This window comes from Polynucleobacter paludilacus, assembly GCF_018687595.1.
GTDB classification, from domain to species: Bacteria; Pseudomonadota; Gammaproteobacteria; order Burkholderiales; family Burkholderiaceae; genus Polynucleobacter; species Polynucleobacter paludilacus.
The window spans coordinates 229027-452098 of record NZ_CP061298.1; the positions used below are offsets into that span (position 1 = coordinate 229027).

The window sequence follows — 223072 nt, forward strand, 5'->3', positions numbered from 1 at the left end:
GTGCCCATGATTAAGCACTTGGATGGTATTTGTCATACCTATATTGATGCTGACGCTGATTTAGCAATGGCTGTGAAGGTTTGCGATAACGCTAAAACGCAGCGCTATGCGCCATGTAATGCCATGGAAACTTTATTGGTTAATCAGAGTGTTGCTTCCCAAGTTTTGCCCACCCTTTGCAAGATTTACCAAGATAAGGGCATAGAGTTGCGTGTAGATGCCACTACCCGTAAGACGCTGGAGTCTGCAGGCTTTAAAGGCTTGGTAGATGCTCAAGAGGAAGATTGGTCAACGGAGTATCTGGCGCCTATCTTATCGATTAAAACGGTCGCAAATCTTGATGAGGCTATGAGTCATATCGAGCGTTATGGCAGCAAGCATACTGATGCCATCATTACAAATAATCAAGCTCATGCCAATCGCTTCTTGCGGGAAGTGGATAGTGCAAGCGTGATGGTCAATGCCAGTACTCGTTTTGCCGATGGCTTTGAATATGGTCTAGGTGCTGAAATCGGAATATCAAACGATAAGTTGCATGCCCGCGGCCCAGTTGGCTTAGAGGGCTTAACTTCATTGAAGTACATCGTGATGGGTCACGGTGAAATTCGCACTTAAGATTAAAGGTTAAGCATGGGTAACGGGTATCTCTGGACTAAGACGATCCATATCGTTTTGATTGCTTCCTGGTTTGCTGGGCTGTTTTATTTGCCTCGTATTTATGTCAACTTGGCTGAAGAAAAAAATACTGAAGCCTATGCACGTCTTTTAGGGATGGCAGAGCGCCTGTTTCGTTTTATGACTATCCTGGCGATTCCGGCACTTTTATGCGGTTTATTGCTATGGTTATATTTTGGAATTGGGATAGGCGATGCCTGGTTGCATGCCAAATTATTCTTTGTGATTCTGGTGATTGGCTACCACCATGCTTGCTGGAGTCTATTGCAAAAATTTCGTCAGGGACGTAACGCTCGCTCAGGCATTTGGTATCGCTGGTTTAATGAAGTGCCAGTCCTTCTCCTGCTTATCATCACTGCATTGGCAGTGATCAAACCGTAATCACTTTATAGATCGCCAGCCTCATGAGATTTTTTGTTGTTTGTCCTGGAGGCTTAGAAGCCCCACTTGCGCAAGAGTTGGCAGCGATTGCCGCGCGCCCAGATGCAAAAGCGTTAGGCAGTTGGGTCATTGATCCAACACCCACCAGCCCAACGGGCGGAGTGGGTTTGGCAGGCCCGATCTCTGCCGCAATGGCTTTAAATCTCCACTCTCGAATTGCCAGTCGGGTGCTTCTACAGCTTGCTGAGGCTCCTTATCGGCTGGAAGAGGACTTATACCGCCTTACGCATGGCTTGGCTTGGGAAGATTGGTTTACGCCACAGCAAACCTTGCGGGTTGATGTGACTGCCCATCGTTCACCGCTCAAGAGTCTCAATTTTGCGACACTCAAAGTGAAAGATGCGATTGTTGATCGATTGCGCGAGGTATCAGGTGATCGTCCTAGTATTGATACTGCCTTTCCAGATGTGCGCGTGCAGGTTCATTTGACTGCAAACCAGATGACAATTTACCTTGATACTTCTGGTGAAGCCTTGTTTAAGAGAGGCTGGCGTGATGAAAAAGGTGATGCACCGCTGAAGGAGAATTTAGCGGCAGGTATTTTGTCCATTACGGGATGGCAGCCCTCACAAACTTTATTTGATCCGATGTGCGGCAGTGGTACTTTCCTGATTGAAGCTGCGCAAATGGCCTTAGCCATTCCTCCCGGAGGCATTCGGGCTGGTTTATATGGAGAGGGCGCCAAACCCAGCAAGCTGGCTTATCGACCGCTGGTCACTTCAGAGCATGGCTTTGGTTTTGAGCGCCTCAAGCCATTTCAAGTGGATGCTGAAGTCAAGAAGTGGACTGCACTCAAAGAGTCGTCGAAAGCTGAAATGCTGGTGAAGCGCAAACAATTTCCTACTGCAGAGTCTTTGCAAATCAGTGGTAGCGATATTAATGAAAAACTGGTCGCGATGTTTAAAGGTAATTGGCAACGGGCTCAACTGCCAGATATGCCCGTTGTTCGTCAAATTGATGCGATGGCGAGCAAGCCGCCTGCAGCTGCTCAAAACCCCATCATGTTGCTGAACCCACCCTATGGCGAGCGTCTGGTGATTAAAGGTGGTAGGGGACGATCTGCTGCAGACGAGCAATCAGCAGAGCCAGAGGATCGCTTCAGTCAGAATTTAGAAACGGGTCGACAAATCGCTAAGCGCTCAAGTCGTGAATCCTTAAAACGTTTACAAGCGGAAGAGGAGCGGGATCCTCAGTTTGTGGAGTTCTTGCGCCAATTTGGTCAGCATTTAAAGGATGCTTTTGGAGGTTGGAGCGTTTTTGTTCTCACAGCCGATATGGCTTTACCAGGCCAACTCAGAATCAAAGAGTCTAAGCGCACCCCCTTATTTAATGGTCCTCTAGAATGCCGTCTCTTTAAATTTGAGATGCACGCTAAAAGAGACTCAGTTGCGTAGTGAGCCGATTTGTTGGCAATAGTGAATAATTAAGCTAAATCAAATAAAAAATGGAGTGAGTAATGGAATTTAAGACCTATATGTGCCTTATTTGCGGCTGGGTTTATGACGAAGCAGTGGGATGTCCAGAAGAAGGTATTGCCCCTGGCACGCTATGGAAAGATGTGCCAATGAACTGGACTTGCCCTGAGTGCGGAGCGCGTAAAGAAGATTTTGAAATGATGGCTATTTAAGTCTGCGACAGGAATAGATCGTGGGACAAAACGAGGTTTTATTTGAGCGTGCGCAAAAAGTCATTCCAGGAGGCGTCAACTCGCCTGTAAGGGCATTTCGACAGGTAGGTGGAGTGCCGCGTTTTGTTAGTAAGGCCAATGGCCCTTATTTTTGGGATGTAGACAACAAACGCTATATCGATCTCATTATGTCCTGGGGCCCGATGATTGCAGGACATGCCCATCCTGAAATTGTGGAGGCAGTTCAAAAAGCAGCAACCAGCAGTTTTAGCTTTGGTGCTCCTACGGAAGGCGAGATTGAATTAGCCGAACGCATCTGCAGCTTGATGCCCAGTATCGAGCAGATCCGCATGGTATCAAGCGGCACCGAAGCAACGATGAGTGCCTTGCGATTGGCGCGCGGATATACCGGACGGGATTTGATTGTGAAGTTTGAGGGTTGTTATCACGGCCATGCCGATAGCTTATTGGTTAAAGCAGGTTCTGGTTTACTTACATTTGCTGACTCTACTCAAAATGCCCCCTCTTCAGGAGGTGTCCCACAAGATGTCGTCAAACACACATTAGTCCTGCCTTATAACGATACGTCTGCCATAGAGGCCGTCTTTCAGAAGCAGGGTGATCAAATTGCTGCAGTGATTCTGGAGCCCATTGCCGGCAATATGAATTTGATTAAAGCTAAACCAGAGTTTTTAGCTGCGATCAGAAATCTCACCACCAAGCATGGCGCTGTGCTGATTTACGATGAAGTGATGACCGGATTTCGTGTGGCATTAGGCGGAGCCCAGTCACTACAAGGCATCACTCCTGACCTCACCTGCTTGGGTAAGGTGATGGGTGGTGGCATGCCGATGGCGGCCTTTGGTGGCAAGCAGGAGATCATGTCAAAGCTTGCGCCACTCGGGACTGTATACCAAGCCGGCACATTGTCTGGTAATCCAGTTGCAGTGGCAGCAGGATTAAAAACCTTAGAGATTGTGGCAAGAGAGGGCTTTTATGGGTGCCTTGCTGGGCAGACAGAAAAACTGATGTTGGGATTAAAGAAGGCCGCTGATCAAGCAGGAGTCCCTTTTGCAGTCGATAGCGTAGGCGGTATGTTTGGTTTTTACTTCACACCAACAGTACCAACTTCATTTGCTGAAGTCACTCAATCAAATATTGAAGCATTCAAGCTATTTTTTCATGCGATGCTCGATGAAGGTGTGTACTTGGCGCCTTCAGCCTATGAGGCAGGTTTTACTTCGATTACGCACGACAATGCGGTTGTGGATCAAATTATTCAAGCGGCAGAAAAATCTTTTCAGAAGATTCAGTAAGTAGCAATGCTGCGATGTTTACATCCTTAGTGGGTGATCGTAGCCAGCCACTTGAACGAGTTGGAGTTTTCGTGAACTTGTGCCAGATTCCGGAATTTCTAGAGCGCTGAGTTTTCCACCCCACACACAGCCCGTATCCAAACCAATGACATTGCCACGCTTGAGCAGTCCGAGTGTGGACCAATGCCCAAAGTAGATTAAGGCATCCTTGGTTTTTCGATTGGGGACCATAAACCAAGGCATATAGCCTTTAGGGCCAGCCTTTAAGCCTTCTTTGCTGACAAATTCCATGCGACCTGTTGAGGTACAGAAGCGTAAGCGAGTTAAGGCGTTCGTGATGACACGCAGGCGCTCATACCCACTGAGTGAATTGCTCCACTTTGTAGGAGTGTTGCCATACATATTGGCCAAGAAATCTTTATACGTTTTTTTGCGCAGCGCTTTTTCTACTTCTTGGGCATATTCAATCGTCTGATCGATGGTCCATTGAGGCAGCACACCAGCGTGTACTGCTAAGAACTTGCCTTTATTGAGCGCTAAGGGGCGATTTCGTAACCAATGAATCAATTCTTTACGATCAGGCGCCGTGAGAATTTTGTCTACGGTATCTAGACCACGGGGTTTGCGAAGTCCAGCATCAATTGCCAAGAGATGAAGATCATGATTGCCGAGAATGCATTCGACCCGACCCTTCTCTTGAAGCCGTTTAAGCAGACGCAAGCTTCCCAAAGAATCGGGACCACGATTTACCAAGTCTCCTAAGAAAATCATTTTTGATTTTTCAGGCAGCTTGCTAACCAACTTTTTGAGAGAAGGGGTGCATCCCTGGACGTCGCCCACCGCAAAGATTTTGCTCATGCCAAATTCTAAAGCGGAATCAAAAAATCATCAGGCACTATGCCGCCTTTTTAACAACGTTATAGCGAACCAGAGTCTTTTTACGAGCCTCATCATGATCGACAATCGGCATGGGGTAGTCACGCCCTAACAGCAGTCCCGCAGCCTCAAGTTCAATATGACCTGCTAGCCAGGGAGCATGAATCGATTTATTGGAGAGTTTCTCGAGCTGAGGCAGATAGCGTCGAATGAATTTACCCTCGGCATCAAACTTCTCAGATTGCGTAATCGGGTTGAAGATTCTGAAGTAGGGCTGCGCATCACAACCTGAAGAGGAGGCCCACTGCCAGCCACCATTGTTGGACGAAAACTCAAAGTCATTAAGGTGCTCAGCAAAATAAGCTTCGCCCCAGCGCCAGTCAATGCCAAGATCCTTAGTCAGAAAACTTGCTACAACCATGCGCAGACGATTATGCATGTAGCCACTTTGATTGAGTTGATGCATTGCTGCGTCCACTAAGGGATAGCCTGTTTTACCCTCGCACCAAGCCGTAAAGAGTTTCTTAGCAGTAGCACCACTTTCCCAATCAATCTTGTCATAGTCGGGCTTGAAAGCTTCTCCACTCGCAAGACGAGGGTGATTAGCCAAAATCATGAAATAAAAATCACGCCAGATAAGCTCACTTAACCAAATGGTTGCACCCATGCTCCCTGCCAACATACGACGATGGGCTTCTCTAACCAAGCCCCGAATCGAGAGCATGCCAAAGCGAAGATGTGTTGAGAGATAGCTGACACCTTTGATCGCTGGAAAATCTCGACCCATCTGATATTGATCAATGCGATGTAAAAAATCTTTTAAAAAATGTTCCCCACCTACTGCTCCGGGGGGTAAGTATGTCTCGATTCCGGTTTGAGTAAAGCCCATCGACTTCAAAGAAGGAATCCCTCGGTCAAGCTTGGCGGGGATTGAAGCAAACTGACCTTTCTTAGCAACGCAGTCATAGGGCGCCAGATCTTTTGCTTGCAAAGTTTTCAGCCAGTTATTTTTGTATGGAGTAAAGACTGAAAAAACCGTATTGGAATTGGTGAGGATTTCTTTTTTCTCAAAGATCACCTGATCTTTGAAGCTCTCAAAGGCAATACCTGATTTTGTGAGAGAGGATTGAATTTGTTCATCGCGCGCAATGGCCGTTGGCTCGTAATCATGGTTAGTAAAAACGGTTTCAACCCCAAGCGCTTTGGCAATTTCGGGAATGCTTTCACTAGGCTTATTAAATTGAACGATGAGTCCACCGCCTTGTTTGCGCAGTTCTTGATCCAGTTGCTCTATACCGTGCCATATGAAATCCACCCGACGGTCTGCTTTGAGGCCTTGCTCATTTAAGCCCTGCTTTAGGAGCGGGGAAAGAATGGTCTGATCAAAGATAAAAGCTACCCAAACCTGTTGGCTGTTCTTCAGGGCGTGATGGAGGGCTGCATTGTCATACAGGCGAAGGTCGCGGCGGAGCCATACAAGAGCTTTTTGCATAGGGAGTATCTTAGGGCTTATTGGTAAAAAGCGCTGAAACAGGGCTGATATTCTGTAAAATGGCCCCATATGACTTCGGCCAATAAAGCTACCCCAGCTTCAGACCCAGCGTCTCCGATTTCCTATTCTGCAGACCACTTAGCGAATCAGTTCTTAATCGCAATGCCGGGCATGCTGGATGCCAATTTTGCTGGTTCCGTCATTTATCTTTTTGACCACACCGAACGGGGCGCGATGGGTTTGGTGATTAATCGACCCACTGAAGTTGATTTAGCCAGTCTGTTTGACAGAATAGAGCTCAAACTTGAAATTACCCCCCTGCTAGAGCAGCCTGTTTACTTTGGTGGGCCGGTTCAGGTCGAGCGAGGCTTTGTATTGCATGAAACTGTGCCTGAATCAGCTTACCGTTCTTCTTTGGTGGTGCCGGGCGGCTTGACCATGACTACCTCTAAAGATGTTTTAGAAGATGTTGCAATCGGTAATGGGCCTAAGCGATTCTTGATGACCTTAGGTTATGCTGGCTGGAGCGCAGGTCAACTTGAAGAAGAGATCACTTTGAATGGCTGGATGAATGTCCCCGTATCTCAAGCTCAAATCAGCGACATCATTTTTGACACGCCATCGAGTCAGCGCTACGAGAGAACCATGGGGCATCTGGGTTTTGATATCTCACATCTCTCAGGTGAGGCTGGTCATGCCTAGTCCCCTTACTGTAATGGGATTTGACTATGGCACCCGCAGAATTGGGGTTGCGATCGGAAATACATTGAGTTGCACTACGCAAGCATTGGCGGTTATTGCCAAAGATCGTGATGATGCGCGTTTTGCCGCCATTGATGCTTTATTAAAAGAATGGACTCCCAATCTCTTGGTGGTCGGGCTACCAACCCACCCCGATGGAGCCGCACATGAAATGACGAGTAAAGCCCAGCGTTTTGGCAATCAGCTTGCCGGCCGGTTCAAATTGCCTGTGGAATGGGTCGATGAGCGCTATAGCTCGGTAGTTTTAGAGGGCGATTCCCAGATGCGGGACAATTTGGATGCGCACTCTGCAGCATTGCTCCTGGAGCAGTATTTTGCAGAGCACCCCTTAAACGGAAATTGAATATGACGAATGCTGAAGACTTATATGCCAAGCTACTCAAGCATTTGCGTGAGCGTAAAGCCCCCTATGAACTAGCCGGATTAGCCATGGGTGGCGCTTGGATCGCAGAGCGCTTAGCACGGGATTTGGCTTTGCCACACTACGGCGTGATTAATGTCGCCTTTCATCGCGATGACTACGCAGAGAAGGGGATGACTGCATTACGCACTGCCAGCACAATGCCTACTGATCTGCCATTTGAAGTAGCGGGCGCCCATATTATTTTGCTAGATGATGTCTTGTTGACTGGTAGAACCGTGCGTGCTGCGCTCAACGAATTATTTGATTTTGGCCGACCTGCTAGTGTTGAGCTGATGGTTTTAGCTGATCGAGGTAAGCGTGAGCTACCAGTGATGGCAGATTTTGTTGGCGAAGCAGTGAGTATTCCGGATCACCAAATTTTGGTCTTAGATAAAAATCCATCAGGACAATTTCGTTTTCAAATTGAGGAGCGTGCTTGATGAGCGAAGCAAGTAAAACCGTGAATCAATTGAATGCCGAAGGCAATTTAAGACATCTCTTAACTCTTGAGGGAATGCCAAAAGAGCAGATTATTTACATCCTGGATACCGCAAAACAATTTGTGAGCGTTACTGATCCAGCTAGAGAAGTCAAGAAGGTTCCTTTGCTGCGTGGTAAGAGTGTATTTAATCTCTTCTTTGAAAACTCGACTCGCACTCGCACCACTTTTGAGATTGCTGCCAACCGTTTATCCGCAGATGTCATCAATCTCGATATCTCGACCTCATCAACTGCAAAGGGTGAGAGTCTATTGGATACGATTGATAACTTGGTCGCAATGCAGGCTGATATATTTGTAGTGCGCCATAGTGTTTCTAAAGCCCCAATTGAGATCGCTCAACATGTGCCAGATCATGTGCATGTAGTCAATGCGGGTGATGGCAGCCATCAACATCCTACTCAGGGTTTGTTGGACATGTATACGATGCGCCACTTTAAGAAAGAATTTAAAGGCTTGAAGGTTGCCATCATTGGAGACATCGTGCATAGCCGTGTGGCTAAATCCAATATCTTTGCTTTAAGAACATTGGGTTGTGAAGATATCCACGTGATCGGCCCTGAAAGTCTGTTGCCAAAAGATTTGGATATGTTGGGTGTGAAAGTTTTCCACAATATGGAAGAGGGTTTGAAGGGTGTTGATGTTGTAATGACTTTGCGCATCCAGAAGGAGCGCATGGAAGTAGGCCAAGTGCCTGAGGGCGATGCCTTCTTTAAGCAGTATGGTTTAACGCCTACTAGATTAGCCCTTGCAAAACCGGATGCGATTGTGATGCATCCTGGCCCCATGAATCGTGGGGTGGAGATTGATTCTGCCGTTGCTGATGGACCTCAATCGGTGATTCTGAATCAAGTTACTTTTGGCATCGCAGTGCGGATGGCAGTGATGTCGATTGTGGCTGGTAACTAAACCTGTATTTAGTAAAGCTAGCCTAATCATGTCTGCAGATCAGCGCTGGCTCATTTTGTCGCATGGCTTCAATATGGATGGCCGCGCTGCGAGTCAAACCATTACTGACAAAATGCCTTATCTTTTAGAGGCGGGTATCCAGCCAATCGTTTTCAGTGCAATTACTGGTATTCAGGATCAACGCTTTCCGCATCGACAATTTCTGGCTTGGGGACCATCTGCTTTTCGCTTTGACTTCCGCCATTGGTTTGCAAATCAATATGGGCGAGGTATTGCATATAAAGTGATTACCGGCGCGATCTCCATCTGCCTGTCGCCCTTGATTGCCTTAGAAAAATTGTTCTTGGGTTACTCGAGCCAGTGGTCATGGGCGATGCCCGCTTTTTTACATGGACTCAAATTCATCAGAGCAGGCCAGATCGATTTGGTCTACAGCACCGGCGGCGCATGGTCTGCACACCTTGCTGCCTTATGGCTTAAGAAAGCAACTGGGGTGAAATGGTTGGCAGAGATTCATGATCCGATGGTTATTCGCAGCAGTCCTGAAGATATTGGCACTGCGATACCCAAGAATCGGGATGCACGATTTAGGCAATATCTAGAGCAGCAGATTATTGGATATGCAGATGAGGTTTGGTGGTTTACTGAAGGCGCTTTACATTTCGCTAAGCAGCGCAATCCCGCCTTGAATACAGCAGGACATGCGCATGGTTTTGTAGTCTTGCCTGGAGCCGAGCCACCCGGGGGTTTAAGTGCCACAAAGCCGCACGTTTATTCCAATAAACTCAATCTGTCCCACTCTGGATCTTTGGCAAGCGATCGTTCACTATCTATCATCTTGACGGCCTTGGATACTTTGTTGAAAAAATATCCTGAGGCGCGCAATGATATTCGCATTCATGCCTACGGAGCAGCTCTAGATTCACTCAGCCAGGAGGCGATTCAGAAAGGAAGCTATCAAGATATTCTGATTGCTCATGGCCGCCTTGAGAGAGATCCTCAAACCGGTAAGTCTGGGCGTGAGCGCGTAGTTGAACAAATGCAGGAAGCAGATGTTCTGATTCTTTTGCATGGAAATGATGAATGGTGCGCAGAATACATTCCCTCGAAGTTCTATGAGTATCTTTGGACAGGAAGGCCGATTTGGGGTATTACCCATCACAATCCTCAGCTTGATACTATGCTTAATGAACGTGGCGCCTATATCAGCCAAGTGGGAGATGATTCGGGAATTGCAGCAACTTTAGAGAAAATCTGGCTAGACTGGAAAAATCAGGCTTTAATAGAGCCACAGTGGCAGCCGATCGGTGTTGATCAGGCAGTTGTTAGAATACTGAATCATCAAAAATAAGCTGCTGACCATGTTCAATCTTGTTCTCTACTGCTGCACCTTCCGCAAAGATTTAAAAAGAACAGTCAAGCTGGCCGAAAGTGTTCGTAAGCACAATAAAGCGCACATCCCTTTTTATATTTCAGTGCCTGCTGAAGATGTCGATCTATTTAAGACCCATTTAGCTGGATTCAATGTTCTCATTTTTGATGAAAAAGATATCTTTAAGGCAAACCCTAAACTGGATGCTCAAAAGCTATATTCCATTCGAGGTGGATTGCGTCAGCAAGTCATTAAGTCTGAGTTTTGGCGTTTGGGAATTTCAGAGAATTATTTGGTCTTAGACTCAGACTGTATTTTTATTAGAGACTTTGACGAAATCGATTTTATTGCGCTTGGTAATACACCTTATTCTGTGATTCATGAAGGACGTGATGTTCTTCAGGCTGCTGAGCGCTTTGGCCCCAAGAAAATTCGTCAACACTTCTTAGCTGATCGTGAGCCAATTAAGCAGGCGCTGGGCCGCACTGGCGTCACATATGACTTTGGATATGCCCCCTTTTTATGGAGCAGAAAGGTTTGGGAATCTCTTGATATCAATTATTTGACACCAAATGGTATGAATTTCTTAGATGCCGTCTTGCTCTGTGGCTCAGAATTTACTTGGTACGGTGAATCCTTAATTCACTATAGGGCAATCCCCATTTTTCCTCGTGAGCAGCTGTTCAAGCATTATCACTATGAGCATCAATTGTGGGCGGATCAGATCTTAGGGTACAAAGAAAAAGTATTAGCCTATGATTATTTGGGTGTGGTTTACCAATCCAATTGGGAGAGCTGGGGAGACTTTGGTCCTTCTAATAAAAGTGTTCCATCAAGACTCTGGCGCTCAATCAAACGGCTTATTAAAAAAGCTTGGTTCAAGATAAAGCTTCTGTCTGGTTTGATAGTCCAGTAGAAAAGCTGGTAATGCTCAATTTATCCTCTGTCACTCTGCTTTGCGTTGAAACCCGAGACCCCAAGCTTGCAGAGTGGGCAATAGAGCGCTGCTTGCAAGGTGTTCAATTTGCTAAAGTTATTTTATTTACCGATCTTGAGCGCATTGACACTAGGCAGCCTGGCATTGAGTATGTTCAGGCTCCAGTGATTAACAATACGAAAGACTATTCTCTTTTTCTGCTACAGGGAATTGAACCTCATGTACAGACCAGTCACGCTTTAGTGATTCAGTGGGATAGTTTTATTATTCACCCAGATCTGTGGCGGGAGGAGTTTCTGCAATATGACTACATTGGACCAGTGTGGCCCCATCATCCACAGACCCCGGTAGGTAATGGCGGATTTTCATTGAGATCAAAGAGGTTACTGCAAGCAATAAAACTCCCAGGCTTTGTTCCTAAACATCCAGAAGACTATTGCATCGCCGCCGATAACCAAGAATTTCTCAAAAGGCATGGAATCCAAATTGCTCCTAAAGAGATTGCAGAACAGTTTGCAGTAGAGCGGACCCACTGGCATGAGGCTTTTGGTTTTCATGGCTTCTTTAACTTTGCGCGCGTACTGGATGATGTGTCTCTGAAACAATTCTTAGCAATGCTCCCGACTTCCTACCTAGGAGGCTTGGATACATATGATCTAGTTACATATCTCCTTGAACAAAATCGAATGATGCTTGCAAAGCAAATCATCGAAAATATTCCTTTCCGGTGGAAAATGAGAAAATGTTTTTTCAAAGCCAAGTTTAGGATGCTGACCCATTAGGATAAAAATATGCAGAAGATCTATTTGACTCAAAGAAATTGGGCTAGTCTGTCGGCCTTGAGCGTATTTGCTTTAATGTTTATTTGGGTATTGCCGAATACGATTGCCTTGAGACATGCCCTGCTTGGGGTAGGCGCTATTGCAGGCTTATTTTTAATTCAAGGGCATTGGCCGATATTCAATCGACTCAATCCTCGACTCATTCCGCTGTATGCCATTTTGGGCTTATTTATTTGGGTCTTGGTGCACTACTGTTTCGTTTCCTTAAATCCCAGCCTTGAACTGAGTGAAATTAAAGGCCTTTGGATGCGGACCGTGGCCGGATTCATTATGGCGATCGGTTTTGGCATTACCTTAAGCCAATTTGAGAGTCTCCGTAAGTATTTCTATCTGGGAATTTTTTCTGTTCCTGCGATTAATCTGATTGCGTATTTATACGATTGCTATTCAGTAGGTGCTTTTATTGGCCCCGAACAATTTGTACGTTTTTTCTTTGCGAAGATTGAGACTGCCTATTTTGGCGGAGTTGCCGCATCGGTCGCAGTAGCTAGTATTATTTACTTTGTTATTCATGCTAATGAAGCAAAAAGATATCAGCAAATTTTTGTATATGCATTGGGACTATTGCTGGTGTTGCTTTCTGCCACTTTATCAAATACCAAGAATGGCGTGCTGATTGCTATGCTTCTGTGCATACTATTGGTAGTAGTGATATTTTTTCATTCCTTTTTTTACACCAAGGGCAAAAATACCAAAATTCTTGGCATAGTGATTGTGGTGTTTATCTTAATCTCATCGGGATTTGTCTGGCACGCCCAAAAGCAGTTAGCAACGCGAGGCTGGAATACGGTATTCCAAGACACCCAACTTGCAATGGATATTGATAAAAATACTCAATGGCAATTTGCGGAAGGATCCCGCCCCTTGCCACTCAATTCTGCCGGACTTCCGCCTGCAGTCAATACTTACTCTAGAGTTGCCTGGGCAACTGTTGGAGTCCGTTTAATATCCCAATACCCATTGGGATATGGTTCGGTAAACCAATCTTTCAATGGATTGCAAAACTACCTGAATATTTATCATGAGCACACAGGACAGACCCATAGCGGCTGGATTGATTTTGGTTTAGGATTTGGCTTGCCAGGCCTGTTTTTGATCTTTCTTGCCATTTTTTCAATTATTGTCTTATCGCTTATGAGGCCTACTCGCTTAAATCTGATTGCAGCGACGATTTGTGTGATGTTGCTACCATTTTGTCTAACCTCTGAGATGAGCTATAAGCAGTATTTTGAATCCATGATTTTTTTCTTAGGCATGTGTGGAACTATCGTAGTCTTTAGTCGACCTCATTAATAAATTACTGAATACAGAGAAGATAAAGTGCTCCCATCTAAGCTGGCCATTTCAATTTGCTGTCACTTCAAGGAAGAACGTCTTCAGTATTTAGAAAAGATGAGTATTCAATTTGCTGGACTTGCATCTGAAGTGCTCGTGATTGTTGTTAGTAACACCAATCAGCCAGGAGACTTAAGTCAGTTCGACGCAGTGTTGCGTAATAAAGGATTCGAGTATCGCTTCTTCACCCCGGATACTTTAGGGCATCCACTGCTCCTAACTTGGGCTCATTTTCCTGTTTTTAAAGAGTTGTTGGCGGACGAGTCCTTTAGTCACTTTATGTATCTAGAAGACGATACCCTCATCACTCCCATCAATCTGGGCTACTGGATGGAGGCAAGGGAGAGCTTGAAACCATATGGCCTCATTCCCTCTTTCTTGCGGGTTGAAAATAAAGCCCATGATTCCGCTTGGTATAGCTCAGACTGCCCACATCCATTTTTTGTATATGGATTGCCTAGGGTGAAAGTCAGTAATCGTCTCGGCTTTATCAATTTTCCAGAGTTGTATCAGGGCATGTATTTGCTAGATAGAGAATTAATGCTTGAGCATTTACATGGTCAATCCTATAACCCGAATTTCGGTCGTTGGGGTATTCAAGAAAAGGCCGCACAAGGAGTCACCTTTTTAAATGTGCCCAAAGGATTTACTACCAGGAATGTCATTCCTTATGATCTCAGTAGCTATCAAATAGATGGCCGTTGTTTTATTCATCACTTGCCGAATAACTATGCTCAACCAGTGGATGGCCAGAAAATTATTAAAACAATGCCGGTTCAAAAACTATTGCGTCCTTGGCCAACTAAAGTATTTTTAAAGCCTAAAAATTTAAGAAAAATTCTTAAAGAATTTATCAAGCTTGAGTCAATTGCGGCATCTCGTACCAATAAGCATTGATACAAAGTGAATCAAGCCAGAAAAAATATATGTTTTATTAATAATTTCAATAATGAAAAATTTATTGATGCCTGCCTAAGCTCGGTATTCCAGCAATCTACCCCCTTTGATCACGTGCTAGTGATAGATGACGGATCAGCTGATCGTTCTTTGGAGATCATTCAAAGTTATGGTCAACATCATTCCAATTTGCGCTTGATTAGCAAAAAAAATGAAGGCCAATTTTCCACCTTTAATACGGCCGCTTCAGTTCTAACGGACAATGCCCAGATATTTTTATTGGATGGAGATGATATTTACCCTCACGACTACTTGGAAGCTAGCCTGAAGGCTATTGGGAGGGATCAGTGGGATTTCGCTTTTTGTGAACAACAAAGATTTACTGAATCGTCTGATACCCCACAGTCTGCAATCATCAATCACGAGCCGGTCTATTTTTTCGCCAGTACTTCTGCCTTAGTAAGGAGTAGGGAGTGCTGGATTGGTAACCCAACTTCCTGTATTTCGCTGTCATCAGAATTATTTAAAAAGATCTTCCCTTATCCGCACTATCAAGAGAAGGCATTCTGGGCTGACAATTTAATGATCTATGCGGCATCCATCCTGGGGGCTCGAAAGATTTATTTACCCAGCCTAGGGATTGGTTGGCGAGCACACCAAAACAATGACAGCAGAAAAATCTATTCTCAGGATGATGTGTCGCGAAGAGAGAAGGCAATTTCACAAGCTTTTAGTTGGTTTTGTCAGAAATATGACATTCCTCGCTATCCCAGCGTGGTTGAATTTTTTAATGAGTATGATGCGCTTGGAAAATACTGGCAGAAACGATTAGATTTGCCTAGTCAATACAAGATGTTCAATCGGCTCCTGCGCCAGCAAATCAAAAATATCTTTACTTAATATCTAGCCGCAATACGGCAGATACTTTTTAATGGCGGATAGAACTTCTTGAGGTATTTGATACTGTTCTTGATCGCTCAGAATTCTCTCGCGATCATAGAGATCCTGTTTGCTAGCGATCTTATTTCTAATTTCTGCAGTGGAGAGATTTTTATAAGCGCTTAAGTTTTCGACGTCGCTGACTGCTTTAATCTTATTGAGTATCTTCTCTTCATCCATAAAGTAAGAGAAGTGCCATCCGCCATGGTCAATATGTAAGAGCTCATCTTTTGAGCTCCGAAGCTTATGGGGAAGCCGCTTTCTAAAAGTTCCTAGATTAGCAAAAATGGAGCCATAAAACTGATCCTGGGGAGCTGCGTTATGTAGGTTGTAATAGTAAAAAGTTTGATCACAGCTGTAGGCGATCAGGTCTTTACTGGCGTTTGGCTGACTTAATAAATCTCGAGCTTCTTGCAGGGCGAATGGGCTGGGAAATTCATCTAGATCGCTAAAGATTACGATATCGCTTGATTTGAAGCAGGCAAGTGGCTTCAGCGTAGAATTGCGTTGAGCATCTTGAATTTTCCAGAGCAGTCGATTTTTACGATTGCGATAGCGTAATTTCTTAATCAGCCAGGGTAAGGAGTTCAGATGAATGTACTCTTGATGATAGATGATTTTTTCAGAAAAAGGGAAGCTTGCAATCAATTCTTTACTTAGTAGAAATGGTTTTTTTCTTCCGGCAAAATCGATATTGGCCTCTGAAATAATGAAGTAATCGACAGATGGCCCTAAGTACTCTAAACGTGCTTTCAGAAGATCGATCTCGTTATAAAACAAGAAAGCATCGAGGAGTAAAGGCTTCACAGAGTGGTGATTACTGTGTGCCATTATTGAAACTCAGAAAGAAAGCGCGCGGGATCGGTAGGATTAAGGTAGCTTTGCTCTAGATGTAGTGAAAGACCCGGTATGCAAATGCCTAAGTAGCGTTTGGGTTTTGATAGAAACTGTAGTCTTCTTGGGATTTGTTTAAGGAAGCGCGATTTTGGAAGCAAGGCTTGTTTGGTCAGTACGCAGAAGTTATCGAAGTCAAAATCTTTTTTTGCGGTTTTGGTAATAGACCAGATATCACTATCAGCCCTTAAGGTTTTGCCTGTGACGGCAAATGTCATGGTGGTGGAGTTCGACGTTCTCCAGATTTGGCTTGGTCCTTTGACGATCTCGGTAGATTCAGAAAAGCGGTTTGCTTTGGCATAAGGATTCAGGGGTCCTCCTGATAGCTTATATTTATCTGAGTGATCGTAGAGGGTCACATAATCAAAATAGGCCAATCCCTCTTCAATTGCTTGGGGTGCCTCAGGGAGATGTAAATAATCATCTTCCGCAAAATACAAAATATCATCATCTTTAGCAATTGAAAGCCCGATTTCATATAACTTCCAAAAGGACCCTGGATTGCCTAATTGGGTTTCGATGAGCTGATCAAACTGATAATCTTGCTTTAGGCGGGCGAGGAGCGCTTCATCGCAATTGTCAGCTACGCAAATGAATTCCCAGTCCTTAAAAACGCGCCTGAGATTATCTAGAGAATCAAACTTATTAATTCCTTCAACCTTGACTTTGGGGTATCCTTTACTGCTGATTCGAAACAGAACAATTTTGCGCATTGATAGGATTTTTCTTTTAAATCAGTTGGTTATAGATTTTATAGCAAGGTCGGTTGCTCGACGTTGATAATGATTGCATAAATGTATTTTAAGGCTTTATATGATTTTAGTAACTGGTGGTGCGGGCTTTATTGGTGGTAATTTTGTCTTAGACTGGCTGTCTAATCCAAGCGCTGAAAGCATTATCAATTTAGATAAATTGACCTATGCAGGCAATTTAGCAACTCTTGATTCTCTTAAAGAAGATCCTCGTCATATTTTCATTCATGGAGATATTGGTGATAAAGCGTTGGTCACTCATTTACTCAATCAGCATCAGCCTCGAGCGATTGTCAATTTTGCGGCAGAGAGCCACGTTGATCGCTCGATTCATGGTCCAGCGGAGTTCATTCAGACCAATATTCTGGGTACCTTTAATTTGCTGGAATGTGCCCGTGAATATTGGAGCAAGTTAGAGGAACAAGCTCAAGAACAATTTCGTTTTCATCATGTCTCAACCGATGAGGTCTATGGTTCGCTTTCACTGACAGATCCTGCATTTACTGAAACCAATCCCTACGAGCCAAATAGTCCTTACTCAGCATCAAAAGCGGCATCAGACCATTTAGTAAGAGCATGGTTTCATACCTACGGATTCCCGGTGGTGACAACCAATTGCTCGAATAATTACGGCCCTTATCATTTTCCTGAAAAATTAATTCCATTGGTCATTCTTAATGCCTTAGCTGGTAAGCCTTTGCCTATCTACGGTGATGGTCAACAAATTCGCGACTGGTTGTATGTCGGAGATCATTGTTCAGCAATCCGCGAGGTTTTAGCTAAAGGTAAGTTGGGTGAGACCTATAACATCGGTGGCTGGAACGAAAAACCCAATATCGAAGTGGTGAAGACGATCTGTCAAATTCTGGATGAGCTGAAGCCTCGCGCCGATGGTAAGTCTTATGCTGAGCAAATTACTTTCGTCAAAGACCGTCCAGGCCATGATCGTCGCTATGCCATTGATGCTAGCAAAGTAGAGCGTGAGCTAGGCTGGCGTCCAGCGGAAACCTTTGATACCGGCATTCGGAAAACAGTTCAATGGTATTTGAACAATCCAGTATGGGTTGAAGGAGTCGTGAGTGGTTCTTACCGTGACTGGTTGCAAAAACAATATCAATAATCGAATGAAAGTTCTCGTATTCGGAGCGGGCGGCCAGTTGGGTAAAGCTTTTCATGCCTTACTGAGCGCACGTAAAGACTTGGACGTGAAGTGTGTAGGTCGCGCTGAATGCGATCTGACTGATCCATTGGCAATGACGCAGGTATTAGAGCAATCGCAAGCGCAGCTCATCATTAATGCCGCGGCTTACACAGCAGTGGATCAGGCTGAGACTGATACTGAGTCAGCATATGCGGTCAATGCCCACGCTCCTGAAGTGATGGCTCAGTATGCCGCTAAACATAAGGCGACCTTTCTGCATTACTCAACTGATTATGTATTTGATGGCAGTAAGTTAGGCTTTTATCTCGAAGATGATGTCTGCAATCCTCTGGGGGTCTACGGTAAGAGTAAGCGGGCCGGTGAAGTAGCGATTCAAAAAGTATTTGAGAGTAGCCCAGCAGGACAGTACGCTATTTTGCGAACCAGCTGGGTATATGGTGATGGTGGTAATTTCATCCGCACGATTTTGCGCTTAGCTAAAGAGCGCGAAGAGCTCAAAGTGATCAATGATCAATATGGTGTACCCACTAGCGCCGCTTGGTTAGCCTGTATTAGCTTAGAGCTTGTTTTAGATGCGCATTCACAGATCAAGACCTTTCCGTCGGGTATTTACCATGCGGTTCCTGCAGGTGAAGCAACTTGGTATGGTTTGGCAACCCAAGTCCTTCATAGCGCGATCGAGGCTGGCATGATTCTGAAGCTGAAACCAGAAGCGGTCAAACCGATTCCCGCGATTGAGTACCCACTGCCCGCTCCAAGACCTCAAAATTCGAGGATGGGAACCCAAAAATTGCGCATCGTCCTGGCTGATAAAAAGCCCAATGATTCAAGCTCTTATAATGAAACAGCTCAAATTAGCGCTTTTCCCGATTGGCGCAAGATGGTAAAAAAGTACGTCAAGGATTTAAGTGCGAAGTAATTCAATGGATTTGTGAAGGATAGGTAATGAGCTTAAATCGTAAAGGCATTATTTTGGCTGGCGGTTCTGGTACGCGTTTGTATCCAGTAACTCAAGCGGTATCTAAACAGCTTATGCCCGTGTATGACAAGCCCATGGTCTATTACCCACTCAGCACCCTGATGTTGGCTGGGATTCGAGATATCTTATTGATTTCAACACCGCACGATACGCCCCGTTTTACTGAGCTATTAGGCGATGGCTCGCAGTGGGGCTTAAACATTGAGTATTGTGTTCAACCTTCACCCGATGGATTGGCGCAAGCATTTACCTTGGGTAAGAATTTCATTAATGGACATCCCAGTGCTTTAGTGTTGGGCGACAATATTTTCTATGGTCATGAATTAGTAGATCAGCTGGACAGTGCAGATGAGCGTAATAGTGGTGCAACCGTATTTGCCTATCACGTCAATGACCCTGAGCGTTATGGTGTAGTGGAGTTTGATCGGACCTACAAGGCTCTCTCGATTGAAGAAAAGCCTTTGAAACCCAGAAGTAGTTATGCAGTTACCGGACTCTATTTTTACGACAATCAAGTCTGTGATATTGCTGCATCCATTAAGCCTAGCGCCCGCGGCGAATTAGAAATCACCGATGTCAATCGCGTCTATTTAGAGAAGCAAGAATTAAGTGTCGAAATCATGGGGCGGGGTTTTGCTTGGTTGGATACCGGGACGCATGATTCTTTGTTGGATGCAGCCGGCTTTATTGCGACCTTGCAAAAGCGTCAGGGTCTGATGGTGGCTTGTCCTGAAGAAATTGCCTATCGACAAGGATGGGTTTCCGCAGAAGCTGTTGAAAAGGTGGCGGCGCAACTCAGTAAAAATAGCTATGGGCAATACCTGAGCAAGATTCTGAATGAACTCAATACCTCATCTCAGCCGATGAGCTTGTCGAATAAGAAAGGGCTCTAATGGCTGGCAGTGGAAAACTTCAAGTAACGCCAACGGCAATTCATGATGTATTGGTGATAGAGCCCAAAATATTTGGTGATGAACGTGGCTGGTTTACTGAGTCCTTTAATGCAGAGGACTTTGCCCAAGCTACCGGCCTCAATCTCAATTTTGTTCAAGACAATCATTCATTCTCTCGGCAGTGGACCTTGCGCGGTCTTCACTACCAACTCGAGAAGACTCAGGGTAAATTGGTCAGAGTGGTTGCAGGTAGCGTATTTGATGTGGTGGTGGATATTCGTAAAGATTCACCTACCTATGGCAAGTGGGTCGGGCTTGATCTGAGTGCTGAAAACCATAAGCAACTGTGGATTCCTGCTGGCTTAGCCCATGGCTTTTTGGTACTTTCTGAAACTGCTGAGTTTTTGTATAAAACGACAGATTATTACCACCCACAAAGCGAAGCCTGTTTGGCCTGGAATGATCCTGAGATTGCCATTGAGTGGCCTCTGCCACAGGGTGTTTCACCCAATATGAATGCCAAAGATAGCGCTGGTTTAGCTTGGGAAGTAGCCCCCAAGTTTTAAGCTGAGCCAAAACCATTGGATAATGCTCCGATGGGCAATCCAAAAATCTTACTCGTGAAGTTATCTTCACTTGGGGACGTACTCCACAACTTACCGATCGTTTGGGATTTGCGCGCTCGCTTTCCCGATGCACAGATTGATTGGGTCGTTGAGGAGGGTTATGTCAACCTGCTTAACCCTCTTCTTTCAAATCAGCACTTTCGAGGCATTGACCGAATCATTCCCTTTGGCTTGCGAGGCTGGAAAAAATCGCTCTTTTCACTGAAAACTTGGCAAGCTTTCTCTCTCTTTAAAAAAGATTTACAAGCACAGACCTACGATATCGTGATTGAGACTCAGGGCTTGCTGAAGTCAGCCCTGGTGTGTGCTCTAGCGAATAAAAGTTCTCACGTCGTAGTTACTGGCTTAGCAAACGCTACCGAATTTTCTGGGTATGAGCCCATTGCAAGAACTTTCTATAACCAGTCAGTTCAGGTGCCAACCCAATGCCATGCGGTGGATCGCTCGCGTTGGGTCATGTGCTCTGCAATGAATATACCCTTAGTAGTCAGTGAGATTAGCCCCCAGTTTTATCCCACTAGCTTTGTTGAGCAGATTCCGAATAGCTCAATCTTCGGTTTACATCGACCATATATCTTGTGTTTTCATTCGACGGCTAGGGCAGCGAAACGCTGGCCTAAAGAGGATTGGGTTGCACTAGGAAAATCTTTGGCTGCAGAGGGCTATCAGATTGTCTTTCCTTGGGGTAATGCGGAGGAGCGAACTATTAGCGAGACACTGGCGATGCAAGTGAGTCACTCTCTTGTTCCTCCAGCATTCTCAATTAATGAGGCATTTTCCTTGATCAAAGGCGCAAGCCTGACGATTGGCGTTGACACAGGCTTAACCCATCTAGCAGCAGTTTTAGATAGACCTACTGTTGAAATCTACTGCGACTCCCCTCGTTGGAAGACTGAGGGGTACTGGTCAAAACAGATTCGGAACGTGGGTGATATTCAATCACCCCCAAGTATTCAAGAGGTATTGTCTGCAAGTTTTGAGCTACTGAAGCGCTAGTGTATTAACGTAGCAGTGCGTTCACTGCCATCAGATCTTCATCTGAAAGTGTGCCTGCAGTCGACTTGAGCTTGATGGCATTTAAGAGTGTGGAATAGCGCGCTTGGGTCAGCTGCGCACGAGTGGTGATTAAGGAATCAAGGGCTACCAATACATCCAAGTTAATTAAAGTGCCCACTTCAAATCCGAGTTGACTCGATTGCAGAGCAGAAGTGCCTGACTTCTCTGCAGCCTCATAGGCTTTTACGCTTGCCAACCCGCCATAAAATCCTGTAAATGCTTGTCGTACATTTTGGGCGGTAGTGCGGCGTAAATTGTCGTAGTCCGATTTGGCCTTATCTAATAAAGCCGCATTTTGTCGAATTACTGAGCTGTTATAGCCGCCTGAGTAGATCGGAATATTTAGAGTAAGCCCAAGGGTATTGTTATAGATGTTGGTTTGGGACGGTTGTGTACTATAGGTTGAGCCATTATTCGTGTTGTAGCCCGCAGTAGCCCCAAAATTGAGGGTTGGATAGTTTGCTGCAAGTGAACCTCGATAGGTTGCTTCTGCTACATTCACATTGAGTTTGCCTGCGAGAACATTGAAGTTCGCATTCTCTGCTTGATGAATCCAGTCATCTAGGGTTTGACCAGCAGGTAACTTTGGATTGACGCTATCGGCGATAGCTGGGCTCGGTACAGGATTCTTTAAGGTAGTACGAGGATCTTTGGCTACTCCCTCAAGCTGAGCATTTTTAGCTAAGGGCTTAACAGCAGGGACAGGGTGGCCTACGAGTTGCTCTAAGACACCACGCTTTACGATTAAATCTGCTTGAGAAATAATTTCTTGAGAATTGGCTAAGTCGTAATTGGCTTGCGCAGTATTGACATCCACAATGGTAGCGAGACCAGCATCAAATTTAGCCTGAGCTTGATCAAGCTGCCGCTTGATGAGGCTCATTTTTTCTTGATAGAGCACAACGTTATCTTGACTGGTCAGGACATCAAAATAGGCCTGAGAAACCCGAATAATGAGATCTTGTTGAGCTTGATAAAACTGAAGATCAGCAATTTTAGTTGTAAGGTCACCAATCTTATATAGCTCTAAAGAGGCCACATTGATCAAAGGCTGAGTCAAGCTGACGGTGTAATTCTTTTGACCGAAGACGCGGGCATTTCCGGGATAGGTCTGGAGAGAAGAATTATTCGCAGCATGTTGGTAGTAACGTGTCCAACCTGGGGCAGCATTTACTTGGGGTAGCAAGAGTGATAAACCTTGCCAATATTGTTCTTGGTTTGCAACATACTGAAAGCGAGCACTCGTCATGACGGGGTCACTGAACGCAGCCTCCTGGTACAGGGTGATCAAGTCCATTGCTTGCCCCGTAACATTGGCATCTTTTGCCCCGGCAATATTCGACAACACCGGCGCCTGAGGAATAGCTGGTTTGGCAATCACCATATTGGGTGGCAAATCGAGTCCAGTAAGACTCTGAGTGCTCACTGGCATCGGTAAGGCGTTCTTGGGAGCAGTCAGACTTGGGGCGGCCTGAGTTACCGTGACTGAGGTTTGTCCCAAGGCGTGTAAAGACCCCAGGGTAGACCCAGCAAACAAAGCAATATGAGCAAATCGGATTAGTAGCTTACGCAATCCGATGTGATCGAAGGTAAAACCAGTCATCTTTTTCCAAAGCGTAAATATGGGCTGAAGTTTAAGCCTAAACACGATAAAGCAAGTATTTTCTCTCAATCTAGTGGCTAAACAGAGAGGCCCTAGGGTAATGGCTTAATATCTCGACTATGGATCTCATTTTACTGACTAAAGCACTCATTTTGGGGGTGGTTGAAGGCCTAACCGAGTTTTTACCGATCTCCAGTACGGGCCACCTGATTTTGGTTGGAGACCTTCTCAACTTCAATGATGAGCGCGGCAAGGCATTTGAGGTGATTATTCAGTTTGGTGCCATCCTTGCGGTATGCTGGGAGTTCAGGGCCAAGCTCTGGAGAGTGGTTTCCACCCTTGGCAGCAGTTCGCTCTCACGTCGTTTTGTACTCAACCTCCTGATCGCTTCTTTTCCGGCGATGAGCTTAGGCTTAGTATTTGGCAAGCACATTAAGGCAGTTTTATTTGCCCCTATTCCGGTTGCCACTGCGTTCATTGTCGGAGCGTTGATTATTTTCTGGGCTGAACGCTTGCAGGCCAAAAGACCGATCCAAACCATTGTGTCCCCCTTGCATTCGGTTGATGAGCTCTCCCATTTAGATGCCCTAAAGGTCGGTCTTGCTCAATGTGCCGCTTTGATACCGGGCACCTCCCGCTCAGGGGCCACGATTATTGGGGGTATGCTATTCGGATTGCCGCGCGCAGTAGCTACTGAGTTCTCTTTCTTCTTGGCCATTCCTGTCATTGGCGGAGCAACGGCTTATGAACTTCTCAAATTGTGGAAGTCCCCAGTCTCTTTAAGCGTCGACGGTAGCAGCACGGGAGACTTTACATTAGCGATCATAGTGGGTTTTGTGGCTGCCTTTATTTCAGCATTTGCCTGCGTCCGCTGGTTAATTCATTATGTTGCTGGACATAACTTCATTCCTTTTGCGTGGTACCGCATTGTGTTTGGTTTGGTTGTTCTGATTAGCGCCTACACTGGCCTTGTAGCCTGGTCACATTAAAAGATGGGATGTAAGTATGGATAACTCAATTGATGTCATCACGAATAATATTCAGCTGGCGCTAGCACCCGTTTTTCTGCTCACTGCAGTTGCTACTTTATTCAATGCGATTTCCACGCGTTTGGCAAGAACAGTCGATCGGATGCGAGCCATTCATCAAGAGTTGCGAGATGACAATATTTCTGAAGATGGCCTGTATCAACTCATGCTCAAAGAGGCTGATGAATCCAAGTTTCGGGGTCGTCTTTGCACCATCGCAATATTTTTTGATGTGCTAAGTGGCGTACTCATTTCTTTAACGGTTTTAGAGCTCTTCTTCTTTCAGGCTGGGGCCCTCAATACACCCAAAACGGGCTATGTGATGTGGAGCTTTGTATTCGGGATGGCCTCATTTATGACCTCGATGGTGATCATGTTGGGCGAGGTGGTCTATGGCTATCTATCTGCTGGTTGGGAAAACCGCGTTCTCACTAAATAAAATTATTTCAAGATCAATCTATGAACAAAATCCTCATCACTGGCGGCGCCGGCTTCTTAGGCTCTCACTTAACTGAGAAACTCCTTAAAGAAGGTAATGAAGTTTTAGTAGTAGATAACTTCTTTACGGGTACTAAGCAAAACTTAGCCCATTTGTTATCCGATCCTAAGTTGGAAGTGATGCGCCATGATGTGACCTTTCCACTGTATGTAGAAACCAATCAGATCTACAACTTAGCTTGTCCGGCTTCACCGGTGCACTATCAATATGATCCAGTGCAAACGACCAAGACCAGTGTGCATGGTGCAATCAATATGCTCGGTCTTGCTAAAAGAACCCGTGCTCGTATTTTGCAAGCCTCAACTAGCGAAGTCTATGGTGATCCAGAAGTGCATCCTCAACCAGAAGAATACTGGGGTAGGGTCAATCCGATTGGCATTCGTTCATGCTATGACGAGGGTAAACGCTGTGCTGAGACCCTCTTTTTTGATTACTACCGCCAGCATCAGTTGGATATCAAAGTGGTGCGTATCTTTAATACCTATGGCCCACGGATGCATCCCAATGACGGCCGTGTGGTCAGCAACTTTATTGTGCAAGCCTTGCAAGGTAAAGACATTACGATTTATGGCGATGGTCAGCAAACCCGTAGCTTTTGCTATGTCGATGATCTGATTGATGCCATGGTCAAAATGATGAACTCAGAAGCGGGCTTTCCCGGCCCAGTCAATATTGGCAATCCCTGTGAATTCACCATGCTGCAATTGGCTGAGACCGTTCTCAAGCTCTCAGGTAGTCAATCCAAGATCGTTCATGAGCCTTTGCCATCGGATGATCCAAAGCAGCGTCAGCCCAATATCGAGTTAGCCAAATCCAAGTTAGGCTGGCAGCCCAAGGTCAATCTAGAAGACGGCCTCAAAGAGACCATTGCGTACTTTAAGAAGGTCTTGGCTTAATTTGAATTCGCAGCCAGAGGGTAAGTTGGATCGTATTGAGCGCATTCGCTCTTTTGTACTTCGCACTGGCAGAACTACGACAGCCCAGCAACGTGCAATCGATGAGCTTGGCCCTAAATACCGCATCCCCTATCAAGACCAGACTCTTGATCTGATTGAAGCCTTTAATGGATCTACCAATCCCAAAATTTTAGAAATTGGTTTTGGCATGGGCGAGACTACCGCTGCAATCGCTCAACTTCGCAGTCAGGATGATTTCCTGGCTATTGAAGTCCATCCTCCAGGGATTGGCGCCTTACTCAAGCAAATTGGTGAAATGGGTCTCACCAATTTACGATTAATTCAGCATGATGCGGTAGAGGTGCTAGAAAATATGATCTTGCCCGAGAGTTTGGACGGCATTCATATTTACTTTGCAGACCCTTGGCATAAGAAGCGTCATCATAAGCGTCGTTTGGTCCAGGGAGCGTTTGTTAAATTATTAGCGTCTCGTTTAAAGCTGGAAGGCTACCTTCATTTAGCAACCGACTGGCATAACTATGCTGAGCAAATGTTTTTGGTGCTCAATGCCGAACCATCATTGGTGAATACTTCTCAAGAAAAAGTCTCAGTGAAAACCTTCACGCTTGAAGATGTTGCTAAAGATGGTGAGGTTGGAAATGAATTTAAACCCAGCTTAGCGCAATTACAGAATCAGCATTTAGCCTATGTTGACCGCCCCAGTTATCGGCCGATTACCAAATTCGAGAAGCGGGGCTTAAAGCTGGGGCACGGCGTATGGGACTTGGTTTATAAAAAAAGATAAACCGTTTTTATAGCCCAATACAAAGATATTTCAGTTCTAGGTATTCATCCATCCCGAAGGTACTGCCTTCACGACCCAAGCCAGATTGCTTGACCCCGCCAAAAGGTGCTACTTCATTGGAGATGATGCCGCTATTCACGCCGACGATGCCGTATTCCAAAGCTTCAGCAACTTTCCAGATCCGTCCGATATCTCGACTGTAGAAATACGACGCCAAACCATACTGGCTTTGGTTTGCAAGTCTTACGACTTCTTCATCATGCTCAAAGGTGATGATCGGAGCCACTGGGCCAAAGGTTTCCTCTGTAGTAATCAGCATATCGCCGCTCACATTATCCAAAATGGTGGGTTCGTAATAGGTTCCACCCAAAGAAGAAGGCTTGCCACCTGCCACTAATTTGGCCCCTTTGCTCAGAGCATCGGCAACATGACGTTCTACCTTGGTAAGGGCTGCTTGATCAATCAAGGGACCCTGAAGCACGCCTTCGTCAAGACCATTGCCCACCTTGATTGCTTGAATTGCTTTAGCAAACTTCTCCACAAAAAGATCGTGAACCTTTTTGTGAACATAAATTCTGTTGGCGCAGACGCAGGTTTGACCAGAGTTGCGGTACTTTGAAGCAATCGCGCCACTGACGGCAGCATCAATATCCGCATCTTCAAACACAATGAAGGGCGCATGGCCACCCAGTTCTAAGGCTAATTTTTTTACTGTTGGGGCGGATTGCGCCATCAGAATGCGACCCACTTCAGTGGAGCCTGTAAACGAGAGGTGCCGCACAATAGTCGAAGCGCATAAAGTCTTACCAATTGCTATGGACTGGTCTGCATCAGCCGTAATCACGTTAATGACCCCATGCGGAATTCCGGCACGGCTGGCAAGTTCAGCTAGCGCTAGGGCAGACAAGGGTGTTTGCTCAGCGGGCTTAATCACAATACTGCAACCTGCGGCCATAGCGGGCGCAATCTTGCGGGTAATCATGGCGATCGGGAAATTCCAAGGCGTTATGGCTGCACAAACTCCAATCGGCTGTTTGAGGACCATGAGACGCTTGTCACCCCAAGTGCTTGAAGGAATGGTTCCTGCAACCCGTTTGGCTTCTTCAGCAAACCATTCCACAAATGAGGCCCCGTAGGCCACTTCGCCGCGGGACTCTAGCAAAGGCTTGCCCTGCTCCAAGGTCATGAGTAAGGCTAGATCTTCAGTATTCGCAATGATCAGATCAAACCACTTGCGCATCACATTGGCACGCTCTTTACCGGTCTTGCTCCGCCATAAGGGGAGGGCTGTATTAGCTGCAGTAATTGCTAACTCAGCATCCGCAGGACCAAGATTAGCGACATGTGCAATCAGCTCAGATGTTGCAGGATTATTGACTGAAAAAGTTTGCTTTGCTAAAGACTTGACCCATTGACCATTGATAAAGGCGTCCTCTCGAACGAGGCTAGGATCCTTTAAGAGCTTACGAATATCTTGGGCTGACATGGCCGAATAAATTAAGCAGCGGAGATTTCAGCGCTACGGAGTTTTTGGGCTAAAAGGTCTAAGACGCCATTGACATACTTATGACCATCGGTTCCACCAAAAGTCTTGGCAAGCTCGACTGCTTCATTGATTGCTACTTTATAAGGCACAGACAGATCGATGGCGAGTTCATAGACACCAATCAGCAGGGCAGCATGCTCTACTGGAGAGAGTTCATTGATGGGTCGATCTAAAGCGGGAGTGATGATGGCTTCGAGTTCATCGGTGCGCTCGAGAACGCCCTCAAAAATACCCTGAAACAATTCCAGCTGACAGCGACGGAAGGCAGGATCTTCCGAGAGTTGTTTAGTAATGGTTACGGAGTTCGGTAGACTGCCTGCACGGCGCATCACGAGGCTTTGATAAACCCCTTGAAGGGCGTATTCGCGGGCACGGCGACGTGGTGTGAGGGAGCGCTTCGGCGTGGTCGACTTGTTCTCTTTATCTGAGCCAGGTAGTTTTGCGCTAGCAATTGTCTTAGACATTATTCTTCCTCACCAGCTTGAAAATCAATATCTAAATCTGGTGTGAGTGCTAATGCGAGATTGGCCATTTCAACGACTGCCTTTGCACAATCTGCCCCTTTGATATTGACGCGAACTTGCGCCTGCTCATCGTTATCGCAAGTCAGAATGCCGTTGGCAATCGGTAAGCCAGACTCTAAGCCAACACGCGTAATGCCTGCGGCAGATTCATTAGAGACCAGTTCAAAATGGTAGGTCTCGCCGCGAATCACTGCACCTAAAGCGACTAAGCCATCGAACTCTCCAGTCTCAGCAAGTTTTTGCAGGGCAAAGGGAATTTCGAGCGCGCCAGGAACAGTCACCAACTTAATGTCTGATTGCTCAATACCAAGCGCAATGAGTTCTTCTACGCAGGCTTTAGTCAGGGATTCGCAATGATCTTCATTAAAGCGGGCCTGCACAATAGCAATGCGGAGATCTTGACCGTTAAGGTCTGCGGCTAAGACCTGAACGCCAGATTGGGTGGTAGATGAGTTCATTGTGATTACGCTTGTTGATCAGGGCTAAAAGGAAGGTAGCCCGTAACCTCTAGTTTATAGCCAGACATGCTGGGGACTGGGTTTGGCTTGGCGAGTAAACGCATTTTTCCTACACCGAGATCTTTCAGAATTTGGGCGCCGATGCCATAGCTTCGGAAATCGGTCTTACGAGTGAGCGCTGGATTGGCTGGGGTATTTGCAGTTTGATTGAGCTTGGTAAATTGTGAGAGCCAGTCTGCATCTCCAGGTGCAGCGATGCCAGCAGCATTGAGTAAAACAGCTACGCCAGCAGGAGCTTGAGCCAAGGCCTCGAGGGCCTTGCCGAGTGGCCAGGAGTGATTACTATGATTTCCATCCAAGAAATCCAATACCGTCACTGGCTCATGAACCCGCACTAGGGTCTCGACCGATTCAGAGGGCTTGCCCTTCACTAAAGCAATATGCATTGAAGCGCTTGGCGTATCTTGATAAATGATTCCAGTAAATGTGCCCCATGGTGTCACAAACTCACGCTCACCTTGGCGCTTAACAATGCTCTCATGTTGACTGCGGTATTGAATCAAATCGGCAATGCTGCCAATTTTGAGTTGATGTTCTTTGGCAAACTCGAGCAGATCTGGTAAGCGTGCCATGCTGCCATCATCTTTCATGATCTCGCAAATGACTGCACTTGGCGAGCAGCCTGCCATAGCAGCAAGATCGCAACCTGCCTCGGTATGGCCTGAACGAATTAATACTCCGCCAGGCTGAGCCATTAATGGAAAAATATGCCCAGGCTGAACCAGATCATTCGGCTTGGCATTTTTAGCCACTGCGGTTTTGATGGTGTGGGCACGATCAGCTGCAGAAATCCCGGTGGTGACACCAGAGGCGGCCTCAATCGAGACAGTAAAGTTCGTTCCCATAGAGGTGCCGTTATCGCGCACCATCAAAGGCAGATTCAGTTGTTGGCAATGTTCGCGCGTCAAGGTTAAGCAAATCAGGCCCCGCCCATACTTAGCCATGAAATTAACAGCTTCAGCGCTCACATGGTCAGCGGCGAGCACGAGATCGCCTTCATTCTCTCGGTCTTCTTCATCGACCAAGATCACCATCTTGCCAACCCGTAGGTCGGCAACGATTTCGTTTGTAGGGGCAAGCTTTATAGACATAGCCTGCTATTTTAAGCTCAGGGACCCTGGATTGCTTTGTCCCGCAGAAATATCCAAGCTTTCTGACAAGTAGGGCCTCCAATTAGGGTGGCGAGGTGATGCTGTCCTTGACAGAATGGGCCATGATTTCCAAACCGAATGTTTCCAAGGCCAATGGCTTCATTTTATTAGAGGTATTAATCGCCATGAGTCTCATTGCCGGTGCTTGGATGGGTCTAGCCAATCAATATCAGGTGATGGCGATGCGCTTTGTTCAGTCGCAAGAAAGGCGTATACAAATTCAAGAGCAAATGAATCAGTTTGAGATCGCCCAAGTAAAACCCAAATGAATTTGCTGGAATGCCTTATCGGCTTAGCAATCTCACTGATCTTAATTACTCCAGTCATTCAAAGTAGTAGTGTGATGGTGGCAAAACAGGTGCAATATCAAAAGACCAAAAACTTCAGTAGTGAAGCCGACCGTGCGTTTGAGTTAATCGGTAGAGCCATTCGGATGGCCGGTTATCAAAACCTGGAATTAGCGCAGCATAAAGCGAAGCGAAAAATAGATTCTGAATGGATTGAAATTCAGAAAGGGCGGGGCTATAACCGCTCTGATGCCATCATCGTTCGTCATGGGATCGCCCATGCACCATCTTCAGGAATTGACTTTGATTGCCTAGGTAATGCTTTGAGTCAGGACCGTACAAAAAATAATTTGGCATTACAAGGTTTCCTGTTAGAGCGACAGGCGAATATTCCAAAGGGCATCAAAGTCAATGGTGGCTCACTGATCTGCCAATCCTTAGATCGTCACGCACGTGTTCAAAATACCACCCTGATGAATGGTGTGAACTATTTCAACATTGAGGAGCAGGGATTGGATAAAGCTTCTAAACCAAGCCCCAGCGGGCCGCGCTTATTTAAAGTCCAGTTAGAGATGACCGATGGCCAGACGCTGCATCTTGTATTCGAGCGCTATTTTTCTACTCGTAACCACCCATGATCATTGCCTGGATCCTATCGATCATCTTTTCTTTCTCGGGACTCATTTTCTATTTAGAGCGAATGAATGCCCTTGAGCTCATTCATCTAAATACTCAAGCCCAGACTCAAGAGCACTTTATTCAAGCAGAGAAAATTGTTCTCGCTTGCCAATTTGATCTTTTATTAGGTACTCATTTAGATCATCCTGATTGTGACTTTTATTTCCTTGAAAATAATTATTGGCTGATTTCCAATCTGAATAAACCCCAGATCGAAGTTTTGGTCTTTTTTGATTCAGAACTTGGCATGGTCAAGCGACTGAACTGGCGACAGGTTTTTGATTAAGCCGATACGCTCTCTCAGGAATGCAGAGAGGGGAAGTACCCTGTTAGAGCTGATGGTGGTCACCCTCATCATTGCCATCATGTCGAGCATCAGTATTCCTTTGATTCAGGAATCGCTAGCCACGCGCCAACTCGAGTGGGTCGCACGCAGCTTTATTGAGCAGGCGCACTTTGCGCGGCAACAGGCTTTGTTCTTAGGAGAGTCGGTTCAGATCGTACCCAGAATAGAGAATGACTGGAATAGTGGTTGGGTCATCCAATCCGGTGTTTCAAAAAAGGCTTGGTTTATGCAGGACTCAATTGAGCCCATTTACTTCAAGCAGGGTGGCAAGCAATTTAGTGATCCCAATGCTTCTCAAAAAGGGATACTTTTTAATTCTGCTGGCGCAGCAAAGACCGCGCATGGGGGCTTTGTGGCTAATCGCCTGATCTTGGGGCATAGACGCCTTACAGACCTTGAGCGACACCTGATTTTGGGGAGTGGCGGACGCTGGCGGATTTGTGACCCGCGGACTGATTCGAAGGCTTGTCGCTAAATCGGTTTTAATAGAGCCATGAACCCAGGGAATCTCCAAACAGACCAGCATTGGATGAGCGAGGCTTTGGCTGAGGCTCACAAGGCCCTCTACCTGGCCAATCCCAACCCCCGAGTGGGTTGCCTCATCGTCAAAAACGGACAAGAGATTGGACGCGGGCACACGCAAGCAGCAGGAGGCCCTCACGCTGAAGTCCAGGCATTAGCCGATGCACGGAGCAAGGGCTTCGATCCGACAGATTCCGTCATCTACGTCACCTTAGAGCCCTGCAATCACACCGGAAGAACCCCGCCTTGTGTAGACGCCCTGATTGCTGCCAAGCCTCGCAAAGTCCTTGTAGCGATGATTGACCCGAACCCTTTAGTAGCGGGCAAGGGACTAGAGCGTTTGCAAGCGGCAGGCATCGTAGTAGAAATTGGTTTACTTGGAGCAGAAGTTGCTGCACTGAATCGAGGATTTATTTCTCGGATGACGCGTGGTTTGCCTTGGGTGCGCTTAAAGATTGCCGCAACGCTTGATGGCAAAACTGCTTTACCCATTGGAACGAGTCAATGGATTACGGGGCCTCTAGCCCGTGCTGATGGACATCATTGGCGTGCGCAAGCTTGTGCTGTGCTCACGGGCGGTGGTACTGTCAAAGAAGACAATCCTAGTTTAAATGTGCGTGATGTGAGTACCCAAAGACAGCCCTGGAAAGTGATTGTGGACTCCAAGCTCGAAACTCCGCTTGATGCCAAGCTATTTGATGGAATGGATCAGTCGGGAGTGATGATTGTTTGTGCTCACTTGCAATCACCCGAGCAGCTGGCGAATGCAAAAGTGTTTCGTGAGCGCGGAGTAGAAGTGATCGAGATCCCCAATGCACATGGCAAAGTCGATCTCGCTAAGCTATTTGCTTATCTTGCCCAAGAGCGCCATATGAATGAAATCCATGTGGAAGCGGGCGCCAAATTAAATGGATCCTTGCTACGTGAAGATTGCGTTGATGAACTCTTGCTCTATTACGCCCCATTTTTCATGGGAGAGGGTTTGGGAATGACTAGCCTATCTGCCCTGAAAGCATTGCAAGATCGACAGACATGGGATCTGATAGACCAAGCTACTTTTGATCCTGATATCCGTTTGCGTTACCAAAAAACCTGAAGCCAATTACTCGAAAGAGAAAAAACAAATATGTTTACCGGAATCATCACTGCAGTGGGTCAGATTAAAGACATCACACCGAAAGGCGATGGCTTGCATTTAAAAGTGGAACTCCCTGCTACAGAGGCTCACTATTTAGATGATGTTGTACTGGGCGACAGTATTGCATTGCAAGGTGCTTGCATGACGGTTACAGAGAAAACGAAACATTCTTTTAGCTTTGATGTCTCTCGAGAGTCACTCAACAAAACGGTGGGCTTAGATCAAATGGGCTCAGTCAATCTTGAAAAGGCACTGCGCTTTAATGATCGTTTGGGTGGTCATCTTGTGAGTGGGCACGTTGACGGCGTTGGGAAGGTGACCCATTTTGCTGCGCTTGCAAGTGATGCTGATGGTTCTTGGTTATTAAAGATTGCTGCGCCCCTTGAGCTAGCCCCATGCTTGGCCTACAAAGGATCGATTGTGGTCAATGGTGTGTCTTTGACAGTGAATCTCGTAGAGGATCAGTCGGATGTCTGCATTGCCTCGATCAATATTATTCCCCATACCTTGCAGCACACCACCCTCGGAGGCCTTCAAGTGGGCAGAGAAGTAAATCTAGAGGTGGATTTGATTGCGCGCTATCTTGCACGCATGTTAGAGGTAAAAGCGCTCTAGGTTACTTCTGTTGATAGCGCGTGGGATCAGCTAGCTGCGCTTGTACAAAGCCTGCTTGTCTTAAACGGCAAGATTCACAGACACCGCAGGCATGACCTGCATCATCAGCTTGATAACAAGAGACGGTTTGCGAGTAATCAACTCCTAGCGTAGATCCTAAGCGAATAATTTCTGCTTTACTCATTTGAATAATCGGCGCGTGAACCCGAAAGCGATTGGCATGGTTCAGTGCCTCAACCCCTGCTTTAGTGGCAAGGTTAGCCATGCTTTCAAAAGCAGCAACATACTCCGGACGACAATCTGGATAGCCGGAGTAGTCGACTGCATTGGCGCCATAAAAAATATCTAAGCCACCTAAAGCCTCTGCCCAGCTCAGCGCAAGGGAGAGCAAGATCGTGTTGCGAGCAGGCACATAGGTAACGGGGATTTCATTGGCCTTACTGGGAATGGTTGGTAGGGCAATAGAAGCATCAGTTAAAGCAGATCCACCAAAGCGGGTGAGATCAAGCTGTACTACTTCATGTGCAATGACACCCATCTGCTGAGCAATATTCCTGGCTGCGGCTACTTCAGAAGAATGACGTTGTCCATAACTTACCGATAAAACATAAGGCGCATAGCCAAGGTCTTTGGCAAGGGCAAGGATCGTTGTAGAGTCGAGTCCACCTGAAAATAGAATGACTGCTGGTGCATTTGGGGTGCGCGGTGCGAAGGGTTGAAATGCAGCAGAAAGACTAGACATAAATGCTGTTCAGAAATTATTTGGTGGCGCTTAATAGCTGTTGCGCATCTTTCGCTGCATCCGTATCGGGATACGTAGCAACGATATCGTTGAAGGTTTTCTTGGCAGCTGCTTTATTGCCACTCTCAAGCTGACAGTTGCCTAAGGTCAGCATCGCTACTGGGATACGAGGGTGCTTGGGATATTTTTTAATCAAGGTTTGGAGTTGAGCAATTGCACCAGCGTAATCCTTGTTAGCGTATTTGCTATTTGCACCCCAATAGAGTGCTAGTGGCAAATAGGGGCTGCTAGGATATTTGCGAATAAAGGCTGAAAAACCATCATCTGCCTTTTTGAGGTTGCCCGCCTGAAAGGCTTTGAGAGACTCGTCGTAAGCTTTTTTCTCACCTGGTTGAACGGTACCTGTAACGCCCTCAATGGTGGTTGAGCGGGGCTCAAAATTACCAAGGCGATTATCTAAATCTTGGTAATAGGTCTTCTGACTATTGCCGATATCTTCAGCCTGCTTCTCAAGCTCTTCCACTTTGCCGCGCAGCTCAGCGTTATCGGCTTTGAGTTTTTCAATTTGCTCTTGTAAATCGAGTTGTGTAGTTGCGAGTGATTTACGTAAATCCAAAATCGCCTTACGCGCTTCATCATCGGAGAAGAGTGCCCAAGCACTAGAAGAGGCAGTCAAACAAATGACGGCACTACTTAAACAAAACGCTCGTAAGAGCGTTTGTTTGAAGGGCTTATGCAAGTTCATCATTAGTTGCTGATGTAAACAATGTCAGCGCGGCGGTTTTCAGCCCAAGCTGCTTCAGTATCGCCTTCAGCTTTGGGTTTCTCTTTACCAAAACTTACCGCTTCCATCTGGGCATCAGGAACACCCATGAGCGCTAAGGCTTTACGAACGGCATCAGAACGACGTTGACCTAGAGCCAAGTTGTACTCTGCAGTACCGCGATCATCGGTATTGCCTTGAATAATAATTTTCTGTTGTGGGTGGGCTTTGAGATAGCCAGCGTGAGCAGAGAGCATATTTTGGTATTTAGTCTGGACGGTATATTCGTCAAAGCCAAAGTAAACACTTTTCTCAAATAATGGACTCTTAGGATCATTCCAAGGCTGTGAACTAAAGTTTCCATTGCCGGAGGAGCTGCCGTCAACATCATCGAGCTTAACGCTGGAGCAACCCACTAAAAAAGTGGCTGATAGCACAGCTAAACCCAAAAGCAGTGAAGTTGTAAAACGGCGTGTGATTGAGATTGTCATGGGGATTTCCTTTTCCTACAAATGAGCGAATACCCCATATTATGCGCCTAAAAAGGGGAATTGCAGACCCCAATACCCCCCGAAAGTTCTGGGGCTAGTCCATAAATGGACCCCAGGACGGCTGACGGACATCCGATCCTGGAATAGTGAGAACTTGCTTAGAGTTGCCGTCCACTGACACTGCAGCCAAGACCCGTTTGCCATTCACCTTGGTGGAGTAAATGATGTAGCGGCCATTGGCTGCGAAGGAGGGAGACTCATCGCTTGTGCCGTCAGTCAGCGCTTGACTATCTCCCGTTGCCAAATTGACGATATAGAGTCGATATGCCCCACCAATGTTGGCGATATAGGCTAAATATTTTCCGTCTGGAGAAATGCGAGGCGAGGTCACAAAGCCCTGTTTATAGCTAATGCGTTTAGCGCCTTCAACTTGTTCGCCTTCAGCACTCATCCGATAGATCTGAGGACTGCCGCCTCGATCACTCGTGAAATAAATATAACGCCCGTCCGGCGAATACTGCGGCTCGGTATCAATTGTGTAACCGCGACTCAGACGATGCAAACCTGCCCCATCACTATTGATGCCATAGATTTGGGTATTACCGTCTTTGGAGAGTGAGATGGCTAACTGCTTCCCATCAGGTGTCCATGCAGGGGCGCTGTTATTCCCTTTTTGATTGGAGAGCATGATCCGTTTACCAGTCGCAAGTTCATGAACATAAATCACCGGTTTGCGATCTTCAAAAGACACGTAGGCCACTTTCTTGCCATCAGGTGACCAGGATGGAGAAATAATAGGGTCAGCACTATTAAGTGCATTGCGAATATTTTGACCATCCGCATCCGAGATCACCAAGCGATAGCGCTTGCCGTCTTTGATGACATAGGACAGTCGAGTTGAGAAGACGCCACGTTCACCCAGTAGCTTGTAAACAATGTCATCGGCAATTTTGTGAGCGGCAGCACGCAGATTATCTGCGCTGGAGTTGATATCTAAGCCGCCCAAAGCTTGGCTCTTACGAATATCAAATAATTTGTAATGAATCTCAAACTGAGTTGGGCCAGTTTGCACAACCGAGCCCAGGACTAATGCATCAGCGCCACGCGCTGCCCAAGATTTGTAGTTCGGTGTCCCGGAGGGATTCTCGGTGGCATTACCGTTCTCGGTATTTTTAAAGTAACCACTGCGGAGTAAATCCTGGCGAACGATTTCAGTAACGCTAGTGGGTAATTTATTTTCATCCTGAAAGCGCATTACTGCGATGGGATACAAGGATTGACCAACACCGGTGATCTCGATATTCATTTGAGCGAATGCGCTGGCAGAGACACCGAGACTGACGATGGCAATGCTCAATAAGGAGATCCATTTTTTGACAAACTGCAGCATGTGTTAATCCTTGGGTTTAAATGTCAACTTCACTTGGCGTTGCGGAATTTTGCCACTGTCATCTTTCGGCAGGCTTTGGGCGCGCGAGAGTGCCAAGAGCACAGCACGATCCCAAGCATCGTTACCACTAGAGGTGATGATACTGATGCTCAGAATAGCGCCATCGGGTGCCAAATCAACCTTGATCACGGCCGCCGGATTGCCACTAACAGACTCCGCATTAAACACAATCAACGGTTTTACTTTCTTAATGACTTTGTCTGTCCAGCCTGGAGGAGCGTTGCCACCACCGCCAACACCGCTGCCAGAGCTACCACCGCTACCACCCTCCGCACCCGCAGCTGCACGTAAGCGGGCGAGTTGATCGGCGCGCACTTTTTCAGCTGCTGCATTGGCTTTGACCTCCGCTGGAGAAAGGGTAGTCGCTTTAGGAGGCTCAGTTTTTTTCACTACCGGTTTTTCTGGAGGAGGGGTGGGTTTCGGTTTGACCACTTCCTTCACAGCTTCTTTTTTAGGGGGCTCTTTTTCAAGCTTCTTTTTCTTGATCGCAATATCTGCCGCTTCTTCTTTGGCTTCGGTTTTGATCTCCGGCGTAGGCGGTGTAACGACTTGGGGCACAGAGTCCCACAGTTCGACCTCGACACCCGCAGGAGTCGAGCTACGCCACTGAATGCCAATCATCAGAAAGGCGAGCAAGCCCAAGTGTGCAATCAGCGAAAACGTGAGTGCCCGCTTAGTGCTTTCAGTTTTACCAAAGCGATAGCGAGAAAACGATTGGCTTGAAAGTGGCGCGCTATTCATGATGAAGGGCGAAGCTTATTGACTCTTGACTGCTAGACCAACCCGTTTAACACCATTTTCTTTGAGCTTCGACATCACATCCATCACTACTTCATATTTGATGGATTTATCTGCCGCTAAAACCAGGGGTTGATCGGGTGAGCGTTCTGCTTGATTGCGAGCAAAGCTGCCTAACTCCATTTTGTTCAGCGTCTGGGTCGACTCACCATCTTTGCGCACGATGATATTTTCATCAGCGTCAATCGTGAGGAAAACTGGAGGCAGTGCTTGCACCTTGGCGCCACCGACGGTCGGTAAATTCACAATACCAGGGTTGACCATGGGTGCCGTGACCATAAAGATCACGAGCAGGACCAGCATCACATCAATATAGGGAACCACATTGATGTCGGACATGGCCCGACGTTTACTAGTACGAAAAGAAGATTTAGCCATGAATGGAAATTAGCGACTAGCTACTTGGCGTTGCAAAATGTTAGTGAACTCTTCAATGAAGGTTTCAAAACGAATCGCTAAGCGGTCTACATCAGTGGCGTAACGGTTGTAGGCAATCACTGCCGGAATCGCTGCAAATAAACCAATCGCGGTCGCTACCAAAGCTTCAGCAATACCGGGAGCAACTGCAGAGAGGGTTGCATTTTGCACATTCGCTAAACCACGAAACGCATGCATGATGCCCCACACGGTGCCAAACAAACCAATGTAAGGGGACACTGAACCTACGGATGCCAAGAAGGGAAGGTTCGCTTCAAGCATATCCATCTCACGCTGATAAGTTGCCTTCATGGCGCGACGCGCAGCATCGATCTCTTTGAACTTGAGAAACTCCTGCATGCCTGCTTCAAAAATATGCTCAAGGACGGCATCACTGCGCGTATTACGCTGAGCCGCTTCCAATAGGGTATTGAGATCGCCGCCAGACCAGAAGTCACGCTCAAAGCGCTCGGTATCGCGTCTGACGCCACCCAAAATGGCTCCTTTTTTGAAAATAATGGTCCAAGAGGCGATTGACATGCCAAGCAATAAGAGCATGACGAGCTGCACTAGGGTGCTGGCATCGAGGACGAGGGATAAAAAGGAGAGGTCTTGAGTAGGGTTCATGGGGGATTTTGTATGATGTAGGGGTAGATTTTACTTAAGCAGTCCAATTACATCAGGATTATCAACATGTTTGACCGTCAAAACACCTTAGCGAAGACCGACCCCGAATTATGGGCCGCCATTACCGATGAGAATCGCCGTCAAGAAGACCATATTGAGCTCATTGCTTCTGAGAACTATACCTCTCCAGCGGTCATGCAGGCTCAAGGCTCCCAATTAACCAATAAGTATGCTGAAGGCTATCCCGGCAAGCGTTATTACGGCGGTTGTGAATTTGTTGACGTAGCGGAGCTGTTAGCGATTGATCGTGTCAAAAAGTTATTTGGCGCGGAAGCGGCAAACGTGCAACCCCATTGTGGCGCCTCGGCAAATCAAGCAGTCTTTTTGGCCTTTTTAAAGCCCGGCGATACTTTCATGGGAATGAGTTTGGCCGAAGGCGGGCACCTGACCCACGGTATGCCTTTGAATATGAGTGGTAAATGGTTCAATCCCATTGCTTACGGTCTAGATAAAAACGAAGTGATTGACTACGAGAAAATGGAGCATTTGGCGCGCGAGCACAAACCCAAACTCATTATTGCAGGCGCTTCTGCTTATTCTCTCAAGATTGATTTTGAGCGCTTTGCCAAAATTGCTAAAGAAGTAGGCGCAATCTTTATGGTCGATATGGCGCACTACGCTGGCCTCATTGCTGCTGGCGTATATCCCAACCCCATACCCCATGCCGATATCGTGACTTCAACGACTCACAAGGGTTTGCGTGGTCCTCGTGGCGGCATCATTTTGATGAAGGCTGAGCACGAGAAGGCGATTAATTCCGCAGTCTTCCCAGGCTTGCAAGGTGGCCCTTTAATGCATGTGATTGCCGGTAAGGCCACTGCTTTCAAAGAGGCTTTAGAGCCCAGCTTTAAGGACTATCAGCAGCAAGTGATTGCCAATGCCCAAGCGATGGCTGAAGCCTTGATTGAGCGCGGACTGCGCATTGTCTCTGGCCGGACAGAGTCGCATGTGATGTTGGTGGATCTGCGGGCTAAGAAGATGACGGGTAAAGAAGCCGAGCGCATCTTAGGTGAAGCCCACATCACTTGTAATAAGAATGGGATTCCGAACGATCCTGAAAAGCCAATGGTGACCAGCGGTATTCGTTTGGGTTCACCTGCGATGACAACACGCGGCTTTAAAGAAGCTGAAGCCAAGCAAGTGGGGTATCTCATCGCTGATGTTCTGGACAATCCGCACGATGCGGACAATATTGCGCAGGTGCGCGCTAAGGTCACTGAGTTGACCAAGCGCTTTCCGGTCTATAGCGCAAGTTAAGACAACCCAGTCAACAGAGAACATTCTTGCGCTGCCCTTTTTGCCATAACGACGATACCCAGGTGATGGATACCCGGGTATCGGATGAGGGCGACACCAATCGCCGTCGCCGTCGCTGCGCTAAGTGCGATAAGCGCTTTACAACCTATGAGCGCGTGGAATTAGCACTGCCAGCCATTGTCAAGAAAAACGGTAGCCGAGTCGATTACAACCACGACAAATTAGTGAGTTCGATTAAGCTAGCACTGCGCAAGCGCCCAGTTTCTTCTGATTCGGTTGAAGAAGCCATTACCCGTATCGAAGAAAAGCTGCTGAGCCTTGGTGAAAAAGAAATCCCCAGCGAGCGGGTGGGAGAGTTGGTCATGCGCGAGCTGAAGCGCTTAGACAAAGTGGCTTACATCCGCTTTGCTTCAGTCTATCGCAGCTTTGCGGATATTGAGTCTTTTGAGAGCGCACTCAAAGAGCTCAAATAGAGCGTAATAAGCTGCCTCGTTTTACTGCGATAGCTCACCTTCCCATTTAGAGACTACTGCGGTAGCCATGCCATTGCCTAGTACATTGGTGGCTGAGCGCGCCATGTCTAAGAAGTGATCCACTCCAAGAATCAATAAGATTCCTGCTTCGGGCAGATGAAATTGGGAGAGGGTTGCTGCAATCACCACTAAGGACGCTCTGGGTACCCCAGCGATGCCCTTGGAAGTGACCATCAAAACCAGGAGCATCAACAGTTGTTGCCCAAGGGACATTTCAACACCATAAACCTGAGCAATGAAGATTGCCGCAAAGGTGCAATACATCATCGAGCCATCGAGATTGAAGGAGTAGCCCACTGGCAATACAAAAGAGGCAATTTTATTTTTGCAACCAAAGCGCTCAAGTTGCTCTAACGTTAGTGGATAGGCAGCTTCTGAGCTAGCTGTTGTAAAGGCGAGGAGAGCAGGCTCACGTAACATCCAGGCTAATTTGAGTGCGCGTCTTTTGAGAAAGATGGAGCTGATGAAGATGATCACTATCCAGAGCACGACAATCGCAGCATAAAAACTGAACATGAATTTGCCATAGGTCAGCAAGATCGATAAACCATTTTCTGCAACGACTGATGACACCGCTGCAAATACGGCAACTGGAGCAAATTTCATGACGGCTGTAGTGATTTTGAGCATGATGTGCGAGAGCATATCCAGGTTGCGAATAAATTCTGCAGCGCGCTCGCCGAAGCCTGCAGCTGCGACTCCAAAAAAGACTGAGAAGACAACGATTTGCAAGATTTCATTTTTCGCCATTGCATCCAAGATGCTGGTGGGAAAAATATGCTTTACAAAGTCGGGCAGATTAAGACCGCCCTTGCTAATTGCGGTGTTAGCTGCCACGTCGGGTAGCGCTAGATCGAGACCTACTCCAGGATGTAGTAAGTTGACCATCACTAAGCCGAGCAATAAAGAAACTAATGACATGGAAATAAACCAGGCAAAAGTTTTTAAGCCTACACGTCCAATAGTTGAAGCATCACCCATACGCGCAATACCTACCGCCATAGTTGCAAAGACTAAAGGTGCGATGATCATCTTGATGAGGCGCAAAAAGATGTCTGTCAAGATTGAAATGTAAGTCACATACTGCACAGAAAAGCCCGAATCTGCTCCGTGACTATTCACTAGGTAGCCCGCCAGAATGCCTAAGAGCATGGCGACCAAAATATAGTTCGTAAGTTTGGTAGATGTCATTTGCGCGTCTCTTTCCTGAACGGTATTAATTGGATCATAACCTTAGAAGATGTATTCCTGACTAATCATGCGCAGCAATAAAAAAGACCTGCATAGACAGGTCTTTGATGAATAAGCTAAAAAGCTGGGCAGATTATATTTATTTCAACTCGGCAAAAATGGAGGCAGTAATCGCCTCAACATCACCGGTACCATTGACCTTGCGATAGGCGGGCGCCTTCACTTTATCGCTGGCATGGCTTTGTTGAGCCCAAGTAGAGTAGTACTCGACTAAAGGACGGGTCTGGTCGTTATAAACCTGTAAACGTTTGCGTACCGTTTCTTCTTTGTCATCATCGCGCTGAATCAAAGGCTCACCAGTGACATCATCAATGCCTGCCACTTTGGGTGGGTTAAATTTGATGTGATAGGTTCTGCCTGAAGCAGGATGAACGCGACGACCGCTCATGCGATCGATGATAGCGTCAAACGGAACATCGATCTCTAAGACGAAATCAATGGGAACACCTGCGTCTTTCATCGCTTGAGCTTGTGGAATTGTTCTGGGAAAGCCATCAAACAGATAACCCTTAGCGCAATCGGGTTGGGTCAGACGATCTTTGACCAAGCCAATAATGATGTCGTCGGATACCAGGCCACCGGCATCCATAATTTTCTTAGCGGCAATGCCTAGCTCGGTACCCGCTTTAACGGCTGCGCGCAGCATATCCCCAGTTGAGATTTGTGGAATCCCAAATTGCTTGCAAATAAATTGTGCTTGTGTTCCTTTGCCAGCACCTGGTGCTCCGAGCAGAATTAAGCGCATTGTGTTTTCCCCTTATTTGATTTGCATTGTCCCGTATTTTTTCGGGATCATTGATCACTTCTGATTAGGATTATCCCCGAAAAAAATGGGAATTAGCCGTTTAAAAGGTTTGGCGGATTCGCTCTAGGTCCTCAGGGGTGTCCACCCCTGCCGGCGGGGTCTCTGGAGCGATATGCACGGCGATCTGATAGCCATACCAAAGGGCGCGCAGTTGCTCTAGTGCCTCAGCTTGCTCGGCTGGGGCAGGCTTGAGTCGGGCATAAGCATGCAAAAACGCTGCACGATAGGCATAAATGCCAATATGACGAAGATACCCGCTACCCTCTTGCGAGCTTGCATCAGGATCACGTACAAACGGAATCGCCGCTCTGGAGAAGTACAGGGCGTGATTAGCGCGATTGAGAACCACCTTCACTACATTGGGGTTGGCGATTTCTTTAGGATCGCTGATCGCTACTGCAACTGTAGAGATGGCGCAATCTGGATTGCTGGCAAGGGCGAGTGCTACTTGATTAATCAACTCTGCTGGAATTGCAGGTTCATCACCTTGTACGTTAACGACCAAGGTCTGTTCTGGTAGTTTGAGTAGATGGGCTACTTCCGCAATGCGATCAGTGCCCGTAGCGTGATCATCCCGCGTCAAAATGCATTCAATCTGGTGGGCCTGACATGCCGCAAGAATTTCTGCAGAGTCAGTAGCCACAACCACTTGCTTGGCTAGGGACTGTTTAGCACGCTCGGCAACGCGCACCACCATCGGCTTACCACCAATGTCTGCTAAAGGCTTACGAGGTAAGCGAGTGGATCCCAACCTTGCCGGAATGACAACCAAAAATTCAGGGGCGCTTGCGGAGGTCAAAGTAATAGATTCGAGTGTGAGGATTTAGATCACTTCATCGGCCGCGAGAGTGCGGGCCTCATCAATGATCATGACCGGAATATCTTCTCGAATCGGATAAGCCAGGCGATCCGCTTTACAGATGAGCTCACGCTTTTCAGAGTTAAGGGTAAGCGTACTTTTGCAGAGAGGGCAAACCAAAATTTCGAGCAGACGTTTATCCATGGCGATCTTGAGTGAATAGGCAAATTACAAAGTGTAGCGGTTAGGATCAGGTCTATGCAAAATGGTTTGCAACCACTCCAGCAAACCATCGGGAATATTGAGATGCATGGGGATTACCCAAATCCGAGCATCATTAATATCTTTACATTTTACGGCGTCTTTTTCGGTAATCAGAATGCAGTCCGCATCGATCCCTTGAAAGAACTCTGGGGTGAAGCTGCTGTGGTCTGGTAAGCCAATGCCTTTGACCTTGAGGCCATGCTTTTCCAGATCACTAAAGAAGCGCTTTGGATTGCCAATGGCTGCAACTGCAGTAATGCGTGTGCGACCTTGTTTAGAGTAAGCAAGACCGATGTCATCCAAGGTTTTATAGGCCTCTGGATGATTGAGTTGATAGGGTCTGCCAAAGTGCGGCCGCAGGGTAAAGGCGCGGCGGCCCAAGAAATATTCATCGGCTTTAGCGCTGAGCGCTGATGGACTACCCATCATGAGGGTGGCATCACGCTCGCGTGTAACAGGTTCGCGCAAAGGTCCTGCGGGCAACAAGAAGCCATTCCCTTCACCGCGTTGATCACGCACTACAAACTCAACGTCACGACCGCCTTCACGAGAGGGCCAGCGCACTAAGCCCGTGTGCTGCAGACCATCATCGCTGATGATCACATCCACTTCAGGGTGTTCTTGCAGCAATACAGAAATACTTTGCTTGCGCTTAGGAAAAACATAGAGCGGAAATTGGTTCTTGGTTCGCTGTGCAATCAAGACAGGTTCATCGCCCACGACGCTTGGATCCGAATCGCTGGTCACGAGTAGAGGGGCAGCTTGTGTTTTTGCACCATAACCACGGCTTATGATGCCGGGGTGCCAACCAAGGGCTGCTAAGCGCTCAGCCAGTGAGATGACGATGGGAGTTTTACCAGTGCCGCCAACCCGAATATTGCCCACAATGATGATGGGCACACGAGCTGTTTTTTTACTACTCAGGTCGAGTTCATTGAGTAGCTTGCGAGCTCGCAAGAGCTGGCCAAATACCAAAGATAAAGGCCAGAGCAAGAGACTGGTCGGGCCGCGACGCTCCCAGAAGGTCGGAGCCTTGCTGAATAATTTAGGCATGCGCAATCGATTTACTTTTTAGTTTGAGTGCTAAAGATAATATTCGACAGATTAGCATCTCTTGCCGCTTCGAGTGCACTCATGACGGCTTGATGAGGAGCTCTAGCATCTGCGTCGATGCTGACTTGCACCTCTTTATTGGGACTGTTCTGATTGAGAGCGCTGGCTAGCTGACTACGCTCAGTCACTCGGCCATTAATGGCAAATCGTCCGTCGCTACTCACCGCCACATGAATTTGCTTCACCTCAGGTGCATTATCGCTACCGCTCGCAGTAGGTAGGGTGATGGCCAGTTCCTGATAGTGCGTAAAGGTAGTTGAGATCATCAAAAAAATCAGCACTACCAAGAGCACATCAATAAAAGGAATGAGATTGATCTCAGGCTCGGGACTTGGCTTGCTCCCCCCTAAGGAAAATCCCCGTTGCTGAGAAGAAGGGTTTGAGAGCCAACCCATGTAGTCTTAAGCTGGAAACAGTTTTTTAAATAACTGGCGGGTAAATTCTTCGCACTCGCGTTGACGTTGATTTGCCATTGCTCGCAGACCGCGCCAGGCAGCGAGTGCAGGAATCGCAATCAGTAGTCCAAATGCCGTGTTGTAGAGCGCTACTGAGATGCCGTGTGCAAGCTGTTGAGGGCTCGCCGCGCCGCCATTGATTGCACCTTGGCTGCCAAAGATCTCAATCATGCCAACCACAGTGCCAAAGAGCCCTAAGAGCGGTGCAACGGTCGCAATGGTAGCCAAGGCCCCAAGATAACGCTCAAGCTTGTGCCAGGTCGATTGCGCAATAGCTTGCAATTCTTCTAAGGCTGCCTCATTGGATGCCCCAGCGATTTTCTCTTGTAAAACCCCTGCTAAAAGTGGCATTGCTGGTGAAAGCCGAGCCAGGCGATCAATTTCGGAGGTGGGGACGGTTTTGCCGCTTTCTAGCTGGCTTGCAAGCGTAAAGGCGATTTCAAGCGATCCTGAGGGGAAAACTTGGATTTTGCGCAAATACCAGGTGCGCTCAATGACAATGGCAAGCCCGATAATGGAGATGATGAGTAGAGGCCAGATCGGCCAGCCAGCCGTAAGTAAGATGGTGTACATAGACTGGTACTTTAGCCCAATTGCTTTGCCCCTTTCTGAAAGCTGTCCTGTGGATAACTCTGTGCAAAACTTTTCTAGAGCCTTGATCTAGATCAAGAGCCAGTCTTGGCTTCGGGGTTTTTACGGACGAGAGCCCGATTGTTGCCAGAATAAAAAGATTATATAAATCAATTACTTAAAGATTAACTGTTGGAATAATGAGACGCTCTGGGTCAGCGATTACTTACATCGGACTTTGCCTATTGGCTCTAGTATTGTGCTGTGGATAGTTTATGGCCTGTAAAGCCTCATGGTTTGAGAAATAGCGAGAAAAAATGTCGGAAATATCAAGGGAAGTCCTATCGGTTGGCGATCTAAACCGCGCCATTGCGAGCTCGCTAGAGGCTCAGTTCGATACCGTCTTGGTTAGCGGGGAGATTTCCAACTTCAAAGCATATGACAGCGGGCACTGGTATTTCTCACTAAAAGATGAAGAAGGACAGATTCGCTGCGTAATGTTCCGAGGTCGCAATGGTCAAGTGGGCTTTATGCCCCAATCAGGGGATTTGGTTGAAGTCAGTGCCAGTTTAGGAATGTACGTACCTCGTGGTGATGTGCAGCTCACCATTCAAGGTTTACGGAAAGCGGGCATGGGCGGGCTCTATGAAGCTTTTCTGAAACTCAAAGCCAAACTTACTAAAGCAGGTTTATTTGATCCAGAGCGCAAACGTAATATTCCGACACACCCTCGTGCGATTGGCATCATCACCTCACCACAAGCAGCTGCACTCAAAGATGTGCTCAGCACCCTCCAAAGAAGAAGTCCACATATCCCGATAGTGATTTATCCCACGCTCGTGCAAGGCCCTGATGCGCCTGCTGGAATTATTTCTGCTATTCAAAACGCCAATCAAGAAGCAGTAGTTGATGTGATCTTGTTGGTTCGGGGAGGCGGGAGCATTGAAGATCTGTGGGCCTTTAATGATGAGCAGCTCGCTTACGCCATTGCAGGCTCAGCCATACCGATTGTCAGTGGCGTAGGGCACGAGACCGATGTGACCATTGCAGACTTTGTCGCTGATCTGCGGGCGCCAACCCCAACCGGGGCAGCAGAGCTCTCAGCACCTCGTAAAGATCAATTGCTGCAAGAGTTAGCAGCAATTGAGCAAGCACTCTATCAGCGCTTAATGCAGCGCGTTGAGCGTGAAGCCCAAACCTTAGATCAATTGGCGCTCAGACTCTCCCATGCGCTGCCTAATCCTGATCGGATGCGTGAGCAAATTACTTCATGGCAGACCCGTTTGCAACAAGCGTGGTCAGTACAAATCGATAATTTCAAGCGCAATCACAATCACTATCAATTGCAACTCGAGATGCTCAACCCGCAGCGCACCCTAGAGCGGGGCTATGCCGTGATTCTGAATCCAGCAATGCAAGCGATCCGCAAGCCCCAAGACTTAAATACGCAAAACCAGTTTGAAGTACGCTTAGCAGATGGGTCTTCTCAAGTTCGATTTAAGGATTTAAATCCCCTTTAGTGCCTACTATCTTTAAGTTATTATACAAGTAATTATTTTGTATAATAACCAAGATGACGAACAAAATCCTCTACAAGCCACTCTCCTTATCCGCTCAAACGGCTTATGCTGAGCTGCAGGACCAATTACGCATTCAGGCAATTGACAGATTGCGGGCCTTGCCAGGAGCATTTCACCGTCAGTTGCAAAAAGGCCGTTCTTACGTTTATTACGGCTATCGCGACATTGATGGCCGTGGGCGTATGGCATATTTGGGGCCTGAAAATGAGCGTGTTTTAGAGTTGATAGAGAGTCGTAAAAAAGTAAAAGAGGGCTCTCTTCAGGATCAAACGCAAAAATTGGCTGCTTCAGCTCAAGCTTTGGGTTGTATGAGTACGCTTCAAAAACATTTTCGTGTCATCAACCGACTTGAGCAATATGGATTTTTTAGTGCAGGGGGGATTTTAATTGGCACCCACGCATTTTTAGCGATGGGTAATATGCTGGGGGTGCAATGGACATCTGCACAGCAAACAATGGATGTCGATTTTGCTCATGCAGGTAATAATGTTTCGATTGCCTTGGCTGCCAATATGAAGATTTCTGTTCATGATGCTCTGAGTTCGCTGGAGATGGGTTTACTGCCGATTGCAGAGTTCTCTGGCAAAACTGGGGCTCAGTACCGCAATCCCCTAGACTCGGAACTGCGTCTGGATTTTGTTACCGCCGAAACTCGTAGCGGAGGCCCAGTTGTTCTGCCTGAACTAGGCCTTGCACTCGAGTGTTTAAAGTTTATGGAGTTCTCTTTGGTTGATACAACTCAGGCAGTTCTTCTGAGTAAGCAAGGTGCTTGTATTGTGAATATTCCTTCACCAGAGCGCTACGCAGTGCATAAGTTAATTGTTTACGGGGAGAGGCCGAATAGCGATCGTGTAAAAGCAAATAAAGATCTCATGCAGGCCGCTGCTATTTTTCAAGTGCTGTCTGATAATGGGCAAATAGAGTTAATTAGGAGAGCTTGGCGTAACGCTGAAGAACGTGGACCAGGATGGAAAAAAAGACTCAATCAGGGTAAGTTGGCGCTCTTAAAACAATATCCAGAACTATTAAAGATCAGTAATGCGTAATTTCTATTGACCGGATTAATTTAAAAAATATTCGGCTCTATCTGCAACTGCACTCCAAAGGTTTCGTGCACTTTATCTTGAATCTGTTTTGCTAGACCAAGAATATCTTGAGCGCTACCGCCACCATAGTTCACTAAGACTAGAGCCTGCTTGTCATAGACCCCTACAGGTCCTATACGTTTGCCTTTGAAGCCGCATTGATCAATCAGCCAGCCTGCAGCAAGCTTACGCCGACCTGCTGCATCTGGAAAAGACACGATTGCGGGATATTGCTTCGCTAGCTCGGTGCATTGCGCATCACTGACAATCGGATTCTGAAAAAAACTACCTGCATTACCCAGGACTTTAGGATCGGGCAATTTGCTCGCGCGTATGGCACAAACGGCATTGAAAATTTCCTGTGGGGTGGGGCTCCGATTGGAAAATTGCTTTGCTAGTTCAGCGTAAGTCAATTTTGGGACCCAGGCTTTTGGAAGTTTAAAAGTGACATGGGCGATGATGAAACGATTAGGATTCTGTTTGAAGTAACTATCCCGATAAGCAAAGGTACATTGATCATTGCTGAAAGTTACAAACTTTTCCGCCTGAGTATCAAATGCCTCAACACACTCAATAAAGTTGGCGACTTCCGAACTATAAGCACCAATATTTTGAATTGGAGAGGCGCCTACGGTTCCTGGAATAAGGGCAAGGTTTTCCATTCCAGGAAAATCTTGCGCAAGAGTCCACTGTACAAAATCGTGCCAATGTTCACCAGCACCTACTCGAATCAATGTCTCTGTTCCATCGCTAGAAAGAACTTCTTTGCCAGCAATATCGATTAAAAGGGTGATCCCAGGCAATACGCTTGGAAGAACCACATTACTGCCTCCCCCTAAGACTTGCCAAGGCAGGCCATGAGCTTTGATGTCTTGTAAAAGCAAAGGAATTTGCTCGGATTTGGAAATCACAATCGCTTGCTCAGCGTAGGACTCGATTCCTAAGGTATTGCGCTGCAAGAGCCCAAGCTTTGGCGTGCAGTTGGCAAGGGTTGTGCTTGATGAGGGCAAGTTCATGCCACAATCTTATTCGTCTTCGGCGTTTTGGGAAAAAAATCCCAGAAAATGCTAAAAAAGTGCAAAGTTAAAGTATTCATACAGGAGTGAAAAATGCCCTCATTTGATGTGGTTTGTGAACCCGATATGGTTGAACTTAAAAATGCCATTGAGCAGTCCAATAAAGAAATCGCCAATCGCTTTGACTTCAAAGGTTCGGATAGCCGAGTCGAGCAAAAAGATGAAGCCCTCATTTTGTATGGCGATGATGACTTTAAATTGGGTCAGGTCAGAGATGTGCTGGTTGGTAAGATGGCCAAGCGCAACGTCGATGTGCGTTATCTGAAAGACGATAAGACCGAGACGATTGGTGGCGATAAGCGCAAGCAAACCATGAAGATCCAAAAAGGCATTACCTCAGAGTTGTCTAAAAAAGTCGTTCGCATCATTAAAGATAGCAAGATCAAAGTGCAAGCCAGTATTCAAGGTGACGCTGTGCGCGTCACTGGTGGTAAGCGCGATGATCTACAAGAAGTGATGACTATGTTGCGTAAAGAAGTTACTGAGGCGCCACTGGGTTTTAATAATTTCCGTGACTAAGGCATTGGAGGTTTGACCACTTTACTTGGTGGGTTATGTATATTATAGTAATATACATAAATGATTGATTTTGAGCTAATATTAGGGTTCCAGTGGGACGCAGGAAATGCTTATAAAAATAAGGATAAGCATGGTGTATCGCAGGTGGAGGCTGAAGAGATCTTTTTTAATCAGCCGCTATTGATTCAGGATGATGCTAAACACAGTATTGGGGAAAGTCGATTTCTTGCTCTGGGTATCACTGCAGATGGTAAACAGTTATCGGTAATTTTTACCTTGAGGGTTCAAAGCAGCTTGATCCGTGTGGTTTCAGCAAGGCCGATGAGCAAGAAAGAGAGGGAATTTTATGAAAAAGTCCAATAAAGTAATTCCACAATTTAAGAGCGAGAAAGAGGAGCGCGCATTCTGGGAAAAGAATGATGCTTCGGAATATTTTGATTTATCCAAAGCGGTACGTGTGGTCATGCCCAATCTAAAGCCAACGACAGCCTCAATTTCTTTGCGTTTATCTCAAAGTTTTCTAGAGGGGATTAAATCACAAGCAAATAAAATGGATGTGCCTTATCAGTCGCTTATGAAAATCTGGCTAGCTGAAAAACTAGAAGAGGCAACCAAATAAGGAAGGTTATTAATCCGCTTTTTAAGGTTGAATACCTTGATTAATCAATCAAGCCAACAAGCCATCGACCAATTTTGCGATGCTTGTTGGTTAGAAGATGGCCTTTCCCAAAACAGCCTAGCGGCCTATCGACGTGACGTACTGCTCTTTGCGCAGTGGCTCTATTTGCAAAATAGCAAAATCGATTTATACGGCGTAGGTGAAAAAGAACTCACTGCCTATATTGCTTCTAAGCGCAGTGACAAGGCGACTACGGCTAATCGACGCTTAACCGTCTTTAAAAGGTTTTACCGTCATGCGCTGCGCATGAATTTAGTGAAGGCAGATCCTTGTTTGGGATTGCGTGCTGCTAAGCAAGCCTTGCGTTTTCCGAAGACACTCTCCGAGGCGCAAGTCACTGATTTACTCAATGCCCCAGATATTGATACGCCTTTGGGACTGCGGGATCGCACGATGTTAGAGCTCATGTATGCCAGTGGCCTGCGTGTTTCTGAAATCGTTTCCTTAAAAACGATTGCCATAGGCTTGAATGAAGGCGTTGTGAGGGTGGTAAACGGTAAGGGCGGTAAAGAACGTCTTGTGCCTTTTGGAGCAGAAGCAGGGCAGTGGTTGTGTCGATATTTGGCCGATGCCAGAACTTCGATTCTGGAAGGTAAAACCAGTGATGCCGTTTTTATTGGGCGTCATACGGGCGGGGCGCTGACACGCCAAGCCTTTTGGGCCTTAATTAAACGCTATGCATTACAAGCCAATATTCCTGTGGCTTTATCACCGCACACCTTAAGACACGCATTTGCAACGCATTTACTCAATCATGGTGCGGATTTGCGGGTCGTACAACTCTTATTGGGACATGCTGATATTTCGACGACCCAGATCTATACCCATGTAGCGCGTGAACGCCTGAAATCGATTCATCAGCAACACCATCCGCGAGGTGCATGACCATAAGTGGTTAAGATAGGGTTATGGATCCTTTAGTCTACTTACTTATTCCCATTGCTTATTTGATTGGTTCAATTTCTTTTGCCGTGATGGTGAGCAAGTGCATGAACTTGCCCGATCCTTATACCTATGGTTCCGGTAATCCGGGCGCCACTAATGTACTGCGCACCGGTAATAAAAAAGCGGCTGTACTCACCCTGATTGGCGATGGTGCGAAAGGCTTTATTGCGCTAGTACTGGCTCGCTGGCTCTTAGGTGATGACACTTTGGTTGGGACCTTGAACTCTTGGGTCCTCTGTGGCGTTGTCTTGGCGGTATTTTTAGGACACCTCTTTCCAGTCTTTCATGGATTCAGAGGAGGCAAAGGGGTTGCTACCGCCTGCGGTATTTTGTTTGGGATCAACTGGATATTGGGCTTAGCCACATTAAGCACTTGGTTGATTGTGGCTTTTTTTACCCGATACTCATCTTTGGCGGCGATCTGCGCTGCCATCTTTGCTCCGGTGTATTGCGTCTTTTTATTTGGTGTTGAGCCGATGGGCCTGACTTTGACAGTCATGTGTGTATTGATGCTCTGGCGCCATCGCAATAACATCGTCAAATTATTGGATGGATCCGAAACGCGGATTGGTTCAAAGAAAACCTAAGAAAGAAAACACATGACCATCGCCTACGCTTGCATCCTCTTCATGGGTTTGTTGCCTTATGTCGCTGCTGGAATTGCTAAAAAAGGTTTTCAGAACTACGACAATAGTCGTCCTCGCGAGTGGCTCTCAAAACAAGAGGGCTTTCGGGCCAGAGCGAATGCTGCGCAGGCCAATTTGTTTGAATCGCTTCCCCTCTTTTTTGCAGCAGTCATCATTGCATCCATTGCGCATGCACCGCAAGCCTACTTAGATCTTCTGGCCTTAGCCTTTGTGGCTACCCGCATTATTTATCTTATTTGTTATGTTGGAAATTGGCCTACTGCAAGATCCATTGTGTGGGCCTGCGGTATTGCCTGTATAGTCGCGATCTTTTGTCAAATCTAATTTATTTATCACCTCATCTTTATGCCAACTAAACCCATTGTTAAAAAGACCGTAGCTAAGAAAGCCACGGCTAAGAATCCTGCTGGCGCCGCAAGTAAGCGTGAAGCAGGTACACCTTTATCAGTCATTATTCGCCGCCGTATTGAAGCCCAAAAAGCGCGCTTTCATGCCAATGACAATATTGCTGCTTTCATTGAGCCGGGTGAGCTAGAGGGTTTAGTTGATGAAGTAGCGCAAAAGATGCAAGCCGTTTTAGAAAGCTTGGTAATTGATACCAAGAATGATCACAACACTCAAAAAACGAGTGAGCGAGTTGCCAAGATGTTCGTGCAGGAAGTATTTAATGGACGTTATGTTGAGCAGCCTAGCTTAACCAAGTTTCCTAATGTGAGCCACCTCAATGAGCTCATGATCATTGGGCCCATCACAGTACGAAGTGCTTGCTCGCATCATCTGTGCCCCATCATGGGCCGCATCTGGATTGGTGTCTTGCCAAGCAAGACCTCAGCCTTGATTGGTTTATCAAAGTACTCCCGTTTAACTGAGTGGGTGATGTGTCGTCCGCAAATTCAGGAAGAAGCGGTGGTGGAGTTAGCTGACATGCTCGAGAAAAAGATTAAACCGATTGGTGTTGCAGTCGTAATGGAGGCCGATCACTTTTGTATGCAATGGCGGGGTGTCAAAGACCGAGATTCGAAGATGGTTAATAGCGTCATGCGCGGTTCTTTCTTAAAAGATCCCAATCTGCGCCGAGAATTTCTCTCCTTAATTGATAAGCGCTAATTGAAAAATAGTTACTGATCAATATTGAGCTGATGCGCAACTTACTCTCCATCATCAGTAGCTTGCTTTTATTTGGGCTGCTTGCCTGTTCAGGCCCGCAGTTTCCTAAGACCAATAGCGATCCAGCCAAAAATAATCCCAAGACCTTCAATCAAGATTTAAATGATTGCATTGAGGTTTACCCAACTGGTCTTGCTGGGGTGGAAGTAAAACAACGTATCTCATGTATGAACCTCAAAGGCTGGCATTAATACCTTTAAGCAATCATCTGATCTGCTTTTGAGAACAATTCTCAAGTAAATTTTCAATGAAATCAATATCTTAAGTAGGCCAGTTAGTTATTTTAGCTTCTGTTTTATGATTCATCCAGTATTTTGTTACCACTTATTTTTTCTGGAGATCATATGCAAACTAGTCGTCGCCAATTCATGATTCTTTCTGCTGCTGGTGCTGCAACTTTAGCTTTGAATAGCAAAGTACAAGCGCAAGCAATGGTTGCCCCTACTGATCCTCAGGCTGTTGCATTGGGTTATGTAGCCGATGCCTCAAAGGTAGACAAAGCAAAGTACGCTAAATTTGTTGCTGGCTCCCATTGCGGTAACTGCGCACTGTATCAAGGTGCTGCAGGTTCTGCTGCTGGTGGCTGCGCCCTGTTTGCCGGTAAGCAAGTTGCAGGTGCTGGCTGGTGCTCCGCTTACGCTAAAAAGGCTTAAGTTAGACCCTAGAGCAATTAACTTATTGCCTTTGTTGGTGATGATTGAAAAAGCCACCCCAGGGTGGCTTTTTCTTTGGTAGATACAAAACCTGCTAAAAACATGGCTATGCGTACTTTTAAAGAAGCAATCAAGCACTATTCCTTTTACCTTGGTGGAGACCAGCCTCCAGTGGGTTGGCAAGAGCGCGCCAGGACAGTTTTAGGGGCGTTTATTGGCATAACGTTAGTGCTCACTATCGCAAAATACCTTGGTGAGACAGCGGGTATCGATGAATGGTTGATGGCCTCTTTAGGAGCGAGTGCATTGCTGGTTTTTGCTCTTCCGCAAAGTCCTCTAGCACAGCCTTGGGCGGTCATTGCCGGCAATACGCTCTCAGCTTTAGTGGGCATCACCTGCGCCCACTTTACGGATTTACCCATTTCAGTGACTTTGGCGCTAGCCGCTTCGCTGTCGATTTTAGGGATGTTTATCCTGCGCTGCCTGCACCCACCAGCTGCAGCAGTAGCCCTTATTGCAGTGCTGGGGCACGTTCTGCACTACCGCTATGCGTTTTTCCCGGTGATGGTGGACTCGATCCTACTCATCCTGGCTGGAGCGCTCTATAGCAATCTGACGGGCAAACCTTACCCCAACCACCCTAAATAAGGGTTTAGGAATAGGGCAATACAATCCTATTGGACTTTGCCAGCAGCGATTGAGGCTTTGCAGTCTTTAATGCTGTAGTTCTGAAATTTGCCAAAGTTCTCTTGACGAACCGATTGACCGCATTCTGAGACCGAATTGCGTAAATTGATTTTGGGGATATTGCCTGTGCTCATGAAAATCTCCTCTATTTTTTATCAACAGCCTACAAAATTGAAATACCTTTTCCTAAATCAGTTTGCCCTAAAACGGGATTGACCCCATCAAAATCATGCTATATACTGTTGCTATATACCAAGGAGGTGTTCATGGCTATTACTACTTCCACAGTTTTTACGAACAATCGCTCTCAAGCCGTGCGTCTACCCACTGAGGCTCGTTTACCCGATGCGGTGAAAAAGGTCATTGTGCGCACCCGTGGCCACGAGAGAATCATCACCCCTATTGAAAATACTTGGGACTATTTTTTTCTTAGTGGCCCACTGGTGACTGACGACTTTATGAGCGAGCGTGGAGAGCAAAAACCTGCAGTTCGAGAGTCTTTCTGATGATCAAGTATTTGCTTGATACCAATATCGTGATTTATGTTCTCAAGCGCAGGCCCATTGAGGCCTTAGAAGCCTTTAATAAAAACGCCAATCGTATGGCAATTTCAAGTATCACTCTCTCAGAGCTCATCTATGGCGCTGAAAAGAGCGCAAATGTCGATAAAAATCTTGAGGCTGTTGAGGATTTTGTTAGTCACCTTGATGTTCTGTCCTATGACGCTAAAGCATCCCAGCAGTATGGGCAAATTAAAGCTGGTCTAGAAAAGCGCGGGGAACTTATCGGAGAGAATGACATCCATATTGCTGCCCATGCGATTAGCCAGGGCCTAATTCTGGTCAGTAACAATTTAAAAGAGTTCAAAAGGGTGCCTAACCTTGCTTTAGAGAATTGGGTTTAAAAGCCTATAAAATCGATCTGTTCAGAAAATTAGGATTAATCAGCCTCATGACAAGCGTTACCCCCGTTATCCTTTGTGGTGGTTCCGGCACGCGTCTTTGGCCTTTATCACGCTCGGGCTTTCCTAAGCAATTTTTAGTTCTATCTGGCGGCGACTCAAAACTCAGTTTGTTTCAAGAAGCGATTGAGCGCATTAATGCAATTACCAATCAAGATATTGATTTAGGTCCAACCTTAATTGTGACTAATGAAGAGCATCGCTTTTTGGCTTTAGATCAATTGCGTGAATTGCCCAGTATCAAAGCCACGCTATTACTAGAGCCTATCGGTCGCAATACTGCACCGGCCTTAACTCTAGCAGCCTTTCAGGCGCGCGATGGCGGACCCAATACTGAGCTTGATCCAATTTTGGTGATTACCCCTGCGGATCAAACTGTACAAAACACGGCTGCATTTGTTAAAGCTTTGCAAGAGTGCATTGCAGTAGTTAATGCAGATCAAAGTAAAAAGACCATTGCCATTTTAGGGATCACACCCACAGCGCCTGAGACGGGCTATGGCTATATTGAGCGTATGCAAGAGCAGGGCGCTCATCATGAATACACCGTTGCCAAGTTTGTGGAAAAGCCAGATAGCAAAACTGCGCAGAGTTATTTGGCTGATGGAAACTATCTGTGGAATAGTGGGATGTTTGTCCTGCGCGCGAGTACTTGGTTGGCAGCTTTAAAAGAATTCAGATCCGATATTTTTGGCGCGAGTGAAACCGCGTGGCAAGGCAAAAGCATGGATCAATCGGGCGAGGTCAGTTTTGTTAGGCCCGATAAAGATTTATTTACCAGCATTCCTAGTGAATCGATTGACTACGCCGTCATTGAAAAATGCCCGGGCACCAGTTTTAGTGTCAAGATGGTAGAGCTCAATGCCGGTTGGAATGACTTGGGTGCTTGGGATGCCGTTTGGCAAGTGGGTAGTCAAGATAGCAATGGCAACGTCACGAGTGGCGACACCTTACTCTCCAATACCAAGAACTCTTTAGTCCACGCCAGTACCCGTTTAGTGAGTACCGTGGGTATTGATAATTTAGTGATTATTGAAACAGCGGATGCCGTATTAGTAGCCGATAGAGCCAACAGCCAGGATGTGAAACACATCGTCTCTCAATTAGATGCGCAAAAGCGGGAAGAGAAAAATCTCCATCGTAAGGTCGCTCGGCCTTGGGGTTGGTATGACAGTGTGGACGAGGGCGAGCGCTTTAAAGTGAAACGTATTCAGGTAAAGCCGGGCGCCAGCCTGTCCTTGCAAATGCATCATCATCGCGCTGAGCATTGGATTGTGGTTAAAGGCATTGCGCAGATTACCAATGGCGATCAGGTGATCACCCTACAAGAAAATCAAAGTACGTTTATTCCCCAAGGGCAGACCCATCGCTTGGCCAACCCTGGCAAAGAGCCTTTAGAAATTATCGAAGTGCAGTCGGGTAGTTATTTAGGCGAAGACGACATTGTGCGTTTTGAAGATACCTACGGACGTAGTTAGTAAATACAAGATTACAAGCAAGAGAAATTCATATGACGAACGATAAAACTGCGAAACAAAAAGTTGCCCTAATCACCGGTATTACCGGACAAGACGGATCCTATTTGGCTGAGTTCTTATTGGAAAAAGGCTACATGGTCCACGGTATTAAGCGCCGCGCCTCTTCGTTCAATACCGAGCGCGTCGATCATCTTTATCAAGACCCACATATCAATCATCGTCACTTTGTATTGCATTATGGTGATTTGACCGATTCAAGTAATTTAACCCGCATCATTCAGCAAACTCAGCCAGATGAAATTTATAATTTGGGCGCGCAATCTCATGTGGCCGTTTCTTTTGAATCGCCTGAGTACACTGCCAATGTTGATGCGATGGGTCCTTTGCGAATCTTGGAGGCGATTCGGATTTTGGGTCTGGAGAAGAAGACCCGTTTTTATCAAGCCTCCACTTCGGAGCTCTATGGCCTAGTACAAGAGATTCCTCAAAAAGAAACCACACCCTTTTATCCACGCAGCCCCTATGCGGTAGCCAAGCTCTATGCTTATTGGATTACAGTGAACTATCGTGAAGCCTATGGCATGTATGCCTGCAACGGGATTCTTTTTAATCATGAGTCTAAGCGTCGTGGCGAGACCTTTGTGACCCGCAAGATTACCCGGGGTTTATCCAATATTGCCCAAGGTCTAGAGCAATGCTTATACATGGGCAATATGGATGCGCTACGCGACTGGGGCCATGCCAAAGACTATGTGCGTATGCAATGGTTGATGTTGCAACAAGAACAACCAGAAGATTTTGTGATTGCGACTGGAGTGCAATTTACTGTCCGTGAATTTATTGTCCGTAGCGCCAAGCAATTGGGCATCACCCTCAAGTTTGAAGGTAAGGCTGAGAAAGAAGAGGGCATTGTGGCAGCCATCGAGGGAGATAAAGCCCCCGCCCTCAAGGTGGGTGATGTCATTGTAAAGATTGATCCACGCTACTACCGTCCTACTGAAGTCGAGACCCTTTTAGGTGATCCGGCCAAAGCCAAAGCCAAATTAGGTTGGGTTCCCGAAATTACCATCGATCAGATGATTGTGGAGATGGTTGCAAACGACCTAGATCAAGCAAAACAACATGCTTTATTGAGTAAGCATGGCTACTCTGTATCGGTTGGCAAAGAGAACTAAAAGTAAAAAAGATAAAAAAGTAAATACGTGAACCAAGATCTCAATCAAAAGATTTATGTTGCAGGGCATCGTGGCATGGTGGGTTCTGCCATTGTTCGCCAACTTCAACAAAAGGGATTTACCAATATTGTTACTCGCAGCCGTGATGAGCTAGATTTAAGTAATCAAGCGGCGGTTCAGGCTTTCTTTGCTCAAGAAAAGCCTGACCAGGTCTATCTAGCTGCAGCTAAAGTTGGCGGCATTTATGCGAACAACGCATTTCCAGCGGAGTTCATTTACCAAAACCTCATGATAGAAGTCAATGTGATTCACCAGGCCTTTGAGGCTGGTGTAAAGAAATTACTATTTTTGGGGTCAAGCTGCATTTACCCCAAGTTGGCTCCACAGCCGATGGCAGAAGGTGCCTTGCTTACAGGATTGCTTGAGGCTACGAATGAGCCTTATGCAATTGCAAAAATTGCCGGCATCAAGTTATGTGAAAGCTATAACCGGCAATATGGCCAGTCTCATGGCATTGATTACCGTAGCGTAATGCCAACCAATTTATATGGCCCAGGCGATAGCTATCATCCAGAAAATAGCCATGTCATCCCTGCATTAATTAGACGATTTCATGAGGCAAAGGTTACAAATGCACCAGAAGTATTAATCTGGGGAACAGGAAATCCTAGGCGAGAGTTTCTGTATGTAGATGACATGGCTGCTGCTTCAGTATTTGTGATGGATCTGACTAAAGAGATCTATGATCAACATACGTCGCCGATGCAAAGTCATATCAATGTAGGCTTTGGATCGGATGTCACGATTTCTGAATTGGCAACTGCAGTTGCAAAAGCCACGAGCTATTCTGGGAGAATTGGTTTTGATTCCTCTAAGCCTGATGGCGCCCCAAGAAAGTGGATGGACTCATCACGCTTAAACCGCTTGGGATGGAAAGCCACGATTGGTTTGAGTGCTGGTTTAGAAAAAGCTTATGCCGATTTTCTAAAAAACACAGCCTAGAGAATCCCTTGAAAATAGGATTTCATACTAATAGCTTATCGTTTCGGGGTACTGAGATTGCCGTTTTTGATTACGCCTTCCATAATCAAGCACTACTAAATAATGACTCGATTATTTTTTATAAAGCAAGCAGTCACAGTGAGTCTGAGGTTGTCGATAAGTTTAAAAAACATTTCAAGCTTATTCCTTACGAGAGCATCGATCAGCTATCGAAACTGGCAGAACAAGAAAAAATCGATCTAATGTATTTCATTAAGTCGGGGGAGCGCGATGGCGATATCATTACTAGCGTACCTTGTGCGATTCATGTTGTATTTCCAACCAAGCCAGAACAGTTCCATGGCGATAAGTTAGGTTTTGTCTCCGAGTGGCTCGCCAAAGAGTATTCCAATTCACAACTTCCTTTTGTGCCGCATATGATTGATTTACCCGATATAGAAGGCGATCTACGGCAAGAGTTGAATATTCCAAAAGAAGCTACTGTTCTGGCTTGCTATGGCGGTCAAGATAGTTTTAACTTACGCTTTGTGCAAGAGGCAATCGTTAAAGTAGTAGAAAAAAGAAAAGATCTATTTTTTCTATTTATGAACATCACGCCATTTGCGGAACATGAAAGACTGCGCTTTTTGCCGGGCTGTACCCAAATGGATTACAAGATGCGTTTCATCAATACGGCTGATGGCATGATCCATGGGCGAGGAATAGGCGAGAGCTTTGGCTTGGCATGCGGAGAGTTTTCTATCAAGAATAAACCCGTGATGACCTACGCCTTATCTCCTCAGCGAAGTCATATTGAGATCTTGGGAGATAAAGCCCTGCTCTACAAAGGTCCAAAAGACCTAGAGATGATGCTATTAGCATTTAATCAAAATGTGCAGCATGAGCGTAACTGGGATGCTTATAGTGAACATTTTTTACCAGAACCTGTAATGAAGAAATTCAAAGAAGTCTTTTTAACGGGCCCCAAAATAGATCTGAGTCTCAGTGCTATGGATCGACTGGCAATTCAAGGCTATCGCTTTAAAAGAAAACTGCGCAATCTTACTAAAAAACTGTATCTATAAAGACTATGAATATTTTGCTTACTGGGGGTTTAGGATTTATTGGCAGCCACACTGCTGTTGTACTTGCTCAGCAGGGGCATCAAGTAGTCATACTAGATAACCTCTGTAATAGCCAAATGGAAGTTTTAGCTAATCTTGAGTCAATTACAGGTAAAAAATTGCGCTTCTACGAGGCCGACATCCGGGAAGGGCTGGCGCTTAGGAAAATCCTTTCGGATAATCAGATTGAGGCTGTGATGCATTTTGCTGGTCTAAAGTCAGTTGCTGAGTCCGCCCAGGACCCCTTGAAGTATTACGACAATAATGTCTGCGGAACGATCAATTTAATTGAGGCGATGCAAGCTGAGAAAATCAATAAATTCATTTTTAGTTCTAGCGCCACCGTCTATGGTGTGCCACAGTATTTGCCTTATGACGAAGATCACCCTTTAGAGCCTATTAATACTTATGGAAAAACCAAGTTACAAGTTGAGGAAATACTACAAGACTTGGTGAAGTCTGATCCGAGTTGGTCAGTAGTTGCCTTGCGCTACTTTAATCCGGTAGGAGCCCATGAATCTGGACTCATTGGCGAGTCTCCAAAGGGGGTTCCTAATAATTTGATGCCCTATATTTGTCAGGTTGCCAGCGGAAAATTGCCTCATCTTAATATCTTTGGCGATGACTATGAAACTAAAGACGGCACTGGTGAGCGTGACTATATTCATGTGATGGATCTCGCAGAAGGCCATGTAGCAGCGCTCAATTTTGTCAATCAGCATCCTGGTTTTCATGCAATCAATTTGGGGACTGGTGTTTCGTATAGTGTCTACGACCTAATTGGCGCCTTTGAACAAGCGGCTAACTCCATGATTGTTAGGAAAGTACAGCCGCGCCGTAGCGGCGATTTAGCCATCTATTACGCTAAAGCAGATAAGGCCAAAAATCTCTTGGGCTGGCAAGCTAAACGTGATTTACAGGTAATGTGCAAGAGCGGCTGGAATTTTCATAAACAGAAGAGTTAGCTAGTAGTAAAAACTAAGTCAGTGCTATTTATTTAGAATACTCAGAATTGGTTGCAATACCTCTGACCATTGGTAGACTCTGGATTTTTCGATTGCAAGATCCCGCATATCTCTTTTTGCATCGGGCGCAAGCGAAAAGAAGTATTTCAGACCTCGTGCAATATCAGCACTTGTTCTTTCTACAAAAATGCCATCTTGACCATTAGTGACATAGTCTTCTAACCCACCTACTTTGGTGCACAGAACGGGGAGGCCGCATGCGAGTGCCTCGATACCTACCAGACCAAAAGATTCATATTCAGTAGGTAAAACAAATAGGTCGGAAGCTTGAAAAAGTCTTACTAGTTCTGCTCCATGGACACCTGGCATGGCTGAAACAACAGACTCTAAACCCAGATCCCTTGCTTTGGATAAAAGCTCTGAGGAGTCATCGCGACCGACTACAAGATAATGAAATTTAACCCCGTTTTGCTCAATCAACTTGAGTGCTTCCAGAACAATAAGACAGCCTTTGCGCTTAATTTCATTCGTCACCGTGAGAAAGATGACGGCATCTTCAGGAAGGCCGATTGAAGTACGAATTTCTGTTTTGGAGCCATCCGCTGGATAAAAGATGGAAGAATCAACGCCATGCGGTACAACATGAATTCGATTCTTTGCTGGAGGATAAAAACAATCAATCTCTGATTTTGTCCTCTTCGATGGCACCAAGATCTGTGATTGATTCCTCAAAAAAATACTTGCTTCACAAAAGATATAAAACCAGTGCCTAGGATTGAGTAACCATTTAAAAGACCCTCGTTTCAATCGTTCAAATTGGGCTGCTATATGACAGCTACCCGCCATCACCAAATCTGCGGTAAACAGCGCGCAGGGCGCACTGATAATGCGACTTTTTAACTTATTTGCTAGCTTGGCCTGCCGTCCTGCTTGCAGCATCCAGTGAGCCGTATGAAACATATCCCAGAGCAGGTGATTGGATTTCTGGATTCGAATGGTATGCACTTTGCTACATAGTGGGCGAAGTGAATCATCCATCTCTGAGCAGATGACCTGAATCTGGTAATTATTGTTGAAGAGAAACTTCAATACCTCAGCCATAACGCGCTCAACCCCACCTGTATATCCAATCGAGGGATAGACTATTGTGACATCACTTGTTGCGCTATGGTGCTGTGTGGAGTCGCTCATAAATGCCCTGTTTTAGAATGAGGGAGTGGGACAGTATCAAAAAAATACTGACTGCAACGATGCTAGCCATAAATATACCTATATAGCCATATAAAGCGGTGAGCCACCCAGATAAGAAAATTTTCAAAACAATAATACTGATTAACCAAGGGCCCAATCTCACAGAGACCATTGGAAATTGCAAAAAGATCTGCATCAATGTCGTCGATAGCGTTAAGAAAAGTAACAGGCCAGATAGTACAAAGACTATTGGATAATCTATCTCAATATGCCCCCATAGCATTGACAAAGATTGACCCCAGCTAAAAAAGACGGCGGAGTATAGAAACCCAACTCCTAAAAAAATGAGATAGGCAGCGTTTATTTTTTTAGTGGCAAGTCTTTTATCAACACTCTCGACCTGTACAACAAAGCCAGCGATTACAGGGGTCAGAGCTGCGGCCAGTAGGCCCACCCCCAAGAGTTGAAAGCGGGAAATAATATTTACTTTTGCGACATCTTGGGGCTCAAGAAAAAAACCAGACAGATAAACATCCGAGCCAATCAGCATGGTCATGCCGATTTGAACAACCCATAAAATCCAGCCTTCCTTACACAGGGTAAGCCCAATTGATTTGAGTTGAGCCCAATGATTTTTTGCCGTGAAGTAAATTTCTGAAAACTGCCATCTGGTAGTGGATAGATATAGTTTTGTAACCAGTGGGATGTAGATCAAGCACGTGATAAAAAAACAAAATACGAGGCTTGTCAAGCTCCAATTAAAAAAATACGCCAGGGCGTAAATAATAATTTGTATGATCGAACGTAAAGTCTCAACCAGACCAACGATCGCAGTATGAAGGTGCGCAAGTAAAGCCTGAGCTGAAACGGTCCCCAAGATTGTGGCAGAGGAGCAAAAAATTGCGAGATTACGAAGTCGCTCTTCTTCTGTTGAATTTCCAAAAATAAAGCTGTATCCAAATATGCCAAATATAACTACGACGAGAACAAAAATTGTCATCAGTAAAGCGGCTGTATAGAGTAGTCTTTGTTGTTGTGACTTTTCAGTTTGAATATGTCTTCCAATTCGAACTCGCATTGCACTAATGTATCCAAAATCTTGGCTGGTAATCAGCGAGTAGATTGCAAAGAGCCATGCCCACAATCCAAAGTCTGCAATATTGAGAAGGCGCCCAAGTAAGAAAATATTGAGAAAGCTAGCAGCAAGTCCGCTTACTCTGGCTAAGAGATTAGCGGAGGCGCCATGAAGTAATGCTTTAGACATTTTAGTTACGAATTCTATTCATGCCGGCAATGATGACTTGTTTTGCAAGAGCGGAAGGTAAAAGAGCTACTGCAGTCATCCAAGCTATATATAGAAAACGTTTTCTTGGCGAGAAGCCTGGCCAGCAAAGGATTGAACTCAAGCCATCTTTTAAGCATTGAATCCTAGAGTCTTTTGGAATCGGATGATCCTGTGGCGCGACTCGTAATGAGATTAACCGCAGTTTGATTTGAGCAGGCATTGCATACTGAAAAGGCTCAGAAACGAGAGCTACTTTGGATAGCGCTTCGTATACTAAATTGCGCGTCTTTACAGCCAGTTCAACCGCCTTTGATGGAATGGAAGGGCTATTGTTCATAACAAAGGTATTCACAGGTTGGGTTTTGTGATGAATTCGATAAAACCCACCGTAACGCTTTAGGCTATGAACTTTTCCGCTGAAAGGAGCTACCAAAGCGGGCAATGTATCTGCGCCTATTTTCCAGTCATGTTTGGCTATTGGAAAAAAATTGATTAACGCTGATCTTCTATAAGCATTTCCGCTTCCAGGAGGGCTAGCGTAATTACCAAATTTTTTGATGATGGGTCGCACATCACCGTCATGGAGCGTTTCAGGAAAGAGGCTGCCAATCTGATTGCTGTCATCATCTATTAAGGCAAGCCGCCATTGCACTTTAGTAATTGCTCGATCTTTGAAAACGTCCACAATCTCTTTGATTGTATTGGGCAGCAAAAGATCATCGGAATCCAGAAAAATAAGGATTTCTCCACGAGCCTCCTTAAAGCCGGTATTGTAGGCGCTGCCTTGTCCTCCATTGGCTTGAGAGATAACCCGAATTTGGCCCTTAAAAGACTCGGCTAGTTTGATTGATTGGTCTATTGAGCCATCATCAACCAAAATAATCTCGACATCAGGGTAGGATTGGGAAATGGCGCTTTGAATGCACTCTGCAAGAAAGCGTTCATAGTTATAGTTATTAATTAAAACAGAGACCAGCATTCAATGGTTCCGGATTGAGTTGGATAAGCTGTACAAATTCATTTTACGTGAAGTCAATGTGATTGGGCCCTTTAAATCACTATACTGATTAATAATCATTATTAAAGTATTGCAAGATAAAATAGGGCTTTAAGGGTAATTTGATTTGGCTAGTTTTACGGCTTTTTGAATAATGGACTGAATTTATCATGAAGATCACGCTTGTAAAGCTCGGTGGAATTGGCGATATCGTTCAGCTTGCCATTGCCCTCTTTGCTTTTAAGAAAAAGTTTCCGGCTGTCAAGGTAAGTTGGATCACTAGTCAGTCAAATGCAGCGCTGATTGAAGCTTTTGGAATTGCTGATCAAGTTATTGCCATTGACGACAAAAAAATATTTTTTGGCAATCCCCTGAATAGGGTAATCCATTTATTTTTGGCTGCATTGAAAATTACTAAACTTTCTTATAGTAATCAAAAAATTGTTACAGCTTATGTTGATTGGCGATATCGCTTGCTTACGGCATGCATGTTTTGGATTCCAAGTATTGACTTTCCACAAAAACAATTTAACCCCATGCTGCAATCGAGAAATCGCATTTATGAATACTGGCGGCTTTTACATTCATCTAATGCATATCCTGAGACGGATTTGAATGTTGCAAAAGCTACACTAGATTTTGGGCATTCATTCATATCAGAATATGAACCTCTACAGAATTTATCTGGACTTGAGAAAAATACTTATGTTGTTTTGGTCCCAGGGGGGGCAAAAAATATACTTCGAGATGATGGCTTGCGAAGATGGCCAATTTCTCATTATGTAGAACTGGCTAAAAAATTAATTGAGCAGAACGAGACAGTGCTTATCGCTGGCGGTCCAGAAGACCAGTGGGTTAGAGATGATTTTATGGGTTTACCCGTCGTTGACTTAGTTGGTAAAACATCCCTCTTAGAGCTTATTCATTTATTAAATGACTCTAAATTGACGGTAGTGCATGACACAGGACCTATGCATCTAGCATGTTTAACTCAAGCGCCTATGATTGCTTTATTTGGCCCTACGCCAATGAATGCCATATTACCTTTAGGTAGAACTAGAACCGTTGGGATTCAGTTGGGCAATCAAGTTGCCTGCTCACCTTGTTACGATGGAAAAAACTATGCAGATTGTCATGATGCTGTTTGTATGAAATCGATTAGCGTCGATTCTGTCATGCAATCTATTAGAGAGTTGATTTGAAGGTTGCGATCGTTCATTACTGGTTAGTAAACATGCGTGGCGGGGAAAAAGTGCTCGAAGCGCTTTGCGAACTCTATCCCGATGCCGATATTTATACTCATGTTTATGATTCAAGTGCCATTTCAGAAACGATTAAGCGTCATCGGATCAAAACGAGTTTCATACAAAGGCTGCCGAACGCTGTTGCCTGGTACCAAAATTACTTACCCTTGATGCCTTTAGCATTGCGTTTCTTAAATCTCAAGCAATATGATTTAGTGATCAGTGCGGAATCAGGGCCTTCTAAAGGCGTGCGGTTAAGTAAAAATGCACTTTTCATTTGCTACTGTCATTCGCCTATGCGCTATGTCTGGGACCTGTTTGACGAGTACTTTAGATCCGTTGGACTCTTCAAAAAAATGATGATGTTGATTTGCATGAAGCCCTTACGAATTTGGGATCGCTGGACGGCCCAAAGAGTAGACCAATTTGTGGCAAATTCCACCACGGTGCAGCGCAGAATCCAAAATTGTTATGGTCGCGAATCGATTGTTATTCATCCACCGGTGGATTTAGAGGCCTTTCAGATCTCCTCCAAGGCGGATGATTACTACTTATTATTTGGTCAAGTCATTCAATACAAGCGACCTGATTTGGCAATTGAGGCATTCAATGCTTCAGGAAGAAAGCTGATTGTGGTGGGGCAGGGCAATATGCTCAAAGATTTAAAGAAAATTGCCAAATCAAATATTCAATTTATGGGACGATTGGAAGACTCCCAGATCCAAAAGTTGGTTTCCCAATGCAAGGCCCTTATATTTCCCGGCCTAGAAGATTTCGGCATTATTCCTGTTGAAGTCATGTCCTCAGGTAGGCCTGTGATTGCCTATGGGCAGGGCGGGGTGCTAGATACAGTAATGGATGGTGAAACCGGAATTTTCTTTGCAGATCAAACGGTAGCCTCTTTAAATGCAGCTATCGATCAGTATGAAAACACAGCAGATCAATTTATCCCAGAGATTATTAAAACCTCAACTGAGAAATTTTCAAAAATGCAGTTCAAGTTGAAATTTACAGACCTGGTCAAAAGTCTCCAGAGTCAGTCCCGCTAGACATGACGTCGATTTCTGGAAAAAGGCTCAATCGCAGTTAGCAGGATGATTTTAAGATCTAGAGCTAAAGACCAGTTTTCAATATAGAACAGGTCATACTCAATGCGTTGGTTTAAATCGGTATCACCCCGCAGTCCATGAATCTGTGCCCATCCCGTAATGCCCGCTTTGACTAAATGTTTTTTGGCATAGTTGGGAATCTCATTAGCAAATTGCTCGATAAATTCTATGCGTTCAGGGCGGGGGCCGACGATCGACATTTGGCCGCGGAGTACATTAAAAAATTGGGGTAGTTCATCCAGGTTGTACTTTCGTAAAAATGCTGAAAAAGAATCCACGACCTTATTCTGGGCCCCACCCCATTGCACTCCTGCTTTTTCAATATCTACTGGCATTGAGCGGAATTTCAGCATTTCAAAAGGTTTGCCGTTAAGGCCTACACGTAGTTGCCGATAAAAAATCGGACCAGGAGAATTCAGTTTTACTAGTACCGCCAAAGTAATAAAGACTGGCGAAAACAAAATACAAAAAACAAGAGATAAGAAAAAATCTTCAATATTCTTGAGATACAAGCGATTACCCACAAATGGTGAGCTAGAGATATCAATCATAGGGACACCCGCTACCTCACTAATGCCATGATTGAGTAGGCGATGCATAAATAGATCGGGGCTAAATTTAATTTTGGCTGAACTATTCGATAAGTTTTTCAGGATCTCTTTAAATTGACCGGCTTCATCCAGGGTAAGGCAGACCCAAATTTCATCAAGTTGAAGGCGGCTTAATTCTTGTAATTGCTCTCTATCTACTCTTTTAAGATGGGTTTGGATTTTGTAGTCAGAGTAGTTATCTGCTGCAATGTATTCAATTAATCTTTGGGATGCTGCGTTTTCGCCAATAATCGCGATTGAGGTCTGCTTATAGGATTGAATCAGTTTATGCCGAATGAGGTGGCTGTAAATGAGGTCTTGCGAAATTAAGAGTACCCAAGTCAGCAATCCCCAAAGCACAAGCCACACTCGAGAAAACAATAGGCTACTTTGGGTCAGCAAAATAATCAGTAGGACCAAGGCAAAGGTTTGCCACCATTGGCGACTTAATTGTTTTAAGCGCCCAAAGCCATCGAAAAGGGGTTTAGATAGAACTCTGCCCCCAGTCAAAATAAAGATAAAGCCGCTAAATAAAATCACGATCCAATAAAACTGATTGGGAAATGGCTTATCGAAAAATCGAATATGTAGACTCCCTAGACCCGATAACAGGATTAGGCTCAGACTGAGCAGGCGGTAGACTAGATTAGGCATGGGCTGGAAGGTGGCCGGTAGGGGCTATTTTTAACATCATTTTCCATAAATTTAATAAGGACTTTGCTAAAATCGGCCGATGGCAGCTTCAACATCAAAAAGTAATGCGAGCAATCCTTCGAATTTAAACACGAATCCTCATCCATTCGAAGTGTTTGCCCGAAAATCTTACCTCTGGATGGTTGGTCTCTACATCTGTTTAGTGTTTAATGAGTTTATTAAAAGGCCGGTAGACTTTTTGGCACTGGCTTTGATCCTCTTTGGCCTGCCTCTAATTTCCTTGCAAAATGCCAAACTACTTTGGCAAACAATGAGAAGCTCAAAGGCCAATCAGTTAGTTACGGGCAGCTTGGCTATGATGAGTGCCTTATTTCTGCTGGGGACTGCAACTCAAATTCCGCTCTTAGAGGGTTTTGTGGCCTTTGGTGCCCAGTATGCTGTTCATATTGGGCTAGCTGTAGTTACCTTATTAGTCATTCCACTAAATCAACGCAGTCTCCAATACTTTGCGAACGCTTGCATGATGGCACTTATCCTATTAGCCGCATGCGACTTAGGGTATTACGGATTCCAAGTCCTGAACAATCAGCCGATTGGCATCGACTACACGCATCGGTGGTTTGGCGACGGCTATTTATTTCTTACTCCTTTTTTGTTGGCCCGTATATTTGGGAGCAACGGCCATTTGCACCATCAAAATATCAATCGACAATCCCCATTCTTGATGAGTCTCATGATTGGACTTTTATTAATAGTGATCATGTTGAGCGGGGGTACGGGCGCTAGATCAACTTATGGAATTTTGGCTTTAGAGCTACTATTTTTTATCAGCATTTGGATCTTGCGCAAAAGATCCATGACTCTTAGCGGCGAGCCTAAAAGAGTTTGGGTTGTAATAGGGCAGACAATCGTTTGGGTTCTTGTACTCGCTAGCGTTCTAATAGCCCTCCGTTTTTTGTTCTCTGTAATAGCCCCACATTTATTTGACGGCACCCTCAATCGCAGCCTGCAAATCTCCGATCGTGTCCAGAATGCTTGGTTGCCCGGTATTGATCTCATTACTCAGGTGCCTTGGTTTGGGCACGGCTTTGGAAGGCAGGCCTGGGATCGTGCTTTTACTCAACTACAATTGAACCACCCTCAGATCCAAAATTTTGGCAGCCCTCATAATTGGTTTCTATCAGCTGGTTTTTTTGGGGGTATATTTGCAGTTCTTGCGCAGCTTCTGTTTTCTGGAGCCGTGCTCTGGTCTTTGTATAAATCGTTTACCCGCTCTGAGCTAAGTCAACAGGCTCAATTGACTAAAAATTGCTCCCTAGGGCTAGCAGTTGGTTTTATCGCCTTTTATTGCTTGCGAGGTCAAGTAGAGTTGACGATCTATAAATATCTCTGTATTACCCTAGTAGGGTTTGGTCTGATTCAGGCTCTAGATTATCAATCTGAGCAGGGCCAAAAATCCCCAAATCCCTATTAAAATGAGTGCTATAAGCTAGCGAGACTTTAATGGCTGCCCATCGGGCTTCGAAAATTATGGAGCTGGGAAAATAAATGTGGCTAGTAGCCTGAAATAAGCCCCCTAAAGGCTCAATAAAGTTTTAGGTTAAGTTATTATCAATGATTATTTAATTAATAATAAATATCTGAAATATGGATAGTCTGACACCAAACTCAAAAACTTCAACAATCCAAGCTCAAGACGAGTCAGAAATCTCCCTGATCGATATCCTGCGCTTTTTAAAGAGCGCCTATAAAGTCATCCTCGTTTTTGGTGTCCTCGGAATTGCCCTCTCCATTGCTTACCTGGCAATCACCCCTAAGCAATATGAAGCAACAGCCCAAATCGCGATGGCCCAAATCGGCACCGCTAACACCAATATCAATCCCCTAGGGGCTAATATCGAGGAGCCCGCCCTCCTGGTTTCTAGGATGTCCATTCCAACCAGCTTTACGCCACAGACTATTGCTGCTTGTGGGGTAGACGATAGTGGCAATGCGGGAGCAATCCTAAGCAAAAGCATTAAGCTGACCCCTGCCAAGGGCGTTGCCAACGTGGTCGAACTAAAGACCTTTGGCCCATCCCAAGAAGTTGCTCTAAGCTGCGCCAATGCGATTTTTGAGCTGATTAAAACAACCCAGTCTCAAATTCTGACGCCCTATATTGACGAGGCGAAGAGTAAGTTGGCTGATGATGAGCTGCGCCTGGCCAAAGCCAAGGATTTGGTAGCTAAGGCGGACAAGTTTGGCTCAGTTATGAGCACTGCCTACCTATCAACGAGAGATGAGATTCGTTACCTCCTAGACGAGATAACCGCCTTAAAAAATGTGGTAACTAGCAATCAAAATCGCACGACCCATTTAGTCGCCCCTATCTATGCGAGTGATTTGCCAATCTCACCCAAAAAACGCATCGCTTTGGCTGGCGGATTATTTGGCGGTCTCTTTTTGGGCTTGCTGATTGCGCTGGCAAGGCAGATGATTACCAGGATCAAAAGCGAAGCGGGCGGGGTCTTGTAATGAAGGGCAAAGTTCAAATATGTGTGCGAGATCGGCCATTAGCAGGCTTGAGTATGCGTTGTTTTCTTGGCTCTGTTGTTTATGTATTTATTCTTTAGTGTGTCGCTGAAGGGTGGATGCGCAAGATCGCTGGCAATGAGCGGGATTCCTAAAGGTGCAATTTTTTCATTGTCGTCATGAGTTGAAATGAATAACAAGAAAAATCCACTCCTTTTTGATACTGCATTAGAAGTGGCGAATACAAATCTAATTTCACCATGTAATTTATGGGATCAAGAGTGTGACTCAAGAATCAAAAGACTGATCAAAAATAAGGACGTTGATCGACTTCTATTTGATGGATACTTGTATTGTTTCTTGAGAATGATGTATGGGTCATTGAGAAATACAAAATTATTTTTATATTTAATGTTTTTGAGTATACTAAATCAGGGAATTAGCTTAAAAACAAACAAAATTTATATAAATGATAAGGGTGATGCAGGTGTTCAGAATATATTTTTGCCACATTTGATAAGTGATAAAAAAACAATTATTAAAACCTCCTTCAGTAGATTGATAAAGCTGATCAAAGACCAAATAGCTGAGTATTTTTATTCAATAAGGGCAATTTTTCAATGCAAAAGTTATCCATTGAAAGTTAAAATAAATGCGATTACAGACATTGCGAATCGCCATCACTTGTTTTATTGGAAAATAGCGCAAAATCACATTAATGGAAAAGTAATAGTGATGGATTATGAGGGCATGCCACATGAAAACCTGCTAATTAAGGTTTGTGATAAGAAATCGAAAATTAAGGTCAGAAGAGGGGTTACGCCACATAATCTAAATCAGGGACTCAAGGCCCTAGGAAATGTTATGGATCTTGGGATTGACCAAAATGGTATTTTGAACCTGAATGGTGAAAATAAATCAAATTCAGTTGATTTACACGATGCATTTTTTAGAAATCAAATAAAAGATAAAATTGAATATTATGAAATTCAAAATGAAAGAAATATAGTACTAATTTTATCTAGCTGCAACTATATTAATGCAATAAGTATTGATGCATTAATTTATAAAAATTTAGTAAAATCTATTCTTCTGAAGCCGCATCCAAATTTACCCCCTAAAAAAATACTAAAAATAGTAAGTATCATAAAAAATATGGGATTAGAAGTTTCCGTATTGAAGGATTTATTAAAAGAATATAGGTATGTTGGCCTTTCCTCAACCATGCTTTTGGACCTAAAAATGAACGACTATAAAGTTAATCTGCTAAAAATCGATTCAATAGAAAAAGATATTTATGGGAACAAATATTATGCCGCATGAGGAATTGATTAAATTTAATGCTTTAAATTCTGATTTGCCATTCCCAGTGGTTAATGGCATGTTGAGCGCTAGTACGGCTGAAATTAATGCATTGATTGAGATAATTAATGCTGAAATTATATACAGCAAAGATGAATCATATTCAGGTGGGCGTGTAGATATTCCGTATGGATCAGAAATGTATAAGAGGGTTTATCAGAAAAGTTTACTTTTAAAAAGGATTCAAAGCGAGCTATCGAAGGCTGAATACTGGAATAAATCGGCCGAGAAACTGAATGTAGATTCAACTGATATTTCGGACCACTTTCCACTTGAGCAAGCTTCCATTAGGTTAAGGAGAAACTATCAATCTTTGTTAATCAGACTGAACGGTAAGATGCGAAGAAAAGGCATTTCACTAGAAATTCCAATGAGGCTATTTAAGCCTAAGTACGAGATAACAATAAATATAGGATATGCACTTTCAGGTTATTACGTACCGCCACACCAAGACAATAGAAATAAATTAATTGTGGGTCTAATTTACTTGGGGGGGTCAGAAAATCAAAATTTGTTGCTATGCAAGACTGCTGAGCGAGATAAATATCCTCGGATATTGCAAAATGGTGACTACGAGATATTCAAAAGAGTGCAGCAAATGAAAGGAGTTGCTGTTATGTTTGTAAATCAACATAACGCTTATCACGCAACCGAACAATATAAACAAAAAGAGCCCAAGGTGTTCATCTACTATTCCCTGGCCCAAAAGTATGTCGAACATGTTTTTACTAAAGATGAAGTTAAGCTGCGGGATGAGTGGATTGAATAAGTATTGGAATTACCTAAAAAATCATTCATTAGTTAGATTTATCATTTTTTTTATTTGTAAAAAAAATAATTTATTTAGTAAATTCATATACCAAAATCTATTGAATAAAAATAGATTGATATTTGTAGGAAAAGTAAGTGGGGCATACAAATGCAACAAAGAATATCTTTCAAATACAGTAAAAATGGATGTATTAATACAAGGGCCAATATTAGGACTCACCGAATTAAAGTGCTGTCTGAGTTGGATTGATTTATGTAAGAAAAATAGAGTTCAATGCATTATTTCTACTTGGGATAATTTTTATGGACTGATTCTTAAAATATTGGTTGGAAAGCGAGCAGTTATACTGATTAAAAAAAAGCCAGAAAAACCAGGACCACAAAATATAAATAATCAAATTACAGGCGTGATGAATGGTTTGGCTCATGTGAGAAATAAATATGTACTTAAAGTAAGAACCGATCATTATCCAACGTCAATATATTGTTTGCAGGTCATTTCAGCGTATTTTAAAGCGAATTGCGAAATTATAGTAGGACCATCAAGCGCTGAAAGAGAAGACGAGCTAAGAGATCAATATATATATACTACGAAACAAATATTACAAGAGCTATATGGAAAGAGTTTTATTTTTAAACAAGAGCAAATAAACGAAATATGCGAAAAAAAATATGAATCGGTTAGCAGGAATTTCTCAGTGGAAAATTATATTTTTGATAGAGTAAGGACTAGTACTACTAATAAAATAGTAATAGTACCAATTGAGCCCTTAGGAATTGGGTGGGCAAAATATCCAGGTGAATTTGCTTTTGATGCTTCAGATATGAAAATAAAAAAACAAATCAGGCAAAAAATATACCAATGAATAAGGTTTTAATAATTATTAATGTACACAATGGTGCAAATTATATAGAGAATGCCATTGAATCAGTTTTAAATCAGAGTCACCCTACAGACCTATTGATCATAGATAATGCATCTTCAGACGGAACTGATGTAATAGTTAAGAGATATATTAAAAATGAAATCAATTATACAAGGATAAATAATAAAATTACCTTGGGTGCCGCAAGGAATTTAGCATTAAATCATGTAAATAATTATGATTATTTCGGATTTTTAGATGCCGATGATAGCATTATAGAAAATAATTATATAAAGAATATTGTCGATCTTTTTATGATTAATGATGTAGTATTTATATACTCAAATGCTATCATATATAAAGATGGAAAGGAGATTGGAAAATTTTCCAAATATTCTGATAAAAAAATAACAAAGAAAGATGCAATTAAACGATATGATATTTGTTTCTCATCAGCAATATTTTCATCAAAAATATTTAATGATAATAAAATAAGATTTAATGAAGATTTATCCATCTGTGAAGATACCGATATAATTTTAAGTATTCTAAGTTATGGACAGGGTATTTACATTAACGAAGGATATATAAGGTTTAATATTAGTGCATCAAGTAATTTGCTAAATAATATTAATAAATATGCTGAAGAATTATTGCATATCTCAAAAGTAAATAAATTGGGTTTCAATGAAAGATATTCATTGAATTTGGTATTGGTTAAAACGGTTATCCGTAATATTTTCAATATTGGATTATGCAAAAGTATGATTATATTGATGACAGTGTTAAAAAATACTTTCTATGTATAGTGCTTTTTTATATCTAATTTCCCCAAAAAATTTATTTGGATTGAATCTAGAGTATTTAATTTTTTCTTTTTTTTTATTCGTCCAAATTCATCGCTTAAATTTTATAAGATTAAAATACGTAACATGGATAAGTTTATGGATTTCTAATACAATACTCCTGACCCTAATTAATTATTCGAATATTGTAGATTTTTTTGAAATTCTCAAAGAGTTGGCTCGTGGACTTCTAATATTTATTCTATTAAATAACTTAAGGAATAGAATAAATGTTAAAAGATTTAATCTTCCATATTTTTTGTTGATATTTAATTTGATCATATCAATACTGCAATTCTATGATATTAGCTCTATATCCGAACTCTACTCTCAAGATGAGTTGTATGGAAGAGCATCTGGAGTATTTAAGTATTTACATAGCAATATTCTGTTCTACACTCTATTTTTATTAATCCTTCCAATAGGTTACCTTGCCTCTCTGGGGATATTAATTGGAAATGCGTTAACTTTGAGTAAGCTAGCATTAATTAACTTATTTTTTTTAAAATATAACTTTAGACTCATTGTGGCATTTTTGTCATCAATTTTAATTTTTTTGATCATACTTGCCTATGTTGGCGATAATAAACTCATGGCCCAGGCAAATGCGTTGTTTAATTTCTTTGAAAGTAGTTCATTTATTGAGAGAAGGAGCCAGTTAACAAGTTATAATTTGATCGAATATATAATTCCAAAAGATAGTCCCGGTACCTTGGGTCTTAATTCTCATAGGGTTGAAATAACAGCATTTAATTTGCTATTAATGCATGGCTTACTGGGTGTTTGGTTGTATTACTATGCTCTATATGAATTGCTAAAAGAAAATAAATATTTTTTTATTATGATAAGTATATTGACATTAATTGGCTCACCAATAGATGAGCCAAAAGCTATAGTATGTATTTATTTTTTAATGTTTTATTATCATGCAAAAAATAAATAAAAGCTTTATAGCTATAATAGCGCTTAGTATGTTATCAGGTGCATTGTCCCTACTAGAAATTTATATATTTGTAAATTTAAATAATAGTGATGAATATCTAAATTTGGTTTATATATTTATAATAAAAACGATCATATCTATTTTAGTAATTATTTCTCAAAATATTCTATTATTTAAATTTGAAGAAAAATTTTTACAATTATTAGTCATTCGCCTTACGAGAACTAAAAATAACATTACTCAAGGCAATATTGTAAAAATTTTAACAACTAATATGAATGCAGTTTTTCATGCATTTGGTTCTGGGTCAATAGCTTTAGTAAATGATATTTTTTTCATATTATTCTATGCTATTGGTTTAGTATACGTTTCTACACAATCAATTAAATTACATTTCAACTTAAGTTTTTTATTGATGGTCTTTTCATCAATAATTATTTTATTGGTACTTTTGATTTACCCCATCAAAACTTTAATTTATGCAAGTAAAAGTTTGAATTATGGATTGAATATTTATAGCGATAAAATAAAGGATTTAGCGGATTTTATAAAAAATAAAGTTAATATTTTAGATGAAAAAAAGTTTGTTAGATATGAAATAGATAAAACATTTAAATATTCTAATAAATATCAAATACTTCAATTTTCATTGATGGAATCATTTAAGAGCTATTTAGAGCTTATTTGTGCTTTCTTTCTATTGGCATATATTATAGCGGGCGGTGATAGCATGAAGAGTTTGGCAGCTTTTGGGGTGATTCTTTTTCGACTGCTACCTATTGCTATAAAAATATTTGCAAATATTAATAGAGTAATGTCTGGTATACCAACGTTGAAGCAAATAAATGAAATCTAACATGTTCAGGGGCGTCGCAACATTATCTGGTACCTCAGGTTCTGGTAAGTCAACCTATTGTCGGAGGGTGGCTAATAGCAATCCTTCTAAATTTTATATGCTGCCTCAAGATCCTGTATATTTTCATACAAGCATTATTAAAAATGTAACGTTAAATAGAACAATGCCTTTATTTGACTACTTTAAGTTGCTGTTTGAAATTCTTGAATGTGATAGTTACATTGATTACAGTAATTTTAAAATCAACAATACCGATAGTTATGTAACACTTAGTGGAGGGGAGAAACGCAGAATATTTTTATTAAGAGCTTTTTATAAAAAATATGATAACTATATTTTAGATGAGTCTTTTGTTGGAATTCAAAAATCTATTATTGATAGATTTTTTGATTTTATTTTTTCGGTTAATATGAATATATTAGTAATTACTCATGATGAAAATATAATAAATAAAGTTAATAATAATTACATATATGATAAGTCTACGTAGAATTTTAGACCTGAAGGATAAGATTGGCTTTGAATATTTCTTATATTTGATACTGGCCATTCTGCAAGATAATATTAGCAGGATTTCTTGGATGGTTGCGGATAGTTTAAGAAAATATCTTGGCAATGGCTTTTTTTTATTATATGCCTCAGGTATCAGGATTTCTTGGATTGATGATGAATCTCCATTTGAAAAATTTGAACCCATTGGCCAAGAAAAATTGGGTATAGTAGTTCAGGGTCCAATTTCAGCTACAACATTAACTTTTCTTAAAAAATTAAATGGAGTTTGCATCCCAATTGTCTTTTCAACTTGGAGGAATTCTATAGATAATGGCATTTTTGATTCACTCGAAAATATTCACGTGATTGAAAATGAGCAGCCAATTGATCCTGGATTTTTAAATTTAAATAGACAAATTGTAAGTACTTTCAATGGTTTGTTATATCTGAAAGACTTAGGATTAACTCATGTAATAAAAATTCGTAGTGATGAAATTGTTTTAAATAAGCATTTCATTTCACATTTAAATGGACTTTGGAATGAATTTGGTTATCACAAGGTAATTTCCTTAAATTTGCCTATCTATAGACCTGGACATATTAACGATCATTTTCTGGCTGGCCCTATTGATGATTTATTGAGGATGTTTCATATTTCAAAAAAAATAAAAATTATAGAATACAGGTCAAAATGGTACAATCATTTATTCAAATTTTTCAGAATTAGAGATTGGCCAAATATTGGATCTGTTGAAACTCGATTAATGTACAATCTTTCGGGTGTTGATTTCTTGAATTATCTACCGAGTGATTTCCTTCAATATATGGTAAAAAATCATATTATTTCTGATGAATTGACGATTGGATTATGTATGCCAAAGCGCTTAATAACTTTAGTCAATCATTATCCAATGCACTTTGAGAAAAATGCAGACTACTACAATAGGACTATTACCGAGCCTTACTATAGAAGCTTGGCTCATAATACAATGACTCTCAATTATGATTTTATAAATTTTGCGTATGAAAATTACAGATATTAATTTTTACTATGTCCTTAAATCCTTTTTATTTCCAATATCTAAGGAAAGGTTTATCATAAATGTTCCTAAAGGGGGGCGCATTCTTGATGTTGGATGTGGAAATAATTCAGTTAAAATTACTAGTTTAATTAATAAATATATATTTTATACTGGTATTGATATTATTAATCATCAATCAGATGATCCCAATTTTGAAATATTAGTTGGAGACAAGAATAATTTTTCTAATGCAATTAATAATTTAAATTCAAAATATGATTTAATTGTCTCATCTCATAATTTAGAGCATTGTTATGACCCATATGGTGTATTCTTATCAATGCTGGATAAATTGCAGTCTAATGGTATTATGTATGTTGCAACACCATCATATTTATCGATTAATTATCCAACGCGAGATGGTGTTTTAAATTTCAGTCAAGATCCCACACATATCAATTTAATTAGCTTAAATAATCTCAAAAGACTTATAACCAGCGATTATGAAATTATTCTATTTAATAAGAGATATAGAAACTTTTTTTATATTGTATTCGGAATTCCATTTGAATTTATATCACTAGCATTAAAAAAAGTAATCCCGGGTATTACATGGAAATTTTGGGGATTCGAAGCAATTTTTATAATTAGAAAGAATTAAAATTAATTATTGTATTTATTATTGCGTTGATAATAATTTAATTTCTCAAGCAATTATTTCAATTTATAGCTTAAGAAATAATGGCTATAGTGGTAATGTGCACGTTTACTCATTACATCATCTTGATGATATATACGTTGATAAATTAAATCTCTTAGGGGTTGAAACTACAATTTTAGATAAAGGAATTTTTTCAAATTATTCTTTGTTAGTGGATGAAAAAATATCCTTAACAGGGTACCTAAGATATTACATCCCAAGCATAATTTCAGATAAATATGATTTTTCCTTATATTTAGATTCAGATACACTTATAATTGATGAATTAGCCTTACCTCCTTTTGGTATGCATGATTACCTTATTGGTGGCGTGCCTGAGTTTTATAATATTAAAAACTTGCCACTGATTAAATATTTCAATAATCCACTATATCTAAACAGTGGAGTACTATTATTTAATAATAGCCTATGGAAAAGATCAAACTGTTTTTATAATATGTTCGATTGGATGAGTGCTAATAAATCACTCATAGTCTTTCATGACCAGTGCGGCTTGAATGGCTTCTTATACACTTACAATTGTGATGTCAAAGTTCTGCCATCAAATTTTAACGTCTATGGATGGCTATACTTCAGCATGCTTTTGAAAATTCACCCTTTTATTAATCCTACGATTGTTCACTTTAATTCTTTTATTGGCCGTCCATGGAATATTGTTTGTCTGCACCCTCTTCAATTTAAATATAGAAAAATCATGATGAAATTATTTAATAAATATTATTTCAAATTTGGTTCTTTATCTGATTTAAAAGGCTTTATATTATTTTTAATTAATTATTTTAGAATGCTGTATGTTAAATAAATATTTTTCCTCTTCTAAGGTTTTAATTACTGGCCACACGGGTTTTAAGGGTTCGTGGCTCTCTTTATGGCTTAGCAGCCTTGGTGCAAAAGTTTATGGGTACTCCGTTGACGTTCCCACAATGCCCTCACATTTTTCAGAGCTTGATTTTGGCGAGCAAATCGTTGACCATAGGGGTGATATTTCTCATTTCTCATATTTAAATCAATTTATTTCGGATATAAAGCCAGATTTTATTTTTCATTTAGCAGCACAACCTTTGGTTAAAGAGTCCTATCGTGATCCCAGGTATACATGGCTAACCAATGTTATGGGTAGCGTTAATCTTTTGGACTCCATTAATAGCCTTAAACATTCGTGCAGTTGTATTTTTATAACCAGCGACAAGGTATACGATAATAAGGAGTGGATTTGGGGGTATAGGGAGAGCGACCAAATTGGCGGGGCCGACCCCTACAGCGCCTCTAAAGGAAGCGCAGAGTTGGCCATTCAATCTTACGTCAGATCAATTTTATCCCCATCAGGGGGAATAAGGGTTGCAACTGCGCGAGCAGGGAATGTTATTGGTGGGGGGGATTGGGCATTAGACCGTATTGTTCCAGACTGTATAAGATCTTGGGAATCAGGGGTTCCAGTAGAAATACGTAACCCAGCCGCAACAAGACCTTGGCAGCATGTTTTGGAGCCGCTATCTGGCTATTTGCAATTGGCTGCAGAATTACATCAAGACGGGGGCTTACATGGACAGGCATTTAATTTTGGGCCATCTTCCGGTCAAAATAAGCCAGTGAAAGACATTGTTAACAAATTTACCAATTCTCTAGCTGGATTTTCTTGGGCTGACATATCCGAAAATTATGGTGGACCGCATGAAAGCGGGCTCTTAAATTTAAATTGTGATAAAGCTTTAAATTTGCTGAAATGGGAATCAGTATGGAATTTTGATACCACAGTTGACGAAACGGCAAGCTGGTACAGAAATTATCGCAACAAAGACGTTGACATACTTAGCTTTAGCTTGCAGCAAATTTCAAAATATATTTCAGACGCTAAGGAGAGAAACGTTAAATGGGCTCTGTAGTTTTGGTGGATAAAATAAAAGTAACCCCCTTAAGTACTATTTCTGTCAAGGGTGGGGATGTGCAGCATATTTTAAAAAAAGATAGTGGAAATTTTCATGGCTTTGGGGAAGCATATTTTTCAAGCATTGAATTTAATTCAATAAAAGCGTGGAAAAAACACAGGCAGATGACATTGAATTTGGTGGCCCCTGTCGGAAATATTTTATTTATTTTTATTGACCCATCCAATGGATATATTAGAAAGGAAATTATTGGAGAGGGCAATTATAAGTTGCTAACAGTTCCGCCCGGCATATGGTTTGGTTTTAAGGGGTTAAAAGCTGGTAAAAATTTATTACTCAATTTGGCCAATATAGCGCACGATCCAGAGGAAATCGATCGTGTTGACATAGATGAGTTTAAGGTGGATTGGACTGAAAAATGAAAGTTCTAATATTGGCTGGAGGGTTTGGAACTAGACTGGGAGAGTACACCACAATGATTCCGAAGCCGATGGTAAATATAGGTGATAGGCCTATTTTGTGGCACATTATGAAAACCTATGCTTATTATGGGCATTGTGACTTTAATATCGCATTGGGGTATAAGGCTGAGGTAATCAAAAATTATTTTTTAAACTACTCCATTTTAAATTCAGATTTTAGTATTCACACCAAATCTCAGAAAATTGAAACTCATAATAGAGTTGATGAGGATTGGAAAATCACTCTTGTTGATACTGGTTTGGACACTATGACTGGTGGCAGATTAAAAAGGATGAGAAACTTTATTGGCAACGAACCTTTTTTATTAACCTATGGAGACGGTGTTGCTGATGTCGATATTAATTCGTTAATAAGTTTCCATAAAAGCCATGGAAAGTTGGTTACTGTTACCGCAGTGAGGCCTGCTGCAAGGTTTGGAGAGTTAGGTATTTCCAAATTTGGTCAGGTAACTTCCTTTCAAGAGAAGCCTCAGGTAGGCGAGGGATGGATTAATGGTGGATATTTTGTTATTGAGCCAGCTTTCCTTGACTTTATCGATGGTGATAAAACAGTTTTAGAGAGAGATCCTCTTGAGGCTGTTGCCCAAAATCGACAGTTAATGGCCTTTCCACATACGGGATTTTGGCAGTGCATGGATACCAAAAGAGATAGAGATTATCTGGAGGATTGTTGGGGGTCTGGAAAAGCCCAGTGGAAAATTTGGACTTGAAAAATAAATTAATTCGTTTATCTAAGTCATGTATCGGGCCCGCAGAGAAAGAGGCTGTCTTGCGGGTCTTGGATGATGAACATTTGGGCATGGGGTCCTATGTGCAGCTCTTTGAGTCCAAATTAGAAACCTATTTTTCTAGACCAGTTTCCTGCGTATCAACGGGAACAGCTGCAATACAGCTTGCACTTGAAGCTTTAGGAATTGGTATGGGTGATGAAGTTTTGGTGCCTAGCCTTACTTATGTTGCAACTTTTCAGGCAATTTCGGCTACAGGGGCACAGCCGGTTCCATGCGACGTTGATCCCAGCAATCTACTTGTTAATTTGAATGATGCGAAATTTAAAATTACAAACAAGACAAAAGCCATAGTGCCTATGTTTTATGGGGGTAATGCTGATATTGCTATGGAAGTTCTAGATTTCGCTAACAAATTTTCATTGAGGATAGTCGAAGATGCTGCTCATGCTTTTGGTAGTAGGTGTTCAGGGCGGCTTATAGGTTCATTTGGGGATATTAGTTGTTTTAGTTTTGATGGAATTAAAAATATCACTTCTGGTGAGGGTGGCTGTGTGGTATCAGATGATCCGAAGGTTATTGATTATGTTAATGATGCAAGATTGCTTGGGGTTAAAAGGGATACGGAAAAAAGATATTTGGGTACTAGAAGTTGGGAGTTTGATGTGCAGAATCAAGGGTGGCGATATCATATGAGTAATATTATGGCTGCTATTGGCATCGTTCAATTAGCTAGATCAGGCGAACTATCATCAAGTAGGCAGGGTATTGCTAAAAAATATGATGATGCTTTAAGGGGTGAAAAAGCAGTCACTATATTTAAAAAAAATTATGATGAAATAGTTCCTCACATATATCCCATATTGCTAAATGGTAAATTTGATAGGAGAGCCATTCAAGAAAAATTATTGGAGGCTGGCGTACAAACAGGCGTACATTATCAGCCCAACCACACTTTAAGCTACTATAAAAGTAATTATCCATTGCCAGTTACTGAACTCTTGTATCCAAAGTTGTTGACGCTACCATTGCATCCGGAGTTAGATGATGGGGATATTTATTACGTAGTGGATCAGCTAAAAAAAATATTAGGGTAAAAAATGCAAGTATCGAAAGATGATGTTAAGAGAGAGAATATTAAAGCCCATGATTACTGGGCTCAGTACCATGACAATTTGGTCTCTTATAGTAGATTTGGTGCGAACAAAAAATACTATGAGAGATTGCTTACTAATGCTATAAATAAATATTCAGATATTAAGCCCAAAAAAGTTTTGGAATTGGCAGTGGGCACCTGCATCTTTCATGATTACATTAAAAAGAATTTTGATCAGTTTACTGGAATAGATATTTCCCAGGAAATGATCAATAGATGTTTGGAAAAGAAAGAAGGGTATGGGCTAAAAAATTTCAATTTTGAATGTGTTGATTTTGATGAATTTATGGAAAAGAATAATAAGAAATATGATTTAATTTTTTCTTTTTCATTTATTCATCATTTATTCGATATATCTAAATTTAAAGATAAAATTTTAGATAAGTTAACGCCAGGCGGTATATACATTGCGCTGCATGAGCCAAATCCGCATTACAGGGCAAGCCTATTTCAGAGTATTGATTCCTTCTTCTACAAAAGAATGTGCCAGATAAATTCTGCATTTAGGGTGTTGGCAGGGGGAAGTCGCAACAAGATCTTACCACCAAACTTTAATGATGAAATAGTGGACTATCAGCTTATAAATGCGGATTATTTCCATAATTTTATATTATCAAGTAAGCATGAAACATATAAATATTATGATTTTATTCTTTTTAACAGATTCTTTCCAAAAAATTATTCATTTATCGTTATAAAAAATGAAAATAATTGCTCATAGAGGTTATTGGCTGGAAGAGTCGGAGAAAAATACTTTGATAGCTTTTAGCCGAGCTCTTGAGCATGGTTTTGGCATTGAGACGGATTTTCGTGATTTGAATGGCTCGTTAGTGGTTTCTCATGATGTGCCCGTTGATGGTGCAATGAAGGTTGCTGAATTTATTGATCTTTATAAAAGAACCCCAGTTCTAGCCCCTATGGCACTTAATATTAAATCTGATGGTCTTTACTCTTTAGTGAAAAGGTTAATTACTGAGTCAGGCATGACTAATTGTTTTGTGTTTGATATGTCTGTGCCTGATACAACAGGTTATCTGGCTGAAAAAATACCAGTATTTACACGTTTAAGTGAGTATGAAGCTGCACCAGCTTTTCTTGACCAAAGTCGAGGTATTTGGATAGATGCTTTTGAATCAGAGTGGTATGACGCAACTGTTATAAGAAATTTATTGGATAGTCATAAGGAGGTAGCCATTGTTTCTCCAGAGCTTCATTATAGGTCTCATTTGAAATTGTGGCACTTTTTAAAAGAGAACAACTTTCATCAAAACGATCTGGTTTCATTGTGCACAGACTTTCCACTAGAGGCTAAGGAATATTTCAATGCCTAAAATTAAAGCGGTCTTATTTGATATGGATGGTGTTTTGATTGATGCCAAAGATTGGCACTATGAAGCACTTAATCAAGCCTTATCTTTATTCGGCATGGAAATTAGCCGTTATGATCATCTAGTTACTTACGATGGTTTGCCAACTAAGAAGAAGCTAGAAATGTTGACTCTTGAGCGTGGTCTGCCAAGAGCACTTCATAACTTTATTAACGATATGAAGCAAGAGTTCACATTTCAACTGGGGTATGCTAAATGTAAACCTACTTTTAACCATCAGTATGCTTTATCTAATTTGAAAGCTCGCGGTTATAAGATGGCTATATGTTCAAACTCAATTCGTAAAACAATGGAGGTTCTTATTGAAAGAGCTGCTATTACAGATTACTTTGATTTTTATATCTCCAATGAAGATGTCAAAGAGGCTAAACCCAATCCTGAGATGTATGTGACGGCTATTAATCGTTTAGGATTTAGGCCTGAAGAGTGTTTAATTCTTGAGGACAATGAGAATGGCATTAAAGCTGCTAAAGCATCAGAGGCGCATCTATTGGTTGTTGGTGATGTCAATGATGTTAATTTGGAAAATATCACTAATAGGATTGCAGAAATTGAGGGGCAAGCATGAACCTAGTCATTCCAATTGCCTCTAACTCTAAATTCTTTAGTATTGAAGAATATGGTTACCCAAAGCCATTGATTGAAATTATGGGTAAGCCCATGATCCAGCATGTAGTTGAAAACCTAACTCACGACACGCTATTTGAGAAAATCATCTTCATTGTTAGGCAAGATGAATGCGACAAATATCATTTGGATAATACGCTCACTTTATTGAGCCCAATTAAGCCACAGCTTATTAAGTTGCGCGCAGATACAGAAGGCGCCTTGTGTAGCGTTCTATTGGCTGTTGAGCATATGAATGATGCCGAGCTACTTGTAATTGCTAATGCTGATCAGATATTTGATGGTGGTATTTCGGAGTGGCTGAAAAAATTTACAAGTAGCAATCTAGATGCAGCATGTTTGACATTTAGTTCAGTTCACCCTCGTTGGTCATATGTTCGTGTAGATCACCAGAGTCGGGTAGTTGAGACTGCTGAGAAACGGCCAATTAGCAAACATGCAGTTGCTGGACTTTATATGTATAAAAAAGGTTCAGACTTCGTGAGGTATGGTATGGACTCTATTAAGCATGGGTCTAGTGTCGATGGTAAATACTTTATATCCCCAGTCTTTAATGAATTTGTGTTGGCAAATAAAAAAGTAGGTCATTTTGAAATATCTAATGAGAGGTACCATACTTTCTATAGTCCACAAAAGATTGAAGAGTTTGAATCTCAATGTGGTCGAGGTGTCTAGGTGAAAGTATTTCAACTAAGTGACATGATCAAGGGTTGGTTTGTCGGCAATTTCAATCCAACAGTCTTATCTACGAATGACGTTGAGGTGGCAGTAAAGAAATACAAAGCTGGCGACTATGAGTTTTCACACTACCATAAGGTAGCTACTGAGATTACAGTTATTACAGATGGTCAGGTCAAAATGAATGGCGTGATTTATTCATCTGGTGCAATTATTGTGATTGAACCTAATCAGGCAACAGATTTTTTGGCGTTAACCGATGTGACAACGACGGTTGTCAAATATCCTGGTGCTAATGATGATAAGTATTTAGGAAGTCCGGAATGATTAATATAGTAATACCCATGGCTGGTCACGGCAGTCGTTTTTCGAAAGCGGGGTATAAAGATCCTAAGCCATTGATTCCAGTTAATGGTAGAGCTATGATCGAGTTAGTGATTGATAACTTAAGGCCTTCCAAAGAACATCGTTTTATTTTTATTTGCCAATCTGAGCATATAAGAAATTACCCACTTAGATCGCTGTTAGAAGAAAAGGCGCCAGGATGTAAGATTATTGAGGTTAGCCAAGTTACGGAAGGCGCAGCTTGCACAGTGCTTTTGGCTAAAGAATTGATTAATAATGCAGATCAGCTCATGATTGCTAATTGCGACCAATATATTGATGTGAATATCGATGAATATATTGCGGTATTAGACGATGCCTCTGTTGATGGTTTAATCATGACAATGAAAGCTTATGATGATAAGTGGTCATTTATCAAACTAAACGAGAGAGGGGAAATTACTTTAGTTGTTGAAAAAAAAGTGGTGTCTGATGAGGCAACTGTTGGCATTTACAACTATCAGCATGGCTCAGGCTTCGTCGAGGCCGCTGAAAATATGATCGCAAAAAATCTAAGAGTGAACACTGAGTTCTATGTAGCACCGGCGTACAATGAGATGATTGAAGGTGGAGGGCGCATTAAATACTTCAATATCGGTAGTTTGGGTCAAGGTATGTTTGGTCTAGGAACCCCAGAAGATTTGGCAATCTTTTTAAGAAAGTTTATATGACCGGGGTGATTGGATTAATCCCAGCTAGATTGGAAAGCAGTAGATTGCCAAATAAGCCATTGTTACCAATTCTTGAGATGCCCATGGTTATCCATGTGGCAATGAGGGCAAGAATGTCAAAAAAACTTGATGAAGTAATTGTTTGTACGGACTCCATTGAGATAGCTAGGGTATGTTTTGAGCATCATATTAAATGTTGTTTAACTGGCGCATTTCATGCCAACGGTACTGAGAGAATTGCTGAAGCGGCAAAGATACTTAGGCTGACTGAGGGCGATGTAATAGTAGATATTCAAGGAGATGAACCGTTAATTAGGCCGGAATCAATTGATTTATTGGTAGACAAGTTTCAAAAAAATAATTATGAAATTATGCTGCCTTATTTAAGATTTGGCGATGTGGGGAATAAAAATATAGTAAAAATATCTGAGTCAAAGGGAAAAATTTTATATATGAGTCGCTCAGATATTCCATACCCGTTTACAACAAGCACTTTTTTAAAGAAGCATTTGAGCATTATCGCTTTTACCTATAAAGCGCTTGAGAAGTATTCAAAATTACCCAAGGGAGATTTAGAGAAAATTGAAAGCATCGAGTTGCTAAGAGGATTGGAGGCTGGTATGTCAATTGGCACATTTGAGGTTGAGAATGAAACCTTTTCAGTTGACATCAAGGACGATTATGAGAGGGCTATCAGAGCTATGAGAAATGATGATTTATATAGACAATATGCGATAGCCTATGTTAATTAAACATATTAGTTTTGATTTGGATGGCACATTAATTGATTCAGAGGGGTTGATGGAGTACAGCTGGAATAGGGCAACCAATCAGCTGGGAATTAATTGTGAGTTTAAAGAATATAAAAAATACGTAGGACTACCATTTGGCAAGATAGCAGATAAACTAGGCTTGAGTAAAGTATACGAAGAATTATCCAACCTTTATTTCAAATCCAATTCAGAAAATATAAATCTGATAAAAATTAACCCTAATGCCTTAGATCTTTTAGAATATTTAGAAGAGAAAAAAATAGATTATTCTTTAATAACATCTAAGCCTAGAAAAAATACGATTGAAATTATTGAATATTTTAAACTTCCAATTAATGTTATTATTTGTGGTGATGATGTAAAGCGAGGAAAACCATACAGTGATAGCTTTGAACTTTTGGCGAGTGCCTCCAATTTAAATAGTAATGAAACTCTGTACATTGGAGATATGCTTTCGGATTTATTATTTTCTATAAATAGTAAAATTAAATACGTTCATTATGCAGGCGGAATTGAAAATTTTTTTAATGAATATTTGGTGGCTGATTATTTGACAATTCAAAGTTTAAGTGACGTAAAGGGAATCATTGAAAATAGTTCATCATTTGATACCAATGCCTAAAAAACTTGTTTTAGTTACCACCACATTTCCCCTGCCCTTAACGGGGGGGTTTGCTAACAAAAATTATTGGTTGATAAAAGGCCTGTCAGATGAATTTGACATTCACTTACATGTGATTCAAAGGAAGTCGATATCGAATGAAGAATATTTGGGTGTCCGAAAATATTGCAAAGTTGTCGAGCTTCACTCCCCCAATTTATTTGATTATTTTTTCGGTCTGCTTTTCAGTGCTCTGGATGATTTGCCTATTCAAATGGGATTATTTTTTTCTTTTAAAGCCAAAAAATCAATTTCTGAAGATTTAAAAACTGCTTCTGTGGCGGTTTGCTCTGTAATCCGAGGGGCTCAATATTTATTGAAAAATTCTACCCCCTTAGTCTGCGATCTTGCAGATAGTCTAGGCCAAGTATATCTAAACGATGCCGATAGATTTTCTGGCCTAAAAAGACTTGTTTATAGGGAAGAAGGCAGGCGAATGAAAAAGTACGAAAGAGAGGTTGTTGAAAAATCTAAGAAAGTTTTTTTATTTAATAATTTAGAAGCCTCTTTTTATAATAAAAGTAATATTTGTGTAGTTCCCCATGGAGTCAATCCCCGGTTATTTCAGGTTAATGAAATTAGTCCTGATTACGGAGATGGAATAGTTTTCTTTGGAAAAATGGATTATGAGCCTAATGTTGACGCGGCACTATGGTTTATCAAAAATGTATTAGTTAGGCTGCCGCCAGAAATTAAAATGTATATCGTAGGCGCCAACCCAGATAAACGTATTATTAACATCGCATCTTATAGCTCGAGAGTCATTGTGACGGGGTTTGTTGAGGATCCATATCCCTCAATTCGTGGGGCAATAGCCAGTTTGTGTCCCATCCAAATGGGAGGGGGTATTCAAAATAAGGTAATAGAGACTTTGGCCGTTGGTGCTCTAGGTGTAGTATCAACAAAAGCTGCAAGTCCTTTGGTTGATTTTCAAAAGACAGGTCTTTTTTTGTGTGACACTCCGGACGAATGGGTGCAAAGAATAACTGAAATTGCCAGTAATAAAAATTCATACGACATCAACAGGCAGATGGGGCGCAATTATGCTAAAAATCATTTTTCTTGGTTGGCGTACATTAAAGAAATTAAAGTTCACATTAACCAAGTAATTTAATAATGAAGAAATTTTTATTACATGATAGCGTAGCGAATATTAAATTTGCTATTCAAGACTCCATTCGAGTTAAACAAGAGGTACTCAATAATTTAGAGCTATTATCAACAGTAGATTTAGTTATTGATGGAATCATCAATACTTATAATCGAGGCAATAAGCTAATAATTGCTGGGAATGGAGGTAGTGCTGCCGATGCACAACATTTAGCGGCCGAATTTGTCAGTAGATTCAAATTCGATCGCCCAGGTCTGCCTGCAATTTCCCTTGCAACTGATACTTCAATGATTACCGCTATCGGAAATGATTATGGTTTTGAGCGTTTGTTTTTGCGCCAATTGCAGGCACAATCAAGGCCAGGCGATTTTTTTGTCGGTATCACCACATCTGGTCGGTCGCCAAATGTAATTTTGGCATTAGATGCTTGCAAAGAGTTGGGGGTAAGCTCGGCAGTTTTATGTGGGTTAAATGGCGACCTTGAGGGGCGGGCAGAATACCTTCTGAGAGTACCCAGTAAAGATACTCCAAGAATTCAAGAGTGCCACATCTTAATTGGCCATATTATATGCGAAGCAGTTGAGCAAAAAATTTTTGGCCACTTAACACCGAGTGGAAATGTTATCTAAAACATGCATAGTTTTAGCGGGAGGGCTTGGTACGCGGTTACGTAGTGCGGTCCCTTCAGTGCCAAAATGTTTGGCGCCAATTGCGGGCAAGCCATTCATGCGTTGGCAGTTAGAGTCTCTAGCCCAACGAGGTATAGAGAACTTTATCCTTTCGTTGGGTTATGGCTCTGAGCAAATTTTGGACGCTATAAGATCCTCTTGGGCTAAGAAGTTAAATATCGAATACGTGGTAGAAAATCAAAGTCTGGGCACTGGTGGCGCAACACAATTTGTGATGTTGGAAGCTGGCTTAAGTGAGGCTTTAGTTGCGAATGGAGATACGTTTTTAGGCGGCCCTCTTGATTCTATGTTTGTGCCTTTGGATCTTCGGGGTGGTGAATTAATGCGTATTGCTAGTGTATTAGTACAAAATCGCAATCGCTTTGGCGGCATTGAGCTTGATCAAGAAAATCATGTGGTTAATTTCTTGGACAGAGGCCAGACTGGTCCTGGACAAATTAATGCGGGTTTATACCGAATTAGTAATCAAGCATTTGCCGATCAGCCGAGCGACGTATTTTCGTTAGAAACTGCTGTGATGTCGCGGTTGGTATTGACCTGTAATTTGCAAGCTCGTCAGCTAGCTGGACCATTTATCGACATTGGCGTACCGGATGATTATTATCTTTTTAAAAATCTCTATCAAAACTATATAAACTAAAAACAGAGAGGAATGGATCTCAAGCGATATCTGGGGTGGAATACAAAATCCGATAGAGTTTGATTGCTATAAATTAATTGACTTGGATAAATAATGAGTGTGATCTATCGTGCTAGAGCGCCCCTAAGACTTGGCCTGGCTGGAGGGGGTACTGATGTTAGTCCATTTAGCGATTCCGAAGGCGGCTTCGTTCTAAATGCGACAATTAATCTTTATGCTCATGCAATGCTAGAGCCTTGCTCTGACGGCAAAATAATATTTGCAGCAGAGGATAGAGAAGAATATTTGGAGTTTAGTCTGATTTCAGCCATACCAGATGCAGAACCTCTGCGATTACATCGAGGAATTTACAATCATATTATTCGCGAATTCAACGGTGGAAAACCACTTTCATTTAAATTAACCACATTTGCTGATGCGCCGGCAGGGTCGGGTTTAGGAACTTCATCTACTATGGTGGTTTGCATAGTGCAAGTCTTTTCTGAGTGGTTGGGACTGGGCCTCGGTGAATACGATATCGCGCATCTAGCTTTTAAAATTGAGCGCGAGGAACTCTCTTTGTCCGGTGGCAAGCAGGATCAATATGCAGCTGCTTTTGGTGGTTTTAACTTTATTGAGTTTGGCCCGGGCTCAGACAGGGTCCTAGTTAATCCCTTGCGTATCAAAGATTGGGTTTGTAATGAACTTGAGGCTTCCACAGTACTTTTTTACACCGGACAGTCTCGTGAATCTGCAAAAATCATAGAGCAGCAAATTGATAGCTCTAAGGAAAAATCTTCATCATCGCTAGCCGCAATGTTTTCCCTTAAGAAGGATGCACTGCTAATGAAAGAGGCGATACTACGCGGTGATTTGTATGGATATGCTCAGATTATGCGCAAGTCTTGGGAGGCTAAGAAGCAGTTGGCTCCTTCCGTTAGTAATGAGGGGCTAGATCTTATTTATGAGGGCGCTATTGAGGCTGGAGCGCTTGCGGGTAAAATTTCTGGAGCTGGTGGAGGAGGATTCTTTATGTTTTTTGTGCCGCCGTATAAGCGATTGGCGCTAATACGTAGGTTGTCAAACAATTCTGGCCAGGTCATTAATTTTAACTTTACGCCTGTTGGCGTACAGAGCTGGTCTTCAACGACAAAGTGACAGCCCGTATTGTTCGGCATTTACATTATGGCGAAAATTTACGCAGTTAGTAGTATTGGGCGAATTATTCTAGAGATAAGTTATTAGAGGGCAGTATATGTTAGTTGACTTAATTGGCGGAAGTGGGTTTATTGGGACCCGATTTGTTAAAAGGTTGAAATCTCGCCCTAAATTTGATGTAAAAATCATTGACAAGGCCCCTAGTAAATCTTTTCCAGATATAGCCTCCCTTGCTGACATAAGATCCCTTGATCAGCTGCGTCAATGTATGTCAAAAAATTCTGTAATTGTGCACTTGGCCGCTGAACATCGAGATGATGTTAGCGAGTTAAAACTTTATGAAGACGTTAATGTCGGTGGCGCAAAAAATATTTGTACGGTAGCAAAGGAAAAAGGGATAAATACAATCATATTTACTAGTTCGGTTGCGGTTTATGGCTTTGCTCCTATTGGCATCGATGAGTCTGGCGCGGTGGCACCTTTTAATGAATATGGTAGAACTAAATATGAAGCAGAGCTTGTTTTTAAAGCTTGGCAAGCTGAGCTTCCCAATGAGCGTGCATTAATCATCATTCGGCCAACGGTTGTATTCGGCGAAAGAAATAGGGGTAATGTCTTTAACTTACTCAGACAAATTGCTTCCGGTAAATTTGTAATGGTTGGTGATGGCTTAAACCGAAAGTCAATGGCCTACGTTGAGAATGTTGCGGCATTCTTGGAGTATTCATTGGACTTCAAACCAGGCGTACACATCTATAACTATATTGATAAGCCTGATTTCACTATGAATACGCTTGTTGCCCATGTAAATAAATTATTAGGTAGGCCCGCTGCTATTAAATTAAGACTTCCATTCTCTTTTGGTCTTTTAATTGGATCCAGTTTTGATGTGGTAGCAAAAATTACTGGTAAAAAATTTCCTATTAGCGCAATTAGAGTTAAAAAGTTTTGCGCAAATTCAGTATATGAGTCCGCTATAGAGTCAACTGGTTTCATTCCGCCCGTTCCTTTGATGGATGCAATTGAAAAGACGGTTCGCTTCGAGTTTATTGAAGACCATAAAAACGAACAGGTTTTTTATTCTGAATAGTGATTTTATAAATTAGTTCTATTTAATTTTTATGCAGATAGGCTTATGCCATGGGATTTCCATTCTCCACGTATCTCATAACCGTATCAGTCTTTGACCATCTCCCGCGCTGCATGATGATTGGCATGCTTGCTCCAGAATTGAGTAAATCTTGAGCTGCGCCTACTCGCATCGAGTGACCACTTATCCCCTTAATCTCCAACTCACTTAATCCAGCTTTTCTTGCAATTCTCTTATAGATTCGATTAATCTGACCAGCTCCAATATTGGCACTGAAATCTAGCGCTCGGTTTAGTCCGCAAAATAACATTTCCTGTCCTTCAGGAAGCTCTTTCACCCACTCCACCAATGCTAGATGGGCTCTTTGACTTAGGTGTAGCCACTTCCCAGTAGAGTCTTGATCAGTCTTGCTTTTTCTCAGGAGAATGGATGATGTTTCAATACCATTCTTAATGTTGAATTTGACATCCTTGACTTGCAGCGAGACTAATTCACTACGTCTGCATAAGGTGTCATAGGCTACTAGCAATAAGGTGCGATCTCGAATACCTCTAATAGAATCATCGGTAGCTAATAATAATTTTTCCAAGGTGTTTGCATTGATGCTGCCCGCCTGGCTAGAGGAGCGCCCCAACTTGCGATGCATCCTGCGCATCTCTAAAGCCACATCTGGATCTTTGGTGGGATCATCAAAACGATTGAGTTTATGTATGGCAGATAGCCCACACAATGCCCTACGAATACTCGCTGAAGATCTGCTGCTTCCAGTTAATTGACTTATATATTGCACGACTAAATTGGGCTCTGCAGGTAAAGCGTTTGCATGTCTGGTATCACAAAAGCGAATGAAATCATTAAAGTCAGCGCGATAAGCGCGAATCGTAGCCGGTGCATAGGCGCCCTCAATTTTTATGATGGTTTCTTGAAGAAGCTTGGTCGCTCGATCTAAGTCTGAGACTGCGATCTCTTTTCCCGAGACTTGGTTGAAATTGCCTACCAGTTCCAACCTTCTTTTGACTGGACTTTTGGGCTCGGATTGTGCAAAATCTTGGTTGATAAGCATATTTTGAACCTCTTTTGTTCAATATTATAAATAATTAGTTCTATAAAGAACTAATATAATTCATTATAGGATATAATTAATTTGATTACAAGTGCTCAAATCCGCGGTGCAAGAGCCTTGCTGGATTGGTCGCGTCAGGTTCTTTCTGATCGTTCCGGTGTTGGAATTTCTGCGTTAATGAGACTAGAGGCTTCCGATGGCATTCCAAGCGGAAATATCAAAACATTTGAAGCTGTACAAAAAACCTTTGAGCAATCCGGCATCGAATTCGTTGGCACCCCCGATGATCGCCCTGGGGTACGACTTAAAAACCCTTCGCCATGAAATCCCCCACAGCCCAAACTTACACGCAGTTAAGTAAGGCTGTTGCTGGTGCCAGGTTTCCTCAAAATACCGCCAAGATTGAGACAATCTTGTCAGCAGCATTTCAGCAAATTGAAGAAAATCTAAAGCGCCCCTATTTTTTGCATAAAGGTTCACGCCCCACACGCGATGGTTTTGGTACAGATTTGCCTAAAGGTCAGCGCGACGAAACCATGCTCCGCAATCTTTTAATTGCGGAGTTATTTCGCTCTTGGCATTTAGCTTTTGAAGAAGTGCCAGCTATTAATAACAAGGATTATCCTGCAACCAAGTTTGTGGCGTTTGCTGAGCAGATTTTTTATTTATTGGGCATTGGAAAAATTGAAGATCACCTCGAAGAGTTCCAGTCTTTTCGGGCTAAAAGCCTGGCGTATTTTGATGTAAATGAGGGTGAAGTAAAAAAGTAGTAGGTTATTTCAAAATAATTCCAAAACATGCTCTATGCCGGGGGGTATGGCGCTCTATATAGGCTCGATTATCTAATCTCCAATTAACTTCTTAAATAGGAGATTAGATATGAGTGATCATATAAAAGGTCAAGCCACAGGACCTAAAACAGTGGATGGTAAGGCAGTATCTTCACAAAATGCGCGCAAGGATTCGATCTTTGTCCAAGGCTATTTACACTGGGAAAATATCGATGAAAAGCAGCAGCAGTTTGGGGCCATGGCCAAGCAGTGGGGCGCAAAAGACCCCAGTCGCCAGATGCTCTTGCGTAGCATTGAGCAATGTCAACTCGGTATGGAGCGCATGATGTTCATTGAGCGCAAGAAAATCGAAGGCCTCATGCAATCGACGACGATTGCATACGAATTTTGTGAGCGCGCTGGCCTTTCTGAAAAAATCGCGCACGCACTACCCGATTGGTTTTTCCTGGAAGACGGTGAGTCAGAAAAGCAGCGTGCAGTAAAAGTGGCTCGCATTTATGATGAGACAGCCGACTTTAAAGCACGCTTTTCTGATCAGCTGGCGGCCAGGGTGAAGGACACCTATCCAGCATTATTTGGATATGTCATGCAAGGCCAAAAAGAGGGCGCCTCATTTTTAATGACTTTGGGCCAGCGCTATAAACAGTCGGCAGTAACGCTGAACCTCGCTACGCTTCTCAATGAGCTCAAAGAAAACTGGGAGTTTCATTTTATTTGGGCCCAAGCACCTGCTCGCTATCAGACAATTATTGATGGGCTACGGGTAGAGCAAATGGAGCAAGCGATTGATATGGATAAGTCGCAGCGTTATGCGACCAACCTGCAAAATCGGATGCTCAAGGGGTTTTCTGCATTGGCGGCGTTAGATCAACATGAGCTGCTGATGAAAAATCAACAGCAGATAGCAGCCCAGTTAGAAAGTGCTGCTAATCCTGTATTGGAGGTGGTCCCTCAAGAGCGCGTGCCTCAAAAGACTGATTCTGGGCAGAAGTCAATGGAGGTAAAGAGAAGTCAGTAGCAAGTAGTAGTAAATCAGTCAGGATGGGTGTTTGGTTGATGCTGACTAAACACCCATTTTGCAAAACGAACTACCCAGCTTTTTGATGTCCTGGCAGGAAAAGAGCCCGCTAATGCCATGTCTATAACTTAAATAAATACATGTATTTTTTGTATGACATGTGATACAATGACAGAATTGGTACTTTAGGAGAAAAATCATGGCTGTTTCAATTCGGCTTGATCCAGAGATTGAGCAAAGATTAGATCAACTAGCTGCACAAACTGGTAGGGCTAAATCGTATTATTTGCGTGAGTTGATCGAGGGTGGGTTGGATGACCTTGAAGATTTCTATTTGGCAGATGCGGTAATGGAGCGGGTGCGCAGAGGCAGCGAAAAACTATTAGATGCTACCCAGGTAAGGAAAGATCTTGGCCTGGATCATTAAGTACACAGAGTCTTCAAGTAAGCAGCTCAAAAAATTAGATAAGCAAACTGCATTACGCGTACTAGATTACATGGATGAGCGCGTTGCGGTATTGAATGACCCACGTTCTTTGGGTAAAAATTTAAAAGGCCCCAAGATAGGTGAATATTGGCGGTACAGAGTGGGCGATATTAGAGTGATCTGCAATATCGTAGACGGACAGATGATGGTCTTAGTGATCGAGATTGGAAATCGTCGTGAAGTTTATAGATGAGTGAACTTACTTAATGCATCACATCATGGAGTGCATCCAAAAATTCCAGGCACTCAAGCAATAGCTTAAAAATATAAAACAAGAAGTGGTAAAAACCGGCTTAGACTATCCGTTCAGGTTGCAAGGTTAGCAGCCATTGACTCGATACAAATGAATAGGGCAGCTACAGCCAATTGGAACCGTTGACCTAATAGACTTAAGCTCGCTAACTCAATGTATCACCCTTTAAAAATTCAGGTATGCAATTTCAGGACATATCTGATAAACTGTTCGTAATGATTAAAAAATCCAAGCCCAAGATCGAATCCCAGTTGGAGAGGGAGACGTTTAAGTTAAAGGCAAATAAGGGCGGCGGAATTTTAAGCTTCGAAGTTTGGGGGTATGTTCAAGATGGTAAGACGATAGTAACAAGATACAACCTGGCTTATATCAATCCACTGATTTGTCAGAAAGATAACGGGCGGGTGTTGGGATTTGATAATGCACATGATTATCACCACAGGCACTATATGGGCAAAGTAGCCCCTGTTGAATTTGAAAGTTATGAGCAAACTCTAGAACAGTTTCAAGAAGAGTGGCAGCACATCGTTAAAGGATTAAAAAAGGTGAAAAAATGACTAAAGTAATTATTCGCACTGATAAGATTGAGAGCTTTTTCGATCGCGCGCGCAAAGCTGCGCAAAAAGCAGATCGTGGTGAATCATTTAAGAAGTCAGCCACTTTCTCATTTGAAGATCCTCAAGAGATGTTCATGGTCCTCTCAGAAGCGCGTAGGCGCCTGATGTTAGAGGTGATGGATGAGCCTAAAACGATTACCCAACTAACGGTCAAGTTGCATCGTGAACGCTCTGCCATTACTAAGGACATTGGACTCTTGGAGAAATTGGGATTGCTTGTTTCGCAAAAGAGATCGAATCCCGGGCATGGAGTTGAGAAACTGGTAAGAACAGTTGCGCCAAAAATAGAGATGATTGCGACTTTAGGCTAATTTCTTCTGAAATGGCTTAGTAATTTGCACTCATGTTTTTATTGATAACTTTGAAAGAAAATTATGGATTGGTTGCAAGTTATAGAGGGTCTAAAGTTAGCCTTAGATTTAACTGATTTAGGAATTAAGGTGAGAGATTACTTCCTTACAAATCAAGTAGAATTTGAGAGTCCTGAGGTGCAGGAAGTCATTCGACATCTTCCTTTTAATGCATCTCCCGATGAGATCATCAGTGCACTAACACCTATATACGAGCAAAAATCTCATTTGCATTTTAAGGCTGGCGATAACAACGGAGGCGACTTGTATATTCATAATGCTCAGGTTGAAGCTGGTACAGGACATGGCATTCGCGTTAGTGGGGGTGATGGTGGTCCATTAGGAAGAGGTGGGAATACAGTTGTATCCAACTCTACCTTTACTGGTGGTAAGAAAGAATAGTTAAGAAACTTATTTAGGCCCGCTATGCGTAACTATCGAGCACCAATTTCAGCTTACAGATGCATCCAGCTTGGGGTCTTAAATCGCACAATTTTGGAATAGAGCCAAACATAGCCAATGGCAAAAAACGCACACGCTCCTATCAAGATTGGGGTAGATTGCCACCACAATAATGCTGGTGCAATGGAGAGCCCAGCCAGAATCCATAAATAAGGCGCGGTTCTGGCATTGGCTGAGAGGGCGCTATCAAAATACCGGGCTTGCAAAATTCTGCGGAAGATCAGGGTGTGAAAGTGAATCCCATCGGGCTCTCCTGGATTTGAATTTTGATGAATTCTTCTTCGGTAGATCGTAAAGAGAGTCTCCATGATGGGATAGCCATTAATGAGCAAAGCAAACCAGGGCGATACTTCTGGATGTGCAAAGCATAGCCAAATACTGAGCGCTCCGATCCAAAATCCAATTAAATAGGCGCCACCATCACCGAGGAAGATGAGGCCTTGTGGATAATTCCAGATAAAAAATCCTAGAATGGCTCCAGCCATGATTAGGCTTAGAAAAATAATAGTGATATCACCTAAGAGATAGGCAACATAGGCCAGGGCTAGAAGGGTGATGATGCCAACCATGCTCGATAGCCCGTTAAAACCATCAATGATGTTGTACGCATTTGCAAGCCCTGTGATGGCAAAAATCGTCAGCAGCGTTCCAAAAAATGGAATTGTAAAAAGCAAATCAAAAAATGGAATATCTAATAAAGTAATTTGTGGGCCTAATGCATAAATAAAGCAGGCAGCAGATGCGGCAGTAAAAAATAAGCGCTGTCTTACACTAATTTTCTTGGTCAGATCTTCAGTCAAACCAATGGCAAAAGTCGGGATGGCACAAATCAAGAGGATGATTCCTTGATGACCAGAGCCAAGACTGATTGTCTTAGTAAAGACTGCGGCAAATAGTCCGCAAGCAATACTAATGCCGCCGATTCTGGGTACTGCTACTTTATGAAACTTCTGGGGACCTGAGAGATTCGAGTCAGCAGAAATGTGCTGGTGTAGATGCTTAAAGCGAATAATGAATTGCGTTGCAAAAAATGAAGTGAGAAAGGCAGCTATTAATCCAAGCATGAGGTAATTATAGTATTTTAAAGTAGTGTTTTATGAATTTATGGCTACTTTGTTGATTTTGGGTCGCCAGATTAAGGCACTAAACTTAAAAACAAGTACTCGCAGAAAATAATCAGGTGCACTACCCCTTGCAAAAGAGTCGTTCTGCCAATGGCTAGGGTGAGCGCTCCAATAAAGAGGGACAGGTACATCAAGGTCATATTCAGGCCGCTAATCCCCAGACTTAAGGGCAGATCAAAGAAGATCGCAATAGCCGCTACCGCCGGAATGGTTAAGCCAATACTGGCTAGCGCTGACCCTAGCGCCAAATTCAAACTGCTTTGTAAGCGATTGGCTTTGGCTGCGCGCAGAGCCGCAAAACTCTCTGGCAATAAAACCAGCATTGCAATCGCGATACCGACAACTGCTTTAGGCGCTCCTGCGGCGCTGACAGCCGATTCAATAGTGGGACTGAGTAATTTGGCTAATGCGACCACAGCAATGAGTGAGAGAAATAAGAGTATCCCGCTGGCCGCAGTCTTAAGATTACCGGGCTTTTGCGCATGAATATTGCGATCGACTTTTCGATCTGGTATCTTTGGCAGATAGTAGTCACGGTGCGATACGGTTTGGAAAAATAAAAACGCGGTATACAGCGCTAGCGTAGCAATGCCTGCAAAGGCCAATTGGCTGGTAGTAAAAGTGGGGCCTGGCGCACTGACAGAGACTACGGGTATTACCAAGATAAAAGTAGCTAGAGCAGTCAGCACTGCCAGCATAGAGTTGGTGCCTTCATTGCGAAAGCTCAATTCATAATGGCTTAAGCCTCCGATAAATATACATAGGCCAATCACACCATTCATAATGATCATGATGGTAGCAAACACTGCATCTCTGGCGATCACTTCTGAGCCATCGTGACCAGCAATCATTAAAGAAACAATTAATGAAGTCTCAATAACGGTGATACAGAGTGCGAGAATTAAGGTGCCAAAGGGTTCACCCGTTTTATGAGCCACTACCTCGGCATGATGCACGGCACCGAGTACTGCGCCAATTAAAGCAATGCCAAGAAAGAGGATGAACCAGGTTTGACTCAAAAGATTGGCCATGTGCGCGCTTTTTAGTGTTTAGGGTTAAGCTTGTGTCACTTTAGAGAATTATCTTGAAAATACAATATATATGAAAGCCATCATCCTCTTTGGCCACGGTGCCCGCGATATTCGGTGGCGTGAACCCTTTGATCGCCTAGCTAGCCTATGGAAGGGGCAGCATCCTGCCACTCCAGTAGCGCTCGCATTTTTGGAGATGATGGAGCCATCCTTATCGCAAGCCATTGCAACATTAAGTGCTCGGGGAGCTACCCAAATTGTGGTGGTGCCAGTGTTCTTTGGGCAAGGTGGTCACCTGCGTAATGACTTTCCAGTCTTGCTAGAAGAATGTCGCAATCAATACCCGCAAGTATCTTTAAGCGCGACGCCTGCTGTTGGGGAAGATGAGGCTGTTTTGCAAGCCATCGTCGACTTTGGAGCTAGGGCTCTTTAGATCATTTTGATTTGTCTGCAGCGCTTGGCCAATCAAAATGAGTGCCGGCGAGCTGGGATCAAACCAGTGATCGGCTTTTCCTTGGGCTAGTGCAAGTAGATTACTTTCCCAATGGCGCTCTTTGCTGGTTGATACTGCTTCCAAAATATGGACTGGCGTATCCCGCTGGTGATTAGGGCTCGATTCAAGCAATTGCTGGGCAATTTGGGCGGCATCTTTGCGCCCCATGTAATAGACCAAGGTATCAGCGCTTGGATTTTGAATCGGCTGCTCTTGATTGATCTTGCCATCTTCACTAGCTTGTGCCAGAGTCACAAAAGCCACGCTTCTGGCAACGCCCCTTAATGTGAGCGATTTTTGTAGGCTGGCTGCGCCTGCCAGAGCTGCGGTAATACCAGGCACGATCTCAAAGGGGATGCCCGCATGAGATAGCGCAGTGATTTCTTCATCGGCCCTGCCAAAGAGCATGGGGTCGCCGCCTTTAAGGCGAACAATCGTTTGATACTTTTGTGCAGCGTCCACTAAGCGCTTGTTAATAAATTCTTGAGCGGATGATAATTTACCGCAGCGTTTACCAACAGCTACTTTAATAGCTTGAGGGCACAGTTCTAACATAGCCGGATCAATGAGCGCATCATGAAACACCATATCAGCCTTAGCTAAAAGCTTAGCCCCTCTGACAGTAATCAGATCAGCTGCGCCAGGACCAGCGCCAACCAGATAAACGGTTCCCAATGCAGACATCCTTAAACAGCCTCAGTTAGCTGATTGCTAAGTTGACTCCTACAGTCACGCCAGCTGTTCTGAGTCCTTACGCTAAAGAGATCAAATTGCTTGAGCGCAACATCGGTATTTTGATCGGCGCGCAATGCAAAGCTATCAAAGCCAGAGCGTGCGCCTAAAATGAGTTGATCAATTAGCACATCCCCAATCGCGCGGATTTCTCCTGTCCAATGAAAACGTTCACGCAAGAGCGCAGCAGTACTAAAACTTCTGCCATCCCGAAAGACCGGAAAGTCTGCTCCAACTAAAGGCCAGATAGATTTTCCAGCTTCAATCACGTCAAGGTGTTTGAGAATATCGTCATCTGCCGCAAACCATACCCCAATTGTTTTTTCTTGAATCCGTTTGGCTAATTCAGAGGTGGAATCTTTTACCTGAGCTTGACCATGCATTAGCCACCAGCTAAAAGGCACTAAAACTTTTTGCTTTGGATTCAGATTGCTTAGCTCTGTTTCATCGCCATGCCAAACTTGCCATTCATTGGTAATGATGGCAGGTTTCCCACCTTTGGGGTAGCTCAGCACACGATTGGTTTGGCTCACGTGTTCACTCATGCCGTTGCTCCTGCAGCAGAGCTCTCTTTAGACCGATTTAAATAAGCCGCTTCTTTAAATGGCGTTACGCCAAGCCGGCGATAGGTCTCAATGAAGGGCTCATCGGCAGTACGGTGCTTCACAAAGGTATCAATGATGTCAGCCATCACATCAGGGATTTGCTCGGCACCAAAAGAAGGGCCAATCACTTTTCCGATAGCAGCATGATTACCCTGCTCGCCACCTAAAGTAATCTGATACCACTCCTGCCCATCTTTATCGACACCCAGTACGCCAATATTGCCAACGTGATGGTGACCACACGAATTAATACAACCCGAGATATTGAGTGAGATTTCGCCTAGATCGTGCAAATAATCCAGATCATCAAAGCGCTCCTGTATCGCCTTAGCAATGGGCAGTGACTTGGCATTGGCTAGTGAGCAAAAGTCACCACCAGGGCAAGCAATGATGTCAGTCAGTAATCCAATATTGGGCAGCACTACATTTTGTGCTTTAGCCTTGTGCCACAGCTCAAGTAGCCTAGCTTGCTCAACATCAGCGAGCACCAAGTTTTGCTCGTGCGTGACGCGCAGTTCACTAAAACTGTATTGATCGGCCAAATCAGCAATCGCGAGCATTTGTTCCGTGGTGGCATCTCCCGGTGCTACAGAGCCATGGGGCTTTAAAGAGAAAATCACACTGGCGTAACCCGGCACCTGATGGGCTTTGACGTTGCGCTCTAACCATCTTGCAAAAGCGGCTCTTTCATTCTCAAGAGCACTTTGGACGAGATCTTCTGTACTAATTTGTTCTGCAGTTTTGTAAGCAGGCTTGGTAAAGTGCTTAGCAACCCGATCCCATTCCGATTGCTGGAAATTGTCATCCCCGTCTTTAATGCTTGCCCATTCACCTTCAACTTGGCGAGCAAATTCTTCTGGGCCTAGGGCTTTAACCAAGATCTTGATACGGGCTTTGTAGATATTGTCCCGGCGTCCAAAACGGTTATAGACGCGCAGTAGGGCCGTTAAATAACTCGGGAGGACATTCCAGGGCAAGCTCTCTTTAATGAGTGAGCCTAGGATCGGAGTGCGACCCATGCCACCGCCAGCATAGATGTCTGCAATAAGTTCGCCGTTGGTATTTTTCTTGAGAGAAATACCCACATCGTGACACAAGAGGATCGTACGATCCTCTTTGGCACCACAAACAGCAAACTTAAACTTGCGCGGCAGAAAAGCAAATTCAGGATGCAGGGTTGACCATTGACGCAGTAATTCACAAACGGGGCGAGGATCGACGTATTCATCAGCAGCAACACCAGCAAAAGCATCGCTTGTAATGTTACGAATACAGTTACCCGACGTTTGAATCGCGTGCATTTGTACTTTGGCTAGGTCTGCCAAAATCGCTGGAGTCTCTTCTAGTTTGATCCAGTTAAATTGAATGTTCTGGCGGGTCGTGAAATGCCCATAGCCGCGGTCATATTTTTCAGAGATGTTGGCGAGGGTGCGCAACTGTTCGCTACTTAACAGCCCATAAGGGATGGCTACACGCAGCATATAGGCATGGCGCTGGTGATACAGACCGTTTTGTAGACGTAGCGGCCGAAACTCTTCTTCGGGCAAAGAGCCATCGATACGACGCTGTACTTGGTCTTTAAATTGGGTAACCCGCTCATTGACCAAGGTCTGGTCGATATAGTCGTATTTATACATAGGGACTGATTTTCAGGGATTTTTGATATTTCTTCAAATAATCATAAATTCAGGTGTTATACCTATATTGGTATAAAGCGACTTAGGCGCTAAATTTCTTTTGGCGCTAAAAGGTAAAAAAATAACAAAAGTTCTATTTGACAGATTCTGTTATGCAGAATATCATAACGCATGATCCATTCATTCTTATGCGGCCTAACAAAGGACTTATTTGATAGCAAGCCAAGCAAGAAGTTCGGAAATATTGAGAGGGCGGCAAGACGCAAGTTATTGCAATTGCATGCTGCTACAGCCATATCAGACTTACGAACTCCGCCGGGGAATATGTTGGAATTGTTGATTGGAAATCGAAGGGGGCAGTACAGCATTCGAATTAATCATCAATGGCGTATATGTTTTGTATGGAGGGAAGATGGAGCACACAATGTAGAGATTGTGGATTACCACTGAGGATATGATGACAACGAAATTACTTGATGAAATTCATCCTGGCGAAATTTTGCTAGAAGACTTTATGAAGCCAATGGGTATTACTTCCCGTCAGCTAGCGGCCGATATTGATGTCTCGCCAAGTCGAATTAGCGAAATCATCCATGGCACTCGCCCCATTACTGCTGATACAGCATTGCGCTTAGGCTTATTTTTTTCAATGGAGCCCCGCTTTTGGTTGAACTTGCAGTCTGAGTACGACATGCGAATGGCTAAGAGAAATCTACAAGAAGAAATAGAACCCAGAATTCGGGTATTTCGAATTGCTGCTTAATGAATCGACATACTTAATTTGATGCTATTAAATGAATTAAAGGGTGATCCATGGAATTTTTGCCAACTAAATTAACCGCCACTCTCGCAGAGCTAAGAGAGCCTGATAAGTTAATAGCTAAGGCAGGCAATCAGCCCATAGCAATACTTGATCGCAACGTAATACTTGGCTATTTTGTCCCTAAAAGTGCTGTGGAGGACAAGACACTATTGACTGCTAGCGATGATCAGATCAACGCCTTTCTTGAGAGCAAACTACCTCAGATTAGTCACGTGATAAATGACTTGAAAGATCGGTAATCGATGTCCCAATTTGCTACTTAGAATTTAGAGTGCTTCTGGAGGTGATTGGCGTCTGCAAGCTATCAAGTCAGTATTTTGACTTATTGACCATGTTGGTATTGCCTATACAAATTGGCAATCGCTGCAAAGCCTAGGACCACAATCAACACGGCTACTAAATAGTCCTGAGTAAGGTATTGAAAAACCAGCCCTTGGTAAACCAAGATACTGGCCACTACGAAGGCAGTAAGGCAGCCCAAAACCACAATGGCAAAGTTCGCAATAAAGGCCCCAAGCGTGATGGCCACAAAGACCAAAATCAGATCAGAGACGAGTTGATCGGCGTTGATAAAAACACTTTGCGTAAAAGCGGGGTAAGCGTTCTTACCCATCACGATGAATAAAAGGATGCTGGCTAGCACCGCAAAGTTCAATTTGGACTTGAGAAGAACGGCTTTCACGTTTAGTTCTTATTTAAGCTTGATTGCTAAATACCAAGCTCATACCTAGCCAAAGCACGATGAGCGCGACTAAAGCAGTCAACCCAATTTTTTTTAGAAAGTATTCCAAACTATCCATATAAGCTTCATCGTTTCCGCCAAAGTACTGATCAAAGCGCTTCCAAACCAGACGGCCTGCCAGGATGGGTAGCAAAATGGCCACAATGCCAAAGACGATGGTAAGGGTGTTATCCATATTCAATAGTGCTTTCTCAACAATGAACGGTAAGCATACTGTTTTTCTTAGACACTAAGTGGGAAGAGCCTTAAATACTCGTCAATAGCTAGCGCAAACCCAATTTCAGGGCAATGCCATCTTTTATTGATACAGTTGGGCATGGAAATACTTCATATTAAAACTTTAAGGGGGAATTGAGCATGAGTAATACAACAACCGGTTTATCAATGGATCAGATTGCAGCGATGCGCACACAGGTCCTAGGCGCTGTTGCTAAAGCACCTGGCATGCTAATTGCCTTAGGCATTTTGTTTATTGCGCTGGGCATGATTGGTGTGGCTGGTCAAGTGATGTTCTCTTTTGTCACGATTAATGTATTGGGCGCCTTTTTAATTATTGGCGGCGTTTTGCAAGCCATTCATGCATTTCAATCGAGCGGTTGGAAAAGCGTTGGAATTCAGATCATATTTGCCATTTTGTATATCGTTGCGGGTCTTTACACTTGGCTCTTTCCAATCCCAGCGCTTGAAGTCATTACCTTGTGGCTAGCAGCGATTTTCTTTATCACCGGTTTTCTACGCTTGATCGCCGCCTTTCATCACCGTCCTTTTGGTCAGTGGTTCTGGTTGGTTCTGTCTGCCATCATTTCCATCTTGATGGGCGTATTGATCATGAATAGCTTCCCCGCTTCGAGTTTCTGGTTGCCTGGTTTGCTGATCGCCATTGAATTGCTCTTGCAGGGCTGGACCTTACTCTTTATCGGTATTGCAGCCAAGTCCCACACAGCAAGCTAATGTATTGCCGAGGAATTTCTTGCTTAGTATTACAGTATCGATATGAAGAAAACAGATCTATATAAGAATCTTGGTTTGGCGGTCTCCCATCGCATGAAAAATGCGAGCAAGGTTGCCAAACCTGCAGCAAATGAAAAAGCCAAGACCAAAAAAGAGCTCGCCAGCAGCAATCCACTGCTGAGCTCTTTGCTGGGCAAGGCCAAATCAAAGTAGTTGTATCAAAGTAGTGCGGATTCGCCTCTTGGGCCTTACTAACTAGGCTATGATCTCGGTCTTCTGAGTTATTCATGAGACGGCACTTTTCTTGCAGACTAAAACCCACTTTCTGCTGGTTGATTTTTTAAAGACCTTTGCAGCCCTGACAATCATTCTTCACCATCTGTCTAGTTACGGACAGATTGCAGAAGATGCGCGCACTGTTTTGCCCAATCTCATGGCATGGCTCTTTAACTATGGCCGTTATGCAGTGCAGATCTTTTTGGTGATAGGTGGCTATCTAGCAGCGCAATCACTGCTTAAGCAAGAGAAGTTGCGCACTGTTCACGCAGTTCTCAAAGTCATTATCAATCGCTATCTGCGTTTGTTTGCACCTTATGTCATTGCTTTATTACTGACGATTGCTTGCGCATGGGTGGCGCGCTTTTGGGTCAAGGATGAGTTTGTCGGTCAGTCAGAAACACTGGCTCAATTTTTATCGCACCTTTTCTTCTTGCAAGGCATTCTGGGCCTTGATTCAATTTCTGCTGGGGTTTGGTATGTCGCGATTGATTGGCAGCTTTATGCCATTCTCGCTTTGATGTTAGGTATGTTCCCCGGCTTTCGTTCGCTGATTTGGATGCTGGCGATTTTCTGCGTTGCATCCCTGTTGTACTTCAATCGTCTTGGCACCTATGAGAACTACTTTATTTATTTCATGGGCCCGTATGGTTTAGGCATATTGGCTCAGTTATCTAAAAACGATACCGATCCCAAGGTCAACCGTTTAGCCAGAATCTTTTTAGGCATTGTGACGGCAGTGATTGTGCTTTCCAGTTTTCAGCAAATTTGGATGCGCAATATTCTGGCTTTAGTAGTGTCTTTAGCCTTGATTATTTGGGGTGATCGCGCCTACCAAGATCACAAGCATATGAAATACCATAAGCTCGTCAATGCGATTTTATGGAGTAGTCGCCGATCCTACTGTGCCTTCTTGCTGCATTTCTCATTCATCTTATTGGCCAATACTCTCTATATTGCTTGGGGTATGGATCAGCGTCACGATGGAATGATGGCCATCGCCCTCATGTTGATTTCGGTATTTATGAGTTGGCTTGCTGCTAATTACTTGTATCGCTGGGTGGAAGTACCATCACGCACTTTGAAGCTGAGCTAGAAGACTAAAGCCCTAAGTCTTTGAGAGCCTGAAAGATCTCGCGATAGGATTTCGGGGGTTTATTAGATTCACGCTCTTTTCTGGCATTACGAATCAGCGTGCGCATATTCTGAATATCCATGTCTGGAAACTGCTCAATCAATTTGGTGAGCGCATTGTCATCAGCGAGAAGTCGATCGCGATAGTTTTCGAGCAGATGCAGCTTTGCGGTCTCGGCTTTACTGACTCCTTGAATCGCATCTAAGCGTTTTTGAATCGCCTCGAGTTCAGCTTCATCCAAAAAGCGCATGAGTTTGCCAAGGTATTGCTTATGACGGCGAATCCCTTCAAAGCTCTTGATCTTGGGTGTCTCGGCAATGGCATCTTTGATAGCCTCATCCATCGGGATCGATTGCAAAGCATCGCTACTGAGGGCTGCCAACACCTCGGCGAGCTTCTGACGCTCAGTCATTTGGCGCTTGAGCTCAGACTTACTAGGTCCGTCGTCAGGATCCTCTAGTTTGGGGGTGCGATTCTTTTCATTAACGTGCATGTGTGTATTTTAAGCCTTACTTCAGCCTCATTTTCAGCTTACGCAGATCAGGGCTTGCAAAAAGTTGACTTCGTCCAATAGTGCTTTTGGGCTTTAGCTTGCCAGACTGAACATATCGACGAAAGGTGGGCATTGATACTTCGAGATATTGCGCTGCTTCATCCGCCGTGAACGAAGTGCTTTTTAAGTGACCAAATACTTCTTCGTGTGAGAAGTCAGCTTTTTGGAAGGCATTGGTTGCAATGAGTGCAAAAAATTTAACGCGCTCCTTGGTAGGCATTTGCTGCACTTGGTCAAAAATATCCTCAGCGCTTAATAGCATGCTCATTTACATTCTCTTTTGTCATATGTGTATTAATGATGCGAATCTTTTTCTTTGCGAATAAATCGCTTTAACTCAATGTAAAAATTTTCATGATTTCCCACCTTATAAAAATCAATCCAAACTATGTCGATGGCTTCTGTTTTTCTGCTATGGCGATAGGCTATCAAATATTCCTGACGATTAAAGTAAAACTTATGTATTAAAAAATCTTTTAAATCCCCTGACTTTTGCACGCCAAGTGCTGGCGCCCTACAAATTTCATAAACCTGATCTTCTATGGCCAATTGAAGCGCTTTACTGGCTTTCTTTATAAATTGTGCAAAAGGCCGTTTGTAATGTATTTCCATGATCTTATATTAGATCATTAGTGATTGTATATCAAATCAACAAAAATACCAGGTCATACCCATATTTTCATGATGGTGAATAATAGAGAAATATAAAAAATCATTTCTATGAATCAAGCCAATTCCTACGACTACATCATCATCGGCGCCGGTAGCGCTGGCTGCATGCTGGCCAATCGCTTGAGCCAAGAGCCCCAAAAGCGGGTTCTTTTGATTGAGGCTGGCAAAAAAGACAACTATGTGTGGATTCATATTCCGGTGGGATATCTGTATTGCATAGATAACCCCAGGGCTGATTGGCGTTTTCGTACTAGCAAGGAAGCAGGGTTGAATGGCCGCTCGCTTTTATATCCTCGCGGCAAAGTTTTAGGGGGTTGCTCTTCCATTAACGGCATGATCTATATGCGTGGTCAAGCTGCAGACTATCAGTCTTGGGTTGAGGCTACTGGTGATGCATCATGGTCTTGGGATGAGGCACTGCGTCGCTATAAATCCTTTGAGGACTATCACGGCCCAGCCAATCAATGGCATGGCAAAGGTGGTGAGTGGACGGTTTCGCGTCAGCGTTTACGTTGGCCCATTATGGATATTTTCAAAGCAGCCGCAGTTCAGGCCGGCATTCCGGCATCAGATGACTTTAATCGGGGTGACAACTTTGGCGTGGGCTACTTTGATGTCAGCCAGCGTAAAGGTTGGCGTCTGAATACTGCCAAGGCATTTTTAAAAGATGCGCAGCAACGTCCTAACCTGACCGTCGTCACTGAGGCGATAGTCAGTAAGCTGATCATTGACCCCATTACTAAAAATTGCCTTGGTGTTGAATATATTCAGGGCGGTCATACTCAACAGGCCCATTGTGCGATAGAGCGGGGTGGCGAAGTCTTGCTGTCTGCCGGTGCGATTGGTAGCGTACAAATTTTAGAGCGCTCTGGCATTGGCAGCGCTGAGCGTTTAAGTCCATTGGGCGTTCCGGTAATGAGTGATCTGCCCGGCGTCGGTGAGAATCTACAAGATCACTTGCAGTTAAGAATGGTCTACAAAGTTAACGGGATTGCGACCCTGAATACCAAAGTGCACTCTTGGTTTGGCAAGATCATGATCGGTCTAGAGTATCTCTTCAAACGTTCAGGTCCGATGTCAATGGCGCCATCTCAGCTGGGCGCCTTTGCCTACAGCTCACCAGCACAAGAGCGGGCAAATGTGGAATATCACGTTCAACCTTTATCGCTGGAAAAGTTTGGCGATCAATTGCATCGCTTTAATGCGTTTACAGCGAGTGTCTGTAATTTACGTCCGACCTCACGAGGCAGTGTGCATATCAACACATTAGACGTTAATGCGCCACCGGTGATTAGTCCTAACTACTTATCGACTGATGAAGATCGCCAAATTGCAGCAGAGTCTTTGCGTCTCACAAGAAAGATTGTACAAAGCCCCGCTTTAGCGCCTTACTCACCAGAAGAGTACAAGCCTGGTATGCAATATCAAACTGATGCTGATCTAGTGAAAGCCGCAGGAGATATTGGTACGACGATTTTTCATCCAGTGGGCACTTGTAAGATGGGGTGCACTGATGATTCGATGGCAGTCTTGGATTCAGAATTGCGTGTTAGAGGAATTCATCACTTGCGGGTGGTTGATGCCTCTGCCATGCCGACCATTACCTCTGGAAATACTGCGGCGCCCACCATGATGATTGCGCAGCGTGCGGTCGAGTTGATTGCTGGTAAGCAAAGTTAAGAGCGGTTACTTAAAACTTTTGTCAAACACCAAAACAACTACCCTGCCATTTACCCACTTATTGGTGGCCTTGGCGATCGTCGCGATTTGGGGTACCAATTTCGTGATCATGAAATATTGCTTGGCAGTTTTGCCACCATTTCTGTTTGCTGCGCTGCGCTACACCTTTGCTTTCCTGCCGATGGCCTTATTCATTCCCAGGCCTAAAGTCCCGCTCTGGAATCTAGCGCTCTATGGATTATTCATTGGAGTAGGGCAGTTCGGGGTGGTGTATTACGCAGTCAATAGCCAAATCTCGCCAGGCTTAGCATCTCTGGTCATTCAGGTGCAAGTCTTCTTTACGATCGGCTTTGCGATGCTTCTGACAAAAGAACGTTTGCGTCGCTATCAAATGTTCGCACTATTGTTGGCCATTCTTGGCTTACTGCTGATTGCATTGCATACCGATGCGACCACCACCTTACTGGGCTTAGCCCTCATGATATTCGCTGGTTTTTCTTGGGGTGCGGCCAATACCGTGGGTCGCTACGCAGGTATTAGCAATCCAGCTCAATTATTTGCTTATGTAGTGTGGGCCAGCGCATTTTCTGTTCCTCCCTTACTGCTGATATCGGCTGTCTTTGAGGGTGGAGTGGAGCACTTGACCCTCGTTCTAGAGCAAGCGCCACTCGGGGTCTGGTTAGGGGTCTTCTGGCAATCCTGGGCAAACACTCTATTTGGCTATGCAGCCTGGGCTTGGCTCCTCTCAAAACACCCAGCTGCAGTTGTAGCTCCGATGCCTCTCTTAGTACCCATCTTTGGAATGGGGGCTTCTGCGATCTATTTGGGGGAAGGCCTGCCAGCCTGGAAGTTATTTGCCGCTGGCTTGGTCATGGTGGGGCTTTTGATTAATGTGTCTTGGTCAAGACTAAAAGAACGCTTTGCTAGGGTGATTTAAATACTTGTCAGAACCTGATGAAAACCCCTATAGAAAGCCCTTTTTATGGGTTTGCAAACCCTGTAAGATGAATATTCGATTCAGTTTCACTAAAAAAGATTTTTTAATTTAAAGCTTTATTCACGGAGACATCATGAAAATTCGTCGTCACATTTTTGCAATTACTACCGCTGCAATGTTATCTGCCGGCGCACACGCTGCTGATATCAAAATTGCTGTGCAAGGCCCCTTTACTGGCGGCTCCTCTTCAATGGGCGTGAGCATGCGCGATGGGGTTCGCTTGGCTGCCAAAGAAATTAATGCCGCTGGCGGTATTAATGGCAACAAGATCGTGCTGATTGAGCGTGATGATGAAGCGAAAAATGAGCGTGGTGTACAAATCGCTCAAGAGATGATTAATAACGAGAAAGTGGTTGTAGCCTTGGGTTACGCTAACACTGGCGTTGCTTTGGCATCCACCCGTTTTTACCAAGATGCCAAGATTCCAGTGATTGACAATATTGCCACTGGATCATTGGTTACTCGTCAGTTCCCTAATGCACCTGAGAACTATGTCTTCCGTATTGCGGCTCCCGATAACATCCAGGCTCCAATGATTGCTAAAGAAGCAGTTGAGAAGCGTGGCTTGAAAAAAGTGGCGATTTTGGCTGACTCCACCAACTATGGTCAATTGGGTCGTGAAGACTTAGAGAAGGCCCTGAAGGTTTACGGCGTTACACCCGTTGCTGAAGAGAAATTTAACTTGGGCGATGTCGATATGACTTCCCAGTTACTTAAAGCGAAAAATGCAGGCGCTGAAGTGGTATTGACTTATGCAATCGGGCCTGAGTTGGCGCAAATTGCCAACGGTATGGCTAAGCTGGGCTGGAAGAAGCCTATCATCGGAAGCTGGACTTTATCGATGGCTAGCTTTATTGATACCGCAGGCAAGAATGGTGACGGCGCAGTGATGCCTGAGACTTTTATTCAGCAACCAGCCAATACGCCAAAACGTAAAGCATTTGTGGATAACTATCTGAAGGATTTCAAACCTAAAAATGGCATCATCGCTTCTCCAGTATCTGCAGCCCAAGGTTACGACTCCGTTTACGTCTTAGCTGCTGCGATCAAGCAGGCTAACAGCACAGAAGGGCCAAAGATCTTGGCAGCGCTGCAAGATTTGAAGACCCCAGTTGAGGGCGTTGTAATGACCTATAACAAGCCATTTAGCGCTACTGATCACGAGGCTATTAAGGCCAAGGATGTCGTGATGGGCGTGGTTGAAAGCGGCCGCGTTCAGTATTTGAATGCTGATGACGCTACAGCCAAGAAGAAGTAAGACAGTCCTGGGGCAGCGCTTTTTCTGCGCCGCACCATGAGCTTGACCAAAACGCCGCCCTCCAGCGGCGTTTTGCTTACAATGACGGATTCGACAATTAACCCTTTTTCGGTACTTTTAGGCTAATCACAATGGACATGCTTGCTCAAATCCTCTCAAGCGGTATAGCAGTGGGGATGATTTACGCGGTTATCGCGTTCGGTTTCCAGCTTACCTTTGCCACTTCTGGCACCTTGAACTTCGGTCAAGGTGAGGCCTTAATGTTGGGTGCCTTAGTGGGTCTGACTTGCGTAGACACCTTAGGCATGAACTACTGGGCCATGATTCCGGTGGTTTGTCTATTTGGTATGTTGCAGGGTAGCTTTGTGGAATTGATTGGTGTGCGTCCAGCCATCAAGATTAAGTCTGAGTTTGGTTGGATCATGTCCACGATTGCCCTTGGCATTATTTTTAAGAACGTTGCAGAAAACGTTTGGGGTCGTGATGCTTTGCCATTTCCACCGCCTTTGCCAATGGAGCCAATGACCTTCTTGGGCGCGAATATTTTGCCAATGGAAATCTTGGTGGTGGTAGGTGCTTTAGTGATGATGTTGTTGGTGGAGTTTTTCAACCGTAAAACGATTTACGGTAAAGCGGTGGTTGCAACCGCGAATGATCGCGATGCGGCTGGCCTGATGGGCATCAATACCAGCATGGTGATTACTTTTTCTTATGCACTCTCATCATTGACCGCTGCATTTGCAGGTGTATTGATTGCACCCTTGACTTTAACTGGCGCGACCATGGGCGGTGCCTTGGGTCTCAAAGCTTTTGCAGTCGCGATCATCGGCGGCCTCTCAAGCGGGATGGGGATTATCGTCGGTGGTTTGATTTTGGGAATCGTAGAAACCGCAACGGGTTTCTATTTCTCGACGGGTTACAAAGATGTACCAGGCTTAATCTTATTGTTGCTGGTACTCGCATACAAACCCTCTGGCCTCTTCGGCAAATCTGCGATTAAGAAAGTTTAATGATGAAATTGAAGTCCCACCTTCCTCTATTAGCTGCCATAGTTGGCTTAATTGGTTTGCCGCTATTTGTTGAGAATCCGTACTACATTCACTTGGCTGAAACGATCCTGATCTACACCATTTTGTTATTCGGTTTAGACATCGTGGTTGGATATGTTGGCCAAGTTTCCCTGGGTCATGCTGGTCTCTTCGGTATTGGTTCATACACCGCAGGCATCTTGTTCTTTCATCTAGGCTGGCCAGTCTTGGCAACTATTCCCGCTTCGATTATTGTGACCGCGATCTTTGGCGGTATTCTGGCCTTGCCAGCGCTCAAAGTCATTGGGCCTTATTTGGCGATGGTGACCTTGGCATTTGGCACAATTGCCCAGATTTTGATTAATGAGATGAGCTGGTTAACAGAAGGTCCATTGGGTATCAAGTTAACGCTCCCAGAATTGATGGGCGCCCCCATGACTGCGGCTGAATATTTCTGGATGGTCGCAGCAATCATGATCGTGGCCTTGATTGTGGTCGATCGTTTTGTGAAGTCCCAAATGGGTCGCGCCTTTGAAGCCTTGCGTGATAGTCCTGTGGCCTGTGACTGTATGGGTGTCTCGGTATATCGCTTTAAGGTGATCGCCTTTGTGATTAGTGCTGGCTTTGCTGGCTTGGCAGGTTGCTTGTATGCCTATTCAGAGCAATATATTTCTCCAAACACCTATAACAATGAATTAGCCGTTCTCTTCTTGTTGGCCATCATCATGGGCGGACGTAAATCCCGTCTTGGCGCAGCGATTGGTGCAGCCATCATTGTCTTGTTACCAAAATTACTCGACGACATTAACCTGTTCCGCATCGTTGCATCGATTATTGCGATTGTTGTTACGCTTGGTGCAGTGCTTGCATTGTCTAAAAAGATTACGACGCCTAAACGCGTTGCAATCCCTGTAGCGGGTGTAGTCGGTTTGGCAGCCTTCTCATTCTGGCTTAACAGCATCGCTGATTGGCGCTTGAGTATTTTTGGCTTCATGATTTTGTTGGTGGTGTATTACCTGCAAAACGGTATCGTTGGTTTTGCTAAGACCTTCTACTTAGCGATTACCGGTAAAACTAAAACGACAGTTGGTGAAGCTACTGCTGAAAATACCGACTCTTCAGTCGACTTCATTAGCGCAGTCGGTAATAAAAATACTGGCGCTGAGTTATTAAAGGTCGAGTCTGTCTTGATGCAATTTGGTGGACTTAAGGCGCTGAACAACGTAGATCTCAGCATCAAGCGTGGCACCATTCATGGTCTGATTGGACCTAACGGCTCTGGTAAGAGCACGATGATGAACGTACTCACGGGTATTTATATCCCTACCGCCGGTAATGTGCTGTATGCCGATGAGAGCGTAGTGGGTAAAACCTCATCCGAGATTGCGCTTTCAGGTATTGCTCGAACTTTCCAAAACGTGCAGCTCTTTGGCGAGATGACCGCTCTACAGAATATTTTGGTTGGTCTGCACCACACCTTCAAATCCAATATGTTGGATATCGCTCTGCATTTACCTCGCTACTTAAGAGAAGAGCGTGATGCCCGTAATCGTGCGATGGCCTTGTTAAAGTTTGTGGGTCTCGAAGATTTGGCTAATGAAGAAGCCCGCAATTTGCCTTACGGTAAACAGCGCCTGCTCGAGATTGCCCGTGCCTTAGCGCTCGACCCAGAACTGCTCCTACTCGATGAGCCAGCCGCTGGATTGACTGCTCCTGATATTAAAGAGTTGTTGCGCATCATTCGCAAAATTCGGGATAACGGCATTACCTTTATCTTGATTGAGCACCATATGGATGTGGTGATGTCTGTTTGCGATACGGTTTCAGTACTCGACTTTGGTCAGAAGATTGCGGAAGGTAAGCCGGCTGAAGTACAGGCCGATGAGAAAGTCATCCACGCTTACTTAGGTGCTTAATCAACATTCATTATTAAAAATTTATTAAATCGGTAAATACCATGTTATCTATTCAGAATCTCGAAGCAGGCTACGGTAAGGTTAAAGTCCTTCATGGCATCAGCATCGATGTACCAAAAGGGCAAGTGATTACCTTGATCGGCTCTAATGGTGCAGGCAAGACCACTACTATGCGTGCGATAACCGGCATGATTAAACCTACTGCTGGTGAAGTGCTTCTGAGTGGTCAACGAATCGATGGCTCTGAGTCACACAAAATCGCCCGCCTCGGTTTGGCTCATAGTCCTGAAGGCCGTCGTGTCTTCACGACGATGTCGGTTACTGATAACTTGCTCTTGGGGGCTTTTCCTCGCTTTACAGGCAGCCGTCCTAAAGGCGATATCCAAAAAGACCTGGAGCACGCCTTAGAAATGTTCCCCCGCCTCAAAGAGCGCCGCAATCAATTGGCAGGTACTTTATCTGGTGGCGAACAGCAGATGTTGGCTATGGCGCGCGCAGTCATGCTCAACCCTGAAATCATCTTGCTGGATGAGCCTTCAATGGGCTTAGCACCCATTTTGGTAGAAGAAGTTTTCAGAATTATTTCTAATCTGAAGTCACAAGGTGTGACCATGCTATTGGTTGAGCAATTCGCCGCCGCCGCTTTGAACGTAGCAGACTATGGCTACGTGCTTGAGAATGGCAAGATCGCTACTCATGGACCTGCTAGTAAACTCAAAGATGATCCTGCTGTGAAGGCTGCATATCTCGGTGGCAGCGGGCACTAATTCAGTCAGAAAATCTGCCTCTCTTGATTCAGCACAAAGCCCTCAACTGAGGGCTTTTTGTTTGCAACTGATATGCAACATATGACCCAAGAAAAAGCCTAAGAAAAGAATGCCAATCACCCAATGTGCTGTGATGGCGTGCTCTCGAAGCTCTGCTGGTCCGTAATAGAGTAGGGCGGCAGTCAAGATGAGCGCTAACAGACATACGAGTTGCCCAAGTCCGCTGACCATTTGCTGTTTTGCCTTCAATCCGGCCTTAAGGTGAACAGTCAAAACGGACCCCAAAGCCATTGAGGCTGCCATCGCAGTAAGGCCGTGCCAACTCAAAATGGTGTGCGGCCGAAATATCAATGGGGTCAAGTGGAAATCATTCACCAGTAAATACATCAAACCGGTAATTGAGCAGAGGAAAATACTGCCAATCACAAAGTATCTCTGCCATATTGGCATTTTTCCTAAGCGGGAAGCCATAAAGATTCTGCCTGGTAGTTTTTGAAAATCGGGTGGTGGGCATCTTGCGACAAAGCCAGTACTTTAGTGAGTGCATCGGCATAGATGCATTCTTGAGCGATGATGGAATACGAACCTTGAATCGGAGTACTGCCTTTTTGGGGGTGGAAGATCGTGTGATTACTTGAGGTGGCAATCGCCCCCTCCCGTAAGCTGCCAATCTGAATCAGTTCATTGGCTTGTCTGGGGCTGCGCAGTAAGACAGTATGAGATTGTCTGCCAAAGACCCTGAGGTCGCCACCTGCATTGACAACACCATTTTGGATGCCGCAAAGCTTGAGCGCTCGCACTGCCTCATCTACAGCAAAACCCTTAGCGATACCTCCAAGATCAAGGCAAACCGCTTGGGTCAGGCGAATGATTTGATTACCCAAAAATTGGATACTGAGAATACTGCTTTCATTGGAGGGGACATGGTTTATCTGATGTAGTGGTAATAATTTTTTATTGACGAGCTGTCTCCCCACCCCACAATCAAATAAACCACGCGACTCCTGACAAATGAATTGTGCAGTCTTTAATACTTTTTCCGTCCAAGGATGAATCTCTAGTGACTCATCGGCTCGATAACTATTAATCATCGAAAGCTCACTATGTCGATCATGAAAACCCATCAAGCTTTGGACTAAGGCAATTGAAGCAAAAGCTTCATCTATTGCAAGATGGGTTTGCCTTGAGGTGAGTCCCACCTGAGCTTCATCAATTTGAATCTCGACATAGGTGCCGAGCATCGGTTTGCAGCGGATCATTTGCTTACAGAACTCTTGAGTGCCAGCTCATGCAAGACCAAGACACGTTTTACGCCATCAGTAAGATGCTTTGAAGATAAGGTAGCGCCACTAATATTTTGAATATCCTGATTAAGCTTGACCGGGTCACTTGCCGTTTTGCCAATAAATTGCTGACGCCATTTGCTATCAGCCACTTCATAGCCATAGGACTCGACGTATTCGAGGATTTCAAGGCCTTTGACGCTGCCATTGGGCGCAATACCAACTGCATAAGTAATCATTTCATGTTTACCCACAACCTCATCAATAATCAGCCAACTCCCATCACTCGTCTTCCAGATACGCTCTCCAGTAAAAGGATAGCGAATGCTAGAGGCTTGTCGCATTCGCTCTTGGAGTGCTTTGCTAATGATGATGGGCCGTTTGACGAGACCCTGATTGGGAAACAAAAGCTGTTGCGCTTGCTCAATCGAAACATAAATCTTGGCCTGCACTAGGATTGGGCTAGCAGTGATTGCAAGTCCAGCGATGCTCAGTAAAGTGGGTTTCCAATACATCATGACTTAGTTCAGGGGAAAGCCAACTTTTACGATGTATTCATTCACGGTATGGCTGTCCCATACGCGGGCATTAGAGCATTCTGCCTCGCCACCGTTCATGCAGTTGCCACCCTTGAGTTGATAGCGCCAAGCCCCAGTAACCCACCAATCTTTGGTGGCGTAATGGAGATTAGGCCCCAGAAAGGTAGCGCGTTGCACTTGGTTGCGTAAGTTCAACTCAGAGTAATCATTATGAAGGCGTGCCTCAACACCAGCAGACCATTTCGGAGCAAAGCGATAACTTGCCCCCACTAAAAAGTCGAGCATCGATTCAGGGACATTACCGTTCTCAATAAACTTGAGTCGTTCATTGGCCGCTACGACGTTACCTGCCAAGATCAGGCGATCGTCAATGAAGTTAGATTGCAAGAGCAGTCGCGCTTCGAGCTCATCCTTGTTCCGACCCCAGGTAGGTTCTAAATACAGGCCAAGGCCCACGGGTGAGGTTACAGGATTCGTAATGCGATAAATCGCCTCTAAAGACGCGCCTTCTACTCCGCCCTTGACGTAAGCAGAGTCCGGATTGTGACTAGAGGGAACGCCATAGCCACCAGTGCAAGTTGGGCTCTCACCACAGGCTTCTGGATTGGTGTAGTTTTGATTGGCATTGGTGTAGCCTGAGTTGATGTATCCCGCAATTTGTAAATCATTCGTTAAGCCATACTCGAGCTCAGTGCGTGCAGTCCATTGTTCAAAAGTGCCTGCTGCTTGCTGTTGATTGAGTTGCAAGCGCTGTTCAAATTCCCATTTTTCCTTTGGCTGAAGATCGAGTGTATAGATCCACCCAAATACACCCTCACCAGCGTGGGCAAGAGAGAAGTGGAGCGCTGCAGCGATGACGAGAGAAAAAGCAATGAGTCGTTTGATATTGGATTTCATGATGTTGAGGGGGGTTGGTTGAAAATTTCTAATTGAGAAAGGTTCTCAATATAAACTAACAAATAAGAATCATTCTCATTTGAGAAAATGACCTTATACCCTTTAATGAAGTGTTGGAAAGTAAAAAATAGATACAAATACCGCTACAAATTACAAACTTGTAAGATGCAATGTATGCATTCCGAATCTTTAGAAAAACTCGTTACGATGAAGATGCCGTTTGGTAAACATGCCGGCCGGCGGATTGCCGAGCTGCCAGGAAATTACTTGGCGTGGTTTGCGCGTGAAGGATTTCCCAAGGGGGAGATAGGCGAGCTACTCGAGTTGATGCACACTTTGGATCATAACGGCTTAAGTGGACTACTCAATCCCATTAAAGAAAGACTCGGTGTGCCTTTGAGAAACTCAGAGAACTAATCACTCACGAAATTTTATTCTGAGTAATTTCGAAAACCATGAAATGGTCGCGTTTGATTCCAGCGCTCAGGTCGAGCGTGGATCTGCTTGGTTGATGTTGCTACATTTGCCGGTAAATGAAAGTCAATTCCCGTTTTCAGAGCAAGATCTTGATACGAGATCGGCGCCATCATCGGTGCATCATCGGTATTCTGAATCCAATATGCCCAAGCCAGATTGCGAGAGGGGTCGTAGACCAACTTGAAGAGATATTCGGGCACCGTAACATGATTGCTGCCAATACTTCCGGCATTACCAGCTGAGCCGGTATAAACATAAATATCGCCGCGGATTCTTTTGGCGTACTGACGAGTAGGCCCCTCAATTTCTTTGGCCCAGATCCCCTGATTGTTTTGACGAGCCTGAGGCATCATATTGGCTAAAGAGAAAGATTGAGCCATCGAGCGCTCATCCCCCATATCACCAGCAGGTGCGTTATGGCCTCGGTCATACCCGCTCCCTCGGTAGTCAGAGAGGGTGGCTCGCTCAGTAGCGGGCAAACGGGCTTCCTCATAAAAGAGATTGGTTCGTGCTTGCTTAGGCTTAGTGAGCCTTTCCCGATTCAGCTTTTCGACCACGTAGATCGGTTTTTTGTCACTGGGGGAGTAATAGACAGCAAAACCATCAAAACAGAGATCCCTGCCAGCCTGCGCCACACTCGGAATTTCCCTTCTGGGAAAATACTCAACGCAGTCATCAAAAATAGCCCATGCCGAGAGCGGGTAGGCAAGGCAAAGCAGGATCAAGGCTCGAGCAAAGGATGGCATGGCTGTAAGTGTAGGGTGATGCCTACTGAATTGGGGTTTACCCAGGAACTTGGAGGATTATTTGCTTGGGCAATGCGTCCTCAGATACGAGTTACCAGCTTCCTCGGCGGCGCAGATGGGGACACTATCTGTAGGAATTTGAGGCAATTGAAATACTAAATGTACGGTCTAAACCAACATTTTTTCATTTCAAAATGTAAAAAAAGTGGTTTGATAGAAAATTTCTATTAAATCAAATTAGTGCGCCCTAACATTTATAACCCATTGATTTAAATGATATTTTTATCAAAAAGCGAGCCCTAGGGTGAATATGACAGTATTGTCATACTTATAAGTTATTGAATCGATCACCCTTATTCTTGACTTGATATAAGAACCTTCATAGGATTGCCCATGTTCTACAAATATTGCACTGCAACATATCCTGAGCTTCAATTGATTAGGTTCTGTAGCGATGCAAAAACTGAATGAGTAAATGCTTAACTAACAATTCGAATGCTTCACAGCTTGAGCAATCCTTTATTGGGTTAGCCCAGGCGACTCTGATCCGATTTATGGATCCAGTGTATCGGGGCGTGCACGGTCTGCTGATCGTGGGAGTATTCCTCATCGTGGGTCTATGGCTATCTGGCAATGGTACAAACGCAGGCCCCTTTGATTTAGCCCGTATTCTGGTGCCCGATGAGGCGCGCCAAATGTTTTGGCAGGGCGCAACTGGTGGCAGCCAGTCTGGCTTGGCGGCCTTAGATTCTCAAACATCTGAGCAAGATATCGCCCATATTATTTATGGTCGCGCCTCTTTCCCAATGCTCAAGCAGGAAACAATTGCGCTGCTCAATCCTGAGGTTGCCCGGATTCAGGTGAAATCGATCTCCCATTTAGCAGACCAAATCCCGACCTCAAAAATCGATCCTCAGGCTTTGGATAGCAACTTAATGGGCCCTGTGCAAAACCAAAGAGCGGTTGCAGAGTTCTTTGAGAAAAAGTATGGCCTAGATAAAGGCAAGATTGAAGAATATGTTTCGAATGCAGTATTGATCTCGCGCGAAGTCAAAATTGATCCAGTCTTATTGCTAGCAGTGATGTCGGTTGAATCCAATTTCAACCCAATGACTAAGAGTGAAGCTGGAGCCGAAGGCTTAATGCAAGTGATGACCAATGTGCATAAGGAGAAATATGCGCCTTATGGTGGCGTTGCTGGCGCAGTCAAGCCTGAAGTCAATATTCGGATTGGTGCGTATATTCTGAAGTACTTGATCGCAACTTCTGGCTCACTGCGCAACGGCTTGAAGTTCTATGTTGGCGCAGGTAATGCTGATAATGATGGTGGCTACGCCGATAAAGTGATGGCAGAGCGTAATCGCATTATTGAGCTGTGCAAATCTATCCAGAATAATAAGTTCGCCTTGAACGGAAAAAAAGAGCACTCATAATTCTCGTACGGTATTAAAAGACTCAGGCCACTTCTGCATCGCTGTACAAGTGGCCTGAGTCTTTTTAAAGCAAACCTGCTTAATGCACGCCGTGTAACTCGACCTCAAAGACCAAAGTCGCATTGGGTGGAATGACTCCACCAGCACCGCGCGCACCATAACCCATTTCAGAAGGGATGATTAAGGTCCGTTTCCCACCTATTTTCATGCCCGCAACACCCTGGTCCCAGCCCTTAATTACATGACCAGCCCCCAAGGGGAAACTAAAGAGTTGGCCACGATCCAGCGAGCTATCAAACTTTTGCCCTTTGTGATCTGTCGCTTTCTCGTCATATAGCCAGCCGGTGTAATGCACATCAACCTGTTTGCCAGCAGTCGCTTCGACTCCGTCGCCTAGAACGGTATCAATTTTTTGGAGTTCGCTCATCTTTCTATTCCTTTTAGCTTGATCAGCACGACAGTATATGCGTGGCTCTAGATGGATACATTGGCTCTGTTTGCTCTCGGTGAAATCCCTTACAAGGGGAGCTTTAGCATCTTTATTGGGCAAAAACGGCCTATTTTTCAATAGGCAATGATTTAAAATCAATGCTTCTGATTCATGACATCAAATCGACATCAGAACGACATCACCAGACGTGAAAATAGCTTCGGATTATCAAAATGAGGAAACAGTAATGGCCGCAGGGAAATCAAAAATTATCTACACGCTGACCGATGAGGCACCATTTTTAGCCACCGGTTCATTTTTACCTATCATTCGCGCATTTACAGCCCCCGCTGGCGTTGAGGTTGCTGAAAGCGATATCTCGGTAGCCGCAAGAATCTTGGCTGAATTTTCTGACTGCTTAACGCCAGAGCAGAAAGTGAATGACAACTTGGCTGAGCTTGGAAAGCTCACCTTATTGCCAGATACCAACATTATTAAATTACCGAACATTAGCGCATCCGTTCCGCAACTATTGGCTGCGATTAAAGAGCTGCAATCCAAGGGCTATGCTTTACCTAATTTCCCAGAGGATCCTCAGAGCGATGCAGAAAAAGCGATTCGTGCGCGTTATTCAAAATGCCTGGGTAGCGCGGTGAATCCGGTGCTGCGTGAGGGTAACTCCGATCGTCGCGCACCGAATGCTGTGAAACAATTTGCTCGTAAGCATCCTCATTCCATGGGAGAGTGGAGTCAAGCCTCCCGCACACACGTTTCTCATATGCATGGCGGTGATTTCTACGCTGGTGAAAAATCCATGACTTTGACCAAGGCATGTGAGGTCAAAATGGACTTGGTCACCCAGAGTGGTAAGACCATCGTGCTGAAGTCCAAAATGCCTTTGCAAGCCGGTGAAATTATCGACAGCATGTTCATGAGCAAAAAAGCCTTGTGTGAGTTCTACGAAAAAGAAATCGAAGATGCATACAAAACTGGCATGATGCTCTCCTTGCATGTGAAGGCTACCATGATGAAGGTGTCTCACCCCATCGTCTTTGGTCATGCGGTTAAGATTTTCTACAAAGAGGCTTTTGCGAAACACGCTAAGTTATTTGAAGAATTGGGTGTGAATGCCAACAACGGCATGAGCAGTCTGTATGACAAGATCAAGACCCTTCCTGAATCCAAGCGCGAAGAAATCATTCAAGATTTACACGCATGCCATGAGCACCGTCCTGCTCTGGCAATGGTTGACTCCGCCAAGGGTATTACCAACCTGCATTCACCAAGCGATGTGATCGTCGATGCATCGATGCCTGCCATGATTCGTGTCGGCGGCAAGATGTGGGGTGCTGATGGTCGTTTGCATGATACAAAAGCAGTGATTCCAGAAAGTACCTTTGCCCGTATTTATCAAGAGATCATTAATTTCTGTAAGACCCATGGCAATTTTGATCCTACCACGATGGGTACCGTACCCAATGTGGGCTTGATGGCTCAGCAAGCCGAAGAGTATGGGTCACACGACAAGACCTTTGAAATTGTGGAAGCTGGATTGGCACGCATCGTTACCGAAGACGGCACTGTCTTGCTTGAGCAAAATGTGGAAGAGGGTGATATCTGGCGGATGTGTCAAGTCAAAGACGCCCCCATTCGGGATTGGGTCAAACTGGCTGTTAATCGTGCTCGCCTTTCGAATACTCCTGCCGTCTTCTGGCTCGATGAGTACCGCCCCCATGAGGCGGAGTTGATTAAGAAGGTGAAGACTTATCTCAAAGACTACGACTTGACTGGTTTAGATATTCAGATCATGTCCCAAACACGCGCAATGCGCTACACCTTAGAGCGTGTCATTCGCGGTAAGGACACCATCTCTGTCACTGGCAATATCTTGCGTGATTACTTGACGGATTTATTCCCCATCATGGAGCTCGGCACCAGCGCCAAAATGTTATCTATCGTGCCTTTGATGGCTGGCGGTGGCTTATTTGAGACGGGTGCAGGTGGTTCAGCTCCTAAGCATGTTCAGCAGCTTGTTGAAGAGAATCATTTGCGCTGGGATTCGCTGGGTGAGTTTTTGGCCTTAGCGGTATCTCTTGAAGATATCAGCGACAAGACCGGTAATGCGAAAGCAAAACTCTTGGCCAAGACTCTTGATGAGGCGACTGGTAAGTTACTCGATAACAATAAATCACCTTCTCCTCGCACTGGTGAATTAGACAATCGCGGTAGTCAATTCTATTTAGCCATGTATTGGGCTGAAGCGCTTGCCGCGCAAACCGAAGATAAGGAGCTGCAGGTGCACTTTGCTCCGATTGCAAAAGCATTGGCTGAGCAGGAAAGCAAAATCATTGACGAGCTCAAAGCGGTGCAGGGTAAGCCGGTAGATATTGGCGGTTATTACAAGCCAGATCCAGTCAAGTTTGCTGCAGTGATGCGTCCAAGCCCCACTTTGAATGCCATTATCGATAAGGCTTCGGCTTAGTTTTCCAGGGAAGATGGATTCCTACATGAAAAAGGCAAGCCTCTGGTTTGCCTTTTTCTTTATTGGAGAGCCATTCAATTCATAAAATTCAAAATGGGCGCAAAATAGACCAAAGACTTTTTAAAAGGTGCCAGCCATGTCTTACAAAGATCCGCAGATCCTGCAAAGCGATATCACACCCCAAGCCGTTTATGAAAAGCGTCGCCAATTAATACAGGCTGCAGCGGCAGGTAGTTTTGGCTTGGCATTAGCGCCGTGGTTTTCTAGGGAGGCCTTAGCAGCGAATCCACAAAGCTTAGCTGCAACGCCGAATCCACTCTATGCTGGCAAGGATGGCTTAACGCCCCTTAAAGATGTGAAGGGCTATAACAACTTTTATGAGTTTGGAACGGACAAGAGGGACCCCGCTGAAAATGCTGGGAGCTTACAGACCAGGCCTTGGACTATTACGATTGATGGCTTAGTTAAAAAACCCATGACTTTTGATATTGATGCGCTCTTAAAGCTCGCACCTATGGAGCAGCGAGTGTATCGCTTGCGCTGTGTTGAGGGATGGTCGATGGTGATCCCTTGGGATGGCTACCCACTCTCCAGTCTGCTCAATAAGGTTGAGCCCTTAGGTTCTGCTAAGTATGTGGAGTTTGTTTCTTTAGCGGATCGCAAACAGATGCCTGGCGTCAATAGCCCCATTTTGGATTGGCCTTATCGAGAAGGTTTACGTCTAGATGAGGCTATGAATCCCTTAACCCTGCTTACTTTTGGTTTATATGGCGAAATATTACCTAAGCAGAATGGTGCACCGGTTAGGGTGGTAGTGCCTTGGAAGTATGGCTTTAAGAGTGCCAAGTCCATTGTCAAAATTCGTTTCACAGAAGAGATGCCAGTTACGAGTTGGTATAAATATGCACCGAATGAATATGGTTTTTACTCGAATGTAAATCCAGCTGTTGATCATCCCCGCTGGAGCCAGGCAAGCGAGAGACGTATTGGGGATCCCAAAGGGATTTTTGCGCCAAAGATCAAGACGCAAATGTTTAATGGCTATAGCGATCAAGTTGCCAGCATGTATGCCGGCATGGATTTGAAAAAGTTTTATTAAATCGTCTGTAATGAAGTTAGTCGTTTTCCTCTTAGCTTTATTGCCACTGGATCGTCTGATTTACTTAGGCTTTACGGATGGCTTGGGTGCCAATCCCATTGAGTTCATCACCAGATCTACCGGTACTTGGGCGCTGGTGTTACTTTGTGTTACTTTGGCGATGACGCCCTTGCGCTTGATCACGGGATCCAGTCAGCCGATTCAATGCCGAAGGATGTTAGGACTCTTTTGTTTTTTCTATGCCTGCCTACATTTCATGATCTGGTTATGGCTTGATCAAAACTTTGATTTAGTCGCCATGCTCAAAGATGTGGTGAAGCGCCCCTTTATTACGATGGGCTTCCTAAGTTTAGTTTTACTCATACCGCTTGCGCTGACCTCTAGCCATTGGGCGCAAAGAAAGTTAGGACGGCGCTGGGCAGTTCTACACAAGCTGATTTATGTGATTTCGATCACGGTGATCTTGCATTACTGGTGGCACAAAGCTGGCAAGAATGATTTACAGACGGTATGGATTTATGCAGGAGTAGTATTGATTTTGCTGAGCTGTCGGATTCCGATGATCAGAAATCAACTCACAAAACTTAAACCTCGTTAATGAGTTAGAAATTAAATGAGAGCTTGCTATAGACCATCCATTTATATTGTTGGTAGGTTTCGACTACTTGTTTGCTGGCGCCGACTGCAAATAAAAAATGGCGATCAAAGCGATGTGTCACCATGGCATCTAAGGGGACAAACCATCCGCCAGCTGCCGCGTTGTAGTTAATGCCGTTTTCATCCCAAAAACGAATTTGGGTATTGGGCCCCAACTGAATACCAACAGTGGGATATAGCTCAAGTCGACGAACGGCTGGCGATGGGCTGGGATTGCCTGGTCCAGTATTGTTTTGCACGTCAAAACCATACATATATCGAGTTAGAGGAGAAAAATCTGCTAACCAAGATTGCGTTCCGAGAGTGGGTTTATATGAGGCTCCGACTTGAGGGCCGGCTACCCACTGATTGCTTAGGGCAACAGGCAAAATGACTCGACCACCTGCGCTGCTACTCCAAGATTCATTAAAGTTGGCAATAGTTCCCCAGGCAGTTAAGAAAGTCGTTCCAGCACCATGATGATCGACTCCGGTTTCGCTGGGGCTGTGCGAGTAAACCGACACATTGGAAGTATCTAGCCGGAGAGTACCTCGCCATTGATCAAACTCCAGAGGCTGGTAGTAGCGCAATAGCAGGGTGTCGGAATAGGTTTCTGTGCCCATATAGGCGTGATAGCCCCAAAACTCTAAAATATGCTGATTATCTGTGCTGTTCTCAGCAGAAGCGGTTGGGACGGTAGCGCTTGAGCTGGTATCACTTGCATAAATGGCGCCAGTCCATGCGATGCAAAACCATGCGAAAAGAAGTCGTAATGTATTCAGGGGCTGTTTCATCATTAAGCGTAAGAGTGCCGAAGGCTTTAATATTAGTGGAAGTAAATGACGAAGAGAAGAATATGGAACATACCGTACTAGTGACAGGGGCAACTGCGGGATTTGGTGAGGCGACTGCCAGACGCTTTTTGAAGCATGGCCATAAAGTGATTGCAGCTGGTCGGAGAATCGACCGTCTGGCGGCTCTCAAGAAGTCCTTACCAAGCGAGCAGCAAGACAAATTGCTGACCCTCGTTTTAGATGTCTGTGACAGCGATCAAGTAGATCAATTAGCAGCGAATTTACCGGCTCCTTTTGCGCAAGTGAGTATTTTGGTGAATAACGCTGGCTTAGCGCTTGGACTTGAGCCTGCGCACAAGGCTGATTTATCCGACTGGGATCGGATGATTGATACGAATATCAAGGGATTGGTACACATGACCCGCGCTCTTTTGCCTGGCATGGTTGAGCGCAAGTTAGGGCATGTGATTAATTTAGGTTCGGTAGCTGCAAACTATCCTTATCCTGGCGGCAATACCTATGGTGCAACCAAAGCCTTTGTTCAGCAATTTAGTTTGAACTTGCGGGCAGATTTGATTGGTACGCCTATCAGGGTCACCTGTATTGAGCCTGGGATGTGCTCTGGCACAGAATTCTCTAATGTGCGTTTCAAGGGTGACGATGCTAAAGCAGGTAATGTGTATGAGGGTGTGCATGCTTTAAGCGCTGATGAAATTGCTGAAACAATTTATTGGTCTGCAACTCTTCCATCGCATATGAATATCAATGTGCTTGAAGTGATGCCTGTTCAGCAAAGCTTCAGTGCATTCCAGATTCATCGCGGCAAGCTGTAAGTTTCAGCAAGATCGTATTGATGGCCAAACCCCTTAGCTTAGAAAAAATTCTGTTTAGTCAGGGCTTTGGCACACGCCGTTACTGCAGTGATTTGGTTTATGCCGAACTAGTCAAGGTCAATGGTGTCTTGGCCGAGGATCCAGAAGAACGAATTGCGACTGAAGATCTTGTTCTGAATGTAGAGGGTCAAGATTGGGAATTTCATGAGAAGGCTTATATTGCATTTCATAAGCCCGCCAACTATGAGTGCTCGCATAAAACAACGCATCATCCCAGCGTCTATAGTTTGCTGCCCAGACCCTTCGTTGAGCGTGGCCTCCAATGCGTGGGGCGTTTAGATTTCGATACGACTGGGCTGTTGCTGATCTCGGATGACGGTCAATTCATTCACAAGATGACGACGCCAAAGAAGAATATTGGTAAGGTTTATAAAATCACTACAGCAGAGCCGATTCAGAGCAAACAGCTCGATCATTTGCTCGAGGGTGTAGTGTTAGATGACGATCCAAAGCCTTGCTTTGCCAAGGCCTGTGAACAGATAGATGAGCATCATCTTGCGATGACCATCGTTGAAGGGCGTTATCACCAAGTCAAGCGCATGATGGCGGCTGTCGGAAATCATGTAGCACAATTACATCGTACCCAAATTGGCGCGTATTCAATGCCAAAAGATTTGGCTGAGGGCCAATGGCGTTGGCTCTATGAATCTGATTTACAGCAACTTGCAAAGAGCGTTGAATGAAAAATAATCTAGACCTTACCCAATTTGATTTCAAGAAAGATTTGCCAGATTGGCAGGTTGATCTCATTACCAAAACCTTGTCACGCAATTTTGTTTTTAAGGATTTTGAAGCCGCATTTGCTTTCATGACACTCTGTGCAGCATATGCAGAAAAAATCGACCATCACCCCGATTGGTCTAATAGCTGGAATCAGGTGAAGGTGCAATTAAGGACGCATTCAAAGAACGACATAACGCCATTAGATATTGAGTTGGCAAAAGCAATGGATGCGTTTGCCAATCAAATCCAGAAACCTGCTGAGATTTAGTGCTCTTCTTCGTCGTTATCTTCAGAGGTGATGCTCATCAAGATGGTAGCCAGTAGGCCGTACACAACTTCAGTAGAAATCATGCCATCTTCATCTAGCTCATCAATCAGATCATTGAGACAATCTTCAGTAGGCTCATTGAGTAAAGTCATGGCGCATTCGCAGCCATAATCAAAGTCTTCATCGCCAGGGTTTTGATTCTCGGTTGTCATGGGGGGTCCCTTATAGATTGTTGGATGAGGCTAATTCGTAACCCAGCATAGCAAAAAAAGATGTCTTTAGCGAAGGCTTTTAAGTAATATCTCGCGCTCGCTAGGTCTGGAGGCAAATTTGGGTGCAAAAAATGAACAAAATTGCTAAAATACTAGGGTGATTAAAAAAACCGATACCTCCAATGTTGTAGATTTAGAAGCAGTGAAGTCGACGATCCAGTCTGCTAGTGCACCTGCGACAAAGTCTACCCCCGCCACTAAGAAGGCGCCCCAGCCGCCTGTTGTAGAGACCGAAGCTGAAGAGGCCTATCAGCCTAAGTCGGTATTTCAGGAACGTAACTGGAACAAGGGCCTGAAGTAAGCTCTCTTAAACTCCTGATTCTGGCTAGTTGACACAAAATACTCCCACTGGGGTATTAAGATGCACTCATGGATGACTTAATCGAAAACCCCGAAGACGCATCAGCCGAAAAACAAAGTGCTGGCAAAAAAAGCACGCTGGTTAGCGTAGCAGTCAATCTCACCCTAACGATCTGCCAAGTTTTTGCAGGCCTGCTCTCGGGTTCGCAAGGCTTGGTCGCGGATGGTATTCATTCTCTGACTGACTTAGTTGCCGACTTTGTGGTCCTCTTTGCAAATCATCATAGCGCTAAAGATGCAGATGAAGACCATCATTACGGACATCAGCGTTATGAAACTGCCGCTTCATTGTTTTTGGGGGTCTCATTACTAGTCGTAGGTCTAGGGATGCTCTGGAGTGCAGGGCATAAGATTGTCAATCCCATTGGCGTCAGTCAAATCTCGCTCTTGGCTTTGTATGTTGCATTGGGTGCACTTGCGGCCAAAGAGCTCCTCTTTAGATATATGCTCGCCGTTGCAGAGCGCGTTCGGTCCAGTATGCTGGTGGCGAATGCTTGGCATGCACGATCTGACGCTGCTTCGTCATTGGTTGTTTCGGTTGGCATCGTGGGGGCCCTATTGGGTTACCCCATTCTGGATTCTGTAGGCGCATTAATTGTGGGCTTAATGATTGTGCGGACGGGCTGGTCCTTCAGTTGGGATGCCTTGAATGATTTGATGGATCGAGCAGTATCTGAAGAAGAGCATCAACAAATTGAGCGGATTGTTCTGGCAACCCCAGGTGTGCTGGGTTGTCATGACCTAAGAACCCGCAAGATGGGCGATATGATTTTGGTCGATGTTCATATTGAAGTCGATGCCGATGCAACTGTCCAAGTCGGTCACGATATTGCACTGACTGCCGCAAATCAGGTAAAAGCGAAGTTACCTGTACTCAATGTCATGACGCACATTGATCCCGTATGACCACTTCTACTTATAACGGACGTCTAACTTCTTTATCTCACGGTGGTGGCTGTGGCTGCAAAATTGCGCCCGGCGTATTAAGTGAGATTCTGAAGAGTTCTCCATTGGCTAATCTCCGAAACATTCCAGCGGCTTTGTTAGCCGGATCTGACAATAATGAAGATGCGGCCGTCTATCAAATCAATGAGCATCAAGCGATTGTGGCAACAACCGACTTTTTCATGCCGATTGTGGATGACCCTTTTCAGTTTGGACGAATTGCTGCAACAAACGCAATTTCAGATATTTATGCAATGGGCGCGCAACCCCTTTTTGCGCTTGCATTGTTAGGCATGCCTATTAATGTGCTGCCCTTAGAGGTCATTCAAAAAATCACGGCTGGCGGTGAATCGGTTTGTGCAGAGGCAGGCATTATTGTTGCAGGTGGCCACTCGATTGATTCAGTTGAGCCGATCTATGGCTTAGTAGTAATTGGAATCATCGATCCTAAAAATCTCAAGCGCAATACCGGATCTCAAGTTGGCGATAGTATTATTTTGAGTAAGCCCTTAGGCGTCGGAATTTTGTCTGCGGCACTCAAAAAAGAACTGCTATCAGAGCGGGGCTACCAAGAGATGCTTTCGCTGACCACCCAACTCAATCGTCCTGGGCAGGCTTTGGCACAAATGCCAACCATACATGCTTTAACCGATGTGACTGGCTTTGGATTAGCTGGCCACTTACTAGAAATGGCTCGTGGCGCAAACTTACGAGCCAGGATCGATTGGAGCTCACTACCTATCGTTACCGAAGCGCTTAAGCTGGTGCAGCAGGATATCTTTACCGGAGCTTCGACTCGCAACTGGGCTAGCTATGGAAATGAAGTGCAATCAGCCGGCCTGGAGCAATGGCAGCGTCATCTCTTGAGTGATCCTCAGACGAGTGGTGGATTATTAATTGCTTGTGCGCCAGATGCTGAAAGAGAAGTTTTAGATCTTCTGCACAAGTCTGGCTTTAATGCTGCCAAAACCATTGGGAGCTTCACTTCAGGAAGTGACTTGTTGGTCAATACCTAACAACCTAACTGATCCGCTAGATCTAAGAAGTTCTTGGCGTGATATGTTGTAAAGGCCTCTACAGCGAGATCATCGCGTTGCATCTGTTTCCCAAACTCCAGCGGTCTTTCAACAAAAGCGGTTTGTAAGCCACATTTGCCGGCAGATAGTAAATCATCTTTGTGCGCTGCTACCAACATGACTTCTTCTGGAGCAAGATCAAAAATAGTAGCGACACCAAGATAGGTTTCGGGATCGGGTTTGTAGTGGCGGAAAACCTCAGCAGACAAGATTAAATCCCAAGGCAGTCCTGCATTCTTTGCCATATTGGCCAGTAAACCCAAGTTGCCGTTGGAGAGGGTTACTAAAGTGAATTGATTCTTTAGACGTAAGAGGCCGGCGATGGTGTCGTCCCAGGGTATCAGACGATGCCAAACCAGATTGAGATGTCGCTTTTCTGCTTCAGTCAGGTGGGTGATCTCAAACTCCTTTAAGACATCATCCAAGATCAGGCGATGCAAATCATCAATCTTGGTCCAGGGCAGCTCACCTGATCGTACTCTAGCCATAGCAGGGCGGTAGCCATCTCTCCAGGCGGTAGCGAAAGCATCGGGGTCAGCATCAAGACCAATGCGTTTGACTTCAGCTGCAATTGAGCCATGCCAGTCAACAACAGTTCCGAAAACATCAAAAGCAAGGACTTTAGGGGTGGTATTCATCTTTGGGTCGGCTCTTCGTGCGTAATGATTTTATTAATATACTCTGTGGATAGCTGGACCGAGATTTAGTGGTTAAATGGTAGCAAGAAAATATGTGTCAGAACGTAATGGAGTTGATGAATGGGTGAGATGCATCGGGTTGTCATCGTTGGCGGCGGCGCGGGGGGTTTAGAGCTGGCCACCAAGCTAGGTGATCGTTACGCCTCACGCAATAGCAGCGGCAAAAAAGTGAGTGTGACCCTGGTTGATCGCAACCGTACGCATATCTGGAAGCCCAAGCTGCACGAGATTGCTGCAGGCAGTATGGACCTGGGTGATCAAGAGCTCGACTATATTGCCCAAGCCCATTGGCATCATTTTTCATTCCGACTAGGAGAGCTAGTCAATATCGATCGTAGTCAGCAGAAAATTCAGATTTCGGCATTCATTGATGAGTCAGGTGAGCTGGTTACTCCGGAGCAATGGATTCCATACGACACCCTCATCATTGCGATTGGTAGTCTCACGAATGATTTTGGTACGCCGGGCGTTGAGCAATACACTATCCGTTTGGAGTCACAGACCGATGCTAAGCGCTTTCATTTAAAGATGATCAATGCCTGCTTGCGTGCTCAAACCCAGACTACACCTTTGCTACCAGGTCAGCTCCATGTGGCCATTATTGGTGCAGGTGCTACGGGGGTGGAGTTAGCCGCTGAATTGCATCGTACAACTAGAGCAGTGATCTCGTACGGTTTAGATCGTGTGGATCCCAATAAAGACCTCAAAGTGATTTTGGTTGAAGCCGCCCCCAGAATTTTGCCAGCACTCTCAGACCGTATTTCTCATGCGGCAGAAAATCTATTGAGTGATCTTGGTGTAGAGGTAATGACCAATGCTAAGGTTGAAAAAATACTACCCCAGAAAATTTGTCTTACCAATGGCACAGAAATTCCTGCTGAATTAATTGTTTGGGCTGCAGGAGTCAAGGCGCCCGCATTCTTAAAAGATTTTGGTGGGCTTGAAACTAATAATAGCAATCAACTCGTCGTACTACCTACTTTACAAACTACGCGCGATCCCCATATTTTTGCGATGGGTGACTGTGCAGCATGTCCTTGGCCAGAAGCTAAAACAGGTCTTGGCACGATCGTGCCGCCCAGAGCGCAAGCTGCTCATCAACAAGCCTCCCATATGTTTAAAGAGATGGAAGGCATCATTGCTGGTAAGCAGCTGAGAGCCTATCACTATCGTGATTTTGGCTCGCTCGTTTCTTTGGGGGAATATAGCAGTGTGGGTAGCATGATGGGAGGCTTGATCGGAGGCAGCTTGATGGTAGAGGGCCTTTTTGCCAAACTCATGTATTTAAGTCTCTATAAATTACATCAGCTGGCGCTCCATGGTTGGGTGAAGGTAACCCTCGATACGATCAGTAGATTGATCCACCGTCGTACTGATTCGATTGTCAAATTACATTAGGTTTAAGGTCGGCATGAAACTCAATTCAGCATATCTTCTTGCAACAAGTTTTTTAGTATTGGCTACGAATGCGTTTGCACAAACTCCAAAGTACGAGGTGAGTGTTAGCCATCTACGTAATGAGCGCTATTGTGAAGTTCTATATGGCAACCGAGATTGGCTGAGCCTGAAGATCAAGGTATTTAGTACCGAGGGTCTCAATGAATGTCCGGAGAATTTGTGGAAGGGCGTGACAGAAAAAACGATTACTGATAGGCATTCAGCGTCATTTGTGAAACTCAATGGCCCGCGTTACTGGACTATCGACGGCATTATGGCTTCCGGTGCCGATACTATAAATCATAAGCGAGAAAATTTTGGTGGCGTTGAAATGAACTTGAGGGCAGTCATTGATATTAATCTCTGGCAGCTTTTCAGATCAGGCCATTACAAAGCAACACCTGTTTCACGAGAGACCAAGTGGATCTATCAAGCCGGAAAAGAAGTGTATGAACTCGTTTCACCAGAGGGTCAAACCTATGTCATGCAGTCGTATTCTCAAATTGTGAATCCTACGTTGACCATGAAAGATCTTCCCACTCTGGGGGCGCAGTTGAAGCTACCAAAGGGGTGGACTTATCAAACCCGATTCCTAAAAGAGGATCTCAATCTCGAGGCTAATGGAACGGCTTATGTTCTTCAGGACAACTTAGAGAATAGCTACCAAAGAAAATAGGGGTCCTAGGGAAATGCCCATGTCACGTTCAGCAAGTTTTGGAAGGGGGTTGGCTGTATCGCCATTGGCCCTAAGAATGGATGAATGTACAGAACTAAAAAGTACAAGACGCCAACAATCGTGAGCCCCAAAAATAGAATGAGTACTGAATGAATTTCTCGAGACTTCATTTCAAATAAGCAGGAGAAAAACAGAAAGACAAGAGCGCTACTTACTAAGCCTACCCATGCTGGAGGATCTAATGCGAACTTGGCGTTGTACACACGGCTTCTCCGTAACTCAGCAGAATCGGTGATCAAGCGCAGCATCTGTTGGTGGGCATTAATTTCTCCAGCAGTCTTAGGCTGATAGCGAATAATATTGCCCTCAATTTTCAGGAACTTCTGATAACTATCAATGCTAAATTGATCTTTGCTTAAGAGGGGCCAATCTTCCTCTATGATTGAGTGTGTGTAGTCACGAATATTAGCTTTACCAGCCTTATCAATCTCAGGCGGAAATGCCGAGTACAGGCGATAAATATTATTTAAATTACTTGCTTCTTTAGTGACGGCATCATTTACGCTGTTGTAGTTTTGCCAAACCAGCACAGTAATGAATGCAAAGACAAGACTAAACACTACGCCCATGGCGTTATAGATATAGCCAGCGTAGGCAGAGTGATCCCGATTAAATAAATATCTTTGGAAAATAACCTGAAATAGGTAATAAAACACAAAACAAACAGAAAGCACCAGCACTACTAAAGCTAGCCTGAGGCCAAGGTCGGATAAGCCCAGCAAGAGGCGCAAGAGGGGCAAATTTAAGGGAAGATTGAGATCTAGGTTCATTTATGGGCGGGTATTCTATTTAATTAGTGTAATGAACATTGCCAACAGTAGCTAGAGCTATTTAGGGATTGTCTTGGCTTGAGCCCACTCGCTTTTGCTCGGCTAACACATAGGCTTTGCAAGCTTCGCCTGCAGGTCTCGCGCAGACAATATCTTGGGTATCCATTCTGTAGTCGAGTAGCTTCTGTAAGCGCAGGATATCGCCATCAGCGCCAAAGTGGGGCAGCCACGCTCCCCAGAAGAACCCGAGGTCCTCAAGTCCTTCAATCAACTTCACTGAGTCTGGATGATGAATTGGGATGTCAATATAGATTACAGGCGCTTGAAGCGATTCGGACTGCTTAATCTGATCCCGAACATCATCAATGACATCGTAGCCATCAACCCGAATATGGAGATATTCAACTGCGCCAGCACGAGTGCTAGATGCCGCGATACTGCCTTTATTGCTTGGCGCATTCTTGGTACTAGAATCTCCTATTGTCCTTGGTAATCCCAAATTGGCATTGAGAGACTCAAAAAAAGCATGATGATGTTGGGGTAAGAAGACCTCAAGCGGTTTATTTTTGACCAAGGGTATAAAGAAGGGAATGAGTGAGTGCCTCACTTCGGCAATATTGTTCAAACCTTCCATATGAACACTACTGGGTTGCCCATTAATCAGTAAGCCTGTCTCATATCCGCCAGTCGCAATGATTTCATCCTGACTAAAGGGGTGGTTGGTTACACAAGCAGACCAATACCCTGGGATCCCGAGTTTGATTGCTTCCTGATGTCTGACTTTGGATAGCCGGTCTGAGATGTGGTGTCCGCGATAGCCAGGATCTACCAAGAGCTTGCCGGCTTCAGGAATGGGGTCACCGGGCTCGTCGAAGCTCAAAGCACAATGACCGATGAGTTCGCCCCCCTTAGGGTCAAGTGCAATCACCGAATGTAGTAGTCCTTCATTGAGGGCGGTACCCATTTTTTGGGGGTCATACAGAATTGGGTTGGGGTAGCTTGACCCATAGCAGCGATAGACGCATTGCACGAGGCCTTCAGTATCCTTGGGCTCCATTTTGCGGATTTCAAGCTGAAGCGTCTCTGGGCTGGGGTTTGATGGGTCGTTTGCGCTCATAGAAATATTCTAAGCGAATAAATTTGTTAGTATGGTCTCGATACCGAGTCGTTCCTTTAAGCGTAATTTAAATAGTCAATATATTGTTATGTCAACCATCTCCCAAAAATTGATTCGCTTTAAGTATCGCCTCCTAGTTTTAGTGGGGGCTCTCTGCTTGGTTGCTTGCTCTGCCCCATCACCCAATTAACGGCTACTCACCGATAGTGATTAACTTACTTTCACAGTTCTTAACCTTGTCTAAATCGCCTGGTGCTATACCGGCATCGCCAGCAGTCTTGATTCATTGATGAAAACAGGGCCTCGGGTATGACTTCCCAATTTTTGGGTTTCAAACCCGAAGCGCTTCAGCTTTTAGAGGCGCTAACTGAAAATCAAAATCGTGTCTGGTTCGCTGAGCATCGTGAAGAATATGAGCAGTATGTTCGTGAACCTATGAAAGCATTTACTGAAGCACTTTCTGAGGCACTCGCAAAAAGAGATATTCCACTCTGGGGAGACCCCAAAAAATCCTTGTACCGGATTAACCGTGATGCCAGGTTCTCCAATGCTAAGCATCCCTACAATATGCACGCCAGCGGCTTATTTACACGAACTGGTGATAAGCATTCATCAGGCGTTTTATATTTTCGTCTTGATCCTTTGGGTAGCAGAGTTGCGGCAGGATATCTACAGCCTGAAAGTCATGTGCTCAAAAAATTACGTTTAGGAATTGTGAATCATCCGCAGGCTTGGCTAGCAATTGAGAAGACCTTGAAGAAAAAAGGCTACGCCTTAGATTATTCCCATAGCCTGGCTCGTATTCCTCGGGGTATCGAAGATATTCCAAGTGAAGTGGAAAGTGCTGTCAAGCTTAAAGGCTGGATTGTGCGCAAACAATTACCACGCTCAAGTATTTGCTCCAAAGCGCTCTTAAAAGAGGTCGCCAGCTTTGCTTCAGATCTGTTACCCCTTCTGAGTTTTGGATGGCATGCCTTAGAGGCGGCGCCGTAAATCATTTGCTCATTTATGGTCTATTATTTAGATCATGCCTAAGCCTTTAAATCTCCATTTACCGATTCAGCCTGCTGGTTCTGCGACGGATAGTCAGGGGCAAATACTGGACGTGCCTAAGCAGTTAAGTGCATTGGTTTTGAATATTGCCAATCACATTGAGACTAAGAAGCTGAAGTCTCTACCAGTTATTTCATTGGCGCCCTTGACGGTACGCCTACCTTCGGCGGGCGCGGCAGTCATTTTTCGCTTTGGCTGTGTTGTCTTATTCGCCGCCAGTGAGAGTGATCGGGAGTGGTTGCTTGAACTTCTAAGCCCATTTTGCTCTGGCATGATGGACAACTTCTTAGAAGACTCTGTCAGAATTTTGATTGATCCAGCGCATCCCGAAGGTCCCGATGGGGATGATATTTACTTAAAAACACCGGATTTGGACCGCATCAAAATTGTGGCAGAGATCTTAGCCAAATCCAATCAAATTGATTTTTTAGAGAGTCGACTCAGTAGTGAGTTCGATAAGATTGAGCCACTAGCCTTGGACTTAGTGGATGACGGTGCGTTCTCAGTCAATACCCGTAATCTCATGAAAACCGTTGGCACCATGTTGCTCGCTGAGCAGCGCATGGCGAATCGTGGGGATGTTACCGATCGCTTTAATTCTTTGCTGACGAATCCAGATCTGGTCTTATTGCATGCCCGTCTCGAAGATGAATATGAGCTGACGGAGCGTTCTTTACTGATTGAGCATAAGTTATCTACGATTGGAAGAACTGCAACCACCTTATTAGAGACGATGCGTTACTCGAGCTCTCATAAGGTGGAGATCTACATTTTGATATTGATCTTTATAGAGCTCTTACTTTCCGTATACGGTTATTTCTTTCACTAAGATTACTTTTTTAAGGAGCACTTTATGCACGCTTATCTCTACACTGCATTCATTACTCTTTTAACTGTGGCTTTATTGTTTGGCGTTACTTTTAATGTGGGTCGAGCACGCGGTAAATACCAAATTAAAGCTCCCGCCACCACTGGTCATGAGATGTTTGAGCGAGCCTACCGTATTCAGCTCAACACCATTGAAAATGTGCTTATGTTTTTGCCTGCGCTATGGCTATACGCCATTTTCATTGGCGATAAGGGTGCAGGAGATTCTGGCATGATTTGGTTGGTGAGTCGCATTTGGTATGCAATCGCCTATCAAACGAATCCTGCCAAGCGAGGCTATGGCTTTCTGATTTCGCTCTTGGTGATTGCCGGGCTATGGTTGGGTGCTGCTTATGGCATCTGCGGGGCATACTTCAAAGTCTAGTTGCTAATCGTAATATGAAAACCTGGCGAATGCAGCGTAACTGCGCACTGACACCGAAACAGCTCTTTCAGTTTTATGCTGTGCTGGTATTTTTCTCACTACTAGTGGGGATAGGATTTTTGCTCGCAGGTGTCTGGGTGATCATGATCTTTACCTGTATTGAGTTGTGTGCACTGACACTGGGTTTTTTAATCTACGCGCGCCATGCCCTCGACTATGAAGAGATTCAGATCAATGGTACGGTTCTGAAGATCACTAAATTCATTGGTAGCAAGACAAAGACATACGAACTCAATAGTCGTTGGACCCAAGTATTTCTACCTAGGGATAAGCCCAAAATCTTTGTACTAAGCTCTGAGAACCAAAATATTGAACTAGGACAGTTTGTCAGACAGGATCAGATGCCTCAAATCATCGCAGAAATTAAATCCTGCCTAGGTTAATTAGGTCAACTTTCTGATTCGGTCGCTTTTTGAGGTTCTTTGATAAAAGCCATCTGGCTTACTCTTAACCCACTTAATAAAATTCTGCATATCGGGATGTTCTCTGATAGCTTCAGCGGTATTAAGCGCTCTAGCCAATTCTGTTTCACTAAAGAGGGCGTGTATTTGCCGATGGCAGATGCGATGCAGATACTCAGTTGCTTTACCTCCTTTGGATTTGGGAATGAGGTGATGGGCATCCATCTGGGTCTTTGGGATTGCTCTTTCACAAACAGGGCAAACGAAGGTTTCGACCTTTTTAATAGGGCCAAGATCAACTGCGATCATTTTTTTACGAATCTTGCCGAGCATATTTTTCTATTGGAAAGTATTACCCAGCGCTTTCACTCACTTGCTTCAAATTGCTTTAAGGTATCTAGAGGCACAGTCTTTAGCGCATTGATATGTGTGCTCTCGAGTTTAATTTGAGGGGCGCAGTTGGCTGCTAGAGCCTCCGACCAACGACTAATACACAAACACCATTGATCACCTGGAACTAGACCAGGAAACTGATATTCCGGTCTTGGGGTAATCAGATCATTGCCTTTTTCAAGACTAAATTGCAAGAATGCTTTGGTGACAACAGCGCAGACTAAATGTCTACCAAGATCGTTTTCATCGGTCTTGCAGCAGCCATCCCGAAAGAACCCTGTTAAGGGGTCAAAAGAGCAGGGTACTAGAGGCTCTCCTAGAACATTGAGGGCAACTTCTTTGGTCATGAGGACTTTCGGTGAATTAAAGGGTCGTTTGGAATGGTCTAAGTGTAAGAAAAAATGCCTAAATTTGCTTGAAGTAGGCATTACTGCAAGAATTGTGGGTTCGCTTCATAATTGAGGTAGATATATAAAGCCTCGAGGCTTTCAGGAGAGACGGAATGATTAAGACAATTCGGATTAAATTAGCGCGCTGGATTTTGGGACATCACTGCCCTTGCTACCAAATGGGCTATCACTCGATGGTCGATTTCCAGCAAAGAAGTGCAGATAAGCTGCAAGAATGCAAAAAGAATAGCCATTAAAGCTAGCTGACCTGCCAATGAGAATAGAAGATACCGACCCAGCAAGACACGCTGCCATCGAATACCCCATGGAAGTGGGGGCACCTGTCTTTGCTCCGATCAAGGTAGTTGAGGAGAAAGATAAGGCAGTTAATGTCGCTCGGCAAAATGCCAAGCTCGAGTATGACCGCATCATGGAGCAGGCAGAGGTATTAATGAAGCAGGCGCGAGCCTTGCAAGCTAGGCTAGATGCCACTGAAATGGTTCACTGTGCCAAGTTTGGTTTTAATCCCATTCATGGCAAAACCTACTACCTTTATTACGATGGCCGTAACGCAGTCAATATGCTGATTCAGAATGCGCCCAATAATTGGAGTTGCGGTATTCCGGATAACTGGTCTTATTTGATGGCAGTCAAAAAGTTGGGTGACAGTACCTGGGCTATTGTTGAAGAAGAGCAATAAGAAACTCGTTCTCATTCTTGGGGATCAACTCGATTTAAACGGAGCAGCCCTACAAGGATTTGATCCACAGCATGATCAAATCATCATGGTGGAGTCAGAGAATGAGGCCAGCTATGTTTGGTCCCATAAAGCCAAAATCGCTTTATTTTTATCTGCGATGCGGCACTTTGCGCAAAATCTCAAAGATCAAAATTACCCCCTTACATATTATTCAGAATCTCCCCATACAATCACAGAGGTATTGCGAGAGCATCTGACCAAACACCAGATTCAACATTTGGTATGCGTTGAGCCTGGCGAATGGCGTCTCAAAGAAGCCATTCAAGATTTGGCAACGGAACTCAAGATCCAGTTAGAAATCCGAGAGGATACGCATTTCTTTTGTACTCATGCGGAGTTTCGTGAGTGGGTTTCGAATAAAAAAGAATTGCGTCTGGAATACTTCTATCGCTTGATGCGTAAAAAGTATTCCATCTTGGTAGATGCGGATGGTAATCCTGAGGGTGGGCAGTGGAATTTTGATCAGGATAACCGCAAGCCCTACCCCAAAAAGGGCCCAGGTATTACTGATGCCCCTGCTGAATTTAAACCCGATGCGATTACGCAAGAAGTCATCAAATACGTTAATCAAACTTATCCGGAGCACCCTGGTTCATTGGAGCAATTCCATTGGCCTGTGAGTCGTGAGCAAGCATTAAAAGCGCTCGATTATTTTGTTGAGTATCGACTGCGCAACTTCGGTATTTTTCAGGATGCGATGTGGACGGATACACCTTTTGGTTGGCACTCCCTGCTATCCAGCGCATTAAATCTGAAGCTGCTTAATCCCCGTGAAGTTATTGAGGCTGTTCTGAAGGCCTGGAAAAAATACGCTCTGGATCTTTCGACTATTGAAGGCTTTATTCGTCAGATTTTGGGCTGGCGTGAATTTGTGAGGGGTATGTATTACCTTGATATGCCACAGATGGCCCAAGATAATTTTTATGATCACCAGCGCTCACTCCCCAAGTGGTATTGGACCGGCGACACCCAAATGCACTGTATGAGGGATGCGATTGGTCAGACTATGGAGTATGGCTACGCTCATCATATTCAGCGCCTGATGGTTACCGGTAACTTTGGACTCTTAGCGGAGATCTTGCCTGCTGCAGTATGCGATTGGTACTTAGCGGTGTATGTTGATGCGATCGAGTGGGTGGAATTGCCCAACACCGCTGGCATGGCATTATTTGCCAATGGTGGGCGCTTTACGAGTAAGCCCTATATTGCTAGTGGCGCTTATATCAAGCGCATGAGCAATTACTGCGGCTCTTGCAAATACAAGCCGGATGTGCGCTTCGGTGAAACCGCATGCCCCGTGACCAATTTGTACTGGAATTTTTTGATTAAGCATCGCCAGCAATTTGATGGCAATCCGCGTACCCGATTGATGACTGCTAATCTAAACAAGATTAGCCCGGAGGATCAAAAACAAATTACCTTGCACGCAGATCACATTCTTAATCACTTGGATGATCTATAAACAATCCGATGAGCACATCTTTTAAAGGTAATAAATCCTTTCTACCCAGCAAGATCTGCGTGGTGTGCAAGAAAGAAATGACTTGGAGAAAATCCTGGGCTAAGAATTGGGAGGAGGTGAAGTATTGCTCTGAGGCGTGTAAAAAGAAAAAGCCCAGCAATCGCTAGGCTTCTTCTAATGGCTACAGCCTCAGATTTAGTGGACAGCTAACTCAGGCTCTGGAACAGAAGAGCGAATCAGGTAATCAAATGCCCCTAAAGAAGCCTTGGCACCTTCACCCATCGAGATGATGATTTGTTTGTAAGGCACGGTAGTGCAATCACCCGCAGCAAAGACGCCTGCCATTGAGGTCTCGCCCTTATCGCTAATCAATATCTCACCGCGTGGTGATAAATCAATCGTGCCTTTGAGCCAATCGGTATTGGGCAGCAAACCAATCTGAACAAAGATACCTTCCAGCTCAATCACATGTTCGCTCTCATTGGTGCGATCTTTATAGCGCAAGCCATTGATCTTCTTGCCATCACCTAACGCTTCGGTGGTGAGTGCGCTAGTCAAGACTGTGACATTGGGCAAGCTATTAAGCTTATTTTGTAGTACGGCATCTGCACGCAATTTGCTATCAAACTCAATCAGGGTCACGTGGCTAACAATGCCTGCCAAGTCAATCGCAGCTTCTACGCCTGAGTTACCGCCGCCGATCACCGCGACACGCTTGCCTTTGTATAAAGGACCATCGCAGTGAGGGCAGTAGGCCACACCTTTATTGCGATACTCATCTTCGCCCGGGACATTCATCGATCTCCAGCGCGCGCCGGTACTAATGATCATGGATTTGCTTTTGAGGATCGCACCATTCTCAAGCTCGACTTCCAATCCTGCATCAGTCTTACGCAGCGCCTTTGCACGCTGTAAGTTCATGATGTCGACATCATAGCTTTTGACGTTCTGCTCAAGAGCTTGCGTGAGCTTGGGCCCTTCGGTTTCTTTAACCGAGATGAGGTTCTCGATGCCGAGGGTATCCATCAACTGGCCACCGAAGCGCTCAGCAATGATGCCCGTCCGAATACCCTTCCGTGCTGAATAGATTGCGGCAGCAGAGCCTGCAGGACCACCGCCAACAATCAAGACATCAAATGCATCTTTAGCGCTCAACTTCTTCGCAACTTCCTTGGCATTGCCGGTATCCAGTTTGGCGACGATCTCTTCAACAGTCATACGACCCTGGCCATACACTTCACCATTGAGAGTTACGGTTGGAACAGCCATGATTTGGTATTGATCCACCAAGCCTTGATAAAGTGCACCGTCGATCATTTCATGTTCGATATTTGGATTGAGCGCAGCCATCAAATTGAGGGCCTGCACTACGTCTGGGCAGTTGTGGCAAGACAGGGAGATAAAGGTCTGAAAGCGCATCTTCTCTGATAAACCGCGGATGCTATTTAATACCTCTTCTTCCACTTTAGGTGGATAGCCGCTTGCTTGCAGGATGGCCAAGATGAAAGAAGTCATCTCATGGCCCATGGGCAAGCCGGCAAAGGTAATGCGTGCCGCATCTCCTGCCTTCGCTACGGTAAAGCTGGGCTTGTGCTCAGCATTGCCATCAGTATTGACAGTAATTTTTTCTGACTGCTGCGCAACTTCATTTAAGAGCTCGATCATTTCAGCAGATTTAGGATCGTCATTCAGGCTCGCTGTCAAAACGATGGGATCGACGATTCTCTCGAAATAGGTCTTTAACTGGGCTTGAATATTGCTATCTAACATGGTGCTTTCCTTACGGTATTGGTGCTGGTGAGTCTATTGGAGAGGACTTTTGATCCTCTCCAATAGACTCTCCGAAGAGAGTCTGACTGGGTAATACAAAGAACAACTAACTACAACACACTAAAACTTAGATCTTGCCTACGAGATCCAAAGATGGTGTCAAGGTTGCTGCGCCTTCTTTCCACTTCGCTGGGCAAACTTCGCCTGGGTGAGCAGCGGTGTACTGAGCAGCTTTCAGCTTACGTACTGTCTCGGAAACATCACGAGCGATTTCGTTAGAGTGAATTTCTGCAGTCTTGATGATGCCTTCTGGATTGATAATGAAGGTGCCACGCAATGCCAGACCCGCTTCAGGAATGTGCACGCCAAATGCATTGGTCAAAGTATGGGTTGGATCGCCAACTAATGGGAACTTCGCTTTACCTACTGCAGGTGAAGTTTCGTGCCACACTTTGTGTGAGAAATGCGTATCAGTAGTAATGATATAAACTTCGGCACCCATTTTTTGGAATTCAGCATAGCTATCAGCAGCATCTTCAATTTCAGTAGGGCAGTTGAAAGTAAAAGCAGCTGGCATAAAAATGAATACAGACCACTTGCCTTTGATGCTCTCGTCAGAAACGGTAACGAACTTACCGTTGTGGAAAGCTTCAGTCTTAAATGGCTGAACTTGGGTATTAATAATGGACATAGAGTTCCTTTCAGGGTTTACAAATGAGTTACAACGGGATCCATTCTGCGGGAAGGGTGCCATGCCGTCCAATGAATAATATTTATGGAAGCTATCAGTTATTTATATTGATAGCTAAAAACTATAATTATGACAGCATTGTCACAGCCAAAATTGATAAGCCCCTGAAAATAAGGGGCTTTTTAGTAGATGAATTAGTCTTGCAACAGGCTTCTGAGCATCCAAGCGGTCTTCTCATGGATGTTTTGACGCTGGGTTAGTAGGTCGGCGGTGGGTTGATCGCCGGCTTTTTCCACCAAGGGGAAGAGCTTGCGAGCGGTTTTAGACGTCGCTTCCTGGGCTTTAACCAAAAGTTTGACCATTTCCATAGCCTTGGGTACGCCCGATACCTCATCAATTGAAGTGAGTTTGCTGTATTCCTGATAGGTAGCTGGAGCGGGTTCACCCAATGCCCGAATACGCTCAGCGATGAGATCTAATGCGGCCCACTGCTCGGTGTATTGGGTCATGAACATCAAATGCAAGGTATTGAACATGGGGCCTGTCACATTCCAGTGAAAGTTGTGTGTCATGAGGTAGAGGGTGTAGCTATCAGCTAAAAGTTTTGATAGACCCTCTGCGATTGCTTTGCGATCTTTCTCATCAATACCAATATCAATTTTTGTGCTCATGACATGCTCCATGTGTTTAGGATGAAATTCATTATGGATCGCTTTATCTGTGAAGAGTATTTTTAAAGTGAATAAATATAAAACTTATTTATAACAAAGGGTGTTAATCTGAAGTGAATCACTACTCCGTGCCCTCTATTGGGGTTGAGGCTATCCACAGATTGGCTCATTCATTTCATTACACAAGGGCAAATCATGGCAGCTGGACAAAATCAAAGAAACAGAAAAAACGACCCTATGCTTACGAAGACTGGGAAAACACGTCTTTACCCGCTTAATTTGACACAATTAAAAACCCTACTGGAAAAGAGCACTAAGCCAAAAGAAAAGGGCATGATTCTGCGAGCTATTGCATTACGCGAAGTGGCGATTAAAATTGCTTAATAGTCCAAAACTAAAGGGGTAAGCATGTCAGCAAATCACGTTGTTATCTGGGTGGATCACAGAGAAGCCCATGTGCTGTATTTTGATGCTAGCTTGAATCAGATGATTAAAGCTGACAGCACTCATCCCCATCTGCATCACAAGGCCAATGAAATCGGGAGCGGTAATGCGCCCGATGAGCATGCTTTCTTTCATAAAGTGATTAGTGCTGTGAAAGATGTGCATGAGATCCTGATTGTTGGTCCAGGGTCAGCCAAGAATGAATTACAGAAACATGCCGTAGCGCACGATTCTGCAATTGCCAAGAAAATTGTCGGTGTTGAAACGGTGGATCATCCCACTGATGGTCAAGTATTAAATTTTGCTAAGAAATATTTTCAAAAGATTGATCAATTAAGAGGTATCTAGTCGTCGTTAATTCATTGCTTGATTTAATACACCATGAAACCATTTTTTGCCAAGCTATTTGATATTTTCACCATCATTGCCACGCTCTCTTTTGTTGCGGGCGTCATCTTATTTGCAGTTGATAGCAATAACCGAAATGGCAGCGGTAATCAATCTACCTTCTTTATATCTGAAGTGCTTTGGTTTGCTGCCATCATTGCCTTGAACTATGTAGCCTTAGGGAAGGCCACTTTGTGGAATGGCAAGCGACACCAGAATCAGGATCCAAAATAATAGCCACCCGAGGGTGGCTATTTGCTGAATCAGCACTACTTTACTTAATCCAGCGGATAAAGTGATCCTTAGCGCGACGAACCTTCTTGAGATTGACTAACCAATCTTCATCGGCCTTACGATAACCTAGGGTTAGCATCACAACACTGCGTAAGCCTTGGGATTTCAGATCCAAAATTTCATCTAGGGCTTTAGGATCGAAGCCTTCCATTGGTGTGCTGTCGACCGCTTCATAAGCTGCTGCAATGAGGGCGGTGCCCAGACCAATATAGGCTTGCTTAGCAGTATGTGTGAAATTGACTTCAGGATCTCGTGCTGGGTAATTCTTCAAGAGCATCTGGCGATAAGCAGTACCAGATTCTGTTTTCAGGTTGCGAATCTCTTCAGTCATATCAAATGCCTGATTGATGCGATCTGCTGTGTAGTTATCCCATGCGGCAAAGACTAATAAATGGGAGCAATCGGTAATCTGTGCTTGATCATTGGCAATAGCCCTGATCTCGGTGCGAATCTCGGGGTTGGTGATCACTAATACTTCATAGGGCTGAAGTCCGCTTGAGCTAGCCGTTAGGCGGATAGCTTCCAGGATTTGGTTCAGCTTATCTTCTGGAACCACTTTGCTAGGATCCATCTTTTTAGTGGCATAGCGCCACTGTAATTTCTCAATTAGACTCATTTTTCCTTGGGGGTTTAGTTAATGAAGGGATGCAATTAGTGTAGGGCATATTAAAGTAAATTCAAGCTTTAATCTGATGCCAAAAGAAGGACCACCTGAGAGTGGCTTTGTATTGCAAATGGGTTCGACAAGATAGTTTTAATCTCTAGTTTCTTGGGCAGACCCCTTAAATTTTCTGACTAGTTATGGTTTCAGATAAGATCGAGAAACTAAATTACCTATGATGTGAGGCCTAATATGCCCAGTGTTATCTATCGATTCTCAAACCTTGCAATCATGTTGTTTTTTATAGTCATGATTATGATTGCGATGGATGGCTTTCCTAAGCTACTTCAACTACTTCCTTTTTTAGCACCCGGAGACGAGAGTACAAAATCAGGCTTATCTTTATTTGGGCCGATAGCCTCGAGTCTCGGTTTACTCATTGGTTTTTTGCTAAACCAAGCTCAGACCAATTTTCGTGAAGTTGAAGGCATTGTCTCTACCGAATCCGCAAGAATTAATAATCTCGACAGACTCCTGTTGCGATTTGGCAGCGACAAGGCTTTAGAAGTACGTGCGCAATTAAGGGCATACATTGAGTCAGTTATTCAGGTTGAATGGCCAAAACTCTCTGAAGAGCAGGGCAGTAAAGAGACCCATATGCTTTGGCGCTCCATATCTCAAAATGTTTTCAAACTGGATCCATCAACGCAAAGACAAGTTGCACTTTACGCAGACATTATTAAAAAGTCTGAGGAAGTAGCAGAAAGTAGAGAGACACGAATCGATCGATCTGAAAAACATCTGCCGCCACTATTTTGGGTGGTAATTTTTCTCTGTTTGGGGGCGCTGGTTTGTCTTAATGCACTTTTCCCACGCACTGATCATTATATTTTTGGACTGACTATTCTCTCGATCGCCTACGGTGGATTAATTTCCTTGCTTGTGATTACCGATAAGCCCTTTAAGGGGCAGAATGCCATTGCACCAGTGGCCTTAAGCAAGGTTTTAGCCTCGATCAAGACCAGGGTTGAGTAAGTGAATGTTTGCGCTTTAGCAGACCTAGCTCCACTTTCGTTTTAACTCGACGCCTTTCCGCTCAGCATTGACTGGCTAGCCTAGGGCTTGCTTTTGAAATCAAAGTGCATGATGAGTTGATTGGGCGGCAATCTTGACATCAATTTGTCATTGAACCTAAATATGTGCCGCCTACGAAGGGTTTGTCCTTATGGGGCATTCACAAAAAATAGTTATCCTAGTGAGAGTCATTCATCGGAGTGGAGGAGGCATCTATGAATTCAGAAAACTTTAGCAATCGACGTAAAGTGATTACAGCGGCACTAGCAGGCGGAGCCGGGTCTTTATTGCCATCTTGGGCTTGGGGGGCGGAGAGAACGAATTTGCCGATCGCCTATGGTGAGCGGGAGTTGATGGCATTTCCTGAAAAGAAACCCATGATTGTGCTGACTTCTCGCCCTCCTCAGTTAGAGACTCCATTTCAGTATTACGACAATCATGTGATTACGCCCAATGATGAATTCTTTGTGCGCTATCACATGGCTGGTATTCCAACCTCGATTGACCCTGCAACATATAAATTAAGTATCAGTGGCAATGTTGAGAAGCCCTTAGAGATCTCTCTGGAAAGTCTCAAGAAGAATTTCCCCTCACAAAGAATCGTAGCAGTAAATCAGTGCTCTGGTAATAGTCGCGGTTTATTTGAGCCTAGAGTCAATGGAGGTCAGTTAGGCAATGGTGCGATGGGTAATGCTGCATGGGTTGGCGTTTCCTTAAAAGATATCCTCAAAGCTGCCAATCCTGGTCGAGGTGCTAAGCAGGTGACATTTAATGGCTTAGACCAACCAGTTTTGCCAAGCGATTCAGATTTTGTCAAAGGTCTTGATATTGATCACGCCATGGATGGCAATGTGATGGTTGCCTATCAAATGAATGGCACAGATATTCCATTCTTAAATGGCTATCCAATCAAGTTAATTGTCCCTGGCTACTATGGCACTTATTGGGTAAAGCATCTTAGTGAAATCAAAGTGGTTGATGATGTCTATAACGGTTACTGGATGAACCCAGCGTATCGGATTCCGGATAATGATTGCAATTGTGTTGAGCCTGGTACGGCCCCTTCGAAAACCATTCCCATTAATCAATTCACAATCCGTTCTTTCATAACCAACTTTACTGATAGCAGCATTGTCACAGTAGGCAAGCCTATTCAAGCTAGAGGCATTGCTTTTGATGCGGGCTATGGCATTAAGAAAGTATTGTTCTCGCAGGACAATGGTCAAAGCTGGACCGAGGCCAGATTGGGTCAAGATCTGGGGCGCTTCTCTTTCAGGGAATGGCGCACTGAATTTACGCCCAAACAAAAGGGCACCCTGAATCTCAGGGTGAGGGCATTTAACCATGCTGGACAAATCCAACCGATGACTGCTTCGTGGATGCCTGCTGGATATATGCGAAATGTAGTTGAGACTGTCAAAGTCACAGCCGTTTAAGGAGAAATAGATGAAAAAAATGATTCTGCTTCTCTCCCTCTTCGTAATCACATCAATGGCTCAGGCTAAAACGATTGAACTGCCATCCGATACGGTTTTATGGAGACCATCTGATTTGCCTGGCTATGAGTTAACTTTGCAGAAATGCTCAACCTGTCATTCGGCTCACTATGCAGAGTACCAGCCACCCAACACAGGGCCGGGATATTGGAATGCTCAGGTCTTAAGAATGAAAAATGTGTTTAAGGCGCCCATTACTGATGAGGAAGTGCCTGTCATTGTGGACTATCTTAATAAGACTTATGGTGCCAATAGGAAGTAAAACATTGGCCAATCGAAGTGGAAGGCTTACCTAGTCTAAGATTGTAAAAAAACCACCCTCGGGTGGTTTTTTATTGCTTTCTTTCTTGATGGTCTTTGAGGTGGATGGCCCTCAGCAAAATTGAGAGAATAGATTCATAATTTAGAGATTGTGATCATAAAAATTAACAAAACTATTCGCAAGTCAATTGATACTCTGATCGACATTGCTGCACATTCTTCGTTCATGCAGCCTGTGCAAGCTAGTGAAATTGGCAAAAGACTGCATATTTCTAAAAGTCGCCTTGAAGTCTTTTTGGCAAACTTAAAGTCTGCTGGTTTGGTTCTGTCCGTAAAAGGTCGGGGAGGGGGTTATCTTCTCCCAGAAAAGCTTGCAACTCTCCCCATGGATGATTTAATGCAAAGATTGAAAAATCTCAATTATGGGAAGTCAAAGATTTCTGAGCTTACGAATGACGTTTTAGTGAGTATCGAAAAATATATTCAGGAATGTTTGGCCAGAATATCTTTCGAAGCTTCTATTCAGAAAGCGGTTCCGGACTTCAACGAAATTACTGAGGCCCCAAAGTTACAGAAGATAGCAGTCACTAAGCAGAGTAGACCACGCCAATCTCAGCCTAAAGCCCAAGAAAGTGGAATTGCATTTGCAACTCAACCTGAATCTCAAGTCAGGGGCCCGAACTCTGTCTTTAGTTTTGGTCAATACCTGTTGAATGGTCATTGAGTCGTGATGGGAAGCGGTAAATCGTATCCAGCGCTAGCCTTTGTGGATATTGAAACTACGGGCTCCAATTTCGAGCGAGACCGCATTACTGAGATTGCCGTCAAAACACTTTATGAGGATCGCATCGAAGTTTGGGAAAGCCTGCTTAATCCACAAGTATTTATACCGAATAATATCCAGCAGCTCACGGGGATTTCTCCGCAGATGGTTCAGAATCAACCAGAGTTTTCAGAGCTGGCTAAAGAGATCTATAGTCAACTCGAGGATAAGATTTTTGTGGCACACAATGCCCGTTTTGATTATGGTTTCATCAAAGCCTCATTCAAAAGAATCGGAATCGATTTCAAGCCCAGGGTGCTCTGCACTGTTAAGCTCTCTAGACATCTCTTTCCTGAGCAAAAAAGACATAATCTAGATACGCTCATTCAGGTGCATGACCTCAAAGTGAGCTCGCGACATCGGGCCTTAGGTGATGCAGAGCTATTACATCAGTTTTGGCAGGTTTGTGAAGCTAGATTTGGCAAGGAAAAATTACTCGGCGCGATTGATGTATTGACCGCAAATGCGAGCTTGCCAAGCCATATTGATAAAGAATTAATTAATCAAATTCCGGATAAGCCGGGTGTTTATATTTTTTATGCAGAAAATAAAGCCCCTCTATATATTGGTAAAAGTATCAATATGCGTACTCGGGTATTGAGTCATTTTCATAGCAACCTTACGAATCGTAAAGAGATGAAGCTGGCTTTGCAGGTGAAAGATATTGACTGGATTGAAACTAGCGGAGAAATGGGAGCCTTGCTACTGGAGTCTCAACTGATTAAGGAGCGACTTCCTGCTCTAAATATCAAATTAAGGCGCTCTAAGGATTTATGCGCTTGGCAATTGCAGGATCATGATGGGGTCATGACCCCCGTCTTGGTCAGCCATCGCGATCTACAACCAGGTGTTCAAGAAAATCTATACGGACTCTTTTGCAGCAAGAGAGAAGCGCATCAATGTCTTCAGTCCTTAGCCAAGCGCCATCGGCTCTGTGAGCTTACGCTGGGACTAGAAAAGTCAGCCGTTAAAAAAGCTTGCTTTGGATACCATGTAAAGCAATGCAACGGGGTCTGTGTGGGACAAGAAGAGGTCAAACTTCATAATCTGCGACTCATGACTGCCCTTGAGGCCTTTAAAGTGAAGATATGGCCCTATCCTGGCCCAATCGCCATTGTGGAGGGAGAGGCAATGCACGTGGTAGATCGTTGGTGTTACTTGGGCTCCGCAATGAATGAGGCTGAGCTCTACGAGTTAGCAACTGAGGGTGAAGCGGAGTTTGATTTGGATATCTATAAGATTCTAAAAAAACAGCTGAGCTCCATCCCGAATCGCCAGATTGTTTCCTTGGCACGTACGCAATGAAAATAACATTTAATCTATTGGGTATCTTGATCTCTAAATTGAAGATGTTCTTCGATGATGTATTGAGCTTGATTCGTTCTAATCTACGCTAAACATGAAATCGATCAATCACGCCTTAAGCCCTGAAGACCTATCCCGCGTAATAGAGATGGCCTGGGAGGATAGAACTCCTTTTGCTGCGATTGAGCAATCCTTCGGCTTATCCGAGTCACAAGTCATTGTTCTCATGCGCAAATCTTTGAAAAGGACTTCATTTAAGATTTGGCGAGAGCGCGTTTCGGGTCGAGCAACTAAGCATCAGGCTTTGCGCAGCAAGCTGGTTACAAGAGCATATTGCCCCACTCAATACAAGCAAAAGTGAGTCACTAGAAAATGCTACCAGGGAAGCTTTTCACCTGAATAGCTCAAGAAAGAACCGCTGTCGCTTTTCTCAAGAGCTAAAAGAACATTCAACATATCGCTAGCAGCCTCCAGCGCAGGTCTTCCCTTTACTTCGCCACCAAAAGGTTTTGATAGTCGGGACTGCACTGTGCCTGGATGCAAAGCAATTAGGGCGGTATTGGGCTTGGTACGTGCCAGTTCAATCGCTGCTGTCTTGATGATCATGTTGAGGGCAGCTTTTGAAGCTCGGTAGCTGTACCAGCCACCAAGTCGATTGTCTTCAATGCTTCCGACCTTAGCTGAAAGTGTCGCCATCACGCTGTGCTGCGGATCTAACAGTTTGACAAAGTGTTTCAGAGTGAGGGCCGGACCAACCGTATTGGTATTGAGAAGGGTGCTGAAGCTATCAGCAGTGAGATCGTCTAAGCGTTTTTCTGGGCTAAAGTGCTCGCCATGTAAAACACCGATGCTATTAATAATCAACTGAAAAGGTCCTTGGGAAGCAAGCCCATTTGCGGCATCAGCAATTGAATCTACATCCTGATAGTTGATTGATGGGAGCGACTGGCGGTGGATGCCAATCACTTTTTCGCACAGAGGGTGATTCTGTAATAGATCCATCAATGCAGAACCAATCGATCCTGAAGAGCCGATGACCAGCGCGTTAAAGGGGTGATTGAGTATTGGCATGAATCCTTAATGGTAGCAATGGGGGTGGTCAGCAGGCTTTATTAATAAGCCTTAATATAGGCTCAAATGATTCAGCTTGAAAAACTCACCTTATTTTATGATGGCACTTGTCCCCTGTGTCAGGCCGAGATCCTATTTTTAAGTAAACGTAATCAAGCAGGCCTATTGTCTTTTGTAGATATCAATTCACGACAGTATGACCCAAGTCAAGTTGGCGTTTCATGCGATATAGCTTTGGCCTCGATGTATGCCCAATACGAGAGTGGCAAACTCATCAATGGTGTTGAGGTCTTCTTGCAGGCTTACAAAAGAGCGAACTTACCTGTGCTGGTATGGCTATTCTCGCGACCTTATTTAAGACCCATCTTTAATGGGAGTTACCAACTATTTGCTCGCTTTCGTCATCCCATCTCTAGGACTATCGGCCCTATGGCTCTTCGGCTTGCAACAAGCTCACAAGGTAAATAAGAAATGAGTAATCCAGATCATCGATGCTGTGGATCAGGCGTTTGTATCATTAATCAGCAGGGTGAGTGCTGGTGTGGCCAAGTTTGGAATGGCAGCAAGATGGCTCCACCAAGCTTCACGCCACCTGGAATCAATGCTGAGAATAGCGACCCCTCACCATCCAAAGAGGATGAACTAAAGCCAAAAGAATAAAACAAGAAAAAAGCCTTATGAACATTACGCCTTCAAGATTTGATTATGGTTTTTACTAGATGTTACTCAACTTATTATTGGCTTTTTAGTCTTCTATTGGCTCTGGCAAGTTTCAGTGCTATGGCTGCACCTTTTGAAATCAAAGTGCATGATGAGCTGATTGCGGAATATCAAGACTCTGCCTATGAAGTCGAGACAAATTTATTTCAAGCTCCAGCATCGCAGGGTCTAAAAACCGATGTATTCCAGACGCGGCTTGAGTATGGGTATGGAATTGCTCGTGATAGTGAAGTTGGCGCCAATATCTATCTCAGCAATTACAACGGGGTCAGTTACGTCAATGGTGGAAAGATCAGCTATATGTATATCCCAACCCACGATGAAGAGGGGCTATGGCATTACGGTGTCAAAAATGAAATCAATTACATCAAGGATGTGGGTGGTACTGAAACTACCTTCTATGAATTCACTCCCATCTTGGCTCTGCAGCTGCAAGACTGGCGCTTTACTATTAACCCCAGCTTGGATGTCACTCTCAATAACAATATCTCGGCTGTATTTTCACCATCAGCTAAAGTGGCTTATGGATTAACGCATGCGCTTGATGTAGGCATGGAGTACTACTCAGATAACTTGCCGAATAAAAGTCTTTACAGCGTCAATCAACAGCCTCATACCGCTTATTTGGTTATGGATGCTAAATATGGCAAGTCAGCACTCAACATGGGTGTTGGCAAAGGCGTGACCACTAATAGCGATAACTGGGTTATTAAACTGATTGCTTCAGTAAGCTTTGATTAGGGGATGGCAGCCTCCCAGATTAGTTTTGATAGTATTTTTTGGGAAGCTTTACTTCTGGTTAATATTTGCCCCATGAAAATTATTTAATCATTAAACTTGTTTTTTTAAAGGCCTTGTATGGAAAAAATGCATTTCACCAGAATGGACCAAGGGACTCCGGCTGATTTTGAAGTGATGAAAGCGGTGCATGAGCGCACATTGGCAGCTTTGCCAGACAAGCTCTATGCACTCTTGGAGAATCTTGCTAAAGATACAGCCTACAACATCACTCGGAAAGAGCATTCTCTGCAGGCCGCTACTCGGGCGCTACGGGATGGCAAAGATGAAGAGTACGTTGTTGTGACCTTGTTTCATGATATTGCTGAGCCCTTAGGGCCCTTTAATCATGGTGAAGTCATTGCATCCATATTGCATCCTTTTATTTCTAGAAATAATTATTGGATGCTAGTTCAGCATGGTTTATTTCAAGCCTATTTTTATGGTGACAAGATTGGTGTAGATCCAAATGCGCGAGATCAGTTCAAATCAGATCCGGCATACGAGCAAACAGTAGAGTTTTGCGCCAAGTATGATGAAATCTCATTCGATCCTAGCTACAAAAGTGAGCCTTTATTGACATTTGATCCCATGGTGAGAAGAGTGCTCCAGAAGCAATGGGTTGCCCCATAAATTTTGAAGATAAGAAAGCAAAAGCCCAAAGGTCGCCTCTCAATTACTGGTAGGTCAGCTAAGCCGATAAAATGGTATTGCCACCTCTTAAATTGCTGTTGTTATTGAGCGCTATTATTTGTTACCAAAAAGGCTGTAAAACAAGTTGATGATGATCTGCCGATGCTCTTCTGTACCCATTAATTCGCTCTCATCGATATAGGGCTGCCTCACCGCTTTCGAATTGATAAGCATGAGAAAACGTACCGAAATCGCCAGACGTAAAGCTGAATACTTTCAGAACATGTCTGCCCGCTGAAATATTGACCTGACAGCTATCACCGTTTGGAATAGCACATACATCAGTTTCGCCGATATAAACCCTTGCTTTTCCAATGCTGGTTAGTGACGTATTTTCTCGGTTAAAAATGAGAGTGACGTCTCCCCCTGGATTCACTAGCGGTGGGACTTGTGCAGGTGTACTTTGGCATCCAGCAATGAGGGCGGAAAAACTAATGCACAGCAATATTTTGTATGACATATTTAGCCTAAAAGTGTATTGAATCTTAGGTGAACATTGCCTCAATTTTTGTCTATATCTTGAAAGTAATCGTAGGCTGGTAGGCCGGGCAAGATTGGCTGCGCTGAAACTGCGTTTTCGAACTCGCTACTAATGCGCTTCATGAGCTAAGATAGCTGTGAATCTGACGTTTTCCTACTCAATTTAACTATCTAAACTATGAAATTACTGAACCCATTTCCTTTTTTCGTATTTGGTGTGGTGCTCAGCATTTTTTCTGGTGTTGTATGTGCAGAGCCACCAGTGCCTCCTTTTTATGCCTCTGTCATGAAAATGACCCCCGAAGGTAAGTTGGGGCAAGTGATCAAGCAAGAGGCGCTAGCAACATCTGTCATGGGTGCGCAGGCCTGGAGGATTGCCTATATCTCTTCAGATATCTCAGGACGCAAAACTATTGCAACTGGGTTGGTCATTGCGCCAGTAGGGCCGGCTCCTGCAGGGGGTCGTCCAGTCATGACTTGGGCTCATGGCACAACAGGTTCAGCACAAAATTGTGGACCATCTCAAGTTACTGATCCTGCAGTTCCTTTGAATGAGTATTTCTTGGTTGGTGGAAATTCCTGGACCGACTATGGAATTCCGTCTCTAGAAGAGTTTATTAAAGAGGGTTATGTATTGGTTGCCACAGATTATCAAGGTCTCGGTGGTGGGGGTAGACATCAATATAGTGTTGCAGCAACCAATGGTATGGATGCACTCAATGCAGCCCGTGCTGCAGTTTCCATGAAAGAAACTGGGGCTAACAAAAAGACTTTGGTTTATGGTTGGTCCCAAGGGGGTGGCGCTGTAATCGCCCTAGCAGGCATGTCTGAATACATTAAACAAACAGGCACGGCAGCCGATAATCTGGACATGATTGGTTTTGTTGCCTTGGCTCCCCAAGATATTTCTATTCTTGCCCCAGCAGGAAAGCTTGATCAGGCCGCCGCAGATCAATTCTTCCAAGGTTCGCAAAAGATGTTTTTGGATAATGTTTTTAATTTCACCCATGCAACGATGTATTACTGGGGAACCCAAGCTGCCTTCTCTAATCTCAAGTTATCTGACATCTTTACAGATGAGGGTGTAAAAGTTGCCAATGAGATCTACAGTAATAAATGTATGCATGCATCAAGCGATACATTCAACTTTAACTATGGTGGCAGCTACGCAACTTTATTAAAGCAAACTCCTGCTAATACTGTGGCCTGGGCGCAAGCAATGCAAAAGGGCGGTGTTCCGGTAGTAAAACCCGTTGCACCTGTTCAAATCTACTTTGGATCAAAAGATACTGCCGTTCCTCCAATGATGCATAAGTTGTATCAAGATCAAATATGCAAGTTAGGCGGTAACGTTGGCAGAATGCAATTGCCTGGTGAGCAGTCCCACTTCACCACTCCTGGATCGTCTAAGCCGTTTTATTTGGCTTGGGTCAAAGATAGGGTGGCAGGTAAGCCGCTGGCAAATGCATGTCCTCAAAACTAGGAACGTCAAAAAAATAGTAATAAAGCCACCTACGGGTGGCTTTTATATAACTGACGGGTCGCGCGAGACTCGAACTATTGACTAATGGACTGCCAAGGCGCTTTTACCTGTACCTATGGCTGTTATAAAGGCGATTTATTGGAAAGTAATCTTTTTTGACGAAAGTAGAGTAAAATCCATTTAGCGATCTTCAAGCTAATAGTGTTGTTGTACTAGTAATTAATACCGCAGTTCTGCGATAGTTCTTCTTAGCATCTCCCCCGCCATTCTTGACTTTCGCCTCATTTGGGGCATTGTCCCTTTTATATTTTTTTTAAGGAATAGTCAGATATGGCAAACGGAATTGTGAAATGGTTTAACGACGCTAAAGGCTTCGGCTTTATTACCCCTGAACTCGGTGGCGAAGATTTATTTGCCCATTTTTCAGCAATTAATAGCAGCGGATTTAAATCTTTAGCTGAAGGCCAAAAGGTCACTTTTGATATTACTACTGGCCCTAAAGGCAAGTTAGCATCCAATATTCAACCTGTTTAAATCAGAAGCAAATGCCGGGCAGAAATTATTTGCCTGGTCCAAAGCCCAGCATGACTGGGCTTTTTATTTTTATTAAGGATGTTAAATGACAAAAGAAGCCTTGCTTGAAATGGAAGGTCTTGTTGATGAAATTCTGCCGGATTCTCGTTATCGAATAACTTTAGACAATGGCCATAAGCTTATTGCCTATACGGCGGGAAAAATGAAAAAAAATCACATCCGTATATTGGCTGGAGATAAGGTTTCTTTAGAGGTCTCTCCCTATGACTTGAGTAAAGGTCGTATTACATTTAGACATCTTGAGAAGAGGCAATCGTTTACTAGTGCGCCGTATAGGCGACATTGATAACTTTGAGGTTTAAAACTGCAAGTTAAATTAATATTTGCAAATAGTCTCAGGCCCGTGTCGATAGGGCTCAGGTAACCAAGAAATACTAAAACCACCTTCGGGTGGTTTTTTATTTGAGGGTCTATTGCCACCATAAGTTACCAATACATTCCATTCAGGTAAAAGAAAAGGGACCACATTGCTGTGATCCCTTTGTATAACTGGTGGGTCGGGCGAGATTCGAACTCGCGACCAACGGATTAAAAGTCCGCTGCTCTACCGACTGAGCTACCGACCCGGTAAAACGGAAATTATAGCAAGACTTGCGACTTCGTCCTGAGCTCTTGCTGCTCCTGCCTCGTATAGCCCGATGCTTAGGAGTTCACCCGCCTGGCTACTGGTGGATTCTTCGAGAAATAATCTTTAATTCCCCTCAAAATCGCCTCAGCAATTCGGTCCTGATAGGCGTCATCATTGAGTCTGGCCTCTTCTTGGGGGTTGCTGATAAATGCGGTCTCGACCAGAATCGAGGGAATATCTGGGGCCTTGAGAACGGCAAAGCTGGCTTGCTCTACTTTGCCTTTATGTAAGGCTGCAAAACCACCGATTTGCCTTAAAACCGAGTTGCCGACCTGAAGTGAGTCATTAATTTGCGCCGTGGTCGACATATCCAGCAAGAGATTGGCAACTTGCCGATCTTGGGTTTTGATATTGATGCCACCAATCAGGTCTGAAGCATTCTCTTTATTGGCCATCCATCTGGCAGTCGTGCTAGACGCTCCCATTTGGGAGAGTGCAAAAACCGAAGCCCCCTTGGCATCTCTTTCAATAAAGGCATCTGCATGGATTGAAACAAATAAATCCGCTTGGACTGCGCGGGCTTTTTGCACTCGGACATGCAGGGGCACAAAGTAATCACCGTCTCTTGTTAAAAAAGGGCGCATATAGTCTTCGCCCTCAATCTTTTGATTAAGGCGTTTGGCAATCGAGAGCACTACGTTCTTTTCTCTCGATCCTGCTGCACCAATTGCGCCCGGATCTTCACCGCCGTGGCCGGCATCGATAGCAATCGTGATCAAGCGTTTATATTTAGCCGTTACTTTAGGGGTCTTCACATCTGGAATGGCCTGCGCCACTGGCGGACCTTTTTCTGGCTTACTCGCAAATTGTGCAATTTGATCAATTTCTTCATTGGATTTAACCAGGGCCTGCTCTTTGCGAGCACTGCTCTTGACTAACTCCATTAAGGGGTCGGGCGGGGTAGTGGGGTAGAGATCAAATACCATGCGGTATTGGTACTCACCGATGGGGTCAAGGGTAAAGAGTTGGGGCTTAATCGGTTCTTTGAGGTCAAAGACCAGGCGCACCACATTGGGTTGATATTGACCCACCCGAATTTGTGAAACATACGGATCATTGGGTTTGACCTTGGCAACGATGTCTTTGAGGGTGGGGTTGAGTTCCAGGTTTTGGACATCCACTACCAATCGATCTGGGTTAGTTAACACTTGCTGCGTAATGGGTAGCGGAGTATCTGACTCGAGCGTGATACGGGTGTAATCCTCAGAAGGCCACATCCGCACTCCCAGAATCTTGGCGCCCCAAGCAATCTCGATTTCTCCCAAGAGGAGCACAAAGCCTAAGAGCTTGGCCGAAGTCTTGAGGCACTGTCTTCTCGAGAGATTGGCAGGGCTAGAGGGTCTCATGTGGGTGCTAGATTTGCTCTAGTAATTGGGTGCCAGCAGCACCATTGGCATTTAGCGTAATGACTCTCTCAGACTCGATGTCACCCGCAGTCAATCTGATTACGAGATCAAAGGGCGGTAGAGTGTTTTCTGCCTTCTCAGGCCACTCGATTAAACACAATCCTGGCACATCAAAGTACTCAGCAAAGCCTGCCTCTTGCCACTCGAGTGGAGAGCGCATGCGATAGAGATCAAAGTGATGGATAGTGACGGGATTTTGATCAAGCTCGATTAGATAAGGTTCGCAAAGGGTATAGGTGGGGCTCTTCACCTTGCCTGTGTGTCCTAGCCCTTGAATCAGAAAGCGTGCAAAAGTGGTCTTGCCTGCACCTAGATCCCCCTCTAAAGCAAGATTGAGATGAGCGCTTGGATTGGCGGCCCAGATCTTGGCGATCGCTTTGCCTAGACCTTGAGCGAGGGTCGCAGTCTCGCTTTCTTGCCTACAATGCTTTATCTGGGTTTGGCTCTGTGTCATGGTATTTGCCTAGTTTATTCAATTATTGCGATACATTCTGAATTCATGAGTTCAACTTCATCTTCCCCCTCTGCCTTGGATAGCGATCAGCTAGCGTCGCTCCGCCAATGGCTTGATGGCGAAGCTAAGGCTATTGGTTTTGATGATGTCCGTGTGACCGATACCCATTTGGGAGCTGCTACTGAGAAGTTAAGAGAGTGGCTCGCTGCAGGGCGCCATGGCCACATGGAGTATATGCAACGCCATGCCGCGCTCCGTTCAGATCCCCAACTTCTTTTGCCTGGGACGACCCGTGTGATTTGTGTGCGCATGAATTATCTGCCACCCGAAGTGAATTTTGATCATGAGTGGCAGCGTCTTGCTCAGTCAGATCAAGCCGTGGTCTCTATCTATGCACGCGGTCGTGACTATCACAAGATCTTGCGTCAACGCTTACAAGAGTTTGCAAAAGCCATTGAGGCCAAAATTGGTTCTTTTGGGTATCGCGTTTTTACTGACTCTGCGCCGCTCATGGAAGTGGAGTTGGCTCGCAAAGCAGGATTGGGTTGGCGAGGTAAACATACTTTATTACTTAACCGAGAGGCGGGCTCAACTTTTTTCTTGGGTGAGATCTTGGTTGATATTCCGCTGCCGCTGGATGCAGCAATTGAAGAACATTGTGGCAGTTGTAGTGCATGTATTGACATCTGTCCGACACAAGCGATTACAGCGCCTTATGCCTTAGATGCAAGAAGGTGCATCTCTTATTTGACGATTGAGAACCCCGACGTCATACCCGTGGAGTTTCGCAAAGCGATGGGTAATCGCGTGTATGGCTGCGATGACTGCCAACTCATTTGCCCCTGGAATAAATTTGCGCAGCGCAGTACCTTGCCCGATTTTGCTGCGCGTCACGGTTTGGGGAGTGCCTCATTACTCGAGTTATGGTCCTGGACCGAAGGACAGTTTGAGCAACGCCATGAGGGCAGTGCGATACGGCGGATTGGTTATACGAAGTGGCGTCGCAATCTCGCGGTGGCACTCGGTAATGCCATCGGCTCAGATATTGCCCCCGCAGAAAAGGAAGACATTCGGGAAGCCTTAATTGAGGCTTTGGACAGTGCGGCCAATACTTCTCCATTGGTGATGGAGCATATCGAATGGGCTCTCGCGCAATCTGCTGCTGGTTTTTAAGTCCTCTTACAATAGTCCGATGTCCTCATCAACCCAACACCAGCACTCAGACTCTGCCGACCATGGACTCGACGGACCAAGTCAGAATCGCTATGCTAGTCGTCAGGATGCGTTTTGGTCTGGCATCAAACATGCTGCGGGCGCTCCTGCTATTGTTTTGTTTGCTGGCATGGTAGGTTTCGGTGCCATGGCTAAAACCAATGGCTTTGATTTATGGTTTCCCGCGCTGACCAGCTTGTTGATGTTTGCCTTACCTGGGCAAGTTGTTTTAATGGAAATGGTGATGACAGGATCATCCGTCATTGCGATTGCATTAGCAGTGACGCTAACTTCTACACGCTTCATCACGATGACGGTGACGCTCTTTCCTCAATTACATGAAAAAGATCGCAATCGTAATTTATACGCATCAGTCCATATGCTTGCGATGACAGTATGGTCTATGACTATGCGCGAGTTTCCTTCGATAGAACGCAAGCATCGACTCAATTATTTCTTGGGATTTGGTTTGGTCTGCTGGTTGATGAGCATTCCAGGAACGATCTTAGGTTACTACCTCGCAGCTTGGGTTCCTGCTGCAATTACTTTGGGTCTGATTTTTATTAATCCTCTATTTTTTCTGTTGACTTTTACGGATGTGAAGCCTTGGGTGAATCGCATTGCGATTGCGCTGGGCTGCATACTGGGGCCAATCTTTTATTTTGTTGATCGTGATTCCAGTTTGTTAGCTGCTGGCCTTATTGCTGGAACATTAGCATATTACATTGATCGCAAGATGATTCGTAAACGTCCAGGAGTCATCGGATGATGCCAAATATTATTCATGGTTGGCAGCTGGCGATTGCTCTAGGTGGAGCATGTTTAGGGACCTACTTCTGTCGCGCAATTGGCGTAATATTATCAGGGCATATCAACCAAGATACCGAATTCTTCCGCTGGCTTGCGGCAGTGACTTATGCAATGGTGGCCGCTTTGACCATTCGCTTAATTTTGCTCCCTGTCGGAATGCTCCAGAATGTATCGGTATGGATGCGTATCCTCATATGCATTATTAGCCTCGGGGTCATGGTTTCTAGGCCCCAGCGCCGTTTATCGGCCGCACTGCTCGTGGGAACGGGCCTGATGGTCTTATACGGCGCAACCCACTAGCCCTTATAATTACAGCAATATTTGTTATTAATGACATATCTATAGAACTTGAAAGAAGAACGATGTTAGCTACCAAACCATACTTGACACAGGCCGACGCGCAAAAAATTCTAGATGCAGCAAATCAGTTCGCAGCAGAAAACAATTTCGCGGTCACCATTGCAGTTTGCGATGACGGTGGTCACCTTTTAGGTTTGATTCGTCGTGATGGCTGCGCACATATTTCTTCTTACATTGCTCAAGAGAAAGCGCGTACTGCTGCGATGGGTAAACGTGAGACTCGCGTTTACGAAGAGATTATTAATAATGGTCGCACTGCTTTTGCATCCGTTCCGCACAGTATGGGAATGTTAGAAGGCGGAGTCAATATCGAGGTAAATGGTTTTACCATCGGCGCAGTCGGCGTTTCCGGCGTTAAATCGGCCGATGATGCTGCTACTGCAAAAGCAGGCATCGCTGCCATCCTTTAAGTTATCTTGACTAATACCCCTACCGAAATTTCTACTGAATCTACTCCCCAAGCAACAATCACCTTTGCTGATTTTGGCTTAGACCCGCTCATTCAAAAAGCGGTATCTGAACAGGGCTACACCAGCCCGACTCCTATTCAAGCGCAAGCCATTCCCCATGTTTTATTGGGGCAAGACTTGATGGGCGCTGCCCAGACCGGTACTGGCAAGACGGCCGCATTCGTATTGCCTATCATTCAGCGCATTCTGCGCCATGCAAGCAGCAGTGCTTCACCTGCTAGGCATCCCATTCGGGCCTTGGTGCTGACACCGACCCGCGAGTTAGCAGTGCAAGTTGCAGAGAACGCAGCAAACTATTCTCGTTATACTGATTTACGTTCGGCCGTGGTCTATGGCGGTGTGGATATGAAAGAGCAAGTAGCCACCTTGCGAGGCGGTATTGAGATTTTGATTGCCACGCCTGGTCGCCTCTTGGATCACATTGGCTCTAAAGTGGCCAACCTTTCTCAAGTAGAACTCTTAGTGTTGGATGAGGCAGATCGAATGCTGGACATGGGCTTCCTACCCGATCTACAGCGCATCATCAATTTGATTCCAGCCCAGCGTCAAACTTTATTGTTCTCAGCTACTTTCTCACCAGAGATTAAAAAACTGGCGCAGAGCTATTTGCGTAATCCTGTGACGGTTGAGGTTGCTAGACAAAATGCTGCTGCCGATACCGTACGCCAAGTGATTCATATGGTGCGATCGGGTGATAAAGAAAAGGCCATTGTGAAGATTTTGGCTGCACGGACAGAGCAAGGTTTATCCCGTCAGTGCATCATCTTTACCAATAGTCGTATGGGTTGTGGCAGATTGGCGCGGGCTCTAGAACGTGACGGCATTAAAGCCGGTGCGATTCATGGTGATAAGAGCCAAGGCGAACGGACTCTAACTTTGGATGCATTTAAGTCGGGCGCGATTGAAGCCTTGGTTGCAACCGACGTGGCAGCGCGTGGCTTAGATATCCCAGCAATGCCCTGCGTGATTAATCATGAGTTGCCGTTTAATGCCGAAGACTTTATTCACCGGATTGGCCGCACCGGACGTGCGGGCAGTACTGGTGATGCGATTGCCTTAGTTGACGATAGTGAAAAACGCTTGCTCGACGATATCGAGAAGTTAATGAAGCGCAAGTTAGATATTGTTCCATTGCCTAATATCGATATTCCTGGCGGTCAGGAATCTGACTATGAGCCTAGACATCGGTCGCCTCGATCGACTCGTGAGACTTCTCAGAGATCGTATTCAACACCAAAGTCATCGCCAGCGCCTGCTGCTGATCCTTTCTTTTCCATGCCTTATGAATCTTCGAAGACAGTCAATCAAGCAGAAAATACGGATGCTCAGCCAGAAGTCAAAAAGGTGGGCATTGTTCCTGCCAAAGCTCCAGTAGGTGCCTTGCTCGGCGGCTTCAAGAAGAAGTAAAGCGCGAATATATTAGTCAGCAGTACTTCTTTTTCCAAGCAGCAGTCGCTGCTGACAAAAACTCACCAATACTCTGGTGTGCTTGCTTAGCGATTTCCTGTAAACCCAAATGATTGGCTGCTAGCTCAAGCGCTTTGAGGGCATGAGCAGGAGTGCTGATATCAATGGCGCTGGCGAGAGTTTGTTTGCTCAGCTTTTCACCAAATTCATCGAGCACCAAAGGCAAATGTACATATACTGGTGTCGGGTAGTGAAGCACTTTCTGTAAATAAATTTGCCTTGCCGTATTGTTGAGTAAATCTTCGCCCCGGACCACATGCGTAATTCCCTGTTCAGCATCATCGACGACCACAGCCAACTGATACGTAAATAAGCCGTCACTTCTTCGTAGGACAAAATCTCCTACTTCCTGACTGAGATTCTGGATTTGATGACCTAAGGCGCGATCCTCAAATGCAATAGTGCAGTGTTCTGGGAGCGCAATTCTCCAGGCAGCGAGTGTATTTTCCGGTTTTAGTCCTAGCTGCGATCGACAGCTTCCTGGGTAGACCAATTCTTGATGGCGCTCGGTCTCGACGCCTAGCGCCTTTAAGGCATTAGCAATCGTTTGGCGAGAGCAATTGCAGGGGTAGAGCTGACCCTCGTCAATGAGCTGATTGAAGGCCTTTTGGTAGGTTTCCTGCCGTGCGGATTGCCATACAGGCTCTTCGTCCCATTGCAGACCACAGGCCAGCAGTTGAGCCTGGATTTGCTCGGCCGCTCCAGGAATGCTACGGGGGGTGTCGATATCCTCAATCCGAAGTAGCCACTGACCCTGATGAGCCCGTGCGTCCAGCCAGCTACCAAGGGCTGCTACTAGAGAGCCAGCATGCAGAGGACCGGTCGGGGAAGGTGCAAATCGCCCGCGATAGGCTCTGGCTGGGGAAGGGGGATTTTGAAGTTCGGACACAGCTAAAATCATCTCATGGCTTTACCTCGTTTCGTTCATCTTCGTCTCCATTCCGAGTTTTCGATTACGGACGGAATCGTGCGAATTGATGATGCGATTGCGGCTGCCGCTAAAGATGAGATGGGCGCCTTAGCCATCACAGACTTGAGTAATTTATTTGGTTTAGTGCGTTTTTATTCTGGGGCTCGCTCTCAAGGGCTTAAACCGATTGCCGGTGCCGACGTTTGGATTAGCAACCCTCAAGATCCTGATCAACCCCACCGTTTATTGCTCTTGGTGCAAAACCAATCGGGCTATCGGAATTTATGTCAGTTACTGAGCCGCGCCTCTTTGGATAATCAATCGCGTGGACGAGCAGAAGTGCATCCTCAGTGGTTTACTGAACCCGCCGCCAAAGAGGAAGACCGTAAAGCAAAGAAGACCCTTGCCGATGGTCTGATTGCTTTATCAGGGGCCCGAACTGGCGATGTGGGCACAGCCCTCTTGGGAGGTCAAGCTGATCAAGCGAGAGAACTGGCAAAGCATTGGAGCAAGATATTTCCTAGTAGTTACTTCATTGAAGTGCAGCGTGGCGGTCATCCACAAGACGAGCAACATCTGCAACTCGCCTGTCATTTAGCAAGCGAATTAGACCTGCCTGTTGTGGCAACCCATCCAGTGCAATTCATGCAAAGAAGTGATTTCACGGCGCATGAGGCTAGGGTATGTATTGCTGAAGGTGAGTTACTCGGCAACCCCCGTCGACAAAAGAAATTCAATGAAGAGCAGTATTTCCTCAGTCAAGCAGAAATGGAACAGCGCTTTGCGGATTTGCCGGTTGCTTTGGCGAACTCAGTGGAAATTGCGAAGCGTTGCAATCTCTCGCTGACTTTAGGCCAACCACGTTTACCGAATTTCCCGACACCGCCTGGCATTACGCTTGACGACTATTTACTGCAGCAGTCCGAGATTGGTTTGAAGCGCCATATGGAGCGCAATTTTCCCGATCCAGAGGAGCGCGCTAAAGAAGAGGGTCGTTATCACGATCGCCTCGTCTTTGAAGTCAAGACGATCTCGCAAATGGGTTTCCCTGGCTACTTCCTGATCGTTGCTGACTTTATTAACTGGGCCAAGAATAACGGCGTGCCCGTAGGCCCTGGGCGCGGATCTGGTGCAGGCTCACTCGTGGCTTACTCCTTGGGTATTACGGATCTTGATCCTTTGCGTTACAACCTCCTCTTTGAGCGCTTCCTCAATCCTGAGCGCGTCTCGATGCCAGACTTTGATATCGACTTCTGTCAGCACGGTCGTGACCGTGTGATTCAGTACGTTAAAGACAAGTACGGCAAAGATGCGGTCAGTCAAATCGCCACCTTCGGTACCATGGCGGCACGCGCAGCGATCCGCGATGTGGGTCGGGTGCTTGAGCAAGGCTATAACTTCGTTGACGGTATTGCCAAACTGGTTCCGAATAAGCCAGGCCAATACATGACGATTGATATGGCTAAAAAGGAAGAGAAGCAATTAGCCGAGCGCGAGAAGAATGAGGATGAAGTCCGTCAGCTCTTATCTCTGGCTGAGCAATTAGAAGGCATGACCCGTAACGTGGGTATGCATGCTGGTGGTGTACTGATTGCGCCTGGAAAGTTAACGGATTTTTGCCCCCTCTATACCCAGGAGACAAAAGAGCAAGACAGTAGTTCAGTCATCAGCCAGTTTGATAAAGATGATGTGGAGGCAATTGGTCTAGTGAAGTTTGACTTCTTAGGCTTAACTACGCTGACCATTCTGGCAGCAGCTGAGCGCTGGATTAAAACCCTCCATGCGGATCGCAAGGACTGGAGTATTGGCGATATGGCGCTCGATGATCCTGCGGCATTTGAGGTGCTCAAAAAAGCGAATACCGTCGCCGTCTTCCAGCTAGAAAGTCGCGGCATGCAAGGCATGCTCCGTGAAGCCAAGCCTGACCGCTTTGAGGACATCATCGCCTTAGTCGCTTTATATCGTCCGGGCCCAATGGATCTCATTCCAGACTTTATTGAGCGCAAGCATGGTCGACAAAAAGTAGAGTATCCGGATCCCCGTATCGAACCGGTTCTTAAAGAAACCTACGGCATCATGGTCTATCAAGAGCAGGTGATGCAGATGGCGCAGACGATTGGAGGCTACTCACTCGGTGGTGCCGATTTATTACGTCGCGCGATGGGTAAGAAAAAACCGGAAGAGATGGCGCAGCATCGCAAGATCTTTAGTGATGGAGCAAAAGCAGGCGGCATTACTGAAGGTAAAGCCAATGAAATCTATGACCTGATGGAGCGTTTTGCAGGTTATGGCTTTAATAAATCACACGCTGCTGCCTATGCTTTGCTGGCCTATCAAACCGCTTGGTTAAAGGCCCATTACCCCGCAGAATTTATGGCAGCCAACTTATCACTCGCCATGGATGACACCGATAAGGTCAAGATTTTGTATGACGATTGCTTAGCCAATCAAATTCGGGTATTTTCTCCAGATATTAATACTGGTGTATATGAGTTCACCCCCTTGAGAAGTCCCGATGCTGCACCGGATGCGCCACTCAGTCATATTCGTTATGGTTTAGGGGCTGTGCGCGGAACGGGTGAAGCAGCAATTGAATCCATTGTTAAAGTACGCGAAGCGGGTGGACTCTTCAAAGATATTTTTGATTTCTGTATGCGAGTCGATCGTCGTCAAGTCAATCGTCGCGCAATTGAAGCTTTAATCAGGGCAGGAGCTTTTGACAGCTTATATCGAGATCAGCTCCAAACGGGCGGCAATTTATTTGATATCCGCTCTACCTTGCTAGCCTCGCTTGCGCGTGCGATTGAAGCGGCAGAGCAAGCAGAAGCCTCAGTCAATCAGGTCAGCTTATTTGAAGTTGCTGGCGAAGAAGATCGCCATCTGCCAGAGTTGGTACGCGAACCCATCTGGCCTGAAAAGAAGCGCCTATCCGAAGAAAAAACAGCACTCGGACTTTGCTTAACGGGGCATATGTTTGATGCCTATCGTGAAGAAGCGAGCCATTTTATTCGCCAGCCCTTGGCCAAAGTGACTGAAGGTAAAGATCAATTAATTGCCGGCATTATTACTTCCGCTCGCATGCTCACTGGTCAGCGTGGTCGCATGATGATTGCGACGATCGATGATGGTAGTGCGGCCATTGAGGTGACGCTCTATAGCGAAGTCTATGAGCCCAATCGATCGTGGCTCAAAGAGGATGAGCTACTGGTTGCTAAGGTGAATGTCACGCCAGATAAGTTTTCAGGTGGAATGCGGGTTGTTGCCGAAGCCGTTATGGATATCACGGGTGCCAGAATGCGCTTTGCTCGCAATGTGCATGTCTGCATTGATTCGGCGATTGATGTAAAGATGCTGCGAAGTCAAATCGGACCTTATTTAATGGCCAATCGGACCCGTGAACCTAAATTTGGCGCTCCTCCTACGACAAGCGCTAATGATGGAGTGAAGGGTTTAATTCTGACAGCGGCTGTGACCACGGCAGGTGGTGCTTGTTTAATTCAGTTTCCAGAAGACTTGCGAGTCTATCCAGATGACGCTTGCTTACATAGTTTGCACCAAGTACTCGCTTCCAAGCAGGCCAATCCCGTACAAGTTCAGTACCACTAAATTCGTTTAGGGTTTAATTAAGGCTTGCTCGATTGCAGTAATCACTTGAGCGGGTTCTAATAAGTCTAAGCATTCACTCAAGCTATTCGGATGATCATCGCAGCCTGCTTTGCGGCAAGGTACGCATTCTCCAGGACCTTGCAAAATCGTTACATAGTCAGTGGTTTGAGTACGGGCGCGAAGCACATAGGGCTCAGTGCCGACAAAGCCATTCGGCCATGGTCCAAAATTGGTGGGTGGCGTAGGACCGAAGAGGGTAATGGTCTTGGTATTGCAAGCTGCTGCCAAATGGGTGACCGAAGTATCGACCCCAACATACAGCAGTGCGCCTCTCATTAAGCTCGCTCCTTGCGGGATGGAGAGCTTTCCGGCGGTATCAATTACTTTCTGTCGCGTGCCCTCATCCAACAAAGAGAGAATATCTTGATTGAGTTGCAGATCCTGTTTTGCAGGAGAGGCGCTGAGAACAACTTGCCAACCTCGGGAAGTTATCCAAGTAATTAAAGTCTGCCAATACGATAGCGGCCAGCGTTTGTATGCAGTCAAGGGCCCAGGATGAACGACAACATAAGGGGATTGCAGTTGACTGGCAATGACTGGGGTGAGTGCCTCCTCTTTGGGAGGGGTTACCGAAATCGGTTTATTAAATAGATCTTGAGGATTTTTGTAGAAAGGCTCTAACAAACGGAGTTTTTCTACAATGACATGTTGCTTAAAGTAATCCACATTCACAGTGTGCATGCAAATCGCTTTCTTCCACGCATTTTGACGCTCAGCCTTGCGGTCTGTATTGTCAATGCCAGTCTGGCCTTGGGGATGCCCGCCCAGAACGCCGACTCTTCTGAACGCAGCCAATAATCCATACAGATAGGCGCGATCACTAGGCTGCGTGACGATGGCCAAATCGTATCTCTGAAAAAAACGATTGAAGAGAGATAGATATTCAGGAAGGCGAGGGCGATCTGAGGTTTCAATCATTTCAGCAATATCAGGATTGCCTTTGAGCATGTCGAGCTTGCCCCGATAGCCCAGAAAATGGAATTCTGCATCTGGCCACAACTCACGGGCTTTGGAGATGAGAGGTGTAGTCACTAGTACATCACCAATTTGCCGCGTGGCGATGAACAAAACCTTCTTGGGTTTAAAGGACGAAAAGTGAGTCATGGTGCTTCTGATTGAGCCTTTGCGAGAATCTTTTCACGGACGCGGCGAGCGTTCTCAGCAGCATTAGATTGATCATGAATGTGGTGAAAGAGATGAAATACCTCAGTCGCCCATGCGCCGGATTTACGAATGATGCCGTTTTGTTGTAGACGGAATATAAAGTCAGCGTCTTCATGGCCCCAGCCTGTCATGCTTTCATCAAAACCATGTATTGCTAGCGCATCCGTCTTCCAGCATGCCATATTGCAACCCTTGATGCGACGCCAAACAAATTTTTTGTAATGACGCCAGCTACCATCACCGAGTTTGATCTTGATGGGTAGGTATTTATTGATCCCCCCGCTCAGGCGATAACTCAGGAGGCTGGCGAAGAAGCGACTTGCATCCCAGTGGGGCCAAAACAAAAGTGATTTAGTGAGAGCCTCATTGAGAATGACGCGACTGCCCGTCACCAGATGTCCTAGCTGTGCAAGCTTACGGTGTTTGGCAACAAAGTCGGCTTGCACGATGCAGTCACCGTCTAAAAAAACCAGATAGTCTCCTTTAGCAGCTGCAATCGCTTGATTAAGGATGCGCGTCTTACGAAAGCCTATATCTTCTTGCCAGAGATGGGTAATCGGTACTGAAAAAGCAGCGCTTATGGAATCAATCAGCGCCTTAGTCTCCTGCTTTGAGCCATCATCGGCAATGATGACCTCAAAATCCTGGTCTGTTTGTTGATTCAAGGATTCTAGGCAGAGCTTCAAGGCTTGCGGCCAGTTATAGGTCGCCAGCAATACCGAGATCATTCTTTAACATCCTGATGATCAGACTGCTGACGCTGGCTGTTGAGCTGCCACAGCTTGATATAACGATAGTAGGTGCCTTGCCCATTGGAAATCGCCAAAGCCAATCCTTGTGAGCCATCTAAGAAGCCTGCTCGCAGAATATAGGTGCGCAAGAAGGACCAAGCGCCATGCAAAACCGCTTTCACAGGGCTGCTAGTTTTGCCTGCAGCAAATGCTTGTTCCGCAGAGGCAGTGGAGTAGCGATCAATCTTTTGCAGAACTTGGGAGTAGTTCATAAAGCTATAGTGCAGCATCGGATTTTTCAGGCGGGCTACTTGACCATTTGGGATCAGGCGCTCATGCACCAAATCATCTGAGAAACGGGCGCTACCTCGCTTGAATAAGCGATCAACATAATCAGGACTCCAGCCAGAGTGGCGAATAAATCTCCCGCAGTACCAAGACAGCCTGGGAATGGCAAAACAGTTGACTTGGGCTGAGTGATTGATGGCGGTCACGATCTCGGATCTGAGGGCCGGAGTCAGTCTTTCGTCAGCATCGAGGGATAGCACCCATTCTCCGGTAGCGAGGTCTAAAGCGCGATTCTTTTGGGGGCCAAAACCAGGCCAATCTGAGGGCTCGGCAATGATGGCACCATAGTTTCGGGCGATTTCTAGGGTGCGGTCATGGCTGGCTGTATCGACTACGACGATCTCACGGGCAATGCCTTCTAGGGAGGCTAAACAATCCCCAAGATTGGCCTCTTCATTGCGGGTTATGACTATGACAGATAAGGTGGGCATAATTCATTATATGAATGCTCAAGACCGTACCGCCCTAAACCGCTTAATTCAGTATCTCAGACCACATATTGGCTTGATAGTGGGCTCTTTGGTAGCTATGGCTGTGGTTGCTGGGGCCGAGACTTCCATCCCTGCTTTGATGAAGCCGTTGCTCGATCGGGGATTTACAGGACAGCTCAACTCCAAGCTTTGGCAGGTGCCGGTCTTCTTAGTTGGCCTAGCCTTGGTGAGAAGTTTGGCGCAGTTTCTTTCTAACTATTTACTGACTCGTGTCATTAACTCGGTCTTACTGAAATTGCGTGAGCAAATGTTCGAGACCTTATTGCATGCGCGCACGGTTTTCTTCCAAAAGAACTCTGCTTCCAATTTAATTAACGCGGTGGTCTTCGAAGTCAATAACGTTCTCTCAGTCATGGGTGGCATGTTGATTAGCTTGGTGAGAGACTCTTTGACCGTCATTGGCCTGATGGGTTATTTGATTTATCTTAATTGGCGTTTGACATTAGTGGTGTTGATTATTTTCCCAATCATTGCTTTGATCATGAGCAAGATTAACCGCCGCTTGCGTTCACTCAATCGTGAGCAGCAAGGTCTAACCAGCGATTTGGCTTATATCGTTGAAGAGTCAGCAGCAGGTTATAAAATCGTCAAGGTGCATGGTGCGCATGAGTATGAGATGCGCCGCTTTAAAGAGAAGGCTGAACGCTTACGCCAATTTGCGCTGAAATCTGCCGTAGCGGGCGGCCTGAATCAACCGATTACGCAACTGATCGCCTCTATGGCGCTCTCGGTCGTATTGGTGATTGCTTTGATGCAATCCGCTACCGAAGGTACCACTGTGGGTGGATTTGCAGCATTCATTACGGCCATGATGTTGGTGATATCCCCCTTGAAGCATTTGGCTGATATCAATCAGCCTTTACAGCGGGGCTTGACCGCTGCAGAAATGATTTTTGGCATGATGGATGAGCCCATCGAAGAAGATGAATCCCGCAAAGCCAACATGCAGTCACTGGATAAAGCCAAAGGCGCGATTCGGTTTGAGGATGTCGGCTTCTCTTATGAGCAAGAAGTCGGGCGCCAAGATGCTTTGCGTCATGTCAATTTATCGATTCAGCCAGGAGAGATTGTGGCTTTCGTAGGCCCATCTGGCGGCGGTAAGTCAACCTTAGTCAGCTTGCTGCCTCGATTCTATAAGCCCACTAGCGGTGAAATTTTCTTAGACAATATTCCTCTGGAAAATATTGCTTTAGCTGATCTTCGTAAGCAGCTCGCCTTTGTGAGTCAGGATGTGATTTTGTTTAATGATTCGGTTGCCGCAAACGTTGCCTATGGCGCATCTAGCAGCGAAGGAGTGGACCGAGGTCGAGTCATTGAAGCGCTTGAGGCGGCTAACCTGGGCGCCCTTATGAAAGAGTTGCCAGAAGGCATCGACACCATGATTGGCGATAACGGCAATCGACTCTCAGGCGGTCAGCGTCAACGTCTTGCGATTGCCAGGGCGATCTACAAAAATGCCCCAATTTTAATTTTGGATGAGGCGACATCGGCATTAGATTCTGAATCTGAGCGCCAAGTTCAAGATGCATTAGAGCGATTGATGGCTGGCAGAACCACGCTAGTGATTGCTCATCGTCTCTCAACGATTGAACACGCCGATCGCATTGTGGTGCTAGATCAAGGCCAAGTGGTCGAAAATGGTTCGCATGAAGAATTGATTCAGCAAGATGGTTTATATGCCAATTTGCATCGCATTCAGTTCTCAAATGCTTGAAAACCATTCTCAGTTAACTGAGAACAATATCGTATTGCTCTTGCCGAAAGCTCGCTTCGGCTTGCAGTTTGATGGGCTTAGCGACGAAGTCTCCCAGCCTAGCTAGAAACTGGCTTTCTTCCTCAAGAAAGAGGTCGATCACATCAGGGGCAGCCACAATGCGGAACTCTTTGGGATTAAATTGCCGATGCTCGCGCACAATCTCTCTCAGAATCTCATAGCAAATCGTTTGAGGTGTCTTTACCTCACCTTTGCCAGCACAACTGGGGCAGGGCTCGCAAGTGATATGAGCCAGAGATTCACGGGTCCGCTTACGGGTCATCTCCACGAGTCCGAGACTAGAAAAATCATTGACTGAAGTTCGAGCATGATCGCGCTCTAAATTGCGTTTGAGTTCGTGCAAAACAGATTCTTGATGATCTTTGTTCAGCATGTCAATGAAGTCAATGATGATGATACCGCCAAGGTTACGGAGGCGTAATTGACGCGCAATCGATTGCGCTGCTTCAAGATTGGTTTTAAAAACGGTGTCATCGAGATTGCGAGCTCCAACATAGCTACCCGTATTGACATCGATGGTGGTCATGGATTCTGTTTGGTCAATCATCAGATAGCCACCGGATTTGAGGTCTACTCTTCGACCTAGTGCTTTATTGATCTCAGCTTCGACATCAAATAGATCAAAGAGGGCGCGCTCGCCACGATGCAGAGTCAGCTTGCCCAAGACATTTGGCATATAGTTGCTTGCAAACGTATTGAGCTTCTCAAAATTTTCTGCTGAATCTACCCGAATCTGAGTAGTCTCCTCGCCAGCCAGATCCCTGAGAACGCGCTCAGCAAGACTGAGATCTTGATAAAGCAAGGAGGGTGCCGATTTGGTTTTAGCGGCTTCGAGAATATTCTCCCAGGTGGTACGCAGATAATGCATATCGTGCTGTAGCTCGCTATCGCTAGCCTCTTGTGCACTCGTGCGCACAATAATTCCACCCTTTTCATCGGTAGGCATGAGGCCGGCAAGACGATTTTTGATGGCCTCACGCTCCTCAGGCTCTTCAATGCGCTGGGAGATGCCGATGTATTTCTCGGTACTGGGGTCATTGCTATTCGGGGGTAAGTAAACCAGATTGCGACCTGCAATACTCAATTGAGTAGTGAGTCTTGCCCCTTTAGTGCCCAGTGGGTCTTTCAGGACCTGAACCAAAAGGGTTTGGCCTTCAAAGAGGAGTTTTTCTATCTGGGTTTGAGAATGGTTTTGCAGAATATCAGCGACATGCATAAATGCGGTGCGCTCCAAACCAATTTCAATGAAAGCCGATTGCATGCCAGGTAGAACGCGGGCTACTTTTGCGAGATAAATATTCCCAACGATACCCCGTTGACGGGTGCGCTCAATTTGTAGTTCTTGTACTGCTCCCTGCTGAATGAGGGCAACCCGCGTTTCTTGCGGAGTAATGTTGATCAGAATTTCTTCATTCATGGGTAGTGCTCAATGGGCATACAACTTGGGCAAGATTCAGTAATTGGGATGTCTCTGCGAGAGGTAGGCCCATGATACCGCTATAGCTTCCAGTAATGGATTCAATGAATGCGCTACCGAGTCCCTGAATCCCATATGCACCGGCTTTACCAAAGACTTCACCAGAGGTAATGTACTTGCTAATTTGATCTTCAGATAATGATGCAAAAGTCACTTCGGAGATTTGAACCAGTGAGACGGGTTCGCTAGTCGGGCTGATTCTCAGGGCAATCGCAGTAAGGACTTGATGGGTTTTGCCGCTGAGCAGTTTGAGGATACGCTCTGCATCCACTGCATCAAAGGGTTTACCCAGAATCTCTCCACCAATATGGCCTGGGAGACTCACTGTAGTGTCGGCACATAAGATGGGTGCCCAAGGTAGGGCTCTTTCGATGTGGCGCTCTAGGGCAGCAGCACTTTTGGCTAAAGTGACGCGCTCAACATAGTCGCGGGCTTTTTCATGAGGGCGACTGGCTTCAATGCTTTCACTATCTTCACCTGGCTCGGGCGCGAGCATTTCAAACTTGACACCAATTTGCTTGAGTAGCTCTTGGCGACGAGGGCTTTGAGAGGCGAGGTAGATATAAGGAAACATAGCAGACCGGGTTAAGAGTGCAAAGTAAAGAGCTTACTCTCGATGATACGGGTGTCCTTGTAAGATGGTCCAGGCGCGGTATAGCTGTTCAATCAAGATCAGTCTGGCCATGGCATGTGGCAGTGTCAGGCTGGATAGTCGCCACATTGCGTGCGCGCTTTCTTTGAGGCTAGGGTCCAGACCGTCAGCGCCACCAATCAAAAAAGTCATGTCTAAACCATCTTGGCGCCAACTTGCCAACTGCTTGGATAACTGTTGGGTAGTTTGATCTTTGCCGCGCTCATCTAAGGCAATGATTTTCGAACCCTTTGGTATCGCCCCCAAGATCTTGATAGCCTCTTTAGCAGGACTGAGATCAGGTTTAATCTCTTTGACATCAATCGCGCAATCAGCCGGCATCCGTTTGATGTAATCATGGCTCGCCGTGCTGACCCAGTCCGGCATTTTGTGGCCTACTGAAACAATCGTCAGTCGCATATCAGTTGCAACTTGAGTGCGTTTTAATCAGACTCTTCGTCATCATCGCTAGCCTTCACTAAGCCTTTGCTAGCAGCGAGTTTGACGCGGACAGGTTTTGCGCCCCACATACCTTCGATTTGATAGTAAGAGCGCAGCATTGGTTGCAAGATGTGAACCACAATATCGCCACAATCAACCAAGACCCATTCACCAGTCTCCAAACCCTCAATGGAGATAACCTCTCCACCTTTGGCGTTCACCTCTTCTTTGACCGACATCGCGAGTGAGCGAGTCTGCCGGTTACTTGAGCCAGTAGCGATGATGACGCGATCAAATAGCTCACTCAGCTTAGCAGTGTCGTAGACGCGAATATCTTGCGCCTTCACATCTTCTAGAGCATCAATAATGACACGTTGTAATTTACGTAATTCCATAGTTTCTCTTTGGTAATGGTTCAATCTTAGCTTGATTACTTGTATAAGCCTAGATTACTGATGATTTCAAGTGCATGTGATGGTATAGATGCCGTGGCTAGATCATACGTTGAGGGGTTCTGGAGTTGCTCTCGTAAGGCGGTTGAGGAGACATCTACTGCCAATGTGTCATCAATAAAAATCTCGCCACACGGATGATTCTCGAGCTCGGCGGGAGATTGGCATTGGTGCTGCGCTAAAAGCTCTGCTAAGACAGGGGTGAGCTCAGCCTCTAGGGAATGCTCAGGGCGACTGGCAACGGCAAAATTCATAAAGCTTAATAAGTCTTGCCAATGCTTCCAGGTTGGTAAATTAGTGAATGCATCGGCACCCATTAACCAAATCAAATTCGCTTCGGCGCCAAAGCGTTGACGCAGTTCTTTGGCAGTATCAATGGCATAGCTTGGGCCCGGACGATCCACTTCAATTTGATCAATGCCAACTCGGGTTGGGATTTGCAGATATAAAAAAGCGCGGGCCAAATCAATCGCTGCTGCTTCAGTTAAACGTAAACGGACGCTCGCTGAAGTAATGACGTTTTCTTTTTGCCAAGGATGACCGCTGGGGATTAGCAATAGCGCATCAAGCTTAAATAATTTCGCAAAGTGGGTGGCGAGCTTTAAATGCCCAAGATGAGGAGGATCAAAAGTGCCCCCTAGTACCCCAATCTTTTTCAAAGCACCCATTTAGGCCAACCAGTCTCGAGCTTTGAGATAGCGTTCATAGAGCACAGCCTCAGGAGAGCCTGCTTCAGGTTGCCAGTTGTAGTGCCATTGCACAACTGGTGGCATAGACATCAAAATGGATTCTGTTCGACCACCCGAGTGCAGTCCAAAGATGGTACCTCGATCGTAAATCAGGTTGTACTCGACATAGCGACCACGACGATATTCTTGAAAAGTTTTTTCAGCTGGCGTGAAGGGCGTTTCATAACGACGCTTCAGAATGGGTAGATAGGCTTCAATGAAGGCGTCACCCACAGCACGTGTCATGGCAAAGCTCTGCTCAAACGGTAGTTCATTAAAGTCATCAAAGAAGACGCCGCCAATGCCTCGAGGCTCTTCGCGGTGCTTGAGGTAAAAATACTCATCACACCATTTCTTAAAACGGGGATAGAGGGCTTGCCCAAATGGATCCAACGCGTCTTTGGCGGTCTGGTGAAAGTGTCTGCAGTCCTCATCCACGCCGTAGTAGGGTGTTAGGTCAAAGCCGCCACCAAACCACCAAATCGGCTCCTTGCCTTCAGCACGCGCAATGAAGCAGCGCACATTCATATGAGTAGTTGGTGCATGAGGATTGTGAGGATGAAATACTAAAGAAAGCCCCATGGCTTCAAATTCTCGTCCGGCCAATTCAGGGCGGTGATGGGTTGCTGAGGGCGGCATTTGCTTGCCATGCACATGAGAAAAGCCAACTCCACCTTTTTCTAAGATACGGCCTCCTGCGAGGATGCATGTTCGCCCGTAACCCTGAAGCTTGCTATCGGCAGGTTTTTGCCACTCATCGGTAATGAAGGCTTTGCCATCAAGCTCACCAAAGGTCTTGGTAATGCGATCTTGCAGCCCTAAAAAATAACTTTTGAGGGCCTCAGTATCCATTTGGGTTTCAGTAATGCTCAAGCGTTCGCTTTCTGTTTATTTGATTGCACGATAGCCAATATCTTTGCGATATTGCATGCCATCAAAATGAATCTGATCGATTGCTGTATAGGCTTTTTGCTGAGCACCACGCACCGTATCGGCGAGGCCAACCACACAGAGAACGCGTCCTCCTGAGGTCACTAGTTTGCCGTCTTGCAATTTAGTGCCCGCATGAAAGCTCATCTGATCATCCGTATCTTCCGGAATACCTTTAATGACATCGCCCTTGCGTGGCGTATCGGGATAATTGTGTGCTGCTAGAACCACACCTAATGCCGTACGACGATCCCACTCGAGTTCTACTTCATTGAGTTTGCCATCTACCGCTTGATTCAAGGTGTGCACCAGATCACTGCGTAAACGCGCCATGATGGGTTGGGTTTCAGGGTCACCCATACGGCAATTGAATTCCAAGGTCTTGATCTTGCCATCGGGGGTAATCATGAGGCCTGCATATAGAAATCCAGTGTAGGGGATGCCATCGGCTTGCATTCCTTTGACAGTGGGTATGATGACTTCCCGCAAAGCCCGCGCATGAATTTCTGGGGTAACAACTGGGGCGGGAGAGTAAGCACCCATACCGCCAGTGTTCGGTCCTTGATCCCCATCCAATAAGCGCTTGTGATCTTGGCTAGTAGCTAATGCCAATACATTCTTACCATCAACCAACACAATGAAGCTGGCTTCTTCGCCAGTCAGAAATTCCTCAATTACAACGCGGGCACCAGCATTACCGAGCTTGTTATCGGCGAGCATCATGTCTACTGCAGCATGTGCTTCAGCAAGGTCCATGGCAACGACTACACCCTTGCCGGCAGCTAAACCATCAGCCTTAATGACGATGGGTGCACCCTTGGCATCAATATAGGCATGCGCTTCTAGTGCACTACTGAAGGTTTGATAATCTGCAGTCGGAATACCGTGGCGTTTCATAAACGCCTTCGAGAAATCTTTAGAGGACTCTAGTTGAGCGGCCAGTTGAGTTGGCCCAAAGATGCGTAAACCATTCTGTCTAAAGACATCGACCACACCAGCTGCTAAAGGGGCTTCTGGACCCACTACTGTTAAACCAATCTGTTCGCGCTTAGCAAAATCCGCCAGTTCCTGTAAGCCTGAGATTGGTAAGTTCTCAATTCCGGCAGTGGTTTGTTTGGCTGTTGCAGTGCCGCCATTACCTGGCGCCACAAAGACAGTTTGCACTTGTGCGGATTGAGCTAGCTTCCAAGCTAGCGCATGTTCGCGTCCACCAGATCCAATAAGCAGAATTTTCATATGTGAGAAAGATTAAAAGGCAGCGTTAGTAAAGACTTCTTGAACATCATCGAGGTTCTCTAAAACATCAAGCAGTTTTTGCATGCTCTCCGCTTGCTCTCCCTCGAGGGCAATTTCAGTTTCAGGACGCATCGCAATTGTTGCTAACTCCGCCTTCAGGCCTGCCTTTGCAATCGCATCCTGTACTTTGGAAAAATCCGGCACAGGAGTAAGTACTTCTATGGAGCCATCCTCATGGGTAATGACATCTTCGGCGCCAGCATCGAGCGCAAGTTCCATTAGCTGATCTTCATTAACTCCGGGAGCGAAGAGCATTTGACCGCAATGTTTGAATAAGAAAGCCACTGAACCTTCTGTGCCCATATTGCCACCATGCTTGGTAAAAGCGTGACGCACTTCAGCGACGGTACGAGTGCGGTTATCAGTCATGCAATCCACAATCACTGCAGCGCCATTGATGCCGTAGCCTTCGTAACGAATCTCTTCATAGTTGACGCCCTCTAAAGAGCCGGTGCCTCTCTGTATAGCCCTTTGCACATTGTCATTAGGCATATTGGAGTCTTTGGCTTTATCAATCGCCAAGCGTAAGCGGGGATTAGTGGCAATATCACCGCCACCCAGTTTGGCTGCAACAGTGATTTCTTTAATGAGTTTGGTCCAAATCTTGCCGCGTTTTTCGTCTTGTCGACCTTTGCGGTGCTGAATATTGGCCCATTTTGAGTGGCCGGCCATCGAGGTGAGTCCTTTAAGAATTTGGCTATAAGCCCTAATTTTAGGCAAATTCAGGAATGGCAAGCCAAAAGCCAATGAAATCGGGCTAAGAAGGGGTCAAGTATGACTTTTTTGTTACACTCTCACCTCTTAGTTCATTTGCTGCAGAGTTAGTTCACTGCACACACCTGCCTCGGTGATGGAATTGGTAGACGTGCCGGACTCAAAATCCGGTGCCGCAAGGCGTGGCGGTTCGAGTCCGCCCCGAGGCACCAAACATATATGCCCTGCCGACTGCGGGGCATTTTTCTTTTGTTCTTTTGTTAGGTATACTTGTACAACATATAGAACAAGTAGGAGTTTCAAAAATGCGCGTCATTAATTTCTCTGATGCTAGAAATCAATTTAAGCAAGTGATCGATCAAGTTGTCGCTGATTCTGATGTCACTATTATTTCTCGCAGAGATGCTGATGATGCTGTTGTGATGTCTTTAGATACCTATAACAGCATGATGGAGGCAGTCCATTTATTAAAATCTCCTGCTAACGTAAAACATCTGGAGAAATCATTGGCGCAATATCGTAAAGGTCAAACCAAAGCCAAAGCTTTAGTAGATGAGAAGTAAATTAGTTTGGACCACAGCTGCTTGGTCCGATTATTTATATTGGCAGGGACAAGATAAGAAAACACTGAAGCGCATTAATCTTTTAATCAAAGACGCGATGCGTAATCCAGAAGCAGGCATCGGAAAGCCTGAGGCCTTGAAAGAAAATCTATCGGGTTTATGGTCTAGACGCATTGATGATGTGAATCGCTTGGTCTACGTGGTCGAGAAAGACCAGTTAGTCATCATTGCTTGCCGATATCACTACGCTTAGGGCTTCAAATCTCGTAGTTCTCGGATTCACTTGACATCGCCTGCTCCACAATCTTGCGTGTGAGTGTTGGCGAGAAGAGCTCAATAAAGGTGTAGACGAAAGATCGCAGGTAAGCGCCTTGCTTAACGCCAAGGTGGGTGACGTTGTTACCAAAAAGATGCCCAACGGGCAACACTTTGAGATTGCGATCTCTGTCGGGATCGTAAGCAAGACCAGCAACAATACCTACCCCCATGCCAGCCTCAACATACGTTTTAATCACGTCGGCATCAATGGCTTCGAGCAAGATGTCTGGAGTTAAATTTCTTTGTGCAAAAGCAGCATCAATCTTGCTTCGGCCCGCAAAGGCTTTGTCATAAGTAATGATGGGGTACTTAGCGAGTTCTTCGAGAGTGATGCTGGCTTGATTCAACAGGGGGTGACTGAGTGGCACCATGACTACGTGTTGCCATTGGTAACCGGGTAGAGCGAGAACGCCTGGTGTGTTGGCAATGCCTTCGGTAGCAATGGCAATATCTGCGCGGTCCTGGGTTAATAGTTCAGCGATCTGCCCAGGGTTACCCTGCTGAATGCTCACACGCACTTTCGGGAAACGTTTTGTAAATTCGCTTAAGACTTTGGGTAAGGCATAGCGTGCTTGCGTATGGGTAGTCGCAATGACTAGATTGCCTTGATCTTGAGTGGCGAATTCTTTGCCGACCCGTTTCAGGGTTTCTACTTCATCCAAGATGCGCTCAATCGATTGCAAGATTCTCTTGCCAGGCTCGGTGAGTGAGCGAATTCTTTTGCCATGGCGACGAAAGATTTCAACACCAAGTTCATCTTCTAGCTCAATGATGGCTTTTGACACCCCAGGCTGCGAGGTAAATAAAGCCTTCGCCGCTGAAGTGAGGTTGAAATTTTGTCTAACCGCTTCTCGTGCAAAACGAAATTGGTGCAGATTCATAGGGATTCCAATCTTTTATATCTACTGAGATATAGGAATCAAATTCTAAATTATTTTTGGGTATTAAGCCCGAGAAACGTAGCGCAGGGCAACAAAGGCTAGCAGGAGATATAACAAAGGGGGAATCAGGGCGGTCAGGAGTGCTGGCCAAGAACCTAATAGCCCGACATTTGAAAAGAGTGAGTTAAATAACTGAAAGCTCATACCCAGCATAATGCCGCCGAACACTTTTACGCCAACGCTTCCTGCGCGTGCTCTTAAGTAGGCAAATGGAAGAGCGAGGGCGAGCATCACAAAAATGGTGAAAGGGTAGATCACTTTTTTCCAGAAAGCGATTGAGTGGCGCTGCGCATCTTGTTTGTTTTCTCGCAAATGCGAAATAAATTGCGAGAGACTAAAGATCGACATTTTTTCTGGGCTAATCAGGAGAACGCCCAAAATTTGTGGCGTGACTTCTGACTCCAAAGTGAGCTGAGGAAGACTCAGAATTTGAGTGGAATAAACAGGATTGAGTGGATCTGATTGCTTGCTTTCTTTAAAGCGTGTTTCAGTGACATTCTCTAAGGCCCACATGCCTTGGTCCTCGAAGTGTCCAGACTCAGCGCTACGAATCGATAGCAGCCGATAGTTAGGATCAAATTCATACATTCGAATGTTATGGGCTTGATTGTCTTTATCAACGGTACCGACATTGACATAGCGCACCCCAGGACGAATTGGCCCATTGCCATCCTCATCGTGGAGGCGGTCTTTAATCCAAACACCGGTTTTGAGTTCAGAGCCATAGGATGCTCCCAGCGCCTTCATGCGCACTTGCTCTGATATTGCTTCGGTATAGGGGCCCAACCACTCACTCATGACCAGGGTGAGAACAATTAAGGGTAGTGAAATTTTTGCCAAGGTAATTAAGCCGCGCCGGATATCTAAACCTGCAATCCGCAAAATGGTGAACTCGGATTGGCTGGCCAACATGGCGAAGACATAAATACTGCCGATCAGTGCGGCAATCGGAATAATCTCCGAAATTCGTCCTGGCGCTTTAAGCAAGATCCGTAATAACGCGATTGGCAAAGTGTATTGCGCATTAACAGAGCCCAACTCGCTCAAGATATCGAAGAATAAGAAGAGGGCAACGAGGGCAAACAAAATAAAGCCAAAAGCAGCATAAATTTGCTTGGCCAAATAGCGCTCGAAGATGTATGGGAAGAGCAGTTTCATGACTTAACCATGCTGGCTGGTAATTGACGTTGCCACCATTTGAGGGAAGGGTTGATACGATTGCGAATCAATGCAGTGGCGATGATGAGGGCCAAAAGATGAATTGGCCAAACCCCAATGAACACATTGATCTTGCCTGAGGAAACAAAGTTTTGCGTCAGGTTCACTAGGTTGCTGTAGATCAGATAGATGAGCACTGCGTAGAACATCGCTGTGTAACTACCAAGCCGCGGATTGACATAGGCCAGTGGAATTGCAATCAGTACTAGCCCCAAAGCCATTAGTGGCAAACCAATGCGCCATAAGAGTTCAGCACGGTTAGCATTAATGCTGTTGGGATCTTGATCGGTAATGAGCTCAAGGACGCTTTTTTCTCGATCGCGGGGCGCGGGTGCAATTGCCTCTTTGCTGCGAATCTTCGTACTGTACTCATCAAACTCCAGAATTCGAAAATCAGGCTGAGTCGGAGTCCCCTCGTAGCGCCTACCGTTATTCAGGACGATGGATTTTTCACCACCCTCAGAGTTCTGGATATAGCCAGTTGCCGCAACAGCCACACTCAAGCGACCATTTTTGTTATCAGCAACAAAGACGTTCTTGACTTCACTCTTCTTGAGATCTAATTCTTCTATAAAGAAGACTCGTTGGGCTCTGGCGGATTCTTTAAACTGCCCAGCGGCGATCATCGAAACATCATCCCGTTGCTGAAAACGCTGGCTAATCAGGGTGGTCTCACGGTTGGCCCAAGGCCAAACAAAGAGTGCCAATAAGGCGATGATGATCAGTAGCGGCGTAGCAAACTTCAGTATGGGCTTAATCAGATTGGTAATGCTTAGGCCGCTGGCGAACCACACAATCATCTCTGAATCTTTGTACCAACGCACTAAGACAATCAGCACTGCTACAAACAAAGACACAGTTAGTAGGACGGCTAGGTAGCTAAGAGTAGCAAGCGTAATGAGAACCAAGACGTCTTCTGGATTGACATTGCCGTTGGCGGCCATCCCCAGAACCCGAATCACGAGAGTCGTGATCATGATCGTCACGAGCACCAAGAAGACCGCACCAGTAGTAAAACTGAGCTCGCGGCGAAGGGCTTGTTTGAATATCATGCAGATTGTTCAGGTAAATATGGCATTCTCGCTAGGATAAAGCCTTCGCCTTGGTCTCGGAGGATAATAGCTAAATCACCTAATTCATCTTAACGATTTAACCAAAAAATACCGTAAGACATCATGACCTTTCAATTTAGTAGCAAAATTTTTGCCAAAGCGGATTTATCCAGCCCAAAACTGCTTAAAGCAGGCTTAACTACCTTATTGGCTCAAAGTACCGATTGCTTGGTTTTGGGGTATTCCCAAGCGCAATGGGTCACCTTAGCCAAAAGCGGATTTCTCAAGGAGTTGGACGGTCTACTCGGAGGCGCGATCAAGCTCGCTAAGGAGGCTGGAGATCTGGAAGATAAGCAAAGCGCTTTATGCCTCTTGCGTGCAGATAAGTCTTGGCCTGTGAGCATCAAGGCTAAGCGGGTCTTATTGGTTGGTTTGGGTGAGCTTGCTACAAAAGAAGCCAATACTTTGCTGGCCTATTCCAAGATTGCTCGAGCAGCTTTGAAGGCGCTGAGTAACGGCCCGATTACCAATGCCATTTGGTTTATGCCCAGCTTGGTTGTTGAAGATCATCAATTTAGCGAGCAGGTACGCGTGACCATGCAATTAGCAGGCGATCAAGCCTATCGTTTTGGAGTTCGTCAGCCCGCGATGAAATTTAAGGCTAAAGACAAAGCGGATCCATTTGCCCATTTGACAATAGCGAGTAATAACGCTTTTGCAAAAGAATTGAAGTTGGCAGTGGCAGAAGGGAGTGCCATGGTCGAAGGAATGAACCTGGCAAAAGATTTAGGAAATCTGCCGCCTAATATTTGTACGCCAACCTATTTGGCAAAAACTGCGCAAGGTCTAGTCAAGAAGACCTCTCTGAAAGTAGAAGCATTAGGTCAGAAACAATTAGAGGCTTTAGGAATGGGTTCTTTTCTGTCGGTTGCAAAAGGTTCTGATACGCCACCGCAGTTCATCATCATGCGCCATCAAGGCGGTAAGCCAAATGAGGCGCCAATTGTGTTGGTCGGCAAAGGGATTACCTTTGATACCGGCGGTATTTCACTAAAGCCTGGTGAAGCGATGGATGAGATGAAGTACGACATGTGTGGCGCAGCATCGGTCATCGGTACGCTCTACGCAAGCGCCTTAATGAAGCTGGGTAAGAATGTCATTGGGGTGATTCCGACTTGCGAGAATATGCCATCCGGTCGCGCCTCTAGGCCCGGCGATATCGTGAAGAGTATGTCTGGTCAAACCATCGAAATTTTAAACACGGATGCAGAGGGTCGTCTCATTCTGTGTGATGCTTTAACTTATGTCGAGCGCTTTAAACCCAAGGCTGTGATTGATGTTGCTACATTAACTGGAGCGTGCGTGATTGCCTTAGGTCATGTTCACAGTGGACTTTTCTCAGATGATCCAGGTTTGGTGGATGGTTTAACAAAAGCAGGCTGCGCCTCCTTAGATACTGTTTGGCGTTTACCTTTAGACGCAGCGTATCAAGAGCAGCTCAAATCCAATTTTGCCGATGTTGCCAATATTGGCGGTAGACCCGCTGGGAGCGTCACAGCAGCCTGCTTCTTGGCTCGTTTTACCGAGAAATACAAATGGGCGCATTTAGATATTGCAGGCACTGCATGGAAGAGTGGTGCAGCAAAAGGCTCTACGGGTCGACCAGTTCCACTCTTAGTGAACTACCTCTTAGAGCAATAAGCCGAGCAAGAGCATAGCTGATATGGCGCGCATTGATTTTCATTTCAACGTGAGTGACAAGTTTGACTATGCTTGCCGCTTGACGCGCAAAATTTGGAGTGGCAGTGCTGTGGGAGAGCCAGTGCGCAATATCGTGATGGTTGCTAATCCGGCTGATTTGAAAATACTAGATGCTGTACTGTGGAGTTTTAGTCCAAGTGATTTCTTGCCACACTGCTTCATCGACGACGAAGCCGCTGCAGAAACTCCGATCGTGATGACAGAAGATTTTGCTTCCCCATCTTTAGCAAACATTCCGCATGCCGATGTCTTGATTCATCTAGGCATGAATATGCCCAAGGATGTTGCAGCAATGGTTGAGCGCTTTACTCGCATTGTAGAATTAGTGACTGTCAATGAAGCAGAGCGGCTAGCTGGTCGAGAGCGTTACAAAGCCTATCGGGATCTAGGGCATGAGTTGCACAACTTTGACCAATCTAAGCCCGAAAGCAAGTCTTAATTTCTTTTATGTTGATCCATCCCCAGTTTGACCCAGCTGCCATCCGCATTGGCTCTTTTGCAATTCATTGGTATGGCTTGATGTATCTCATGGCCTTTTTCCAATTTTTACTCTTGGGACGTTTGCGAATTCGCTCTCCCCAATATCAAACATTGGGATGGTCTTACAAAGACTTAGAGGATTTGCTGTTCGCTGGGGTGCTCGGTGTCGTTTTAGGTGGTCGTTTGGGCTACACCTTGTTCTATCAGCCCGGCTTTTATCTCGCACATCCTTTCAATATTCTTAAGCTATGGGAAGGCGGCATGTCTTTCCACGGCGGTCTCTTGGGGGTGATTCTGGCTATGCTCTGGTTTGCCCATCGCCATAAAACCACCTTCTTTATGGTGAGTGATTTAGTTGCACCACTCGTTCCCTTTGGTCTGGCCTTTGGCCGGCTAGGTAACTTTATTAATGGCGAGCTCTGGGGTAGGCCGACAGATCTGCCATGGGCTATGATCTTTCCTCAGGTGGATATGCTGCCGCGCCACCCCTCGCAAATTTATCAGTTGTTTGGTGAGGGACTTTTGCTAGGAATCATTTTGTGGATTTTTTCCAGCAAGCCACGTCCATTGGGTCAAGTCTCGGGCCTATTTTTACTGGGATATGGAGTCTGTCGCTTCTTGGCGGAGTTTGCGCGGGAGCCTGATGCCTTTTTGGGCCTGCTGGGAATGGGTTTATCGATGGGGCAGTGGCTCTCACTACCCATGATTTTTTTGGGTTTTTACCTTATAGTGAGACCAAATACCCAGAAAGTTGGCTAAAAGCCGCTAAAACCTCAAAGTTTTGCTGAGACTGCCGCTAATTTCTGGATTGAATTGTTTCAAGCGCGTTTAACCATTTATTTATCGATTTAGAGAGACTGCCATGCTGGAAAAGATCGCCAAAGCCCGTAATTTATCCCGAGCGAATAATGCGGTGAAGCGAATGATTTCCGAGCGCGGCGAATCGAACGCGCTGAGTATGGCTGATGATGTGGTGAATAGTTATCGCAAGCTCACCAAAGATCAGCACGTTACCTTTTTCACTTTCCTGTTCGAAAAACTCAATCCCGATACTGATCTGGTAATGACTGCAGCACAAAATTTTGCTGCAGACTCCAATGCCCGAAATTACATTCGTTTGCAACGCGTAGTTGAGTCTCCTCGCCAAGAATTATTCCGTCGTTTAAATCGTGCGAGCGAAGGCACTGCTGCAGTTGTGCAAATGCGCCGTGACCTCTTGCAAGTATTGGATAAGAAGCCGGAATTGACCGCAGTCGATTTTGATATGCGGCACTTGCTATCTTCTTGGTTTAACCCTGGATTTTTGAAGATGCATCGCGTGGATTGGAAGTCTCCGGCCGAGGTCCTAGAGAAGCTCATTCAGCACGAAGCGGTTCATGCGATTGATGGCTGGGACGATTTGCGTCGTCGTTTACAGCCTGATCGCCGTTGTTTTGCATTCTTTCATCCACAGCTTCCCAATGAGCCCCTCATTTTTGTGGAGGTTGCTCTACTCCCGGAGGTTCCTGCAGTGATTACACCCTTGGTGGATAAGAAGGCCGAGACCAATGATCAGGTGTCGCAATTTAAGGTTGCAGCCTTTTACTCGATTAGCAACTGCGAACCTGGATTGCGTGGCGTGTCGATGGGTAACTTTTTAATCAAGCGCGTAGCCGAGCAATTGCATGCTGAATTCCCCGGTTTAAAAACCTTCGTAACCTTGTCGCCGATTCCAGGCTTCATGGATTGGGTTATGGCGGGCGCCAATCTTGGACAGGGCGTTCCTGAAGATCGCTTGAAGCCAGCTATTAAAGCCACACGAGATCAAGCTTTGGCGACCTTGAAGTTAGATAGCCAATCTTGGGCAGAACGCTTAAGTGCTGGCTGGCACCCTGATCAGGCCTCTGAAAAAGAAAATGAAGCCCTGATGTCTTTGGCGAGTATCTATTTGGGTCTCGCTTCAACGGGGCGTGATGGGAATCCTGTAGCCAAGTTTCACTTGGGTAATGGGGCAAAGCTGCATCAAATTAACTGGGCAGGGGATTTGTCCCGCAAGGGGCTTCGTCAATCGGCAGGCCTCATGGTCAATTACCTGTATGACCTTTCTTCCGTTGAGGATAATCATGAGCGCTTTGCCAATGGCGAGGTAATTTATAGCAGGGCTGTAGGTAAGTTAATGACGGCTTAAAGAGGGATTTCAGACCGATTTGGGCTGCTTTGGCTGCTGTAGGTCTGAATTGATGGGATCCCTGGAATCAAGTTTAGAATGACAGAATTATTAAAAGTAGTAAATATTGTTTGATTATTTGATAAAAAAACAGGGTCGGCATTTTCAATAAGCAAAAGACCCATAGGAGAACAAGATGACAGATTCAAAAGAAATTAGTCAGTTACGCCGCCAGATTCTTTTAGGTGCTGCTGGAGCTTCTTTGGCAGGATATAACTTGCCAACTTGGGCTCAAGGTGCGTCACAGACTCTGAAAATTTCCCATCAATTTCCGAGTGGCACGGATTTCCGTGATCGTCTCTGCAAAAAGTTTGCCGATGAGGTGAGCAAAAAAACCAAGGGTGCCTTGAAGTTTGATGTTTACCCACAATCATCTTTGATGAAAACCAATGCGCAATTTAGTGCTCTGCGTAAAGGCGCGTTAGATTTCACTTTCTATCCCCTCCCTTATGCTGGTGGAGAGGTAGTCGAAGCCAATATTGGATTAATGCCTGGTCTGGTGACCAGCTACGAGCAGGGTGCCAAGTGGAAGAATGCCGAAGTCGGCAAGATTTTGAACAAGGTGATGGAGTCTAAGGGCGTCATCATCGTGAGTTGGGTCTGGCAAGCAGGTGGCGTTGCAACCCGCTCAGGCCCCATCATTGTTCCTGACGATATCAAAGGCGTGAAGTGCCGCGGCGGTAGTCGCGAGTTTGATGCGATGTTGAAGGCGGCTGGTGGATCAGTGATGACCTCGATTCCTTCGAATGAAGTCTATCAAGCCATGCAAACCGGTTCACTGGATGCAGCCTATACATCTTCTGCTAGTTTGATGTCCTTTAAGTTAGCTGAGTTGTCCAAGAACTTTACGAGCGCCAAGAACAAATCCTATTGGTATATGTTGGAGCCACTCATGATGTCTAAGATGGTCTTTGATGCATTGCCAGCCAATCAGCGTGAAATCATCATGTCGGTTGGCGCTGATATGGAAAAATTTGGCACTGAGCAAGCCAGGCTGGACGATATTGATGCTTCAATTGCTTTTGCTAAGGCGGGTAATAAAGTGTTTGAGCTCGATAATTCGGTGGTGGAGAAATGGAAAGCCGTTGCCAAACCTTCGGCCTGGAAAGAATTCTCTGAGCGTAATGAAACCTGTGCGGCCATGATGGCCTCTGCAGCAAAAATCAGCGGATAATGTTCAAGCTCCTCGAAATGGCTGACAAAGGCATGTCAGCCCTCAATAAATGCCTAGTCCTGTTGGGGTCAATTGCCTTAATGGCAGCGGCTCTGATTCTGAGTTATAGCGTCATCTCTCGGGGTCTCTTTCATGCAGCGAATGATTGGCAAGATGAAGCTGCTCTTTTTTGTCTAGTAGGTGTCACATTTATGTGTAGCTCCTACGTACAAGAAAAGCGTGGCCATATTGGGATCTCTGCGATTGAGGGTCTTTTACCCCATAAAGTGAATCAGGTTCGTGCAACAGTGATTGACATCATTTCCTGCTTATTTTTTGTCTTCTTCTCAATGAAGACTTGGGATTTATTAGTTGAAGCTTGGGTGGATGGTCAAGTTACTAATTCCACTTGGGCGCCTTCTCTATGGATCCCTTACTCAATGATGTTTGCCGGAATGGTATTACTCAGCATCCAACTATTTTTACAAATCTTTGTCAGGAAGCACGTGGCTACTGATGTTTTAAGTAGAGGTCACTAAATATGTCTATTCTGACAATCGGTTTGATCTTCGGCCTGGTCACTCTATTAATTATGTTTTCGGGCATTTCTATTGCTTTTGCTTTGGGAATCGTTGCGATCATCTTTATGTACTTTTTCATGCCTGCATCTTCTTTAGATACGGTGGCGCAGAACGTCTATGAAGAAATGTCCAGTATTACCTTAATGTCGATTCCGCTCTTCATTTTGAAGGGCGCGGCAATTGGACGCTCTCGTGCTGGTAAGGATTTATACGATGCACTGCATGTTTGGATGGGTAAGGTCCCAGGTGGTTTGGGTGTTGCCAACGTCTTTGCTTGTGCCTTATTTGCTGCGATGGCGGGTTCTAGTCCTGCAACTTGCTCAGCGATCGGAAGCGCCGGCATTCCAGAAATGCGTAAGCGTGGTTACTCACCTGGCTTTGCTGCAGGCATTATTGCAGCAGGTGGTACCTTGGGTATTTTGTTGCCACCATCGATCACGATGATTTTGTATTCCGTGGCATCCGAACAGTCGCTTGGTCGTTTGTTCCTAGCCGCGATCGGCCCCGGGGTGATGTTGGTCATCTTCTTTTCGATCTACACCATCATGCGTTTCCGTAAGGAATACGCAAGAGCGTACGAGGCCTACAGCCTCAACCCTGCTGCGACTTCACCGATCCTTGATCGTCACACTTACACCATGCAGCAAAAGATCAGCGCCTTACCACGCGTTCTGCCGTTCTTGGTGCTCTTGATTGGTGTGATGGTGGCTTTGTATGGTGGTTATGCCACTCCTGCTGAGACTGCGGGTCTGGGCGCCGTGTTTGCTTTCGTGTTGATTGCCTTAATTTACGGCATGTGGCGTTTCAAAGATTTATACCCTCTGCTGGATGTCACCATTCGCGAATCCGCCATGCTGATGTTCATTATTGGTATGTCTTTACTCTTTGCTAACGTGATGAGTTATCTGCACCTAAGTCAGTCAGCAGCGCAAGCGATTGTCGACCTCCACACTTCCCGTTGGTTGCTCTTGGCAGCGATTTTGTTAATGGTGATCGTGCTCGGTTTCTTCTTGCCACCCGTTTCAATTATTTTGATGACCTCACCCATTTTCTTGCCACCATTGCGTGCGGCTGGATTTGACCTTATTTGGTTTGGTGTGGTGATGACTATCGTGATGGAGACTGGCTTGATTCATCCGCCTGTAGGCTTGAATATTTTTGTGATCAAGAACATCGCGCCTGACATTACTCTGCGAGAGATTATTTATGGTGTGATGCCTTTTGTAGCCATCATGATTTTCTCTGTAGTACTTCTGTGCTTCTTCCCAGAAATTGCTACCGGTCTCTCTGATTGGGTAATGGGACCACCACTGTCTTAATCTCGATTTAAATCCTCAAGGAATTTTCATGAATTTGTATTCGTTGTTAGAAAAAGGCTTTCCGAAAGATAAAAAAGCCTGTGCGATTGAAACGCACGATGGCCTGTATTACTCATGGGGTGACCTTGAGCGTTCTACAGCCATGATGGCCAACCTCTTGAAGAACCTTAAACTTCCTAAGGGTTCGCGGATTGCAGTGCAAGTTGAAAAATCTCCTGAAGCACTTTTTCTGTATTTGGCAACGATTCGTGCGGGTTATGTTTATCTACCTCTGAACACGGCTTATCAGGCTGCTGAAATGCAATACTTCATTGAGAATGCAGAGCCTGCATTGGTGGTTTGTAGCAGCAAGAATTTCGCCTGGGTATCCAAGGTGGCTTTCAAAGCCGGCACTAAGCATGTCTTAACCCTGGATGACAACCGGACTGGTAGTTTGCTCGAAAGAGCTGCTGTTCAAAGTGATCAATTTAAGACGGTTGCTGCTAAGGATGATGATTTGGCGGCGATTCTGTACACCTCTGGTACCACTGGCCGCAGTAAAGGTGCCATGCTGACCCATCAGAACTTAGGCAGTAACGCTGCTGTATTGCAAAAGTTTTGGGGCTGGAAAAAAGGGGATGTCCTCTTGCATGCTCTACCCATTTTCCATGTCCATGGTTTATTTGTGGCAGCCCATGGTGCGTTGATCAACGGTAGCAAAATGATTTGGCTGCCCCGTTTGGATGTTTCGCAATTGATTCATCACATGCCACAGGCAACGGTCATGATGGGTGTGCCTACTTTCTATGTCCGCCTATTGGCTGATAAGGGCTTTGATAAACATGTCGCTCGTAATATGCGTTTATTTGTTTCAGGTTCAGCGCCTTTGTTGACTGAGACATTTAACAGCTTTCATGAGGTGATTGGTCAGCCGATTCTGGAGCGTTATGGTATGAGCGAGACCGTGATGTTGGTCTCCAACCCCTACAAGGGAAAACGCGTGGGCGGCTCGGTCGGAATGCCTTTGCCTGGCGTCAAAGTCCGTGTTGTTGATGAAAACAATCAGCCTTGCGCTGCTAATGAAATTGGCAGTATTCAAGTCAAAGGCCCCAATGTTTTTGCTGGCTACTGGCGTATGCCAGAGAAGACTGCAGAAGAGTTCACCAAGGATGGTTGGTTTAAGACTGGCGACGTAGGTCGTTGGGGTGGGCCAGCGAATGGTGGCAATGCTCCTGACAACTATCTGTGTATTGTTGGACGCAGTAAAGATTTGATTATTTCAGGTGGCTATAACGTCTACCCTAAAGAAATCGAGAGCTTCATTGATGACATGGATGGCGTTGATGAGAGTGCTGTGATTGGGATCCCTCATCCTGATTTTGGGGAGGCGGTAATGGCAGTGGTGGTAGCAAAAGCTGGTGCCAAATTGGACGCTCAGGCCATGATCAACACCTTGAAGACACAGATTGCGAATTTCAAAGTACCAAAACGCTTAGAGATTGTTTCTGATTTACCTCGCAATGCGATGGGTAAAGTTCAAAAAAACGTTCTGCGTGAGCAGTACACCCAGAAGTAATTGAGCTCTTAGAGACCAAATGCCTTGCGGCTTTCATTAAACATGAAGGCCGCAAGCAAGAGCAAAATAAATCCAAAGATCCGTTTGAGTTGCGCAACGTTCAGTTTGCGTGCCATCTTTGCGCCCCAAGGTGCTGTAAAAACACTCACAATCACAATACAGGCGACGGCAGGCGTATAAACATATCCGATTGAGCCTGCTGGTAGATTGGGGATGCCCCAACTGCCATACATATAGCCCAAGGTTGCCGATAGTGCTACCGGCAAGCCCAACCCAGAAGAGGTGGCCATAGCGGTGTGGGGTTTGACGTTGCACCAGATCATGAATGGCACTGTTACAAAAGCACCGCCTGCACCCACTAGGCTCGCAAGGGCGCCCACAAAAGTACCAAATGAAAATAATCCCGCCGTGCCAGGCAGTTCGCGACCCGGTTTGGGTTGTTTGTTGCGCAGCATTTGTATGGCGCTATAAACAATAAAGCAGCCAAAGAATAAAGAAAGCCATGAGGTCTTGAGTGCCTCAAATAATTTACTTCCGCCAATGAGGGCGCCAAATACCATGCCTGGGCTAAGCAAGCCAATCAATTTCCAGTTCACCGAACCATGCTTATGGTGAGCCCAAATCGCCGATGAAGTGGTGAACAAAATGGTGGCCATGCCACTTGCAATCGCCATGTGCACAACTAAATCCTGTGGAAACCCCAAATGATTGAATACCAAAATCATGAAGGGCACCAAGATCATCCCGCCACCAATGCCCAGAAGTCCGGCCAGAAATCCAGAGATGCTTCCACATAGAAGCAGCATGGCAATATCGTTTATGAACATAGAGGATTCCCCGCCTTAGCCGCTAGGCCGTCATCCTGAACCCTAGGGTTCAAGGTGGAACGGCTACTCTGCTTCGGGTGCATTAAGCTCCTCAGGGAGTGAACAGCGCAAGGCTGCCACTGTGAAGTATCAAAACGCTCACGCCCACAAGGTAAAGATCGTTCCGGATGCTTGCGCATCGGTTCAAGGAACTATTGGCCTTGGCGAACCAGGCAGGGAAAGGGTTTGCATCAGTGCATCAACCTGACTCTCTAAAGCATGAATTTCTGCTTGGAGATGGGATACATCTTCTGATTGAAGGCTACTTGGTGCGGCCATATTTTGCTGTTCATTTTGCAGCTTGATAAAGTCGCCAGCAATTTTGAGAGCCGCCATCATGCTGGCACGCTCAATACTGCGATTACCACCATTAATCGCCAACTGAATTTGTTCGTCAACGAGGGTGCAGGCAGCCCGCAACAGGGGTTCATGCTCAGTGCTAGTTGCTAGCGCAATCTTTTGACCGGCAATTACTACTTCAATGCGTTGTTGGCTCATTACCATCCTCAGGTTCTGGGGTGCTGCTTTCACCAAGTAAATTCATTTGACGCCCGTCAGTTTGTTCGGGTAGTCGACTCAAGATATGTTGAATACGTTTTTGTGCATCCTCAATTTTTTCTTCCAACTGAACGCGGTCAGCTGCCAATTTTTGGACAGCAACCGCTACCTGGGCAAGCTTTTCAGTAAGGCGTTGAATCGAGGCCTCTAAGCTGCCTAGATCGCTGGAAGAGGAGGGGTATTGATCACTCATATTGCCATTGTAGCTTTTTGAGAAGGGACTGGGAAAGCTTCCTAAGACCCCCTTTTTTTGGCTGGAATGGGGGGTCTATTTATAGGAACAAGGCCAGCGCCATCTTTACCTACTTAACTAAATAACGTAGGCCCACAAATACATTTGAACCTGCATTGGCATAACCATAGCTAGTTTGATATTGAGAATTAAATACGTTGTTCCATCGAATAAAAGTTGATAAATTCTTTTCAATTTCATAGCTGCCGTAAATACCTACCAATGTGTAGCTGGGCATACTGTATGTATTAGCAGTTTGGTCAGAATTTACACCTCCCCAGCGGGGCCCAGTAAGCGTGATATTAGAGCCAAAATTAAATTTTTGGATTTTGTAATCTGCCAACAAATTACCAACCCAATTAGCGCGGTTTGGTACATCAAGTCCAGTATTTTGATCAACAGTACTCATTGCATCTGCAGATGCTTTCAGGGTGAGTTTTTCAAATCTACCATCAACCCCTAATGAAGCCCCCTTGATTTGGACAAGACTGAAGTTTGTTGGGTACGATCCGGAATAATTCGCAGGATTGTCACATGTATAGTCGGGGCAATTAATTGGAACGATAAAATTTTCAATTCTATTTTGGTAAGCAGTTAAATGCACTCCATATTGCTGGGTTTCGTAATGAATCCCCCCCTCGACATTTCGATTGGATTCAGGTTTTAGGTTAGGGTTTCCATAACCCGGGTAGTAGAGGTCATTAAAAGCTGGAGCACGAAAGCCGGTTCCATAGTTGATATTTGTTCTCAGTTCTTTTGTGAGAAAGTAGCCGTAAGCTGCACTGTATGTTGCTTTAGAGCCATACGAAGAGATATTGTCGTTACGGACAGCTATAGTAGCTAAATGATCGCCTCGTTTTAATTCATAAGCACCAGCGATTGAGTCGGTAGTTCTGAGTTGGCTAATATTGATATTTGCACATCCCGAGGCACTGGAAGTGCAGCCTGTTTGAAATGCCGAGTTATCCATATTGGCATATTGCATATTCCGCTCAAGTAATACTTGAACCTTATCAGTACCAAGCTTTAAATCGTTTTGCCATAGATAATCATAGGCTGGAGTAACCAACTTATCGTTACTTTGAGAGGTTAGACTTTGCCCGGAATTGGTTGAGCTAGATACTTGAAAAAAGCTGCTCCATAAATCTGTAATCTGGTTTTTTGAATAAGCAGAGAAGATGGCGAGTTGATTTACCCCAATGTCTGTTTCAGGGGAGCCATAATTACTTGGAGATTGCCAACTATTTTTACTGGTAAATACTTTCACGCCGAATTCTTGGCCCTGTGACCAAGTATTGCTTAATGAACCACTGGCACCAAGCCTTGTATATCCAGTTGATGTTGTTGGATAACTTGTTGCATAGCTAGTCATACTTGGGTTCTTTGGATTATTACTCGCAACAGTATTAAATCCCGCAGAGTTTTCTTGGCTTATGCCCAGAGAGTATGTGGTACCACTTTCCTTGCCGAGGGATCCACTTAGTACTGCACTTGTAATGCTGGTGTTATAGCTTCCATAGCCTGCAGAAGCTTCAAGTTGGGTTGGTCCCCCACCTTTTTTTGTGAAGATTTGGATTACACCGCCCATGGCATCAGAACCATAAAATGTGCTTTGAGGACCATAAATAATTTCTATATGATCGATTAATGCAAGTGGAATTGAGTTCCAAACTGCTCCGCCACCAACAGAGTCAATCTTGACCCCATCAATAAGTACAAGACTTTGTGCATTACTTGTACCTCTTAAATAAACACTAGTGATATTCCCTGATCCACCAGAGCTCGATATTTGCACCCCTCTTTGTTGTTGTAATAAATCGGGTAGGCTAGACTGTGCGGAGTTTTCGATTTCTTCCCGGCTGATGTACGTGTAGTCTGCGAGCACATCGTTTCCAGATTTCGCAGTACGAGTTGCCGTGACAATGATGGGATTTTCTGGAGTGAGAGAATTCGTAACTGAGACAGTGCTAGAGTTTTGCGCGAATACTGTTGGACTGACGAGCAAGCCAAGGCCACAAAATAGGGTGGCTATTTTTTTATTACTGAAATTCCGTTTCATGCTGCACTTTCTGTTCTCGAATACCCGCGCCAACTTCCCCGTTAGCAGGGTCGAACAGAATTTCACGTGCGAGAGATCAGGCGTCAATAAAGATCCAGGCTTTTGGGGCGAGGACAATCATCGGCGCGCGAAGGTCCCCGTCCGCAAAATTCCACCTGTCTTGGCCGGTATCCGGGCTGGTAAACATCAGAATCTTGCCTTCCCATGCAATTGACGTGCACAGTGGCTTTTGAGATTCCTTGCCCCGGATTGTGAAATCGGGGGTGCATTTACTTACCGTTGCGGGGGCAGCACACGTTTAGTGTTTCCCGTTTAACCCTATTGCAATGCAATAAGGCACCACGACCCAGTAATTCTATCTTAAATAGCTTTCTAGACTAGATATTTGAGGGTTTTGACGACCTAAAACGCCTACAATAGAGGGCTTAGGAACAAAGAATTCATGACCGCATTAGATAAGCATCCCGAAAAAAACCTGATACGCCTACAACTTAGCCAGAACTCGGTTTTACAAAGCCTTGATTCGAGCGCAATGGCTGATTTAGAAGCCCATCTGGAGATCGCAGATCTCAAAAAAGGCGATATCCTCCTGCATCAGGGCGACCACCAAATGGAGCAGTACTTTGTCCTGGATGGCATTTTGAAAAGAATCGTCTCTAGCGCAGATGCTAAGGAAATGATTCTGCGTTTTGCGATCGAAAAAGATATCGAGACCAGTTATGCAGCATGGCGACTCAAGACTGCTGCCCCTTACAGCATTGCTTCAGTGACTAAGGCTAGGGTTGCGCGGATGCCTCTCAAGGCTTGGGCGGAATTTTTGAATGCCCACCCCGCTCTCAAAGAGGGCTTTGAATTTGAGGTGATGCGCTTGATGAGCGAGATCATGGCGCACACCATTACTTTGCATATGCTCGATGCGCCTGGCAGGGTAGAGCGCTTCTTGCGTAAGTATCAGTATTTATTCGAATTACTGCCCAAAAAAGAGTTGGCCGCTTATCTCAATCTCTCCCCTGAGACCCTGAGTCGCCTCAAAACCAAGCATAAAGAGCTCTTCGTTTAGGCTCCTACAGGCCCAATAAATTGGGCATTTCAGTGGAAATTGACCCAAGTCAATGATCCATCCTCTCCCCAAGCCTAAGATTCAGTTCTGCTGTGGAGGAGACAAATTTTTACCTCTAGCATTGTTTATAACTTGAATAATTATTTATGACTACAGATACTCAAAACACCCAGTTAACCGATGGCTTTCATTTAGTCATTGATGCCCTCAAGGCAAACGATCTCAACACCATTTTTGGTTTGGTTGGTATTCCAATTACCGACTTGTGCCGTTTAGCTCAAGCTGAAGGAATGCGTTTCATCGGCTTCCGTCATGAGCAACACGCAGGTAATGCTGCTGCTATTGCGGGCTACATGACTCAACAGCCGGGTATCTGTATGACAGTTTCTGCTCCTGGATTCTTGAATGGCTTGACTGCTTTGGCGAACGCAACTGTGAACTGCTTCCCAATGATTTTGATCAGCGGCTCTAGTGAGCGTGAGATCGTTGACTTGCAGCAGGGCGACTATGAAGAGATGGATCAGCTCAATGCAGCAAAGCCATACGCAAAAGCAGCCTATCGTATTAATCACATTGAAGATATCGGCATTGGCTTTGCTCGTGCGATTCGTGCAGCGGTATCCGGCCGTCCTGGTGGCGTGTATCTGGACTTGCCTGCACAATTGCTGGCCCAAACGATGCCTGCTGCAGAAGCTAAGAAAACGATTTTCAAAGTGATTGATCCAGTTCCTCGCCAAATCCCTGCTGCTGATGCAGTTGAGCGCGCGCTCAATGTCTTGAAGGGCGCCAAGCGTCCATTAATACTTTTGGGCAAGGGCGCAGCATACGCACAAGCGGATAGCCAGGTTCGTGATTTGATTGAGAAATCTGGTATTCCATATTTGCCAATGTCGATGGCCAAAGGTTTGTTGCCTGATAACCATCCACAGTCAGCATCTGCAGCTCGCTCCTTTGTTTTAGCTGAAGCAGACGCAGTGTTGTTGGTTGGTGCCCGTTTGAACTGGTTACTCGCACACGGTAAAGGTAAGACTTGGGGTAAAGAGCCTAAGAAATTTATTCAGATCGATATTCAGGCAAACGAAGTCGATAGCAACGTACAAATTGATGCTCCATTGATCGGTGATATTGGTTCATGCGTTGGCGAACTCTTGAAGGGTATTGCTGCAGTTCCTAAGCCAAGCGCTGAGTGGATCAATGCCATTAATGAGAAGAAAGACAAGAACATGGCGAAGATGGCAGAAACACTTGCCAAAGAAGCCACGCCAATGAACTTCCATGGCGCATTGCGTGTGATTCGTGATGTTGTGAAAAAGAACCCAGATATCAACTTGGTCAATGAAGGTGCAAACACCTTGGATTATTGCCGTGCGATCGTTGATATGTACAAGCCACGTAAACGTTTTGACTCAGGTACCTGGGGCATTATGGGTATTGGTATGGGCTATGCTATTGGCGCTGCCGTGACTAGCGGTCTTCCAACTCTGGCGATTGAGGGCGATAGCGCTTTTGGATTTAGCGGTATGGAGCTAGAGACCATTTGTCGTTACAACTTGCCGATTACCACCGTGGTATTTAATAACAACGGTGTGTATCGTGGTACAGACGTGAATCCTACTGGTGGCGCCGATGTTGCCCCTACCGTGTTTGTTAAGGATGCGCGTTATGACAAGATGATTGAAGCGTTTGGTGGAGTGGGTTACTACGTCACTACCCCTGCTGAGTTAGAGACTGCGTTAACAAAAGCAATTGCTGATGGTAAGCCTGCTTTGATCAATGCCGTCATTGATGAAACTGCTGGCACTGAAAGCGGACGTTTAACCAATCTCAACCCATCTACTGCGGCTGCTAAGCACTAAGCCAACAGTAATTGATTAGTAATATTGACTAGCTACATTAAGTAATACTTTAAGGAGAAACAAACATGACTAAACCATTAGACGGTATTCGGATTATCGACTTCACCCACGTACAAGCGGGTCCTGCCTGTACTCAATTGTTAGGTTTTTATGGCGCTGACGTGATCAAGGTAGAGCGTCCAGGATCTGGCGATGTAACCCGTAGTCAGTTACGCGATATTCCTGGTGCCGATGCTTTGTATTTCACCATGCTCAACGGTAACAAGCGTTCTTTAACTTTGGATACCAAGACTCCAGAAGGTAAAGAAGTTTTAGAGAAGATGATTAAGACTTCAGACGTCATGGTTGAGAACTTCGGCCCAGGCGCTTTAGATCGTATGGGTTTCTCTTGGAAGCGTATTCAAGAATTGAATCCAAAGATGATTCTGGCTTCTGTTAAAGGCTTTAGCGATGGTCACTCTTACGAGGACTTGAAGGTCTATGAGAACGTTGCGCAATGTGCTGGCGGCGCTGCTTCTACAACTGGTTTCTGGGATGGTCCTCCTACTGTTTCTGCTGCTGCTTTGGGTGACTCCAATACGGGTATGCACTTGGCGATTGGTATTTTGACTGCATTGATGCAGCGTCAGAAGACCGGCAAGGGTCAAAAAGTTTCTTGCTCAATGCAAGATGCTGTTCTAAATCTGTGCCGCGTGAAGTTGCGCGATCAACAGCGTTTGGACAAGATTGGTTACTTGGAAGAGTATCCGCAGTACCCACACGGTTCATTCTCTGATGTTGTTCCACGCGGCGGTAACGCAGGCGGTGGCGGTCAACCAGGTTGGGTCTTAAAGTGTAAAGGTTGGGAGACTGATCCTAATGCGTACATCTATTTCACCATTCAAGGTCACGCTTGGGAGCCAATTACCAAAGCTTTGGGTAAACCAGAGTGGGCAACTGATCCAGCGTACATGACTGCTGAAGCACGTCAAGATAAGATTTTTGACATCTTCGCAACCATTGAAGACTGGTTAAAAGACAAGACTAAATACGAAGCAGTGGATATTCTTCGTAAGTTCGACATTCCATGTGCACCAGTTCTTTCTATGAAAGAGTTGGCTAACTCACCAGACTTGCGTAAGAGTGGTTCGATCGTTGAAGTAGATCACAAAGTACGCGGTAAGTATTTGACGATTGGTAGCCCAATCAAGTTCTCTGATTTAGAGATTGAGGTGAAGCCATCACCTGTATTGGGTGAGCATACCGACGAGGTATTGGCCGATCTGGGTTACGGTACAGAAGATATTGCCAAACTGCACGCAGCTAAAGCAGTTTAAGTAGAGTCATCTGCTCTTAGAAGGCGCCCCTAGTGGGCGCCTTTTTTACGTCTAAGGGTTCTCCCTGCCTAAAAATTAGGCAATTATTTTTACCCTGATTTCTCACTGGTAAAATTGAAATAATTCAAAATTTCAATCTTCCTAGGACTTTAATCATGGCAAAAGCATTAGACGGGGTCAAAATCCTCGACTTTACGCACGTTCAATCCGGCCCAACCTGCACTCAATTGTTGGCGTGGTTTGGTGCTGATGTGATCAAGGTGGAAAAATCGGGTGAGGGTGATGCGACCCGTGGTCAGTTACGCGACATTCCCGATGTGGACAGTTTGTATTTCACGATGCTCAATCACAACAAGCGATCGATCACGGTCAATACCAAAACCCAAAAGGGCAAAGAAATTCTGGAGCGCTTAATTAAAGAGTGTGACGTATTGGTAGAAAATTTTGCACCAGGCGCCTTAGACCGCATGGGTTTTTCTTGGGAGCGCATTCAGGAGCTCAATCCACGCATGATCATGGCATCTGTTAAAGGCTTTGGCCCAGGGCCCTATGAAGACTGCAAAGTCTATGAGAACGTAGCGCAATGTGCTGGCGGCTCTGCATCCACAACTGGATTTGATGATGGCCCTCCTATGGTGACCGGCGCACAGATTGGTGATAGTGGTACAGGGCTTCATTTGGCGCTTGGCATTGTGACTGCTTTGTATCAACGTACCCAAACGGGTCGCGGTCAAAAAGTATTGGCAGCAATGCAAGATGCTGTTCTCAATCTCTGCCGCGTCAAATTACGTGATCAACAACGCTTAGAGCGCAATGGTGAAATGCGTGAGTACCCACAATACCCTAATGGACAGTTTGGCGACGCTGTGCCGCGTGCTGGTAACGCTTCTGGTGGCGGACAACCGGGCTGGATTCTGAAATGTAAAGGTTGGGAAACCGATCCGAACTCTTATATCTATGTGGTGGTTCAAGCTCCTGTGTGGGAAGCAATTTGCAAAGTGATTGGCCGTGAGGATTGGATTACGGATCCCAAATTTGCATCTCCTGCAGCACGTTTGCCCCATCTGATGGATATCTTTGCAGGCATTGAGCAATGGACCATGACGAAGACCAAGTTTGAAGCCATGGATATCTTGAATAAATACGATGTTCCTTGCGGCCCGATTCTGTCCATGAAAGAGTTGGCGGAAGAGCCTTCTTTACGTGAAACAGGCACGGTAGTTGAAGTGGATCATCCTGTGCGTGGCAAGTACTTAACAGTGGGCAACCCGATTAAGTTGTCGGATAGCGAAACTGAAGTAACCCGTTCTCCATTATTGGGTGAGCATACCGATGAAATTTTAAGTGAGCTTGGCTATAGCACTGATGAGTTAATCGAACTTCGTCACGACAAGGTTATCTGATGCGTGTTGCTTTAATTGGAAGTGCAGATTTTGGTAAGGCTGCATTAGAGGCTTTTTTAGATCGAGGCGATGAGCTGGTTGCAGTCTTTTGTCCACCAGATAATCCTAAGGTGAGTAAACCAGAGGCATTGAAAGAGGCCGCTCTAGCGAGAGGCCTCACTCCTTTGCAGTTTGCTTCTTTGAAAAGCCCAGAGGCCGCTCAAGCCATGATCGATAGCAATGCGGATATCTGTGTCATGGCCTATGTTTTGCAGTTTGTACCTCAGGAGCTTGTCAAAATTCCGAAGCACGGCACGATTCAATATCACCCATCTTTATTGCCAAAGTACCGTGGTCCCAGCGCCATCAATTGGGCGATTGCGTTGGGCGAAGAGAAAACGGGCTTAACCATTTTCCGTCCCTCTGATGGTTTAGATGAAGGCGCAGTCATTTTGCAAAAAGAAGTAGCAATTGGACCAAACGATACTTTGGGTCAAATCTACTTTGATCATCTTTTCCCATTAGGCCTTAGCGCATTACTAGAGGCTGCTGATCTTGTTATGGCTGGCAAACATCAAGAAGTTATTCAAGATGAATCCCAGGCTAACTATGAAGGTTGGTTTGACGCAAATGCGGCCAAGATTCATTGGGCAACCCATATCAATCAAACCTATAACCTCATTAGGGCTTGCAATCCTGCGCCGGGAGCCTGGACAAGGTTTGGTGAGCAAAAAGTGCAGATCTACGATGCTCATAAACATATCGCTCCAACTTTTGCTTCAGTCAAAGGTAAGCCTGGTGAAATCACTGAGATTAGCTTGAACTCATTCTCAGTAGCTTGCCATGGCGGCCAAATTGAGGTGCTCAGAGCAAAGGGCGCTGCAGGTAAGGTGACGGGCGCCGAACTTGCTCAAGAACTTCATCTTGCAGTTGGACAATTCTTCGAGTTGTAATTCAAAGGGTTTAGATTTCGAGATTATCGATTAGGCGAGTTTTGCCAAGCTTGGCCGCAGTCAGAATAACTAAAGACTCTTTGGCATCAAGCGCAGTATTGCTAGGAGTGGCTAAGTCACTTTGCAGGCGAATGGCAATGTAGTCCGGCCGCCAGCCTCTTTTTGTAAGGGTCTCAAGCGCGCCAGCTTCAATCTTTTTTAGCTCTTCTGGGCTCTGTTGTTTAAGCCCAATCACTTGCTCGCGTACTTGTTGAAGGAGTTTTTGTAACTCAGGCGCTTCACGACGCTCATCGATTGATAGATAAGTATTGCGTGAGGAGAGGGCAAGACCGTCTTCGGCGCGAATAGTTTCTGCAGGAACAATATCTACTGGTAGCGCAAATTGTTTTGCCATTTGGCGAATGATCATGAGTTGCTGATAGTCCTTCTTCCCAAATACTGCGACCTTCGGTTGGACGCAAGAAAAAAGTTTAAGCACCACTGTACAAACACCTTGGAAGAAGCCGGGCCTGAATTCTCCTTCGAGAATATTGCCTAGTTGATTTGGGGGTTCTACTCGGTACTCTTGTGGCTGGGGATAGAGATCTTTTTCAGTAGGAGCAAACAAAACATAGACACCTTCCTTTTCTAACTTCTCAATATCGGCCTGCATCGTCCTTGGGTAGCTATCAAAATCCTCATTGGGACCAAATTGCAGGCGATTCACAAAGATGCTGGCTACTACCGGATCACCGTGTTGGCGAGCTAAGCGCATGAGGGATAAATGACCCTCATGGAGATTGCCCATGGTGGGCACAAAGGAGGCGCGGTTCTGACCGCGCAAGTGGTCGCGCAGCTCTCCAATATCGCTAATGATTTTCATGCGCTGGGGGTATAGGCTAAGCGCACGTAGATAGGGGCGTAGGGCTCAGCTTGAGTGATCTCAATTAAGGCTTCACGTGAGAGTTCAAGCATGGCAATAAAGTTCACGATCACGACAGGTACACCTTTGCCGGATGCAATAGCATCTTCAAAGAGCTCGCTGAATTCTACAAAACGGGTATTTTGCAGGCGACGCAAAATCCGCGTCATGAAATCACGCACGGATAATTCCTCGCGAGTAATAGTGTGATGTTGATTGAGTTTGGCGCGGTGCAGAACATCGCGCCAAGCCATTTGTAGATCTTCTAGGTTGACTTCAGGCCAGGTGACTGCGACGGTAGTATCGACATGGCCATGCGCGATCTGGAAATCACGACCCTGTTGCGGGATTTGATCGAGCTCTTGAGCAGCAAGCTTCATACGCTCGTATTCAAGCAGGCGACGCACAAGCTCTGCGCGTGGATCTTCTACCTCTTCCTCGCTATCAGCCTTCTTCATGGGCAACAGCATGCGGGATTTAATTTCAATCAACATGGCTGCCATTAATAAATACTCAGCAGCGAGCTCAAGATTGTGATGGCGAATTTGGTCGATGTAGCTCAGATACTGTTGCGTAACCTGCGCCATTGGAATATCGAGCACATTGAAGTTCTGTTTACGAATTAAGTAGAGCAATAAATCCAGCGGGCCTTCAAACGCCTCTAAGAAAACTTCCAAGGCATCCGGTGGAATATAAAGATCGGTTGGGAGTTTGAATAGCGGTTCGCCGTACAGCTTGGCAAACGCCTCTGACATCCCATCAGTCACCGCAGGGGTGCTATCCAGTAATTCCGATAGGGGTGCTGCGCTAGGTTCAGTCATTCGAATATACGTAAGCGCGCTGTTTCAATTTCGCTGCTTTGGCGCGGCGCATATCTTCCACGCTCTGGGGTTCTTGATCCCATAGTAGGGCGCGACCCTCTTGCTGGTCTGCTTCAAGATTGGGTTTCTCAGTTTTCATTTCATTTAAAAACTTGGTGAAATCAGACTCGTATCGGGCCATAGTAATTCCTAAATTCTCAATCAAATCAATAACTTAAACTTTTATTGGCCAAAGATTTTTGACCACACAAACACCATTATTAACGATTTTTAGTCGTTCTCGACCAATTTCCGACTTCTAGAGATTTGCTGCCAAGAGGCTATCAATTTGAGTGGGCTCGACCCGAGTCATGAGGTGTTGATAAGCTTGGATTGGGTGTTGACTACTCAAAGGGGTATTGATGTCCTCCCAATGCATTGGCTTGAGAGATAAAAAAGTTTCCACGCCTTCCGCGACCTTAGGCAAGACCGGTTTGAGATATAAACTCAGCGCCCGAAATGCTTCTAAAGTCACGCTACAGACGCGTTGCAGATCTGCTTCGCGTTCTGGATTTTTGGCAATTTCCCAAGGCTTGTTCTCATCGACAAAGGCATTCACTTTATCCGCTAGCTCCATGACACTTCGTAAAGCTTTAGCAAATTCACGACCTTCATAAAGAGCAGCAATTTTTTCGCTCGCTCCTCTAATCTCCTTGAGCAGAGGGTCATTCATCGCCTCATCGGACACCACTCCAGCAAATCGTTTCACCAAGAAGCCTGCGCTACGACTTGCAATATTGATGTACTTACCCAGCAAGTCGCTATTCACTCTAGCAATAAAGTCTTGCAAGTTCAGATCCAAATCTTCCATGCTGTCATTGAGCTTAGTCGCAAAGTAATAACGGAACCATTCGGGATTGAAGCCGGATTCAATGACGCTGTGCGCAGAAATCAGAGTGCCACGGGATTTACTCATCTTTTCACCATCGACAGTTAAGAAGCCATGGGCAAAAACATTCGTAGGCGTGCGGTAGCCAGCAAAGTGCAATGTGGCTGGCCAAAAGAGAGTATGAAAATACAGAATATCTTTTCCGATGAAATGGTACTGCTCAGTAGTTGTGTCGGGCTTAACCCATTCCTCGAAATTTAGGCCCTTTTGTTCACAGTAATTGAGGAAGCTGGCGTAATAGCCAATTGGGGCATCAAGCCAGACATAGAAATACTTACCAGGGGCATCCGGAATCTCAAAACCAAAGTAAGGCGCATCGCGTGAGATATCCCAGTCACCCAGTTTGCTATCGCCCGCTTCGCCAACCCACTCTTTCATTTTGTTGCGCGCTTCGCTTTGTAGCGGGGTCTTGACTTGAGTCCAATCGCGCAAGAAATTCTCACAACGAGGGTCAGACAGTTTGAAGAAGTAGTGATCAGAAATCTTTTTAATTGGTGTAGCACCGCTCACAACGGAGTAAGGGTTTTCTAAATCAACAGGGGAATAGGTTGCGCCACACTTTTCGCAAGAATCACCATACTGATCTTTAGCGCCACACTTGGGACATTCGCCCTTGATGAAGCGATCAGGCAGAAACATTTCTTTGACGGGATCATAAGCTTGCTCGATCGCACGTTTCTCAATCAGACCGGCATCACGCAGTTTGAGATAAATACTTTGCGAGAGTTTTTCGTTCTCAGGACTATCGGTGGTGTAGTAGTTATCAAACGAGATTAAGAAATCATCGAAGTCTCGCTTATGCTCTTTCCAAACATTGGCAATCAATTCTTTGGGGGTGAGCCCTTCTTTTTCAGCGCGCAGCATGATGGGAGTGCCATGGGTATCATCAGCCCCTACGTAATGGACTTCATGCCCCCGCATTCTCTGGAAGCGGACCCAGATATCGGTTTGAACGTATTCCACCAAATGGCCAATATGAATCTGACCATTGGCATATGGCAGGGCTGAGGTAACAAGAAGGCGACGCGGAAGGCTACTCATGCAAAACAGGCTTGATCAAATAAGAATGAATATACGATTATGCTGGCTTAGGCTGATGGTTCTGCAGTAATTTTAGTCTGCGGTTAAAGTTAAGCCCGATTGTTTACCCAATAGAGAAGGTGTTTTATGGCTGAATCAAGCCCTATTCAGATGTCCAATGCTTGCGTGCCGCTGGTGCACGAGGTCCAGATTGTGGATGAAGCAGGGCGCCTAAAAACCACCTTTATCCCTGGCGAGCGGCCCTTGACTATCTATCTTGATAAGCGCGAGATCGTGACCCTGATGACCTTAGGAAGCGCGCCTGAAGCCCTGGTTTTGGGCTATCTACGCAATCAACGCTTGGTGGAGTCGATCGCTGATATTGAGAGTATTCAGGTGGACTGGGAGACTGATTCAGCAGCCGTCAAAACCCGCCGGTGCTCTGTTGATATTGATGCTCTGACGAGTAAACGGGTGGTCACCACTGGCTGCGGACAAGGGACGATGTTTGGGGGGCTAGTAGAGGAGGTTGAAGCAACCCGACTACCCGATGGCCCTAGCTTGAGCCAAGAGGCAATTGTGGCCCTCATCGACACAATTCGGAACCACGATACGATCTACAAGCAATCCGGCTCAGTCCACGCCTGTGCAGTCTTTGAGCGCGCTGGCCCCAATCAGGTTCGCTTACTCCATTTCATTGAGGATGTGGGGCGCCATAACGCCGTTGACTCTATTTCTGGACTGCTATGGCTTGAGGACAAGCCTGGCAAAGATCTGATCTTTTTCACAACCGGACGCCTCACCTCGGAGATGGTGATCAAAGGTGCGCAGATGGGCATTCCTTTTCTGATGACCCGTTCAGGCATGACCTTAATGGGGCTAGAGGTGGCTCGCAAAACCAATCTAACCCTCCTGGGCCGCTGTTCTGGCAAGCACTTTGAGATCTATAACGCCCCGGAGCGGGTGGTATTGAGCAAAGTCGCCTAAGACAGGGACAAAAGCCGCCCAAAAGGGTGGGAAATGACTTACGAAGGTTTTACAATCCCGCCATGACTATTAAATCAGACCACTGGATCCGCCGCATGGGCGCACAAGGCATGATCAGCCCATTTGAACCCGGACAAGTTCGCCAAGATGCTGCCGGCCAAAAAATCGTGAGTTATGGCACTTCAAGCTATGGCTACGACATTCGTTGCGCGAATGAGTTCAAGATTTTTACCAACATCAACAGCACGATCGTTGACCCTAAGAACTTTGATGAACAATCCTTTGTCGATTTCAAGGGTGATGTTTGTATCATTCCTCCGAACTCCTTTGCTTTAGCAAGAACAGTAGAGTTTTTCAAGATTCCTCGCAATGTCCTAACCATTTGCGTTGGTAAAAGTACTTACGCTCGCTGCGGAATTATTGTGAACGTAACGCCATTCGAGCCTGAGTGGGAAGGTTATGTGACGCTGGAGTTTTCTAACACCACCCCATTGCCAGCCAAAATTTATGCTGGTGAGGGTTGCGCTCAAGTTTTATTCTTTGAAAGTGATGAAGTCTGCGGTACCTCTTACAAAGACCGCGGCGGTAAATATCAAGGTCAAAGCGGCGTTACGCTGCCCAAGACCTAATCCATCCTCATTCTCTAATCGCTTGCGAACCTAAAGGGTCCTCATGAAATTCCGTTTTCCTATCATCATCATCGATGAAGACTTTCGTGCTGAGAATATCTCTGGCTCGGGTATCCGCGATTTGGCTGAAGCGATTGAAACTGAGGGGATGGAAGTCATTGGTTTAACCAGTTATGGCGACTTAACTTCTTTTGCTCAACAGGCTTCGCGTGCATCGACTTTCATCGTATCAATTGATGATGAAGAGTTTGTATCGGATTCTGAAGACAATGATTTACCCGCGCTGAATAATCTGCGCGCCTTTATTGCCGAAGTACGTAAGCGCAATGAAGATATTCCCATCTTCCTCTATGGTGAGACCAGTACTTCTCGCCATATGCCTAACGATATTCTGCGTGAGCTGCATGGCTTCATTCATATGAATGAAGACACCCCTGAGTTTGTCGCGCGCCATATCATTCGGGAAGCGAAGGTCTACTTGGATTCCTTGTCGCCCCCATTCTTTAAGGCCCTCACGCATTACGCCTCAGAAGGCTCGTATTCCTGGCATTGCCCAGGGCACTCAGGTGGCGTTGCCTTTTTAAAGAGTCCTGTTGGCAGAATGTTCCATCAGTTCTTTGGTGAGAATATGCTCCGCGCTGACGTTTGCAATGCGGTTGAAGAGCTAGGTCAGTTGCTTGATCACACTGGGCCAGTCTTAGCGAGTGAGCGTAATGCAGCACGTATCTTCAATGCCGACCATTTATTCTTTGTGACTAACGGTACTTCGACTTCAAACAAGATTGTTTGGCACTCCACCGTTGCGCCGGGCGATGTGGTCCTAGTAGACCGCAACTGCCATAAGTCCGTGATTCATTCGATCACGATGATGGGCGCGATTCCGGTCTTCTTGATGCCAACCCGCAATCATCTCGGTATTATTGGGCCAATCCCTAAAGAAGAGTTCGAGTGGGCCAATATTCAGAAGAAGATTGATGCCAATCCCTTTATTAAGGATAAGAAAGTCATTCCTCGTGTGATGACCTTAACGCAGAGTACATACGACGGCATTATTTATAACGTCGAAATGATTAAAGAGATGCTCGATGGCAAAGTGGATTCTTTGCATTTCGATGAAGCTTGGTTGCCCCATGCAGCATTCCATCCTTTCTACAAAGACATGCATGCGATTAGCTCAGAGCAAAAGCGGACTAAAAAGAGTTTGATGTTTGCTACCCAATCGACTCACAAATTATTAGCAGGCTTATCACAAGCTTCACAAGTATTAGTGCAAGACGCTGAAGAGCGTAAATTGGATCGCGACTGCTTTAATGAGTCTTATTTAATGCATACCTCGACTAGCCCACAGTACTCGATCATTGCTTCTTGCGATGTATCAGCAGCCATGATGGAATCCCCAGGCGGAACTACTTTGGTGGAAGAGTCGATTGCAGAGGCAATGGACTTCCGTCGTGCCATGCGTGAAGTCGATGATCAGTTTGGCGCCGATTGGTGGTTCCAGGTTTGGGGTCCTGATCATATTGCTGAAGAAGGTATCGGCGAGCGTTCGGATTGGGTGCTAGAGCCGAATGCACCGTGGCATGACTTTGGTAAATTAGCTCAAGATTTCAACATGCTTGATCCGATCAAGGCCACGATTGTGACGCCCGGCTTGGATATTGATGGCAAGTTTGGTGAGATGGGTATCCCAGCGAGCATCGTTACCAAGTACTTGGCTGAGCACGGCGTGATTGTAGAGAAGTGCGGTTTATATTCCTTCTTCATCATGTTCACCATTGGCATCACCAAGGGTCGCTGGAATACGCTCGTGACCGAGTTACAGCAATTCAAAGATCATTTTGATAAGAACATGCCGCTCTGGAAGGTGCTTCCTGAATTTGTAGCCAAGCATCCTCGCTATGAGCGGGTTGGTTTAAAAGATATCTGTCAGCAGATTCATGAGTTCTATAAGAGTCGTGATGTAGCGCGCATGACTACCGAGATGTATACCTCAGACATGGTGCCTGCGATGTTGCCAGCGGAAGCTTGGGCCAAAATGGCGCACCGTGAAGTAGATCGTGTACCTGTCGACAAGCTCGAGGGCAGAATTACTGCCATGCTAGTGACGCCTTATCCACCAGGCATTCCTTTGCTGATTCCGGGCGAGCGTTTTAATAAACGCATTGTTGACTATCTCTACTTTGCACGTGATTTCAACGAGAAGTTCCCTGGCTTTGAGACTGATATCCATGGCTTAGTCAAAACCGAAGCGAACGGACGCACTGAGTACTACGTTGATTGCGTCAGAGCGTAAAGAGCAAACTACTTTAGATTACTACGCGCCTGCTTGATTGCGCGCAGTACTTGCTCAGGAGCGGTGCCACCAGCGTGTTGACGGGATTGCACAGAACCTTCAACTGTTAGTAGCGCAAAGACATCGTCACCCAAAAGCTCTGGACGACTATCTAGGCCACAGGCAAAGCGCAACTCAGCCAGACTGAGGTCAGTCAACATGCAATTTCTGCCAACGCAGGCTTTGACTGCATGCGCTACAGCTTCGTGCGCATCACGGAAAGCCAAACCTTTTTTGACTAAGTAATCAGCCAAGTCGGTGGCAGTCGCAAAGCCTTCTTCAGCAGCCGCTTTCATGACCTCTGCCTTCACTTCAATATGGGGAACCATGTCAGCAAAGATGCGCAGAGTATCTTGCACGGTATCCACCGCATCAAATAATGGCTCTTTATCCTCTTGGTTATCTTTGTTGTAAGCCAAGGGCTGGCTCTTCATCAAAGTGAGTAGGGAGATGAGATCGCCGTACACTCGACCAGTCTTGCCGCGCGCTAATTCAGGGACATCAGGATTTTTCTTTTGCGGCATGATCGAGCTACCCGTGCAAAAGCGGTCGGGCAAATCAATGAAGCCAAAGCGTGGACTCAGCCAGAGCACAAGCTCTTCAGATAAGCGAGAGATATGCATCATGAAAATGGATGCAAAGGCACAAAACTCAATTGCGAAGTCTCTGTCTGAAACAGCATCCAGCGAGTTATTGCAAATACCATCAAAGCCTAGAGCGTGCGCTACCTGCTCGCGATCGATTGGATAAGTAGTCCCGGCTAATGCTGCTGCACCTAGGGGTAGGCGGTTCAAACGCGCCCGTAAATCCGCTAGGCGGCCAGCATCACGCGTAAACATCTCGTAATAGGCCATCAAGTGATGACCAAATGTAATGGGTTGTGCTACTTGCAGATGAGTGTGCCCAGGCATGATGGTGCCCGCATGCTGCTCCGCTAAGTTCAAAAACGCAGAACGGAAGAGGGTTAATGAAGCATTAATTTCATCTACGCTGGCCCGCAGCCAGAGACGCAAGTCGGTAGCAACTTGGTCATTGCGTGAGCGACCAGTATGTAAACGTTTGCCAGCATCACCAATCAATTCAGTGAGGCGAGCTTCAATATTGAGATGGACATCTTCTAAAGCAAGCTGCCAATTGAATTGGCCGGCCTCAATCTCTGCTTTGATCTGAGCCATACCCTTTTGGATATCAGCCAGATCTTGGGTGCTAATAATCTTTTGCTTTGCCAACATTTCAGCATGGGCGAGGGAGCCCGCAATATCGACCAAAGCGAAGCGCTGGTCAAAGCCAATCGAGGCGGTATACCGCTGCACCAGTTCGGAGACGGGTTCATTAAAACGGGCCGACCAAGCTTGGGCTTTGTTGGCGAGAGAATTTTTAGTTGAGCTCATAAACACAGTATATTGCTGTAGGTCTTTAATTATTTTAAATGTGATGTCCCAAACCCCTCATTCTTCTTCTCAGCCCAGCCGTTTGGTCATAGCCTCTCGTGAAAGTCGCCTGGCCATGTGGCAGGCAGAATACGTCCGAGATTACCTCAAAAAGCGCTACCCCGACTGTGAAATCACCATTTTGGGCATGACCACCAAGGGCGACCAGATTTTGGACAAGGCGCTCTCCAAGGTTGGCGGTAAAGGTCTTTTTGTCAAAGAGCTGGAAGCCGCTTTAGAAGATGGCCGAGCAGACTTGGCGGTGCACTCCTTAAAAGATATGCCCATGGTGATGCCGCAAGGTTTCGAGCTTGCTTGTGTGATGGCTCGTGAGGATGCGAGAGATGCTTTCGTATCCAATGATTTTGAAGGTTTAGAAGACTTGCCCGAGGGTGCGGTGGTAGGGACGTCCAGTCTGCGCCGTGAATCCATTTTGCGCGCCCGCTTTCCCCATCTGGTGATCGAACCCTTGCGAGGCAATTTAGATACTCGCTTAGGTAAGTTAGATCGAGGCGAGTACCAAGCCATTATTTTGGCGGCGGCCGGTTTAAAACGTCTTGGCCTAGAGCATCGGATTCGGATATATCTACCAGCTGATATCTACACCCCGGCAGCAGGCCAGGGTGCCTTAGGAATTGAGACCCTTGCGAGTCACCCTCAGATCAAGCAATGGTTGGCACCCTTAAGTGATTTACCCACTTTGCTGGCAGTTTCTAGCGAACGGATGGTATCTCGTCAATTGGGCGGGTCTTGTGAGGTGCCCCTTGCAGCACATGCTGTCTTTGAGAATCAGCAAATGCAAATTCGTTCATTTGTAGCGAGCGTTGATGGCAAAACTGTCTGTAGAGCGGTTGTGAATGCACCAGTGCAAACTGTGGCCGAGGCCGAGGCATTGGGCTTAGTAGTAGCTCAAGATCTCATATCTCAAGGTGCGGCCGCTTTATTACCCAAGTAAAACCCTGACAATCAAAGTGAATACAAAAACCATTGTCATCACGAGGCCAGTTGGTCAAGCGCGTCACTTAATAGAGTTGCTGGGGGCAGCCTTATCGAAGCATGTCACTCCTCAGTCACCGCAAATTCTGTCACTGCCTTTATTGACGATTATCCCTAAGACGGATGATCAGCTGAGTAATCAAGTATTCAGTGCCATGCAAGATGCCGACCTTGCGATCTTTGTAAGTCCGAATGCAATTGAATGCACCTTACGATTAATTGAGTGCGCATGGCAAGATTTAGCACAGCAGATTGTTCCTATCGGTGTCATGGGTGGCAGTAGTGCCTTAGCTTTGCGACATCATGGAATTGGCTCAGAGGAGACCCCTACACCGATTCTGATACCTGAGCAAAATGCGCAATGGGATTCAGAGGGGCTATGGCAGGAGTTGCAATCACTTGCTTGGGATTGGTCCAGCAAAAAAGTGGTGATTTTCAAAGGCGAGGGCGGTCGGGATTGGCTAGCTGAAACCCTTGAGGCTGCAGGCGCAACAGTAGAAGCGATATCGGTCTATAGCCGCATACCGCTTGCCATTGATAACCCTGCATGGCTACCGATTCATGAGATGAAATTTGATGAATCACTATGGATCTTCACTTCTTCAGAAGCAGTTCGGTATTTAGGTAATGTGATTGAAGATCAATTTCGGCAAAGCTTGAGCGATGCCAATGCACTTTGCCCTCATGACAATATTGCCGATGCCGCTAGAGCTGCAGGCTTCTCCAAGGTCATGATGTCTGAGCCTGGCGATGAAGCTTTGATTCGAGCGAGTATTGCTTGGCTCGCTAGTTAGCGATCACCTAACAGCGCAGGTAGAAAGACTTCGCAAACTAAGATTGGTTTGCCTTTCAATTGATAGATCGTTCGTCTTGCCCATAATTTTGATGGTAGCGAGGGGTACAGCTTCTGAAAATGTCGCCATAAAGGATCGCTTTTAGATAAATAGGTGATCTCTCGCAAGAATTTGCGTTTGGATGCATTCGGCATCTTGGCAAAGAGAACAGCACCAAGCGGTTTGTTACCTAGGCGTAATATGCTCTGATTGCTACCTTGAGCGCTACTAGTAGGTATGATGCTCCGGGCTATGACTAAAGGGGTCTCCCCCTGGCATAGTAAGACTTCCCGGATACGACAACGTCTTGGACGCAAATGAAAATAGCGACTTTCGTCGCTATTTAAGATTTGACGGCTATCACGCAGAACCCGAACTTCGAGTCTCTGAGCAATATGCTCTTCGATTTTATGAGTTAGTGAGCCAGTGTTACTAAGCCATGCTTGCCATCTGCGAGGCGCAAGATGAACTTCACCAGAATCGACTCGATTCCATTCAGAAAGGAGGCGACGCTGGCGAAGCATTTTTAGCTACCGCTAAAATTCTTACGTTGACCGCCAGACTTTGCTTTGGCAAAGCGGGGACCAGCTGGACGTGAATCGCCAGAGCGTGCAGGACGTGAGTCAGCAAATCGGTTGCCGTTACTTGGACGTGAGTCTGCAGAACGAGAATCCGATTGGCCGCTTGAGCGCGCCTCAGAGCGTGCACCAGAACCATAACGGCCACCACCGCCTGAGCGACCACCGCCGCCACCACCAGGGCGTCCGCGGCCACCACCGCCTCCACCAGGTCGACCGCCGCCGCCACCAAAGCTAGGTTTGGCTTGTGGCTCAAGACCTAAGATGACTGAGGCTGCAATATCTTGCTGTGTAAAACGCTCAATATTACGGATCTTGGCACGATCGCGATGCTCAACCAGGGTAATTGCAACACCGCTACGACCAGCGCGACCAGTACGACCGATACGGTGTGTATAGTCTTCTGGTTTCATTGGCAAGCCAAAGTTAATCACATGGGTGATACGGGGTACATCAATACCGCGAGCTGCTACATCGGTTGCTACCAAAATCTTGGTATGACCTTTGCGCAAAGACTCTAAGCGACGCATCCGCACAGCCTGAGGCATCGCGCCGTGGAGAGCGCTTGCTTCATAGCCATTAGCACGTAAAGTGTCAGCAATTTTTTCACTTTCAATTTGAGTGCTTGCAAACACAACTGCTTGATCTAATGTGGCATCAGCCAAAATATGCTCAAGTAATTTATGTTTATGTGACATGCTGTCAGCCCAATGCAACTTCTGTTCGATATTGGCGTGCTTTTCACCTGCATGAGCAAGTTCAATACGCTGAGCATTTGTGGTCAACTCGTTGGCCAAAGACATAATCTTTGGTGCAAAAGTTGCAGAGAACATCAAAGTTTGGTTGCGACCGGCACAACGTTTATCAATCGCTTCAAGATCATCGGCAAATCCCATATCAAGCATACGATCTGCTTCATCAATGACGAGTTGTTTTACATCATCGAGGCGAATGGCTTTGCTGTCGCACAAGTCGAGCAAACGACCTGGGGTAGCAACAACTAGCAATGCACCTTTTAGGGCCTGAATTTGTTTTCCATAAGGCATACCACCCATTACGGTGGCAATGCGGATTCCTTTGAAGCCGCGCACGAGGTTTACGGCATCAGCAGTAACCTGTTGCGCTAATTCCCGAGTAGGGCAGAGCACCAACACTTTAGGTTGTGCGCGACCTGGTACTGGTGAGCTATTCGGATTACTCTCGATGAGTTGGTTAATCAAAGGCAGTAAAAATGCTGCCGTCTTGCCGCTACCGGTTTGGCTGCTTACTAACAAATCAACGCCGGTCAATGCTGCAGGAATAACCTGAGCTTGAACTGGGGTTGCGTGAGTAAAGCCTAATTCAGCAACGTTCTTGAGAAGTGGTGCCGCGAGGGCAAAAGACTGAAAAGCACTTTCAGCGTGTTTTGAGTCCGTGGACTCGAGTTTCGTTTCTTTAGAAAAAGTCATGCTATTACACATCCCCTTTAAGGGATGTCTCCGTTTGTGCACCCAATGTTTTTTAGGGGGTGCGATGGTCAAGGGCATCGACCATCAGACAAGCGGCAGCGTTGGTATGTTTATGACTTCTAAACGAATCGCTGAAATATAGCTGGGGGGCGATGAATCAAATTGCTTTAAAAAGCCTCCCATTATGGCAGTTTGGGGGCGTTAATACAAGGGTTTCCCCGACTTATTTTATGAAGCGCAGTAAAAGCTCGGTTTTCTTGCCATAGGGAGGGTGCGCCATATTCGTGCCTTTGAACATCTTGATCCCTAAAACACTGTGAACTTCTAAAACCGATTTTTGATGACTCAATGCATCAAAGCCGGTTTTACCTCGATAGGCACCCATGCCACTTGCACCGATACCACCGAAAGGTAGCGTCTCGACTGCAGCGTGTAAGAGTGTGTCGTTGATGGTCACCCCACCAGAGCGCGTTTCATTGATCCAGCGCGTTTGATTTTGACGATCGCGTCCAAACCAATACAGCGCTAAAGGATTGGGTTTGTGGTTGACATAAGCAATTGCACTATTGATATCGTCAATCACGACGAGCGGCAGAATAGGCCCAAAGATTTCTTCCTGCATGACTTGCGCATCTTTGCTGACATTCAGTAATGCGACTGGCATGAAGTTTTCATTTACCACCTCTGTCAATAGTGGGATTGCTTGTGCGCCCCGAGTTACTGCATCCTCTACTAGGAATTTCCAACGTGCTAACTGATTCTCATCGATAGGACCGGTCAGCTGTGTATCTGCGGAGTATTGCTTTTGAGCAGCTTGCTTGAGCTCTGCAACAAATGGATCCAATTGATCTTGTTGCAGCAATACGTAGTCAGGGGCAATACAAGTTTGACCGGCATTCATCAACTTGCCGTAAACAATGCTGGCAGCAGCATCCGCAAGTTTGGCTGATGGATCAATTATTGCTGGGGATTTGCCACCAAGCTCCAGCGTTACTGGCGTGAGGTTCTCTGAAGCAGCGCGCATGACTTTTTTGGCAACCACTTCAGAGCCAGTAAAGAATAAGTGATCAAAAGGGAGTGAAGCAAAGATCTCAGCGACATCGGGGCCGCCGGTGGTGGCACAAAATTCGGTGGGATGAAAATATTCTTGAATGAGCCCTGCCAAGAAGCCCGAAGTGCGTGAGCTGCGTTCTGAAGTTTTAAGCCAAACCCGATTGCCTGCAGCGATAGCCGCGATGGCAGGCAGGAGGGCTAATTGAATCGGGTAATTCCATGGACTCAGAATGCCAACCACACCAATAGACTGACTTTCAATCCAGGCTTGTGATGAACCTAAAAATCCCGGTGTTTCAACTTGGCTTGGTTTCATCCACTCTTTGAGATGCTTGCGGGTATATTTGCAAGCTTGATAGATCATGCCAAATTCAGCTAAACGGGTTTCCATCGGATGCCTGAAGCCAAAGTCCGCTTCAAGGACTTTGCAGATCTTGTCCTCATTAACCGCAATCATCTCTTCAATTTTGCGAATTCGCTCTAAACGAATCTCCAAAGTGGGATTGGGTTCTGCAGCGTAGGCTGTTTTGATTTCTTCGAGCTGGAGGGTAAAGCGATTCATTGGCTATTGAACTCTGCAAGTAATGGAATAAAGCAGTAGGATAAAGCTATGAACAATATTCTGAATCAAAACAGGGTAAAACTAGAGCGGGCAACCTTAGGGGGTGGCTGTTTCTGGTGCCTGGAGGCGGTGTATCAGCAAGTACGAGGTGTAGACCATGTCGTTTCGGGTTACGCGGGAGGGCCTAATCCTAACCCCACCTATGAGGCAGTTTGTTCAGGCACGACCGGTCATGCTGAAATCGTCGATGTCTACTTCGACCCCCAGCAGGTTTCTTTTCGAGATCTCCTGGAAGTCTTCTTTGTGATTCATGACCCAACGACGCTGAACTATCAGGGCAATGATCACGGTACCCAATATCGCTCAGTCATCTTTACCCATGGAGCTGAACAAAATCGTATTGCTGTAGAGATTGTTGCGGAGCTAGAAGAGGCTGCGATCTACTCGGGCCCGGTAGTGACGGAAATCCTTCCTGCCCCAGTGATTTATCCAGCAGAGGACTACCACCAGGACTATTTCAATCAACATCCAGGCCAAGGCTATTGCATGGCAGTAGTCGCGCCTAAATTGGCTAAATTCAGGGCAAAGTTCAAAGCGCTCATAGCGCCCCAATTCTCCTAAGGCGCAAGTCGGCTAATACGCCAAGTCTGCTCTTGTCGTTGATAGCGGATGCGATCATGCAGACGCGAGGACCGACCTTGCCAAAATTCAATTTCAGTGGGACTCAGACGATATCCACCCCAATGATCAGGGCGCGGTGGATTGTCACCATGCTCACTCAAGAATTGCTTTTCAGCCTCTTCTAGAAATTCTCGACTAGGGATTTCGGCGCTTTGTGGCGAGGCCCATGCCCCAATCCGAGACGCAGGAGGCCGAGAGTGAAAGTACTGATCGCTCTCAATAGGAGCGACTTTGCTAACGCTGCCTTTAATTCGAACTTGACGCTCTAATTCATGCCAATGAAACAATAGGGCAGCTTCAGGGCGTCCAGCCAACTCTTTGCCCTTCTGACTATCGTAGTTAGTAAAGAAGGTAAAGCCATCATCGCTCGCTCCCTTTAATAGGACAATACGAACTGAAGGATTTCCAAATTGATCTGCGGTTGCTAGTGCCATGGAATTGGGTTCGGGACAATTGGCTTTGACTGCTTGGTCGAACCACAGTTGAAACAGTTCTAGCGGATTGACGGGAACTTGAGTCTCAGAGAGTTGGCCCAAGGTATGGTTTTTGCGCAGTTCAGCAATGGAGTTCATTTATTCAGTATAAAGAGAAGCTATGGCAGAAGACAACTTAGATGATCGTCGTTTTGGTGGGGTAGCCCGGCTGTATGGGGAAGAGCTGCGCGAACGCTTTCTGAAGGCAACCGTCGTTGTCGCTGGTCTAGGAGGGGTGGGGTCTTGGGCGGCAGAAGCATTAGCTAGAACCGGGATCGGACATTTGGTTCTGGTGGATTTTGATCATATTTCAGAAAGCAATACCAATCGCCAAATTCATGCTTTAGAAGCGAACTATGGCAAGTCCAAAGCGCTCGCGATGTCAGAGCGTATTCTACAAATCAATCCTGAGATTCGGTTAACAATATGCGATGAATTCTTAGAGTCGGATAACTTAGAGCGCTTGATTCCTGCTGATGCTTTTATATTGGATGCAACAGATTCAGTTCCAACCAAAATTGCGTTAGCAGTATGGTCAGTAAAAAATACGCGTGACTTGGTCATGTGTGGTGCTGCTGGTGGCAAGGTAGACCCCACATCAGTACGTTGCAGCGATCTTTCTAAAACCGAGCAAGATGCTTTGTTGGCAAAAGTCAGATTTGGACTCAGAACAGATCACGGATTCTCAAGAGATCTTAAGAAGAAGATGCATATCCGTGCGGTGTATTCTCACGAACCTCGTACCGGTAGTGCCTCGGGAGGTCTAGCATGCTCAGGCTATGGCTCTACTGTAATGGTTACTGCCGCTGTAGGTCTAACGGCAGCTGCAGAAATTCTGAACCTGATTGCTGCTAAAAAAACTTAAAGAGACCGTTTTATCTCAGAAAGCACTAGGGCTTTCCCTGTCAGAAATTACGGATTCTGTTGTCATCCCTAATTAATTTCATGCAAGTTCAGTTTATCCTGATGGGTAATTCATCAATTAAGTGATTCACTCTTAATACTTCTCGTACTTTAGTTATTTTTTACCTCTAGTACTTTCGCAGTCTCCTCCCTAGACTTTGCTCCGTTGGCAAATCGCCAATGACAAATCGAAAGGAGGTCTCTTTTGCAGACTGAACACACTGGCTTAAAGCGCCATCTCAAAGTTCGACACATTCGCTTGATGGCTTTAGGCTCAACGATTGGTGTAGGTTTATTTCTAGGATCAGCCAGCGCAATTCAATTGGCTGGCCCATCTATCCTCTTAGGCTATCTTTTAGCAGGCATTGTTGCGTTTATTGTCCTGCGTACTTTAGGTGAAATGGCGGTTCATCAGCCTGTCGCTGGCTCCTTTGCTGCATATGCCAATACCTATGTTGGTCCAGTTGCAGGCTACATGGTCGGCTGGGGGTATTGGACCTACTGGATTGTGGTGGGCATAGCAGAAGTCACTGCAGTCGGTATTTACATGGGTATCTGGTTTCCCGAAACGCCTCAGTGGATTTGGGCTTTATCTGCCATCTTGATGATGGGTTTGATCAATTTAATTGCCGTCAAAGTATTCGGGGAATTTGAGTTCTGGTTTGCTTTGATCAAAGTTGTTGCGATTGTTGCCATGATTGGCTTGGGTGGCGCCGTGATCTTTTTTGGCTTTACAAATGGCTGGCAACCGATTGGTTTAAGTAATTTGTGGAAGCATGGTGGATTTTTCCCCAATGGCATTTCTGGAATGCTCCTCTCATTACAAATGGTCTTATTTGCCTATGTCGGAATTGAGATGATTGGCCTGTCTGCAGGTGAGGCTGAGAATCCTCAGAAGACTATACCAATGGCAATTGATTCTCTAGCCTGGCGTATCTTGATTTTTTACATGGGTGCGATTCTGGTCATCCTCGCCATCTTTCCCTGGAATCAGATTGGACAGCAAGGCAGTCCCTTCGTGGTGATGTTTGAGCGGATTGGTTTACGTGAGGCAGCTGGCTTAATTAATTTTGTCGTCATTACAGCCGCACTCTCATCTTGCAATGCTGGTCTTTTTAGTGGTGGACGACTTTTATATTCTTTATCGATTAACGGCTATGCCCCCGTATCCTTTTCCCGCTTATCAAAGTATGGGGTTCCTGCAAGAGCCGTTGCTGCGACAGTAGCAGTGTGTCTAACCGGGGTGGTGCTGAATTATTTTGTGCCCGATAAGGCGTTTCACTACATCATGGCTGCGGTGACTTTTGTGGGGCTGATGGTTTGGATTGCGATTTTACTGACGCAAATTCAATTCCGCCGCTCGTTGACTAAAGCTCAGGTTGCCGAACTGTCATATCGCGCTCCGTGGTGGCCGTATTCCTCGTGGTTTGCCTTGGCATTCATTGTCTTGGTTGTGGTGCTCATGGGCTTTCATGAGGATGCCAGGGTTGCTTTAATTTTAGGACCCTGTCTATTAGCGGTCTATCTGGCGATGTTTTATGTCGCTGGCTTACATCGTAAAACGAAGTCGAATTCCATATCTAAATAAAGGAGATTGATGTGATTATTGGCGTACCTCAGGAAGTAAAAAATAATGAGTTTCGGGTTGGCCTAACCCCGGGTAATGTGAGCGGACTCTGTAAGCAAGGTCATTCGGTTTTATTGCAACGGGGAGCTGGAGCGCAAATTGGTTTAACCGATGAGTCTTATCGAATCGCGGGTGCCACCCTAGTCAATAGTGCGGCTGAGGTTTATGGAAAATCAGAAATGATTGTCAAAGTAAAAGAGCCGCAGGCGCAAGAGTGTGCAATGTTGCGAGAAGATCAAATTCTGTTTACGTATTTGCACTTAGCGCCAGATCCCAAGCAAACCCAGGCCTTAATTGATTCTGGCGCCACTTGCATTGCTTATGAGACGGTGACATCGCGTTGTGGCGCATTGCCACTGCTGGCTCCCATGAGTGAAGTTGCAGGGC

The 223072-nt window shown here is 45.2% G+C and carries 259 protein-coding genes, 2 tRNA genes, 1 other RNA gene, 1 pseudogene and 1 riboswitch (2 of these 264 running past the window's edge); of the genes and pseudogenes, 172 read left to right on the top strand and 91 right to left on the bottom strand.

Annotated elements, in window-relative coordinates:
• From AOC06_RS01225 to hemL, 5 genes are all read left to right on the top strand, one after another.
• Positions 1 to 615, top strand: the end of a protein-coding gene (locus AOC06_RS01225) for a glutamate-5-semialdehyde dehydrogenase (RefSeq protein ID WP_215380587.1). Its footprint begins 663 nt before the window's first position; the window shows 615 of its 1278 coding nt (coding positions 664–1278); the start codon falls outside the window, past its left edge; the stop codon is at positions 613 to 615.
• A 15-nt stretch (positions 616 to 630) separates the two neighbouring features.
• A complete protein-coding gene (locus AOC06_RS01230) occupies positions 631 to 1056 on the top strand; it encodes a CopD family protein (RefSeq protein WP_215380590.1) in 426 nt (141 codons plus the stop codon).
• A gap of 23 nt (positions 1057 to 1079) precedes the next feature.
• Positions 1080 to 2510, top strand: coding sequence for a THUMP domain-containing class I SAM-dependent RNA methyltransferase (locus AOC06_RS01235; RefSeq protein WP_215380593.1), 1431 nt, complete (start codon positions 1080 to 1082; stop codon positions 2508 to 2510).
• A gap of 62 nt (positions 2511 to 2572) precedes the next feature.
• On the top strand, positions 2573 to 2743 hold the full coding sequence (locus AOC06_RS01240; RefSeq protein WP_215380595.1) for a rubredoxin: 171 nt from the start codon (positions 2573 to 2575) through the stop codon (positions 2741 to 2743).
• 20 nt (positions 2744 to 2763) lie between these two features.
• The gene (gene hemL, locus AOC06_RS01245; protein WP_215380597.1) at positions 2764 to 4059 is read left to right on the top strand and encodes a glutamate-1-semialdehyde 2,1-aminomutase; all 1296 of its coding nucleotides are present in this window, start codon (positions 2764 to 2766) and stop codon (positions 4057 to 4059) included.
• Positions 4060 to 4077: 18 nt separating this feature from the next.
• Here hemL and AOC06_RS01250 read toward each other — a convergent pair whose 3' ends face one another.
• Complete coding sequence (locus tag AOC06_RS01250) at positions 4078 to 4917, bottom strand: symmetrical bis(5'-nucleosyl)-tetraphosphatase (RefSeq protein WP_215380599.1); 840 nt, start codon at positions 4915 to 4917, stop codon at positions 4078 to 4080.
• A 37-nt stretch (positions 4918 to 4954) separates the two neighbouring features.
• Positions 4955 to 6427 (bottom strand): cryptochrome/photolyase family protein, encoded by a 1473-nt coding sequence (locus AOC06_RS01255; RefSeq protein WP_215380601.1) that lies wholly within the window; start codon positions 6425 to 6427, stop codon positions 4955 to 4957.
• A 117-nt stretch (positions 6428 to 6544) separates the two neighbouring features.
• Here AOC06_RS01255 and AOC06_RS01260 point away from each other — a divergent pair, with 117 nt between their 5' ends.
• From AOC06_RS01260 to AOC06_RS01305, 10 genes are read left to right on the top strand one after another with little or no spacing between them, the layout of a single operon-like run.
• Entirely contained in the window at positions 6545 to 7129 is a 585-nt protein-coding gene (locus AOC06_RS01260) for a YqgE/AlgH family protein (protein WP_215381660.1), read from the top strand.
• The gene (ruvX, locus tag AOC06_RS01265; protein ID WP_215380602.1) at positions 7122 to 7532 is read left to right on the top strand and encodes a Holliday junction resolvase RuvX; all 411 of its coding nucleotides are present in this window, start codon (positions 7122 to 7124) and stop codon (positions 7530 to 7532) included. The genes AOC06_RS01260 and ruvX overlap by 8 nt, the downstream gene beginning before the upstream one ends.
• Positions 7529 to 8032 (top strand): bifunctional pyr operon transcriptional regulator/uracil phosphoribosyltransferase PyrR, encoded by a 504-nt coding sequence (gene pyrR, locus AOC06_RS01270; RefSeq protein WP_215334857.1) that lies wholly within the window; start codon positions 7529 to 7531, stop codon positions 8030 to 8032. The genes ruvX and pyrR overlap by 4 nt, the downstream gene beginning before the upstream one ends.
• Positions 8032 to 9000 carry an aspartate carbamoyltransferase catalytic subunit gene (locus AOC06_RS01275; protein ID WP_215345168.1) on the top strand — a complete coding sequence of 323 codons (969 nt, stop codon included), beginning with the start codon at positions 8032 to 8034 and terminating at the stop codon, positions 8998 to 9000. Before pyrR ends, AOC06_RS01275 begins: the two co-directional genes overlap by 1 nt.
• Positions 9001 to 9028: 28 nt before the next feature.
• Positions 9029 to 10351: a glycosyltransferase family protein gene (locus AOC06_RS01280; protein ID WP_215380604.1), complete on the top strand. Its 1323-nt coding sequence runs from the start codon at positions 9029 to 9031 to the stop codon at positions 10349 to 10351.
• 10 nt (positions 10352 to 10361) lie between these two features.
• A complete protein-coding gene (locus AOC06_RS01285; RefSeq protein ID WP_215380607.1) occupies positions 10362 to 11288 on the top strand; it encodes a DUF6492 family protein in 927 nt (308 codons plus the stop codon).
• An 11-nt stretch (positions 11289 to 11299) separates the two neighbouring features.
• Positions 11300 to 12091, top strand: a complete 792-nt coding sequence (locus tag AOC06_RS01290) for a DUF5672 family protein (protein ID WP_215380610.1) — start codon at positions 11300 to 11302, stop codon at positions 12089 to 12091.
• Positions 12092 to 12100: 9 nt separating this feature from the next.
• Complete coding sequence (locus AOC06_RS01295; RefSeq protein WP_215380612.1) at positions 12101 to 13444, top strand: O-antigen ligase family protein; 1344 nt, start codon at positions 12101 to 12103, stop codon at positions 13442 to 13444.
• 27 nt (positions 13445 to 13471) lie between these two features.
• The gene (locus AOC06_RS01300; protein WP_215313898.1) at positions 13472 to 14383 is read left to right on the top strand and encodes a hypothetical protein; all 912 of its coding nucleotides are present in this window, start codon (positions 13472 to 13474) and stop codon (positions 14381 to 14383) included.
• 6 nt (positions 14384 to 14389) lie between these two features.
• Positions 14390 to 15283, top strand: coding sequence for a glycosyltransferase family 2 protein (locus AOC06_RS01305; RefSeq protein ID WP_215380614.1), 894 nt, complete (start codon positions 14390 to 14392; stop codon positions 15281 to 15283).
• Between the two features lie 3 nt (positions 15284 to 15286).
• Here AOC06_RS01305 and AOC06_RS01310 read toward each other — a convergent pair whose 3' ends face one another.
• Together AOC06_RS01310 and AOC06_RS01315 are read right to left on the bottom strand one after the other, a co-directional pair.
• Positions 15287 to 16153 (bottom strand): glycosyltransferase family 17 protein, encoded by an 867-nt coding sequence (locus AOC06_RS01310; protein WP_215380616.1) that lies wholly within the window; start codon positions 16151 to 16153, stop codon positions 15287 to 15289.
• On the bottom strand, positions 16153 to 16929 hold the full coding sequence (locus tag AOC06_RS01315) for a hypothetical protein (protein ID WP_215370641.1): 777 nt from the start codon (positions 16927 to 16929) through the stop codon (positions 16153 to 16155). Before AOC06_RS01315 ends, AOC06_RS01310 begins: the two co-directional genes overlap by 1 nt.
• Positions 16930 to 17029: 100 nt before the next feature.
• On the opposite strand from AOC06_RS01315, the gene rfbB reads away from it, so the two are divergent.
• From rfbB to waaC, 5 genes are read left to right on the top strand one after another with little or no spacing between them, the layout of a single operon-like run.
• Positions 17030 to 18088 carry a dTDP-glucose 4,6-dehydratase gene (gene rfbB / locus AOC06_RS01320; protein WP_215370644.1) on the top strand — a complete coding sequence of 353 codons (1059 nt, stop codon included), beginning with the start codon at positions 17030 to 17032 and terminating at the stop codon, positions 18086 to 18088.
• Positions 18089 to 18092: 4 nt separating this feature from the next.
• Positions 18093 to 19049 carry a dTDP-4-dehydrorhamnose reductase gene (gene rfbD / locus AOC06_RS01325; protein ID WP_215380618.1) on the top strand — a complete coding sequence of 319 codons (957 nt, stop codon included), beginning with the start codon at positions 18093 to 18095 and terminating at the stop codon, positions 19047 to 19049.
• 26 nt (positions 19050 to 19075) lie between these two features.
• On the top strand, positions 19076 to 20002 hold the full coding sequence (rfbA, locus tag AOC06_RS01330) for a glucose-1-phosphate thymidylyltransferase RfbA (RefSeq protein ID WP_215380619.1): 927 nt from the start codon (positions 19076 to 19078) through the stop codon (positions 20000 to 20002).
• The gene (gene rfbC / locus AOC06_RS01335; protein ID WP_215380622.1) at positions 20002 to 20568 is read left to right on the top strand and encodes a dTDP-4-dehydrorhamnose 3,5-epimerase; all 567 of its coding nucleotides are present in this window, start codon (positions 20002 to 20004) and stop codon (positions 20566 to 20568) included. The genes rfbA and rfbC overlap by 1 nt, the downstream gene beginning before the upstream one ends.
• Positions 20569 to 20598: 30 nt before the next feature.
• Complete coding sequence (gene waaC / locus AOC06_RS01340) at positions 20599 to 21624, top strand: lipopolysaccharide heptosyltransferase I (RefSeq protein ID WP_215380625.1); 1026 nt, start codon at positions 20599 to 20601, stop codon at positions 21622 to 21624.
• Between the two features lie 4 nt (positions 21625 to 21628).
• Here waaC and AOC06_RS01345 read toward each other — a convergent pair whose 3' ends face one another.
• Positions 21629 to 23287 carry a TolC family protein gene (locus AOC06_RS01345; RefSeq protein WP_215345179.1) on the bottom strand — a complete coding sequence of 553 codons (1659 nt, stop codon included), beginning with the start codon at positions 23285 to 23287 and terminating at the stop codon, positions 21629 to 21631.
• A gap of 119 nt (positions 23288 to 23406) precedes the next feature.
• On the opposite strand from AOC06_RS01345, the gene AOC06_RS01350 reads away from it, so the two are divergent.
• Genes AOC06_RS01350 through trmB form a run of 4 tightly spaced genes read left to right on the top strand, consistent with a single transcriptional unit; the run spans position 23407 to position 26515 of the window.
• Positions 23407 to 24276, top strand: a complete 870-nt coding sequence (locus tag AOC06_RS01350; RefSeq protein WP_215380627.1) for an undecaprenyl-diphosphate phosphatase — start codon at positions 23407 to 23409, stop codon at positions 24274 to 24276.
• 16 nt (positions 24277 to 24292) lie between these two features.
• Complete coding sequence (locus AOC06_RS01355) at positions 24293 to 24754, top strand: DUF2721 domain-containing protein (protein ID WP_215345181.1); 462 nt, start codon at positions 24293 to 24295, stop codon at positions 24752 to 24754.
• A 20-nt stretch (positions 24755 to 24774) separates the two neighbouring features.
• Entirely contained in the window at positions 24775 to 25710 is a 936-nt protein-coding gene (locus AOC06_RS01360; protein ID WP_215380629.1) for a UDP-glucuronic acid decarboxylase family protein, read from the top strand.
• Between the two features lies 1 nt (position 25711).
• Positions 25712 to 26515 (top strand): tRNA (guanosine(46)-N7)-methyltransferase TrmB, encoded by an 804-nt coding sequence (gene trmB / locus AOC06_RS01365; protein ID WP_255879986.1) that lies wholly within the window; start codon positions 25712 to 25714, stop codon positions 26513 to 26515.
• Between the two features lie 7 nt (positions 26516 to 26522).
• On the opposite strand, the gene AOC06_RS01370 is transcribed toward trmB, so the two are convergent.
• Genes AOC06_RS01370 through ribBA form a run of 4 tightly spaced genes read right to left on the bottom strand, consistent with a single transcriptional unit; the run spans position 26523 to position 30188 of the window.
• Positions 26523 to 28001 carry an NAD-dependent succinate-semialdehyde dehydrogenase gene (locus AOC06_RS01370; protein ID WP_215380632.1) on the bottom strand — a complete coding sequence of 493 codons (1479 nt, stop codon included), beginning with the start codon at positions 27999 to 28001 and terminating at the stop codon, positions 26523 to 26525.
• A gap of 11 nt (positions 28002 to 28012) precedes the next feature.
• The gene (gene nusB / locus AOC06_RS01375) at positions 28013 to 28525 is read right to left on the bottom strand and encodes a transcription antitermination factor NusB (RefSeq protein ID WP_255879988.1); all 513 of its coding nucleotides are present in this window, start codon (positions 28523 to 28525) and stop codon (positions 28013 to 28015) included.
• Positions 28525 to 29043: a 6,7-dimethyl-8-ribityllumazine synthase gene (gene ribH, locus AOC06_RS01380; RefSeq protein ID WP_215380634.1), complete on the bottom strand. Its 519-nt coding sequence runs from the start codon at positions 29041 to 29043 to the stop codon at positions 28525 to 28527. The genes nusB and ribH overlap by 1 nt, the downstream gene beginning before the upstream one ends.
• Before the next feature lie 5 nt (positions 29044 to 29048).
• Positions 29049 to 30188 carry a bifunctional 3,4-dihydroxy-2-butanone-4-phosphate synthase/GTP cyclohydrolase II gene (gene ribBA, locus AOC06_RS01385; RefSeq protein WP_439650690.1) on the bottom strand — a complete coding sequence of 380 codons (1140 nt, stop codon included), beginning with the start codon at positions 30186 to 30188 and terminating at the stop codon, positions 29049 to 29051.
• Between the two features lie 128 nt (positions 30189 to 30316).
• On the opposite strand from ribBA, the gene AOC06_RS01390 reads away from it, so the two are divergent.
• The 6 genes from AOC06_RS01390 to AOC06_RS01415 are packed head-to-tail and all read left to right on the top strand — an operon-like array spanning position 30317 to position 33840.
• Positions 30317 to 30523, top strand: coding sequence for a type IV pilus modification PilV family protein (locus AOC06_RS01390; protein ID WP_215380638.1), 207 nt, complete (start codon positions 30317 to 30319; stop codon positions 30521 to 30523).
• A complete protein-coding gene (locus AOC06_RS01395; RefSeq protein WP_215345188.1) occupies positions 30520 to 31179 on the top strand; it encodes a PilW family protein in 660 nt (219 codons plus the stop codon). Before AOC06_RS01390 ends, AOC06_RS01395 begins: the two co-directional genes overlap by 4 nt.
• Entirely contained in the window at positions 31176 to 31505 is a 330-nt protein-coding gene (locus AOC06_RS01400) for a hypothetical protein (RefSeq protein WP_215345189.1), read from the top strand. Before AOC06_RS01395 ends, AOC06_RS01400 begins: the two co-directional genes overlap by 4 nt.
• The gene (locus AOC06_RS01405; RefSeq protein WP_255879990.1) at positions 31498 to 32040 is read left to right on the top strand and encodes a GspH/FimT family pseudopilin; all 543 of its coding nucleotides are present in this window, start codon (positions 31498 to 31500) and stop codon (positions 32038 to 32040) included. Before AOC06_RS01400 ends, AOC06_RS01405 begins: the two co-directional genes overlap by 8 nt.
• Before the next feature lie 18 nt (positions 32041 to 32058).
• Positions 32059 to 33183 carry a bifunctional diaminohydroxyphosphoribosylaminopyrimidine deaminase/5-amino-6-(5-phosphoribosylamino)uracil reductase RibD gene (gene ribD / locus AOC06_RS01410; protein ID WP_215345191.1) on the top strand — a complete coding sequence of 375 codons (1125 nt, stop codon included), beginning with the start codon at positions 32059 to 32061 and terminating at the stop codon, positions 33181 to 33183.
• Between the two features lie 30 nt (positions 33184 to 33213).
• Positions 33214 to 33840 (top strand): riboflavin synthase, encoded by a 627-nt coding sequence (locus tag AOC06_RS01415; RefSeq protein WP_215380640.1) that lies wholly within the window; start codon positions 33214 to 33216, stop codon positions 33838 to 33840.
• Position 33841: 1 nt separating this feature from the next.
• Here AOC06_RS01415 and queC read toward each other — a convergent pair whose 3' ends face one another.
• The 7 genes from queC to tolQ form a co-directional block, all read right to left on the bottom strand.
• Positions 33842 to 34582, bottom strand: a complete 741-nt coding sequence (gene queC, locus AOC06_RS01420; RefSeq protein ID WP_215345193.1) for a 7-cyano-7-deazaguanine synthase QueC — start codon at positions 34580 to 34582, stop codon at positions 33842 to 33844.
• A 16-nt stretch (positions 34583 to 34598) separates the two neighbouring features.
• Positions 34599 to 35330: a tol-pal system protein YbgF gene (gene ybgF, locus AOC06_RS01425; RefSeq protein ID WP_215380641.1), complete on the bottom strand. Its 732-nt coding sequence runs from the start codon at positions 35328 to 35330 to the stop codon at positions 34599 to 34601.
• Positions 35330 to 35836, bottom strand: coding sequence for a peptidoglycan-associated lipoprotein Pal (gene pal / locus AOC06_RS01430; protein ID WP_215345195.1), 507 nt, complete (start codon positions 35834 to 35836; stop codon positions 35330 to 35332). The genes ybgF and pal overlap by 1 nt, the downstream gene beginning before the upstream one ends.
• Before the next feature lie 94 nt (positions 35837 to 35930).
• Positions 35931 to 37226, bottom strand: coding sequence for a Tol-Pal system beta propeller repeat protein TolB (tolB, locus tag AOC06_RS01435; RefSeq protein WP_215380643.1), 1296 nt, complete (start codon positions 37224 to 37226; stop codon positions 35931 to 35933).
• Positions 37227 to 37229: 3 nt separating this feature from the next.
• Positions 37230 to 38027, bottom strand: a complete 798-nt coding sequence (locus AOC06_RS01440) for a TonB family protein (protein ID WP_215380644.1) — start codon at positions 38025 to 38027, stop codon at positions 37230 to 37232.
• Between the two features lie 15 nt (positions 38028 to 38042).
• The gene (gene tolR, locus AOC06_RS01445) at positions 38043 to 38462 is read right to left on the bottom strand and encodes a protein TolR (RefSeq protein ID WP_215345198.1); all 420 of its coding nucleotides are present in this window, start codon (positions 38460 to 38462) and stop codon (positions 38043 to 38045) included.
• A 9-nt stretch (positions 38463 to 38471) separates the two neighbouring features.
• A complete protein-coding gene (gene tolQ, locus AOC06_RS01450; protein WP_215334929.1) occupies positions 38472 to 39128 on the bottom strand; it encodes a protein TolQ in 657 nt (218 codons plus the stop codon).
• Positions 39129 to 39194: 66 nt separating this feature from the next.
• Between tolQ and glyA the strand changes: the two genes are divergently transcribed.
• On the top strand, positions 39195 to 40445 hold the full coding sequence (glyA, locus tag AOC06_RS01455; RefSeq protein WP_215380645.1) for a serine hydroxymethyltransferase: 1251 nt from the start codon (positions 39195 to 39197) through the stop codon (positions 40443 to 40445).
• Positions 40446 to 40471: 26 nt separating this feature from the next.
• A complete protein-coding gene (gene nrdR / locus AOC06_RS01460; protein WP_215334933.1) occupies positions 40472 to 40918 on the top strand; it encodes a transcriptional regulator NrdR in 447 nt (148 codons plus the stop codon).
• Between the two features lie 21 nt (positions 40919 to 40939).
• Here the strand turns inward: nrdR and AOC06_RS01465 are convergent, their stop codons facing one another.
• The 7 genes from AOC06_RS01465 to AOC06_RS01495 all read right to left on the bottom strand — a co-directional run bounded on the left by AOC06_RS01465 (position 40940) and on the right by AOC06_RS01495 (position 46238).
• Positions 40940 to 42169 (bottom strand): dicarboxylate/amino acid:cation symporter, encoded by a 1230-nt coding sequence (locus AOC06_RS01465; protein ID WP_215380647.1) that lies wholly within the window; start codon positions 42167 to 42169, stop codon positions 40940 to 40942.
• A 139-nt stretch (positions 42170 to 42308) separates the two neighbouring features.
• The gene (adk, locus tag AOC06_RS01470; RefSeq protein WP_215380648.1) at positions 42309 to 42974 is read right to left on the bottom strand and encodes an adenylate kinase; all 666 of its coding nucleotides are present in this window, start codon (positions 42972 to 42974) and stop codon (positions 42309 to 42311) included.
• A 100-nt stretch (positions 42975 to 43074) separates the two neighbouring features.
• A complete protein-coding gene (gene kdsB / locus AOC06_RS01475; RefSeq protein ID WP_215380649.1) occupies positions 43075 to 43833 on the bottom strand; it encodes a 3-deoxy-manno-octulosonate cytidylyltransferase in 759 nt (252 codons plus the stop codon).
• A 24-nt stretch (positions 43834 to 43857) separates the two neighbouring features.
• Positions 43858 to 44037 carry a Trm112 family protein gene (locus AOC06_RS01480; RefSeq protein ID WP_215334939.1) on the bottom strand — a complete coding sequence of 60 codons (180 nt, stop codon included), beginning with the start codon at positions 44035 to 44037 and terminating at the stop codon, positions 43858 to 43860.
• A 24-nt stretch (positions 44038 to 44061) separates the two neighbouring features.
• The gene (gene lpxK, locus AOC06_RS01485; RefSeq protein WP_215380651.1) at positions 44062 to 45150 is read right to left on the bottom strand and encodes a tetraacyldisaccharide 4'-kinase; all 1089 of its coding nucleotides are present in this window, start codon (positions 45148 to 45150) and stop codon (positions 44062 to 44064) included.
• A gap of 11 nt (positions 45151 to 45161) precedes the next feature.
• Positions 45162 to 45605, bottom strand: coding sequence for an ExbD/TolR family protein (locus AOC06_RS01490; protein ID WP_215345202.1), 444 nt, complete (start codon positions 45603 to 45605; stop codon positions 45162 to 45164).
• Positions 45606 to 45611: 6 nt separating this feature from the next.
• Positions 45612 to 46238 (bottom strand): MotA/TolQ/ExbB proton channel family protein, encoded by a 627-nt coding sequence (locus AOC06_RS01495; RefSeq protein ID WP_215345203.1) that lies wholly within the window; start codon positions 46236 to 46238, stop codon positions 45612 to 45614.
• Positions 46239 to 46552: 314 nt separating this feature from the next.
• On the opposite strand from AOC06_RS01495, the gene xseA reads away from it, so the two are divergent.
• Both xseA and AOC06_RS01505 read left to right on the top strand, forming a co-directional pair.
• Positions 46553 to 47755, top strand: coding sequence for an exodeoxyribonuclease VII large subunit (gene xseA, locus AOC06_RS01500; RefSeq protein ID WP_215380653.1), 1203 nt, complete (start codon positions 46553 to 46555; stop codon positions 47753 to 47755).
• Between the two features lie 53 nt (positions 47756 to 47808).
• Positions 47809 to 48861: a nucleotidyltransferase family protein gene (locus AOC06_RS01505; protein ID WP_215380655.1), complete on the top strand. Its 1053-nt coding sequence runs from the start codon at positions 47809 to 47811 to the stop codon at positions 48859 to 48861.
• A 20-nt stretch (positions 48862 to 48881) separates the two neighbouring features.
• On the opposite strand, the gene murB is transcribed toward AOC06_RS01505, so the two are convergent.
• A complete protein-coding gene (gene murB, locus AOC06_RS01510) occupies positions 48882 to 49916 on the bottom strand; it encodes a UDP-N-acetylmuramate dehydrogenase (protein ID WP_215380657.1) in 1035 nt (344 codons plus the stop codon).
• A gap of 93 nt (positions 49917 to 50009) precedes the next feature.
• On the opposite strand from murB, the gene AOC06_RS01515 reads away from it, so the two are divergent.
• From AOC06_RS01515 to AOC06_RS01560, 10 genes are all read left to right on the top strand, one after another.
• The gene (locus tag AOC06_RS01515) at positions 50010 to 50495 is read left to right on the top strand and encodes a YajQ family cyclic di-GMP-binding protein (RefSeq protein ID WP_112203042.1); all 486 of its coding nucleotides are present in this window, start codon (positions 50010 to 50012) and stop codon (positions 50493 to 50495) included.
• Between the two features lie 60 nt (positions 50496 to 50555).
• Entirely contained in the window at positions 50556 to 50858 is a 303-nt protein-coding gene (locus tag AOC06_RS01520; RefSeq protein ID WP_215272106.1) for a BrnT family toxin, read from the top strand.
• Positions 50842 to 51114 (top strand): BrnA antitoxin family protein, encoded by a 273-nt coding sequence (locus AOC06_RS01525; protein WP_215345208.1) that lies wholly within the window; start codon positions 50842 to 50844, stop codon positions 51112 to 51114. The genes AOC06_RS01520 and AOC06_RS01525 overlap by 17 nt, the downstream gene beginning before the upstream one ends.
• A 39-nt stretch (positions 51115 to 51153) precedes the next feature.
• A complete protein-coding gene (gene xerD / locus AOC06_RS01530; protein ID WP_439650691.1) occupies positions 51154 to 52059 on the top strand; it encodes a site-specific tyrosine recombinase XerD in 906 nt (301 codons plus the stop codon).
• A 23-nt stretch (positions 52060 to 52082) separates the two neighbouring features.
• Entirely contained in the window at positions 52083 to 52706 is a 624-nt protein-coding gene (plsY, locus tag AOC06_RS01535; protein ID WP_215380659.1) for a glycerol-3-phosphate 1-O-acyltransferase PlsY, read from the top strand.
• Positions 52707 to 52718: 12 nt separating this feature from the next.
• Entirely contained in the window at positions 52719 to 53090 is a 372-nt protein-coding gene (locus AOC06_RS01540) for an MAPEG family protein (protein ID WP_215352395.1), read from the top strand.
• A 21-nt stretch (positions 53091 to 53111) separates the two neighbouring features.
• Positions 53112 to 53873 (top strand): GTP cyclohydrolase I, encoded by a 762-nt coding sequence (gene folE, locus AOC06_RS01545; RefSeq protein ID WP_215380662.1) that lies wholly within the window; start codon positions 53112 to 53114, stop codon positions 53871 to 53873.
• Positions 53874 to 53905: 32 nt separating this feature from the next.
• Positions 53906 to 54124 (top strand): hypothetical protein, encoded by a 219-nt coding sequence (locus AOC06_RS01550; protein WP_255879992.1) that lies wholly within the window; start codon positions 53906 to 53908, stop codon positions 54122 to 54124.
• A gap of 153 nt (positions 54125 to 54277) precedes the next feature.
• Positions 54278 to 54586, top strand: a complete 309-nt coding sequence (locus tag AOC06_RS01555) for a high-potential iron-sulfur protein (RefSeq protein ID WP_215380665.1) — start codon at positions 54278 to 54280, stop codon at positions 54584 to 54586.
• A gap of 102 nt (positions 54587 to 54688) precedes the next feature.
• A complete protein-coding gene (locus tag AOC06_RS01560) occupies positions 54689 to 55234 on the top strand; it encodes an HPP family protein (RefSeq protein WP_255879995.1) in 546 nt (181 codons plus the stop codon).
• Between the two features lie 26 nt (positions 55235 to 55260).
• On the opposite strand, the gene AOC06_RS01565 is transcribed toward AOC06_RS01560, so the two are convergent.
• A complete protein-coding gene (locus tag AOC06_RS01565; RefSeq protein ID WP_215380667.1) occupies positions 55261 to 55407 on the bottom strand; it encodes a hypothetical protein in 147 nt (48 codons plus the stop codon).
• Between the two features lie 132 nt (positions 55408 to 55539).
• On the opposite strand from AOC06_RS01565, the gene vapB reads away from it, so the two are divergent.
• The 7 genes from vapB to galE are packed head-to-tail and all read left to right on the top strand — an operon-like array spanning position 55540 to position 61957.
• Positions 55540 to 55779, top strand: a complete 240-nt coding sequence (gene vapB / locus AOC06_RS01570) for a type II toxin-antitoxin system VapB family antitoxin (RefSeq protein WP_305120690.1) — start codon at positions 55540 to 55542, stop codon at positions 55777 to 55779.
• Positions 55779 to 56177 (top strand): type II toxin-antitoxin system tRNA(fMet)-specific endonuclease VapC, encoded by a 399-nt coding sequence (gene vapC / locus AOC06_RS01575; protein ID WP_215380668.1) that lies wholly within the window; start codon positions 55779 to 55781, stop codon positions 56175 to 56177. The genes vapB and vapC overlap by 1 nt, the downstream gene beginning before the upstream one ends.
• A 47-nt stretch (positions 56178 to 56224) precedes the next feature.
• Positions 56225 to 57712, top strand: a complete 1488-nt coding sequence (locus AOC06_RS01580) for a mannose-1-phosphate guanylyltransferase/mannose-6-phosphate isomerase (RefSeq protein ID WP_215273695.1) — start codon at positions 56225 to 56227, stop codon at positions 57710 to 57712.
• A gap of 32 nt (positions 57713 to 57744) precedes the next feature.
• On the top strand, positions 57745 to 58887 hold the full coding sequence (gmd, locus tag AOC06_RS01585) for a GDP-mannose 4,6-dehydratase (RefSeq protein ID WP_215380670.1): 1143 nt from the start codon (positions 57745 to 57747) through the stop codon (positions 58885 to 58887).
• Positions 58888 to 58914: 27 nt separating this feature from the next.
• The gene (fcl, locus tag AOC06_RS01590) at positions 58915 to 59889 is read left to right on the top strand and encodes a GDP-L-fucose synthase (protein WP_215380672.1); all 975 of its coding nucleotides are present in this window, start codon (positions 58915 to 58917) and stop codon (positions 59887 to 59889) included.
• 8 nt (positions 59890 to 59897) lie between these two features.
• Complete coding sequence (locus AOC06_RS01595; RefSeq protein WP_215380673.1) at positions 59898 to 60953, top strand: hypothetical protein; 1056 nt, start codon at positions 59898 to 59900, stop codon at positions 60951 to 60953.
• A gap of 5 nt (positions 60954 to 60958) precedes the next feature.
• Positions 60959 to 61957: a UDP-glucose 4-epimerase GalE gene (galE, locus tag AOC06_RS01600; protein ID WP_215380675.1), complete on the top strand. Its 999-nt coding sequence runs from the start codon at positions 60959 to 60961 to the stop codon at positions 61955 to 61957.
• Positions 61958 to 61981: 24 nt separating this feature from the next.
• Here galE and AOC06_RS01605 read toward each other — a convergent pair whose 3' ends face one another.
• Genes AOC06_RS01605 through AOC06_RS01615 form a run of 3 tightly spaced genes read right to left on the bottom strand, consistent with a single transcriptional unit; the run spans position 61982 to position 65412 of the window.
• Positions 61982 to 63148 (bottom strand): glycosyltransferase family 4 protein, encoded by a 1167-nt coding sequence (locus tag AOC06_RS01605; RefSeq protein WP_215380677.1) that lies wholly within the window; start codon positions 63146 to 63148, stop codon positions 61982 to 61984.
• Positions 63123 to 64412, bottom strand: coding sequence for a lipopolysaccharide biosynthesis protein (locus AOC06_RS01610; RefSeq protein WP_215380680.1), 1290 nt, complete (start codon positions 64410 to 64412; stop codon positions 63123 to 63125). Before AOC06_RS01610 ends, AOC06_RS01605 begins: the two co-directional genes overlap by 26 nt.
• Before the next feature lies 1 nt (position 64413).
• A complete protein-coding gene (locus AOC06_RS01615) occupies positions 64414 to 65412 on the bottom strand; it encodes a glycosyltransferase family 2 protein (RefSeq protein WP_215380682.1) in 999 nt (332 codons plus the stop codon).
• A 188-nt stretch (positions 65413 to 65600) separates the two neighbouring features.
• On the opposite strand from AOC06_RS01615, the gene AOC06_RS01620 reads away from it, so the two are divergent.
• The gene (locus AOC06_RS01620) at positions 65601 to 66632 is read left to right on the top strand and encodes a glycosyltransferase family 9 protein (RefSeq protein WP_215380685.1); all 1032 of its coding nucleotides are present in this window, start codon (positions 65601 to 65603) and stop codon (positions 66630 to 66632) included.
• Complete coding sequence (locus AOC06_RS01625) at positions 66629 to 67723, top strand: glycosyltransferase (RefSeq protein WP_215380687.1); 1095 nt, start codon at positions 66629 to 66631, stop codon at positions 67721 to 67723. The genes AOC06_RS01620 and AOC06_RS01625 overlap by 4 nt, the downstream gene beginning before the upstream one ends.
• On the opposite strand, the gene AOC06_RS01630 is transcribed toward AOC06_RS01625, so the two are convergent.
• On the bottom strand, positions 67720 to 69027 hold the full coding sequence (locus tag AOC06_RS01630; protein ID WP_215380689.1) for an exopolysaccharide biosynthesis polyprenyl glycosylphosphotransferase: 1308 nt from the start codon (positions 69025 to 69027) through the stop codon (positions 67720 to 67722). The two genes, AOC06_RS01625 and AOC06_RS01630, sit on opposite strands and share 4 nt — an antisense overlap.
• A 79-nt stretch (positions 69028 to 69106) precedes the next feature.
• Between AOC06_RS01630 and AOC06_RS01635 the strand changes: the two genes are divergently transcribed.
• The 29 genes from AOC06_RS01635 (at position 69107) to AOC06_RS01775 (ending at position 93517) form a co-directional block, all read left to right on the top strand.
• Positions 69107 to 70501, top strand: coding sequence for an O-antigen ligase family protein (locus AOC06_RS01635; RefSeq protein ID WP_215380691.1), 1395 nt, complete (start codon positions 69107 to 69109; stop codon positions 70499 to 70501).
• 173 nt (positions 70502 to 70674) lie between these two features.
• Entirely contained in the window at positions 70675 to 71541 is an 867-nt protein-coding gene (locus AOC06_RS01640) for a Wzz/FepE/Etk N-terminal domain-containing protein (protein ID WP_215380693.1), read from the top strand.
• 186 nt (positions 71542 to 71727) lie between these two features.
• Positions 71728 to 72861 carry a hypothetical protein gene (locus tag AOC06_RS01645; protein ID WP_215380694.1) on the top strand — a complete coding sequence of 378 codons (1134 nt, stop codon included), beginning with the start codon at positions 71728 to 71730 and terminating at the stop codon, positions 72859 to 72861.
• Positions 72836 to 73669: a hypothetical protein gene (locus tag AOC06_RS01650; RefSeq protein ID WP_215380695.1), complete on the top strand. Its 834-nt coding sequence runs from the start codon at positions 72836 to 72838 to the stop codon at positions 73667 to 73669. The genes AOC06_RS01645 and AOC06_RS01650 overlap by 26 nt, the downstream gene beginning before the upstream one ends.
• The gene (locus AOC06_RS01655) at positions 73653 to 74537 is read left to right on the top strand and encodes a WavE lipopolysaccharide synthesis family protein (protein WP_215380697.1); all 885 of its coding nucleotides are present in this window, start codon (positions 73653 to 73655) and stop codon (positions 74535 to 74537) included. The genes AOC06_RS01650 and AOC06_RS01655 overlap by 17 nt, the downstream gene beginning before the upstream one ends.
• Complete coding sequence (locus tag AOC06_RS01660) at positions 74534 to 75346, top strand: glycosyltransferase family 2 protein (protein ID WP_215380700.1); 813 nt, start codon at positions 74534 to 74536, stop codon at positions 75344 to 75346. Before AOC06_RS01655 ends, AOC06_RS01660 begins: the two co-directional genes overlap by 4 nt.
• Positions 75339 to 76325, top strand: coding sequence for a hypothetical protein (locus tag AOC06_RS01665; RefSeq protein ID WP_215380702.1), 987 nt, complete (start codon positions 75339 to 75341; stop codon positions 76323 to 76325). The genes AOC06_RS01660 and AOC06_RS01665 overlap by 8 nt, the downstream gene beginning before the upstream one ends.
• Positions 76309 to 77181: a hypothetical protein gene (locus tag AOC06_RS01670; protein ID WP_215380705.1), complete on the top strand. Its 873-nt coding sequence runs from the start codon at positions 76309 to 76311 to the stop codon at positions 77179 to 77181. Before AOC06_RS01665 ends, AOC06_RS01670 begins: the two co-directional genes overlap by 17 nt.
• A gap of 97 nt (positions 77182 to 77278) precedes the next feature.
• Positions 77279 to 77671 (top strand): P-loop NTPase family protein, encoded by a 393-nt coding sequence (locus AOC06_RS01675; RefSeq protein WP_215380708.1) that lies wholly within the window; start codon positions 77279 to 77281, stop codon positions 77669 to 77671.
• On the top strand, positions 77655 to 78716 hold the full coding sequence (locus AOC06_RS01680) for a WavE lipopolysaccharide synthesis family protein (RefSeq protein ID WP_215380710.1): 1062 nt from the start codon (positions 77655 to 77657) through the stop codon (positions 78714 to 78716). The genes AOC06_RS01675 and AOC06_RS01680 overlap by 17 nt, the downstream gene beginning before the upstream one ends.
• Positions 78697 to 79356: a class I SAM-dependent methyltransferase gene (locus AOC06_RS01685; protein ID WP_215380712.1), complete on the top strand. Its 660-nt coding sequence runs from the start codon at positions 78697 to 78699 to the stop codon at positions 79354 to 79356. Before AOC06_RS01680 ends, AOC06_RS01685 begins: the two co-directional genes overlap by 20 nt.
• A gap of 13 nt (positions 79357 to 79369) precedes the next feature.
• Entirely contained in the window at positions 79370 to 80218 is an 849-nt protein-coding gene (locus AOC06_RS01690) for a glycosyltransferase family 8 protein (protein ID WP_255880068.1), read from the top strand.
• Complete coding sequence (rfbG, locus tag AOC06_RS01695) at positions 80208 to 81299, top strand: CDP-glucose 4,6-dehydratase (RefSeq protein ID WP_215380714.1); 1092 nt, start codon at positions 80208 to 80210, stop codon at positions 81297 to 81299. Before AOC06_RS01690 ends, rfbG begins: the two co-directional genes overlap by 11 nt.
• Positions 81287 to 81724, top strand: coding sequence for a dTDP-4-dehydrorhamnose 3,5-epimerase (locus tag AOC06_RS01700; protein WP_215380716.1), 438 nt, complete (start codon positions 81287 to 81289; stop codon positions 81722 to 81724). The genes rfbG and AOC06_RS01700 overlap by 13 nt, the downstream gene beginning before the upstream one ends.
• Positions 81721 to 82494 (top strand): glucose-1-phosphate cytidylyltransferase, encoded by a 774-nt coding sequence (gene rfbF, locus AOC06_RS01705; protein ID WP_215380717.1) that lies wholly within the window; start codon positions 81721 to 81723, stop codon positions 82492 to 82494. The genes AOC06_RS01700 and rfbF overlap by 4 nt, the downstream gene beginning before the upstream one ends.
• Complete coding sequence (locus AOC06_RS01710) at positions 82491 to 83609, top strand: DegT/DnrJ/EryC1/StrS family aminotransferase (protein WP_255879999.1); 1119 nt, start codon at positions 82491 to 82493, stop codon at positions 83607 to 83609. Before rfbF ends, AOC06_RS01710 begins: the two co-directional genes overlap by 4 nt.
• Before the next feature lie 3 nt (positions 83610 to 83612).
• Positions 83613 to 84389: a class I SAM-dependent DNA methyltransferase gene (locus tag AOC06_RS01715; RefSeq protein WP_215380719.1), complete on the top strand. Its 777-nt coding sequence runs from the start codon at positions 83613 to 83615 to the stop codon at positions 84387 to 84389.
• A complete protein-coding gene (locus AOC06_RS01720) occupies positions 84370 to 84999 on the top strand; it encodes a PI-PLC domain-containing protein (RefSeq protein WP_215380721.1) in 630 nt (209 codons plus the stop codon). The genes AOC06_RS01715 and AOC06_RS01720 overlap by 20 nt, the downstream gene beginning before the upstream one ends.
• A complete protein-coding gene (locus AOC06_RS01725; RefSeq protein WP_215380724.1) occupies positions 84992 to 85624 on the top strand; it encodes an HAD family hydrolase in 633 nt (210 codons plus the stop codon). The genes AOC06_RS01720 and AOC06_RS01725 overlap by 8 nt, the downstream gene beginning before the upstream one ends.
• A complete protein-coding gene (locus AOC06_RS01730) occupies positions 85621 to 86358 on the top strand; it encodes a glycosyltransferase family 2 protein (RefSeq protein WP_215380726.1) in 738 nt (245 codons plus the stop codon). Before AOC06_RS01725 ends, AOC06_RS01730 begins: the two co-directional genes overlap by 4 nt.
• Entirely contained in the window at positions 86359 to 86688 is a 330-nt protein-coding gene (locus AOC06_RS01735) for a hypothetical protein (protein ID WP_215380728.1), read from the top strand. It begins immediately after the preceding gene.
• Entirely contained in the window at positions 86685 to 87416 is a 732-nt protein-coding gene (locus AOC06_RS01740; RefSeq protein ID WP_215380732.1) for a glycosyltransferase family 2 protein, read from the top strand. The genes AOC06_RS01735 and AOC06_RS01740 overlap by 4 nt, the downstream gene beginning before the upstream one ends.
• A complete protein-coding gene (locus tag AOC06_RS01745; protein ID WP_215380734.1) occupies positions 87413 to 88168 on the top strand; it encodes a 3-deoxy-manno-octulosonate cytidylyltransferase in 756 nt (251 codons plus the stop codon). The genes AOC06_RS01740 and AOC06_RS01745 overlap by 4 nt, the downstream gene beginning before the upstream one ends.
• The gene (locus AOC06_RS01750) at positions 88158 to 88811 is read left to right on the top strand and encodes an HAD family hydrolase (RefSeq protein WP_215380735.1); all 654 of its coding nucleotides are present in this window, start codon (positions 88158 to 88160) and stop codon (positions 88809 to 88811) included. Before AOC06_RS01745 ends, AOC06_RS01750 begins: the two co-directional genes overlap by 11 nt.
• Positions 88804 to 89964, top strand: coding sequence for a glycosyltransferase (locus AOC06_RS01755; protein ID WP_215380737.1), 1161 nt, complete (start codon positions 88804 to 88806; stop codon positions 89962 to 89964). The genes AOC06_RS01750 and AOC06_RS01755 overlap by 8 nt, the downstream gene beginning before the upstream one ends.
• A 2-nt stretch (positions 89965 to 89966) precedes the next feature.
• A complete protein-coding gene (locus AOC06_RS01760) occupies positions 89967 to 90590 on the top strand; it encodes a D-sedoheptulose-7-phosphate isomerase (RefSeq protein WP_215380739.1) in 624 nt (207 codons plus the stop codon).
• Positions 90580 to 91290 carry a sugar phosphate nucleotidyltransferase gene (locus tag AOC06_RS01765; RefSeq protein ID WP_215380741.1) on the top strand — a complete coding sequence of 237 codons (711 nt, stop codon included), beginning with the start codon at positions 90580 to 90582 and terminating at the stop codon, positions 91288 to 91290. The genes AOC06_RS01760 and AOC06_RS01765 overlap by 11 nt, the downstream gene beginning before the upstream one ends.
• Before the next feature lie 93 nt (positions 91291 to 91383).
• Positions 91384 to 92427, top strand: a complete 1044-nt coding sequence (locus AOC06_RS01770) for a GHMP family kinase ATP-binding protein (RefSeq protein ID WP_215380742.1) — start codon at positions 91384 to 91386, stop codon at positions 92425 to 92427.
• A 97-nt stretch (positions 92428 to 92524) separates the two neighbouring features.
• Positions 92525 to 93517, top strand: coding sequence for an NAD-dependent epimerase/dehydratase family protein (locus tag AOC06_RS01775; protein ID WP_215380745.1), 993 nt, complete (start codon positions 92525 to 92527; stop codon positions 93515 to 93517).
• Between the two features lie 43 nt (positions 93518 to 93560).
• On the opposite strand, the gene AOC06_RS01780 is transcribed toward AOC06_RS01775, so the two are convergent.
• Positions 93561 to 94580 carry a tyrosine-type recombinase/integrase gene (locus AOC06_RS01780; RefSeq protein ID WP_215380748.1) on the bottom strand — a complete coding sequence of 340 codons (1020 nt, stop codon included), beginning with the start codon at positions 94578 to 94580 and terminating at the stop codon, positions 93561 to 93563.
• Positions 94581 to 94661: 81 nt separating this feature from the next.
• Here AOC06_RS01780 and AOC06_RS01785 point away from each other — a divergent pair, with 81 nt between their 5' ends.
• The 8 genes from AOC06_RS01785 (at position 94662) to AOC06_RS01820 (ending at position 98498) form a co-directional block, all read left to right on the top strand.
• Positions 94662 to 94904 (top strand): helix-turn-helix domain-containing protein, encoded by a 243-nt coding sequence (locus AOC06_RS01785; RefSeq protein WP_215380751.1) that lies wholly within the window; start codon positions 94662 to 94664, stop codon positions 94902 to 94904.
• Positions 94901 to 95350, top strand: a complete 450-nt coding sequence (locus AOC06_RS01790; protein WP_215380754.1) for a hypothetical protein — start codon at positions 94901 to 94903, stop codon at positions 95348 to 95350. The genes AOC06_RS01785 and AOC06_RS01790 overlap by 4 nt, the downstream gene beginning before the upstream one ends.
• A 109-nt stretch (positions 95351 to 95459) precedes the next feature.
• Positions 95460 to 96389 (top strand): hypothetical protein, encoded by a 930-nt coding sequence (locus tag AOC06_RS01795; RefSeq protein WP_215380757.1) that lies wholly within the window; start codon positions 95460 to 95462, stop codon positions 96387 to 96389.
• A 199-nt stretch (positions 96390 to 96588) separates the two neighbouring features.
• The gene (gene relB / locus AOC06_RS01800; RefSeq protein ID WP_215380759.1) at positions 96589 to 96816 is read left to right on the top strand and encodes a type II toxin-antitoxin system RelB family antitoxin; all 228 of its coding nucleotides are present in this window, start codon (positions 96589 to 96591) and stop codon (positions 96814 to 96816) included.
• The gene (locus tag AOC06_RS01805; protein ID WP_215380761.1) at positions 96800 to 97069 is read left to right on the top strand and encodes a type II toxin-antitoxin system RelE family toxin; all 270 of its coding nucleotides are present in this window, start codon (positions 96800 to 96802) and stop codon (positions 97067 to 97069) included. The genes relB and AOC06_RS01805 overlap by 17 nt, the downstream gene beginning before the upstream one ends.
• A 275-nt stretch (positions 97070 to 97344) precedes the next feature.
• Positions 97345 to 97686: a toxin-antitoxin system TumE family protein gene (locus AOC06_RS01810; protein ID WP_206603336.1), complete on the top strand. Its 342-nt coding sequence runs from the start codon at positions 97345 to 97347 to the stop codon at positions 97684 to 97686.
• Positions 97683 to 98057, top strand: a complete 375-nt coding sequence (locus AOC06_RS01815; protein ID WP_215380763.1) for an HVO_A0114 family putative DNA-binding protein — start codon at positions 97683 to 97685, stop codon at positions 98055 to 98057. Before AOC06_RS01810 ends, AOC06_RS01815 begins: the two co-directional genes overlap by 4 nt.
• A 63-nt stretch (positions 98058 to 98120) precedes the next feature.
• On the top strand, positions 98121 to 98498 hold the full coding sequence (locus tag AOC06_RS01820; protein ID WP_112294899.1) for an HAD family hydrolase: 378 nt from the start codon (positions 98121 to 98123) through the stop codon (positions 98496 to 98498).
• Between the two features lie 53 nt (positions 98499 to 98551).
• On the opposite strand, the gene AOC06_RS01825 is transcribed toward AOC06_RS01820, so the two are convergent.
• On the bottom strand, positions 98552 to 99622 hold the full coding sequence (locus AOC06_RS01825) for an MraY family glycosyltransferase (RefSeq protein WP_215380765.1): 1071 nt from the start codon (positions 99620 to 99622) through the stop codon (positions 98552 to 98554).
• Between the two features lie 71 nt (positions 99623 to 99693).
• Positions 99694 to 100713, bottom strand: a complete 1020-nt coding sequence (locus AOC06_RS01830) for a calcium:cation antiporter (RefSeq protein WP_112294897.1) — start codon at positions 100711 to 100713, stop codon at positions 99694 to 99696.
• Between the two features lie 70 nt (positions 100714 to 100783).
• Here AOC06_RS01830 and AOC06_RS01835 point away from each other — a divergent pair, with 70 nt between their 5' ends.
• Complete coding sequence (locus AOC06_RS01835; protein ID WP_215284471.1) at positions 100784 to 101146, top strand: sirohydrochlorin chelatase; 363 nt, start codon at positions 100784 to 100786, stop codon at positions 101144 to 101146.
• Here AOC06_RS01835 and cobA read toward each other — a convergent pair.
• Genes cobA through AOC06_RS01850 form a run of 3 tightly spaced genes read right to left on the bottom strand, consistent with a single transcriptional unit; the run spans position 101069 to position 104180 of the window.
• On the bottom strand, positions 101069 to 101890 hold the full coding sequence (gene cobA, locus AOC06_RS01840; protein WP_305120691.1) for a uroporphyrinogen-III C-methyltransferase: 822 nt from the start codon (positions 101888 to 101890) through the stop codon (positions 101069 to 101071). The genes AOC06_RS01835 and cobA overlap by 78 nt on opposite strands.
• Before the next feature lie 2 nt (positions 101891 to 101892).
• Positions 101893 to 102483 carry a DUF934 domain-containing protein gene (locus AOC06_RS01845; protein WP_215366349.1) on the bottom strand — a complete coding sequence of 197 codons (591 nt, stop codon included), beginning with the start codon at positions 102481 to 102483 and terminating at the stop codon, positions 101893 to 101895.
• Complete coding sequence (locus AOC06_RS01850) at positions 102480 to 104180, bottom strand: nitrite/sulfite reductase (RefSeq protein ID WP_215380767.1); 1701 nt, start codon at positions 104178 to 104180, stop codon at positions 102480 to 102482. Before AOC06_RS01850 ends, AOC06_RS01845 begins: the two co-directional genes overlap by 4 nt.
• Before the next feature lie 171 nt (positions 104181 to 104351).
• On the opposite strand from AOC06_RS01850, the gene AOC06_RS01855 reads away from it, so the two are divergent.
• From AOC06_RS01855 to AOC06_RS01865, 3 genes are read left to right on the top strand one after another with little or no spacing between them, the layout of a single operon-like run.
• Complete coding sequence (locus AOC06_RS01855; RefSeq protein WP_112203122.1) at positions 104352 to 104630, top strand: type II toxin-antitoxin system RelE/ParE family toxin; 279 nt, start codon at positions 104352 to 104354, stop codon at positions 104628 to 104630.
• Positions 104631 to 104637: 7 nt separating this feature from the next.
• Positions 104638 to 104943: a HigA family addiction module antitoxin gene (locus AOC06_RS01860; RefSeq protein ID WP_215272412.1), complete on the top strand. Its 306-nt coding sequence runs from the start codon at positions 104638 to 104640 to the stop codon at positions 104941 to 104943.
• Positions 104944 to 104993: 50 nt separating this feature from the next.
• Positions 104994 to 105242, top strand: a complete 249-nt coding sequence (locus AOC06_RS01865) for a prevent-host-death family protein (RefSeq protein ID WP_112203124.1) — start codon at positions 104994 to 104996, stop codon at positions 105240 to 105242.
• A gap of 83 nt (positions 105243 to 105325) precedes the next feature.
• Here the strand turns inward: AOC06_RS01865 and AOC06_RS01870 are convergent, their stop codons facing one another.
• Both AOC06_RS01870 and AOC06_RS01875 read right to left on the bottom strand, forming a co-directional pair.
• On the bottom strand, positions 105326 to 105685 hold the full coding sequence (locus AOC06_RS01870) for a hypothetical protein (RefSeq protein ID WP_112294892.1): 360 nt from the start codon (positions 105683 to 105685) through the stop codon (positions 105326 to 105328).
• Between the two features lie 13 nt (positions 105686 to 105698).
• Complete coding sequence (locus AOC06_RS01875; RefSeq protein WP_215380769.1) at positions 105699 to 105920, bottom strand: hypothetical protein; 222 nt, start codon at positions 105918 to 105920, stop codon at positions 105699 to 105701.
• A 182-nt stretch (positions 105921 to 106102) separates the two neighbouring features.
• Here AOC06_RS01875 and AOC06_RS01880 point away from each other — a divergent pair, with 182 nt between their 5' ends.
• The 3 genes from AOC06_RS01880 (at position 106103) to AOC06_RS01890 (ending at position 108068) form a co-directional block, all read left to right on the top strand.
• Complete coding sequence (locus AOC06_RS01880; protein WP_112203130.1) at positions 106103 to 106696, top strand: HdeD family acid-resistance protein; 594 nt, start codon at positions 106103 to 106105, stop codon at positions 106694 to 106696.
• Between the two features lie 42 nt (positions 106697 to 106738).
• Positions 106739 to 106909: a hypothetical protein gene (locus tag AOC06_RS01885; RefSeq protein ID WP_158525168.1), complete on the top strand. Its 171-nt coding sequence runs from the start codon at positions 106739 to 106741 to the stop codon at positions 106907 to 106909.
• Positions 106910 to 107000: 91 nt separating this feature from the next.
• Positions 107001 to 108068 (top strand): acyltransferase family protein, encoded by a 1068-nt coding sequence (locus AOC06_RS01890; protein ID WP_112294891.1) that lies wholly within the window; start codon positions 107001 to 107003, stop codon positions 108066 to 108068.
• A gap of 4 nt (positions 108069 to 108072) precedes the next feature.
• Here the strand turns inward: AOC06_RS01890 and yjgA are convergent, their stop codons facing one another.
• Genes yjgA through AOC06_RS01905 form a run of 3 tightly spaced genes read right to left on the bottom strand, consistent with a single transcriptional unit; the run spans position 108073 to position 109272 of the window.
• Positions 108073 to 108600 (bottom strand): ribosome biogenesis factor YjgA, encoded by a 528-nt coding sequence (yjgA, locus tag AOC06_RS01895; protein WP_112208855.1) that lies wholly within the window; start codon positions 108598 to 108600, stop codon positions 108073 to 108075.
• A gap of 16 nt (positions 108601 to 108616) precedes the next feature.
• The gene (locus AOC06_RS01900) at positions 108617 to 108928 is read right to left on the bottom strand and encodes a helix-turn-helix domain-containing protein (protein WP_255880001.1); all 312 of its coding nucleotides are present in this window, start codon (positions 108926 to 108928) and stop codon (positions 108617 to 108619) included.
• A 26-nt stretch (positions 108929 to 108954) separates the two neighbouring features.
• Complete coding sequence (locus AOC06_RS01905) at positions 108955 to 109272, bottom strand: type II toxin-antitoxin system RelE/ParE family toxin (RefSeq protein WP_215380772.1); 318 nt, start codon at positions 109270 to 109272, stop codon at positions 108955 to 108957.
• 108 nt (positions 109273 to 109380) lie between these two features.
• Between AOC06_RS01905 and AOC06_RS01910 the strand changes: the two genes are divergently transcribed.
• From AOC06_RS01910 to AOC06_RS01935, 6 genes are all read left to right on the top strand, one after another.
• Positions 109381 to 111012, top strand: a complete 1632-nt coding sequence (locus tag AOC06_RS01910) for a GMC family oxidoreductase (RefSeq protein ID WP_215380774.1) — start codon at positions 109381 to 109383, stop codon at positions 111010 to 111012.
• A gap of 43 nt (positions 111013 to 111055) precedes the next feature.
• Positions 111056 to 111949: an EamA family transporter gene (locus tag AOC06_RS01915; protein WP_215381696.1), complete on the top strand. Its 894-nt coding sequence runs from the start codon at positions 111056 to 111058 to the stop codon at positions 111947 to 111949.
• Positions 111950 to 112082: 133 nt separating this feature from the next.
• A complete protein-coding gene (locus AOC06_RS01920; RefSeq protein ID WP_215380776.1) occupies positions 112083 to 113267 on the top strand; it encodes an ABC transporter substrate-binding protein in 1185 nt (394 codons plus the stop codon).
• Positions 113268 to 113398: 131 nt separating this feature from the next.
• The gene (locus AOC06_RS01925) at positions 113399 to 114277 is read left to right on the top strand and encodes a branched-chain amino acid ABC transporter permease (RefSeq protein ID WP_215273001.1); all 879 of its coding nucleotides are present in this window, start codon (positions 113399 to 113401) and stop codon (positions 114275 to 114277) included.
• A gap of 2 nt (positions 114278 to 114279) precedes the next feature.
• Complete coding sequence (locus AOC06_RS01930; protein WP_215381698.1) at positions 114280 to 116211, top strand: branched-chain amino acid ABC transporter ATP-binding protein/permease; 1932 nt, start codon at positions 114280 to 114282, stop codon at positions 116209 to 116211.
• 41 nt (positions 116212 to 116252) lie between these two features.
• Positions 116253 to 116978 (top strand): ABC transporter ATP-binding protein, encoded by a 726-nt coding sequence (locus AOC06_RS01935; RefSeq protein WP_215380778.1) that lies wholly within the window; start codon positions 116253 to 116255, stop codon positions 116976 to 116978.
• Between the two features lie 42 nt (positions 116979 to 117020).
• Here the strand turns inward: AOC06_RS01935 and AOC06_RS01940 are convergent, their stop codons facing one another.
• From AOC06_RS01940 to AOC06_RS01955, 4 genes are read right to left on the bottom strand one after another with little or no spacing between them, the layout of a single operon-like run.
• Positions 117021 to 117449, bottom strand: a complete 429-nt coding sequence (locus AOC06_RS01940; RefSeq protein ID WP_215380780.1) for a hypothetical protein — start codon at positions 117447 to 117449, stop codon at positions 117021 to 117023.
• The gene (locus tag AOC06_RS01945; RefSeq protein ID WP_215380782.1) at positions 117434 to 118237 is read right to left on the bottom strand and encodes an FAD:protein FMN transferase; all 804 of its coding nucleotides are present in this window, start codon (positions 118235 to 118237) and stop codon (positions 117434 to 117436) included. Before AOC06_RS01945 ends, AOC06_RS01940 begins: the two co-directional genes overlap by 16 nt.
• On the bottom strand, positions 118234 to 118779 hold the full coding sequence (locus AOC06_RS01950) for an FMN-binding protein (RefSeq protein ID WP_255880007.1): 546 nt from the start codon (positions 118777 to 118779) through the stop codon (positions 118234 to 118236). Before AOC06_RS01950 ends, AOC06_RS01945 begins: the two co-directional genes overlap by 4 nt.
• A 3-nt stretch (positions 118780 to 118782) precedes the next feature.
• Positions 118783 to 119697 carry a DUF6662 family protein gene (locus AOC06_RS01955; protein WP_215380784.1) on the bottom strand — a complete coding sequence of 305 codons (915 nt, stop codon included), beginning with the start codon at positions 119695 to 119697 and terminating at the stop codon, positions 118783 to 118785.
• A gap of 174 nt (positions 119698 to 119871) precedes the next feature.
• Between AOC06_RS01955 and AOC06_RS01960 the strand changes: the two genes are divergently transcribed.
• Positions 119872 to 120114, top strand: a complete 243-nt coding sequence (locus tag AOC06_RS01960) for a DUF3820 family protein (RefSeq protein WP_215380786.1) — start codon at positions 119872 to 119874, stop codon at positions 120112 to 120114.
• 14 nt (positions 120115 to 120128) lie between these two features.
• Here AOC06_RS01960 and AOC06_RS01965 read toward each other — a convergent pair whose 3' ends face one another.
• On the bottom strand, positions 120129 to 120920 hold the full coding sequence (locus tag AOC06_RS01965) for a DNA/RNA non-specific endonuclease (RefSeq protein ID WP_215380788.1): 792 nt from the start codon (positions 120918 to 120920) through the stop codon (positions 120129 to 120131).
• Positions 120921 to 121387: 467 nt separating this feature from the next.
• Here AOC06_RS01965 and AOC06_RS01970 point away from each other — a divergent pair, with 467 nt between their 5' ends.
• Positions 121388 to 122353, top strand: a complete 966-nt coding sequence (locus AOC06_RS01970) for a transglycosylase SLT domain-containing protein (protein ID WP_215380790.1) — start codon at positions 121388 to 121390, stop codon at positions 122351 to 122353.
• Positions 122354 to 122432: 79 nt separating this feature from the next.
• Here the strand turns inward: AOC06_RS01970 and AOC06_RS01975 are convergent, their stop codons facing one another.
• Complete coding sequence (locus AOC06_RS01975) at positions 122433 to 122780, bottom strand: FKBP-type peptidyl-prolyl cis-trans isomerase (protein ID WP_215352465.1); 348 nt, start codon at positions 122778 to 122780, stop codon at positions 122433 to 122435.
• Positions 122781 to 123030: 250 nt separating this feature from the next.
• On the opposite strand from AOC06_RS01975, the gene AOC06_RS01980 reads away from it, so the two are divergent.
• From AOC06_RS01980 to msrQ, 3 genes are all read left to right on the top strand, one after another.
• On the top strand, positions 123031 to 125265 hold the full coding sequence (locus AOC06_RS01980; RefSeq protein WP_215380792.1) for an NADP-dependent isocitrate dehydrogenase: 2235 nt from the start codon (positions 123031 to 123033) through the stop codon (positions 125263 to 125265).
• A gap of 136 nt (positions 125266 to 125401) precedes the next feature.
• The gene (msrP, locus tag AOC06_RS01985; protein ID WP_215380795.1) at positions 125402 to 126364 is read left to right on the top strand and encodes a protein-methionine-sulfoxide reductase catalytic subunit MsrP; all 963 of its coding nucleotides are present in this window, start codon (positions 125402 to 125404) and stop codon (positions 126362 to 126364) included.
• A gap of 10 nt (positions 126365 to 126374) precedes the next feature.
• Entirely contained in the window at positions 126375 to 126962 is a 588-nt protein-coding gene (msrQ, locus tag AOC06_RS01990; protein ID WP_215380797.1) for a protein-methionine-sulfoxide reductase heme-binding subunit MsrQ, read from the top strand.
• Between the two features lie 4 nt (positions 126963 to 126966).
• Here the strand turns inward: msrQ and AOC06_RS01995 are convergent, their stop codons facing one another.
• Positions 126967 to 127797: a hypothetical protein gene (locus AOC06_RS01995; RefSeq protein ID WP_215380800.1), complete on the bottom strand. Its 831-nt coding sequence runs from the start codon at positions 127795 to 127797 to the stop codon at positions 126967 to 126969.
• A 59-nt stretch (positions 127798 to 127856) separates the two neighbouring features.
• Between AOC06_RS01995 and AOC06_RS02000 the strand changes: the two genes are divergently transcribed.
• From AOC06_RS02000 to AOC06_RS02010, 3 genes are read left to right on the top strand one after another with little or no spacing between them, the layout of a single operon-like run.
• A complete protein-coding gene (locus AOC06_RS02000) occupies positions 127857 to 128627 on the top strand; it encodes an SDR family oxidoreductase (protein ID WP_215335117.1) in 771 nt (256 codons plus the stop codon).
• Positions 128628 to 128647: 20 nt separating this feature from the next.
• Positions 128648 to 129370, top strand: a complete 723-nt coding sequence (locus AOC06_RS02005) for a pseudouridine synthase (RefSeq protein ID WP_215380803.1) — start codon at positions 128648 to 128650, stop codon at positions 129368 to 129370.
• Positions 129367 to 129678, top strand: a complete 312-nt coding sequence (locus tag AOC06_RS02010; protein ID WP_215380804.1) for a 4a-hydroxytetrahydrobiopterin dehydratase — start codon at positions 129367 to 129369, stop codon at positions 129676 to 129678. The genes AOC06_RS02005 and AOC06_RS02010 overlap by 4 nt, the downstream gene beginning before the upstream one ends.
• Here AOC06_RS02010 and AOC06_RS02015 read toward each other — a convergent pair.
• Positions 129675 to 129890, bottom strand: a complete 216-nt coding sequence (locus tag AOC06_RS02015) for a hypothetical protein (RefSeq protein WP_215380806.1) — start codon at positions 129888 to 129890, stop codon at positions 129675 to 129677. The two genes, AOC06_RS02010 and AOC06_RS02015, sit on opposite strands and share 4 nt — an antisense overlap.
• A gap of 157 nt (positions 129891 to 130047) precedes the next feature.
• On the opposite strand from AOC06_RS02015, the gene AOC06_RS02020 reads away from it, so the two are divergent.
• The 3 genes from AOC06_RS02020 to selD all read left to right on the top strand — a co-directional run bounded on the left by AOC06_RS02020 (position 130048) and on the right by selD (position 132271).
• Positions 130048 to 130251, top strand: a complete 204-nt coding sequence (locus AOC06_RS02020; protein WP_215380808.1) for a hypothetical protein — start codon at positions 130048 to 130050, stop codon at positions 130249 to 130251.
• A gap of 68 nt (positions 130252 to 130319) precedes the next feature.
• Positions 130320 to 131216, top strand: a complete 897-nt coding sequence (locus tag AOC06_RS02025) for a cation diffusion facilitator family transporter (RefSeq protein WP_215380810.1) — start codon at positions 130320 to 130322, stop codon at positions 131214 to 131216.
• The gene (selD, locus tag AOC06_RS02030; RefSeq protein ID WP_215380812.1) at positions 131213 to 132271 is read left to right on the top strand and encodes a selenide, water dikinase SelD; all 1059 of its coding nucleotides are present in this window, start codon (positions 131213 to 131215) and stop codon (positions 132269 to 132271) included. The genes AOC06_RS02025 and selD overlap by 4 nt, the downstream gene beginning before the upstream one ends.
• On the opposite strand, the gene AOC06_RS02035 is transcribed toward selD, so the two are convergent.
• Positions 132268 to 132969, bottom strand: coding sequence for a haloacid dehalogenase type II (locus tag AOC06_RS02035; RefSeq protein WP_215380814.1), 702 nt, complete (start codon positions 132967 to 132969; stop codon positions 132268 to 132270). The two genes, selD and AOC06_RS02035, sit on opposite strands and share 4 nt — an antisense overlap.
• A gap of 120 nt (positions 132970 to 133089) precedes the next feature.
• On the opposite strand from AOC06_RS02035, the gene AOC06_RS02040 reads away from it, so the two are divergent.
• Both AOC06_RS02040 and AOC06_RS02045 read left to right on the top strand, forming a co-directional pair.
• Positions 133090 to 134427 (top strand): NAD(P)/FAD-dependent oxidoreductase, encoded by a 1338-nt coding sequence (locus AOC06_RS02040; protein ID WP_255880010.1) that lies wholly within the window; start codon positions 133090 to 133092, stop codon positions 134425 to 134427.
• A gap of 13 nt (positions 134428 to 134440) precedes the next feature.
• A complete protein-coding gene (locus tag AOC06_RS02045) occupies positions 134441 to 135142 on the top strand; it encodes a hypothetical protein (RefSeq protein WP_215370855.1) in 702 nt (233 codons plus the stop codon).
• 5 nt (positions 135143 to 135147) lie between these two features.
• Here the strand turns inward: AOC06_RS02045 and AOC06_RS02050 are convergent, their stop codons facing one another.
• Entirely contained in the window at positions 135148 to 135972 is an 825-nt protein-coding gene (locus tag AOC06_RS02050) for a bestrophin-like domain (RefSeq protein WP_215380817.1), read from the bottom strand.
• Positions 135973 to 136033: 61 nt separating this feature from the next.
• Entirely contained in the window at positions 136034 to 137089 is a 1056-nt protein-coding gene (locus AOC06_RS02055; RefSeq protein ID WP_215380820.1) for a GNAT family N-acetyltransferase, read from the bottom strand.
• A gap of 309 nt (positions 137090 to 137398) precedes the next feature.
• Here AOC06_RS02055 and AOC06_RS02060 point away from each other — a divergent pair, with 309 nt between their 5' ends.
• The 4 genes from AOC06_RS02060 to AOC06_RS02075 are packed head-to-tail and all read left to right on the top strand — an operon-like array spanning position 137399 to position 139837.
• Entirely contained in the window at positions 137399 to 138082 is a 684-nt protein-coding gene (locus tag AOC06_RS02060) for a DUF2461 domain-containing protein (protein WP_215380823.1), read from the top strand.
• Between the two features lie 34 nt (positions 138083 to 138116).
• The gene (locus AOC06_RS02065; protein ID WP_215272174.1) at positions 138117 to 138971 is read left to right on the top strand and encodes an RMD1 family protein; all 855 of its coding nucleotides are present in this window, start codon (positions 138117 to 138119) and stop codon (positions 138969 to 138971) included.
• A 24-nt stretch (positions 138972 to 138995) separates the two neighbouring features.
• Positions 138996 to 139394 carry an MAPEG family protein gene (locus AOC06_RS02070; protein WP_215272175.1) on the top strand — a complete coding sequence of 133 codons (399 nt, stop codon included), beginning with the start codon at positions 138996 to 138998 and terminating at the stop codon, positions 139392 to 139394.
• A 14-nt stretch (positions 139395 to 139408) separates the two neighbouring features.
• Entirely contained in the window at positions 139409 to 139837 is a 429-nt protein-coding gene (locus AOC06_RS02075) for a DUF2244 domain-containing protein (protein WP_215380825.1), read from the top strand.
• Here AOC06_RS02075 and AOC06_RS02080 read toward each other — a convergent pair whose 3' ends face one another.
• Both AOC06_RS02080 and AOC06_RS02085 read right to left on the bottom strand, forming a co-directional pair.
• Positions 139838 to 140188, bottom strand: coding sequence for an HNH endonuclease (locus tag AOC06_RS02080; RefSeq protein ID WP_215380827.1), 351 nt, complete (start codon positions 140186 to 140188; stop codon positions 139838 to 139840).
• Positions 140189 to 140220: 32 nt separating this feature from the next.
• Positions 140221 to 140595: a DUF2237 family protein gene (locus AOC06_RS02085; protein WP_215370878.1), complete on the bottom strand. Its 375-nt coding sequence runs from the start codon at positions 140593 to 140595 to the stop codon at positions 140221 to 140223.
• A 155-nt stretch (positions 140596 to 140750) separates the two neighbouring features.
• Here AOC06_RS02085 and AOC06_RS02090 point away from each other — a divergent pair, with 155 nt between their 5' ends.
• The 4 genes from AOC06_RS02090 to AOC06_RS02105 are packed head-to-tail and all read left to right on the top strand — an operon-like array spanning position 140751 to position 143026.
• On the top strand, positions 140751 to 140894 hold the full coding sequence (locus AOC06_RS02090) for a hypothetical protein (protein ID WP_215335156.1): 144 nt from the start codon (positions 140751 to 140753) through the stop codon (positions 140892 to 140894).
• Positions 140895 to 140911: 17 nt separating this feature from the next.
• Positions 140912 to 141337: a DUF2452 domain-containing protein gene (locus tag AOC06_RS02095; protein WP_112208888.1), complete on the top strand. Its 426-nt coding sequence runs from the start codon at positions 140912 to 140914 to the stop codon at positions 141335 to 141337.
• Complete coding sequence (locus AOC06_RS02100; protein ID WP_215380828.1) at positions 141321 to 142859, top strand: cryptochrome/photolyase family protein; 1539 nt, start codon at positions 141321 to 141323, stop codon at positions 142857 to 142859. The genes AOC06_RS02095 and AOC06_RS02100 overlap by 17 nt, the downstream gene beginning before the upstream one ends.
• Before the next feature lie 8 nt (positions 142860 to 142867).
• Entirely contained in the window at positions 142868 to 143026 is a 159-nt protein-coding gene (locus tag AOC06_RS02105; protein ID WP_215380830.1) for a DUF2256 domain-containing protein, read from the top strand.
• 28 nt (positions 143027 to 143054) lie between these two features.
• On the opposite strand, the gene ahpF is transcribed toward AOC06_RS02105, so the two are convergent.
• The 3 genes from ahpF to AOC06_RS02120 all read right to left on the bottom strand — a co-directional run bounded on the left by ahpF (position 143055) and on the right by AOC06_RS02120 (position 145991).
• Positions 143055 to 144629, bottom strand: a complete 1575-nt coding sequence (ahpF, locus tag AOC06_RS02110; RefSeq protein WP_215380832.1) for an alkyl hydroperoxide reductase subunit F — start codon at positions 144627 to 144629, stop codon at positions 143055 to 143057.
• Between the two features lie 127 nt (positions 144630 to 144756).
• Entirely contained in the window at positions 144757 to 145320 is a 564-nt protein-coding gene (gene ahpC / locus AOC06_RS02115; RefSeq protein WP_215335167.1) for an alkyl hydroperoxide reductase subunit C, read from the bottom strand.
• Positions 145321 to 145514: 194 nt separating this feature from the next.
• Complete coding sequence (locus AOC06_RS02120; RefSeq protein ID WP_215380835.1) at positions 145515 to 145991, bottom strand: Dps family protein; 477 nt, start codon at positions 145989 to 145991, stop codon at positions 145515 to 145517.
• 195 nt (positions 145992 to 146186) lie between these two features.
• On the opposite strand from AOC06_RS02120, the gene AOC06_RS02125 reads away from it, so the two are divergent.
• From AOC06_RS02125 to AOC06_RS02135, 3 genes are read left to right on the top strand one after another with little or no spacing between them, the layout of a single operon-like run.
• Positions 146187 to 146375 (top strand): hypothetical protein, encoded by a 189-nt coding sequence (locus AOC06_RS02125; RefSeq protein ID WP_112203198.1) that lies wholly within the window; start codon positions 146187 to 146189, stop codon positions 146373 to 146375.
• Between the two features lie 24 nt (positions 146376 to 146399).
• A complete protein-coding gene (locus AOC06_RS02130; protein WP_215380836.1) occupies positions 146400 to 146783 on the top strand; it encodes a translational machinery protein in 384 nt (127 codons plus the stop codon).
• 33 nt (positions 146784 to 146816) lie between these two features.
• A complete protein-coding gene (locus AOC06_RS02135; RefSeq protein ID WP_112203202.1) occupies positions 146817 to 147056 on the top strand; it encodes a hypothetical protein in 240 nt (79 codons plus the stop codon).
• A 40-nt stretch (positions 147057 to 147096) separates the two neighbouring features.
• Here the strand turns inward: AOC06_RS02135 and AOC06_RS02140 are convergent, their stop codons facing one another.
• Positions 147097 to 147732, bottom strand: a complete 636-nt coding sequence (locus AOC06_RS02140; protein ID WP_215380839.1) for an NAD(P)H-dependent oxidoreductase — start codon at positions 147730 to 147732, stop codon at positions 147097 to 147099.
• A gap of 276 nt (positions 147733 to 148008) precedes the next feature.
• Here AOC06_RS02140 and AOC06_RS02145 point away from each other — a divergent pair, with 276 nt between their 5' ends.
• The 6 genes from AOC06_RS02145 (at position 148009) to AOC06_RS02170 (ending at position 153037) form a co-directional block, all read left to right on the top strand.
• On the top strand, positions 148009 to 148752 hold the full coding sequence (locus AOC06_RS02145) for a bestrophin-like domain (RefSeq protein WP_215380841.1): 744 nt from the start codon (positions 148009 to 148011) through the stop codon (positions 148750 to 148752).
• Positions 148753 to 149006: 254 nt separating this feature from the next.
• Positions 149007 to 150227, top strand: a complete 1221-nt coding sequence (sorA, locus tag AOC06_RS02150; protein ID WP_215380844.1) for a SorA family sulfite dehydrogenase catalytic subunit — start codon at positions 149007 to 149009, stop codon at positions 150225 to 150227.
• Positions 150228 to 150237: 10 nt separating this feature from the next.
• A complete protein-coding gene (gene sorB, locus AOC06_RS02155) occupies positions 150238 to 150549 on the top strand; it encodes a SorB family sulfite dehydrogenase c-type cytochrome subunit (protein WP_215380848.1) in 312 nt (103 codons plus the stop codon).
• Between the two features lie 150 nt (positions 150550 to 150699).
• Positions 150700 to 151272, top strand: coding sequence for an Rrf2 family transcriptional regulator (locus AOC06_RS02160; RefSeq protein ID WP_215380851.1), 573 nt, complete (start codon positions 150700 to 150702; stop codon positions 151270 to 151272).
• 6 nt (positions 151273 to 151278) lie between these two features.
• Positions 151279 to 152676, top strand: coding sequence for a 3'-5' exonuclease family protein (locus tag AOC06_RS02165; protein WP_215380854.1), 1398 nt, complete (start codon positions 151279 to 151281; stop codon positions 152674 to 152676).
• 94 nt (positions 152677 to 152770) lie between these two features.
• Positions 152771 to 153037, top strand: coding sequence for a TIGR03643 family protein (locus AOC06_RS02170; protein ID WP_215380857.1), 267 nt, complete (start codon positions 152771 to 152773; stop codon positions 153035 to 153037).
• A 14-nt stretch (positions 153038 to 153051) separates the two neighbouring features.
• Here AOC06_RS02170 and AOC06_RS02175 read toward each other — a convergent pair whose 3' ends face one another.
• Complete coding sequence (locus AOC06_RS02175; protein WP_215380860.1) at positions 153052 to 153747, bottom strand: SDR family oxidoreductase; 696 nt, start codon at positions 153745 to 153747, stop codon at positions 153052 to 153054.
• A gap of 66 nt (positions 153748 to 153813) precedes the next feature.
• Between AOC06_RS02175 and AOC06_RS02180 the strand changes: the two genes are divergently transcribed.
• The 4 genes from AOC06_RS02180 to AOC06_RS02195 all read left to right on the top strand — a co-directional run bounded on the left by AOC06_RS02180 (position 153814) and on the right by AOC06_RS02195 (position 155877).
• Positions 153814 to 154215, top strand: coding sequence for a thiol-disulfide oxidoreductase DCC family protein (locus AOC06_RS02180; RefSeq protein ID WP_215380862.1), 402 nt, complete (start codon positions 153814 to 153816; stop codon positions 154213 to 154215).
• Between the two features lie 3 nt (positions 154216 to 154218).
• Positions 154219 to 154407, top strand: coding sequence for a hypothetical protein (locus AOC06_RS02185; protein WP_215380864.1), 189 nt, complete (start codon positions 154219 to 154221; stop codon positions 154405 to 154407).
• A gap of 120 nt (positions 154408 to 154527) precedes the next feature.
• Positions 154528 to 155208, top strand: coding sequence for a hypothetical protein (locus AOC06_RS02190; RefSeq protein ID WP_215380866.1), 681 nt, complete (start codon positions 154528 to 154530; stop codon positions 155206 to 155208).
• Between the two features lie 117 nt (positions 155209 to 155325).
• A complete protein-coding gene (locus AOC06_RS02195) occupies positions 155326 to 155877 on the top strand; it encodes a hypothetical protein (RefSeq protein ID WP_215380868.1) in 552 nt (183 codons plus the stop codon).
• Positions 155878 to 156067: 190 nt separating this feature from the next.
• On the opposite strand, the gene AOC06_RS02200 is transcribed toward AOC06_RS02195, so the two are convergent.
• Positions 156068 to 156397: a hypothetical protein gene (locus AOC06_RS02200; protein WP_215380871.1), complete on the bottom strand. Its 330-nt coding sequence runs from the start codon at positions 156395 to 156397 to the stop codon at positions 156068 to 156070.
• A 198-nt stretch (positions 156398 to 156595) separates the two neighbouring features.
• On the opposite strand from AOC06_RS02200, the gene AOC06_RS02205 reads away from it, so the two are divergent.
• The 3 genes from AOC06_RS02205 (at position 156596) to infA (ending at position 158780) form a co-directional block, all read left to right on the top strand.
• Positions 156596 to 157900, top strand: a complete 1305-nt coding sequence (locus tag AOC06_RS02205) for a lipase family protein (protein ID WP_215380874.1) — start codon at positions 156596 to 156598, stop codon at positions 157898 to 157900.
• A 330-nt stretch (positions 157901 to 158230) separates the two neighbouring features.
• Positions 158231 to 158434: a cold-shock protein gene (locus AOC06_RS02210; RefSeq protein ID WP_072583619.1), complete on the top strand. Its 204-nt coding sequence runs from the start codon at positions 158231 to 158233 to the stop codon at positions 158432 to 158434.
• An 85-nt stretch (positions 158435 to 158519) separates the two neighbouring features.
• Positions 158520 to 158780: a translation initiation factor IF-1 gene (gene infA / locus AOC06_RS02215; RefSeq protein ID WP_215380876.1), complete on the top strand. Its 261-nt coding sequence runs from the start codon at positions 158520 to 158522 to the stop codon at positions 158778 to 158780.
• Between the two features lie 204 nt (positions 158781 to 158984).
• Here infA and AOC06_RS02220 read toward each other — a convergent pair.
• The 3 genes from AOC06_RS02220 to tsaE all read right to left on the bottom strand — a co-directional run bounded on the left by AOC06_RS02220 (position 158985) and on the right by tsaE (position 160982).
• Positions 158985 to 159060: transfer RNA gene (locus AOC06_RS02220), tRNA-Lys, on the bottom strand.
• A 76-nt stretch (positions 159061 to 159136) separates the two neighbouring features.
• Positions 159137 to 160468 (bottom strand): N-acetylmuramoyl-L-alanine amidase, encoded by a 1332-nt coding sequence (locus tag AOC06_RS02225; RefSeq protein WP_215380877.1) that lies wholly within the window; start codon positions 160466 to 160468, stop codon positions 159137 to 159139.
• Between the two features lie 7 nt (positions 160469 to 160475).
• Positions 160476 to 160982 (bottom strand): tRNA (adenosine(37)-N6)-threonylcarbamoyltransferase complex ATPase subunit type 1 TsaE, encoded by a 507-nt coding sequence (gene tsaE / locus AOC06_RS02230; protein ID WP_215380879.1) that lies wholly within the window; start codon positions 160980 to 160982, stop codon positions 160476 to 160478.
• A 45-nt stretch (positions 160983 to 161027) separates the two neighbouring features.
• Here tsaE and queG point away from each other — a divergent pair, with 45 nt between their 5' ends.
• The 5 genes from queG (at position 161028) to AOC06_RS02255 (ending at position 165241) form a co-directional block, all read left to right on the top strand.
• Positions 161028 to 162155, top strand: a complete 1128-nt coding sequence (queG, locus tag AOC06_RS02235; RefSeq protein ID WP_215380881.1) for a tRNA epoxyqueuosine(34) reductase QueG — start codon at positions 161028 to 161030, stop codon at positions 162153 to 162155.
• 19 nt (positions 162156 to 162174) lie between these two features.
• On the top strand, positions 162175 to 162963 hold the full coding sequence (locus AOC06_RS02240) for an AzlC family ABC transporter permease (protein WP_215380883.1): 789 nt from the start codon (positions 162175 to 162177) through the stop codon (positions 162961 to 162963).
• Positions 162960 to 163304, top strand: coding sequence for an AzlD domain-containing protein (locus AOC06_RS02245; protein WP_215380885.1), 345 nt, complete (start codon positions 162960 to 162962; stop codon positions 163302 to 163304). The genes AOC06_RS02240 and AOC06_RS02245 overlap by 4 nt, the downstream gene beginning before the upstream one ends.
• Positions 163305 to 163366: 62 nt before the next feature.
• Positions 163367 to 163774: a GlcG/HbpS family heme-binding protein gene (locus tag AOC06_RS02250; RefSeq protein WP_215380887.1), complete on the top strand. Its 408-nt coding sequence runs from the start codon at positions 163367 to 163369 to the stop codon at positions 163772 to 163774.
• A 6-nt stretch (positions 163775 to 163780) separates the two neighbouring features.
• Entirely contained in the window at positions 163781 to 165241 is a 1461-nt protein-coding gene (locus AOC06_RS02255) for a DEAD/DEAH box helicase (RefSeq protein ID WP_215380890.1), read from the top strand.
• 16 nt (positions 165242 to 165257) lie between these two features.
• Here the strand turns inward: AOC06_RS02255 and gluQRS are convergent, their stop codons facing one another.
• Positions 165258 to 166202 carry a tRNA glutamyl-Q(34) synthetase GluQRS gene (gluQRS, locus tag AOC06_RS02260; protein ID WP_215380892.1) on the bottom strand — a complete coding sequence of 315 codons (945 nt, stop codon included), beginning with the start codon at positions 166200 to 166202 and terminating at the stop codon, positions 165258 to 165260.
• A gap of 3 nt (positions 166203 to 166205) precedes the next feature.
• On the opposite strand from gluQRS, the gene dnaE reads away from it, so the two are divergent.
• Positions 166206 to 169817: a DNA polymerase III subunit alpha gene (gene dnaE, locus AOC06_RS02265; RefSeq protein WP_215380894.1), complete on the top strand. Its 3612-nt coding sequence runs from the start codon at positions 166206 to 166208 to the stop codon at positions 169815 to 169817.
• Positions 169818 to 169823: 6 nt separating this feature from the next.
• Here the strand turns inward: dnaE and AOC06_RS02270 are convergent, their stop codons facing one another.
• The 3 genes from AOC06_RS02270 to AOC06_RS02280 are packed head-to-tail and all read right to left on the bottom strand — an operon-like array spanning position 169824 to position 172551.
• On the bottom strand, positions 169824 to 170981 hold the full coding sequence (locus AOC06_RS02270) for a glycosyltransferase family 9 protein (RefSeq protein WP_215380896.1): 1158 nt from the start codon (positions 170979 to 170981) through the stop codon (positions 169824 to 169826).
• Entirely contained in the window at positions 170978 to 171769 is a 792-nt protein-coding gene (locus tag AOC06_RS02275; RefSeq protein WP_215380898.1) for a glycosyltransferase family 2 protein, read from the bottom strand. The genes AOC06_RS02270 and AOC06_RS02275 overlap by 4 nt, the downstream gene beginning before the upstream one ends.
• Positions 171766 to 172551, bottom strand: coding sequence for a glycosyltransferase family 2 protein (locus AOC06_RS02280; RefSeq protein ID WP_215380900.1), 786 nt, complete (start codon positions 172549 to 172551; stop codon positions 171766 to 171768). The genes AOC06_RS02275 and AOC06_RS02280 overlap by 4 nt, the downstream gene beginning before the upstream one ends.
• Before the next feature lie 10 nt (positions 172552 to 172561).
• Here AOC06_RS02280 and msbA point away from each other — a divergent pair, with 10 nt between their 5' ends.
• A complete protein-coding gene (gene msbA / locus AOC06_RS02285; protein WP_215380902.1) occupies positions 172562 to 174325 on the top strand; it encodes a lipid A export permease/ATP-binding protein MsbA in 1764 nt (587 codons plus the stop codon).
• 13 nt (positions 174326 to 174338) lie between these two features.
• On the opposite strand, the gene rng is transcribed toward msbA, so the two are convergent.
• Genes rng through AOC06_RS02325 form a run of 8 tightly spaced genes read right to left on the bottom strand, consistent with a single transcriptional unit; the run spans position 174339 to position 181012 of the window.
• Positions 174339 to 175802, bottom strand: coding sequence for a ribonuclease G (gene rng, locus AOC06_RS02290; RefSeq protein ID WP_215380904.1), 1464 nt, complete (start codon positions 175800 to 175802; stop codon positions 174339 to 174341).
• Positions 175795 to 176436 (bottom strand): Maf family protein, encoded by a 642-nt coding sequence (locus tag AOC06_RS02295; protein WP_215380906.1) that lies wholly within the window; start codon positions 176434 to 176436, stop codon positions 175795 to 175797. Before AOC06_RS02295 ends, rng begins: the two co-directional genes overlap by 8 nt.
• A 33-nt stretch (positions 176437 to 176469) precedes the next feature.
• On the bottom strand, positions 176470 to 176913 hold the full coding sequence (gene rlmH / locus AOC06_RS02300; protein WP_215380907.1) for a 23S rRNA (pseudouridine(1915)-N(3))-methyltransferase RlmH: 444 nt from the start codon (positions 176911 to 176913) through the stop codon (positions 176470 to 176472).
• Between the two features lie 23 nt (positions 176914 to 176936).
• A complete protein-coding gene (gene rsfS, locus AOC06_RS02305; protein WP_215380909.1) occupies positions 176937 to 177329 on the bottom strand; it encodes a ribosome silencing factor in 393 nt (130 codons plus the stop codon).
• 35 nt (positions 177330 to 177364) lie between these two features.
• On the bottom strand, positions 177365 to 178054 hold the full coding sequence (nadD, locus tag AOC06_RS02310) for a nicotinate (nicotinamide) nucleotide adenylyltransferase (RefSeq protein ID WP_215380910.1): 690 nt from the start codon (positions 178052 to 178054) through the stop codon (positions 177365 to 177367).
• Positions 178055 to 178966, bottom strand: coding sequence for an oxygen-dependent coproporphyrinogen oxidase (hemF, locus tag AOC06_RS02315; protein ID WP_215381705.1), 912 nt, complete (start codon positions 178964 to 178966; stop codon positions 178055 to 178057).
• A gap of 36 nt (positions 178967 to 179002) precedes the next feature.
• Positions 179003 to 180280 (bottom strand): phosphoribosylamine--glycine ligase, encoded by a 1278-nt coding sequence (purD, locus tag AOC06_RS02320; RefSeq protein WP_215380912.1) that lies wholly within the window; start codon positions 180278 to 180280, stop codon positions 179003 to 179005.
• 12 nt (positions 180281 to 180292) lie between these two features.
• Positions 180293 to 181012 (bottom strand): YebC/PmpR family DNA-binding transcriptional regulator, encoded by a 720-nt coding sequence (locus AOC06_RS02325; RefSeq protein WP_215335269.1) that lies wholly within the window; start codon positions 181010 to 181012, stop codon positions 180293 to 180295.
• Positions 181013 to 181181: 169 nt separating this feature from the next.
• On the opposite strand from AOC06_RS02325, the gene AOC06_RS02330 reads away from it, so the two are divergent.
• The 3 genes from AOC06_RS02330 to AOC06_RS02340 all read left to right on the top strand — a co-directional run bounded on the left by AOC06_RS02330 (position 181182) and on the right by AOC06_RS02340 (position 181870).
• Positions 181182 to 181266, top strand: a tRNA-Leu gene (locus tag AOC06_RS02330).
• Positions 181267 to 181359: 93 nt separating this feature from the next.
• A complete protein-coding gene (locus AOC06_RS02335; protein WP_215380913.1) occupies positions 181360 to 181617 on the top strand; it encodes a type II toxin-antitoxin system Phd/YefM family antitoxin in 258 nt (85 codons plus the stop codon).
• The gene (locus tag AOC06_RS02340) at positions 181607 to 181870 is read left to right on the top strand and encodes a Txe/YoeB family addiction module toxin (protein ID WP_215380914.1); all 264 of its coding nucleotides are present in this window, start codon (positions 181607 to 181609) and stop codon (positions 181868 to 181870) included. The genes AOC06_RS02335 and AOC06_RS02340 overlap by 11 nt, the downstream gene beginning before the upstream one ends.
• 4 nt (positions 181871 to 181874) lie before the next feature.
• On the opposite strand, the gene AOC06_RS02345 is transcribed toward AOC06_RS02340, so the two are convergent.
• From AOC06_RS02345 to lptF, 3 genes are all read right to left on the bottom strand, one after another.
• Positions 181875 to 182816: a CysB family HTH-type transcriptional regulator gene (locus AOC06_RS02345; protein WP_215335271.1), complete on the bottom strand. Its 942-nt coding sequence runs from the start codon at positions 182814 to 182816 to the stop codon at positions 181875 to 181877.
• 63 nt (positions 182817 to 182879) lie between these two features.
• Entirely contained in the window at positions 182880 to 184034 is a 1155-nt protein-coding gene (gene lptG, locus AOC06_RS02350) for an LPS export ABC transporter permease LptG (protein ID WP_215380917.1), read from the bottom strand.
• On the bottom strand, positions 184031 to 185146 hold the full coding sequence (gene lptF / locus AOC06_RS02355) for an LPS export ABC transporter permease LptF (RefSeq protein ID WP_215380919.1): 1116 nt from the start codon (positions 185144 to 185146) through the stop codon (positions 184031 to 184033). The genes lptG and lptF overlap by 4 nt, the downstream gene beginning before the upstream one ends.
• Before the next feature lie 123 nt (positions 185147 to 185269).
• On the opposite strand from lptF, the gene AOC06_RS02360 reads away from it, so the two are divergent.
• The 8 genes from AOC06_RS02360 (at position 185270) to AOC06_RS02395 (ending at position 194201) form a co-directional block, all read left to right on the top strand.
• Complete coding sequence (locus tag AOC06_RS02360; RefSeq protein WP_215380921.1) at positions 185270 to 186847, top strand: leucyl aminopeptidase; 1578 nt, start codon at positions 185270 to 185272, stop codon at positions 186845 to 186847.
• Positions 186848 to 186869: 22 nt separating this feature from the next.
• On the top strand, positions 186870 to 187346 hold the full coding sequence (locus AOC06_RS02365) for a DNA polymerase III subunit chi (RefSeq protein ID WP_215380922.1): 477 nt from the start codon (positions 186870 to 186872) through the stop codon (positions 187344 to 187346).
• A gap of 8 nt (positions 187347 to 187354) precedes the next feature.
• Positions 187355 to 188146 carry a prolipoprotein diacylglyceryl transferase gene (lgt, locus tag AOC06_RS02370; RefSeq protein ID WP_215380924.1) on the top strand — a complete coding sequence of 264 codons (792 nt, stop codon included), beginning with the start codon at positions 187355 to 187357 and terminating at the stop codon, positions 188144 to 188146.
• Positions 188147 to 188249: 103 nt separating this feature from the next.
• Positions 188250 to 189554 carry a malonyl-CoA decarboxylase gene (locus AOC06_RS02375; protein WP_215380925.1) on the top strand — a complete coding sequence of 435 codons (1305 nt, stop codon included), beginning with the start codon at positions 188250 to 188252 and terminating at the stop codon, positions 189552 to 189554.
• A 175-nt stretch (positions 189555 to 189729) separates the two neighbouring features.
• A complete protein-coding gene (gene dctP, locus AOC06_RS02380) occupies positions 189730 to 190767 on the top strand; it encodes a TRAP transporter substrate-binding protein DctP (RefSeq protein ID WP_215380927.1) in 1038 nt (345 codons plus the stop codon).
• A complete protein-coding gene (locus AOC06_RS02385; protein ID WP_251365371.1) occupies positions 190767 to 191285 on the top strand; it encodes a TRAP transporter small permease in 519 nt (172 codons plus the stop codon). The genes dctP and AOC06_RS02385 overlap by 1 nt, the downstream gene beginning before the upstream one ends.
• 2 nt (positions 191286 to 191287) lie before the next feature.
• Entirely contained in the window at positions 191288 to 192646 is a 1359-nt protein-coding gene (locus AOC06_RS02390) for a TRAP transporter large permease (RefSeq protein ID WP_215352577.1), read from the top strand.
• A 28-nt stretch (positions 192647 to 192674) separates the two neighbouring features.
• Entirely contained in the window at positions 192675 to 194201 is a 1527-nt protein-coding gene (locus AOC06_RS02395; protein ID WP_439650683.1) for a malonate--CoA ligase, read from the top strand.
• An 8-nt stretch (positions 194202 to 194209) separates the two neighbouring features.
• On the opposite strand, the gene AOC06_RS02400 is transcribed toward AOC06_RS02395, so the two are convergent.
• The 5 genes and pseudogenes from AOC06_RS02400 to AOC06_RS02420 all read right to left on the bottom strand — a co-directional run bounded on the left by AOC06_RS02400 (position 194210) and on the right by AOC06_RS02420 (position 197916).
• The gene (locus tag AOC06_RS02400) at positions 194210 to 195028 is read right to left on the bottom strand and encodes a sulfite exporter TauE/SafE family protein (RefSeq protein WP_215380928.1); all 819 of its coding nucleotides are present in this window, start codon (positions 195026 to 195028) and stop codon (positions 194210 to 194212) included.
• A gap of 3 nt (positions 195029 to 195031) precedes the next feature.
• A non-coding RNA gene (gene ssrS, locus AOC06_RS02405) (6S RNA) lies at positions 195032 to 195250 on the bottom strand.
• A 99-nt stretch (positions 195251 to 195349) separates the two neighbouring features.
• A pseudogene (locus AOC06_RS08845) lies at positions 195350 to 195571 on the bottom strand (cell division protein ZapA); the annotation flags it as partial.
• Entirely contained in the window at positions 195546 to 195818 is a 273-nt protein-coding gene (locus AOC06_RS02415) for a hypothetical protein (protein ID WP_112203309.1), read from the bottom strand. The pseudogene AOC06_RS08845 and the gene AOC06_RS02415, both read right to left, overlap by 26 nt.
• A gap of 109 nt (positions 195819 to 195927) precedes the next feature.
• Positions 195928 to 197916 carry a TonB-dependent receptor domain-containing protein gene (locus AOC06_RS02420; protein ID WP_215380929.1) on the bottom strand — a complete coding sequence of 663 codons (1989 nt, stop codon included), beginning with the start codon at positions 197914 to 197916 and terminating at the stop codon, positions 195928 to 195930.
• A gap of 145 nt (positions 197917 to 198061) precedes the next feature.
• A riboswitch (cobalamin riboswitch) is annotated at positions 198062 to 198275 on the bottom strand.
• Between the two features lie 83 nt (positions 198276 to 198358).
• Between AOC06_RS02420 and AOC06_RS02425 the strand changes: the two genes are divergently transcribed.
• The 5 genes from AOC06_RS02425 (at position 198359) to AOC06_RS02445 (ending at position 204483) form a co-directional block, all read left to right on the top strand.
• Positions 198359 to 198976: a Crp/Fnr family transcriptional regulator gene (locus tag AOC06_RS02425; RefSeq protein WP_215380932.1), complete on the top strand. Its 618-nt coding sequence runs from the start codon at positions 198359 to 198361 to the stop codon at positions 198974 to 198976.
• Positions 198977 to 199122: 146 nt separating this feature from the next.
• Positions 199123 to 200832, top strand: a complete 1710-nt coding sequence (gene oxc, locus AOC06_RS02430) for an oxalyl-CoA decarboxylase (protein ID WP_215380935.1) — start codon at positions 199123 to 199125, stop codon at positions 200830 to 200832.
• Between the two features lie 65 nt (positions 200833 to 200897).
• Positions 200898 to 202148: a formyl-CoA transferase gene (gene frc / locus AOC06_RS02435; RefSeq protein ID WP_215335299.1), complete on the top strand. Its 1251-nt coding sequence runs from the start codon at positions 200898 to 200900 to the stop codon at positions 202146 to 202148.
• Positions 202149 to 202303: 155 nt separating this feature from the next.
• Entirely contained in the window at positions 202304 to 203551 is a 1248-nt protein-coding gene (frc, locus tag AOC06_RS02440) for a formyl-CoA transferase (protein WP_215380938.1), read from the top strand.
• Entirely contained in the window at positions 203551 to 204483 is a 933-nt protein-coding gene (locus AOC06_RS02445; protein WP_215380941.1) for a methionyl-tRNA formyltransferase, read from the top strand. The genes frc (AOC06_RS02440) and AOC06_RS02445 overlap by 1 nt, the downstream gene beginning before the upstream one ends.
• A 10-nt stretch (positions 204484 to 204493) precedes the next feature.
• On the opposite strand, the gene panC is transcribed toward AOC06_RS02445, so the two are convergent.
• The 4 genes from panC to metG form a co-directional block, all read right to left on the bottom strand.
• Complete coding sequence (gene panC / locus AOC06_RS02450; RefSeq protein ID WP_215380943.1) at positions 204494 to 205345, bottom strand: pantoate--beta-alanine ligase; 852 nt, start codon at positions 205343 to 205345, stop codon at positions 204494 to 204496.
• A complete protein-coding gene (locus tag AOC06_RS02455; RefSeq protein WP_215352590.1) occupies positions 205342 to 206205 on the bottom strand; it encodes a segregation and condensation protein A in 864 nt (287 codons plus the stop codon). Before AOC06_RS02455 ends, panC begins: the two co-directional genes overlap by 4 nt.
• Positions 206198 to 206386: a DUF3460 family protein gene (locus AOC06_RS02460; protein WP_215380946.1), complete on the bottom strand. Its 189-nt coding sequence runs from the start codon at positions 206384 to 206386 to the stop codon at positions 206198 to 206200. The genes AOC06_RS02455 and AOC06_RS02460 overlap by 8 nt, the downstream gene beginning before the upstream one ends.
• A 117-nt stretch (positions 206387 to 206503) precedes the next feature.
• Positions 206504 to 208174: a methionine--tRNA ligase gene (metG, locus tag AOC06_RS02465; protein WP_215380948.1), complete on the bottom strand. Its 1671-nt coding sequence runs from the start codon at positions 208172 to 208174 to the stop codon at positions 206504 to 206506.
• A gap of 126 nt (positions 208175 to 208300) precedes the next feature.
• Between metG and AOC06_RS02470 the strand changes: the two genes are divergently transcribed.
• From AOC06_RS02470 to AOC06_RS02480, 3 genes are all read left to right on the top strand, one after another.
• A complete protein-coding gene (locus AOC06_RS02470; RefSeq protein ID WP_215380951.1) occupies positions 208301 to 209140 on the top strand; it encodes a formate dehydrogenase accessory sulfurtransferase FdhD in 840 nt (279 codons plus the stop codon).
• 62 nt (positions 209141 to 209202) lie between these two features.
• Positions 209203 to 209769: a dCTP deaminase gene (gene dcd / locus AOC06_RS02475; RefSeq protein WP_215380954.1), complete on the top strand. Its 567-nt coding sequence runs from the start codon at positions 209203 to 209205 to the stop codon at positions 209767 to 209769.
• Positions 209770 to 209812: 43 nt separating this feature from the next.
• A complete protein-coding gene (locus AOC06_RS02480; protein ID WP_215380956.1) occupies positions 209813 to 212062 on the top strand; it encodes an arginine/lysine/ornithine decarboxylase in 2250 nt (749 codons plus the stop codon).
• Between the two features lie 8 nt (positions 212063 to 212070).
• Here the strand turns inward: AOC06_RS02480 and argH are convergent, their stop codons facing one another.
• A complete protein-coding gene (gene argH, locus AOC06_RS02485) occupies positions 212071 to 213492 on the bottom strand; it encodes an argininosuccinate lyase (protein WP_215380958.1) in 1422 nt (473 codons plus the stop codon).
• A 43-nt stretch (positions 213493 to 213535) separates the two neighbouring features.
• On the opposite strand from argH, the gene hemC reads away from it, so the two are divergent.
• Together hemC and AOC06_RS02495 are read left to right on the top strand one after the other, a co-directional pair.
• The gene (gene hemC / locus AOC06_RS02490) at positions 213536 to 214486 is read left to right on the top strand and encodes a hydroxymethylbilane synthase (protein ID WP_215380960.1); all 951 of its coding nucleotides are present in this window, start codon (positions 213536 to 213538) and stop codon (positions 214484 to 214486) included.
• A gap of 16 nt (positions 214487 to 214502) precedes the next feature.
• Positions 214503 to 215321, top strand: coding sequence for a uroporphyrinogen-III synthase (locus AOC06_RS02495; protein ID WP_215380961.1), 819 nt, complete (start codon positions 214503 to 214505; stop codon positions 215319 to 215321).
• Here AOC06_RS02495 and AOC06_RS02500 read toward each other — a convergent pair.
• The 3 genes from AOC06_RS02500 to AOC06_RS02510 all read right to left on the bottom strand — a co-directional run bounded on the left by AOC06_RS02500 (position 215318) and on the right by AOC06_RS02510 (position 219001).
• Complete coding sequence (locus AOC06_RS02500; protein WP_215380963.1) at positions 215318 to 215884, bottom strand: chorismate--pyruvate lyase family protein; 567 nt, start codon at positions 215882 to 215884, stop codon at positions 215318 to 215320. The genes AOC06_RS02495 and AOC06_RS02500 overlap by 4 nt on opposite strands.
• A gap of 2 nt (positions 215885 to 215886) precedes the next feature.
• Positions 215887 to 217386: a DEAD/DEAH box helicase gene (locus tag AOC06_RS02505; protein WP_215380965.1), complete on the bottom strand. Its 1500-nt coding sequence runs from the start codon at positions 217384 to 217386 to the stop codon at positions 215887 to 215889.
• Positions 217387 to 217609: 223 nt separating this feature from the next.
• The gene (locus tag AOC06_RS02510; RefSeq protein ID WP_215380967.1) at positions 217610 to 219001 is read right to left on the bottom strand and encodes an aldehyde dehydrogenase family protein; all 1392 of its coding nucleotides are present in this window, start codon (positions 218999 to 219001) and stop codon (positions 217610 to 217612) included.
• 48 nt (positions 219002 to 219049) lie between these two features.
• Between AOC06_RS02510 and msrA the strand changes: the two genes are divergently transcribed.
• Positions 219050 to 219622, top strand: coding sequence for a peptide-methionine (S)-S-oxide reductase MsrA (gene msrA, locus AOC06_RS02515; protein WP_215380969.1), 573 nt, complete (start codon positions 219050 to 219052; stop codon positions 219620 to 219622).
• On the opposite strand, the gene pdxH is transcribed toward msrA, so the two are convergent.
• Positions 219619 to 220254, bottom strand: coding sequence for a pyridoxamine 5'-phosphate oxidase (pdxH, locus tag AOC06_RS02520; RefSeq protein ID WP_215380972.1), 636 nt, complete (start codon positions 220252 to 220254; stop codon positions 219619 to 219621). The two genes, msrA and pdxH, sit on opposite strands and share 4 nt — an antisense overlap.
• Before the next feature lie 22 nt (positions 220255 to 220276).
• Between pdxH and AOC06_RS02525 the strand changes: the two genes are divergently transcribed.
• The 3 genes from AOC06_RS02525 to ald form a co-directional block, all read left to right on the top strand.
• Complete coding sequence (locus AOC06_RS02525) at positions 220277 to 221020, top strand: tRNA threonylcarbamoyladenosine dehydratase (RefSeq protein WP_215380974.1); 744 nt, start codon at positions 220277 to 220279, stop codon at positions 221018 to 221020.
• A 243-nt stretch (positions 221021 to 221263) separates the two neighbouring features.
• On the top strand, positions 221264 to 222646 hold the full coding sequence (locus tag AOC06_RS02530; RefSeq protein WP_215380977.1) for an amino acid permease: 1383 nt from the start codon (positions 221264 to 221266) through the stop codon (positions 222644 to 222646).
• Positions 222647 to 222657: 11 nt separating this feature from the next.
• Positions 222658 to 223072, top strand: the 5' portion of a protein-coding gene (gene ald / locus AOC06_RS02535; RefSeq protein ID WP_215380980.1) for an alanine dehydrogenase. It continues 704 nt past the right edge of the window; the window shows 415 of its 1119 coding nt (coding positions 1–415); it begins with the start codon at positions 222658 to 222660; its stop codon lies off the right edge, out of view.

Coding starts and splice junctions, on each gene's coding strand:
- AOC06_RS02005 (WP_215380803.1), top strand. CDS start 128,648: ATGGCCAAACCCCTTAGCTTAGAAAAAATTCTGTTTAGTCAGGGCTTT.
- AOC06_RS01645 (WP_215380694.1), top strand. CDS start 71,728: ATGAATAACAAGAAAAATCCACTCCTTTTTGATACTGCATTAGAAGTG.
- AOC06_RS02455 (WP_215352590.1), bottom strand. CDS start 206,205: ATGACTGAACCTAGCGCAGCACCCCTATCGGAATTACTGGATAGCACC.
- AOC06_RS01550 (WP_255879992.1), top strand. CDS start 53,906: ATGCGCAACTTACTCTCCATCATCAGTAGCTTGCTTTTATTTGGGCTG.
- AOC06_RS01975 (WP_215352465.1), bottom strand. CDS start 122,780: ATGAGCGAACTCCAAAAAATTGATACCGTTCTAGGCGACGGAGTCGAA.
- AOC06_RS02270 (WP_215380896.1), bottom strand. CDS start 170,981: ATGACTCACTTTTCGTCCTTTAAACCCAAGAAGGTTTTGTTCATCGCC.
- AOC06_RS02195 (WP_215380868.1), top strand. CDS start 155,326: ATGGAAAAAATGCATTTCACCAGAATGGACCAAGGGACTCCGGCTGAT.
- AOC06_RS02500 (WP_215380963.1), bottom strand. CDS start 215,884: ATGCTTCGCCAGCGTCGCCTCCTTTCTGAATGGAATCGAGTCGATTCT.
- AOC06_RS01655 (WP_215380697.1), top strand. CDS start 73,653: ATGAGTGGATTGAATAAGTATTGGAATTACCTAAAAAATCATTCATTA.
- nadD (WP_215380910.1), bottom strand. CDS start 178,054: ATGGGTGCTTTGAAAAAGATTGGGGTACTAGGGGGCACTTTTGATCCT.
- AOC06_RS02185 (WP_215380864.1), top strand. CDS start 154,219: ATGAGTAATCCAGATCATCGATGCTGTGGATCAGGCGTTTGTATCATT.
- AOC06_RS02035 (WP_215380814.1), bottom strand. CDS start 132,969: ATGAATACCACCCCTAAAGTCCTTGCTTTTGATGTTTTCGGAACTGTT.
- AOC06_RS02130 (WP_215380836.1), top strand. CDS start 146,400: ATGTCAGCAAATCACGTTGTTATCTGGGTGGATCACAGAGAAGCCCAT.
- hemF (WP_215381705.1), bottom strand. CDS start 178,966: ATGGATACTGAGGCCCTCAAAAGTTATTTTTTAGGGCTGCAAGATCGC.
- rfbG (WP_215380714.1), top strand. CDS start 80,208: ATGTTAAATAAATATTTTTCCTCTTCTAAGGTTTTAATTACTGGCCAC.
- AOC06_RS01250 (WP_215380599.1), bottom strand. CDS start 4,917: ATGAGCAAAATCTTTGCGGTGGGCGACGTCCAGGGATGCACCCCTTCT.
- hemC (WP_215380960.1), top strand. CDS start 213,536: ATGTCCCAAACCCCTCATTCTTCTTCTCAGCCCAGCCGTTTGGTCATA.
- AOC06_RS02480 (WP_215380956.1), top strand. CDS start 209,813: ATGAAATTCCGTTTTCCTATCATCATCATCGATGAAGACTTTCGTGCT.
- AOC06_RS01995 (WP_215380800.1), bottom strand. CDS start 127,797: ATGATGAAACAGCCCCTGAATACATTACGACTTCTTTTCGCATGGTTT.
- folE (WP_215380662.1), top strand. CDS start 53,112: ATGCCAACTAAACCCATTGTTAAAAAGACCGTAGCTAAGAAAGCCACG.
- AOC06_RS01630 (WP_215380689.1), bottom strand. CDS start 69,027: ATGCCTAATCTAGTCTACCGCCTGCTCAGTCTGAGCCTAATCCTGTTA.
- rfbC (WP_215380622.1), top strand. CDS start 20,002: ATGGCTGGCAGTGGAAAACTTCAAGTAACGCCAACGGCAATTCATGAT.
- AOC06_RS01970 (WP_215380790.1), top strand. CDS start 121,388: ATGAGTAAATGCTTAACTAACAATTCGAATGCTTCACAGCTTGAGCAA.
- AOC06_RS01830 (WP_112294897.1), bottom strand. CDS start 100,713: ATGGCCAATCTTTTGAGTCAAACCTGGTTCATCCTCTTTCTTGGCATT.
- AOC06_RS01825 (WP_215380765.1), bottom strand. CDS start 99,622: ATGCTTGGATTAATAGCTGCCTTTCTCACTTCATTTTTTGCAACGCAA.
- lgt (WP_215380924.1), top strand. CDS start 187,355: ATGTTGATCCATCCCCAGTTTGACCCAGCTGCCATCCGCATTGGCTCT.
- dcd (WP_215380954.1), top strand. CDS start 209,203: ATGACTATTAAATCAGACCACTGGATCCGCCGCATGGGCGCACAAGGC.
- AOC06_RS01640 (WP_215380693.1), top strand. CDS start 70,675: ATGGATAGTCTGACACCAAACTCAAAAACTTCAACAATCCAAGCTCAA.
- AOC06_RS01315 (WP_215370641.1), bottom strand. CDS start 16,929: ATGCGCAAAATTGTTCTGTTTCGAATCAGCAGTAAAGGATACCCCAAA.
- AOC06_RS02395 (WP_439650683.1), top strand. CDS start 192,675: ATGAATTTGTATTCGTTGTTAGAAAAAGGCTTTCCGAAAGATAAAAAA.
- AOC06_RS01240 (WP_215380595.1), top strand. CDS start 2,573: ATGGAATTTAAGACCTATATGTGCCTTATTTGCGGCTGGGTTTATGAC.
- AOC06_RS01465 (WP_215380647.1), bottom strand. CDS start 42,169: ATGACATCTACCAAACTTACGAACTATATTTTGGTCGCCATGCTCTTA.
- vapC (WP_215380668.1), top strand. CDS start 55,779: ATGATCAAGTATTTGCTTGATACCAATATCGTGATTTATGTTCTCAAG.
- AOC06_RS01955 (WP_215380784.1), bottom strand. CDS start 119,697: ATGAAATCCAATATCAAACGACTCATTGCTTTTTCTCTCGTCATCGCT.
- gluQRS (WP_215380892.1), bottom strand. CDS start 166,202: ATGATTTTAGCTGTGTCCGAACTTCAAAATCCCCCTTCCCCAGCCAGA.
- AOC06_RS02040 (WP_255880010.1), top strand. CDS start 133,090: ATGGGTGAGATGCATCGGGTTGTCATCGTTGGCGGCGGCGCGGGGGGT.
- pal (WP_215345195.1), bottom strand. CDS start 35,836: ATGACAATCTCAATCACACGCCGTTTTACAACTTCACTGCTTTTGGGT.
- AOC06_RS01880 (WP_112203130.1), top strand. CDS start 106,103: ATGAGTAATACAACAACCGGTTTATCAATGGATCAGATTGCAGCGATG.
- msrQ (WP_215380797.1), top strand. CDS start 126,375: ATGAAGTTAGTCGTTTTCCTCTTAGCTTTATTGCCACTGGATCGTCTG.
- AOC06_RS01925 (WP_215273001.1), top strand. CDS start 113,399: ATGGACATGCTTGCTCAAATCCTCTCAAGCGGTATAGCAGTGGGGATG.
- argH (WP_215380958.1), bottom strand. CDS start 213,492: ATGAGCTCAACTAAAAATTCTCTCGCCAACAAAGCCCAAGCTTGGTCG.
- AOC06_RS01760 (WP_215380739.1), top strand. CDS start 89,967: ATGAAGAAATTTTTATTACATGATAGCGTAGCGAATATTAAATTTGCT.
- gmd (WP_215380670.1), top strand. CDS start 57,745: ATGACGAACGATAAAACTGCGAAACAAAAAGTTGCCCTAATCACCGGT.
- oxc (WP_215380935.1), top strand. CDS start 199,123: ATGACTACAGATACTCAAAACACCCAGTTAACCGATGGCTTTCATTTA.
- AOC06_RS01615 (WP_215380682.1), bottom strand. CDS start 65,412: ATGCTGGTCTCTGTTTTAATTAATAACTATAACTATGAACGCTTTCTT.
- AOC06_RS01605 (WP_215380677.1), bottom strand. CDS start 63,148: ATGAGCGACTCCACACAGCACCATAGCGCAACAAGTGATGTCACAATA.
- AOC06_RS01290 (WP_215380610.1), top strand. CDS start 11,300: ATGCTCAATTTATCCTCTGTCACTCTGCTTTGCGTTGAAACCCGAGAC.
- rfbF (WP_215380717.1), top strand. CDS start 81,721: ATGAAAGTTCTAATATTGGCTGGAGGGTTTGGAACTAGACTGGGAGAG.
- adk (WP_215380648.1), bottom strand. CDS start 42,974: ATGCGCTTAATTCTGCTCGGAGCACCAGGTGCTGGCAAAGGAACACAA.
- AOC06_RS02180 (WP_215380862.1), top strand. CDS start 153,814: ATGATTCAGCTTGAAAAACTCACCTTATTTTATGATGGCACTTGTCCC.
- AOC06_RS02275 (WP_215380898.1), bottom strand. CDS start 171,769: ATGATCTCGGTATTGCTGGCGACCTATAACTGGCCGCAAGCCTTGAAG.
- AOC06_RS02425 (WP_215380932.1), top strand. CDS start 198,359: ATGACCGCATTAGATAAGCATCCCGAAAAAAACCTGATACGCCTACAA.
- AOC06_RS01745 (WP_215380734.1), top strand. CDS start 87,413: ATGACCGGGGTGATTGGATTAATCCCAGCTAGATTGGAAAGCAGTAGA.
- AOC06_RS02385 (WP_251365371.1), top strand. CDS start 190,767: ATGTTCAAGCTCCTCGAAATGGCTGACAAAGGCATGTCAGCCCTCAAT.
- AOC06_RS01940 (WP_215380780.1), bottom strand. CDS start 117,449: ATGGCTTCCCGCTTAGGAAAAATGCCAATATGGCAGAGATACTTTGTG.
- infA (WP_215380876.1), top strand. CDS start 158,520: ATGACAAAAGAAGCCTTGCTTGAAATGGAAGGTCTTGTTGATGAAATT.
- AOC06_RS01280 (WP_215380604.1), top strand. CDS start 9,029: ATGTCTGCAGATCAGCGCTGGCTCATTTTGTCGCATGGCTTCAATATG.
- xseA (WP_215380653.1), top strand. CDS start 46,553: ATGTCGGAAATATCAAGGGAAGTCCTATCGGTTGGCGATCTAAACCGC.
- lpxK (WP_215380651.1), bottom strand. CDS start 45,150: ATGCCTAAATTATTCAGCAAGGCTCCGACCTTCTGGGAGCGTCGCGGC.
- AOC06_RS02175 (WP_215380860.1), bottom strand. CDS start 153,747: ATGCCAATACTCAATCACCCCTTTAACGCGCTGGTCATCGGCTCTTCA.
- AOC06_RS01740 (WP_215380732.1), top strand. CDS start 86,685: ATGATTAATATAGTAATACCCATGGCTGGTCACGGCAGTCGTTTTTCG.
- AOC06_RS01780 (WP_215380748.1), bottom strand. CDS start 94,580: ATGCTTATCAACCAAGATTTTGCACAATCCGAGCCCAAAAGTCCAGTC.
- AOC06_RS02045 (WP_215370855.1), top strand. CDS start 134,441: ATGAAACTCAATTCAGCATATCTTCTTGCAACAAGTTTTTTAGTATTG.
- AOC06_RS01810 (WP_206603336.1), top strand. CDS start 97,345: ATGATTAAAAAATCCAAGCCCAAGATCGAATCCCAGTTGGAGAGGGAG.
- AOC06_RS02245 (WP_215380885.1), top strand. CDS start 162,960: ATGATGCCAAATATTATTCATGGTTGGCAGCTGGCGATTGCTCTAGGT.
- rfbD (WP_215380618.1), top strand. CDS start 18,093: ATGAAAGTTCTCGTATTCGGAGCGGGCGGCCAGTTGGGTAAAGCTTTT.
- cobA (WP_305120691.1), bottom strand. CDS start 101,890: ATGTCTGCATTGGGAACCGTTTATCTGGTTGGCGCTGGTCCTGGCGCA.
- glyA (WP_215380645.1), top strand. CDS start 39,195: ATGTTTGACCGTCAAAACACCTTAGCGAAGACCGACCCCGAATTATGG.
- AOC06_RS01400 (WP_215345189.1), top strand. CDS start 31,176: ATGATCATTGCCTGGATCCTATCGATCATCTTTTCTTTCTCGGGACTC.
- AOC06_RS01675 (WP_215380708.1), top strand. CDS start 77,279: ATGCTGCCTCAAGATCCTGTATATTTTCATACAAGCATTATTAAAAAT.
- dnaE (WP_215380894.1), top strand. CDS start 166,206: ATGGCTTTACCTCGTTTCGTTCATCTTCGTCTCCATTCCGAGTTTTCG.
- AOC06_RS01980 (WP_215380792.1), top strand. CDS start 123,031: ATGGCCGCAGGGAAATCAAAAATTATCTACACGCTGACCGATGAGGCA.
- AOC06_RS01580 (WP_215273695.1), top strand. CDS start 56,225: ATGACAAGCGTTACCCCCGTTATCCTTTGTGGTGGTTCCGGCACGCGT.
- tsaE (WP_215380879.1), bottom strand. CDS start 160,982: ATGACACAGAGCCAAACCCAGATAAAGCATTGTAGGCAAGAAAGCGAG.
- tolQ (WP_215334929.1), bottom strand. CDS start 39,128: ATGAACCCTACTCAAGACCTCTCCTTTTTATCCCTCGTCCTCGATGCC.
- AOC06_RS01230 (WP_215380590.1), top strand. CDS start 631: ATGGGTAACGGGTATCTCTGGACTAAGACGATCCATATCGTTTTGATT.
- panC (WP_215380943.1), bottom strand. CDS start 205,345: ATGAAAATCATTAGCGATATTGGAGAGCTGCGCGACCACTTGCGCGGT.
- AOC06_RS01910 (WP_215380774.1), top strand. CDS start 109,381: ATGAATCAAGCCAATTCCTACGACTACATCATCATCGGCGCCGGTAGC.
- msbA (WP_215380902.1), top strand. CDS start 172,562: ATGAATGCTCAAGACCGTACCGCCCTAAACCGCTTAATTCAGTATCTC.
- AOC06_RS01665 (WP_215380702.1), top strand. CDS start 75,339: ATGTATAGTGCTTTTTTATATCTAATTTCCCCAAAAAATTTATTTGGA.
- AOC06_RS01560 (WP_255879995.1), top strand. CDS start 54,689: ATGGCTATGCGTACTTTTAAAGAAGCAATCAAGCACTATTCCTTTTAC.
- AOC06_RS02445 (WP_215380941.1), top strand. CDS start 203,551: ATGCGTGTTGCTTTAATTGGAAGTGCAGATTTTGGTAAGGCTGCATTA.
- AOC06_RS02080 (WP_215380827.1), bottom strand. CDS start 140,188: ATGCTCGGCAAGATTCGTAAAAAAATGATCGCAGTTGATCTTGGCCCT.
- AOC06_RS02060 (WP_215380823.1), top strand. CDS start 137,399: ATGACTTCCCAATTTTTGGGTTTCAAACCCGAAGCGCTTCAGCTTTTA.
- AOC06_RS02250 (WP_215380887.1), top strand. CDS start 163,367: ATGTTAGCTACCAAACCATACTTGACACAGGCCGACGCGCAAAAAATT.
- AOC06_RS02085 (WP_215370878.1), bottom strand. CDS start 140,595: ATGACCAAAGAAGTTGCCCTCAATGTTCTAGGAGAGCCTCTAGTACCC.
- AOC06_RS01965 (WP_215380788.1), bottom strand. CDS start 120,920: ATGCCATCCTTTGCTCGAGCCTTGATCCTGCTTTGCCTTGCCTACCCG.
- AOC06_RS02140 (WP_215380839.1), bottom strand. CDS start 147,732: ATGAGTCTAATTGAGAAATTACAGTGGCGCTATGCCACTAAAAAGATG.
- frc (WP_215335299.1), top strand. CDS start 200,898: ATGACTAAACCATTAGACGGTATTCGGATTATCGACTTCACCCACGTA.
- AOC06_RS02360 (WP_215380921.1), top strand. CDS start 185,270: ATGACCTTTCAATTTAGTAGCAAAATTTTTGCCAAAGCGGATTTATCC.
- AOC06_RS01610 (WP_215380680.1), bottom strand. CDS start 64,412: ATGTCTAAAGCATTACTTCATGGCGCCTCCGCTAATCTCTTAGCCAGA.
- AOC06_RS01685 (WP_215380712.1), top strand. CDS start 78,697: ATGAAAATTACAGATATTAATTTTTACTATGTCCTTAAATCCTTTTTA.
- AOC06_RS01620 (WP_215380685.1), top strand. CDS start 65,601: ATGAAGATCACGCTTGTAAAGCTCGGTGGAATTGGCGATATCGTTCAG.
- AOC06_RS02390 (WP_215352577.1), top strand. CDS start 191,288: ATGTCTATTCTGACAATCGGTTTGATCTTCGGCCTGGTCACTCTATTA.
- AOC06_RS01255 (WP_215380601.1), bottom strand. CDS start 6,427: ATGCAAAAAGCTCTTGTATGGCTCCGCCGCGACCTTCGCCTGTATGAC.
- dctP (WP_215380927.1), top strand. CDS start 189,730: ATGACAGATTCAAAAGAAATTAGTCAGTTACGCCGCCAGATTCTTTTA.
- galE (WP_215380675.1), top strand. CDS start 60,959: ATGAATATTTTGCTTACTGGGGGTTTAGGATTTATTGGCAGCCACACT.
- rfbB (WP_215370644.1), top strand. CDS start 17,030: ATGATTTTAGTAACTGGTGGTGCGGGCTTTATTGGTGGTAATTTTGTC.
- AOC06_RS01835 (WP_215284471.1), top strand. CDS start 100,784: ATGAAAGCCATCATCCTCTTTGGCCACGGTGCCCGCGATATTCGGTGG.
- selD (WP_215380812.1), top strand. CDS start 131,213: ATGACCACTTCTACTTATAACGGACGTCTAACTTCTTTATCTCACGGT.
- rsfS (WP_215380909.1), bottom strand. CDS start 177,329: ATGGAATTACGTAAATTACAACGTGTCATTATTGATGCTCTAGAAGAT.
- AOC06_RS01390 (WP_215380638.1), top strand. CDS start 30,317: ATGATTTCCAAACCGAATGTTTCCAAGGCCAATGGCTTCATTTTATTA.
- yjgA (WP_112208855.1), bottom strand. CDS start 108,600: ATGCACGTTAATGAAAAGAATCGCACCCCCAAACTAGAGGATCCTGAC.
- AOC06_RS01875 (WP_215380769.1), bottom strand. CDS start 105,920: ATGGATAACACCCTTACCATCGTCTTTGGCATTGTGGCCATTTTGCTA.
- AOC06_RS02295 (WP_215380906.1), bottom strand. CDS start 176,436: ATGTTTCCTTATATCTACCTCGCCTCTCAAAGCCCTCGTCGCCAAGAG.
- AOC06_RS02205 (WP_215380874.1), top strand. CDS start 156,596: ATGAAATTACTGAACCCATTTCCTTTTTTCGTATTTGGTGTGGTGCTC.
- tolR (WP_215345198.1), bottom strand. CDS start 38,462: ATGGCTAAATCTTCTTTTCGTACTAGTAAACGTCGGGCCATGTCCGAC.
- AOC06_RS01865 (WP_112203124.1), top strand. CDS start 104,994: ATGGAATTTTTGCCAACTAAATTAACCGCCACTCTCGCAGAGCTAAGA.
- AOC06_RS01285 (WP_215380607.1), top strand. CDS start 10,362: ATGTTCAATCTTGTTCTCTACTGCTGCACCTTCCGCAAAGATTTAAAA.
- AOC06_RS01360 (WP_215380629.1), top strand. CDS start 24,775: ATGAACAAAATCCTCATCACTGGCGGCGCCGGCTTCTTAGGCTCTCAC.
- AOC06_RS02105 (WP_215380830.1), top strand. CDS start 142,868: ATGAGCACATCTTTTAAAGGTAATAAATCCTTTCTACCCAGCAAGATC.
- rfbA (WP_215380619.1), top strand. CDS start 19,076: ATGAGCTTAAATCGTAAAGGCATTATTTTGGCTGGCGGTTCTGGTACG.
- AOC06_RS02090 (WP_215335156.1), top strand. CDS start 140,751: ATGATTAAGACAATTCGGATTAAATTAGCGCGCTGGATTTTGGGACAT.
- AOC06_RS01960 (WP_215380786.1), top strand. CDS start 119,872: ATGCATTCCGAATCTTTAGAAAAACTCGTTACGATGAAGATGCCGTTT.
- AOC06_RS02280 (WP_215380900.1), bottom strand. CDS start 172,551: ATGCCCACCTTATCTGTCATAGTCATAACCCGCAATGAAGAGGCCAAT.
- AOC06_RS02165 (WP_215380854.1), top strand. CDS start 151,279: ATGGGAAGCGGTAAATCGTATCCAGCGCTAGCCTTTGTGGATATTGAA.
- plsY (WP_215380659.1), top strand. CDS start 52,083: ATGGATCCTTTAGTCTACTTACTTATTCCCATTGCTTATTTGATTGGT.
- AOC06_RS02470 (WP_215380951.1), top strand. CDS start 208,301: ATGGCTGAATCAAGCCCTATTCAGATGTCCAATGCTTGCGTGCCGCTG.
- AOC06_RS01565 (WP_215380667.1), bottom strand. CDS start 55,407: ATGAGCACAGGCAATATCCCCAAAATCAATTTACGCAATTCGGTCTCA.
- AOC06_RS01355 (WP_215345181.1), top strand. CDS start 24,293: ATGGATAACTCAATTGATGTCATCACGAATAATATTCAGCTGGCGCTA.
- AOC06_RS01935 (WP_215380778.1), top strand. CDS start 116,253: ATGTTATCTATTCAGAATCTCGAAGCAGGCTACGGTAAGGTTAAAGTC.
- AOC06_RS02050 (WP_215380817.1), bottom strand. CDS start 135,972: ATGAACCTAGATCTCAATCTTCCCTTAAATTTGCCCCTCTTGCGCCTC.
- AOC06_RS01790 (WP_215380754.1), top strand. CDS start 94,901: ATGAAATCCCCCACAGCCCAAACTTACACGCAGTTAAGTAAGGCTGTT.
- msrA (WP_215380969.1), top strand. CDS start 219,050: ATGAACAATATTCTGAATCAAAACAGGGTAAAACTAGAGCGGGCAACC.
- AOC06_RS01845 (WP_215366349.1), bottom strand. CDS start 102,483: ATGAGTGAACACGTGAGCCAAACCAATCGTGTGCTGAGCTACCCCAAA.
- AOC06_RS01295 (WP_215380612.1), top strand. CDS start 12,101: ATGCAGAAGATCTATTTGACTCAAAGAAATTGGGCTAGTCTGTCGGCC.
- AOC06_RS01720 (WP_215380721.1), top strand. CDS start 84,370: ATGAAAATAATTGCTCATAGAGGTTATTGGCTGGAAGAGTCGGAGAAA.
- AOC06_RS02015 (WP_215380806.1), bottom strand. CDS start 129,890: ATGACAACCGAGAATCAAAACCCTGGCGATGAAGACTTTGATTATGGC.
- msrP (WP_215380795.1), top strand. CDS start 125,402: ATGTCTTACAAAGATCCGCAGATCCTGCAAAGCGATATCACACCCCAA.
- AOC06_RS02190 (WP_215380866.1), top strand. CDS start 154,528: ATGGCTGCACCTTTTGAAATCAAAGTGCATGATGAGCTGATTGCGGAA.
- AOC06_RS02145 (WP_215380841.1), top strand. CDS start 148,009: ATGTTGTTTTTTATAGTCATGATTATGATTGCGATGGATGGCTTTCCT.
- AOC06_RS02340 (WP_215380914.1), top strand. CDS start 181,607: ATGAGAAGTAAATTAGTTTGGACCACAGCTGCTTGGTCCGATTATTTA.
- AOC06_RS01730 (WP_215380726.1), top strand. CDS start 85,621: ATGAACCTAGTCATTCCAATTGCCTCTAACTCTAAATTCTTTAGTATT.
- AOC06_RS02345 (WP_215335271.1), bottom strand. CDS start 182,816: ATGAATCTGCACCAATTTCGTTTTGCACGAGAAGCGGTTAGACAAAAT.
- AOC06_RS01795 (WP_215380757.1), top strand. CDS start 95,460: ATGAGTGATCATATAAAAGGTCAAGCCACAGGACCTAAAACAGTGGAT.
- AOC06_RS02375 (WP_215380925.1), top strand. CDS start 188,250: ATGCTGGAAAAGATCGCCAAAGCCCGTAATTTATCCCGAGCGAATAAT.
- AOC06_RS01540 (WP_215352395.1), top strand. CDS start 52,719: ATGACCATCGCCTACGCTTGCATCCTCTTCATGGGTTTGTTGCCTTAT.
- AOC06_RS02365 (WP_215380922.1), top strand. CDS start 186,870: ATGGCGCGCATTGATTTTCATTTCAACGTGAGTGACAAGTTTGACTAT.
- AOC06_RS01900 (WP_255880001.1), bottom strand. CDS start 108,928: ATGAGCATGCTATTAAGCGCTGAGGATATTTTTGACCAAGTGCAGCAA.
- AOC06_RS02170 (WP_215380857.1), top strand. CDS start 152,771: ATGAAATCGATCAATCACGCCTTAAGCCCTGAAGACCTATCCCGCGTA.
- AOC06_RS01775 (WP_215380745.1), top strand. CDS start 92,525: ATGTTAGTTGACTTAATTGGCGGAAGTGGGTTTATTGGGACCCGATTT.
- AOC06_RS01635 (WP_215380691.1), top strand. CDS start 69,107: ATGGCAGCTTCAACATCAAAAAGTAATGCGAGCAATCCTTCGAATTTA.
- AOC06_RS01520 (WP_215272106.1), top strand. CDS start 50,556: ATGATTGATTTTGAGCTAATATTAGGGTTCCAGTGGGACGCAGGAAAT.
- AOC06_RS02070 (WP_215272175.1), top strand. CDS start 138,996: ATGCACGCTTATCTCTACACTGCATTCATTACTCTTTTAACTGTGGCT.
- AOC06_RS01855 (WP_112203122.1), top strand. CDS start 104,352: ATGATCCATTCATTCTTATGCGGCCTAACAAAGGACTTATTTGATAGC.
- AOC06_RS02510 (WP_215380967.1), bottom strand. CDS start 219,001: ATGAATCGCTTTACCCTCCAGCTCGAAGAAATCAAAACAGCCTACGCT.
- AOC06_RS01495 (WP_215345203.1), bottom strand. CDS start 46,238: ATGTACACCATCTTACTTACGGCTGGCTGGCCGATCTGGCCTCTACTC.
- AOC06_RS01395 (WP_215345188.1), top strand. CDS start 30,520: ATGAATTTGCTGGAATGCCTTATCGGCTTAGCAATCTCACTGATCTTA.
- AOC06_RS01505 (WP_215380655.1), top strand. CDS start 47,809: ATGACGAACAAAATCCTCTACAAGCCACTCTCCTTATCCGCTCAAACG.
- AOC06_RS01750 (WP_215380735.1), top strand. CDS start 88,158: ATGTTAATTAAACATATTAGTTTTGATTTGGATGGCACATTAATTGAT.
- frc (WP_215380938.1), top strand. CDS start 202,304: ATGGCAAAAGCATTAGACGGGGTCAAAATCCTCGACTTTACGCACGTT.
- AOC06_RS02415 (WP_112203309.1), bottom strand. CDS start 195,818: ATGAGTGATCAATACCCCTCCTCTTCCAGCGATCTAGGCAGCTTAGAG.
- AOC06_RS01515 (WP_112203042.1), top strand. CDS start 50,010: ATGCCCTCATTTGATGTGGTTTGTGAACCCGATATGGTTGAACTTAAA.
- ahpC (WP_215335167.1), bottom strand. CDS start 145,320: ATGTCCATTATTAATACCCAAGTTCAGCCATTTAAGACTGAAGCTTTC.
- queC (WP_215345193.1), bottom strand. CDS start 34,582: ATGTCTAGTCTTTCTGCTGCATTTCAACCCTTCGCACCGCGCACCCCA.
- AOC06_RS02055 (WP_215380820.1), bottom strand. CDS start 137,089: ATGAGCGCAAACGACCCATCAAACCCCAGCCCAGAGACGCTTCAGCTT.
- AOC06_RS02095 (WP_112208888.1), top strand. CDS start 140,912: ATGAGAATAGAAGATACCGACCCAGCAAGACACGCTGCCATCGAATAC.
- AOC06_RS02000 (WP_215335117.1), top strand. CDS start 127,857: ATGGAACATACCGTACTAGTGACAGGGGCAACTGCGGGATTTGGTGAG.
- AOC06_RS01715 (WP_215380719.1), top strand. CDS start 83,613: ATGCAAGTATCGAAAGATGATGTTAAGAGAGAGAATATTAAAGCCCAT.
- AOC06_RS02065 (WP_215272174.1), top strand. CDS start 138,117: ATGCCTAAGCCTTTAAATCTCCATTTACCGATTCAGCCTGCTGGTTCT.
- ruvX (WP_215380602.1), top strand. CDS start 7,122: ATGCCTAGTCCCCTTACTGTAATGGGATTTGACTATGGCACCCGCAGA.
- lptF (WP_215380919.1), bottom strand. CDS start 185,146: ATGATATTCAAACAAGCCCTTCGCCGCGAGCTCAGTTTTACTACTGGT.
- nusB (WP_255879988.1), bottom strand. CDS start 28,525: ATGTCTAAGACAATTGCTAGCGCAAAACTACCTGGCTCAGATAAAGAG.
- AOC06_RS01660 (WP_215380700.1), top strand. CDS start 74,534: ATGAATAAGGTTTTAATAATTATTAATGTACACAATGGTGCAAATTAT.
- queG (WP_215380881.1), top strand. CDS start 161,028: ATGAGTTCAACTTCATCTTCCCCCTCTGCCTTGGATAGCGATCAGCTA.
- pdxH (WP_215380972.1), bottom strand. CDS start 220,254: ATGAACTCCATTGCTGAACTGCGCAAAAACCATACCTTGGGCCAACTC.
- AOC06_RS01345 (WP_215345179.1), bottom strand. CDS start 23,287: ATGACTGGTTTTACCTTCGATCACATCGGATTGCGTAAGCTACTAATC.
- AOC06_RS02075 (WP_215380825.1), top strand. CDS start 139,409: ATGAAAACCTGGCGAATGCAGCGTAACTGCGCACTGACACCGAAACAG.
- AOC06_RS01820 (WP_112294899.1), top strand. CDS start 98,121: ATGGATTGGTTGCAAGTTATAGAGGGTCTAAAGTTAGCCTTAGATTTA.
- AOC06_RS02400 (WP_215380928.1), bottom strand. CDS start 195,028: ATGTTCATAAACGATATTGCCATGCTGCTTCTATGTGGAAGCATCTCT.
- AOC06_RS01860 (WP_215272412.1), top strand. CDS start 104,638: ATGACAACGAAATTACTTGATGAAATTCATCCTGGCGAAATTTTGCTA.
- AOC06_RS01725 (WP_215380724.1), top strand. CDS start 84,992: ATGCCTAAAATTAAAGCGGTCTTATTTGATATGGATGGTGTTTTGATT.
- AOC06_RS02335 (WP_215380913.1), top strand. CDS start 181,360: ATGCGCGTCATTAATTTCTCTGATGCTAGAAATCAATTTAAGCAAGTG.
- AOC06_RS01700 (WP_215380716.1), top strand. CDS start 81,287: ATGGGCTCTGTAGTTTTGGTGGATAAAATAAAAGTAACCCCCTTAAGT.
- sorB (WP_215380848.1), top strand. CDS start 150,238: ATGAAAAAAATGATTCTGCTTCTCTCCCTCTTCGTAATCACATCAATG.
- AOC06_RS01920 (WP_215380776.1), top strand. CDS start 112,083: ATGAAAATTCGTCGTCACATTTTTGCAATTACTACCGCTGCAATGTTA.
- AOC06_RS01765 (WP_215380741.1), top strand. CDS start 90,580: ATGTTATCTAAAACATGCATAGTTTTAGCGGGAGGGCTTGGTACGCGG.
- vapB (WP_305120690.1), top strand. CDS start 55,540: ATGGCTATTACTACTTCCACAGTTTTTACGAACAATCGCTCTCAAGCC.
- AOC06_RS02120 (WP_215380835.1), bottom strand. CDS start 145,991: ATGAGCACAAAAATTGATATTGGTATTGATGAGAAAGATCGCAAAGCA.
- relB (WP_215380759.1), top strand. CDS start 96,589: ATGGCTGTTTCAATTCGGCTTGATCCAGAGATTGAGCAAAGATTAGAT.
- AOC06_RS01850 (WP_215380767.1), bottom strand. CDS start 104,180: ATGTATAAATACGACTATATCGACCAGACCTTGGTCAATGAGCGGGTT.
- lptG (WP_215380917.1), bottom strand. CDS start 184,034: ATGAAACTGCTCTTCCCATACATCTTCGAGCGCTATTTGGCCAAGCAA.
- AOC06_RS01235 (WP_215380593.1), top strand. CDS start 1,080: ATGAGATTTTTTGTTGTTTGTCCTGGAGGCTTAGAAGCCCCACTTGCG.
- rlmH (WP_215380907.1), bottom strand. CDS start 176,913: ATGCGACTGACGATTGTTTCAGTAGGCCACAAAATGCCGGACTGGGTC.
- AOC06_RS01815 (WP_215380763.1), top strand. CDS start 97,683: ATGACTAAAGTAATTATTCGCACTGATAAGATTGAGAGCTTTTTCGAT.
- AOC06_RS02125 (WP_112203198.1), top strand. CDS start 146,187: ATGGCAGCTGGACAAAATCAAAGAAACAGAAAAAACGACCCTATGCTT.
- rng (WP_215380904.1), bottom strand. CDS start 175,802: ATGAATGAAGAAATTCTGATCAACATTACTCCGCAAGAAACGCGGGTT.
- AOC06_RS02460 (WP_215380946.1), bottom strand. CDS start 206,386: ATGGCCCGATACGAGTCTGATTTCACCAAGTTTTTAAATGAAATGAAA.
- AOC06_RS01370 (WP_215380632.1), bottom strand. CDS start 28,001: ATGTCAGCCCAAGATATTCGTAAGCTCTTAAAGGATCCTAGCCTCGTT.
- AOC06_RS02135 (WP_112203202.1), top strand. CDS start 146,817: ATGAAACCATTTTTTGCCAAGCTATTTGATATTTTCACCATCATTGCC.
- AOC06_RS01670 (WP_215380705.1), top strand. CDS start 76,309: ATGCAAAAAATAAATAAAAGCTTTATAGCTATAATAGCGCTTAGTATG.
- AOC06_RS01770 (WP_215380742.1), top strand. CDS start 91,384: ATGAGTGTGATCTATCGTGCTAGAGCGCCCCTAAGACTTGGCCTGGCT.
- ahpF (WP_215380832.1), bottom strand. CDS start 144,629: ATGTTAGATAGCAATATTCAAGCCCAGTTAAAGACCTATTTCGAGAGA.
- AOC06_RS01310 (WP_215380616.1), bottom strand. CDS start 16,153: ATGGCACACAGTAATCACCACTCTGTGAAGCCTTTACTCCTCGATGCT.
- AOC06_RS01555 (WP_215380665.1), top strand. CDS start 54,278: ATGCAAACTAGTCGTCGCCAATTCATGATTCTTTCTGCTGCTGGTGCT.
- AOC06_RS02025 (WP_215380810.1), top strand. CDS start 130,320: ATGGATGACTTAATCGAAAACCCCGAAGACGCATCAGCCGAAAAACAA.
- AOC06_RS01525 (WP_215345208.1), top strand. CDS start 50,842: ATGAAAAAGTCCAATAAAGTAATTCCACAATTTAAGAGCGAGAAAGAG.
- AOC06_RS02200 (WP_215380871.1), bottom strand. CDS start 156,397: ATGTCATACAAAATATTGCTGTGCATTAGTTTTTCCGCCCTCATTGCT.
- ybgF (WP_215380641.1), bottom strand. CDS start 35,330: ATGATGAACTTGCATAAGCCCTTCAAACAAACGCTCTTACGAGCGTTT.
- AOC06_RS01950 (WP_255880007.1), bottom strand. CDS start 118,779: ATGATGTATTGGAAACCCACTTTACTGAGCATCGCTGGACTTGCAATC.
- ribH (WP_215380634.1), bottom strand. CDS start 29,043: ATGAACTCATCTACCACCCAATCTGGCGTTCAGGTCTTAGCCGCAGAC.
- AOC06_RS01885 (WP_158525168.1), top strand. CDS start 106,739: ATGAAGAAAACAGATCTATATAAGAATCTTGGTTTGGCGGTCTCCCAT.
- AOC06_RS02240 (WP_215380883.1), top strand. CDS start 162,175: ATGTCCTCATCAACCCAACACCAGCACTCAGACTCTGCCGACCATGGA.
- sorA (WP_215380844.1), top strand. CDS start 149,007: ATGAATTCAGAAAACTTTAGCAATCGACGTAAAGTGATTACAGCGGCA.
- AOC06_RS01440 (WP_215380644.1), bottom strand. CDS start 38,027: ATGAATAGCGCGCCACTTTCAAGCCAATCGTTTTCTCGCTATCGCTTT.
- AOC06_RS02525 (WP_215380974.1), top strand. CDS start 220,277: ATGGCAGAAGACAACTTAGATGATCGTCGTTTTGGTGGGGTAGCCCGG.
- AOC06_RS02420 (WP_215380929.1), bottom strand. CDS start 197,916: ATGAAACGGAATTTCAGTAATAAAAAAATAGCCACCCTATTTTGTGGC.
- purD (WP_215380912.1), bottom strand. CDS start 180,280: ATGAAAATTCTGCTTATTGGATCTGGTGGACGCGAACATGCGCTAGCT.
- AOC06_RS02325 (WP_215335269.1), bottom strand. CDS start 181,012: ATGGCCGGCCACTCAAAATGGGCCAATATTCAGCACCGCAAAGGTCGA.
- AOC06_RS01905 (WP_215380772.1), bottom strand. CDS start 109,272: ATGGAAATACATTACAAACGGCCTTTTGCACAATTTATAAAGAAAGCC.
- AOC06_RS01480 (WP_215334939.1), bottom strand. CDS start 44,037: ATGGATAAACGTCTGCTCGAAATTTTGGTTTGCCCTCTCTGCAAAAGT.
- ribD (WP_215345191.1), top strand. CDS start 32,059: ATGAACCCAGGGAATCTCCAAACAGACCAGCATTGGATGAGCGAGGCT.
- AOC06_RS02210 (WP_072583619.1), top strand. CDS start 158,231: ATGGCAAACGGAATTGTGAAATGGTTTAACGACGCTAAAGGCTTCGGC.
- tolB (WP_215380643.1), bottom strand. CDS start 37,226: ATGCTGCAGTTTGTCAAAAAATGGATCTCCTTATTGAGCATTGCCATC.
- AOC06_RS01350 (WP_215380627.1), top strand. CDS start 23,407: ATGGATCTCATTTTACTGACTAAAGCACTCATTTTGGGGGTGGTTGAA.
- AOC06_RS01275 (WP_215345168.1), top strand. CDS start 8,032: ATGAGCGAAGCAAGTAAAACCGTGAATCAATTGAATGCCGAAGGCAAT.
- AOC06_RS01755 (WP_215380737.1), top strand. CDS start 88,804: ATGCCTAAAAAACTTGTTTTAGTTACCACCACATTTCCCCTGCCCTTA.
- murB (WP_215380657.1), bottom strand. CDS start 49,916: ATGAACTTGCCCTCATCAAGCACAACCCTTGCCAACTGCACGCCAAAG.
- AOC06_RS02225 (WP_215380877.1), bottom strand. CDS start 160,468: ATGAGACCCTCTAGCCCTGCCAATCTCTCGAGAAGACAGTGCCTCAAG.
- AOC06_RS01490 (WP_215345202.1), bottom strand. CDS start 45,605: ATGGGTTGGCTCTCAAACCCTTCTTCTCAGCAACGGGGATTTTCCTTA.
- AOC06_RS01650 (WP_215380695.1), top strand. CDS start 72,836: ATGGGAACAAATATTATGCCGCATGAGGAATTGATTAAATTTAATGCT.
- AOC06_RS01945 (WP_215380782.1), bottom strand. CDS start 118,237: ATGATCCGCTGCAAACCGATGCTCGGCACCTATGTCGAGATTCAAATT.
- waaC (WP_215380625.1), top strand. CDS start 20,599: ATGGGCAATCCAAAAATCTTACTCGTGAAGTTATCTTCACTTGGGGAC.
- metG (WP_215380948.1), bottom strand. CDS start 208,174: ATGAGTAGCCTTCCGCGTCGCCTTCTTGTTACCTCAGCCCTGCCATAT.
- AOC06_RS02010 (WP_215380804.1), top strand. CDS start 129,367: ATGAAAAATAATCTAGACCTTACCCAATTTGATTTCAAGAAAGATTTG.
- AOC06_RS02505 (WP_215380965.1), bottom strand. CDS start 217,386: ATGACTTTTTCTAAAGAAACGAAACTCGAGTCCACGGACTCAAAACAC.
- AOC06_RS01415 (WP_215380640.1), top strand. CDS start 33,214: ATGTTTACCGGAATCATCACTGCAGTGGGTCAGATTAAAGACATCACA.
- AOC06_RS01680 (WP_215380710.1), top strand. CDS start 77,655: ATGATAAGTCTACGTAGAATTTTAGACCTGAAGGATAAGATTGGCTTT.
- AOC06_RS01930 (WP_215381698.1), top strand. CDS start 114,280: ATGAAATTGAAGTCCCACCTTCCTCTATTAGCTGCCATAGTTGGCTTA.